Below are 218,918 nucleotides of genomic sequence, written 5' to 3'. Positions count from 1 at the left end.
TGCGGGATTTTTACTATTGTTTCAATGCTTGATAAATGTTTTCTGCCAAAGAATGGCTAATCCCAGGCACTTTGGCGATTTCTTCAACGCTTGCACGCTTAAGTTCTTGTAAACCGCCCATATATTTAAGAAGAGCCTGACGACGTTTGGGACCGACCCCTTCAATCCCTTCTAACGCACTGGTTCTACGGGTTTTTCCTCGTTTGGCTCTATGACCAGCTATTGCATGATTGTGGCTTTCATCACGGATGTGTTGCATCAAATGCAGTGCTGGTGCATCACTCGGTAAATTAAATTCTTCGCCATCTGTCGTAATCAAAGTTTCCAAACCCGGTTTACGTGTTACCCCTTTTGCTATGCCGATCAACCTCGGGCGTTTAGGCCAATCTAACCAATAGTTGGAAATAATATCGTGTGCGCGATTCAGTTGTCCTTTACCACCATCGATAAAAATGATGTCGGGGATTTTTTCCACATCAAGTTGCTTTGAATAGCGACGCTCTAATGCTTGCCCCATCGCAGCATAATCATCGCCACCCGTTATCCCAGTGATATTGTAACGACGGTACTCTTGTTTTACGGGCCCTTCATGATTAAACACAACACACGATGCGATGGTGCTTTCGCCCATAGTATGGGATATATCGAAACACTCCATACGTGAAATAGTATCCATCGCTAACACTTCCCTTAACTCTTTGAAGCGTTGAGAAATCGTCATTTTATGATTAATTTTGGTCGTAATTGCCGTCAGTGCATTAGTGTTAGATAGCTTCAGGTAACGACCACGTGTTCCTGTTGGCTCGAGATGAAAATGAACTTTACGCCCAGCAATTGAAGTTAAGGCCTGTTGAAGTGACTCTTGTTCCTCAACCAACCCTTGGTTGAGAATTATGCGAGTAGGGATAGTCCGGGCTTCATTATGACTCAAATAATACTGGCTCAAGAAGCTATAGAAAACCTCTTCACGCGTCGTGTCATTTGGGATCTTAGGAAAATGACTACGGCTTCCTAACACTTTGCCTTGGCGGATCATCAAGATATGAATACATGCAATACCGTTTTCTTGCGCAAAGCCAAGCACATCCATATCGTCCATAGAATCTTCCGAGACGAATTGTTGTTCTTGTACCCGCCTGATCGCCTGGATCTGGTCACGGTATTTAGCCGCCTGTTCAAATTTGAGTGTCCTACTCGCCTCTTCCATCTTTTCCACCAGCGATTCCAACACTTGCTGATCTTTACCTTGAAGAAACAAGCGAACTAATCCGACTAACTCTGCGTACTCCTCATCCCCAATCACACTGCTTACACAAGGAGCTGAACATCGCCCAATTTGGTACATCAAACATGGTCGAGTCCGATTGCTATAAACGGTATCTTCACATTGACGTACAGGAAAGATTTTCTGAATAAGATGCAGTGTTTCTCTTACCGCACCAGAGTCGGGATAAGGCCCAAAGTACTCGCCTTTACGCTTTTTGGCGCCACGATGCATCGACAATCTTGGGTGCTTATGACCACTGATGAAAATATACGGGTAGGACTTATCGTCGCGCAGTAGCACGTTGTACTTAGGCAAATATTGCTTAATGTAGTTGTGCTCCAAGATCAGCGCTTCTGTCTCAGTATGAGTCACTGTGACATCAATCTTGGCGATATTGCTGACTAATGCGCGAGTCTTCTCACTATCTACCTTTTTGCGAAAGTAGCTAGAGAGGCGCTTTTTGAGGTCTTTGGCTTTGCCAACGTAGATAACGACAGCCTCAGTGTTATACATACGATAAACACCGGGCTGATTCGTTACTGTTTTAAGGAACGAAACCGAGTCAAATGAAGATGTCACTACAATGTCTCGGTATCTAACATTCCATGGCGGATGGCAAGATGGGTTAGCTCTACATCACCAGAGATGTCGAGTTTATTGAATAATCTATAACGATAGCTGTTTACCGTTTTAGGGCTCAAATTCAGTTGCTCAGATATGTCTGTCACTTTTTGCCCTTTGGTAATCATCATCATGATCTGCAATTCACGCTCAGATAGATCGGCAAAAGGATTTTCCGATGCTGGAGAAAATTGGCTAAGAGCCATCTGTTGCGCGATTTCGGGTGAAATATAGCGTTGGCCGCTATTAACCACTCGTATTGCATTGACCATTTCATCTGGCCCTGCACCTTTAGTCAGGTATCCGGCTGCACCGGCCTGCATCACTTTAGTTGGAAACGGATTTTCCGTATGAACAGTTAAAACGATGATTTTAATGTCTGGGTTAAAGCGCAAAATCTTCTTGGTTGCTTCTAAGCCACCAATACCAGGCATATTCATATCCATCAAAATAACGTCAGTATTGTTAGTACGACACCACTTTGCAGCATCTTCACCGCTTTCAGCTTCCCCTGCTACGTTCATTCCACGGACGTCTTCAATAATACGTCGTATCCCTGTGCGAACCAGCTCGTGATCATCTACAAGGAAAACACTTATCAAACTTGTATCTCCACACTTTTTGTTCTGTTCTGCTACTTCTCAACACGAAAAGAACAGGATGGTTGCATTTTAGCGCAAATTCGAAAATTTACTTAATCTGAATATGTGCCGAAACGCAAACTTTAGCAAGTACTTATTTTAATAACTGCAGATTAATTCAATAAATACTCTTTCTATCAATGCGTTAGCGCGAATATTCAACAAGGATAGAAGATGTTTCAGGATTTCGTTGCAACCGACTTGTTACTTTGTTTTTGCTCATCTATAAATCCCACGATAACAGTTGCAGACGACTGCACCATTTAGCTGTGCTAACCTATCGTAACGAAGCAACGCCTATGCTTCGTTTTTTATTTAGCAGTGAAATAATGACGATATACCAAGGTTTTCTACTAACTCGCCAAGCCCGAGATGTTTCCGAGTCAACTCAAATCGAGTTATGGCTCGCGACAGACAATGGCCCTGTCCAACTTATCATTGACGGTGAAAAGCCCGTTTTTTTCGCTAAGCACAGCGACGTTGAGTTAATTCAAACCATTATTTCCAAGTCTTCAATCGACGCGACGATCAATCAGCTCCCTCTGAAAAGCTTCTCTGGCGAGCCATTAGTCGCGTGCTATACACGAACAATTAAAGCGAGCCAAAGCTTAGCCCAAGCATTAAAGCAACAAGATTTACTGGTACTAGAGGATGATATTAGGTTGGCTGATCGCTACCTAATGGAAAGATTCATCAAAGGTAGCCTCGAATATACAGGCTTAATCACTAAGAGAAACCAGACCCAGCGAGTCACTCAAACTAAGGTTCGACAAGCCAATTACACACCCGAATTAAAAGTAGTCTCATTAGATATTGAATGTTCAGAGAAAGGCATCCTTTATTCTATTGGCTTAGATAGTCCAATGGACAGCCGCGTGATTATGATAGGCCCACCTCAACCATCGGAAACTTCCATCCAGTGGGTTAAAGACGAAAAAGAGCTACTGCAAGCTATGGTCCGTTGGTTTCAAGACTACGATCCAGACGTGATCGTAGGCTGGAACGTCATCGATTTCGATTTCCGTTTGTTACATAAGCGGGCAGAATGGAATCAAGTCAAATTGGCGCTAGGTCGAGGCCAACAATCCAGTTACTTCAGATCCTCTAAGACGACCCAGCAGGGCTTTATCTCTATTCCGGGCCGTGTCGTTTTAGATGGTATCGACACACTCAAAACCGCTACTTATCACTTTAGAAGTTGGTCTCTGGAGTCTGTATCTCAAGAGTTACTCGGCGAAGGCAAGCAAATACACAATGTTCATGACCGTATGGATGAAATTAACCATATGTTCAAGAATGATAAGCCCTCTCTAGCGAAATATAACCTGCAAGATTGCGTTCTTGTTAACAAGATTTTTGCCCATACTCACTTACTAGACTTCGCTATCGAACGTTCAAAATTGACTGGTGTCGAGCTAGATCGTGTAGGTGGCTCTGTTGCTGCTTTTACTAACTTATATCTGCCACAGATTCACCGCGCCGGATATGTAGCGCCCAACCTTCACCCCGAGAACTGGATAGCAAGCCCTGGTGGCTACGTAATGGACTCGATACCCAATCTCTATGACTCTGTCTTGGTGCTCGATTTCAAGAGTCTTTATCCATCGATCATTCGATCTTTTCTTATCGATCCTATGGGGTTAATTGAAGGTTTACATTTAACGCTAGGTAAAGGTGACCAACAAGCCGTCCCTGGTTTTCGAGGTGGGCAGTTTCACCGTAACAAACACTTCTTACCCAAAATGATCGAAGACCTTTGGGCAGCTCGCGATGTGGCAAAGAAAAACAATGAGCAAGCCTTTTCGCAAGCGATAAAAATCATCATGAACTCATTTTATGGCGTCCTGGGATCTTCTGGGTGCCGATTTTTTGATACCCGCTTGGCCTCCAGCATTACAATGCGTGGCCATGAAATCATGAAACAGACCAAGAAGCTGATAGAAGACAGAGGCTATCAAGTCATATACGGTGATACGGATTCAACCTTTGTCTCTTTAAATGGATCATACTCTCAGCAAGAAGCCGATAAAATTGGTCAAGCGTTAGTCGAGCATATCAATGAATGGTGGGAAGCTCATTTAAAAAGTGAGTATAACTTAACGTCGATTCTGGAATTAGAATATGAGACTCACTACCGCCGTTTTCTCATGCCGACTATTCGAGGCCAGGAAACAGGGTCAAAGAAACGTTACGCTGGTCTTATAGGGGAAGGCGACCAAGAGAAGATTGTTTTCAAGGGACTGGAAAGTGCTCGTACAGATTGGACACCTTTGGCGCAGAGATTCCAAACTAACCTTTATTCTATGATTTTCCACGGTGAAAACCCGAGTAACTATGTACGAGAAATTGTTGAAGCCACCCTATCCGGTCAATTTGATAGTGAACTCGTCTACCAAAAGCGCCTTCGTCGTAAACTGCACGAATACCAGAAAAACGTCCCGCCGCAAGTCAGAGCCGCTAGACTCGCTGATGAGATCAATATGCAACTTGGGCGACCACTTCAATATCAAAACAAAGGTCGTATCGAATATCTCATCACCCTTTCAGGGCCCGAGCCCAAAGAATATTTGAAAAGCACGATTGATTATCAACACTACATCGACAAACAACTTAAGCCTGTCGCCGACGCAATACTTCCATTTATAGGCTTAGATTTTGCTTCATTGAGTGAGCCCCAACTAGGCCTATTTTAGTACGTAATCCATTAGTTTATCGATAGGTAATGACTTTGCGTAATACCAGCCTTGAATCGCAATACCTTCTTGCTTAGGAATGAATAATAGTTGCTCTTCAGTTTCAACACCTTCAACAATCACTTCCAACTCAAGTAGCTCGGCAGTAGACATAATGCTAGAGAACACTTTACGCCCTTTCTCACTTGCCAAGGCTAATACAAATGAGCGGTCAACCTTCAACACATCCACATCAAACTTGTTTAAATAGCTCAATGATGAATAACCTGTCCCGAAATCATCAATATGGATTTTTGCCCCTAGTCGGCGTAATCGATTGAACACCAGAGTTAGTACTTTTTCATCGGCGAGTAATGTTTCTTCCGTGATTTCGATGTGAATAAAGCGAGCGCAAGGCGCAATAATCTTCTCAAGTTGATTTAAGTAATTTTCATCTATCAATGTTTCCGCCGTCACGTTGATACTGACCGCAAGATAGATACCTTTTGAATGCATATCGGCAATATCTCTAACAACTTGCTTGAACACCCAAATATCGACATCTTTCATCAGATTCGCTTCTTCCAACCAAGGTAGAAACGTGTTGGGGTATTTGAGTTCACCATTGGAATCAACAGAACGAATTAATGCTTCACACCCCACTGTTTTACCAGTCGTTGAAGACACTTGGGGCTGATACTCAAGACAAAAATCTCGTTGCCCAATCTGTTCTAACTCTTGCTCTACTTGAGTTGTTGCCTTTTCACGCTGCGCAGCTTGAGCAATGGGGTCATCCATCAAGGTTTTGGCTTCTTCTTGACGACGAGTATATGTGGTGTCAAACGCCGATAAGCGGATGCCCGACCGCTCAATACTATTGCTCATAGAATTAACCGCAGGTAGATAAATCAGTACACCAATGACGATGTTTATCAATTGAAGAATAATGGCGTTAATATCCCCATCTGTTGCCATCCAAGCATTCAGAAAAATCGGGCTATTGAACGGAACAGAAACCGACGGTGAATCCACCAAACCAAAAGAAACCGCCACCATGCTAACCAATACATTAGTGATTGGAACAATAAAAAACGGCAAAAACAATCGCGGATTAAAGATAATGGGTAAGCCAAAGAGCAAGATTTCATTAATGTTTAGAATCCCAATAGGGATACTCGCTAACGCAATCAACTTAAAGTTACGCTGTTTAGCAAACAACAAAAGTGCAACCACTAATGAGAAAGTCGCGCCGCTACCACCGATAAAAACGAAAGAGCCCATGAATGACAAGTTCATGTGATATTGAGCGGCCCCTCCAGCTAGCATTGTCGAATAGTTGAGATTACTCGCTTCCTGAAGAAGCTCAACCAATGGCAACAACGCGTAATAGCCATGCACGCCCATAAACCAAAGCGTTGAATTGAGTGCTGCAAACGTCACTCCAAATAATGTAGGGTCATTGGCGTAGTCAACAGACAAGAGCGAAACAAACTCGACATTTACAAGCGTCATCACCACACCGTAATTAACAGCCAACACCAAAAAAGATATTAGGACGGCAGGCAATACTAAGTTCAATGACTCCTTAACAATTTGCCCCGCCGAGTCTGTCTTAGTCAGCTTTAGCGCATCAATCTTCATCAAATACGCTAACAACGGGACCGCGTATAACGGCGTAGTTATCGCTATGATGATATGAAAGGTGAGAACCGTGTTATCAGCAGGCAGAAAATAGCTTACGGTAACCAAGTAGGTAATCATCAAAAGAGCGATAGGAGGACGGGGTAGCTTCCATTGCATTGCTAACACATAAGAGATTGTGGATGTCATCAGATAAGGAAAAAACTCAGCGATAGCATCATGCAGCTGATAAAGCAGATCTATCCACGGATAACGGTGACCTGCAATAAACTCACCAATACTGGCAAAGAAAAGCGCAAACGACGAGATCATTAGGCAGGGTATGAGCCATAGCATACCCTCTCGAATAGCTTGTAATGAAGGAAAGAAATAACGGCGAAATGTGCTAGTTACGGAACCTATATTGACTTGATAGTTATTTGAGTGTTCCTGCACTGAAATGTACCTCTCTAGAGGAAACTTTCTCCTCTATTAAAGCTAGCACAATTAGTTACAGATATATCAAAAATAAGGCAAAACTTACACTTAACCGATTCTGAACTCAGTTTTCTTATACTGGTTGGCTAACCAATCACCAAATCCATCCAAGATTCCAATCACTGATCGTTTCGCAATCAACCGGCCCGACAGTAAGATCCCCAAACGTTCGATCTCTACCTGTTTCTCAGGAAAGTAGCGAAGGAACTGTTGCCCGCACTCTATCGGATCGTCATACCACTTTTTGTCGCGGTACATTATCAGAGAATAGCTGGCTCGAAGGAGTTTCTTAGCGATGATTTTCTGAGATTTAATTAAGTCTGCTTCTTTGTCCGCACGAGCGATTCGGTTGCGATAAACGGCTACCCAGTCTTCCACATCCATATTCCAATGCTTGGCAATTTCCCAGCTAGGCTCGTAATCGCCAAAACACTCTGCAAGGTTTTCACCGTGGATACACACCGCGCAATGACGCAGCTGAAAGCCCCATGAAAAGATGCTTTCAAGACTTACCACTTCGCTCACCAACGCAGACTTAAAGCTTACCTCCGATATAAATGGATAACTTTTCTGAAAACGCCACTTGATGGAATTCAGCAGTGCCGTTTTCGTCTCAGCAAACGACTTGTGAGTCACGATAATCACATCAAGATTTGACTGGCCCGGCTTGGCAGTTCGCCTCGCCACACTTCCGTAAAGGTAAATGCTGTGCAGATTCTCCCCCAGCCCACCAGTAACAAAGCCGACTAGGTCTTTAATCGCAGGTTGGTAGGGTGTTTGAAATGGCGTTTGAGGGTCAATCGTCGAGAGATACATTTAATTCGTTAATTGCTTCCAAGTAATCTACTAATGTTCGCCTACAGCGAGTTATGAATCAAGATATTCCTTCTGTAACTGGCTAGGTATATAATGCAGTGATTCAACACCATACAAAGGAAAACGTTCATGCCTAAGGCAAGTGAGCTTAAAAAAGGCTTTGCTATTGAATCAAATGGCAAAACACTATTAATCAAAGATATCGAAGTAACAACTCCTGGTGGTCGTGGCGGAGCTAAAATCTACAAGCTACGTTGTACTGATCTAAACACTGGCGCACGCGTTGATGAGCGCTTTAAGTCTGACGACGTTGTTGAAACTGTTGATATGTTCAAGCGCGCAGCTGCGTTCTCTTACGTAGATGGCGATGAGTATATCTTTATGGATAATGAAGATTACACTCAGTTCACTTTCAAAAAAGATGAAATCGAAGATGAGCTGCTTTTCATCACTGAAGACATTCAAGGCCTGCACATTATCCTAGTAAACGGTAACGCGGTTGGTATTGAGCTGCCAGCAACGGTTGAGCTTACTATTGAAGAAACTGATCCTTCAATTAAAGGTGCCTCGGCATCAGCGCGTACTAAGCCTGCACGCTTGCCTACAGGTCTAACGGTACAAGTTCCTGAATACATCGCGACTGGTGACCGTATTATTGTTAATACGGCAGAACGCAAGTATATGAGCCGCGCATAATTATGGCTGAATTGATCTCTTACGATGATGCCATCGATACTGCGTACGACATCTTCTTAGAGATGGCTCCTGACAACTTAGAAGCTGCTGATGTCATTATTTTCACTGCGCAATTTGAAGAACGTGGTGCTGCTGAATTAGTAGAAACGAGTGACGATTGGGCTGGCCACGTTGGCTTCGAAGTAGATAAAGAAGTCTACGCAGAAGTTCGAGTTGGACTAGTCAATGAAGAGAATGATGTTCTCGATGAAGTTTACGCCCGCCTTCTTGTTAGTCGCGACCCAGATCACAAGTTCTGCCACATTTTGTGGAAAAGGGACTAACGGTAGATATAAAAACACCCAAGCACTGCTTGGGTGTTTTTCTACTGCTCAAACACGCTGTGCTTAGCAGCTAAATTAAAGCCTAGTAAGTAGTGCTAAGCATTAATCATCAACTGAAATATTTTCTACACGGGCTTTCAGTTTTTGACCTGGACGGAAGGTAACTACGCGTCTAGCACTGATAGGAATGTCTTCCCCTGTTTTAGGGTTTCGACCTGGACGTTCATTTTTATCTCGAAGATCGAAATTACCGAAGCCAGACAATTTAACCTGTTCTCCGCCTTCTAGTGCTTTACGAATCTCTTCGAAAAACGCCTCAACCGTTTCCTTGGCATCCCGTTTACTGAATCCATGCTTCTCAAACAGGTTCTCAGCCAAATCGGCCTTTGTGAGCGCCATAAAACTTTCCTCAAAGCTGTGTTCAAACCTTGCCACCCAAAGGTGACACCAAAACTTTCGTCAAGCCAATCAACAACATATCGGCCTTACTTTGGAAAGTGTATGCCAAGCTTATGATTTTCGCCAACTTTTTTCTTAAATGTTCATTATTTGAACAAAAAACCGTAGTAAATACGCTCACTTAGGCCACTATTTCATAGTGAAATATGACAAATAAAGCCTTCCCAATCAAAACATTAGCCTAAATTGATAGATTTATTGATATAAAACTCCAAATTAACCTTTTTCTCAACCAGGCTATTTTTCTTTATTCATTAAATCATGAGGTTAGCATCATATGATTAACTATTAAGCACAAACACGCCATCACTGCTTTGCGCTTTTACTCGGTAGAGAGCACTCTCTAGCTCTGAGACTCTCGACTCGTACCCATTTCGACACATTTGTTCATCTAACTGACATACACCCACTGTACTTGATAACGTATTACTATCAGCGTAAGTAATATTAAAATACTCCTTAATCATCGACTGCAGAGTGACAGCGAGCGTTTCTAGGTATTGATTTGACTCAAACTGCCCACTTACTAAAAACACGTCAGACTGATACCGAAACACTAAGAGCTCTGACGAAATATGTTGCTGGATTAAGCTAGCAGTTTCGACTAGCGAGTCATCCCCTTGCTCTCTACTAAACCGACGATTAAAGCGTTTTAATCCATCCATAGACACTAGTATGACCCCATTTGGCGCTTTAGCGGCATTGACGCGGTCAGCTATCCAAGAGAAAAAACCGTAACGATTCTTTAAGCCTGTTAAGTGATCGGTATGATAAATCTGTTCCAAAAACTGGTTGTGGCTCGCCAGTTCTTTCTTCTGATTGTGGTGGCTGATAGCAACCGCAACGTAACTAGCGAGTTGCTCGACGACTTTTTCATGGGTAATTGAATACTCGTGGCACTGATTTGACTGGACTCCCATGACAGCTAACAGCTGAGATTGATAGATCACTGGAACAAAGATCACTGAAGCCCCTTGCCATTCTTCACCAATGGAGCCGCACCTCACATCATCCGGCACCCTCGCTGATTCTAAATACAGTGAAATTTCCTGAGGCGAGCTGGTATTTAGTCGAACCGTTTTTTTGTGTATCGCACTATAAACACCAATGTGCGAGACGGCGTCACATTTCACCTTATAAGGCGAATGAAAGTAGCCATTTTCAAGTACATACTGATAATTAAGCTCATTGCTCTCAGCATCGTAGTAAGCGAGAGAGAATGCAGAAATGGGCAGTAAGTCCTCTAGGGAGTCAAAGATGCTTGCGAGTTTTTGATGCTCGACATCTCCGTTGTTTAGCATCTGCCCGAGTTCATTTAACACCGATAGCCTATCTTGAATAAGCAACGATTGCTGACTTGCCAACGACTCTTCATGAACCTTAGAGACTCGCCGTAAATGCTCTAACTCTTGCGCCCTACGCATTTCGATGACGTCATCTTGAAGCGACGTAATGCGCCGCAGATACTTTACTTCGTTATCGAGATCTCCCACCTTCTGGTAACACTTTACCGCAATACGATATAACGATAGTTTTTCTCTAGGGTTTTCCGACAACGCTTTGCTACTGAAAACCTGAGACAGGAATTCTAATGCTTGAGGATACTGGCCAATTTGGTATAAAAACTGTCCGTAGAAATGAAAGAACTCCACATGGAGTAACGGATCAGTTAGCCCCTTTAATGAGGCAAAGGCATCTTTATAAGACTGCTGAGCAGATACAACATCTTGTTTGTACTGATACCACACCGCGAGGTACAAAGCGTAATACGCTTTTGCATGACGCAAGTTCCGCTGATCACAATAGCACTCACATTGCTGTAAATAATTTTCCGCATCGTCCAAACTTCCCAGCATCGTAGAAGCAAGTGAAGCGTTTAGTAAAGCCATCGAGTAGGCACTATCGTAATCTTGGGCATTAGATTGCTCCAACGCTTTTACGCTGTATTCAAGAGCTTTTCTCCACTCTTTCAACTGTAGCGAGATTCCAGATAAATTAACGTTGAGGAAAGTTAATGTTCTTGGCTCCGCAGCGTCAAATGTTGCTTCTGCTTGAGTAAAGAAGTGTTGAGAGATCAAGTATTGGCCGCGTTGAGCCTGTATTGTTCCTATGTAGACGCATATGTGCGGGTACAATGCCCACTCATCGGGTTGTTTAATCGCTTCAAGAAGCTGCTCGAACTGCCCCAAAGCCTGCTGGAAACGATCCTCCCTATAGCTAAGAATTGCGTCAAGATACTCAATATAAACGTGACTCAACTTTTCTTTGCTTTCTTCGCCAATCTTTTCGAGCTTATGCTTAGCCTCATAAATTTCAGAGATGCTGCGATCTCCTTGGAGCGCTGTGATTACTCGGAAAGCCTGTTTATTGGCATTAGTATATTGGATCAATTCGTTCATAAGTGGCCACCATCAGAAACGGACTCGCCATTATACAGAATGAAATACCAATAGATAGAAACTTTGAAAGTCTACTAATGTACAACTTTGACACTAAGTTAATGATAGATGTGTTTATTTGCTATAAAATTGTTTGCGTATTGTTGATGGCAAAATGATAATAACTGCAAATAATAAACATAAATAACTAACGTGATGGCTAGAACCGAGTACGCAGATTTCATTCTTGTTGATGAAGCTCAGCGCCGTGTTGCGCTTTTTAAAGAGATAGATAAACAATTCGGTCAAGGAGCAAACGAGTTTTTTAGTCGTTGCCTTTCTGACCGCCTAGAAAAGATCTATGCGGATAGGCCAACTATGCGCCTAGACGCCATTTCAAGCGTACTCTCCTCTGCCCTTTATAAATCTAGCTGTAGAAAACGAAGTTGTGACTGGCCTCTGGAGTGGTATCAGATTGAGTTACGTGTTTTGGATCTGTTCTCACATTGGGCCGAAGCATGGGCTCACTTTCAAATTTGGCAAATCCATTTGAACTATCCAGAACAAGGTGCAGATGGTTCATATTACCAAGCACAAATAACGCTGCCAGTTAGTGAATCGAGCTACCAAGATGATTTTATTCTAGATATCAAAGATGTTGAGAGGAAATACCGGACTCTGCACTCTTCTCAAGCCATGTCTATTCAAGATGCCATTGCACTCATAAACCTCTCAACCCTCGTCCTTGAACAAGAGTGGTATGAGATATTGCAGCATATCAACCTCTCTAAATCAGGCGCACATTTTCTTCTTACATTTAGTAGTCCAGAAGTAGAACACCCATTCATCGTTTCAAGTGCAAGAGTTAGTTATGCAGATACGTCGGAAGATTGGCTATATTTTTCTGCGTTTTTCCAAAATAACAATTGGAAAACAATGACCAACTCTCAGCATCTCTCTTATTTAACCGAATTAGGATTACTATCGCCATCTATCAGCCTAACGAATTGCGAACCAGGCCAATTTGATAAATATCTATGGCGACATCTTTCTAACGCAGATAAATGCTGTGAAGTTATACGACTAACCGTGAGCGGGACCCACTCGCAAAAAATGTTCTACTTGTTCTTAGCTCAGAAGCGCCTAATGAAGCATCTCTTTGAGTTTGAGATATCGCTTGCATTCGTCGTTGTCGAGCAACCACTAATGATTAAATACTATGAATCATTATCATTGGGATCTTATTGCCAATTTGGATATTGCACTTTAGCAGGTTCGTCGAATCCAACGTATAAAGGTGTTTGGGTTGTTCCTAAGCTCCACGATGCGCTAACATCCACTGACTACAAAAACTATAAACAACAAACCTTTTCACAGATTAAAAAGACACGTCAAAATGAGCTTAACCATGCTTAGTTCCATTGCCTCACATATCCTTTACCCGAAGGCGATTGTGCTGCTACTTACAGCACTTTTAGTGTTTGTTTGGGCTGGATTCTTTTGTTACTCATTGAACAAACGTTTTGGCACCAAAAGCGTTAAGTCATACGGCTACTATATAACATATACATGGGGTCTGTTCGTCTGGATCTTGAGTAATGCCTACTTCCATACTGGGTACTTAGTTGAATTAGGTGAGAAAACGGCGGTGATAATGGCAATTATTGCCAATGTTTCGGCATTATTCGCCTTCGCTTCAGCCTATCAGTTTACCGTCAAACTCAAGTGCTATTATACGAAAACAAAACCTCTGCTAATCCAACGCATGCTGGCTATTTCAACGTTCGTTGTCTGCTTGCTATGGAACCTGATTCCGGGAATGACCGTGCGTGGGGCTACCATCATAGCGCCAAGCCAATTCGTACTTGATTTTGGTGAATACACAAAGCCATTCTTTTTAGGCTTAGCGATCCTAGTTGTACTTACTTTCATTAACCTTTTCTCTATTCGCGGTAACGAAAGTCGCATACGTCGGACTCGCGTCAACTACATGATTTTAGGCATGACCATTTTCATGTGCTCAACAGCTGTCATCCAACTTGGATTTACTTACTTTTTCCAAGACTTCTCACTTACCTGGCTTCCCCCAGCTCTGTCAGTAAGTGAAATGCTATTTATGGGCTACGCTATTTTAGCATCTCGATTTTATAGTTTTAGGCATATCTTCACGGTGTCTATCGCAGCCACGCTAGCCGGTCTTTGCTACTCCACTGGGCTCGTATTTATGAGTGATTATCTCGAGCTAACGACGACCTCCCTTTTCCTAACTACGATTTTTATAGGAAGTACTTGGCCATATCTGTACAGAAAATCGAAGCGAGTTGCTAACTGTATAATGTATGGTTCCATGCTCTCTCCCACCGACAAAATCATGCGTTTGGAAGAGCAATTTCAGCAATCGCCTGCACAAGCTGTGACCCAATTGGCCACTTATCTCGGTGTCCCGAGTGACAAGCTAAAATTACTGGATGACTACCAAGGAGCCGGTATCTATCGCCGTTATTTTGAGACTCATACCGCCCCCCTAGTTATCGACGAGCTAGAAGCTGAATTAGAGCAAACCAATACAAGAGAGTTATCAGACTTGCACACTCGTATGCATGAAACTAACTATGCGCTAGTGTTGCCCTTATATGAGTCAAAAAACAAACTCTCTCATGTCCTCGTTTCAAGTCATAAGCCTGATGGGCACAACTTTTCTTATGAAGAGATAATGGCACTATCAAGGGTATTAAAAAAAGCACAAGTTCATATCAACTACGATCAACGACTTCGTCAAGCCCAAGCACTGGCAAACTCCATCGCTCACGAGATGCGCAACCCGCTAGCCCAAGTACAATTGGAATTCGAGTGCCTAAATCAGAAACTGAGTGAAAACGCGAGCCCGAGTGAACTCTATATCCATGTCGAACAAGGGCGCAGCGCAATTACACGAGGTCGCCAGCTGATTGATATTATTTTACGCGAGGTCAATAGCTCCTCTCTCGATCAAGAGCCAGTTGAACCGACTTCTATCAAAACTGCTATTGAAAATGCCGTTGCCTTATATGGATTCGACACTAATAAAGATGCAAATAAAGTAAGCGTGTCTATCCACCATAACTTTATCGCCAAGATTAACGAGACCTTGTTCAACTTCGTTATGTTTAACATACTCCGCAACGCAATCTACTATTTTGATTCTTTCCCTGACAGTAAGGTAGAAATTCAAACCGGGGGTAATGATTACGAAAATACTATAACAATTCGAGATTTTGGACCGGGCATACCAACTGACTTATTGAGTCGAATCTTTGACGATTTCTTTAGCCATAACAAAAGTGGTGGCAGTGGCTTAGGCCTAGGCTATTGTCAACGTGTAATGAAATCTTTTGGAGGGGCTATTCGCTGCCACTCAGAATACGGTCAATACACCGAATTTACTCTATCGTTTCCGCTTAGCAATATCGCTTTGAGCGCCATCGAGCCCGAATCTGTGCCGCCAAAGTCTTCGGCGACAACAACTCCGTTTTACCAACCAATGGCTCAGCAAGGTCGAGACTCTAAGTTAATACTGGTTGTGGATGATAAAGAAGTTCAGCGCGCCTTAGTAAAACTGTATCTCGAACAATTGGGGTACGATGTGGTACTGGCCAACAATGGTAAAGTAGCAATTGAAATAATCCATAGTAATCCTATCGATCTGATATTCATGGATATTCAAATGCCCGTAATGGATGGGTTCGAAGCTGCGAGTATTATTAAGCGCTCTTATCCGACCATTCCAATTATCGCGCTGTCGGGTGAAACGGCTGAGCAAGATATCATTAGAATGAGTAAGCTGATGGATGGTAGATTGTCTAAGCCTGCATCCAAACAAGCGTTAGACAACATCCTTAGCAAATCTTTCAAAGTTAAAGAGCCAGCTTAAAATTTGCCAATTTGAACACCATAATTCTCAATTTGATGAATTCATTTTGCAAAATGAACCTAACCTCATTAATCACAGTGGCTATAAGCCCCCTTTCTCGGCAATTTAGTGGCATCAAATATGCTTGATTAAAGCATAGGTTCAAAACGGCAAAGTTTCGACTTTGTCAGTAGTAAGGGGTTGACTATGGAAGTTCATCGTCACACATATTACCGATTCATTCACCACGGAATCAAAAGCCTGTTAGTAGACCGCTTGGGACACTTTACGGAAATTGAATACCACCAATACCTTAACGTTATGACTGGCAAATCAAGCTGCTTTGCTATGAGTGATGAAGAGTTAAAGCTAGCTGTAGATAACTTAAGAAATGAAGGCTATCTAGAGGACTTAAAGCGACACCTCTATAACTGATCAAGGAAAGCACAACCCACTTTAATAATGCCCTTTGTCTATATAGTTATCTGTATTGGCTTAGGGCTCATAAACAGAAAACGCGACACTTTCATCCAGTTAATGGTATAAGCCCGATTTGCGTGTCTAAAACCTCCAGATGCTTACCGGGCGTATTACAAAGAGTCGATGCCTCACTCGCTGGCTAGCCTTGTGAACAACTGGACACCAGGGTGCTTAATGACGCATCTCCTTCGCAAGCTAGCGACTTACTCACTAACTTTGTTACAATCGCGAAAATTTTTCTCAATTTGAGTATTTAAGTGACCAGCCAGTCGCTATTTTGTTTGTGTGGATGTCAAAATGAACCAAGATAATTGCGCCCCAAGAGGCCAAATGCTCCTTCGTACCCTCGCTATGCCTGCCGATACTAACGCTAACGGTGACATTTTTGGCGGTTGGATAATGTCTCAACTCGATTTAGCAGGCGGAATATTGGCGAAAGAGATCTCATCCGGCCGCATAGTTACCGTCTCTGTATCCAGTATTACGTTTAAAAAGCCCGTCCGTGTCGGAGACGTTGTTTGTTGCTATGGTGAGTGTACAAAAATCGGCCGAACTTCCATGTCCATCAACTTAGAAGTATGGGTTAAACCAGTGACAGAAAACGGTATACAATCTCGATACCAGGTTTGTGAAGCCACATTCAACTATGTAGCAATTGATAGCAATGGCAAACCACGTCCCATTAAAACAAGTTAACGTTATATTTCACAAAAACTCTGCTATAACGCTTTTAAAATGAGTGCATTGCAGTAAAGTAATAAGCTAATTTCTCGAGTTATAAAATAAGGATATTGTGTCATGTGGTATGTTATCTTTTCGAAAGATGTTGAAGATTCTCTAGAGAAACGCCTTAGCGTACGTCCTGCTCACCTAGAACGTCTGCAAATCTTGCAAAATGAAGGACGCTTACTCACTGCTGGACCAATGCCTGCTATCGATTCAGACAACCCTGGAGAAGCTGGTTTTACCGGCTCCACAGTCATCGCTGAGTTTGACTCTCTTGAGCAAGCTAAAGCTTGGGCTGATGATGATCCGTATATTACGGCAGGTGTCTATGAAAGTGTCATTGTTAAGCCGTTTAAGAAAGTATTTTAATCATGAATAAAGGACTCAAAGTAGGCGCTTTTTGCTCACTAGTTCTCGCCTTATCAGGTTGTTCTTCTTCTGCACAGAAACAGCAGCATTTAGAGCTCCTCGCGGATAACAGAGCTCAACTTCTCTCATCAGAGCTCCCTCTCGAAGCGGGCCCTCTGTCTATAATGCGTGCTAACGCGAAGGGAAGTACCATTGAATTAATGATGGTATATAACCAAGATGCAAAGGGAGCAAAACCGACCGCTCAGGTGCTGCAACAAAGTATTAGTACCTATTGCTCTAATCCAACTATCCGTAGCAACTTAGAGGTTGGCCTGACCTACAGAATAAAAATGCGAAACAACCGTGGCCAGCTGATGGCAGATGAGCTAGTCAACCTACAAAGATGTGAATCAAAATAACACTTTTATAAAGCCTCTCATAAGTGAGGCTTTTTCTTTCCTATACTTAATTCCGATTCCAAATCGTTATTTCCCACGATTTTCTTTCTAAAACTTTGTGTTTTCACTGCTCTCTAGGAGTCACTATGAAAAAGTCTATTGCAACTTTCGCTCTAACAACGTTGTTTGCTTCGACCATGGTAAACGCAGCCACTCCGGTCATGTTTTCTTCTATTGATAATTTCAACGCGCCGGATAACAGCAATGTCGCTGGCGTCCGTTTGTCTGCCCTGCATGGTAAAGTTGATACGCTTAAAGGTGTCGATTTTTCGGTAATCGGATTGTCTGAAACAAACAAAACGACCGGGGTTAATTTTGGCTTATTCTTAGGCGCCTCGAAAGTAAACCAAGAAATGACGGGGGCCTCTCTTGGGCTTTTAAACTGGAATGAAGGGCTCACGACGGGCGTCAATTTAGGTGCCGTAAACCTCACCAACGACGTCCGAGGCGCAAATGTTAGCTTTGTAAACTTCTCAGAAGGCGACACCATGGTGGATGTAGGCGCTGTAAACATGTCGAATGAATCCACCGTTCAAGTAGGTATTTTTAACAAAACAGCCAAAATTGAAGGCGTACAAGTCGGAATTATTAACTGTGCAGACAATGGTTTCTTACCTTGCTTTCCTATAATCAACTTCGCCAAATAGCCTTATTCAATACATAGCCTTTATGAGGCTATGTATTGTTAAGCACATTTCCACCTTCAAGATCCCTACTAATTAAGTTATGTGAATTTTTTGTGAAGATAAATTCATGTTTAATAGTCAAACATTCGTTATTTTAGGCACTTAGAGTGAGAAAAATAGGATGTAAACGTGAGTATACTGGTCGAAATAAGAGAATAATTCTAAAAAGGCCTCTTTCCACATTGACGTTCATGAAATGTACTTCTAACTTTTCATATTAGTGTCATAACCAAGGAGGATCACCAAATGAAACGTGCTAGCAATTCATACCGTCTTCAACTGATTAAAGAGGTCGCAACAAGACGCGAGCGGCTCGGTTGCGGTGATCCTATGGCTACCTACATACAACACCTAATTGACACTCGTCCAGAAGATGAAAATAGTGCCGAACATAACCAACGCTTTTCAGGAAACCACTTCGACGAAAACGCTGGAGGATGGGTCAGTGATCGCTGGGGACTAAAATAGCGTCACACATTATTGTTATTGATAAAGAGAGATTGAGCTTCAAGCAATCGAAGTAGGATCTCTCTTTGCTCATTTAATGAGAGTCGATTCCAAGAATAACGTTCGTTTCGAGTACGCCCGCATCCAAGACAGCAACCGGAATGATCAAGCTGACACACTCCAATACACGGATTTAAGTCGTTCTTTCGTATCTCCATACTACACCTATAAAATATAGAATACGTTTAGTAGGTATAGACCAGATGGCTAACTAATTAAAGTATTGAATTTAAAAAAGATCTTGTTGGGGGTTTTCTGGATCAATAACTTCTGTGTCGATGGTTTTACCTTGCCTGATTTTCCGCAGATAACGCTGGCGACAAAGTTTAATGACATGCAGTTGCTGGGCTGGGGTCATTTCTAACCATTTAAAGCGTTCCTCACGCTTTCTCATACAGCCTCTGCAGTACCCTTTTTCATCCACAGTGCAGATACCAACACAGGGACTAGGAACGGTAAAAAACTCTAACTGCTCCATAAGCTGTACCTCAGACTATATACTTACACTCTACTTTACGTTAAGCATAATTGAATGTTTATCAATGACTTCCATTGTGTGATACACACCAAACTATGACGTTGAGCTGACAAAAACACCGTTTTATTAACTATACTAGCCCCATTCCTCGCCGAGGTATCGGCGTGACAATTCACATATTGGAGTTGATTATTATGAAGCTTAGTCCAAAAACACTGCTAGCCGCAATTTCCCTACCTTTGGTAATGACGGCGTGTGCAAGTAATGGTGACGATGTGAAACAAATTACAGCTCAAGATCTACAGCACCACAATTGGGAGCTTGTAAGTATTGACGGTAAAACAGTAACTGTTGAAGGTCGCCAGCAAGCCCCTCGCCTAGAAATTGGTGAAAAAATGATGGCTAATGGTAATGCCGGCTGTAATAACTTTTTCGGTCAAGGCGAGCTAAAAGATAACCAATTTCGCGTAGAGAAAATGGGTATGACCATGAAAATGTGTATCGGCGATATCATGGATACAGAGCAAGCATTCTCCCAAACGCTCTCTGACTGGAGTGATATGACTCTAACTAAAGATAGCCTTGAGCTGAAAAATGATACTCATACACTAACGTTTAAGCTTAGTGACTGGAAAAACTAAACCTTAAGCCATTTATTAAAGCAGCCTCAACAGGCTGCTTTTTTTATGCCTCAACCTAGGCTAAGTAACTCTTTCACCAATTAATCAGCCAAATACATAAAAAAACTGAATTTTTTCCGTCATAATGAATAGATATAGACGGTCTTCCGGTCTATGGATGAGAACTAAACCTACTTCACTATATTCAAGGATTGTTATGACAAGGTTGATCACATTATTAATCACCGCCCTCACTGCTACGACCGCCTTAGCAGCAGACACATGGCAGCAAATTACTGACAAAGCCAAAGGACAAACCGTTTATTTTCATGCGTGGGGAGGAAGCCAGGAAATTAACAACTACATCCGTTGGGCAGGCGACCAGTTAAACCAGCAATACGGTGTCACTCTTAAACATGTAAAAGTAACCGACATTGCAGAAACCACTACTCGATTAATCGCAGAAAAGGCTGCGGGTAAAAACCAAGGTGGTAGTGTCGATATGGTTTGGATAAATGGTGAAAACTTTAAATCGATGAAGTCTAACCAACTTCTTTTCGGACCATTTGTTGAGCAGTTGCCAAGTTGGCAATATGTCGATAAGTCTCTTCCTGTAGATAGTGATTTCTCAGAGCCTACCGAAGGATTAGAAGCACCTTGGGGCGTAGGGCAACTGGTTTTCATTCATGATACGAAGAAGTTAAACAACCCACCAGCTTCATTTAGCGAGTTACTAAGCTATGCAAAAGCGTATCCTAACCGAATCAGTTATCCCAAGCCGCCAGAATTTCATGGTACAAGCTTTCTTAAGGCGCTGTTAATTGAGCTTACAAACAATGACGATGCACTTCGTCAACCCGTTGATCCAAATGAATTTCAGCAAGTAACCGCGTCACTATGGAAATATCTTGACGAGCTTCACCCTGTTGCTTGGCGAAAAGGTAAACAGTTTCCAGCTGGAACAGCAGAAACAATCCAACTTTTAGACGATGGTCAGCTTGATTTAGCTATCACCTTCAATCCAAATGCTGTTTTCTCAGCTCAAGCAAATGGTACGCTTGCAGAGACTACTGCAGCCTATGCTATGGAAACTGGCGCGCTGTCTAACATTCACTTTCTAGCAATACCTTGGAACGCGAACGCTTCAGAAGGTGCTCAGTTAGCGATCAATTTCCTTCTAAGCCCAGAAGCTCAATCAAGAAAGGGAGATCTGTCTATCTGGGGTGACCCTTCCGTGTTAGATAATCAGTACGTTAATGGGTCAGCTAAAAATACTAAATTGTTCAAGTCTGTAGCTGAGCCACACCCTAGTTGGCAAACTGCCATCGAGATGGAATGGCAAAAGCGTTATGGTAACTAATTAGTTAACGTTATATACACGAGAGCCTGATGTTTAGAGCCCTATATTTAATACTCATCGCCTTAGTTGTGATACCAATTGTCCCTGGAATCATAGGCGTCATGCTCTCGTCTTTTAGCTATATTCCACCGCTTGGTTTGTATGACTTCTCGTTGTCCGGTTACCTCCAAGCAATCCATTGGCCTGGTTTACCCAAGTCGGCCACGTTAACCCTTCTATCTTCGCTTATCAGTACTTATTTAGCGTTGCTTTTAACCTTTATCATTTTACAAAGCTTTTGGAGTAGTAAAATCTGGCGATTCGTTGAAAACTTGCTGTCGCCACTCCTAGCAATCCCCCATGTTGCGTTCGCTATTGGTTTTGCTTTTTTGTTTTCACCAACTGGTATTTCTACCCGCATTATTGGGGCATTAGCAAATATCGAGTTAAACAACTTCAGCGCAACTTGGTTCGTCCAAGATCCCTATGCTCTAGGGCTGACTATCGCTTTGGCGATTAAAGAGCTGCCATTCTTGCTCCTAATGAGCATCCCTATTCTTAATCAACTGAATATTGGGAGAATGAAAAAAGTTTCTAATTCCTTAGGCTACTCCACTAATGAATTTTGGTGGAAAGTTGTTCTTCCTCAATGGCTCAACAAAATGAGATTTCCTTTGTTTGCTGTTATTGCCTATGGAGCCTCCGTTGTTGATTTTGCTTTAGTGCTTGGTCCAACGACGCCACCAACTCTTGCTGTACTGACATGGCAGTGGTTTTCTGAACCTGATTTGACCCTTCTTCCACGCGCAGCTGCTGGAGCTATGATTTTATTTAGCCTAACCGCAGCTCTTTTAGCTACTGTCTTCGGGATTGAGAAGTTTTCCGTAGGTTACTGCTCAACATGGCAATACTCTGGCCGTTTTGGTTTCGGACTACCTGGACGTACAGTTCTTGCAACCACCATTTTAATTAACTTGATGCTAATACCGATAATGGTCATTTGGTCATTAGCTCAACGCTGGCAGTACCCTGATCTCATTCCATCACGTTTTAGCCTTCGATATTGGGCAACGGAATGGGATAATTTTGTGCCAACAGTCACACATAGTTTGCTCATCGCAATTACCTCTGCAACATTCGCCTTATTGCTTGCCGTACTTGCACACGAGTACAGGGTGAAAAATCGCCTCCACCTGCCAGGAGCGCTCATCGCTTTACCCATACTAATTCCCCAGCTCTCTATCTTGTTCGGAATACAAATTGTGACGCTGTATATCTCTAGTGACAGTTACTATTTGTGGGTAGTTTGGTCACATGTATTCTTCGCTTTTCCATTTGTATATCTGTCTCTTGATGGACCTTGGCGAAGCTACGACAACAACTATACAAAAGCCGCCCTAAGCTTAGGAAAGCCACCGTTACATGTGTTTTTAACCGTCAAAGCGAAATTGCTACTTCAACCTATTTGCTATGCGTGGGCAATTGGCGCCAGTGTAAGTCTGGCTCAGTACTTGCCAACATTAATACTTGGTGGGGGACGTATCGCGACTATTACAACGGAAGCTGTTGCGCTTTCGAGTGGATTCGACAGACGTGTTACCGCGATTTATGCGCTATGGCAGGCCTTATTGCCATTCGTTTTCTTCTCTTTGGCTATTGTCTTACCGCGTATTTTGAACATCAAAGCCTCTCGTCGCTTACCTATTAAGGAACCTCTAACAAATGACGCTTCGTCTCGAAAACCTCGTCATCTATAACCGTGAAGGCGAAACTCTGTTTTCTCCAATTAATATGGAAGTAGAATCAAATACCGTAACCGTTGTTATGGGTCCTAGCGGTTGTGGAAAATCCACCTTGTTAAACTTTATTGCAGGGCATCATAGTGATGATTTTAATTACGAAGGAACGATTACACTCAACGACGAGGTTATCTCTGAGTTGCCCGCTCACAAGCGAAACATTGGTATATTGTTTCAAGATGACTTGCTATTCCCACACCTTAACGTTTGGCAGAACCTAGCCTTCGCCCTACCCAACTCAATAAAAAAAGCCGAGCGCGAAGAGCGAGCTCACCAAGCGTTAAAGCGAATAGGATTAGAAAATATTGCCCACTCCTACCCAAGTCAGATATCCGGCGGACAGCGAGCTAGAGTGAGCCTTATACGTATGCTATTAGCTAACCCTTCTGCTGTATTACTCGATGAACCTTTCAGCAAGCTCGATAAAGATCTTCGAATCCAGTTTAGGAACTGGGTCTTTGAGCAGTTATCAGAAGCTAAGATACCCACGCTGCTTGTTACACATGACCAAAGTGACGTGCCACAAACTGGTCAAATTGCAAATTTCGAATGGACCCACACCCATGCTTGATAGATATAGTATCCGCTTGATCCGTACGCCACTAAAAGTAATGGCGGCGCGCTGTAATAATATTGGAATAACTGCCGACCAAGTGACTATGATTGGTTTTGCAATAGGCTGCTTCGCATTACCAGCTTTAATTTACCAACATTATTGGCTAGCGCTCGTTTTTATCGCGATCAATCGCATCGCAGATGGACTAGACGGAGCTCTGGCACGAATTCAAGGGATCACAGACGCCGGCGGTTTTTTAGATATCAGTTTGGATTTTCTATTTTACTCCTTAATCCCGTTTGGTTTTGCTCTGGCTAACCCGACTGAAAACGCAGTTGCAAGTGCCTTCTTAATTTTTTCTTTCATTGGAACGGGTAGTAGTTTCCTTGCCTTTGCCGTAATGGCAAACAAACGCGGTATAGAGAATCCAATATACAAGAGCAAGTCACTTTACTATATGAGTGGTTTAACGGAAGGAACTGAGACTATTGCCTGCTTCGTACTGTTTTGTCTTTTGCCTCAACACTTTGCATTAATAGCGTATAGTTTTGGTATTGCCTGCTGGTTTACCACATTCACCCGTATCTATTCCGGTTACAAAACATTGAAGTAACGTTATTACCTGCCAAATGTCATGTGACAAGTTTTTATTACTAAAAACGTCAAAGTTTGACAGTGACAATTGAATGGCGGAGAAACATACAATAAAATTCGTCGTTTGCTGAAATGAACCCAATGCAGCCATATTCGCGCATAATAGCCGAAATATAATAAGTGAAGTTAGAATTGCATTACAAAATATCGCTGATTACAGCAGCGCTTTTCCTGTGCTCTCCTCTTGTGTTTGCCAGTTCAGACAAGTTAGCGCTCAATCCTATTGTTATATACAAAACATCACCTCAGTTGGGTGACTTCCTTGGGTTAATAGAACAAGGATTAGACAAATCTGACCGTTTACTTGGCTTGAATACCCAACGTAAAACGCTACGTAAAAATGAAAGCTATATTTCAGCAATTCAGAAGGCCATTGCTAAAGGGTTCGATCCCATTATTTCCGTGTACGCGACAAGTACGCCTGAACTTAAAAAAATCGTTACCACAAACCCTGGAACTCGCTTTGTTGTTTACGATGTTAGTTACGATGCCTCCAATAGCATCGGCATACTCTTTGATAATAGCCATGCTGCATATATGGTCGGATATTTAGCGGGCTTAAAAACCGAAACAGGCAATGTAGGATTTGTTGGCGGAGTAGACAGCCCTTCTGTTAACAATTTTAAATGTGGTTTTGAACTTGGACTACTTTCCTCTAATCCTAAAGCAATAATGCACACTGAGTATGTTGGCTCCACAACTAGCGCATGGAGCGATCGTACAGGAGCAGCCAACGCAGCCAATCGATTAATTGACCGTGGCGTTGATATTATCCTACCTGTAGCCGGAGCCGCCAGCCAAGGTATTTATAATGTTTCAAAGGAACGAGGAACATTGGCATTTGGCATCGATACTGATCAAAACCTCAACCACCCTGATGTTGTGATTGCTTCCATGATCAAGCATGTCGACAAAGCAACCTATGCTATTATGAAGCAATTACATTTAGGTATTTGGAACAGTAACCATAAACACTTTGGTACTACGCAGAATATGCTAGAGGTTAATTTAAATGCAGAACATGAAATGATTACCTCTGATGATCAGCGCTCCATAGATAGCTTAAATAAAAAAATGAAGATGCCAGCTAGTCAGCCACTGAAATTGCTTAACAAGAGCTGTAATAGACACCTATAATGAAACGTTTAACGCATAAGATAATTCTATACTACACAGTCTTCACTTTACTCCCACTTACTATCATGGGTGGTATAGGTTTTGTTTTCTATTATCAATCCAACCTGGACTCTCTTAACCATCAATTTTACGAGATAATTGAGTCTCAATCATTGAACGCCGTTCATGCCGCTATGGAGCTCGACACAGACGTCGCGCAACAAGTAGCAAATCATATTGCACATGTCGATCACGTCGTCAAAGTCGCGTTAAATTCCGATGTTTACGAGATGACCCTAGCCGAAGTCGTCACAACAGTAGAAGATCCGGAGACTAATCGTTTTGAGTTTCCTTTATACGACGCTTTGCACAATAAAGTAGGCACGATTGTGGTTGATAAAAACACCGATGCCATAGGTAAAGGGGAAATTGCTTCTATCCTCCCAATCGCATTCATTTTTGTTGCCGCGTTCCTCATTCTAGGCTTCCTATTTAGCCGGCGTGTATTAGCGCTGCTGAGCAAGCCTTTTTACGATGCTCAGAGATATGGGTACTTGATGTCTAAAGGTGAAATTAGTGTCGCGCCACCTGAACATCAATATGTAGAGTTTAGCGCCCTGTTTTCATCAATCGACAACCTTCGGGAGCGCTTGCTCAACAATATAGATGAACTAAGGAAAAGTGAGCAAAGGCTCAATACTAGCTATAACCTAACGCAGGTATGCCAGTTCGTTATTGATACCAAAAACAAAACGATCATTCGTTCCAACAATGAGTTTAAGCAACATTTTGGTAATACATCTGAAATCGCGACAGAGCTGCAACTGAGCTTGATCATGCGAATAGCAAATGATCGCATTCGCAATGGCCAGTACTACCAAGTTAATACACTGCAGGGTGAACGTTCATTTCAGTTTAATACCACAGACAGTGATGACTTTATCATAGAGTGTTCCGCGCTAGATGTGACGTCACTAATTGCAGCTAAGAAAGAGCTAGAAAAGCAGCTTATTACTGACTCTCTGACCAAAATTGGCAATAGAGTTGGGTTTAATAGACATATCGAGCGATTAGAAAAAAGACCCGAGAAAGAGTTGTTCTTTATCATGGTCGACCTGAACGGTTTCAAACCAATTAATGATACCTACGGTCATAGTGCTGGAGATTTCCTCCTTAAGGCAATCGCAAGTAGACTCGATAAGCACACCGACAGAACGAGTCAAGTGTATCGATTGGGAGGTGATGAGTTTGTGCTTATTTTTGAGGAACGATTCGATAGAGAAAAAGCAGAAACTCTTGCTAGAGCTCTGATTGAATGTATTAGCTCACCAATTGAATACCAAGGTGCATTGCTTCACGTATCAGCGAGTATTGGTGTCGCACGTAAACCTAGCGGTTATAAGAATATTGGTACTGTGATTCACAACGCAGACTTAGCGATGTACGAAGCAAAAGAGCAAAAAAGTGGATTTGCGCTGTCTTCCGACTTGTTAAATTAAAATAGATAAACAGCTAAATTGCGCTTAGTTGAGATTTAAGCGCAATTTAATTCATTGGGTTACAGTGTTGAAACTTCCACGCGTCTATTGAGCTTACGATTTTCATCGCTCATATTATCGACAAACGGCTTAGTTTCTCCATAACTTGTTGTGGTAATCAACTTAGCGTCGACGCCCTTTTCTACAAGATAGTTTTCAACTGATTTCGAGCGCTTCAAGCCAAGTGAGAAGTTGTACCCTGCATCACCAACATTATCTGTGTGTCCAGCAAGCTCTAGGCTCTGGGAGCGAGATTCAATTAATCTCAAAACTCGAGTTAAAACGTATTCAGATTGTTTCGTTAATGTAGAGTCATCAAAGTTGAAATAGACACGTGCTATCACTTCTGGATCCGTTGAATAGCTCACATCAGCGTTAGCTAGTAAATACTCTGAACAATTCAGAGACATACCAATTTGAGCCAACTCTTCACGCAACCAAGACATCTCTGGCGCCACGCGTCCAGACTTCACAACTTGCTGAAACCCACCTTGATGATTCATAATTTCAACACTGTTACCCACCTGCACCGAGTGTTCAAATTCGACACCATCTTGATTACAATAGAGTGCTAAAGGATCTTGCATTTCATTGGCGTGAGTATTCATAGCCAATAAAATCAGGCTTGCAGCCAAGGTACTTCTCTTCATTCTCATATTCATTTTACTTTTCATCAATTCAAGTGCCCGATTTCTTCTGTAATGAGCTCGAGTATTTTATTTAAGATATCGTCTTTGTTTTGCGCTTTATAAACGTTTTCTGCCCCTACACACTGCTGCAGAGCTCTATTCTTGTTCACATCATAATCAAAACCAACAACAGCTAGTCTCGCTTTTATTGCATGCCCATCGCTCGTTTTATCTGCGGATAATGTATCAACTATTTTGGTACACATTCCGGCATTTACTAATTGTTGATGCCTATTAGGATCGCCATCTTCCCCGTCAGATAAAACGATCAGCAAACGCCTCGGGTTCTTGCCCTTTTTGAGCATTTGAGCACCACGAATGATTCCTTGAAAAGAAGCGGTACCATGATTTGGGTAGAAGTTCTGAACACTATTATTGAACGAAGTATAGTTATCAGTTAACGGCAAATCGTTAAAGCGCGATCTATCATTGCTTTGTGAACGGCAGTAGCTACTGTTCTTTTCCACAAAAATGTCTCTTACCGTGCGCGAAGCATTAAAATAGCCATTTTTGGACACCATTTGAGTCAGCTTACAATAATAATTTTTGTTACTCGGCTTGGTATGCGTGTAATAATTAAATGCTGTCAAGCCAACAGTATTATCATCAGTATTGTTTAAGTCATTGAACTTTTGTAGTTCATTAGTTACTTCTTTAATGATGTTACGTAGATCAATATACTTTCTGTTTGAACCACCACTCCAATACCATTCCATCGATCCTGAATAGTCAGAAACAAAAATAATATCTACCGCTTCACTTTGGTACTTACGAGCAACTGCCGCACCTTTCGTAGAAAAGTTATCACCAAACCCTTCGATCGCCTTGTTACCTGGGAACCAAGAAGTATGCTTACTTGTCGCTTCAACTTCATACTGGAAGAAACGAGCTTCGCCTCTTGCTAAACCATCACGGCATTCTTTGATTTGGTCGCAATTATACTTTCTTATTTTAATTTCAGAGATTTCAGTCGTGTCATGTAAGTATGCTTCTAAATAATCAGTCGCGATTTTTCGGTTTACTCGACTACCGCTTTCTGGCCCTTGAGAGTCTTTGTTATCGTCATTGTGTGCCGCAATAGCAAGTACCGCTATTTCTGAAGCGTCTTCAATTCTAGCCTTAGTTTGTAGTGCCCTCGCGCCGTCACTAGCTAAAGTAAACAAGCCAAACAAGCCAGGAATAATCATTGCGAATAGTAGAGCAGCGTGACCACTTTGCTTCTTGATATGTCTCATTTCTCTACCTACCTATAATTACCGCATCAGAGGAGACTATGCGAAAATCACCTCCCAATATATCACCAACCCAGTTGTCAGTTTGGTAGCACAATGAGACTCGGTATAACGTTGCTTGTCGATCCCAAGACGTGACCACCGAAAGGTGACGCAAATCACTCAAGCGCGTCTGCAACGTACACACATCAGCACCAAAGTTAAACGTTCTTACTGGATTCGGATTACCATTACTCGCAAATGTCTGCTCCTCAACGATAACTCGATAGCGATTACTATCAAATGCAGAGCCACTCATTCGCGATAAAGACTCGCGCGAAATAACATACAATTGTCGAGCTTCACTATTTGTAATCTTGTAATCCTCGTCATACAACTGAGTACGCTCTTTAAGGATATTAACCATCGAATAAGACAGTCTGTCTAGCTTACCTTTCATCGATAACTTGATAATCACATCACCACTAAAAACAAGCAGCGTACTGAAAACCAAGCCTACAATCGCAAATTCAACACTGAATGATCCATTTTGTCTTTTACGTAACAGTCTAGAAAGCATCTCGTTCATACTCCTGTACAACGATTACTTCACGGCTCACTAAACTAGATGTGTCCATAAAATAGGTGAAAATGGAGTTGAAATCGTAATCTACTCTATAAATAGCCATGGCACTATTTGCGGCAGTGCCACATTCGGCAAAACTATCACCGTCAGGCACTTCACATGGGTTCACATTCGTTAAATCGGCAACAGCTCGAATATAGTTAACGGACATTCGAAAATTTGACTCATCAACCACTCCCGCCCACAACGCATCACTATCATTAATGACGTTCTGGAAAACAGTTCTGTAATCTCCATGAGACACTTTTGCTGAGCGTGCTGCCTCAGATACGGCCAAGTCAGAGATCGCACTGATATACGAGAGGTAGCTCATTTCAACCCATGCCATGCACATCAGCCAAAACGCCATAAATCCTAGAACAAACTCGATACTAGCTACACCCTTTTGATAAAAAGCTTTTACACCTTTCATTACTGTACAGCTCCGGTTGCTTCGGTTTTTAGAAGTTCAGGGTTAACTTGACTCGAAGGCTCACTATTTCTCAACGCCGCGAAATGATTGAATGCATCTTCCTCGCTCACTTCTGGGCCTAGCATTGTTCTCAAATACTCAAAGTTACCCAATTTCGCTAGTGCCAACATAAGATTTGCCTGCACCTGGGCATCGGCTTGTTCATTAGTGTAAATTGGCATCAGTCGTTGCACCGCATCTAAATAGTGCCCTTCGATGATGTCGAGTACCGCAAGGTTATTCTTAATAGTGATGTCATCATAGAAATTGCTTCTTGCCAGGTTGAACATCATACGAGCTTTGTTGTAGTCACCATTCGCTGAATAAAGTAAGCCTGACAAATTCAAGATTTCAGCATTTCCAGGGTCCAACTCTTTAGCTCGTTCAATATCGTTCAACCCTTGCTTAAACTCACCGAGCTCATATAAAGCACTGGCATTTACAGATAATGCTTCGGCCGATACTATTTTTTGTGATACTAGGGGTTGCAAGGTAAACAAAGCAGAATCTGCGTCTTTTATTTTCAAGTAACTTCGCGCAAGTTTAATACGAGTTTCCGGCGTATCGTTTTTGCTGAGTTCCGATTTATAGAAACCCACTAGCTCACTGTAATTTTGCGCTTGAAGCAGCAGGGACTCTTTATTTAAAGTGCTATCTGGAGTTGTCGTAGAGACACAGCCAACCAGCACTAAAGCAGCAAGAAGAGGCACAAATTTAAACATTAGACATCATCCTCAAGATTCCCGGCGCTGCAATCAAAATAACGATGGGAACCATAATAAATAGTATTAGCGGAACAGACATTTTTGCTGCTAACTTACCTATCTTCTCTTCTAGAGTAAGCATTTGAACATCTCGAATGTCCCCGGCAAGCGTAGTAAGGACACCATAAATAGAGGAACCGTATTGCAAACTCTGCTTAAGTGTCATGACGAAGCTTCGCATCTCACTGGAGGGGATATCTTCATAAAGTTCATCGAGTGCTTTCTGCATACCAACCAAACGGGACCTATCATTTGTCCTCTTTAACAACCCTGCGAGTTCCTTATCAAACCCCGCCATCTCTTTAGATAAATAATTCATCGCAGATTCAATTGTCATACCCGTTTGAACACAGACAGCTAAAAGGTCCAATAAATATGGTAGCTGTTGGGAGACACGTAAAACCCTTGCTTTACCTCTGCTGTCCAAAATTGCGTCAGGAAGAATGATACAGGCAATCAACCAACAAGCCATAAATGCGACAAGAGCGGTAGTCGACATATCACTTTGGAGCGAATATATATATATACCAAGGCACCCTAGCATTAGCGCTCCATATTTGATTGGCATATAGAAGTTTACCCACTTACTTTTCGTAGATATCCCTGCTCTCTTAAACTTTTCATTGATCTCTTGGTTGTTACTTTCTACTACAGGTTTGGTCACTTTCTCGGATACGAACTCAACAAAACCCGCCATGCGATTTGATTCTGACTTAAGAGAAAGCTGGGTAAGGAACATTTTCCGTTTAACTAATCGGAAAATCACCAATGCGATTAACACAACTCCCAGGAAAACTGAACAGAGTTGAAGAAATACGTATAACTGCGGAGAGATCATTACTATCGAACTCCTCTCATCAATCCCCAGACGATGGCAATACCTAGAGTCTCACTAATCAGCATGTAGTAAAGTATTGGCTGCCCCTTAGGGTGATTCATTACAAAGTCGTAATTCTCTGGACTCAAAAATTGAAGTACAAATAAGAAAAAGAATGGAATAGCAGCAACAATCTTTGCCGATGTACGCGCTTCTGAAGTTAACGCATACTTCTTCTTCTCAATAGCCCTTGCGTCAAACATCAAACGATTCAAACGCGTAATAACATCTTTTAACTGACCACCGCGCTGCATATTTGCGCGGAGCGTAATAACAAAAAACTGAAAGGAACGATAAGGAAAACGGTTACAAGACTTGCGAAAAACCGTATCGGGAGACTCGCCTAGCTGCAATCTTTCTCCCATTCTCTTAAACTCTTCACCAACACTCCCCTCTAATGATTTGCCAACAAATATGATCGAGTGCATCAAACTTTCACCCGAGCTTACCGCACTTGCTAGCATATTTAAGGCATCAGGAAAGGACATCTCAAATTCTTTTTCCTGACGCTGCTCTAGTAGCGTTAATCCAACAAATACACCAATGATTTGCCCGATGATCAAAACATAAAATGGATTAAAGCGTAAAAATGTATTGTTTATATAGAAGCATGCAAGAGCAACTAACATACAAAAAGCGAGAATCTTTAAGAGAGCAAACTTGCCAAGCTGCAGTTTAACGTTATTGAATCGTCGAACCACTTTTTGAGAAAACGTCTCACCAGTTAGGCTATTGAAATTTACGGCCTTGTGGTCTTCGTCCATTGAGCTTACAAACAAGGTTTGATTCAACTGCTCTAAGTACTCGTTTTCTTTACGTTTTGATGGCCAAAACGCAATAACGAACAAAAGCCCACCTATGATTAGAGAAAGCCAGAAGATCATATTGCTTCTCGAGCCGCAAATAGTTGACTAAGTTGAGCATCTAAACCAAAGAACTTCGCTTTCTCCACTAAAACTGAACGTTGCATCAAGCCTGCAGTAACAAAGTTTCCGCGCACTTTTCCATCATCTCCTTGCATCTGATTAGGCACAAAACGGAAGATCTCTTCCAGAACAACACTTTGTCCTTCAAGACCCACAACCTCAGACACACTCATTACTTTACGCGAACCATCATGCAAACGGCTGATCTGAATAACAAGATCGACAGCACTAACAATATTGCGGCGAATAGCCTCTAGAGGTAAGTTGTTAGTCGCCATCATCACCATAGCTTCGACACGAGCAAGAGCATCACGAGGTGTATTGGCGTGCAATGTAGACATCGAGCCATCGTGACCTGTGTTCATGGCCTGAAGCATTTCGAATGCCTCACCGCCACGACACTCACCAACGATAATTCGGTCAGGACGCATACGAAGTGAGTTGATAACAAGGTCTCGCTGATCGATTGCACCAGTTCCTTCAATACCGGAAGTTCGCGTTTCCAACCGCACAACATGGGGCTGTTGAAGCTTAAGTTCAGCCGCATCTTCGATAGTTACAATACGTTCTTTCTCAGAAATAAACTGCGAAAGAGCGTTAAGCATGGTTGTTTTACCAGAACCTGTACCACCGGAAATCAAAATATTAAGACGACAACGAGCTGCGATCATAAGAAGCTTAGCCATTTCAGGGCTCATAGCACCAAATTCGACAAGCGCGTCGAAGCTTAAGCTGCCTTTTTTGAACTTACGAATAGAAATGGACGTTCCATCGATCGCAATTGGGGGAATAACAATATTTACACGACTACCGTCTGGCAAGCGGGCATCACAAGTTGGTGATGAGTCGTCAACTCGGCGTCCAACACGGGCAGCAATTCGTTTAGCTATTTGAATTAATTGTTCTTCGTCAATAAATGTTACTTCCGACTTTTCAACTAAACCATTACGCTCCACGAATACATTATCGCAACCATTGATCATGATATCGCTGATGGATTCATCTTCCATCAGAGCTTGCATTGGCCCTAAGCCATGAATTTCGTTAACTAGACTTTGAACGTAATCAGCTTTAACGATGGAAGGTACTGACCACCCCTGACGTTCTATAAGGAGTTCTACGGCTTCAGCAAGTTGTTTACTTAACTGCTCTTTAGTCAGAACTGTTACAGCTTCACTATCTAATGCTTCAAATATCTGACGACGTATGGCTATAAATATCGATTTCGAGTGATCCATTATTGACGACCTCTCTTAATTAACTTGCTTAACAACCCAGCCTTGCTGATCTCGCGCTTTTCGCCAAGTAATGCTGCTGTAATTTGCTTAATACTTTTACTTATTGGCAACTTCAACTCATGAAGGTGCTTTCCTTCAAGCAGCGCTTTGCTCATCTGACCATCATAAGGACAAATAACATCAATGGGTCTACGCAGGTATTTTTCGATTTCTTCTTTAGTTACTGTCGAATGTTTCTCTGGCGCTGTATGATTAATAACCACGATAATACGTGCTTTTGTCTCTAAATCTTTCAACTGAGAACAAACTCGACTGGCATCTCTTAGGCATGAAACCGTTGGCTTTAAGACCAAGACAATGGCATCACATTCCTTAGCGCTATATTCAAGATCGTATTTGCTGTTGACTGAGCGAGAAAGGTCTTCGATCAAAAAGTTGGTTTGCTCAGAGAGTTCATCAGACAAAGTTCTCACATATTCCTTCATCTGAATTTCATTGAGATCTTTAGACTGCACTGACAAAATCGATAGCATCGACGTTATTTTTTGAGTCATATTTAACGCATATGACGTATCTAAGTTAGACGTCAACGCACCAGGTGGAATATCTTTCTTCTCAAACTTTTTAAGTCCAAGCAATATGTCCAAGTTGCCACCAACAAAGTCATGGTCAACTACGACACATGAGCTGTTTTTCTTACTCGACAGTTCACAAGCAATTTCTGCGACTAATAATGAGTTACCCACGCCCCCGCTGGCTCCCCAAAATGCGACCTTTTTCGCCTCACGTGCTTTACCTAAGCCAGAGTTACGTTGACGGTTGTCAGATACATTTTTTACGAAGTCGATAAGCTCTTGTTTACTTACTGGCCAGAATAGGTAGTAAAAACCCATCTCTTTGAGGTTTCGAATCGTAGAAATTGCATCTTCGCTACCGATAACAATCACTGATGCCGAGTTAGGTAGCAAGTGACTAATGCGTCGCATATCTTCTGTTACATTCGCACTTTCATTAAGCTCGACAATAACAATTTCTAACGCACTGCTACGCGCATGCTTCTTGATGACCTCATCATCATTTTCCAACAACTTAGGGACAGCAAGGCCTTCAAACGTAAACGCTTCTTCTACCAACTTGCGGCAGACTTCGGTTTGATAGAATAGAACCGATGACAGCCCCTGAGCTTCTGGTTCTTGAGAGTCTGACGGTTTTAATAGTTCTACTAAATCTAACATCGGCTATTTTTCCACGTCGCTTGGTTTCGCTTGGTTACCCACCATTTTTTCCGGATGCTGCATAGACTGCCAACGCATCCCCTCTACGAAACAGTCATGAGCAGTAAACCCAAATCGATTAACTTTTGGAGCTTCACAAGTCGGTACTAAGACCTGAAATTGCTGCAGCGAAATCGTAAGATTGAAAGGTTGAGCACTGCTCGTTAACTCAGAAATGTGAATACTCTTAGGATCTATTCCCATCAAAAGCAGTTTTTCCTTGGTTTCTAAAACCTGCTGTTTAGCAAGTTTGGAAGACCAAGCAAAAAACACCTGCTCAGTAAGTACTTTATCTCGGTGTAGCTCCAAATACTCACGAATACGCTCCCCAACTTCAGGTTGGTTATCTTTTTGTACATTCGCTTTAAAAGTATAGGTAACGGGTACAAGTTCGACACTAATACCAGAGCGTTCATCAACCCGCTCCGCACAACCGACAACGAGTAAGCATGTCATAATTGCTACTAGAAACTTATTCATTTCTTAAAGCCTCCTGTCTGCAAGATTTCTTCGGCCCACACTTTACTCGCAGGGGTATAGCTATATTCGATATTAAAAAACCTCTGCATCGTTGATGTACGCTTCATTGTCGGTAACTGAATCTGCGAAGGATTAACTGGATTAACAAGATTGACTGTTGCAACGATCACTAGCTCAGTTTTATTGCGTACGGTCTCTGAATGCCTAAATAGCGCGCCCAATATAGGAACGTCGCCAATAAAAGGAACACGGCTTAAAGACTCACGATCTTCTGTACTTAGCAGTCCACCTAAAACAAAGCTTTGACCATCACCCAGTTCAACTGTAGTGCGCGCTCGTCTCGTTTTGAGAGCAGGAAGGTTGTAACGGTCGTTTTGATATTGAGTATCCAGAGAGCTTACTTCTGGCATCAGTGATAGCTTAATTTTGTCATCTTGTAGCACTTTAGCCATCATTTCTAAGCGGATACCAAATTCCTTAAATAGAACATTGGTGCCACCGTCGACGATGGTAACAACAGGAATTTCGCCACCAACTAAGAAGCTAGCGGTTTCACCAGAGATAACCGATAAATTGGGCTCTGCAAGCACTTGCCCAACAGCATCATCGCCGATTGCGGTTATGACAGAGACTATATCTGAAGCACTAAAGTTGACTAATTGGTCGACGAATGTTCCCGCCGAATAACCACTACTAGCGTATTGCACGCCAAACTCTTCTAAGAACGATTGAGACACCTCAGCAATGGACAGCTTCACATTCACTTGCTTTGTGGTAGCGACTTCGATGTTGTTGACAATACCTTTGTAGTGACGTCGAGTCATAAACTCCATTTCATAGGAGTTATCTCCAAGATCCCACTCGATTTTGTAGTCTTCGTATTCTTTATTCAGCAATTCGCCAACAAGAATATTGATTTCGTCCCTTACCTTTTCGCTAGGCACCTTGCCAGCCAGTACAACCTGTTCGCCTAAATTGTAAATTGAGATACTGACATTTGGGTATCGAATTTGCACCTGCTGCTGGACATGAATTAGGCTTTTGTTAACAACAAGCTTTCGGCTAATAATGGTTTCGGAGTTTTCATCGAACGCAAGTAAAGAGACTGAACCAACTTGTTTACCAAAAATGACCAACTTGTTTTTATCGACAACTTGATAATCCGCTATCTTAGGATCAGATATAAACACTGAAGCAATCTCTGCTTTAGTATTAATGGCTTTCGCTTCACCTTCACCTAGATTCATTAATACTTGTGCTGAAGCAAAACCACTCCATATCATAGCAAGTACAGCAAAGAGTGCTCTATTCATAGACATTATTATTGTTTTCCCTACTTAATAGTTACGGCATCTGCACGATACTCAATGACGGACTTGAATCCAGGTAATACATCTCCAGCATCAGCGCTGAGCTCAGCCGCACTATAATTACCGACCGATTTATGAACTTCTAAGATTGCGATTTCCTTAGCGACACTTAGTATCGAAACCTGTTTACGATCAAGTTCAAGAATTAAATGGGTATCAGGGCCTAAATCTTCGTTAGTACCTTCTTCAACAGACTGGTCCACTTTCAACACCTTAATTCCCATAAGAACAGGAGATACCGATATCGATTTTCCTTGGGCAGCCGCCGACGAGCCAACGTCTACTGAAGACGCAGTACTCGGACTTGTCAGAGCTAAGATATCGATGTAACTACTCGCCCGAATTACACCGCCAACCAGCGCATCTGGTGAAACTTTTAAAGGATATGGGACAAAACCGTCTCTTAACGTCAGGTCTAGATATTCAGGAGAATTTGGTGCAACAACATCCGTTACATATAAAATGGATCCAGATTGCATATCGCTACGATAAATTGAGCCGACCGGATATTCAAAGACCATATCTTCAGTAACGCCTTCTTTAGCAGCATCACTTTCAGACAATTTAGTAATTTCGAGCTGATTCGCTTCTACAGCTTGCGCGGATGCAACGTCAGATTTGACTCTCCAAACCGAGAAGAATTTAGGAGGCTTCGCCTCTTGAGGGGTAGCGGTGTTATTTGATCTGGTTAAATTACCAGCTAAGCCGTAAAGACCAAAGATAATTGCCAACACGGCAACACTAAGAATGAGTTTTGTGCGCACGTTTAATTCCTAAATTGATGCGCCAATGCCAAACACTCCACTTATAACAATAGGGATAGCAAAGGGCAGCCCGTCATGGACAATACTTATAGGTTTAAGTTTTCTTATCAGTATATATAGCAGTGCTTCGATCCCACCAAGCAAGAACATAATTACAAATGTGAGCATCAGGTAATTAGGATCTATAAGTAGAGCAAAAGTGCTCGCTAGCTTTATATCACCAGCACCAAACACTCCAAACTTCCATAGGACTATTCCCAGTAATAGTACTAATAACGCTTGCGCGAAATACAACTGAGAATCACGTATTACAGCAGTGCTTAATAATAAACCAAGCAAAAGTAACACACTCTTGTTGCTGATTACTCGATGCATGTAATCACGCCAACAAATAAATATACAAATGGTGGCCAATATCAGCCACCATATAGTCATAAGCGAACTTATGATTTGTTGTTAGCCGCGGTCACGTTACTAGTAATAGTGCTCATCGCACCTTTAAGAGCATCTTTAAGGCCGCCATCTTGGTTAAATACAACCAAAACGATAGCAGAAATAGCAACACCGATGATTGCATATTCAATCGCAGTAACACCACGCTCGTCATTTTTAAAAGAATAAAGTGCGCTTTGAGCAGCAACAAAAGCTTTAGTTAACATGAGATTTCCCTTTTTACTAAAATAATTGCATATATTTTATGCACATATGCATCTAAGATGACTGCATTCTATATAAGTGAATGCATCGTGACAAACAATTAATCCTAGTTATTTCATGTTAAAAAATAAATAGAAACAACACCTAATTAACCAACTTTCTCAAATTCTGTGACACCCAGATATCAAAAAACCTGCACACGCACAAAAAAGACCCGCACCTAGTCTAATTTTAGTACAATAGTTAATCTAACACGAAAAAAAGTGAGATCTAGATCCATTGTTAAAACACGACTTAGTTACCAATTCTCAAATTAGAGACATTCATCACTGGCTTTTTATACCATCTTATTTTTTATTGAAAATTAAGATGGTACTTTTTCGACCTACTTTCGTTTAATTAGCTTGAGAACTCTAGTACTTTTAAACTTGCTTGAGGGTCTAAATCTTCAAATTCAGGCGGGTTATCAAGACGTTGAACAAAACTAAAGCTAGGAGCTTCCTCTTTCATTCCGTCAATTAAGAAGTCACTCGATACTTGGGGTGAATTCACGCAGGCTAAAACCTTACCATTTGGGACGAGTAACTCGGGGAGACGTCTAAGAATTCTTTTGTAGTCTTTCGTCAACGCAAAACTCCCTTTTTGGAATGATGGTGGATCAATAATGACTAGATCATATGGACCTAACTTACGAATCTTGCCCCAAGAGCGGAATATGTCATAGCCCAAAAATTTGACCTTATTTAGGTTATGCTCGTTTAACTTGTGATTTTCCTTTCCTTTAGCCAAAGAGCCTTTAGACATGTCTACATTGACTACCGTGTCAGCACCGCCCTCAACCGCAGCTACAGAAAAACCACAAGTATATGCAAATAGATTGAGTATCTTTTTGTGCTCTGCATTTTCTCTAACCCAATTACGGCCTAAACGCATATCCAGAAACAATCCAAAGTTTTGGTTGCGACCTATATTAAGTTGATACTTTATACCCGACTCTTTCACTACGGGAGCTGGCTCGAGTTCACCTAGCAGAACCTCCGATGGAGAACCTTCTTGATATCGATACTGAATAACAATCGAGCGCCCGTTTTTTGATTGCCAAATAGATGAATCGGACAGCGCCATCAGCCCACATTTCAACTCATCGATAAAAGAGGTATCGACCTGTTTGAAAATCGCGACGATAAGTTGCCCAGCGACCCAATCACAAGTTATCTGCTCTAACCCTTTAAAACAGCGGCCTCGTCCGTGAAACAAACGCCTTACTTCATCTGGAGCTTCAGATAGGCGAAGCGTCACTTGCTCAAAAAAAACGGGTAGTTGACTGATTTCCATCGGCGCGGGAATTATTTTTTGATCTTCGGCCATGATAGCTCCCAAGGGGTTAACCAGGCTTCAATAGCCTGACAAGTTGTTAAACCATTCCATTTGTCACCAAGCTTCTCGTTACTTCTTGGATCACAAACGAAGCAATAATCGTTATCTAAATATTTAAAACGCAATGCGAAAGCGTGTAGATAACCTCTATCCTCAACGCTAGACGCATTATAAATCGGGTCACCAATGATGGCAGAGCCAACTGATTTAAGGGCCACCCGAATCTGATGTGTTTTCCCGGTATGAGGTTTACATATAAACAGCCTTTCTCCGACTTCACCTGCAACTGAGAAAAACTGTGTAACAGCGGGATTGTCAACTCGATTGACGAGCTTCCAAGAAGAACGTCTAGAGCGCTCCATATCACCAATCACTATGCCCTGCTTTTTCTTGGGTTTGTTACTCCCAATTGCTAAGTAATATTTCTCTATCTTTCTATCTGAGAATAAACGTGACAAAGCGCTTGCTGCGATCGAGCTTCTTGCTAGCAAAAGCAATCCGGAAGTCATCTTATCTAAACGGTGAACAAGGTACAGTTGCGAGTCACCACTTACTTTGGCTACTTCTTGTAGCAGCATGGTGTCGCCATCATCTTTATGAACAGACACATTAGGGTGCTTGTTGATCAGAATAAAATCTGGATGAGTAAATACAATACTAAACATTTTACGCCTCTATTTGGACGCAAGAGTATACCTGTATCCTAAAACAACTTATATATACAAAAAAGAGGAGCCATTTGGCTCCTCTTTAATCTTGTCTCACTGGGCTTTAGAGCTTCTTAGAGAAGATACCTGCCAGAGCGATGATACCTAAACCTAGTAGCATGATTTCGCCTTTGCCACTGTCGAAACCAGATTTAACACCCATGAATGCTACGATTGCGATTGCTACAGGGATCACGTACTTAACTAAGTTGTACCATAAACCAAATAGAGGGAATGATACTTCACCGTCGTTGGTGATTTCTTTTTCAAGCTCTGAGCGAGATAGACGCCAACCAGCGAAAATACACACCAACATACCGCCAACTGCTAGGAAGATCTTATCTGTTAGAAGGTCAAAGATGTCAAATGCGCCCGTACCGAATAGAGTTGGACCAACACCGCCAAGCGATAGTGATGCGAACACACATAGTGTCGCCATTACCACACTTGAAGAAATTACTGCAGTCGAACGCTTCATACCTTTTTCATCGATAAGGTAAGACACCACTACTTCTAGTAGAGATACAGAAGAAGTCAGAGCCGCGACTGTTAGACCGATGAAGAACATTAGAGCGAATAGAAGACCGATTACGCCACCCATTTCAGCAAATAGTTGAGGAACAACTACGAATACTAGACCTGGGCCTGCCGCTGGTTCCATACCAAATGCAAACATCGCAGGGAACATTGCAACACCAGCTAGGATGGCAACACCAGTATCCATTGCAGTAACCATACCTGTCGTCTGAACTAGGTTCTCTTTTCTCTTCAAGTACGAACCGTATGTCATCATACAACCCATACCAAGAGATAGTGAGAAGAATGCTTGACCAAGCGCCGCTAGAACAACATTACTGTCTACTTTAGAGAAGTCAGGCATGAACAGGAATTCTAGACCAGCCATAGCACCTGGAAGCATTAGACCTTTCACTGAAACAACGATCAGGATAAGGAATAGTAAAGGCATAAGAACCTTACCTGCTTTCTCGATACCGCCAGAAATACCTTTCATTACGATAACAATGTTAAGGAACAGGTAGACTGCCATCCACATTAGTGGTTGAACTGGATCTGAGATGAAACCACCGAAGCTGTCACCGATAGCTTCTGGCGTGCTTAGCAGACCACCACCCACTTTAAAGATGTATGCTAATGCCCAACCACCTACTACAGGGTAGAAACCCATAATAAGTAGACCACTTAACACACCCATTACACCAGTAAACGTCCAACGACGGTCAGTCGATTTAAACGCACCTACTGCTGAGAGACCTGTCTTACGACCAATAGCGAATTCCGTAAGCATTACGCTGAAGCCGATAAAAATTACAAAAAGAAGGTAGATTGCAACGAATGCACCACCACCACTCTCACCCGCTGTATAAGGAAACTTCCAAATGTTACCAAGACCTACAGCAGAACCTGCTGCAGCCATTACGAAGCCTAATTTAGACCCCCACGTATCACGGGGCTGTGCACTTGAACTAATAGCCACGATTTACTCCATTAAAATCATTTTATAAGTTGTGTTTGCTTCTGTTAGGCGTCTATAAAAGTTGAGTGTATATATTATTTTACACTTATTAGAATTTTGAGTGACGCTAACGTTATGGCAAGTAAAGCAGTTTAAGATTAAAATTGAAACCCCAGAAAGTACATTTTTTCACCACAAATGTAATTATTGTGTTTAAATGCTGATTTTTTACACAATAGCAAGCTCTATACACTGATTTTAACACTCCTCTAACACAAATCCTCTTTTTGTAAACTTTGCAATACTCTCATAATTTGGGAGAGTTTGTTGTTGTCGCTGTATCACAGTCAGATTACTATTAATACGCTAGTTACGCTCTCTAGGTAGTTGAATGGACAAGTTTTATCACTTTCTCACCCTCGCAGGGATCGTCTTTTATTGGATTCTCGTCGCGGGTGTCACGATTCGAGTCGTCTTAAAACGACGCGCGGTAAGTGTGTCGCTTGCTTGGTTGATGATCATCTATATCATCCCAATTGTAGGCGTCGCTTGTTACTTCCTATTCGGTGAGCTTAATCTAGGCAGGAAAAGAGCAGAGCGCGCAAAAATGATGTTCTCTCCCTTCGAGCAGTGGTTTTCCAGCCTAAATGAATGTCACGCCCATGCGCCTGAAAGTTTTGGCCGTCATATTTATCGTATTGATGAACTGTGCAATAACCGACTAGGTTTACCTGCTTTGAGTGGAAATACCCTTTCGCTACAAAGCTCCCCTAACGAAATCCTGCATTCCGTAATCCAAGATATTGAAGCTGCTGAAACCAGCATACATATGGTGTTTTATATCTGGCACCCTGGTGGTTTGGTTGATTCCGTATCATCCGCTCTTATCAAAGCCTCTAAACGAGGCGTAAAAGTTAGATTACTTCTCGATTCTGCTGGGAGCCCTCGATTCTTCCGTAGCGAATGGTACAAGATGATGAAGTCGGCTGGCGTTGAAGTAGTCCAAGCGCTAGAAGTTAGTCCATGGCGGATATTTTTGCGTCGCCTTGACCTAAGGCAACACAGAAAAATCATCGTCATAGATGACAAAATTGGCTACACAGGTTCAATGAATATGGTCGACCCAGCCTTCTTCAAACAAAGCAGCGGCGTTGGGCAATGGATTGATATTATGGTTCGCTTAACAGGTCCTACTGTAAACGTGTTATCTGCCATCCATGGTTGGGACTGGGAGGTGGAAACAGGGAGTCGTAGGTTGCCAAAACTTCCTGAGTGCCGAATTAATCCAGATGAGCCGCAGCACCCGGTTCAAGTCGTCCCCTCTGGGCCAGGTATGCCAGAGCATTTAATCTCGCAAGTATTAACCTTAGCAATAAATCAATCGAACAAATCGGTACGAATTACAACTCCCTATTTTGTCCCTAGCTCTGATCTGCTTGAGACCCTAAAAATGACCGCTCAACGCGGTATTAAAGTTGAGCTCATCATCCCACATAAAAATGATTCGATGATGGTTCAATGGGCTTCACGTGCTTTCTATACAGAATTGATGCTCGCTGGTGTTCAGATATACGAGTTCTATGGCGGATTACTCCATACTAAATCGGTTGTCATCGATGAACAGTTCTGCCTTGTTGGAACAGTAAACATGGATATGCGTAGCCTGTGGTTGAATTTTGAACTGACACTCGCAATCGACGATGAGCCATTCACAAAAGAGATGTTTTGGTTACAAAAAGGCTACATGGAAAAGTCTCACCGAGTATGTTTAGAGCAATGGCAAAAGCGCTCGTTACACTCCCGTTTTTTAGAGCGCGTGTTTTACTTGTTCAATCCTCTACTCTAGCCCTTGCTTATTGACTGTTGTCATGTTTTAAATAAAGGCAACAGTTATAGATAGGGACTTCAAATGTCAGAAAAAAAACAAACAAAGTTTGTCACAGCAGGCCGTGATGGCAAATGGACAAACGGAGTCGTAAACCCTCCTGTACAGCGCGCGTCTACCGTCGTATTCAACACCGTGGCAGAAAAGCACCACGCTACAGTCAATCGAGCTAACAAAACGCTCTTTTATGGCCGTCGTGGTACAAACACCCATTTCGCTTTCCAAGATGCAATGGTTGAAATAGAAGGAGGCGCGGGATGTGCACTCTATCCCTGTGGTACTGCCGCCATTTCAAACGCGATTCTCTCTTTTGTTGAATCAGGCGATCACATTTTAATGGTCGACACCTGCTACGAACCAACTCGTGACTTCTGTGACAAAATAATGAGAAAGATGGGCGTAGAGACAACTTACTACGACCCAACTATCGGCGAAGAAATCCGCGAACTCATTCAACCAAATACGAAAGTGCTGTTTTTGGAATCACCAGGCTCGATCACAATGGAAGTGCAAGATGTGCCAACCTTAGCCCGTATCGCTCATGAAACAGATATTGTGGTTATGCTTGATAATACTTGGGCAGCAGGTGTTAACTTTTCTCCATTCGAGTTTGGCGTAGATATTTCTATCCAAGCAGCAACCAAGTACATCGTAGGACATTCTGACGTGATGCTCGGTACCGCTGTCGCGAATGAGAAGCACTGGGAGCAGTTAAGAGAACAGAGTTATTTGATGGGCCAGTGTGTGTCCCCTGATGATGCCTACCTTGGTCTGCGCGGTATTCGTACTTTAGATGTCAGACTTCGCCAACATGCAGACAACAGTTTGAAAGTTGCCAAATGGCTACAGAATCGCCCGGAAGTAGACCATGTCCGTCACCCTGCACTGGAGACCTGTCCGGGCCACGAGTTTTTTGAACGCGACTTTACTGGCGGTAACGGGTTATTCTCTTTTGTTATGAAGTCTAGCTATCCACGCGCTACCACCGCACTTTTAGATGGCATGAAACACTTTAGTATGGGCTATTCTTGGGGGGGCTTTGAAAGTTTGATTCTTGCCAATGAGCCTAAGAGTTTCAATGCCCTGCGCACCGTCGCTAACCCAAACTTTGAAGGTACCTTAATTCGAGTACACATTGGATTAGAAGACGTGGACGATCTCATCGCCGATCTGGAAGCAGGCTTAGAACGCTACAACGCGCTAATCCTTGAAAAAGAAGCAACTGCATAAACCCCATCAATAATGAAGCCTTGTACATATAAGGCTTCATTACTTCCTAGCACACTCATTTACTTACAATCATTCTTTTGGCTTAGTTTAACCAATCTGTTGGTTTTCATCTCAAAATCACGCATTAACATTTTATTAACTTCTTTTGTTGCGTATATCGAAATTTATCTCCTACGTTTAAATTCTCATCAGAGGTCTAACCAGAAGGAACGATATTTTGAGACTATACCAATTACTAACTATGTTCGTGTCGCTGACCATTATCCAACCTGCGCTTAATTTTGCTCAGGCATCTGGCTATACAGAAACCAAACACCCTATTGTATTAGTACATGGCTTATTTGGCTTCGACACATTAGCCGGTGTCGATTACTTTTATGGCATCCCACACTCTCTAACCAAAGATGGCGCAACGGTTTATGTCGCGCAAGTGTCTGCGACCAACAGCAGCGAGGCACGTGGAGAACAGCTTCTTGCTCAAGTTGAAACGCTACTTGCCGCAACAGGTGCAGAAAAAGTGAACTTGATTGGGCACAGCCATGGCGGCCCGACAACACGCTACGTTGCTTCAATACGTCCCGATTTAGTGGCATCCGTGACTAGCATTGGTGGTGTGAACAAAGGCTCCAAAGTGGCGGACATCGTAAGAAACACCGTTCCAGAAGGCTCCATCAGTGAAGGCCTGGCAGTAAAGTTGGCAGAAGGGCTTGTAACTTTGATCAACCTATTGTCTGGTGGTTCCGACCTTGACCAAGATCCGCTTGCTTCTTTAGCCGCACTTACCACTGAGGGTTCACTTGAGTTCAACCAACATTATCCTGAAGGTATTCCAATCAGTGCATGTGGAGGCGGCGACTTATTGGCATCGAATGGCGTGTATTACTATTCATGGACGGGCGCTTCAAACTTTACCAACCTATTTGACCCAACTGACGGTGCAATGGTGGTTTTAGGCTTGGCATTTGATGGTCCCAACGACGGTCTTGTCGATGCATGTAGCACTCACCTCGGCAAAGTTATTCGTGATGATTACAAGATGAATCATCTGGATGAAATCAACGGACTGCTTGGTATCCACCACCTCTTCGAGACTGACCCAGTGACGTTATATCGCCAGCATGCTAATCGCCTGAAACTACAGGGTTTATAATAAGGAAGCCATCATGAAAAAAGTCGCTCTTATCACATTGTCCGTTGTATCACTGGTTAGTGTAGGAGCGGCTTACCTGTACCAACCCCAATCATCACATCTAATAAAGGTGAAATCACAACAAGACACCACTGTTGACCTATCCTCTCAGAAAGATTTCTTCGAGTACTCTTTAAGCAGTTTGGGAGAGCAAGACCTTGAAGCGATAAAAGCGACTGTGAATGCTGAAGAGTCGCGCCAAAACGCCCTCGGTATCAGCTCTGAGTTGTTCGACACTTATCTCGCTTACAAAGAAGCACTCTCTATGCTGGAACCTTTTGAAAGGGGGTCATTATCATTACAAGAATTAAAGCGGCTCGATGATGCGATCCTAGCGATGCAAAGAACGTTTTTTACTGACGAGCAAATTGCCCAACTGTTCGATGAAGAAAACAGGCTACGTCAACTAGCAATTGATAAGCTTGCTATTCAAGCAGCCAAGTTAGATGCGAATACTCATCAACAAATGCTAGAAGAAACCCTCGCTGCACAACCTGAGTACATTCAACAAAGTGAGCGCAATAACGCACTGGTCTTGCAGCTTAATCAAGCCTCAGGAATGGACGCACAAGAGAGGTATTTGACTCGTGTTGATTTAGTCGGTGAAGAAGGTGCTCAGCGCCTCCAAGCGCTGGATGACAAACGAGCGGCTTTCAATACCTCACTCGATGACTATTTGAAGAAGCGAGCGGAGATATTGAACAACGATTTTCTCGGCGAGGAAGAAAAGAAATTAGAAATTGCCGGACTAAGAGAGCAGAGTTTTGAAGAAAAACAGTGGCGTCGCATCGAAGCATTAGAAAGAATTCATGATAGCGAGCAAAGGTAAAACAAGGAGTCAGGTGCGATTTATTAGTGAGAGTCACTCGCTCGACTCCCTTCGCATACAGACAATTTGAGTGCTCCATCCGATAAAACCGGAACAGACTAAAAATCTGTTCCGGTTTTATTTTTGTCTCGTCACTTAACCTGTTTGTTCCCAAAGCAAAGAGGTACTAAACAATGAGCGCATTCCGTTATATCGTAAACTTTATTCAAACCAGCCATAATTACGAGATGAAGCGTGGGCTCTTGGCTAAGATGTTCTATTTAACGCCTGCCGAGAGAATCCAACGTTTAGACGAGGTCTTTGATACAACCCAATTTAGCGAAGAAGCCCTCTCCCTCGTATCAGACAATGGCAGTGCGCATCCGGAAGCTCAAAAAGAACAACGATAAAAACAATGAATAAACGTAAGCTGGAATTGTATGAGGATCTATTCAAGAAAGTAGGTCCCGGAAAAACCCATATTCACATTGGCGAGATTGCGGATGCTTTCCATTGCAGTGATCGTCACGCTCGCACGCTATTGAAACAAATGGGCGAGTATCAATGGCTGACATGGACTCCCATGAAAGGACGCGGTCAGAAAGGTGAATTAGTTTGCTTACAAGAACCGGTCACCGCTTGCTATCAGGCCGTTGACCACGCAATTGGCCAAGAGCGATATGATCTCGCCCACCAGCTTGTTGGTTTCCATGACCGAAGTGTCGCCTCCAACTTAAAACGATACTTGGCTCATACCGCCCACAACAGCGAAAACACCATCTATGCACCCTTTCATCGTAAACTGGATTGGCTTCATCCCCACTTTGCGATGGGACGTACTGAACGCCACTTAATCCACGAGGTATTTCAGACCTTAGTAAGCCACGATGGAAGCGCCATTCACCCCAATCTCGCACACCATTGGTCTAGTTCGCATTCCCACACTTGCTGGCGCTTTCATTTAAGCAGCAGTGCGATGTTTCATGACAAGACGAATGTGACCGCTGAAGACGTGGTAACTAGCTTAAATGCACTGGTGAACTCCCATTATTGGCGAGGTTTGTATGACCACATTGATACCATCTATGCGGTGACACCTTATTGCATTGAAATCAATCTTACTGAACCCGATCCATTACTTCCTTCGTTATTGAGTCGGGCCGAAACGTCCATCCTTCCTAGTCGTTTTGTTCACAGTGAAAAGTTGGCGTTCCAACCCATTGGTTCTGGCCCATTTTCTGTCGATATCAATTCAGATAAGGTTTTGAGACTCAACCGAAATGAACACTACTGTGGACAAACTGCATTAACAAAACACATTGAAATTTGGATCCATGAAGAGTGGAAGCAGGATAAGAAATGCGCAGAAAACTTCTTTTTTCTTGAATCAGGAGAGGAGAATTACCAAGTCAGCACGCAAAACATCGGTCACTTCTATGTGCTTATTAATCATAAAGAGCTGCAAACTGACTCAATCAAACAAGGCTTTTCTACCCTAATGAGTCGTGATAACAAATGCAGTTTAGCTTTGCCATTCCCGATCAGTTTTAGTTACGAAGACAATAATGAAAGCCGACAGTTTTCTGCGAAGCTTCAAGCAGCGCTGCCTTCATCTTCTGGTCAAAATAAGTCACATCAAGTTGAGTATGGGCGCGCTATCTCGAATCAAGATATAACCTTAGGTGGGATTCGATTGGAGGGGGATCAAAGCACCAGCTTGTTCGCTTTTTTCAAACTCTACCCTTATTGGCAACAATGTATGACTTGGCGCCAGCACAGCCGTTTGGAAGAAGTACTCAACCTAGCTCGATACGCTTCTTGTTCTGAGGAACGAAAAGCCTTGCTCAATACTTTGCTTCATGAACTAGCAGAGCAAAACATTTTATCGATTTTAGCGACGGAAGATTTAACCTTAACGATTCCTTCCCGAGTGGCAGGAGTTGAAATCAATACCATTGGTTGGTGTAACTTTTCCAAGCTTTGGATACAGCCCCATTAATGTTTAAAAGCTAACTGGCTTTACTTGGTGCTAAGTCTCTCTAGACAATACACTTTCGCTAATGCCAGTCTCCTTCACATTCGCTATTCAATAAGCAAAACCGATCAGTTGGTTTTTTTCGGGCAACTTACCATATGGTCATCGACCATACCGACTGCTTGCATGAAGGCATAGCAGATAGTCTCACCCACAAATTTAAAGCCTTTCTTTTTAAGGAACTTACTCATCGCTTTGGACTGTTCCGTAGAGACTGGCACTTGGCTCATGTCTGTCCAATGATTCACTATAGGTTTGCCATCAACAAACTGCCATAGAGCATTCGATAAGCTCCCGTATTCTTCGATTAATTGCTTTGCCGCTTTGGCGTTACTAAATACCGAGTTGATTTTTCCGCGGTGCTTAACCACGTCGAAGTTTTCAACGATGAACTCAGTACGTACTTCATCACGTTGAATGAGCTTATCCAAGTCATAATTTTCGAATGCTTGGCGATAACCTTCTCGCTTTTTCAAAATCGTAATCCAGCTTAAACCGGCTTGCGCACCTTCTAACGTAATGAATTCAAACAACACGTTATCGTCGTATACAGGTACGCCCCATTCTGTATCGTGATATTCACGCTCAAGTGGATGGTTCATCGCCCATGCACACGTTTCTTGTTCCATATTCAACCCTTATAAAAACGCCCTTGATGTTAAACCAAGGGCGTTTGACAACAACGAATTAGCCTATGCCGTTACTTTGGCACAGCAACCTTGTGGAATAGACGATACAACACTGGCACGACAATTAGTGTCAGGACAGTCGCAAAACCTAAACCAAACATAATGGTTACCGCCATCGGTTTAAAGAAAATATCTGGCAGTAGTGGAATCATACCCAGAATTGTTGTGATAGCAGCCATACATACCGGACGAACACGACTCAGCGCGGCATCAACCACGGCTAGATAAGGATCTTTACCCGAATGCATTTCTATCTCAATTTGATCAAGTAGTACGATACCGTTCTTAAGCAGCATACCTGACAAACTCAAGAACCCGAGTAATGCCATAAAGCCGAATGGCGTATTAAGTGCTAGCAAGCCAGTCGTTACACCAATAATGGCAAGTGGCACTGTTAACCATACAATCAAAGGCTCTTTAACTGAGTTAAACAAGAATACAGTCACTAGGAACATAAACAGATAACCCATTGGCATAGTGGTAAACAGAGACGCCTGCGCATCGCCTGACGACTCATACTCACCGCCCCACTCTAATGAATAACCCGGTGGAAGCTCTATCGCTTCAACTTGTGGCATTAAACGTTTTTGCAATGTAGCCGCAGTTTCTTCACCTAACAAATCTGGATCAGCCATTACAGTAAGCACACGCTTACGATTCTTGCGCACAATAATTGGATCTTCCCAACGAAGGTCATAACCCATGGTCACTTGCTGAAGAGGAATATATTCGCTCAAAGCTGGACTCCAGATCTTCATACCTTCAATATTGCGAATATCCACACGCTCATCTTCAGGCAAACGAGCGACGATAGGCATCAAGGTCGTGCCGTCACGATAGACACCCACAGCTTTCCCTGAGAATGACATCGCTAGGAACTCATCGACATCTGACTTAGTAATACCGTAACGTCGAGCCTGGCTTTCGTTAAACTGAGGTTCAAGAACTTTCGTTCTTTCACGCCAGTCATGGCGGACGTTGGTTGTACCTGGGTCCGCATGCATGATGTCTTCAACTTGTTTGGCTAACCCACGTAAAACGGTTGGATCAGAACCGACTAAACGCGCTTCGATTTTCGCACCGCCACCAGGACCCAATTCAATTTGCTTAAGCTTGTAGTTTATTTCAGGGAAGTTCTCTTCCACGTGCTGACGGAACTGAGCCATAAGATCATGAAGTTTTTCATAATCAGTAACTCGAGTCGTGATCTCTCCATACCCTGCATAACTCTTTTCTGGCGCATAGGTCAGCATAAATCGCTGCAAGCCTTTACCTGCTGTCGTGGTAATGTGCTCTACACCGTCTTGCTCAGAGATCCAAGTTTCTAGTGCTTTGAGTTTAGTGTTCGTCGCACGAATGTCTGTACCTTCAGGTAACCAAATATCGGCTTGGAAAATTGGTGTTGTAGAAGATGGGAAGAATGACTGTTTCACATGGGTAAAGCCAACCACGCTAGCAGCTAAACCGAGAATTAGAACCACAACCGTTAGCCAGGCACGCTTCATACAAAATTCTAGGAAGTTTTTGTATACCACGAAAATCATGCCGTTATACGGATCGTTATTTTCTCCGTCTTGCTGGATTTTCTGACCTTTAAAGAAAATATCTGCAAAGAAAGGCGTCAATGAAATAGCCGTAAACCAGCTCAACATCAACGAAATCAAGAGCACACTAAACAGAGTTCCACAGTATTCGCCGGTTGCATCTTCTGACAGACCAATAGGAGCAAAAGCCGTAACCGCAATAACTGTCGCACCTAGCAATGGCCATTTGGTTTGCGTAACAATATCTGTCGCAGCTTGCAGCCTCGTTCGTCCTTTTTGCGTGCCTATGAGTATCCCTTCGACCACGACTATGGCGTTATCCACCAGCATCCCTAGTGCAATAACCAAAGCACCTAGAGAGATTCGTTGCAGATCGATTGCAAAGTACTTCATAAAGATGAACGTACCTAAAACGGTGAGCAATAGAATCAAACCAATCAACAAACCAGAGCGTAAACCCATAAAGAACAACAGAACGATGATTACAATCGCAACGGCTTGACCAAGGCTGACAACAAAACCACTAACCGATTTATCAACTTCCTTCGGCTGGCTGTAGATCTCTGAAATATCGACACCAACAGGTTGTTGATACTTCAGCTCAGCCAGACGACGATCAAAACGCTTACCAACTTCGACAACGTTAACCCCTTGCGCAAAAGAGACTCCCAAGTTCAACGCAAGGTCACCATTGAAGGTGATAATGTTACTTGGTACCTCGACATAGCCACGCTTAATTTCCGCTACATCACGAAGATAGATCAGACCTTGAGCACCACTTTCTGTCAGAATTAGGTCTCCAAGCTGATCCACATTTTGAAATTCACCTGTAGGCTGAATACGGATGTACTCATCACCAATTCGTATCGCGCCTGCGTCAGATACCACATTTTGCGTCGATAACAGATTGAACACTGTATTTGGCGATAGCCCTAAGCTGCTCATGCGTTTCATCGATATTTCGATAAACACCTGTTCTTGCTGCTGTCCTGACACTGAGACTTTGCTTACCCCGTCAATCAACTCTAGCTCACGGCGTAAATAGTCCACATAATCAAGCAGCTCTTTGTAACTGTACCCATCGCCAGTAACAGCTAATAAGATGCCGTAAACATCGCCAAAGTCATCAATCACTTGCGGGTCATTTACACCAGGAGGGAGTTGGCCTTTTAAGTCATTCACCTTTCGGCGTAACTCATCCCAAATCTGTGGGAGATCATCAGGACCATAATTGTTTTTCATACTCACCGTAATTTGCGACAAACCACGGCTAGAAATAGAATTAACCTCATCGACATAAGTGAGCTGTTGAATCGCTTTTTCTAACGGATAAGTGACTTCTTCCTCAACTTGTTGTGGTGTGGCACCAGGGTAAGAAGTGACAACCATTGCATCCTTGATGGTAAAAGCCGGGTCTTCCAATCGCCCTAATCCAAAAAACGCAGCGGCACCGCCAATCAGGAAGATCAAAGAGATCATCCAACTAATTACACGATTACGAATAAAGTAAGCCGCAATACCTGTCACGTCTTCATCACGTTGAGGCGCATTAAGATTCTGATCACTCATTTCCCGCCTCCTTCTCTACCACTGCTACTTGCATACCTTCCCTTAAACGTGAGATTCCCGCGATAACAACTACTTGATCTTTCTCTAAACCTTCAAGCACTTGGACTGTATCTTTGTTCGCTTTACCGACAACCACTTTCTGTTTAGAGACAGTATTGTCTGAATTTACCGTCCATACATACTTGTTCTCTCGGCTCAATTCGTCACCATCTGCGTTGAAAACAGATTCTATCGGGACCTGAACACCACTATTAAGATCTAAACCGATGTCTTCGCCTTTAGATGTCACTTCAACAGCCATACCATCCAAAATGTATTCTTGTTCTGGCATCGGCATAGATAATGTAACGGTAAATGTCCCCGTAGCTGGATCTGGTTCAGTCGTAAACTCTTTAATCTTGGCACTGTACTCATTCCCACTAGGCACTTTCACGACGGCATTCACTTTTTCTAGCACATCCTGGCTAGGCTGATTAGTGTATAAGCGATCGGGTAGCTGAATTAGAACCTCGACGTTATCAACACTATGAATATTGACAATGTGTTGCCCTACCTGAATGTTTTCAAATTGATCCGCACTGACACGGGAGATAATGCCATCAACAGGTGCTTTCAATTTTGTAAAAGAGAGTCTTAGCTTAGCCAGTTGAAGTTCTGCGTAAGCAATTTGCCGATTGGCCGCAATCTCATCAAACTGCGATTTAGCCAGCAGCCCTTTGTCGACCAATGGCTTTGAGCGCTTATATTGACTATCAACCACGCTATAACGGGCGCTAGCATTGTCTACATCTAGTTTGTAGTCCGTGGGTTCGATTTCGGCAATCAAGTCTCCTTTCTTGACTTGATCCCCCTCCTTCACATAAATCTTGCTAATCTCGCCTGCAACTCGAAAGCTCAAGTGTGAACGTTCTGCGGCATTCGCGACCGCCGGAAAGTACAACTTGTCTTCACTCACTTCGTGATTAGATAACTCAAGCACTTTAACTTTCGGTAATCCAAAATCGACATATTGAACCTCACCGCCACAGCCCGATAAGAGTGTCGCTGTCGATAAGGCACATATTCCTAACCATTGCTTCATCTTACAGACCTCGCTCTTTAATCCATTCACGAACTTTGATTCCCGATTCAATACCACTCACACCAGAAACTACGATTCGCTCACCATCGGCTAGCCCGCTCTCTACCTGGCGTTTGTCATTGAGTGCAACTTCTGCTTTTGACACGATACCTTGCTCATCAACTCGCCAAACGTATGTGTTCCCTTGCTCTTCAAACAAAGCTGCCTCTGGTATGCGAGTTGCTCCAGTTGATTCAACCGCGACATGGACGGAGCCAGCCATACCAGGCAGAATTCCTGTATCTTCTGGGCGCTCCATTATCATAGTGACTTTGTAAGAACCCGTTTTTGGATCGGCTTCGGTGTCGACTTCCTGGAAAGTCAGGTCGTAGGTATTCTGAGGGAAAGCATCAAATGTCATCGATGCCGTTAAATTAATACCCGTAGAAAAACGGCTCAATAAGTGATCAGGTAATTGAAAGATCACTTTCATCAACTGATTGGTTTGAATATTCAGTACACCAGATTTTGCTGCTATGAACTCATGATTCTCCGCAGGGACTAGTGAAATCGTGCCGTCATAAGGAGCTACCAGCTTGGTATAACGCAAATTCGCTTTCGCTTGTTCTAAGGTCGCCCGAGCAGAATTATGGTTTGCTTTCGCTTGATCAAAATCTTGCTCAGATACCACTTTGTCCTTCCTCAACTTTTTGTATCGTTGATATTGAACGTCCGCGAGTTTGAATTGAGCTTCGGCTTGCTTAGCCAGCAAGGTGTATTCGTCAGGATTTAGAGAGGCAAGTACATCACCTTTTTTCACTTTCTGCCCAGCAACAACGTCGATGGTTTGCAATTGCCCTGGCACACGAAATGCTAAAACCGCCTTATCACCAGCTTCAGAAGTAGCAGGAAAATGTCGTTCAAAAGTTGCATTACCTACAGAGATAGTGAAGAGTTTGGCAGGCCGAGACTCGGGCTCAGGTACAGGAGGAAGCTCCTTACCACAGCCACTTAGAGAAGCAGCTATGGCGAGAAGCAGCATTGATTTTTGCATATCCAATCATCCAGTTATCACAATTACTAACAAAGATAGATGATTGGTAACATGAGTTCCACAGTAGGAGTGGTAAAAACTTATTAAAATTAATAATTTGCTAAGAGAAAGCGCTAGCTAGTCTCATAATCGAGTTACAACTTACTAAACTCGCGGTTAACTTTAAATGTATCTGAAGTGACGTAAGCTTCCATTGAGCGAATTCGCGACTCTAATGTAGAAAAATCATTTTCTAGCGTCGCTAATAAATCTTCTGGTGCTTGCCCCTGTGTCCAAGGCTTACTTTTTAATTTATGTTCTTGCTTACTCTTCATCGCTTCAACATAGTTGGCTGGCTGCTTTTCAATCATGAAAGCAAAAGCGATATACGCCAGTAAGACTAAGAAACTCCCGCCAAGTAAAGCTGCTGAAATAACTAATATACGTACTAACCAAACTTCAAGGCCGAAGTAATTGGCGAGACCTGCACACACACCTGCGATTTTGCCATTTGCGGTATCACGGTAAAGCTCTTGTTTACTCATAACGGCGCCTCCATTCAGGTGCTTCTGAATCTAGGATTCTTTCCAAAGTAGTAACGCGATCTTGCATTTGATCCGCTTTCTCAGACAAAGACTGCAAGCGTTGAAAATCTTCCTCAGATAGTCCACCAGCCGCTTTCTTTTTACTTCGATAATGTAAAATTAGCCATAGCGGAGCAACAAAAATCAAAAAGACAATCAAAGGTCCGGCAATAAGAAAGGTCGACATAAATAACTCCTACTGATAACACTCAACAAGGTGACCCGATTGGTAACCTATTGAAAATAAAATAACATCAAATGCTTTGTCGCTAATCTAAACATCAAGTTCAGGCAGATAAATCTCAATACCTAGATTAGCGCTCATTTCTGCAATTTAGAGGTAAAGCTCGTGTTACTTCTTCTCTTCCATCTGCTGCTTTAGTTTGGCCAGTTCTTGCTCAATTTCATCTTGTGCCTGTAATTCCGCAAACTCTTGGTCAAGAGACTTAGCGTTACCTGTTTTAGAATAAACATCGGCTTCTGCTTCAAGCTCATCAATCTTACGTGAGTACTGTTCAAATTTCGCCATAGCTTCTGAAGTACGCGCCGTATGAAGGTGCTTCTGAACATCACGGCGATTCGATGCAGCCTGAGAACGAATTGCCAACGCTTGCTGCTTTGCTCTCGTTTCAGTGATCTTGGTTTCTAATTTACCAATTTCACCCGTTAACTTTTCAATGGTTTCTTCAACTAACGTTTGCTCTGTATGCAAGCCTTTAAGCACGTCTTGAAGCTTCTGCTTTTCGATCAATGCAGCGCGAGCTAAGTCTTCACGTTCCTTGGCAAGTGCTAACGTTGCTTTGTTTTGCCACTCTGAAATCTGATCTTCGAGAGTTTCAACTTTACGTGCCAACTCTTTCTTATCAGCAATGGCTTTCGCTGAATTTGTGCGCACCTCAACCAAGGTGTCTTCCATTTCTTGAATGATAAGGCGAATCATCTTTTCCGGATCTTCCGCTTTATCTAGTAGTGCGCTGATGTTTGAATTTACAATATCCGCGAATCGAGAAAAAATACCCATAGCACAGCTCCTCATATAATGTATTGGCACTTAAACCGTTAGTGGTCGTTAGGGTTCCAAGAATATTTGACAATTGTCATCCTGATATATCTATTCCAATATACGTGCCAACTTTTAAATCACTTAAAAATCATAATCTTAACAATATTCAGCTTGTAATGCCTTCTTAGATGTGATGAATTTAGCCAACTATAGGTAAAATTGACCAAGGAAGTGACGTGATGCAACAAAACCTGATTGGAGAATCCCCTTCTTTCCTCGCAGTACTTGATAAGGTGTCGAAGCTAGCTGCCATTGAGCGCCCTATTCTCATTATTGGCGAGCGAGGTACAGGTAAAGAGCTTATTGCGCAGCGACTTCACTACTTATCTAAACGCTGGGATCAGCCTCTTATATCGCTCAACTGCTCAACCTTGAGTGAGGGTTTGATTGATTCAGAGCTATTTGGTCATGAACAAGGCTCATTTACTGGCTCAAAAGGCAGGCATAAAGGCCGATTCGAGCGTGCTGAAAACGGCACATTGTTTCTCGACGAACTCGCCACTGCACCACTGCTTGTGCAAGAAAAGCTGCTACGAGTTATAGAGTACGGGCAATATGAACGAGTGGGCGGACACCAGCTTCTGAATGCCAATGTACGGCTAGTATGTGCAACGAACGCTAACCTTCCTGAAATGGCGACCAATGGTGAGTTTCGCGCTGATCTTCTCGACAGGCTCGCGTTTGACGTCATTCAACTTCCGCCACTACGCGAACGTAAAGAGGACATTTTGTTACTGGCTGAGTACTACGCGATCAAAATGTGTCGTGAACTCGGTTTTGAATACTTCGTCGGTTTTAGTCGAGAAGCAGAACAGAGCTTACTGGATTACTCTTGGCCAGGTAACGTTCGTGAGCTCAAAAACGTCATTGAACGGGCGGTTTATCAGCATGGTCAACAAGAGGCGTCTATAGAAAATATGGTTTTCGATCCGTTCGCCAGCACTTGGTCCGAACCAGCTCAAACCGATGAAAGTAGCTCAGATGCGCCTAGCGAGAACATAACTTTCCCACTCAACTACAAGCAATGGCAAGAGGAACAAGACCTTAAAATACTCAATGCGGCTTTGGAAGAAGCAAAATTCAACCAGAGGAAAGCAGCTCAGTTGCTAGACTTAAGTTATCACCAGTTGAGAGGTATGGTGCGTAAATACAACCTCACTCAATCTGAGTAACATGACATAAGTTAAGGTTTACTGAGGTTTAGAGTAATAATTGATGGTAAATTAGTAAGGGAATAAGGCACAATGGGAGATCCGTTTGTGCTTGTCATCAGCAGTTAATCTTTCTATGAAAGTATTCATACAACTTACACTTGGTTTATTCAGCCTCAGCCTGCTATCAGGCTGTGGCGAGGCCATCGACCATAACAAAATTCGCCAGCAGGGTTTTGTCTATTGTGGCCAAGGCGGTCCGGACACTTTTAATCCGCAACTGACCGATAGTGGCATTACGCCTGAAACCTTGAGCCCTCAGATATTCGATACATTGTTGACTATCGATCCTCAAACTTTCGAACCAATTCCAAACTTAGCTACAAGTTGGAAAGTTAACAAAGCTGGAACAGAGTACACCTTTACGCTTCGTAACAATGTTACTTTTCAAACAACACCATGGTTTACTCCATCTCGCTCATTAACTGGTGATGATGTCGTCTTTAGTTTCCGTCGTATTGTCGACTCCTCTCATCCGTTTCACTACGTAGGCGGAGGGCTGTATCCATGGTTCAATGGCATCGATTTCCAAAACTTACTAGTCGATGTCGTCGCACTTTCAAAAGACAAAGTGCGATTTACTTTGAGCAGACCAGACAATTCTTTCCTATCAAACATAGCAACAAGCCACGCGGTTATTCACTCTAAAGAGTATGCTAACCAACTCGAGTTGATGGATGAAAAAGGAATGCTGGATAGTCATCCAATTGGTACCGGTCCTTTCTACCTGTCGGAATATCAAATCAACGATTTTATTCGTTTAAAACGCCATGATAATTACTGGCAAGGTAAAGCGAAGATGAAACAAGTTGTATTTGATATCTCTAACCGAGGTACTGGCACCCTAGCTAAAATGCTTCGCGAAGAATGTGATATCCTCAACGCGCCGTTATCGAGTCAGTTACCGATCATTGAACAACGTGAGGACATAAAGCTGACCGCCAAGCCAGCAATGAACATTTCGTTCGTTGCGGTGAACACCTTGCATCCAGCACTCAACGACTCTAGAGTGCGAAAAGCATTGAACTACGCGATCAATCGACAAAACATTCTTGACTCCGTTTACTACGGCACGGGTAGCCAGGCATACTCGGTCCTACCACCTTCATCTTGGGCGTATCAGAAAGACACCACTCAGCTCCGCTATGACCGAAACTACGCTATCGCACTGTTAAGAGAAGCGGGATACAGTAAAGGGCTTGAGCTCACAATGTCTGTACCTCTAGAGCCAAGAGCTTATAATCCGAGTCCTCGGAAAACGGCAGAACTAATCCAGGCAAATTTGGCTGATGTTGGGATCAAACTCAATCTTATGACCGACGACCGTTACACTCGCACTGATTTAGATCATACGGTGGATCTGTATCTAACGGGTTGGATTGCGAATACTGGCGATCCGGATAGTTTTTTCAGGCCTCTACTTTCTTGCGACTCAAAGCGCGTTGGTTTAAACGTATCTAGCTGGTGTAACCCTGATTTCGATTTCTTACTCGATCTCGCATTAGAGGTCGACAAAAAACGCTACCGACTCAATTTATACAAACAAGCGCAGAATATTCTTAACGAAGAATTCCCAGTGATCCCACTCAACCATGGGATGCAGCTACAAGCGCAGCATTATTCTTTAGAAGGATTCAGAGTGAGCCCATTTAACGCTCAACCCTTTGATAATGTAGAGAGGGTTAAATAATGTTTCTCTACACTGTAAGACGGCTAAACCTTTTTATCATTACCATGTTAATTCTCACCATGGTTGGATTTAGCATTCTTCGCTTGGAGCCCAACTCAGCTTGGGCAATGCAAGACTTCTGGTCAGGTTGGTTGGCATACCTAACCGAACTCATGCAACTTAATTTTGGTGTTAATCATTATGGTGTCGCCATTGCGGATGAACTGGTCGTCGTGTTTCCCGCGACACTAGAACTTTGCTTCATCGCATTCGTTTTGTCGCTGTTGATTGGTATTCCTATTGGTACCGTCGCGGGAATGAAGCAAGGTAAATGGGTGGATACGTTAATCTCGTTTACTTCAATGTCGGGTTATTCAGCGCCGCTATTTTGGGTGGCATTATTGATGATCATGGTGTTTTCTCTCCACTTTGAACTCTTCCCGGTGGCCGGACGCTATGACCTCTTGTATCAAATTGATCATGTAACAGGCTTTGCTCTCATTGATGCGTTCTTTGCTGAAGGCCCGTATCGAGCCCACGCACTGCAAAGCGTAATTGAACATCTAATACTGCCTTGCTTGGTACTGGCACTTGCTCCGACGACTCAAGTTATTGGCTTGATGAGGACATCCGTTGCCGAAGTCATGGGCCAAAACTACATTCGCGCAGCTCGAATTAAAGGTTTGTCCACCCGAGAAATTGTCACTCAGCATGTTATGAGAAATGCGATTCCTCCTATTATCCCTAAGATCGGAGTTCAGCTATCTAGTATGTTAACGCTAGCCATTATTACAGAGTCAATTTTTAACTGGCCAGGAATTGGACGTTGGCTTCTCGATGCATTATCGAATCAAGATTATGTGGCAATTCAGGCTGGGGTCATCGTAGTTGCTACGCTTGTATTAACAGCAAATATATTATCAGACTTGATTGGAGCTATGATTAATCCGCTAGTCAGGAAGGAATGGTATGCTAACCGATAACATTTATCAGGAAGAGCAAGTCCCGACGCAGTTTGAGCGATTCTGGCGCAGCTATCGTGCAAACAACTTAGCTATGTTTGGTCTTTGGTGCTTGGCTATCATTATCTTGATCACACTAGTCGCCCCTTGGATAACGCCACACGATCCTCAAGCGCAAAGTGGAGAGTTGTTGATCCCTCCTTCTTGGAACCCTGCAGGCACAGTTGAATACTTCTTAGGTACTGACGACTTAGGACGAGACATCCTTTCTCGTCTCATTACTGGTTCCCAATTAACCTTTGGTGCCGCTGTCATTATTACCGCGATAGCAGGTGTTGTTGGATGCCTGATCGGTATTCTTGCCGGAATGACTAAAGGGCTAATCTCTAGTACGTTAAACCACCTTCTCGACACTGTAATGTCGATTCCATCCCTGTTACTCGCGATCATCTTCGTCGCATTTTTGGGATTCGGTGAGTTCAATATTCTATTAGCCATCTGTTTAGCGCTAATCCCACGTTTTGTGCGCTCTGTATACATTGCAGTTCATACTGAAGTTGAAAAAGACTACATCATGGCTGCCCGCCTAGATGGTGCTAACGATTTCTATCTTTTGTGGAACTCTATACTTCCCAACATCTTGATAGTGATTGCATCTGAGGTCACGTTAGCACTCTCTATCGCGATCTTAGACATCACAGCTTTAGGTTTCCTAGGTTTAGGCGCACAAGCACCGAGTACTGAATGGGGAGCTGTGTTGGGCGACTCAGTTGAGCTAATCTACCTAGCACCTTGGACAGTAACCCTACCCGGTCTCGCGATCATGTTTGTCGTAATTGTCATTAACCTTGTTGGTGAAGGCGTTCGCCAAGCTTTAAATGCGGGGATCGAATAATGCCATTACTAGACATCCGACATCTGACTATTGAAATTGAGACTCCACAAGGGATGATGAAAGCGGTCGACCGCATGAGTTTGACTTTGAATGAAGGTGAAATCAGAGGCTTAGTGGGTGAGTCAGGCTCAGGTAAAAGCTTGGTCGCAAAAGCAATCGTAGGCGTATGTAAAGACAATTGGAAAGTGACCGCTGACCGAATGCGGCTAGGCAACATCGATTTGCTACAGCTCACACCTCGCGAGCGCAGACGCGTTATCGCTCGCGATATTGCAATGATTTTCCAAGAGCCCTCTACTTGTCTCGACCCTTCAGAAGAAGTGGGAAAACAATTGATCGAAGCGATCCCGTCACACTCTTTTGAAGGTAAATGGTGGGAGCGATTTAAGTGGCGCAAGAAACAAGCGATTGCCCTCTTACACAAAGTCGGTATCAAAGATCACCGCCAATTAATGAGCAGCTACCCTTATGAGTTAACAGATGGAGAATGCCAAAAAGTCATGATTGCAATGGCTATTGCAGCGAAGCCAAAATTGCTGATAGCCGATGAACCAACCAACGACTTAGATCCAATTACTCAGTCGCAAATTTTGCGCTTGCTTAGTCGGATGAATCAAGTGCACAACACATCGATTATGTTAATCGGACACGATCTCACGACAATCACTCAGTGGGCAACGCGAATTACCGTGATGTACTGTGGTCAATCTGTGGAGTCGGCTGATACTAAGAAAATCTTGGAAAAACCTAAACACCCTTACACGGTTGCTTTACTTAAAGCGATGCCTGATTTTAGTGACTGGATTCCACATAAAGAAAAGCTGCAATCTTTACCTGGATCTATTCCTCCATTGCAGCATTTACCTATCGGCTGTCGTTTGGGCCCACGTTGCCCATACGCACAACGTCAATGCGTAGAAATTCCAATGACGAGAAGAATCAAAAATCATAAGTTTGCTTGTCACTTCCCACTCAATCACTCTCCTAAAGAGAGGGAGAAGAAAAAAGCATGAGCGCACTATTAGAAGTAACGGATCTGTCCAAAGAGTTTACTACTCGCTCAGGCCTATTCCGTAAAAAAGTTCATCAAGCGGTAAAACCAGTAAGTTTTAAGCTGGAAGCAGGGCAAACTATTGGCTTTATTGGACAAAATGGCTCTGGAAAATCAACACTTGCACGGATGTTAGCGGGTGTCGTCGAACCAACTCACGGTGAGATTCGAGTTAACGGTGAGCTACTATCCCACAAAGATTACTCGACTCGTTGTAAGCTCATTCGAATGATCTTCCAGGATCCGAATACTTCATTGAACCCAAGAATTCAAATTGGTCGTATCTTGGAAGGGCCGCTCAAACGAAATACAAGCATGCCTCCAGAAGCGCGTATGAAGCGCGTGAAAGATACTTTACTCCGTGTCGGTTTGTTACCCGAACACGCATATTTCTACCCTCAAATGCTCGCAACGGGTCAAAAACAAAGGGTATGTTTAGCGCGAGCTTTGATTTTGCAACCTTCTATTATTGTCGCCGACGAAGCTCTGAACGGTTTAGATATGGCAATGCGCTCTCAAATCATCAACCTATTCTTGGAGCTTCAAGAAGAGATGGGGGTCTCATTCGTTTACGTATCCCAACATATTGGTATTGTTAAACACATCACCGATAAAATCATGGTAATGCATGAAGGCGAGGTCGTCGAAAGTGGTGAAACACAACAAGTTCTTCAATGCCCTGAACATATCATCACTCAGCGATTAGTCGAAAGTCACTTTAATAAATCCACCTGCTTTAAATAAGATTTCGGAAAATGCTAAGGATAGCGCTCTTCTTTCTCACAATGTTTGCTGGCAACGCCTTTGCAAACTACCAGCAGGAACAAACTTGGCTTGACCCCAAATTTATTCAAAGGGCCTTCATCGACGTCGCGTTAAAAAGAGAATATGCGCCAGGGAACTGGCGGTTAGCAAAGTGGGACACACCAATAAAAGTCTGGGTTGATCATAAAGTTGGAGATAAAGAACTGCATGATGAACTTACCAATGCCCACTTGGCTCACTTATCAGACATTACTCGCCTCCCCATTCGACGAGTAGCCTCTCGAAACGAAGCAAATATCATCTGGATCTTTACCAAAGAATCGCAGTGGCGGCAGGATGTGAAAAAAGAAATTGGCCCAACCGCATTAAAGAACATGCATGGGGCTATTTGCAAAGCTGGCTTTCGAACCAATCCTACTAATGGCTCAATCGCTTCTGCAGCCATCATTATTCCCGTAGATCAAGCCAGAGAGCACGGCAAGCTTCTCGCCTGCATAGTGGAAGAGATTGCTCAAGTAATGGGACTTCCAAACGATGCAGAAAGTGCTTTTCCGTCTATCTTTAATGATGAGACGCCTGAAGACTTGTTATCTCCTTTAGACGTCGTATTGCTTCAACTGCTATATGAACCAGAGCTAACCTCCGGAATGACAATAAAACAAGTTAAGCCAGTCATTAAGCAGATCCTTAGTCGCTACCAGCAGCAAGGAAAACTCAAGCGAGCCATAGAAACCGCTAATTCAGGAGAGCTCTATCAGCTTGTCGGATACTAATCGTTTATCTACACACAACCTGACTAACCTGCGATGGCCCGTTGCAGTTTGGGTCACCATTTTTTTTGCGGCATTTTATTCTTTACTCACTCAAACTCATTACTTTATCAATGCAGATGTCGCTTTCCTCACTCAAATGGCACTCTACGGAGAGTCTGGCGATCTCTATACTCAGTACTTCGAAATTAACCCACCACTGATCGTTTACATTTACCGCTTGTTCCTTCTCCCTTACTATCTGGGAGATTGGAGTGTAGTCTCTTCACTAAGAATATCGATGATTAGCTATCTGCTTCTCATTAGCGCACTCAGCCATTACTACGTAGTACGTCTCCAAATAAAACAACCGCTGATTTGGGTACTCGCAATTTCTCTCAGCTTACTATTTGTTCTTCCTGCTGCATTTTTGCAACGTGAGCATATTATTGCAGCCTCCTTAATCCTGTATCTATTAATGATGGCCTGTCGCTTACAAGCGCGACCCTGTTCCATATTAATTCAATCGATAACACTTACGCTTGCTGGAATAGCTGTATGTTTAAAGCCTCAATATATCGTCGCGTTGGTTTTTCTAGAGCTCTACTACTTGTGGCTTAATCGAAAGATATTGCTGTTACTACGATGGCAAAATATATATCTCGCGATGATTGGCGCAATATACATCATCTATGTCTACAACTTTCATCCGGCGTATTTCTCAAACGTGGCGCCTATGGCCAGTGAAACTTACGTTGCGTATTTTGATGACCTGGAGAGTTTATTGGGCAGACTAGCACTACTGTCCCTGCTTCTATTTCTCCCCTATCGATTTCTTGTGCAAGCCTCCACAAAGAAGCAAGTAATTAAGGGGATATATGTTCTTGTATTCGCAGGGTTCGTGGCTTTCTTGATTGGCCAAGCTGGTTTCAGCTATCACCTCATTCTTGTATTCACTCTGCTGTCAATTGTCTTAATTGCAAGTTGGCTCTATGTTGTGACAGAACTGACTGCGCACTTTTCAGCCAAAGGTTTAGTTCAACTTCTGTTCTTAAGCGCGATACTCTTTTTTGTTCGCCATTATCACTTTATAGACATTAATAAAGTGAATTTAGATCGAGCGTTAACGCAGTTAATAGCCAAAGACAGCCGTCTTCCCAAAGAGCTTATTGAGTTCAATCCATTTCAGTCAATTTATAATGCGACTGATAAACTCGTCAGCCCAGGGCAAAGTATATACGCCTTCAGTGCCCGACTCTTCGTAGGACACCCAATCGCAATACATTTGGGGCAAAGGTGGAGTGGTCGATTCCCTGTACTTTGGCCGCTACCTGAGTCATTAAAAGATCCTACTGACAAGTCCAATAAAGCGCGCCTTGACCTAGTCAATAAAATTGTGACTGAAGATATTGAAAAGAGTAAACCGCAAATCATTCTAGTGGAAATGTCTACACATTTACTTAGATACCCACAAGGATTCGACTTCATCGAGCACTTTAGTCAATACCGTGAATTTGCGGACGTATTCCAGCACTATCAACATAGCGCTACGTACTCAGCACCTGAAAGTGATTGGGCAATTTATGTGAGGAAAAGGAATAAGTAGACCAAGCTACTGAAAACTTGGCCTAGAGAGGTTAACCGCGCTTTTTCAGTTCAAATTCAAACTCGTCAGGGTAAAGTACGACGCCCTCTTCTTCATTATTTGGAAATACGGCAATCGCAAGCTCATCATCTTCTAAACCATAAGTCCAACGGCTAAACCATTTTGCTGTCGAGATCGATTCGGCTTTACAATGCTCCCAATCTCCCGTTGCCCATTGATTAGCAAATTCTTCATGTGGCCATACTGGGACACAATCTTCATCCTCAGTATTCAACATCACGCAGCCATGCTCGTCAGTCAGGATCCAGACTTTACGGTGCTTAGCGATTTCTTTAATGCAGTAATTGAAACGCTCATCTGCACGCATTTTATTTACACTAGCGATTTGCTCTTGCGAAAGTGATTCAGACATGGGTCTCTCCACCATTTATTAAGCTAAAAAAACAAACGCCCACAGCTAGGCTATGGGCGTTTTAGTATTTGAAACTACAACGGGCTTAAGCAAGCTCAGTTTGTAGCCAAGGCCAGCCCTGTTTCTTGCGGCTTAGCGTGTTTTCCATCATAAGCATGCCATCTTTCTCATGCTTAACTAGCTTCTCAGCCCACTCACCTTTGAATAGTAGACGAGTTTGAGCCGTAGTGATGTCTGTTAGCATAACTGCAGCGAAGGCTAAACCTTCTTCAGCACAGCGGCGCTCTAGATCTGCTTCAAGCGCATCAATCATGCCGTCAACTTGCTCTAGAGTTGCAAGTTCAACTTGGCCTACAACAACATCGCGGCCGTTGAATGGGTAGCCTTTCAAGTCTTTCTCAACAAGTTCAGCAGCTGATAAACCTTCGATGTTTGTTTTTGCAATTAGAAGATCTTTGATGAAGGCATCAACGTCACATACATCAGCGATTTTCGCTAGTTCTTCAACAGCATCTTTGTCTTTTTGAGTACAAGTCGGAGATGCAAAACCTACTGTGTCTGACAGGATTGCAGACATCATTAGTTTAGCGATCTGAGGAGTGATCTCATGACCTTCAATCTTGAACATGTTGAATAGTACTGTGTTAGTACAACCTACAGGCCAGATCCAAGCTTCCATTGGGTTAATAGTCATTACGTCACCCAGACGGTGGTGATCAACAATGCCTAAGATTTCTGCTTCAGCCACATCATCCGGAGCTTGTGCTAGATCTGAGTAGTCTACCAACCAAATTTTCTCGCCAGCTACAGACGTGCGAAGTTCAGGAACTTCAGCGCCAGCAACTTCTAGAATGTGTTGCGTTTCACGGTTGATCTCGCCTTGGCGAATTGGCATTGCTTCAACGCCACGCGCTTTAAGTAGCTCAGTTGCTACTAGTGCACTACAGATACTATCACTATCAGGGTTCTTGTGACCTACAACTAGAATCATCTTATTTCCTATACGACTAAAATAGGCCCGTTCAGGGCAAATTACTCACGAAGGCGATACTTTACCTGAATTTTGAGATTTGTCATGGGTTAGCAAAAAGAAAAGCGTTTCTTTCAACTTTTTGTTGCAATTAATTCTCAATAAAATATATTGAGAATTATTCGCATTTGCATTTGTGTTTTTTATGAACTCACTTAGACTTTTCCAAATTGCCCCAACTTGGCTATCGCTTTCTCAGTTTAAGCCTGCTTATAAACGTTTAGCACTACCAGTCGCATTAATTGCTCTGGTATTAAATGAAACAACTCAAGAGGTGACTGTAAACACCTTATCAGATGCATTCTGGGCGGTATCTGCTTATGTTGCTTTTACTCTGGCGCTTTATCATTACTTATCGCTCTTTATGAGCAAAGAAAGCAAGGTGGTGAATCTTTACCAAAGCTCTAGAAACTACCAGGTAATGTTCGCTGCTCTGCTTGGCGCCTTACCTGGATGTGGCGGCGCAATCATTGTCACTACCCAATTTGTAAGCGGCCGTGTGGGATTTGGGGCAATTGTTGCAGTGTTAACTTCTACTATGGGAGATGCTGCCTTTCTATTGTTGGCAAGCAAACCCGATATAGGCTTTGCAGTTGTGGGTCTTGGCATCATCGTCGGGAGTCTATCTGGTTGGGCGGTTAACGCTGTCCACAAAGATGATTTTCTGCGTCCGGAGCTAAAATCTATCGGCCATCGCTTTGCTTGTCAAAAGAACAGCCAACAAAGCAATTTAGAGAAAAAAGCGATCAACTTGCAAGGGGCATTTTGGAAGTGGTTAATTGTTCCTGCGACAGTGATTGCCGCTCTTGGTTCATTCCAGGTTGATATCAATGCACTTCTGAGATTACCGGATATGGCTATTGAGTGGGTAGGTACAGCTCTTATTATTGTAAGTATGCTGCTTTGGTCATTGACTAAAGAGATCAAAGACTACGAATCAACTGTATCAGAAGACGTAAAACAGGTTTCTTCTCATCCACTACAAAAAGCCGCCCAAGACACAAACTTTGTAACAGCATGGGTAATACTTGCCTTTATGGCCTTTGAACTAATTACCTTCTTTGGTCATATCGACCTCGCTGCTACCTTCTCTGGATGGGGAGTGTGGATGCCGCTTATGGGGTTAGTCGTGGGCTTGTTGCCAGGGTGTGGACCACAAATATTGGTTACAAGTCTCTATATTTCGGGAGCTGCGCCTCTATCAGCACAATTATCGAATGCAATATCAAACGACGGTGATGCTCTGTTTCCAGCAATTGCGCTCGCTCCAAAAGCGGCGTTAGTTGCGACAGTTTACTCTGCTATTCCAGCGTTTATCGTCGGATATGGCTATTACTTCTTATTCGAATATACCGGCTAATAACTGTAGTTAGACTCCTTAAACCAACAAAAGCGCCCTCATTTGAGGGCGCTAATTATTTTAACTCGAGACTAGTTTATTACTTGTGACGTTCTTTGAGCTTATTGACTACATCGTTCATTGATAAGCCTTGGTCTTGAAGCAGAACCATCAAGTGGTAAATCAAGTCAGCCGACTCACACACTAACTCCGCCTTGTCACCCGACGTCGCCGCAAGCGCGACTTCAACGCCTTCTTCGCCCACTTTTTGCGAAATACGCTTGGTGCCACGAGAATAAAGGTGCGCAGTGTAAGAGGATTCTGGGTCGGCGTCCTTGCGGGCAGCCAGTAGCTGCTCAAGTTGATGAAGCCACACCATTTGGCTCTCTTCTTGTGGGTCACCATCCCAACACGTTGTTGTTCCGGTGTGACAAGTAGGCCCAATTGGGTTCACCTTAACCAATAATGTGTCATTGTCGCAATCTAATGCGATGTTCTTCAGCTGGAGTACATTGCCAGACGTTTCACCTTTGGTCCAAAGACGTTCTTTCGTACGTGAGAAAAACGTAACTTGACCCGTTTCACCCGTCTTAACTAGCGCATCTTGGTTCATGTATCCCATCATGAGCACTTGACTTGATTGAAAATCTTGAACGATCGCAGGTACAAGGCCGTCGACTTTGTCCCAGTTGATACGTTCCGCTAGCGTATTTACTTCTGCCGCTGCAAAACTCATAGACGCACCTCTACACCTTGTTGTTTCAAATACTGTTTGAGTTCACCAATATTGATGACTTGCTTATGGAAAACAGACGCGGCTAGAGCACCGTCGACATTAGTTTTCTGATAAGCCTCTGCAAAGTGATCCATCGCACCCGCACCACCTGAAGCGATGAGAGGCACATTGCACACTTCTCGCACCATATTCAGCTGCTCAATATCGTAACCGTTACGAACACCATCTTGGTTCATCATATTAAGAACGATTTCGCCGGCACCACGTTTCTGAACTTCTTGAACCCAATCACGAGTCTCCCACTTCGTCGCTTTAGTACGAGCTTCGTCACCGGTAAATTGGTAAACCTGATACTTACCTGTCTCTTTATCAAAGTAAGAGTCGATACCCACAACAATACACTGAACACCGAATTTATCTGCAAGTTGAGTAATCAGTTCAGGGTTGGCCAATGCTGGTGAGTTAATCGATACCTTGTCGGCACCAAATTCAAGAATACGCGCGGCGTCTTCGGCAGACTTAATGCCACCCGCCACACAGAAAGGAATGTCGATCACTTCCGCAACACGCTTTACCCAGCTTTTGTCGACTACTCGACCATCGCTGGATGCGGTAATGTCGTAAAACACCAACTCATCCGCACCTTCTTCAGCATAACGCTGTGCTAGAGGAACGATGTCACCAATGATCTCGTGGTTGCGGAACTGAACACCCTTTACAACTTGTCCGTCACGAACATCAAGACAAGGAATTATTCGCTTTGCCAACATGCAAATGCCTCCTCTGCTGTGAATTTACCATCAAGAAACGCACGGCCAACAATCACGCCTGATACACCGCTGCCTTTAAGCGCTTCGATATCAGCAAGGGAACCGATACCACCAGATGATTGGAATTGAACTTGTGGGTACTGTTTACATAGGTCAACGTACAGTTCCACATTGGAACCCTCTAGCGTGCCGTCACGTGAGATGTCAGTGCAAAGTACGTGTTTTAGGCCAACCGTTAAGTAGTCATCAACCAATGCTTCGATGGTGACACCCGAGTCTTCTTGCCAACCAGAAATCGCGACTTTACGAACGCCTTGCTCATCAATATTAATATCGAGGGCAAGTACAATCTTTTCAGCACCGTATTTTTCCATCCAGCCTTTTACAAGCTCTGGCTGCTTGACGGCCGTTGAGCCAACAACCACTCGCTGGGCCCCTGCTTCAAGCAAATCAACCACATCTTGTTCACTGCGTACGCCGCCACCAATCTGGATGTTCGCTGGTGTGCTCGCAAGCAGTTTGGCAATTAAATCAAGCTGACGAGCAGCGGTGTCTTTTGCGCCAGTTAAATCAACTAAGTGCAACCAACCTGCGCCGGCTTGGTGGTACAGATTAAACTGCTCTGCTGGGTCTACTTTGTATTCGGTTACTTGTCCGTAGTCGCCTTGGTATAAACGTACTACCTGACCTTCAATTAAATCTAACGCTGGAATAATCACTGAATTACTTCCCTTTGATTCTTTAAAATTACAGCTCTAAAAAGTTCTGTATAAGCTTTGAGCCAGCTTTTGATGAGCGCTCTGGGTGAAATTGAACACCGTAGTAATTGCCGCTTTGTACTGCAGCGGTAAATGGCTGGCCGTATTCACATTGCGCAATGGTGTAATCACCTACTGGCATACCGAAGCTGTGGACGAAGTAGAAGTACTCACCTTCTTCAATACCTTTAAACAGCGGGTGTTCTGGGGTCGACTTGACGGTATTCCAACCCATGTGCGGAAGAGGCAGTTCGCCAGTTTCAAGCAGCTTAACCTCGCCTTCACATAAGCCAAGGCATTCAACAAGCTCATCGGCTTTTTGGCCTTTTTCTTGTGACACTTTGCCAAGTAACTGCATACCTAGACAGATACCCAAAAGCGGTTTTTCAACTTGCTTAACCAATTCAATCAGGTCACGTTCTTGCAAGTTCTTCATCGCTTCACTCGCCGTACCAACTCCTGGTAAGAAAAGCTTATCGGCGGCAAGAACAACGCTCGGCTCTTTTGAGATTGTCACCGTATAACCAAGACGTTCAATCGCAAACTTTACAGAAGAGACGTTGGCGCAACCGGTATCAATAATAACTACGTTTTGATCACTCATATTCTGCCCTTACTAGAGTACGCCTTTACTACTTGGAAGCTCTGTGCCTTCGACTTTGATTGCTTGACGAAGCGTGCGACCAAAGGCTTTAAATAGGCTTTCAATGATGTGGTGATCGTTATGACCTGCTGATGATAGGTGCAGTGTACAAGCTAGCGTGTCAGTCAGTGAACGGAAGAAGTGAACCACCATCTCTGTTGATAGATCACCTACCTGCTCTCGGCTAAATTCTGCTTCAAACTTAAGGTAAGGACGGCCAGAAAGATCCAACGCACATTGCGCTAAACACTCATCCATCGGCAAGCTAAAGCCGAAACGACCAATACCACGTTTATCACCCAGTGCGTCTTTCAGTGCTTGGCCTAGAGCTAAAGCCGTATCTTCAACGGTGTGGTGATCATCAATGTGCAAGTCACCTTCCACGTTACATACCATTTGGAAACCGCCGTGAGTTGCGATCTGATCAAGCATGTGATCAAAGAAGCCAAGGCCTGTCGAGATTTGGTTACCGCCCTGCTCATCTAGGTTCACTTTCACTTTGATGTCAGTTTCTTTAGTGGTACGAACCACATCAGCCACACGCGCTTTAACGGTCAGGTCTTTTAGAATTTGCTTCCAACCCATGGTTTCTGGGTTGTACTGAATACCACGAATAGCCATGTTCTCAGCCAGTTGAAGGTCAGTTTGTCGATCGCCAATCACGACTGAGTTTTGGAAATCAACCTTGCCAGCTTGAAGGTACTCTTTCACCATACCCAGTTTAGGTTTACGGCAAGAGCAGTTATCTTCTTCGAAGTGAGGACAGATTAGAACATCATCAAACTTCACACCTTGAGATTCGAAGATCTCCATCATCATATCGTGTGGCGCATCGAAATCAGCTTGAGGGTAGCTGTCTGTGCCAAGACCATCTTGGTTGGTGACCATCACGAGTCGGTACCCTGCATCTTGGAGTGAAAGAAGGCTTGGGATAACAAACGGCTCTAGTTTTAATTTATCTAGGCGGTCAACTTGAAAATCTACCGGTGGCTCAACGATAAGTGTGCCGTCACGGTCGATAAATAGAATTTTTTGTTGCTTACTCACACGAACTTCCTTATTTCAATTTGGGTAGCTCTCGCAATCGGCAAGAGCCAAAAATCTGTTAGTTATAGTAATTTCTGATAAAGCCGAGTGTTTTTTCACACTCGTCACGGCTACCAACGCTAATACGAACACAATTCTCGATTGGAGAGTTACGCAAAATAATGCCGCTGTCCCATGCCGCTTTAAAGACTGCATCACCATCTGGGAATTTAACCAGCAGATAGTTACCCCACCCTTCAAAAACTTCCAGGCCTTGAATCATCGATAAACCAACCTGTAGATACGCTCGGTTTGCATTCAGGTCGAGCACTTGGAACTTAGCTCGGGCAAGACCAGCTTCAGAAAGTGCTTGAGTTGCGATGTCGGCAACAGGAATTGGCACAGGATAAGGAGCAATCACTTTCAGCAATACATTGATCAGCTCTTCGTTGGCAAGTGTAAAACCACAACGTAGACCGGCTAATGCAAATGCTTTAGACAGAGTGCGCAAAATGGCAAGATTCGGGTACTCGGCCAGAAGGTCCACCGTTGAAGCTTCAGGGCAGAAGTCGATATAGGCTTCATCCATCACCACTATTGCTTTGTCTTTGGTCATCTCAAGCAGAGAAACGATGTCTTCACGCTTAACCAAATTTCCAGTTGGGTTGTTAGGGCTACATACGAATACTAACTTAGTGCCTTCGAGGTTTTGTTTGATGCCTTCTAGGTCAAGTTGCCAATCCGCCGTAAGTGGAACCGTTTTACGCTCAACGCCAATAGTTTCAGCACTGATTGAGTACATGCCATAAGTCGGTGGACAGTATAGGATTGCATCTTCACCCGGCTCACAAAACGCACGAATAAGCAGTTCAATGCCTTCATCAGCACCGCGCGAGGTTAGTGTCTGCTCCGGTTTAACACCCGCATACGCGGCGTACGCTTCAATCAGTTCTTTTGGCTGACACTCGCTATAACGGTTTAAACGTGCAAAGTCGGTTTTGTATTCATTATCAAACGGAGATTCGTTAGCGTTAAGCCAAACGTCTCCGGTGCCGCCGATACGTCTTGCGGAAAGGTAAGGCGTTAATTTTTGGACTTGTTTACGTGCTAGCTTTTCCATCTCATTTATCCTTACGCTTTAGCAGCTAACTTCTCGACACGAATCGTTACTGCACGCTTGTGCGCATCTAAGCCTTCAGCTTCAGCCATAGTAACAACAGTTGGCGCGAGAATTTGTAGGCCTTCTGCACTCAGCTCTTGTACCGTCATACGCTTAGAAAAATCTGCCAAGCCTAAACTTGAGTAAGTACGTGTGTAACCATAAGTCGGAAGAACGTGGTTAGTACCAGACGCATAATCACCAGCAGATTCTGGTGACCAGTCACCCAAGAAAATTGAACCAGCATTGTCTAGCAATGGCAGAAGCTCACGTGGGTTCTTGGTTTGTACAATTAAGTGTTCTGGGCCGTAGTAGTTCGAAATAGACACAGCTTGAGTTAGCGACTCAGAGATAATAATTAGGCTTGATGCCAGTGCTTTTTCCGCAATATCAGCACGAGAGAGTTCTTTCAGTTGACGTTGAACCGCATCCGTCACTTGGTCTGCAATCACAGGTGATGGTGTCACAAGTACCACTTGCGAATCAGGACCATGTTCCGCTTGGCTTAAAAGATCTGCCGCAATAAAGTCTGCGTCAGCCGTTTCATCGGCCAATACTAAAACTTCCGACGGACCTGCAGGCATATCAATTGCAGCGCCACGGAAATCATTGCTCACTTGGCGTTTCGCTTCCGTCACATAGGCATTGCCTGGGCCGAAAATCTTATCGACTTTAGATACTGTCTCAGTCCCGTATGCCATTGCCGCAACCGCTTGGCCGCCACCGACATTGTAAACCTCATCGATACCACACAGGCGTGCTACGTATAAGATTTCATCCGCAATCGGCGGTGGAGAACAAAGCACTACTTTGCGACATCCTGCAATCTTTGCAGGTACACCTAGCATAAGAACCGTTGATGGAAGTGGAGCACTGCCACCAGGAATATACAAACCCACTTTTTGGATTGGGCGAGTAACCTGCTCGCAGACGACTCCGGGTTGAGTTTCGACTTTAATTGGCTGAGGCTTTTGCGCTTTGTGGAACTTAGCAATATTTGAATAAGCTTGATCCAGAGCCTGCTTCATATTGTCAGATAAGCGAGCACATGCATCTGTCACCTCTTGTTCAGATACGCGAATAGATTCTGGCTTAACTCGATCAAACTTTTCTGTTAATTCAAGTAGTGCTGAGTCACCTTCATTACGAACTTTTGCAATCACCTCAGCAACTGCCGCAGTGATATTGGCACCTTCCGCAATTGCAGGACGCTCTAGAATAGAATCTTGCTGAGATTCGCTCAGCGACTGCCAAACAACCGTTCTCATCTCTATTACCCCATCATCTTTTCAATTGGCAACACCAGAATTGAGCTTGCACCAAGTTCCTTTAGCTGCTCCATCGTTTCCCAAAACAGATTTTCGGTACTTACTAGATGTACGGCTACTTTTTCTTTATCAGTAGATAGAGGTAAAACTGTTGGATCCTCAGCTCCAGGAAGTAGCGCTTTAATTTGCTCAAGCTTACTTACTGGCGCATGTAGCATGATGTATTTAGACTCTTTCGCTTGCTGTACGCCTTGCATACGAGTCAGCAGTTTCTCAATAAGTGCCTCTTTGTCCGCATCAAACTCACCCGTGCGCTGGATTAGGGTTGCTTTAGATTTGAAAATGATTTCTGCTTCTTTTAGACCATTCGCTTCTAGCGTTGCGCCTGTTGAAACAAGGTCAGCAATCGCATCAGCAAGGCCTGCGCGAGGAGCAACCTCTACCGAACCAGTCAACATACAAGTAGAGAAAGGAACGCCTTGTTCGTCCATGTAAGCTTTTAGAAGTTGAGGGTAAGTGGTAGCGATGCGCTTACCAGCAAGATCTTGAGGGCCGTTGTACTCTTCGTCTTTATCGATAGCGATGGAAAGTCGGCAGCCACCAAAGTCTAAACGACGTAACGGGACAAACTCGTTTGGCTCGCCTAGTGCTTTACGATCTAAGCGAACTTCTTCTAATTCATTTTCGCCAATAAAGCCAAGGTCAACCACGCCATCCATAATTAAACCTGGGATGTCATCATCTCGAACCAGTAATAGGTCAATTGGCATATTTAGTGAGTGAACCACTAAGCGCTCACCCATGATGTTGAATTTAACGCCGCACTTTTTAAGAAGCTCTTGGCACTCTTTACTTAGGCGACCTTTTTTTTGAATTGCGATTCTTAGGCGTTGTGTCTGCATTGCTTTATCCCTGTGCAAATTTTTGAAATTTATAAACTTTTTAAGATTGCTAATACTGAAAAACCCTCGGAAGAGTGTGTCTCCCGAGGGTTCTAAATCTTGTTGTTTGCGATTTTAGACTCCGGGAGTATCCTGTCTCCCGGGTATGCGTGCATCTCCCGAAAGACTAGACTGGGTGATGATGGTGATGAATGTTCATGACTAAATTACGCATACTTAATAAGCTCTTATTGTTCGCTTTGTTGATATCCACACTAACTAAGGTGTAAACATTTTTCAACCATTTATTTAAACTTTTTTCAATTTGTATATGACAAATAAAAAGGGAGCCGAAGCTCCCTTTAGAAATGAATGTACGAACAATCAGTTAAGCGTTTTGACAGCTCGCCATTTTTGACTTGGATAACACCGAAAGCAGCACACAAACTGCAATAAACGCAACCGAAGACACAGCCAACGAGATACCTACTGAAGCCGTCATACCTAGAGTAACAAAACCGATGCACGATACTGCAGCAACCGACAACGCGTATGGCAACTGAGTCGCGACGTGGTCAATGTGGTTACAGCGCGCACCCGTTGAAGACAAGATAGTTGTATCTGATATTGGTGAACAGTGATCACCAAATACTGAACCAGCCAAAACTGCACTTAACATTGGCAACATTAGTGCAAGATCAGTGGCGCCTGCCATATCGCCCGCGATTGGTAGCATGATACCGAATGTACCCCATGATGTTCCCGTCGAGAACGCCATCAAACCAGATAGTAAGAATAAGATAACAGGTAACCAATGTGGATTGATGTTACCTTGAGCTAAAGTAGACAGGTACTTACCAGTGTTCATATCACCGATGACTGAACCGATAGTCCAAGCAAAGACTAGGATAAGGATCGCGCCGAACATTGATTTAGCACCGATCCAAAGCGTACGAGCTATCTCAGTACCCGCAATGCCTTGCTTAATTACTGTGAACAACGCAACCGCCAGACCAACTAGGCCACCATATATCAGTGAAGTACCAACATCTGTATTCTCAAATGCTCCTAATAGATTGAACTCAATCCCATCAGAAGCAAGTGCCTGACCACCTGTGTACATCATTGAAGCAACAGTCGCGATAATCAAGAATACGATTGGTAGGATTAGGTCAGAGACTTTACCACCTTCACTTTCTCTAATATCTAGCTCTTCATTTAGCTCATGTGCTTCTTCTGTGTCGTTTTCTTTATCTTTATCGAAGCCACGACCTTGAGATGCTGCGATTTCGTGCTCGCGCATTTTGCCGATATCAAGACCAAACCAAGCAACTGCAAATACCATTAGCAATGCGAAGATTGCGTAGAAATTCATAGGTACTAGACGTAGGTAAGCACCCAACGCTGAATATTCTGTAATACCGTGGGAAACAAGAATGCCACCTATGATTGTCATGATGTATGCACCCCAGCTAGACGCTGGCATGACCACACACATAGGTGCCGCTGTAGAATCTAGAATATACGCAAGCTTAGCGCGAGATACGTAGAAGCGGTCCGTTACCGGGCGAGAAATCGCACCTACTGCTAGGCTGTTAAAGTAGTCATCAACGAAGATGAACACACCAAGAAAAGCAGCAAGCAGCTTAGAACCACGTTTGCTTTTAACTCGAGTTTGAGCCCATTCAGCAAATGCTCGCGTACCACCAGAAAGAGTTAACAATGCTGTCATCATACCTAACAGCAGTAGGAAACCAACAATACTCATGTTCCAAGTATTGATGCCACCATCTTCGATGAACACACTTGAAACTGTGGACCCAACATAACCTAACGCGCTACCAAATGAGTAGTCATTCAATAGAATCGCGCCTAGAACAATACCGACACCTAACGAAACAAGTACACGACGTGTAACAATAGCAAGACTCAATGCCACCAAAGGAGGCAAAAGAGATAAAGGAGATGATGCAAAATCAATTAAATTCATGATCTTCAAAAACCAGTAATAAATGGTTAGAGATCTACTGCAGACTAATTGAAGGAATTCATTTCCAAACAATTGAGCAAAAATAAGCGATAGGCAAGCGAATGCTTCCCCAGCCCTACAGTAGCGCTCCATAGTTTTACAAATTATAGACTATGGCAGTGTTACCCCTTTCGAGTGTAACCCCAGCAAGTTTCTTTGATGAGAAGACTCACTTCGGCAGAATAACCTTTCTTACTTGTTCATTGGCATCACCCCAACAAGCTTTACTTATTTATTCCGCGCCTCTACCGCACCTTATGAAACTTTAAACTATTGAAAAGTCATTTTAACAATAATTTAACCATAAAAGTGCATTAGGTTCCGCTCATTGTACTTAAGTAGCACATCATTTCAATACATCACTCCAGTTTTATTGTTAAAAATATTCTTAACCCCAAAGGATTAACTTTCCAACTATTATGCATAGACATCCTATGCATAACTGGTATCCAGGAATTGAATTTGCCTACCAACAACGATACAACGTCGATATAAGTGAAACATTTTAAACCATACTAAATAACCAAATTCCAATTAATTGACATGCGACTAAAAGTTGACGGCAACACGTAGACGTTACAAAGACTGCTTACAATATATGAAACCGAATACTTAAATATAAGTTTAATAATTAACTAAATGGTCTAATTTACATCATTAAAAACATAGCTTGGTCACGAAATGTAGAGATAGAAAAAACAAATTCCCATAAATGAATTATATTTGTCAGGATTTAACTAAATTTACATTCACTATATTGTAATATCCGTTTTTCAGGATTATTATCTCTCATATTAGGCACTCCTTATAAAAGTGAGATTAAAATATGTCGGAACTAACAAAAACACTATTAAACATTCGTAGCTTGCGCGCTTTCTCTCGTGAATTAACACTTGAGCAACTAGAAGAAGCGTTGGACAAATTAACTATCGTTGTCGAAGAGCGTAAAGAATCAGAAGAAGCAGAACGTGCAGCTGCAGCAGAGCAAGAAGCAAAACTATCAGCTATCGCTGAACAAATCGCTAAAGATGGTATTGATGTTGAAGCTCTTATCTCTGCTCTAGCAGGTGAGACAAAAGGCAAGGCTAAAGCAAAATCTAAACGTGCTCCTCGTCCAGCTAAATACGAATATGTTGACGCAAATGGCGAAACGAAGACTTGGACTGGTCAAGGTCGTACTCCTTCAGCAATCCAAGAGCAATTAGATGCTGGTAAAGTTCTAGAAGACTTCCTTATTGAGAAATAATGAACCTTCTTTGTAAAAAGCGCCTAAACGGCGCTTTTTATTTATGTACTAAATAAAAAACCTCACATTAGTGAGGTTTTTTATTGTTATCTTTCCCAGTATGCTTCTTCTAAGCTATCTTCTCGCTCTGGTAACCCTCTCGACAATCTAGGAGAGTGTTGAACTAAAACTTCATAACTAGCTCGGTTGGAGTATTTACATACCTGAGAAAAAGATGAGTACGTCAAATACGCGTGAGCGTGTTTGCTAGAATTGGGAACGTTCTCTTTATGATATTTATTTGCAGCCATATCATGTAATAACGCAGATAAAGCCGCGTCACCTGCACCGTTCGTGTTCTTAATTTTTTCAGGTCCACCCATATAAGGTGAAATATGTGAGTAAACTTTAATAGGATTCTCACAGTTATCTTTTACTGCAGGGCGACTAAACTCGTAACGGTTAAATTCCGCGATACTGCCTGGAAGTAATGGCAAAGACGTTTCACGCTTCGCTGCCTCTTCCGTGTAACCCGCCATAAACAAGCCAACAGGACCCGCTGTACACAATACTAAATCAACCCATTCCAAAGCTTTATCTGAAGCCGCTAGTGGATCGGATTCACCAGTTAACGCTTCTGCTTCATCTTCATTCATTGCGACTACTGAGACGTGGTCACGTAAAAACTCTTGCCAGAATTTCGGGTCATCCTGAATAACAAACTTTGTACCCAGAGTTAATACAACAGGAACGTTATACTTTTTGGCATACTCTATCGCTCTCATTGTAGCTTCAGGCATTGGATCACCCTCTTTACAACGAACTAAATAAGCCGTTAGTACTAACGCTGAAGCGTTTTTAAAAATCTTCTCTGGGATGCTATCTGGACGAAGTTGGTTCATCTGGCCTTCGCTAATTGCAAAAGTTCGTTCACCATCTTCTGTAATTAATGCAAAACAACGTCCAATCGCACCTTCAACACCCTGAAGGTAATTGAGATCCATGCGGCTAGATGTATTACATAGATAACGATAACCATAACTACCGATCTTAATATCTTGGCTCATTACACCCAATAATGTCGAGCGATCATCCGCCAACACAGAGTAGTTATGCAACGTATTACCGATCGTGCCACCCGCGTATTCGTTGGTGATTAACTCATTCTGCTTAAGCTCAATATATAAAGCTTCTGCGGTTGCGTCATCGATAACTAATGAGTGTCCCTTACTCAATTTGTACTTTTCGATTAATTCCGAGCCCACCTTCGCTTCAATATCAACCAAAGTCTGGTCAATACCAATAATATGTGTGCGAGACATTTTTTTGCTTTCTTGCGCTTGACTCACTAAAGGATCACGAGCATGGACTGGGAAATAGTGTTTCGATTTACGTTGACCAGGAAATTTCATAGCTATATTTCTACGGTATAGGTTCGAGTAAGGGATGAAAGGATGCCGGATTCTACCGCGCACATTTAGACGCGGCAACAATCGCAATTATAGCAAACGTTTGCAATGAAAATTAATTTTCACGCTGTTGGATACGTAATAAATAAGAGGACTTATTCCCCTTCCATGAAACTTAAATCCGGCAGGCGCTCTAAATTTTCTGTGTAACGTTTAAGATTAAACTCGCCTTCATTTTTCATCACATCAAAAATCTCGATCGACATAGCGCAAGCCATCATCGCCACAGCATCCTCACGAGGCGTACCAGTCATCATTAATCTCATAAGAGTTTCTTTCACTTTGATTGGATTGCCGTCCTCCAATTGGTTCTCGATCACTTCGATCAAATGTGACTCTTCAAAGATTTGGTTTTCTTCACTCATTTGTTACTTCCACAGGGCTTGAATTTCGGCAACTATGCCACATATAGACACTCGATAGTAAAAAAAGCGCAGATATAGTGAGTGATAGAGCAAAAAACGTTCTGTTTTGAAGTGTGAGGCCGATCTCGGATCTGTCACCCTGAAAGGCTTTCTGATAGAATCTGCGTCCAGTTAAATTAAGTGGTGTTTAGTAATGTCTGACAACAGCCAAAAGAAAGTCATCGTCGGTATGTCCGGCGGCGTTGATTCATCTGTTTCTGCGTATCTGCTTCAACAGCAAGGTTACCAAGTAGAAGGCCTGTTCATGAAGAACTGGGAGGAAGATGACAATGAGGAATATTGCACAGCAGCGGAAGACTTAGCCGACGCTCAAGCAGTGTGTGACAAGTTAGGCATTCACCTACACACCATCAACTTCGCTGCAGAGTACTGGGACAACGTATTTGAATATTTCCTAGCGGAATACAAAGCTGGCCGTACTCCAAACCCAGATATTCTTTGTAATAAAGAAATCAAATTCAAAGCATTTTTGGAATTTGCAGATGAAGTTCTTGATGCTGATTTTATCGCAATGGGTCATTACGTCCGCCGCACATTCCCAACTGCGGAAGAACAAGCAGCAGGCGAAAAACCGCAAATGCTACGCGGTTTAGATAACAATAAAGATCAAAGTTACTTCCTATACACACTAAGTAGCGACCAAGTTTCCCGTAGCCTATTCCCTGTGGGTGAGCTTGAGAAACCTGAAGTACGACGTATCGCAGAAGAACAAGACCTGATCACAGCGAAGAAGAAAGACTCCACCGGTATTTGCTTTATCGGAGAGCGCAAGTTCACTGAATTCCTAGGCAAATACCTACCAGCGCAACCAGGTAACATCGAAACACCTGAAGGTAAAGTTATTGGCAAGCACCAAGGCTTGATGTACCACACTCTAGGTCAACGCAAAGGCCTTCATATCGGTGGTCAAAAAGGCGGCGGCGGTAACGAAGATCCATGGTTTGTTGGCGACAAAGATCTAAAACGCAACGTTCTGATTGCAGTACAAGGCAAAGACCACCCTCTTCTCAAATCAGAGGGCCTGATTGCATCTCAACTGCATTGGGTTGATCGCACACCAATTACTGATGTTTTGAAGTGCACAGTAAAAACACGTTACCGTCAAACCGATATTCCTTGTACAATTCTCCCTATCGATGATGAGAACATCAAAGTCATTTTTGACGAGCCACAAATTGCTGTGACTCCTGGCCAATCAGCCGTGTTCTATCAAGGAGAAGTGTGCCTTGGTGGTGGTATCATCGAGAAACGCATTTAATTAACGCTATTTATTTTGGAGTATCACTACGTGGCTAACGCATTATATGACCGCACAATCGCATTCGCTGGTATTTGCCAAGCAGTTGCTTTGGTTCAACAAGTAGCGAAAAACGGTCACTGCGACAACGACGCGTTCGAGACTTCCCTAAAAGCGATCATGAATACCAACCCGAATAATACTGTCAGTGTTTTTGGTCGAGAATCAGACCTTAAACTCGGGTTGGAATGCTTGGTAAAAGGCATTGATAGCACACCCACAGGAAGTGAAATCACGCGCTACATCATTAGTTTGATGGCATTAGAACGTAAGCTAAGCGGCCGCAATGATGCAATGGCGCAATTAGGTGACCGTATCCAAATGCTCGAACGACAACTCGATCATTTCGAGCTGCTAGACGATCAAATGATCAGCAACCTTGCGAGTGTGTACTTGGACGTAGTTAGCCCAATAGGCCCTCGCATCCAGGTCACTGGCACGCCAACAGTTTTACAGCAGACAGGAAATCAACATAAAGTAAGGGCACTATTACTTTCAGGTATCCGCTGTGCTGTACTGTGGAAACAAGTTGGTGGTAAGCGTCGGCATCTAATCTTTGGACGTAAGAAGATGGTCGAACAAGCACAAATTCTACTCGCTAGAATGTCCTAATTAATACAAGCTCGCACATGGATGCGAGCTTGTTTTTTTATATTGTCTTATACCAACACAACCCTCACGCAAACGTTTGCGCAATATTCGTGACAAATGCGTCAGATACTGGTATAAAGCTCTCAAAATTTCGAAACTCAATTTTTCAGGAGAACATCATGGAACTGTCAGCATTGACTGCTGTTTCACCAGTAGACGGTCGTTACGGAAGTAAAACTATTGCACTTCGCAGCATCTTTAGTGAGTTTGGCCTACTAAAGTACCGCTCTATCGTTGAAATTCGTTGGTTACAGAAGCTTGCAGCTACAGATGCAATCACAGAAGTTCCTGCATTCAGTGCAGAAGCGAACAAGTTTCTAGATGAACTAGCGGAAAACTTCTCAGAAGAAGACGCTGCACGCATCAAAGAAATCGAGCGTACAACGAACCACGACGTTAAGGCAGTAGAATACTTCCTGAAAGAAAAAGTGGCTGGCGTACCTGAGCTAGATGCAGTTAACGAGTTCATCCACTTCGCTTGTACTTCAGAAGACATCAACAACACTTCCCACGCTCTGATGCTTAAAGAAGCTCGTGATGAAGTGATTCTTCCTGAAATCAAAAACATCATCGATGCTATCAAAGCACTTGCTGTTGAATACCGCGACATCCCTCTTCTATCTCGTACACACGGTCAGCCGGCTTCTCCATCAACAATGGGTAAAGAGATGGCAAACGTTGCGTACCGTATGGAGCGTCAATACAAGCAAATCGCTAGCGTTGAAATTCTAGGTAAAATCAACGGCGCAGTAGGTAACTACAACGCACACCTATCGGCTTACCCAGAGCTAGATTGGCACAAATTCTCTGAAGAGTTCATCACTGAGTCTCTAGGTGTAACTTGGAACCCATACACAACTCAAATCGAGCCACACGATTACATCGCTGAGCTATTCGATGCAGTTGCACGTTTCAACACTATCCTAATCGACTTCGACCGTGACGTTTGGGGCTACATCGCCCTAGGTCACTTCAAGCAAAAAACAATTGCTGGTGAGATCGGTTCTTCGACAATGCCGCACAAAGTTAACCCAATCGACTTTGAAAACTCTGAAGGCAACCTAGGCCTAGCTAACGCAGTATTCGGCCACCTAGCGCAAAAACTACCTGTTTCTCGTTGGCAGCGTGACCTAACGGACTCTACCGTTCTACGTAACCTAGGTGTTGGTGTTGGCTATGCAATCATCGCTTACACGTCTACGCTAAAAGGTATTAGCAAGCTAGAAGTAAACCGTGAAGCGCTACTAGCTGAACTAGACCAAAACTGGGAAGTACTAGCAGAGCCTGTACAAACAGTAATGCGTCGTTACGGTATCGAGAAGCCATACGAGAAGCTAAAAGAGCTAACTCGTGGTAAGCGTGTTGACGGTGAAGCAATGCGTAACTTTATCGACGGTCTTGAGCTTCCAGAGCACGAGAAAGCACGCCTTAAAGAAATGACGCCAGCGAACTACATCGGTCAAGCAATCGAACTTACTGACAAGCTGTAACATCGCCAACGCATTAAACATTAAAGAGAGGGTTGACGCTAGAACGTCAACCCTCTTTCTTTTTCCGGGTGTGCTTGGAAGGTGAAAGATGTGTTACTGCTTTTCAAAGAAGAGCGTAATCCGCCCAACCTCTACGCCAAACTTCTTAATCTTCGTTAGGTTAAACACATGATTTTCGTCCTGACGATATAGCCAGTCGTCGAAGCTAACAACAACCGATGACCCATCCAACTTTAATTCGAAGTCATATTGCCATTGGAGAGCGTTTCCGACTTCTTGCCCTCGAGCCTTGCCGATAATATCTCCTGCTTCTCCTTCGTAAAATCCATTACCATCATGCGTTATCACCCACACTCTTTGGTCTATTTCGCCATCATCGAACACAAAATCTTCCACTAAAGTCAGAGTATCGCCTTCAACCGTACCGACAATTTCCACAGTGAAGCGTCGCGTTTGCTGGTCGGTATAATCTTGAACCATTCCCCAAGCCCTAGTCTGTCCGTTGAAAAAGTCAAAAAGCTCGAATTGAGGCTCAACCTTTTGATAACTCTCTATGTCAGCAGAGCAACCCATCATGAGTGTAACCAGAGTAGCAATTATGACTTTCAGCAATCTCATTACTTATTCATTCCTATTAGTTGTGAACGGAGTTCAGGGTATGTTGTGTTCGGCGAAAGCCAGATAGCCAAAAATGCGTCATTAAGTACCTCATCATTCACTAAACCAATTAGCTCTGGTATGCTTGATGGGCTTGGTTGGTAGTAAAACTTTCCGTTCGTACCGTCTGTTACGTAGGTTAAATTTTGGCCTTGCTCTATATCAGGGAAGATTGGAGCGAGCTCTCTAATCCATTCCATCGTAATTCCTTCTTCATAGCCCATCTCATGCCACTGTTCTAACGTAGCCTCTATCAATTGTTTCTGAGAAATGTCGCGTTGGTAATCAATAGATAAGGCCAGAGGATGAGGTGATATGTCCTGTTGCAATCTGTAAGTTCCATCTGGAGCCAGTAGTCGGGACTGATACACATCAAATATAAAAACGGATAGTTGGGCTTGGCCTACGGAAGGCCAACCACTCCATTCAGTGTGGTCAAGCGCAGAAGATGCCATCGCGGATGAAGAGATTAGAACACTACAAATGAGCCCCCTTTTGATTCTTTTGAATACCTCGGACATAACTGTACACCTTGAGAACAATATTTATTATCACAACCCACTGTAGAAAAAGAATCGCGAGTGTCGTGGGTAATCCCATTGTGAATTCAACAGCGCCTAGCTTCATCCCTGCAAGGTAGCTCAACGCTCCTGAAATTCCACTAACTACAGATACGATCCAGACGGGATAACGGTTCAAAAAAGGAACAAGATAAAATGCATACCAAAGGAAAATGGCCCACAACCCTGTAAGCCATAGAGGAAAAGAGTCTCTGTCAAACTGAAACAGGCCTGTTAGAAAGTTGGTGTAATCTACAACGATGCCAACCGCTAGCAAAATCAACCAACGCTCAAGCTTGAAGTCCTCGTATTTGGAGCTTAAAAACAGAGTCGCCAATACTAGACTTAACGTTAACCACTGCCACTCATGTTGGCCGATAATGGCTAAAAACCAAATCACTTGAAACCAAGTAGAATAGATAATTAACCGTTGAGTACTCATATTAGGGCCTTTCAAATGTCATATGCACTGTACTGATACTCTTCGCCTTAAAGCCTCCCTCGCAATAGCAAAAGTAATAATTCCACATTCGAATGAACGTATCATCAAACCCCAGCTCTCTTACGCGGCACTCAGCAGCGTTAAAGCGCGAATACCAATGATTAAGCGTCTTGGCGTAATCGCCACCAATGTCGAACAAATCACGTAAAACTAGGTCACTACGTTTTGTCGCAGCTTGAGTTAACGCAGTTACTGACGGCAAGAAGCCTCCAGGGAAAATGTACTTTTGAATGAAATCAACATTGTCACTGTAGTAGTCGTAACGTTGATCGGCGATAGTAATTGCCTGTATGGCCATCAAGCCTTTAGGTTTTAACAGCGATTGACACTTTTGAATGTAAGAGTTCAAGAACTGCTTACCCACTGCTTCAATCATTTCTATAGAAACAAGTTTGTCGTACTGCCCATCTAGCTTACGATAATCTTCTTTAAGCAGAGTCACTTTTTCCTGCAGGCCACGCTTTTGAATCTGCTCCTCGGCGTAACAGTACTGTTCTTCAGAAATCGTGGTTGTCGTTACATGACAGCCGTAATTCTCTGCCATGTAAATCGCCATCGCTCCCCAACCCGTACCAATTTCAATCACCCTATCGGATGCTTTCAATTTGAGCTGTTGACATAAACGCTCCATCTTATTGATCTGAGCTTGCTCTAAAGAGTCTGTTGGGCTTGTAAAGATCGCAGAGGAGTAGAGCATCTTGTCATCAAGAAAGGTCTGGTAAAGATCGTTACTCAAATCGTAATGGGCATGTATATTCTTTTGTGAGTTAGCAATCGTATTGCGGTTTAGCCAGTGAGCCACCTTGTAAGAGATTTTCGATAAGAGGCTGGTTCTGTTCTCTAAAGAATCCAACGCCGACAAGTTGAGCGCCATTAACTCCATGAGGGTAGTAAGATCAGGACTGTCCCACCATGCTTCCATGTAGGCTTCTCCGGCTGCAATGCTTCCCCCCGTTAGCAAGCGAGCATAGAAAGCAGGATTCTTCACTTCAATTAACGCTTGAGGTTCGTCATTGCGGGGACTTCCGAAAACTGTTCGTTGGTGAGGTTGTGCGTCATCATAGGACTCCACGACCGTTAAGCACCCAACATTAATTTTATATAAACAATTGAATGCAATGGTACGTGCCGTTTTTTGTCCAGTCGTCAATTGCCCTGGAAACGGTATAACTTGAGAGTTAATCATGTTCGATGCTCCTCGACTTCTTTTCTCTTATGCTGAGTGCTGTTGCTAACCTGGTATTTAGGGTGAGAATAAAAAGGCGCCCCTTTAAACCAAAGTTTTAATGCGTGCCAATAAATTCCTGTCACTACTTTTACTGCCATAATCGGAGTAACGATCAGTTGCTTTAATAAACTCTTAGAAGATAGCGGATGCTTTTTCATCGTTAACGTCGCATCAAATTCCTTACGCTCTCGATGACAATCAAGATGAACAAACAACCTTGTATCTAAAGGCTTAACTTTCCATTGATACATTTGTTCAATCGGGTTGAATGGAGAAACGTGAAACGCTTTATCATGCTGATAATTAGATGCGCTAGAAGCTGGAACCGCATAGTAATGACGTTCATTCCAAGGCGTGTTGCTCACTTCAGCGAGGAGATATTTCCACGCACCGTCATCGTTGTAGACATAGTAAAAGTTTACAGGACTAAAATAGATACCCAGATAACGCAAATGGAGGACAGCTTCGACCTTGCCTGTGAGTCGCTCGCCAGTTAACTGGAAGACCTTATCTTGAACCGCCAGCTTTAAGTCACCATCCCCTAAATAGTCATCACGTTTAAATCTAGCCCAATGCCACCAGCGTCGACCAAAGCACCACACTGACTTTTCCAACTCTTCGATTTTGTCCAAATCTAAGCAAGGCATAAAGAGAGGATAGCTGAGCTCATGCTTGACCGGAGACAAGCGCCTATGTCTTACACGGCCAATTAAAAGTGAGCCATTATCGCTTTCTAGTTTCATTACGCAGCCCCTTGATGCTGCTGACTAATTGCTAACGACTCGATCCCTTTTACGACATCCAAAGCGCTTCGCACACCATCTTCATGGAAGCCGTTGTACCAATAGGCACCACAAAACCAAGTCTGGTTTAGGCCACTTATCTCATTTCTTCGCTGCTGTGAAGCAAATGATTGCTGATTAAATACTGGGTGATGATAACTAAACGTACGTAAGATTTTTTCTTGGGATATTTTTTCCGAACTATTCAGTGACACACAAAATGTCGTGGTTGAATCGATATGCTGGAGTATATTCATGTTGTAAGTGAGGGTTGGTCGCTGGTTTTGTTCATCTTCGCCACCGTACAAGCGATAGTTCCATGAAGCCCAAGCGGCTTTAGATCTAGGAAGCAAAGATTCATCACAGTGAAGAATAACTTCATTCTCTTGATACGCTAAACCTTGAAGGATATTTTGCTCAATAGTTGCCGCATCTTCTAACAGCGCCAGTGCTTGATCACTGTGGCAAGCAAACACGACTTGATCAAACCGTTCTACTCGACCGCAAGCGTGGACACTCACTCCTAAGGAGTCTCTGGTGACTTTCTCTACTGGTGTAGATAACCGAATCTTATCTTTGAAATTCGCAGTCAAAGGTTCGATGTAAGCTCTAGACCCTCCCTCTATCACATACCACTGAGGTCGGTTAGTGACATCAAGGAGCCCATGATTTAGGAAAAATCGAGCGAAGAACTCCAAAGGGAAGGCTCTCATGTCCGCGAGGGTAGAAGACCAAATCGCCGCCCCCATGGGCAGAATGTAGTTGTCGCAAAAGTATTCGCTAAAGCCATGCTGATGAAGGAAGTCACCTAGAGTCTTGTTCTGACCTTCTCCACGTTCGACGATATGCTTCACAGCTTTGTTAAACTTTAAAATTTCAAAAATGAATGAGTAGAACTTAGGATTAACCCAATTACGTTTTTGCGCAAACAAAGTCGAAACGGTGTGACCATTGTATTCAAGACCAGATGAATCGTTGCGAACACTGAAACTCATTTGAGTCGGGCGCCCTTTCACACCTATCTCGTCCATCATTTTCATGAAGTTGGGGTAAGTTCTATCGTTATAAACGATGAAACCTGTATCAACGGAGTACTCTTTACCGCCTACATTTACATCTACGGTGGCGGTATGACCTCCAATATAATCGTTGGCTTCAAATAAAGTGATATCATGTTGTCGACAAAGGTGGTAGCCACATGTTAACCCCGATATACCAGTTCCTATAATTGCTATTTTCATTCTTGGTTTCCTTTACTCTGATATCAGCTTTGCTGTGATTATGTTTTGCCATCGATAAGGCAACGAACCGATCAGTCTTAAGATGGAGGTAAATCGACTAGGAAAGTAGATATGAGCCTTGCCCTTAGCGAGCCCCTTTCGGATCGCATTCGAAGCGTATTCCACGCTCACCAGCATAGGCATGGGAAAAGTGTTCTTGTCTGTTAAAGGCGTTTCAACGAAGCCTGGATAAATAACTGAAACATTGATGGACTGATTCTTCAGATCCAGCTGAAGCGCTCGCGCTATATAACTGACAGCGGCTTTAGATGCACCATAGGCTTCGGCTCTAGGCAAGGCGACTTCACTCGCAATAGAGCCTACGATTGCCACCCTGTGGCCACTGGAAAATCTTGGCTGACACGCTTCTATGATATTGGCGAGGCCTATAACATTGATGTCAAAGACACGTTTGACTAAAAGCGCATCAACTAAACCATCATCAATGTACTCACAATCGCCAGCATTAAAAATCCACAAGCTTGGCGTGTGTGATAAGCTTGCTATTGCAGTTTTAGTACTCTCCAGACAGGTAAGATCGAAAGACAACGACGTAATGAGCGGTGAGTAGGCTTCAAGTTCACTCAACTTGCTTTTGTTGCGACCGCAAGCAATGACGTCCCAACCTTGTTTAGCATAGTCTTTCGCCAGTTGAAGGCCAATTCCTGACGTTGCTCCCGTCACTAAGACCCGGCTCATTGCCCTAGCCTCTGCTTAATCGTCTTGATGACAGAACCAAGCAATGGGAGATTCTCATAAAGCATTTCACCTAAGTCGAAGTAATCACGATGATAGATCACCCTACCGTTGGCAAATTTTAAATGGCTTACGCCTTGGACTTCGACCTTATTGCCCTTTTGTAACTTGGGGTGTTCCAGTGTCATCGTCCAAGTCAAGAAACCGCTATCTCCGACTTGCTGATGTTCTTTGATATCAAAATCACAACGTTTAACGTTACTGTAAAGTGCAGAAAAGTACTTTTGAAGGGCATCCCACCCTTCTAAACGATGTGCCGCGTCTTCAAAAACCACGTCTTGATGATATACATCATCGAGCAAGTACAAATTTGTTTTACTTAGGCGTTGATAGATCGTACCAACAGACTCTACGTTCATCCTTTTCTCCACAAAAGTTATACAACTAATATTTTTGTACAACAAATTCAAGAATAGGACATCAACGAAAGTTGTACAAATCAAGTTGCGTATATTTAAAGAATAGTTACGAATGAAGCAGAAAATTGGATCAAAAAAGGCCTGACATAAAGCCAAGCCTTTTCAATAGATTATAGATGAGATCAAGAATTACGTAACGCCGAGATACGCTTATCAAGTGGAGGATGGCTCATCAACAGCTCAGTCATTGAGCGCTTACCGTTAATACCGAACGCCATCATAGATCCTTCTAATTGAGACTCGTGGCTCACTTTTAGACGCTCTAATGCGGCAATCATTTTATGCTTACCGACTAATTGAGCCGCACCAGCATCGGCGTGGAACTCACGATGGCGGCTATACCACATAGTAATAAAGCTCGCTAGGAAACCAAACACCAGCTCAAGAACAATGGATACACCAAAGTAAACCATCATGTTGCTGCCGCCTTCTTCTTCATCACCATTTGAAGAAACAATATTAGCAATAAAGCGCGACAAGAATATTACGAACGTGTTAACCACACCCTGCATTAACGTCATCGTAACCATATCGCCATTTGCAATATGACTGACTTCATGAGCAAGAACCGCTTCAGCTTCATCGCGAGTCATGTTGTGCAATAGACCCGTTGAAACTGCTACTAGAGAATCGTCACGTTTAGCACCTGTAGCAAAGGCATTGATGTCTGCAGAGTCATAAATCGCTACTGTTGGCATTCCAATACCAACTTGCTCTGATTGACGTCGAACAGTCTCAAGTAGCCAGTGCTCTGTCTCATTGCGAGGGCTTTCGATAACCATTCCGCCAACTGAGCGCAGTGCCATACCTTTTGACATCATCAATGAGATGAACGAACCACCAAAGCCGAAAACTGCGGCCATCACGAGTAGGCCAGACAAACTTCCCGGCTGCATCCCCGTTACAGCATAAACAATATTTAGTACAACACTTAGCACTAGCACAACAGCTAGGTTGGTTGCGAGGAACAACATTACACGCTTCATTACTTTTCTCCGAAACTGGAAGCTTATTATTATTTGTCTGTTTGAGAAGCTCTCAAACAGTATCAATAAATGATTTAACTTATAGATATAGTCTAACTGCTTTAAAAACAAGGTTAAGTCGCAAATTGAAACATTTGTTTTCTCAGATGAGATATTTAACCCTTTCTCACACTTGGTATTGAAGCACATTATGAATACAGATAAACCAATAAGCGTACAGCAAAAGAATTAGACTTTGGTCTTATTGTACCTTTAGCCAAACCTGCTAGATTTTGCTTAGATAAAAAATCCATGTGAATAAGGGATAACATCATGGTTGAAACTAGCAACTATCAAATGGCTATTGATCTACTTTGCTGTCACCTTGGTATTTCAGAGGAAGAAGCGAAACAACAACTTGGTATCTCCTCGGAGCAGCCTGCGCAAGCACATGCCCTAGAGATGCAACAAGCGATGATGGGATTGAGTAACGAAAAGTAATACTCTAACCGACTAAAAACTAAGGGCAGCCATTTGGCTGCCCTTTTTTTCATTTCTTAACATTATTTTGTAAGCAATGGATCAACATTAATATATTTAGCTAAACCTTTACGCTTAACACTTGGAACATAAGGGATCTCACCAATCTTCGGCGCATCTATCTTTTGTTCAAGCATCTCTATGATATCAGCGTAATGCTCCGTTCCAGGGTTAACGCGGTTAGCAACCCAGCCCACCACTTCCAATCCGTCAGCTTTAATCGCGTCATACGTTAACATTGCATGACTAAGGCATCCGAGTTTTATTCCAACAACTAGCACAACAGGTAACTTCTCTTTTTGTACCCAAGTAGAGAGGCAATCACTGTCGGAAACAGGCACTCTCCACCCTCCAGCACCTTCCACTAACACAATGTCGGAACCTTGCTTATGTTGTGAAAGTTTATCGCTTAGCACTGAATACTCAATCGAGATACCTTCATGACGTGCTGCTATATGCGGAGAAGCTGGCAGCTCTAACGCGTAAGGGTTGACGTCATCGTAAACCACTTCCACAGTTGCTGCGTTTTGTAAATAAAGTGCATCCGAGTTACGGAAGCCTTGTTCGGTTTTTTCGCTACCTGCTGCAACTGGCTTATAGCCAATTGTGTTTAAACCTTTTTCGGCAAGTGCGTTTAAAATTGCTTTCGAAGCAACTGTTTTTCCAACATCGGTATCCGTACCAGCAATAAAAAATGCATCAATCATCGATGTATAACCCCTAAACAAACCTGATATGTTGCAGGCAGAAGACCCTGATGGTTTTTGAATGTTCGGTATGCACGCTCTACATCAAGAAGAGCTTTACGACTGGTCAAGCCATGAGAGCGACCGTTAACATGATTTGCGCCAATGCCTTTTAAATCACGCATAAGAGAAAAAGCCGTGTCGTACCAAACTGTGATCGAGGCCAAGTCTAGACGATGGCTATGACATCCAGATTGCGCTAACGCAATTTTTACCTGATTGGCACCTATAAATTCATTGACGTGTTGATATGTGTCAATTTTGGCCCAGGCTTTCTTAAGCTCATAAAGAGAGCCATCCATTAGCGTAGAAAAATAAATTCCACCATGCGCTTTGGTAACACGGCGCATTTCCGCTAAAGGGATAGCTAGGTCCTGGCACCATTGAAGCGCTAAACTCGAAAACACAAAGTCAAATGTGTTGGACTTAAACGGAAGTTGTTCTGCATCTCCTTGGTGGTAACTCATATGGCTTACACCGCATCGTGACCTTGCTGCGAGCAGCATCTCTTCGGATAGATCGAAGCATACAACTTCTGCGCCTCTTGCTCGAAGCAACTGAGAAAAATACCCAGTACCGCAACCGACATCGAGTACCTTTTTACCCGATAAGTCCAAAGGCATATTGTCCAATAAGCGTTGGCCAACATCTCGCTGAAACGCGGCATGAGCGTCATACGTACTCGCGGCTTTACCAAACGCTTCAGCTATCGCTGATTTGTCTGTGTATAGAGATGGATTTATGTCTACGGCTTGTTCCATCAAACTACCCTATTCACTTATGTTGATTACTTGGTCTAGGCTTTTAGCCAGCTTTGAGATATGTGCTAACTCATGATTTGCAGTCAATGTAATTCGAAGGCGAGAAGTCCCCTTAGGAACCGTAGGTGGACGAATGGCGGTAGTCCAAAAACCACGCTTTTTCATCGCTTGCGAGACACCTACAGCGAACGTCGAGTCACCTAATATCAAGGGTTTAATTGGAGTGCTCGTTTCAACATAGCCATCAAAGTTCTGAAATTGCTCTTTGAATGCCGCTTGAAGTTCACTCAGTTTTTCTCGCCGCCAATGTTGGGTCTGCAACATACCAACTGCGTGGGTCAGTGCATAAGCTTGAGATGGTGGAATCGCTGTTGAGTACACATAATGCCGAGCAAACTGCGTAATATATTCTCCGATATCCTTATCACAAAGAATCGCAGCGCCTGATAAGCCGAAAGCTTTACCAAACGTGATAATTAAAATGTCTGGCTTAATCTTAGCCAAATGGCAACTACCTTGCCCTTCCTCACCTAAAACGCCAATCCCATGCGCGTCATCAACGGCAAGTAAAGACTCCGCATCTACAACTTCTCGAACACTCTGCAGTGGAGAGAGGTCGCCATCCATACTAAACACGCCCTCAGTAACAACAAGTGCGTGTCCAGTCAGCAACCTTTGTAAAGAGTTCACATCATTATGCGTAAAGCGCTTCATCGTAGCAGGAGACAACATGCCCGCTTCGATTAACGAGGCATGATTAAGCTTGTCTTGCAGTAACAAATCATTTTTCTCTAACAAACCAAAAATCAGTGCCTGGTTTGCCGAAAAACCCGAGCTAAACAAAACAGCTCTCTCAAAGCCTAGCCACTCACAAAGTGCAGACTCTAGCCCCACATGTGCGGGACTAAATCCAGTGACCAATGGCGAAGCCGCGCTCCCGTTACCAAATAAGTCGATGCCTTTCTGCCAGGCTTGAGCAAGCTCTTTATCATTTGCTAGCCCCAAATAATCGTTGCTAGAAAAATTAACGAACTCAACATCGCGATGCGTCAGAGTCACGCTATTACCATCGGTAATTTCACTTAACTGACGGCTCAATCCCTGCATTGACCGTGTCGCTAGAGCTTCGCTTATCCGAGTTTTAAACGCTTGCATCGTAGAATAAATCTTCTTTAGTCGGTCTTGCTGCTACACGCTCGACAACACGATCAAGGAGATCATTCTCTTCAATTTCATCCGGTTTCTGGGAAACTTCTTGACTATTGATACCCAACTTATTGAACAACATCATATCCTTATCTTCAGATGGATTTGGCGTTGTTAATAACTTACATCCGTAAAATACCGAGTTAGCACCAGCCATAAAACACAGAGCTTGCATTTGCTCATTCATATCTTCACGGCCCGCAGATAAACGAACAGCCGATTGAGGCATCATGATGCGAGCAATTGCAATTAGGCGGATAAAATCAAAAGGCTCAACATCATCCACTTCTTCAAGAGGCGTGCCTTTAACTTTAACTAGCATATTGATAGGAACACTCTCAGGGTGTGTAGGTAAATTCGCCAACTCGACAAACAAACCCGCGCGATCGTTAACACTTTCTCCCATCCCAATAATGCCACCAGAACAAATCTTCATCCCGGCATCACGCACATGGGAAAGCGTATCCAAACGGTCTTGATAGGTACGTGTCGTAATAATATTGCCGTAAAACTCAGGAGAGGTGTCTAGGTTGTGGTTGTAATAATCAAGGCCTGCATCTGCGAGCTCTTTTGCTTGCTCAGGAGTCAGCATGCCTAATGTCATACAGGTCTCAAGGCCCATACCTTTTACGCCTTCGATCATTTCTCGAAGGTGAGGCATATCACGCTCTTTAGGATTTTTCCACGCAGCTCCCATACAGAAGCGAGTTGAACCCGCATTTTTGGCTTTCTGTGCAGCGTCAAGAACCCGCTCAACTTCCATTAAACGCTCTTTCTCAACATCGGTCTTGTAACGTGCGCTTTGAGGGCAATATTTACAATCTTCAGGACAAGCGCCTGTCTTAATCGACAAAAGAGTGCTTACTTGCACATGATTGTGTTGCTGAAATTGACGATGAACTAACTGCGCTTCAAACAGCAAGTCCATAAAAGGTTTTTCCATTAGCTCTCGGACTTCTGCAACGGTCCAATTATGACGTACTTCCACGTGCATTCCTTTAGTTATTAGATTTGTTACTTGGCTAGTCTAACTCGGCCATGTAGACTGTCAACAATTAAGAAAATTAAAAGTTTACAAGCGATTAAATTTCAAACAGTAATCTATGGAGCTCTGCCGATGGATCTTGCTTTCGATCGCCGTCATATCTGGCATCCTTACACTTCTACACTGACACCTCTGACCTGCTACCCAGTTGTCTCAGCGAATGGCGTTAAAATACAACTCGAAGATGGTACTCAACTCGTTGACGGAATGTCTTCGTGGTGGTCGGCTATCCACGGCTACAACCACCCAGCACTCAACGCTGCTGCATATAATCAAATAGATAAAGTGTCTCACGTGATGTTTGGCGGTATTACTCATGAACCTGCAATCGAGCTTTGTAAAAAGCTACTTCGCGTAGCACCAAGCAATTTGGAACACGTGTTTTTGGCAGATTCCGGTTCAGTTGCAGTAGAAGTGAGCCTAAAGATGGCACTCCAATACTGGCATGCAAAAGGAGAGCAGCGCTCCAAATTCTTAACCTTAAGAGACGGTTATCATGGCGATACATTTGCAGCGATGTCTGTAACTGATCCAAATAACTCTATGCACTCGCTCTATAAAGGCTTTTTGCCGGAGCATATCTTTGCGGATTCACCAACAACAGGCTTCTGGCAAGATTGGAATGAAAGTGATCTAGAGAGCTTTAAAGATAAGCTCACTCATCATCATAACGAGATCGCGGCAGTAATTCTGGAGCCTATCGTCCAAGGCGCTGGAGGGATGCGAATTTACCATCCAAATTTCCTGAAAGGTGTTCGTGAGCTTTGCGATCATTATGGTGTCTTGTTGATCTTAGACGAAATAGCGACTGGCTTTGGTCGTACAGGCAAAATGTTTGCGTGTGAACACGCTGATATCAAGCCAGACATTCTGTGCGTTGGTAAGGCCCTTACGGGTGGGTATATGACACTCTCCGCCACCTTAGCATCGAAAGATGTCGCAGATACTGTCTGTGGTGGAGAAGCAGGCTGCTTTATGCATGGACCGACCTTTATGGGTAACCCGTTAGCTTGTTCGGTCGCAAACGCGAGTATGGAGATTCTAGAAAGCGGACAATGGCAAAAGCAAACCAAGCAGATAGAGAGCGCTTTTTCAGAACTTTTACCTAGCTTAACCAACAGCCCGTTGGTGAAAGAGGTACGATGGTTGGGAGCGATTGGCGTCGTGGAAGCAACTCATCCAGTAAATATGGAAGTCATTCAAGCCCACTTTGTGGAGCAAGGTGTCTGGATTCGCCCATTTGGCAAACTTATCTATATGATGCCACCGTTTATCAGTCACTATGAAGATATTGAGAAGCTTGTCGCAGCGGTTCAGTCTGCGTTGAAGTCTCCTAATTGTTTTCAATAACCAATATTGGAATAGAGAAAAGGCTTCTCTGTAGGAAGCCTTTTCTTTTAGTAAAACATCAATGAATAATTATTCTTGATCAATCATCCAACGACGAAATTCTTTGCGCTCTTGTTTAGAAGCTTTTAGATACCAAGCTTTAAGTTGTTCAACACTCGATGTATCTGATATCACTACTTCTTTCATATTTGGAGCCATTTCTTTAACAGCTTTAGGCGACGACTCTATCGTAGCTACAGGTTTTGCAACTGGAGCTGAAACTAGTAAACCATTATCAAAGTAAATACCTTTAGATGTATTGTACTCAGCCACTAAGGAATCTATTGCTACATAAGGAAAAACTGTTGACTTGGAAGGAAGCTTTTCCTGTTCGTAGCTTGTTTTTATTCCTTCTTGTAGTATCACCCAAGCAGGTGATTCACTCTTAAATGACTTTTCGGCTTCTTGTATACTGCGAGTCGGTGGGTTTTTAATTTTAACTTCATCACCAGTTACTTCAAAAGAGACGACATAAGGATCTGACGTAAATACTTTTGCAGAGTTACCTCGGCCGATGTTTTTATCTGTTCGCAAAACCACCTGCACCAGCCCGTAGGGTATATCTTGCGAAGAAATGCTCGATTCGCTTTCTTGGCCATTGATATATAAGATTGATAACCCTTTTTCTGGGTTCAGAGTTGCAGTACTTGCACTAAAACTCATAAAAGTTAAAAGAGCCACAAACCACTTTTTCATATTCACACTCTCTAGAAATTCCAATTTCTGCTGTCCGATATTAACAGTTAATCTACAAAAAACACATAATGTTTTTAAATACTTAGTATAAAAAAAGCCACCCCGAGGGGTGGCTCATATGTACTTAGTGCTTAAGCATCAATTAGAATGAAGCTTTGATACCTACACCGTAACCTGTCTCTGAATCTTTTTTATTGTTGCCGCCAACTTCTGCGTACACAGTTGTATTAGGAGCAATGCCGTAACCAGCATTCAAGAACCAGTCAGTGTGAGAATCTTTACCATCTTCGCTGTAGCTAGTGTTGCTTAGACCACCTGCAAAAGTAACTTTGTCCATCGTGTAGTCAGCAGCGAATGCAGCCGTGTTAGCATCTTCTTTATCGCCACCTTTTGGATCTGATTCTACACGGTAGTAACCAGCTTCTAGATTTAGATTTTCAACACCAGCAAAGCGTGCTTCAAGAGCAAGAAGAGACTCTTTCTCTTCTACAGTCATGCCTGCACCTTGAAGGTCAGCAGAACCGTAGAATGCAGTAAAGTCGAAATCAGCTACACGGGCACCAACTTTAAGATCAAAGTAGTTGCCGTCTTCACCGATGTTTTGAGCGTTGTGTTTGTCTTGAATTAGACCAAGACCGAAGTAGAAGTTACCCTTGTCTAGGTCGTAACGTACTGCCTCTTCACCACCAAAATTAGCATCTTTGAAGAACGAATTAACACCAAATAGGTAGTCAGAACCAATACCAGCATCGTCTAGTTGAGTGTCAAGCTTACCAATTTTCAGTGTACCAAACTCAGTGTGGTAGAAACCGAAATATACGTTACCTACAGACGTATTGCCTGAAGCACGGTCGTTGTTATCACCAGAGAACTCTAAGAATGCGCCAATTTTTAGTTCATCGTTTACTGCGTAACGAGTGTCAAAACCAAAATCCGCGTCATCGATTTCTTGCTTCATTTCAGAACCGTCTGCAGTGCCTTTTTTGTAACGAATTTCCACGTCACCTTTAAGGTCTACAGATACGCCGTCTTGGTTGTATAGTTCAATCGCTTGAGCAGACGTCGCTGCCATGATAACTGAAAGAGCTACTAGAGTCTTTTTCATAATAATCCACTGCCTTTTCTTAAACTGGGAAATCCTTATCCGGTTCCCTTTATGTTTTTTGATGATGACTCTGAACTCTTGTTGGTCAGATGCCATCGCCATCTAAATTGCGGGGTCTAGATTGCAAAAGATTATCCTGCGTGTCAAATCTTCTAAAAAAACCAAGTAAAAAAACATAAAATCAATATAAAACAACAACTTGCATAATTTTGCGTGTAATTTACGACCAGCTTCATAGCAGATACTAGCTAGGAAGGGAAAATAAATAAAAACATAAAGACAAAATTAAACTCCAAAAGAACGCGAAAAAAGTTACCAAATCAGACTAATACACTAACAGACACAACTAATTAGAGTTATATATTTTTTACATTTAGAAATTATTCTAAGTTCCTGATGGTTCAGTTTTTTTTTGTGAACAAGATCCACATTTGTTGATTAAGGATTCTATTTCGTGAGCTAAGTAGTACTTAGAGAAGTGTGCTATTATCCCCGTCCCGCTATAGAGAGCTCCGCATGACAACCAGTAAAATTCAACAATCCATACGCCACAGTTATCAAAACCTACAGTCTCAGCTGGAAAACTTTGTACCTCGTCGCGCCCAAAATTATCTTGTCGCTGAAATAGCCAAAACCTTGTGCGGCGAATATCACAAATCTACCCGTATCATCGTGGCCGAAGCAGGTACCGGAATTGGTAAGTCACTCTCTTATTTAATGGCCGCAATTCCTGTTGCCCTATTCAATAATCGCAAAGTGGTGATTTCTACTGCCACCGTCGCGCTGCAGGAACAACTCGTTAATAAAGATCTTCCTCTATATAGAAGGCTTACCGATCGCGAGTTTTCGTTTCTTCTAGCGAAAGGAAGACAGCGTTACTGCTGTGCTGAAAAGTTAGCGACTGCATCAGGAGTCGATGGCGGGCAGCTAGCGATGTTTGAAACAAAACCTAAAAAGAAAGATATCGACCAACTTGAGCTGATGTATAAAAAGCTGGCGGAGAATAAATGGGACGGTGACAGAGATTCATGGCCAAAACCGATTGACGATGCCATATGGCAATTGATCGTCAGCGACAAACATAGTTGTAATGGTAGTATGCCCGCACACCGTGGCTGCCCGTTCCAGAAAGCTCGTTCCGAAATGGACAAAGCTGATGTCATCATTGCGAACCACAGCCTAGTGATGGCCGATGCTGACCTTGGCGGCGGGGTTATTTTGCCTGAACCTGAAAACACCATTTATGTCTTTGATGAGGCCCACCACCTTCCTCATGTTGCACGAGACCACTCTTCTGCTGCAGCAAGCTTAAAGGGAGCGGCGAGCTGGCTAGAGCGTTTAAATCAATCGGTCACAAAATTTGCCAATATGGCCGATGAAAAACGTGTAAGCCGATTTCGTAACGAACTGCAGGATGCGGTGCAACAACTTATACCCTCTTTATCCCAGCTAGCGACTCGATTTGACCCTGCGCATTTTGATGAGAATATCTACAGGTTTGAAAATGGAGAACTGCCTACCTGGTTGGAGGAAGAGTCCAAAGAACTCAAAAAGCTCTCGCAAAAAGGCGCACAAGCCGTTGGAAAAATCGCCGACCTCATAGCAGAACGCGTAAAAGATGGTGAAGTGTCCAACCGACTTGCTGAACCCGCTCTAGCTGAACTGGGCTTTTTTATTCAAAGAATGGATAACCTAGCGGCAGTGTGGCAGTTGATGGCAGAGCCTCAACGCGAAAAAGGAGCTCCACTTGCTAGATGGTTAGAAGTGAGCCCAGAGCGAGAAGGTGATTTTATCGTCAACGTATCCCCGTTAGAGGTGGGTTGGCAACTTGACCAGCAGCTATGGAGTCGATGCGTTGGTGCTGTACTCACCTCCGCCACCATGCGCGCTCTTAACTCATTCAGCTTTTTCTGTCGACAAGCTGGAGTAAGTGAAAAAGAGGAAGACGGGGTACGCTTTCTCGCATTAGCTTCTCCATTTGATTATCAAAACCAAGCGGAGCTACATGTGCCTAAAATGAAGTATGAACCACAAGCTCCACAGTTTACGGAATATCTTATCGATATTTTGCCTAACTTAATTGAGGACAAACAGGCCAACTTAGTTTTATTCTCTTCTTATTGGCAAATGAACCAGGTTGCAGAAGCACTTTCAACATATTTTGTTAAAAGAGGTTGGGCACTTCAAGTTCAGGGTAAAGAGTCACGAACAGAAATACTCAAAAAACATAAAACCTTAGTTCAATGCAACAAAACAAGCGTGCTATTTGGTACCGGCAGCTTCTCTGAGGGACTCGACCTCCCTGGGGAGCTATTGGAAAACCTGATTATCACGAAAATTCCTTTTGGTGTGCCAACCTCACCAGTAGAGCAAGCCCATGCGGAATACATTGAAAATCGGGGCGGAAATCCATTTATGCAGATAACTGTTCCAGAAGCGAGCAAAAAACTGATCCAATCGGTGGGTCGTCTGCTGCGTAAAGAGAGGGATTCTGGTAAAGTCACCATCCTTGATCGCCGTATTGTCACTAAACGATATGGCAAATCATTGCTTGACTCCCTACCACCGTTTAAACGTGTGATTGAATACTAATTACAAACATAAAAAGATAACTATATGGAATTGTTTGAGCCAACCATGCTGTTGGTGTTGGCCATTGTCGCTTTCTCTGCTGGATTTATAGACGCTGTCGCTGGCGGTGGGGGGATGCTCACCGTCCCAGCTCTGCTTTCATTGGGTCTGCCTCCGCATATTGCTCTTGGTACAAACAAGCTGGCAGCGACCTTCGCTTCTTCTACAGCCGCTTTTACTTACTACCGGAAGCGATTATTCAAGCCTCGTTGTTGGAAGCGGGCGTTTGTTTCTACTTTGGTGGGAGCGACACTTGGTACACTGTTTGTTGATTTAATTAGTACAGAGTGGCTAGAGAAAATCCTCCCTCTCATTATCCTTGCCGCAGCGATTTATACCATTTGGCATAAAACACCCAATGCAAATAAAAATGAGATGCCTCAACCTTGTCCCGTTTTAAACAAAAAGCAGTATGGCCAAGGCTTGATATTAGGTTTTTATGATGGTGTTGCAGGTCCCGGTACTGGTGCTTTTTGGACAGTAAGTTCAATGGCACTTTATAAGCTCAATATTCTTCTCGCTTCTGGATTATCCAAAGCAATGAACTTCACCAGTAACTTCACATCATTGGTGACGTTTGCGATTCTTGGGCACATCGACTGGGTGCTAGGCTTAACCATGGGGGTGTGCTTGATGGCAGGCGCTTTCGTCGGTGCTCATTCAGCGATTCGATTTGGTGCAAAGTTTATCCGCCCCGTTTTTGTTACTGTGGTCAGTATTCTCGCAGTGAAACTTGCCTATGAAGCGTGGTTTGTCGCCCTATGAGTCGTATAAAACAATTGTCAAATACCCTGGAAGAGTTAGCACTTCAAGCAGCGGCTGTTGATAGAAAACGAGGTGAACATCATTTACCTCTCTTTGACGAACGCCTTTTCGCTAGCAAATCCAAACTGCTGGTACCTTGTGTGAAAGAAACGCAATCAACACTAGATAGTATCATTCGCGAAGAAGCAGCCGGAAAGTTAACTGCTATGCGAGCAGAGTATTTGAGTGAAAAACTGCTCTCTCAAATCAGTGCTATTCAGAGGGAATTAGCAACAACGACCATTCGCAAAAATGAACCCAAACATCGCAGTTATTTCCAAAAACCAATCAATGAATTGTATCAACACCTTTCCCAGCACCAAGAGTGGGAAAGACGTCTAATGGAGATGGTGCGAGATAAAGAGCTAGCGCTACAATATGCTCCCCCATTCCAACAACAAGCCGCTCAGCAAGAACTGATTGCGACTGAGCAACGCTTAAAGCGCTGCCAAGAAGCAAAGCTGAAAATAGAAAATCAAATTACCTATCGAGAGAGAAATCAATAGATGTCTTCCGCCCCTTCTGGACTTGATAACGCACCTGACGAAATCAAACTCGCCGTCGATCTTATTTACCTTCTTGAAAGTAACGAAGTCGATCCTAAAGTTGCACTAGAAGCGATAAACATCGTTAAGTCTGATCTAGAAAGTAAGCTGGAACAGTCTGAATAATGTATCAACTGAGTATTGACCTCGATGCTTTTTTAACGGAGTTCTGGCACAAAAAACCCACCATTATTAAGCAGGGCTTTAAGGACTTTATCGATCCAATTACTCCAGAAGAACTGGCCGGCTTGACGATGGAAGAAGAGATAGATTCTCGATTTGTCTCTAACCATAATGGTCATTGGAAAGCCCAGCACGGCCCGCTACCAGAATCGCTGTTCTCTCAACTTAACGAAAGCCATTGGCAACTTATAGTCCAAGCTTGTAATCATTGGCATTTAGGTGCAGCTGAGCTAATAGAGCCGTTCAAACAACTCCCCCAGTGGCTATTTGATGACTTGATGGTTTGCTATTCGGCGCCGGAAGGTGGCGTTGGTCCTCATATTGATCAGTACGATGTATTCATCATCCAAGGTAGCGGAAAACGCCGCTGGCGAGTCGGCGCGTTAGACAAGGGGCAATATCAAGAATCTGTTCAAGGGGCGCTACGACAAATTGAAGGTTTTGACGCCATTATAGATGAGATTCTAGAACCTGGTGACGTCCTTTATATTCCGCCAGGCTTCCCACATGAAGGTAACACACTAGAGCCCAGTATGAGTTATTCCATGGGATTTCGCTCGCCGAAAGAACAAGAGCTACTCAGCCATTTTGCTGACTACATTCTAGCAAATGAAAAAGGGGATGTTCATTTACATAACCCTGCAATGAAGACCCAGGCAAATAATGGGGAAATCCTTAGTTCTGATCTCGCTTTGCTCACTCAAATGCTTAAATCTGCTCTAGAATCTCAACAAGATGTAGAAACCTTTTTGGCAACGAGCTTAAGCCAATCTCGACACCAACTTGATATCGTGGAGCCCGACGAAACCTACTCGCCAGAAGAAGTTTACTCACATTTGGATGCCCAAGGTAATGTAGTGAAAACCTCTGGTTTAAGAGCCCTTTACCATAGCAACGACGGGCAGCATGTTTTCATCAACGGTGAGCGCTTTCAAATATCTGATGCAAAGTTTGCTTCTCTATTGTGTGACAACGCATATATCAATCAAACGAGTTACCCTATCCAGTCTGATAGCTGGATATCCCTACTGACGGATTTGATCAATCGTGGATATTGGTACTTAGATTAAGAGTTAGTAATTTAACTAAAAAGCCGCAGAAATCTGCGGCTTTTACTTTTAAGCTTTAGCTTGGTTTTACACCTTAAACTGATTCACCAACTGCTGTTGGCTCTTTGAAAGTTCACTAATTTGCACGCTTACTGTTTCTGACTCCTCAGCTTGGGACAAAATCTGCGCGCTCAGATCTCTGATGTTACTTACGCTCTGATTCACTTCACCGGATACAGACTGCTGCTCTTCTGCCGCTTTAACAATCTGGCTGTTCATGTCGTTGATTGACGCAATGGAAGTGAAAATATGCTCAAGCTCTCCCACGGCTTGCTCGACTTGATTCGCGGAGTCTTTTGCTAGCTCATTACCTTCTTGAATCGCCGCTACGACATCTTGCGTCCCCGACTGCACGCTGGCAATCACATCTCGAATTTCTCCCACAGACGATTGTGTGCGGCTGGCTAGGTTTCTTACTTCCTCAGCAACCACCGCGAAACCTCTTCCTTGATCACCCGCTCGAGCAGCTTCAATGGCGGCATTTAATGCTAACAAGTTCGTCTGCTCAGAGATGCCTTCAATCACCGTTAAGATTTCAGTGATGTTTGCGTTATTTTTCGCAAGTTCCTCGACTACAGGTACCGCAGCCGTCATTCGCTCAACTAAATGCTCCATTTCTTGCTGTGACTTTTCAATAACTTGCTGACCAACGGACGCTGCTTCATTGGCTTTTCCTGCTTCACGCACCGCAATTTCGGCGTTTTGCACTACCAATCCTGCAGTTTGGGTCATTTCTTCCGACGCAGTCGCAACTAGATCCACTTCTTTAAACTGCGCATCACTGCTGCTACTTGTATTCTGTGCTGCCACCTTCGATTGTTCTGTAGTTGCAGCAACCTGCATGGTGGTATCAATAATGTCCTTAATTGTCTCTTGCAGTTTACCTAAAAATAGATTGAAACCTTGAGCCAGTTGTCCGATTTCATCACCTGACTTCACTTCAATCCGCTGAGTAAGGTCGCCTTCCCCCGAAGCAATATCATCCAATCTCGCGACAACCTCACGAATCGGCTTAACCAAGCGGGAGGCCATAAATGCAACGGTAAATAGTCCGAACAAAACAAGTGCGGTTCCTGCCAGTATTTCTGTTTGAATACTCGATGACACTTGTTGGCTGATAATAGAATCAAGTTGTTCCGCATCTCTAAGCACGCTACTACGAGGCATATCAAATAGCACACCCCATGTTTGATTAGCGACCATAATTGGGGCAAAAACCGTTAACCACTCACCATCTTCACTCCAGTGAGTATCGACAGCTCCACCAAACAGCAAATCCGTCAACTGACTGTTCGACACCAAAGTGCTATTGAAAGGCTGTCCTAACGACTTCGAAGCATCATCACTTGCGATCAAGGTTCCATCTAAACTGACAATTGAAACGGTACCTTGCCCTTCAAATAGCTTAGCATCGGAACCTGTAGCCAAAGCCTTGAGAGGATCAAGACGCAGATCAATACCAAAGAAACCAACCACGATTTCCTCTAAAGAAATGGGAACAGATATCGAGGAAGCGAGAAAGCTTCCTGATTCATGTGACAGACTCATAGGAGACGAAATACAAGACTCTCCACTAGAAAGCGGGCAGAAAAATCGCTCACTGTTTTTATTCGCTTCTAATGCTGCTTCAGTCAAAACGTTAGGAACAATATTCTCGCCATTTTCAGCTGTTCGCCAGTAAGGGGCAAAACGCCCTTTTTCGTTCGAACCGACATACTCCGCACTCTCATAGTTCGAGTCCTCTCCATCCAACATATCCGGTTGGAAAACAAGGTATGCGCCTTGGATTGCGTCAAAGTTGAGCACTGATTGGCGAACCATCTCATCTAATGCGGTGCGTAGCTCTTCACTGTCACCAAAATTCTCTTCACTGTTGGCCTTTTGAAACATCGCGCTAGAGGCAAGCATTTCCGCTCGATAAAGTGCCTCGTTAAGATATTCCGATACTTCGGTAGCATTGAGTAGCGCTTGGGTTTCGATTAATTGCTCTGACTTTTTAAGTACAGATTGCGCACTTTGCTGCTTAATTAGTTGTTGATTAGAAACAGCGTTATAGATAGAGAAACCAATGAGAGATAGTGACGTGAGTAACAGACAGCACCCAGCCAATAAAGAAATTTTCCATTGAACAGATAGAGTTCGCATATTACATCCTTATAAGCAGATGCTTTGCACATCTACCAACAGCGAGCAAAAATTAACAAATTAATTACAACATAATAGGCTGATATATCAATTAAAAGTTTACGAATATGTTAATAGAAATCAAACGTTCGCTTTACTTTCGTGTAGTTAGAGAGAAAGTGGTAACATCATATAAATTTCGTCACAGAAAAATAAAAAGGAATCCGGATGAAAGTCATCTCCTTCAATATCAACGGGCTTCGCGCCAGACTTCACCAGTTGCAAGCAGTCATCGATAAACACCAACCTGATGTGATTGGCTTACAAGAAATCAAGGTTCATGATGAGGCCTTCCCACTCGAAGACGTCGAGGCGATGGGATATAAAGTCTACTTTCACGGTCAAAAAGCGCATTACGGCGTCGCGATGCTCTGCAAGAAGGACCCTATTTCTGTGCAGAAAGGATTTCCGACAGATACTGATGATCACCAAAAACGTATGATTATGGTGACGTTAGAAGACGATAATGGTGAAAAAGTGACTGTGCTCAACGGTTATTTTCCGCAAGGCGACAATATTAGCCACGAAACAAAATTCCCTTATAAGCGCCAGTTTTACAAAGATCTCATGACTTACCTAAACGATCACCATACAAATGATGAGCAGTTGATTGTCATGGGCGATATTAATATCAGTCCAATTGACGCGGACATTGGTATTGGTGAACCAAACCGTAAACGCTGGCTGAAGACAGGTAAATGTTCGTTCCAACCTGAAGAGCGCGAATGGTTGAAAACCTTGCTAGATTGGGGCTTTGTTGACACGTTCCGTCAGATCCATCCAGACGTAAACGATCGTTTCTCGTGGTTTGACTACCGTTCTAAAGGCTTCCCAGACAACCGCGGCCTACGTATTGATGTGGTTCTGGCTACGCCAAAACTAGCTGAGAAATGTATTGAGTCCGATGTCGACTATGAACTGCGCGGTATCGAAAAGCCTTCTGATCATGCGCCAATTTGGTCAACGTTCAAATAGCTTGAACCAAACAACCTTCGAGGGGCTGCGCATCTGTGCGGCCCTTTTTTTGCGCTGAGTGAATACACATGAAAGAGCTTAGGGAAGGTTTGATATGCCATATTTCATCTGAATTTTTCTCACCTGATAGGCATGCGTGGAGAGAAACGCATTAAAATCGGCAATGAGATCAGGGTTGTTAATGTTCGATAAGTGGTAACTCCCGCCTTCGGACTCTAATAACCAAGTGTTTATGGCCAAGTTAAGGCCATCATCCATCTGCGACAGTAAAAAATTCCCTACACTGCGATCCATTACTACACCTTGAACTCTACCTTTGAACACCATCTCTAGCAGCAATTCAGGGTTTTCGGCTTCAATAACTTTGACCTGACCTGTTTCGATAACAGGAAACAATTTCCAAGGGGTCATACCGCTGACCACACCCAACTTTCTAAATCCGTCCAGCTTCAACTCTTTGTCCTTAGGCTGAACAAACATCACTTCTTCTAGCTCAATAATCGGTGTGGAATAACTAATGGAATAATCTATCCGTGATTCTTGGTTCCACAAGTCGCTATCCGGAAACTTGGCATCGATTTCGCCACTGTAGAACATTTTGTATAAACGCTTTATTGGCAGTGCTTTGTAGGTAATTTGATACCCGTATAGCTCACCAAATGCGTCAAACAGTTCTGGAACGTATCCAGTAAAAACGTCTACGGATTCGTCATAAGCATAAAGCGGATAATAGTTAATGTTTTCGACGCCAATAGTAATGGACTTGGAATAGCTGTTTGGGGAATTAACCACCAATAGCAAAAAAGCGATGCCGAATAAGGTTTTCATATTGGACCTCAAGTGAATCACCGTAAGGATAAGTATAGACTCGAAGCCAAGGTCCATCTAAACAGCGACCACCTCCCAGAAACAAAAAATCCGGAGCAATGGCTCCGGATTTTATATCTAACTTCTTGCTTACTATTAGATCGCAGTGAAATCTGCTTTGTAGTCTGGGTTTACATCAGCGTCGTAATCAACACCTTCAACACCGAAGCCGAATAGCTTCAAGAACTCTTCTTTGTACTCAACGTAGTCAGTTAGCTCTTTTAGGTTTTCAGACGTGATTTGTGGCCATAGGTCACGACAGTGTTGCTGGATGTCTTCACGCAGTTCCCAGTCGTCTAGACGTAGACGGTTCTTATCATCCACTTCAGGCGCAGAACCATCTTCTTTGTATAGACGCTGGCTGAACATACGGTAAATCTGTTCCATACAGCCTTCGTGAACGCCTTCTTCACGCATCTTCTTAAATACCATTGCAATGTACAGTGGCATTACAGGAATTGCAGAACTTGCTTGAGTCACTACAGACTTAAGAACAGCAACGTTTGCTGTGCCGCCAGTTGCAGAAAGTTTCTCGTTTAGAGCTGTTGCCGCACGATCTAGGTCCATCTTCGCTTTACCTAGTGCGCCATCCCAGTAGATTGGCCAAGTCAGCTCAGTACCGATGTAGCTGTATGCCACAGTCTTACAACCGTCAGCTAGAACGCCAGCTTCAGACAGTGCGTTGATCCAAAGTTCCCAATCTTCACCGCCCATTACAGTCACGGTGTCTTTGATCTCTTCTTCCGTTGCAGGTTCAACACTTGCTTCGATGATCAGATCTTTGTTGGTGTCTACTGCTGTTGCTGTGTAAGTCTCACCGATTGGTTTTAGAGATGAACGGATCAGCTCACCTGTTTCTGGCATTTTACGTACTGGAGAAGCCAGTGAGTAAACCACCATGTCGATCTGACCTAAGTCTTCTTTAATCAGCTCGATTGTTTTTTCTTTTGCTTCGTTAGAGAACGCATCGCCATTAAGGCTCTTTGCATACAGACCTTCTTCACGAGCAAGTTTTTCAAATGCTACAGAGTTGTAATAACCCGCTGTGCCTGGCTTTTTCTCTGAGCCTTCTTTTTCGAAGAAAACACCGATAGTTGAAGCGCCGCCACCAAATGCCGCAGCGATACGAGAAGATAGACCGTAGCCACTTGATGCACCCACAACAAGTACACGTTTAGGCGCGTCTTTGATTGGACCTTGTGCTTTTGTGTAAGCAATTTGTTCTTTTACGTTAGCTTCACAACCCACTGGGTGCGTTGTAGTACAGATAAATCCACGAATTCTAGGTTTGATGATCATATTCAACTTCCTTTAAATAACCCCGCTAGAATAAAAGTTTCGTCATAAGATCGCATCTAATTTCTGTAAAAATGTCGCTAAAATGCAAGTGGTTGGAGCACTTTCAAACGGTTGTGCTAGATTCCGCGCAAAATAAAGGCACCTACGAGAGGTGCCTTATTAATTAGAAACAAAAGAGTAATTTTTCAGGAATATCCTTTAATTACGCCACGCTATCTAGTTTAGTTTTTGGCTTTTTTTGCTCACCATGAGTGCGAACTTCGCTGAAATCATGGCTAAAGTGGTCAACTTGAATCGCTTTATAACGAAGTTTGTCTGCTTCAACGATTTGGTCCACTTCTTCTTGAGTAAGAACATTCGCTTCCAACGCTTGAGCTAGACGATCTTTTAGTAGCCCTTTACGCGCCACTTTACCCTCTTTCGCTGCACGCATCAGTTTACGCTCTAAGCTCTTAACGCCATACATAGCCAAGAAAGCATTTTCCATCAAGCCTACACTGTCGTTTTCATCCGAACCTATGTAACAAAGGTGAGTCAGACGGTCACGGTGTGCACCCGGAGTCATCAAGCTTTCCGCCAGCTTCACTGTCAGGTTATCACTTGGTTTCTGGTAGTGATTACCGAGTGGGAAAATCAAACCTTTCAGCAAACGTCCCACAGCTTTCTGAGGGTAGTTAGTGAACGCTTCTTGTAGCGACTGAGCTGCATGGTATAGACAGTGCTGAACAGCGTAGTGAACGTAGTCCAGATCCTGCTGCTGACGGCCTTCATCTTCATATTTCTTAAGTGCCGCTGATGCCATGTACAGGTAAGCAAGCACATCACCTAAACGTGCTGAGATCATCTCTTTACGTTTCAGATCACCACCCAATGTTGCCATTGCGATATCTGCACTCACCGCTAAAGCACGGCTTAGGCGAGTCATCTCTTTGTAGTACTTCTGAGTTGGACCGCTCATATTCGCTTTGATAAAGCGAGAGCCTGTCAATGCTGCACCAAATGCACCGAAGGTGTTCTTCATTGCGTGACCAATGTGCTTAAACAGCAGATCATCAAATTCTTTCGCACCTTGCTTCTCATCTGGATTTGCCGCAGCTTCCATCTCCTTAAGGACGTATGGGTGACAGCGTGTCGCGCCTTGACCAAAGATCATCAGGTTACGAGTCAGAATGTTTGCACCTTCTACCGTAATCGCTACTGGAATACCAAGATATGGGGCCGCTAAGTAGTTCATTGGACCATCTTGGATCGCACGTCCTGAGTGGATATCCATAGAATCATCCAGAATAGTACGCGCCATCTCTGTCATGTGATATTTAGCGATTGCAGTCACAATGCCCGGCTTCTCTTTAAGATCAAGCGAGGTAGTGGTTAGAGTACGGCTAGCTTCTAGTAAGTAGGTTAAGCCACCGATGCGACCTAATGCTTCTGCAACGCCTTCAAACTTACCAATCGACATGCCAAACTGCTTACGAACATAGGCATAAGCACCAGTAGTACGTGCCGTCAGGTGACCCATCGCAGTGCCAAGAGCTGGAAGTGAAATACCACGACCCGCTGACAGACACTCCACCAGCATACGCCAGCCTTTACCCGCGTAGTCCTGCCCACCGATTAACCATTCCATAGGAATAAAGACATCTTTACCGCGAGTTGGGCCATTCATAAACGCTAGACCTAGTGGATCATGACGCTCACCAATTTCAACGCCTTCGTGGTCTGCAGGGATCAGAGCACAAGTGATACCAAGATCTTTCTTTTCTCCCATTAAACCATCTGGATCGTACATCTTAAATGCAAGGCCAAGCACCGTTGCTACCGGTGCTAGTGTGATGTAGCGCTTGTTCCAATTTAGACGAATACCAAGAACTTCTTTGCCTTCATGTTCACCGTAACAAACAATGCCTTCATCCGGGATACCACCGGCATCAGAACCAGCATCAGGACCAGTCAACGCAAAACAAGGAATATCCGTACCATCCGCTAAACGTGGCAGCCAATAGTCTTTCTGTTCTTGAGTACCATAATGAGATAGAAGCTCACCCGGACCAAGTGAGTTAGGTACCATTACTGATACCGCAGCACTGATACTACGAGTCGCGATACGAGATACTATGGTCGAGTTCGCTAACGAAGAAAACTCACGGCCACCGTACTCTTTTGAAATGATTAGCGAGAAGAAACGCTCTTTTCGCAGGTATTCCCATACCTCTGCTGGCAAATCACGATCTTCTTTCACGATTTTGTGGTCGTCCAACATGGCTAACAGCGCTTCTAGTTCATTATCCATGAACGATTGCTCTTCTGCAGTTAATGTTGGCGTTGGGTATTGGTGTAACTTGGCGAAATCAGGACGACCAGAGAACAGCTCTCCATCCCACCAAACACTACCCGCTTCCATTGCTTCTTTCTCGGTGCTGGACAATGGTGGCAGCACTTTCTTAAACATTTTGAAAGCAGGGTCACTTACCCATTTTTGTCTTAGAGAGCTCATAATCAGATCCTTTTGTTCACTGTAGGTGGTCCAATATTTTTCTTATTTGTATTAACTTTGTTTTATTCTTTTATTCCGCAGCGACGCCAGCTGCTAAAAATGGAATAAGTTGGTCGACAACCGATTTAGCATCCATCGATTTGCCGTAATCATTCTCTGCAATTTCAAGTAGAGCCTGGCTCGAGGCCATAGTGAAAACACAAGTCCCTAGGGTAAAGTGCAAACGCCAGAACAACTCTTCTTGAGTCAACTTAGGGTTCGCCCTCATTACAGAGTCAGTGAAAAGAGATAAAGTGTCTTGGTAACGCGTGGTGATAAACCAACGCAAATGACCTTGTACATCGGTATAACCTCGACCAATAAGCAACATGAAACGACTTGTCCCATTCGGTCTTACGTCATTTAAGTTACGCAACGGCGCCCTTAATGACTCAAATACATCCGACATTTCATAGCTGTCATTTAAGTTCAGCGTTATCAAAGCATCTTGCACTGCTGGCATGAAGGCTTCTAAATAGCGATTAAGCACCGCTCGAACCAAGGTTTTCTTATCTCCGAAATGGTAGTTCACCGATGCAAGGTTGACCCCTGCTTTGCTGGTGATCGTACGTAGAGAAGTATCATTAAACCCGTGCTCTGCAAAAAGAGCTTCGGCTACATCAAGGATTTTTTCTTTGGTACTGTTTCTGCCTGCCATTTCAATCACTCGTATTAAACAACTGTTTGAAATATACACCCGACACAATTAATCAACAAGTCATTAACATCACACTTTTACCCATTGGTCGGACCAGGTTGATTTTTACGCTGTTAAATCGCTGAAAGAAAAAAATTAAATTTTTTTCGTTTTTTATTGAACTGTTTTGAATTACGCCAGTCTGAATAAGTGTAGTTAGCAGAGCATTCCATAAGTTGACAGGCCGTCGAACTTGTTTCCTTACTGAAGCTACTAATTTACGCTGCTTTTTCTTATTAACTCCTATGTTTGTATCCGCCCAGAGCACTTTTGCTCTGGGCTTTTTTTATCTTCATGATTAGGATCATTTGGCGCGCCACCACTAGTTGGCTAAAATGTCAGGCCGCATCTTCTCGACTATCCCTACTTATGAAACTAGCTGATACTCCAATAACTCAACACCAATTCCATGAAATAGAGTTCTATCTAAAGCGAGATGACCAACTCCACAGCCACTTCACAGGCAACAAAGCTCGTAAGTTTATGGCCTTACTTCAGGAACCATTGGACAACATCAACACACTTATCAGCTACGGTAGTGCGCAATCTAACGCGATGTACTCACTTTCAGCGTTGTGCGCTATAAAAGGATGGCAGTTTGAGTTTTATGTTGACCACATGCCGCAGTGGTTAATTGATAACCCAAAAGGTAACTATCGAGCTGCGCTAGAACTCGGCGCAAAAATTAGCGTAATTGGAAATAGCGAGTTACACCCAAAGGAATACGTTGAGCAGGTGCGAAAGCCCGATGAATGTTGCCTTGTGGTTCCAGAAGGCGGACGTTTTGAGCAAGCAGAACAAGGCATTGCACAATTGGCGCGCGAGATATTGTCTTGGACTCGATTTGAACCCAGCCACTCTTTTGTCGTAGCGCTTCCATCAGGAACTGGAACAACTGCACTTTACCTACACAAACACTTGGCACCGCATGGAATCGAAGTCCTCACTTGTCCTTGTGTTGGTGGAAAAAGCTATCTTGAACAACAATTTAGTGACTTAGAAGAAACTAGCTTCCCTACTATCCTCGAACTGCCTATAAAGCATCACTTCGGTAAGCTGTACAAGCAAGACTATGAAACTTGGCATGAACTACAGCAACAAACCCACATTGAATTTGATCTTCTTTACGATCCTATGATGTGGCAATGTCTACAATATTGGTATCAAGATAATCGTGATAAAACACTAATATACGTTCATCAAGGTGGCTTGCTTGGTAACGAGAGTATGCTACCTCGATATGAAAGAAAGTATGGTGTTCTATCAGTCAATGATGAGTGGTGATTGAATGAAACCTGTAATGTTCGCGATCTGGCTAATCCCGCTGATTTCTAGTTTTGCCCACGCAGAAAAAGTGACTGCTCTACCCAATAAAGCCATTGTAGGAATTGGAGTTGATGCCAGCCAAGTTACTAAACGCGTTTGCTACTACCAAGATCAAGCGTATTCACTCGGGGCGATTCTTCAGGTTGGGGAACACTATATGATTTGCCAAGCTGCCAATGACTTTGAAACCAATGGCAGCTTGAGTTGGGCTCCCTACCCACCAAAACGAGAAGAAAGCGTTCAGAAACCCTAATCGTTTTATGTTCGGATATGATGAATAGCACCATTGAGATCATCAACATTTCGCTTGAGATCTAAGACGATTGGCTCTAATTGATTAATAGCCTCATTCATATCTGATGAGAGGTTTTTAATGTTAGATAGATTACCTGATATCTCATCACTCACTGTTAACTGCTCTTCTGTCGCTGCTGCAATTGAAGTGTTCAGTTTATGGATCTCGATAGCAGAGCCCTGAATAGTACTTAGCGCTTCATTGGCAACCCCCATGTTTTCACGTGTTGATTGCATTTTCTCTGAACTGCTTTGAATCGTAACTGTCGATTGTTTCGCTTTTTCTTGCAGCGTTTGAATGATTCCTTCAATTTCTCCCGTCGAATCTTGCGTTCTTTGCGCCAGAGAGCGTACCTCGTCAGCAACAACAGCAAATCCGCGCCCTTGCTCCCCAGCTCGAGCCGCTTCAATCGCAGCATTCAGTGCAAGTAAGTTAGTTTGTTCAGCTATTGCTTTGATTACATCGAGTACATTACCCACATTATTTGATTCTTCGGCCAACTGCTGAATGATTTCAGCCGTATTTAAAAACTCACCTTCTAACTGACCGAACTCATTAGTCGTTTTGTCGAACACTTGCTTGCTGGTCGACGCTTCTTTTTCTGCACTTCCTGCATACTCTTCCGCCATATTGGTACTTTGAGAGACATTAGACAGTGCAGCTGTCATCTCTTCCATTGCAGTCGCGGCCATTTCCATCTCTTGGTTCTGTTGGCTTGCCATAGAAATATTGCGCTGAGTAATACCCTGTATGGCCTCTGAAATATCAGAAATAGTCGAGTTCACTTGGTTAATTTTGCTGATCGTTGTCGCGTAACTCACCAGCACTTTATTGATAGTCGTCCCTATAACACCTAGCTCATTTTGGCCGCTATCTTCAACCCGCAGCGTGAGATCAGAATCCACATCAACTTGCTTAAGTACTTTGGCCATGTCATCAATAGGCTTCACGACCTTACGATTGACGATGGTGTAACCAACAATGGCAATCACGAATACCGCCAACAGGGAAATATTACCCACCATAACAGTAGTTCGAACATCTTCCGCTGCACCGTTAAATTGCGCTGAAGTACGAGTCTCTAAGGCTTTAAAGAATTCATCAATGGGAGCCATGATCTTCGCTTTTTCTTGATGGTACTGTTTACTGTGAAGCAATTGAGCGGCCATTGCTAAATCTGGTTCGCCACGCTGAGTGTAATTTCCTGAGCTGTCCGGGTAGAGGCCCTTAACGGCATTCATCGCCTTGACTTCCATGTTCACTAAAGCGTCAGAATTACCCTGCGCTTCTTTCAGTAAACGAAACTCTTGATCCGAGAAACCAAGATCTTCCATCATAGCTTGCAGAGAAATGCGCTGACCATCTGGCTTGGGTTTTTGACCATAATTCAAGACGAGGTCCCAGTAGATGGTGTGATACTCTTGAGGGCGAGGCTTATCGCCATTTCGAATCGCTAAGATGTCCATATACATCTTTTCGTAAGTCTCATCACCAGTCAGAACGTAAGTTCGACCTAGGCGCGTCAAATCATCCGAGCTCTGGCGCAATTCATCAGCCGCTTGATAAGATTGGTAACGGACCTTTGCCATGTTGTCCACTTGCTGTAGTAGACCATTCAGTTGTAACACCGTAACGACACTAATGATGATACCGAGGCCTATTACAACAAACACCAATTTCATAGTGTTGTTAATGTTCATATTGATTTCCTCTATCCATAAAGAAAACCATCTGACGTTGTATGTATTATTGTTCGTTACTTAATCTTCAGCTTCATTCTGGCTGGGGTAACGTATTCAGTAGTTCTTTCGCTTGCTCAAACTCGAAGTTTTCTATCAGTTCGATCAATTTGTTTTTGTCCTCGTCAGTCCATAAGTCGCAATGCTTTGCTTGATTGATAATTTCTAACGCCGCTACATCGTAGTTTTCCACTTTTTCAACTAGGCGTAAGTAGAGTTCTTTTAGCTCATCACATGACACATCTTTAGACGGTGCCTGTAATCCGCGCCAAGCTTGCATCTGCTTTCTTAACTGAAGAACAGTGCTTTGAGCTTGTTGGGCGAGTTCAATGGCACTTTTATCACTAGATTTAACTCGCTTTTCAATCTTGACCGCGAGGGTGGTGAGTTCATGGATACCCAGATTGGCAGATGCTCCTTTGAGCGTATGAGCCATTCGTTCAGCCCCTTCCCAATCCTCTTTTGCAATGATTTCTTGTAAAGAGTAAGTATCGATTTTTTGCGCATCCAAGAAGCGCTCTAGAATTGAGAAATAGGATTCAGCATTACCACCAGTATCGACAATGGCCTGGTAAACATCCACTCCCATTAACTGAGGGTATTCGCCATCCTTATCTTCCACCTTAGCAGCCGCCAGTTTATGATTCGCGGCTACCGTTTGATCTTCTAGTGGTAAGTATTTCTGTAGCGTTTGATAGAGATTGGCGACATTGATCGGTTTGGCAATGTGTCCATTCATCCCCGCTTCAAGACAGATATCAACATCGCTTTGCATAGCATTGGCTGTCATCGCAACAATTGGAAGCTGCTGCCATTGCTCATGTTTTCGAATCTCCTTACATGCAGTCACACCATCCATTACAGGCATCTGCATGTCCATTAGTATCAAGTTAACATCATACTGTTTGAGGGTATCGATGGCTTCCTCGCCATGGTTAGCGACCAACACCTCCAAGTTCGTGCCATTGAGCAAGCCTAGCGCAACTTCTTGATTCACCTCGTTATCTTCAACTAAAAGTACCTTCTGGCTAGCAAATCGAGGCCGAGTATTTTCTGATACAACAGGTTTACTCGTCACATGCTCGATGCCATAACTGTCCATAATCGCATCAAGCAGATTAGACGGATTAACTGGCTTCACAATCAGTGCGTCGACTAACTTACTACTGGCTTCAACTAACGATAACTCTCTGCCATAGGCCGTGACTAAGAAAGTCTTACAATCCGCGATCAAATGATCATCATGAGCCTTTTGCAGCAGTTCGAGGCCATTCATACCCGGCATGGTCCAGTCCACAAAAACCATGTCAAAAGCGCTATCTTTAAGTTCATCAAGCGCTTCATATCCATTACTGACCGCCTTAGCGTTAAAATGCATTGCGTTCAACAAGGTCAATAGAATGCTTCTTGCTGAGTCATTATCATCAACAATCAGCGCTCGTTTCCCCGACAGCGCACTAATAGGCTCGGCAATATCGCGCATCTTCGCTTCTTGGAGTCCGCATTGAATGGTGAAGCTAAACACAGAGCCAATGCCTTCTGAGCTAGATACTGCAAGCTCACCTCCCATTAATTCGACTAATTGTTTACTAATACTCAGGCCAAGACCCGTACCTCCAAATTGACGCGTGATACTGCTGTCAGCTTGGGAGAACGCGCTAAAGAGGTGATCTATTTTCTCTTTGGCAATTCCTATCCCCGTATCCTTGACAGAGAAACGAATGGTTGCTTGATCTTCGTTCAACTCATCCACGAACGCAGAAACTACAATTTCACCTTTTTCGGTAAACTTAACGGCGTTACCACAGAGGTTGACCAACACTTGGCCAATCCTTAACGGATCTCCAATCAAGCCAATGGGAACTTTCGGGTCGATATCCAATAAGAATTCCACCCCTTTCTCGTGCGCTTTGTAAGAGATGACGTTAGTGAGATTGTCGAACACTTCATCCAAGTTAAAATCTATTGATTCAACCGAGAGCTTACCTGCTTCAATTTTTGAGAAATCGAGAATGTCATTGATAATACCGAGTAAGTTCTTCGCTGATTCGTTGATGCGAGTGAGATATTTCTTCTGCGCCGGGTCCAACTCAGTATTAAGTGCCAAATGTGCCATACCCAGAATGGCATTCATCGGAGTTCGTATCTCATGACTCATATTGGCTAAGAAATCCCCTTTAGCCTGGCTCATGGCATCGGCTAACTCTTTCGCTTCCCGCAATTCGTTTTCAAACTGTTTTCGTTCAGTAAGATCAAGCAGAATACCCACGATCCCAGAAACCACACCATCGCCATTACCAAAAGAGGCTTCATAAACCAGCATCTCTTTATTCTGATTACCTGCATCACACAGCGACAACTCATAGTTCCTGCTTCCTTGCGTTTGACCTAGCTCTTGATGAACTGTCGTAAACACTTGGCCAGTACTTGCGCTAAATACATCGCTAGGCGTCCTACCTACAATCTCATTCATGGCTAAACCTAACATTTCGCAGAACTTAGCGTTTACGGTTAGGTATTTACCATGAGGGGACAAGCAGTACATAGGGTTAGGTGTTGCGTTCAAAACCTCTTGATTGAGCTGCGATTGCTCAAGGACTTTTTGCTCAGCTTTTCGTTGAAGCTCAACATTTTGACTCAACTGAATACTAACGGAAAGATCATCCAACATCTGGATAAGCCATTGGTATTGCTGACTTTGTAAGACATCGATCGTACCTAACTCTAGTAACGCGACAGGCTTACTGTTTACACACAAGGGAAAGTAGTAGATCTCATTAAGCTCCAATGACGCGCCATTAACCATCATTGAGTACTTACCTTTAAGGCCTGTCATTGAGAAAGGTTCACCAGAGAGCAATACACTGATTTCCGTTGAAGAAGGATCATGAATCTCGTTAGAGCTATCATCTCCAAACCCAACACCTGCAATTCTTTCTAACTTTTCATCTTGATAGATGTAAACCCCTATCATTTGCAGCGGAAACTGATGCAATAAAAACTGGGTAACTTCTCTCGCTAGAATCTGCGTCGATTGGCTCGTGCGAAGCACGATATTGAAGTCTTTAACCAAAGTATTATGGTTGAGCTGTTCAGAGATATGATGGAAAACAACGTTTAAGCTATCAATGAACTTTTGCAACTCGGCATAAGCCGTTTGCGTAATCGTAAACGCATAATCTTGCTGCTTAACTTGGCCAACAACAGTTCTTAGTAGTTGGCTCAGCGGGCTGATGTACATCCTCCAAAGCAAGATAAATGAAAGTGAAATAGACAATAATAAAATCACCAGAATTCCACGATTGAGTGCTTCATAACGCTGAACCTGGCCTTCCGTAAGAGAAATCTCATCTTGAATTCTACTTAGAATCGACTGATTCGCCGCAGCAATAGCCTTCATGATTTTCTCTTTCTCGGAAAAATACCGCTCCCCGTATAAAAGAGATTGCGCTGTTTTCAGATCAGGTTTGCCCATGTAAGTCAACTTGCCATTTTCCCCTTGTTGATAACCCTTAATGGCCAAGAAAGCATCACGCTCCAGCTGAACTAAAGAATCAGACAGCGCCAATGCATTTTTCAGTTCAAAAAACTCTATCGCGCTGATACCCGATTCTCTAATTCGGTCGAGTAATGGTTTACTGCTGCCTAAGTTCAAAGTGGTCAAATCCAATTCCGCATTTGCCACCACGTCCCAATACTCATACTCGTTTCCTTCTGGAATAGGCGCTTGGCCCGAGCGAACTTTCAATACTCGGTTAAACAGTTTCTCCCAGTGCTCATCGCCTGTCACACTGTATGCTCGAGCAAATTTGGTGAGATTATCTGAGCTCTGTTTTAGCTCCTGAGAAAGGCGATGAAATAGAAATAGCTGTTGTTGATGTTCACTACCTCTGACATGTAAGTCAGACAGTTTTAATGAAACACCAAACATTGCGAGTGAGCACATTCCCATCGCTAGAAATAACACAGTAAAAAGCGTTCGAATTGAGGGCATCGATTTCTTCTAATACATAATAGTTAAAGTGATTTTCGGAATTACTTGTCTATAGTTTAGTTAGTAGTCAGCAAACTGCCGAAAAACTTTGTATGAGATCACACGATGCCAATTGAAAAATTAGATGATTGCACCGTTCTGCTAGTCGATGACTCTGCAGACAATCTCGCCTTTATGGCTCAAGGTCTCGCTGGACGTTATCAGATCAAAGCGGCCAAATCGGGTGAAATGGCGCTGCATATTCTCGATCAATTTGATATTGACCTTGTTCTACTCGATGTCGTGATGCCAGAGATGTCTGGTTATGACGTGATTCGTTACGTCACCAACAACCCAAAAACACGCCATATCCCTGTCGTCTTTTTAACCGGAAAAGACTCTCAAGAAGACGAGAAGTTGGGCTTTGAGCTTGGAGCTGCGGACTACATACATAAGCCAGTTAGCATCCCGTTGCTTCGCTCTCGAGTAAAAACTCACCTACAAAACAAACGTTCAAAGGATTTCCTGCGCGACCAAAACGGCTATTTGGAGAAAGAGGTGCTTAAACGCTCGAGCGAGTTGGACCGAATGCAAGATGCGGTAGTGTTTGCATTAGCGAGCCTTGCGGAAACTCGAGACCCAGAAACAGGCAATCATATTTTGCGTACTCAGCATTACGTAAAGCTGTTGGCGGAATATCTGGCCACTAAAGATAAGTATCGCGAAGAACTGAGTCCAAAAATGATAGATACCTACTTCAAAGCAGCACCATTGCATGACATAGGTAAGGTCGGCATTATTGACTCAATACTGCTCAAACCAGGTAAATTGACTACCGAAGAGTTTGAGATCATGAAATCTCACACCACTCTCGGCCTGCAAGCGCTAGAACGTGCTGAACAACTCTCTGGAGCGCACAACGACTTGATAAATGTTGCTAAAGAGATTGCTTATGGTCACCATGAGAAATGGGATGGGTCTGGCTACCCCAATGGTTACTCAGGAGAGCAAATCCCGCTCAGCGCACGTTTGATGGCGGTAGCCGATGTGTATGATGCCCTAATCTGTAAGCGAGTTTATAAAGACCCTATGAGTCACGACAAAGCGAAAGAAATCATCTTGGAAGGAGACGGACAGCACTTCGATCCTCAAGTGATTGAGGCCTTCCTCGCTCAAGAAGATCTTTTCATCAAGATTGCTAGTGAATTTTCCGACAATTAGCCATTAAACTGAGAGGCATTAACTCTGGGACGAAACCACTTAATGTTTTACTCCTCACTATTCACACATTCCGCTTTCTCTGGCTTTGTTCATTAGATAGCTAACCCCACGTATAGCTTCATTTCAAATCATGATATAAGGTTTGCTCTCGCTAGAAGGTGACTTTTAATGAGTTTACATACATATAAGGCACAGCCAAGGGGAAAATCAGCTCCTATTCAAAAGCACGCTCAGCGAGAAAACGCTACTCTGTTTAATAATGTGTAGAGGTCTATTTTGATAACATCTATCGCCGTTCGCCTACTCAAAGGTGACGATCTTAAATTATCGATTCAACGCCTAGTGAATGAACACAACATTCAAGCAGGCAGCATTGCTTCGTGCGTTGGCTGTTTTACTCAATTCAATATTCGTTTAGCAGGAGCGACTCAAACCTTAGAGCTGAATGAACCGCTTGAGATTGTGTCTATCATGGGGACGCTCACTCCAGAGCACCAACATATTCACCTTTCCGTCGCCAAACGAAATGGTGAGGTGGTTGGTGGGCATTTGCTAGAAGGATGCCTAATTGATACCACGGCAGAGTTGATAATTCATAGTTACCACAATGTGAGTTTTGCACGTGAGTTCGATAAGAACACCGGCTTCACCGAGTTGGTTGTCACCAATAAATAGCCCGAGACTTATCAATAAAAAAGCTCCGCTAAAATAGCGGAGCAAAGAGCATAATAGTCAGGGGGACTATTGACCTTAAGGGTTCAGTATTATCGTTCAGCACTAGCGGCTTCTGTAAATTAAGGCGCGCGCGTTTAATATTGCATCACGAGTTGGAACTTCAACTGTCTTCATTCCTTTAAATCGTTCGGGTTCTTTGATTGCCACGTCATGCGCCAAAATCACCATTTTCGCGTTCTTAATGTCCTTTTCCGTAATGCGATTGTTGATGCCGTTGGCTCCTTGGGTCTCGACCTTGATTTTGATACCCATGGTATAAGCGGCTTTCTCTAACGACTTAGCCGCTAAGAAAGTATGCGCCACACCAGATGGGCAAGAAGTGACAGCTAAGATCTCGGCCTCTCCCTCTCCATCTATTGCGTGATATGCGCGAACCAATGCCGCCTCTTCTTCTTCATCCAGAACGTTTTTCTTAAGCAGAACAACAATCAATGCCGTAGTTAATGCGCCTGCCAAGGTGCCAACGATGTAACCCAGTTTGCCATCGACGACAGGAAGCACAATCCAGCCGCCCCACGGCGCATGGTTAAGCACATGGAACGTAAAGCCAATCACGTTACCGACAATACCGCCAAGCACAATCGCAGGTAATACCCGCGCTGGATCGGCCGCTGCAAATGGGATCGCCCCTTCACTGATACCAATCATGCCCATGATGCCAGCCGCTTTGCCTGCTTCACGCTCATCACGTTTAAATTTCTTCGGCGACAAGAAAGTCGCCAATGCTAATCCAAGTGGCGGCGTACAAATCGCGATTCCAACCCCACCCATTAGCCATGGCTGAGTGTTAACTTGAGTCTGAGCAAATAAGGTCGCCACTTTATTCACTGGGCCGCCCATATCAAATGCCGTCATTGCGCCCAATACCGTGCCAAGCATGACTTTGCTCGCACCCGCCATGCCAGTGAGCCAATCATTGAGCCCCGCCATCGCGGCCGATATTGGCGAACCAATTAACCACATCACCAAACCGCAAGTGGCAAAAGTACCGACCAGTGGATAGATAAAAATGGAACCGAGTGAAGTCATGCTGTCTGGCAGTCGAATCTTCTTCAGCATGCGTACTACAAAGCCGGCAAAGAAACCGACCACAATCGCACCTAAAAATCCGGTGTGGTATTGATCCACTGCGACCCACGAGCCAATCATGCCTGGTGCAAGCCCTGGCTTATCGGCAATGGAATAAGCAATATAGCCACCCAGCACTGCGGTAAATAAGGTTAGGCCAGCAATGCCCATTTTAGCGATATCAGCCAATACGCCGCTTTCTGGTACTGCGCCATGGCCGGAAATCATCACAGAAAGGGACAGCAGCACCCCACCAGCAACGATAAAAGGGATCATGTGCGAGGTGCCAAACAGTAAGTGTTCTTTAATATGAGCTAATCTTAGCTTCCACGGACTTAATGGTTCTGGCAGAGGCAATGGCTCGTCATCCCAAAACTCATGGCTTGGCTGCTGAATATCGGTTAAAAGCTCTCGCGCCTGCTCAACACTCTGCGCGGCCTTTAACTGACTAATGAATTCTTCTTCAATGAGTTTGGTTGAGAGCTGTGCTAGCACTTCGATATGGTGATGATCGCCACCATCTGGCGACGCAAGCATGAAGATCACATCCGACAGTTCACCATCTTCAGCGCCATAATCAATGCCAGTTCGGCTGATACCCACCGCGACCGCAGGCTCTGTGACCGCATCACTTTTGGCGTGCGGAATCGCGACGCCATCTTCAAAGCCGGTGTTGCCGATTTCTTCACGCTTCCATAAATCGGCCAAAAACTGCTCTTTATCGGCTAATTTCCCTGCCGCATCGAGCAATTCAACTAACTCTTTGAGCGCGTCAGCTTTGGTGGAGGCCTTAAGATCCAAACAGATCGTCTCTGGCTCAATTAGATTAGTAATGTCCATTGTATTTACCTTGCAATGTTCACGCTCGAACATAGATTAACCAGCGACCATGGTGTTAGATATAGGACGAAAACACCATTAACTGGATTATTGTAACACTCACACCAAACTGTGATATCTGTCTGTCGAATCATGGTGCCAAATCAAAACCAGCGTTTTATGCTGTGCTAATATCCAGAAAAATAACAAGCCGAGAAACACCGTGAAAATAGTCGCTGTCACCGCCTGCCCAACAGGCATTGCACATACCTATATGGCAGCCGATGCTCTTATCAAAGCTGCGCCTAAATATAAGGTCCAAATCAAAGTCGAAACGCAAGGAGCAATGGGCATCGAAAACCTGCTCTCACCGCAAGATATTGCACAGGCAGACAGAGTGCTGATTGTGTCTGACATTGATATTGACCAAGCTGCGCGCTTTGAAGGCTGTAACGCGATTCGTGTTTCTATCGAAGACGTTTTGGTCAATGTTGATAAAGTGTTCCTACTACACTGCCGTTAACGATTCTCTGCCGTAAGCCGTTAACTATGAACGAATATCAAATCACCTTTTTAGTCGAAAGCAGCGAATCAAATGCTCATATCGCCCAACCACTACGTCGCTTAGCCAAGAAGTTCAAAAGTACGATTAAGATCATTAACATCACCCGCAACCGCAGTGCTGACTTAACTAAGGCGGTGGCAATGCTGCAAGTGGGTTTGGTTCAAGGTGATCTGTGCCAAATCACGGCAGTAGGTATGGATGCAGAGCTTGCCTGTTTTGTCCTCAAAGATGTGATTGCCGACCATTACACCCTGATTGGCTCACAGATTAACTATGAGTTTTCCAGCCAGCTTTCTGAGCGCCTGCCTCAGCTGTGTCCAGCGAGTGATACCAAGTGGCACTACGCGAAAGCTCACACCGAACTGACCAAATTTGAGTGCTTGAAGGGGTTGGCGCAGTTGATTCATCCCGGCCATCCTGACGAACTGCTGCTCTCGTTTATTAAACGTGAAGAGCGCTCTTCGACTTGCGTCACTCCGGGCATCGCCCTACCTCATGTGATGTTTGAGAATATCGACCATATTGCCATTGCGGTGATCGCCAGTGACACTCCAATTGATTGGGCTTCACAAATGGGCGATGTACATCTTGCTATAGCACTGGTGATGCCAGCCAAACCGACGCGAGAACAGATCATTGCGGCCACCAACCTCACCCGCAACCTACTGTGCGAGCAGTTGCCTGAACGACTAAAACTCACGCGCAGCAGCGTTGATCTACAAGCGCTTCTGATGTACTCCATGTCTCAGCTACTGTCTTAACCTCGACTCTTTTTTATCTAATCTTTAAGCTGAACCACGATATTCGGTTGGCGTTCTTCCGGTGCGATTTTTAAACACTCGGCAGAAGTAGTTGACGTCTTTAAAGCCACAACGCATCGACACTTCATTGAGCTTAAAGTTGTATTTTTTAAGCATGAATTTGGCGCGGTCTATACGCACCCAAGTAATGTAATCGGCCAGCGTCATATGCCCTTGCTGGCGGAACAGTCGAGAAAGATGATTAGATGAGATACTAAAGCGAGTCGCGATGCTGTCACGGGTGATCTGGCGATGGAAGTTCTCTTGAATGTAGATACAAATACCCTGATAAAGATCCTGAACACGGCTTTGTGACTTCTCGACTGGTGCATCAAGCATGGTTTTGCTGTATTGCAGCAGCGCTTGCAGCAATAACTCGTCCATTGGCTTCTTATTACTTTCTCTCGCCAATGCGCTCAGCGCCTCTAAAATATTATCGATGGCAAAACCTGAACGGGTTTGAATACTGTGCTTTTGAATGTCGTAAAAGCTCGCCTCCCCTTTGCGTTTACTGACCAAGCTTAGCCCTAGCTGCCTACGTCCAAACAACATACTCAGTACCGAGCAGTCGGTATCCCAGTCTGGCTTATTCCAACAGTTAGGCGGGACAAAGATCGCATCGCCCGCTTTGGCAACAATACTGGTCACTTTGCGCTCATGGGTTTCCATTTCATTGATGTATTCCCCATCCAGCACTAGCTCTAAACGCGGAAAGTTAACCTGATAGCTAAACGCCGGAGGGGTATGAAAATCCCCGGCAAACCAGATGTTATGAAAAGGCTCTCGTTCATTCAGTACCGACGAGATTAGGTCATGAAATACCATGTTGAATCATCTCTAACTACAAGCTAAGTCCGCACATTGCAGAGCTAATGGCTTAGATATACTCCTTAGTGAAACATAGCGCTATTGAGCAAAATCACAATTCGAGATCAAGGTTACAAAAATCCAGCCTTAGCAATAAAACTCCAGTTAAAAATTCACATAAGCACCTCATAAAACCAACATGCAAAATCGACGAAACCCATATAAATAAAGGGATGGAAACGTACTCAAATTTGTCAACACCAAGCCCAAAATCGCCTCACAGACGATCAAAATCACACTCTAAAACTGACGCAACAATCCTCCAGTAAATGCATTTTTTCTTCACTACAGAGCGTTGCTGATAGATTTCAGAATACCCCTAACAAAACAAGAAACACATTAGGGGTCCATTATGATCACCAAATTGATCAATGAAAATTTAATTAAGCTTGAACTGCAAGCCACCTCCAAACAAGAAGTATTTGAAGAGCTGATTGAAGTTCTGCACCAACAAGGTCGAATTTCTAATAAGGCAGATTTTTTAGCTGATATCCAAAAGCGCGAAGCAGAAGGAAACACTGGCTTTGAAGATGGCATTGCCATCCCGCACGCAAAAAGTGCCGCTGTGATTGAACCTGCAGTGGTGATTGGTATTCACAAAGCAGGCATTGAATACGGCGCCGATGACGGCCAGCCATCAAAACTATTTTTTATGATTGCCTCTCCTGATGGCGGCGATAACCACCACATTGAAGTGCTCGCAGAACTCTCTTCTAAACTGATTGAAGATGGCTTTGTGGAAAGCTTTATCAACGCGGCTTCTCCTCAGCAAGCGCTTGAGTTACTGCTACAGAAACCACAAGCAGAAGAGTCGCTACCTTTAGAGAACACTAAAGGCTTCATCATCGGCGTGACTGGCTGCCCTGCTGGCGTTGCCCACACCTACCTTGCCGCTGAAGCGTTAGAGAAAGGCGCGCATACTATGGGCTTTGAGGTAAAAGTCGAAACCAACGGCTCTATCGGTGTGAAGAACAGCCCAACAGAAGAAGAAATTGCTCGCGCTGATGCGATTGTTGTCGCCTGTGATAAACAAGTCGATATGGCACGCTTTGCCGGTAAACGAGTAATCAAAACCAACGTAAAAGCGCCAATTCGCGATGCAGAAGGTTTGATTACACAAGCGCTGAATGCTCCGGCTTACCAAGCTGAAACCACCAGCGCGCCACAATCAGTTACCGAAAAAGCGTCTCAAGCACGTTCTGATCTTTACCGTTACCTAATGAACGGCGTATCACACATGATCCCATTCGTGGTGACGGGCGGTCTACTTATCGCTCTTGCTCTAGCAATCGGTGGTGAGCCAACTGAAGCAGGTATGGCGATTCCTGATGGCAGTCTTTGGAACCAAATCTTAGAAGTCGGTGTGGTTGCCTTCACCCTGATGATCCCAATCCTTGCCGGTTACATTGCCTATGCTATTGCTGACCGCCCTGCTCTGACTCCAGGTCTAATCGGTGGCTGGATTGCCAACAACGGCTCATTTTACGGCGCTGACGCAGGTACTGGCTTTATCGGAGCCATCATCGCAGGCCTGTTAGTGGGTTACTTCGTTAAGTGGATCACTTCAATCAACTATCACAAGTTTATTCAGCCACTTGTGCCAATCATGATTGCGCCAATCACCGGCTCTCTGTTTATCGCAGGTCTGTTCATCTTTGTCATCGGTGCGCCTATCGCAAGCCTAATGGACGGTCTAACCGCAATGCTAACCAGCATGAGCACAGGTAACGTGGTTCTACTTGGCATCGTACTTGGTGGCATGGCTGGCTTTGATATGGGCGGTCCATTTAACAAGGTCGCGTTCCTATTCTCTGTCGGCATGATTGCTAGCGGCCAAACTCAATTTATGGGCGCAATGGCATGTGCAATCCCTGTCGCACCGCTAGGCATGGCTCTAGCTACGGCACTTGGTCGCAAATTTGATCTGTTCGAGTCTTCTGAAATTGAAGCAGGTAAAGCCGCGGGCGCAATGGGCTTAGTTGGTATCTCTGAAGGTGCGATTCCATTTGCCGCGCAAGACCCTATGTCGGTGATCCCGGCCAACGTACTGGGCTCTATGGTTGCAGCGGTTATGGCGTTCTCATTCGGCATCACTAACAGCGTTGCTCACGGTGGCCCGGTTGTCGCTCTACTTGGTGCAATGAACTACCCACTGCTAGCTCTTCTATGTATGGCGGCAGGTGCAGGCGTAACCGCACTAACTTGCATCACCTTAAAGAACCTTCGTAAAGCGAAATACACAGCCGCTGCGGCTTAATCCTTTCCTACTGATATTGGCTTGGGCAACGCGTCCAAGCCACTTTTCTCTTTATGGTGATGTCGATGTCTGAACTAACTATCAATACTGAATCGCTGCTTGAGCGCGTTTTTTACCCGATGACCAACGTGATTCAAAACTACGCATGGGGCAGCCCATCTTCGTTTACTCAACTGTTTGGCACTACGAATACAGCAGGTGAACCTCAAGCCGAGATCTGGATGGGCGCTCACCCAAATGGTTGCTCAATGGTCGATACAGGCGCTGAACAGACTAAACTCTCAAGCCTAATCAGCCAGAACCTTAATCTGTTCTTAAGTGACAAGATTGCCAGCCGATTTGGTGAGCTGCCGTACCTGTTTAAAGTACTCGCGGCTGAAAAAGCGCTCTCTATCCAAGTTCACCCGAATAAGCAACAAGCCGAGCTTGGTTTTGAGCACGAAGAGCAGCAAGGGATTCCGCTCTCTGCAAGTAATCGCAACTACAAAGATGCCAACCATAAGCCGGAGCTGGTCTACGCGTTAACCGAGTATACGGCGATGAATGGCTTTAGGCCGATTAGCGAGATCCTTGCCCATTTCAACTACCTTGATATTCCTGAGCTTAACTCACTGGTGAACGACTTATCGGGCGATCAAACTCCTAATGGTTTAGCGAGCTTTTTCGCCGGATTGTTATCACTGCAAGGTGAACAGAAAGAAGTCGCGCTGATGATGCTGATCATGAAAGCCAAGCTCTCGCCGACGCCACTGTTTAACCTGATTACAGAGCTAGAAGAGCAATACCCTGGCGACGTTGGCTTGTTTGCTCCATTGATTCTTAACGTGATTGCCTTAAAACCCGGCCAAGCAATGTACTTAGATGCCGAAACGCCTCATGCGTATATCAAAGGCACTGGGCTTGAGATCATGGCGAACTCTGACAACGTCCTGCGCGCCGGACTCACGCCAAAATACATGGATGTGAAAGAGCTGGTCTCTTGCACTCGTTTTAATGAAAAGCGCATTGATAGCTTGCTGTTAGAGCCGACTAAGGATAATGGCATGTTAGAGTACCCAATTCCGGTCGAAGATTTTAAGTTCGCTATTATTGAATACTCCGAGCAGCGAGAGATTGACACACAAGGCGCTGAAATACTGCTACCACTCGATGAAGCTATGACCCTCACCCACATTTGTGGCGAGCAGTGCGTCATCGAAAAAGGCCAATCGGTGTTTATTCCAGCTTTCGCTCAGCAGTACACCATTGACTGCGCAGGTCGAGTCGCTCGCGCATACAGTTAACAACGTGCTCCTGCCTTCCCCCAAGGTCAGCACTAACACAATGCCCTGCTTATGCAGGGCTTTTTTCTATCTAAGCTGTTGATTTAAATTTATTTTGTGAGCCTTCGCACAGGTTAAAAATGACGTTTATCACACTTAAAATTAGCGGATACAAAAGTCTAGTAGTTGGATTTTTTTTACTATTTCCGAGTTTGGCGGCAAGGATTAAATTGACTCCATTGCATAAGCACTAATGAGTCAAAAACAATGATTACTGAACTAACAAACGTCAATTTAATTACTGGCAACCTTCAAGCAAATAATAAAAAAGAAGTGTTTGAAGAGCTTGCTCAAATGCTGCTAGATAATGAGCGCATTAATAATAAATCCGCGTTCTTAGATGATATTGAAACGCGCGAATCCTTAAGCATTACCTCAATGGATGGCATTGCTTACCCACATGCGAAAAGCCAAGCCGTCACCAACCCTGCTATCGCTGTTGGCGTTAAACGTCAAGGCATCGAATACGGTGATGAAGACGGCATCAAACCCACTCTATTTTTTATGATCGCCTCACCAGATAACGGCGCCGATCATCATATTTATGTCCTTCAAGAACTGTTCGGGAAATTCAGCGAAGAGTTTATTGAAGAGATCCAAAACGCGAAAGACGAACAACAAATCCTTAATATTTTAATCAATTCATAAGGCGTAGTAATTATGAGTACCCTAACAGCTCAAGCTACTAACAATAGCGATTTTAAAAAACTACTCAGCACCATGAAAGGACACCTTTTATTCGGTACTTCTCATATGCTTCCATTTATTGTTGCGGGTGGTGTACTTCTGGCATTGGCGGTAATGGCATCAGGTAAAGGTGCGGTTCCGGCTGACGGCTTACTGGCGGATATTTCCAATATCGGTATTAAAGGTCTAGTGCTATTCCCTATCATCCTTGGCGGCTTCATTGGCTACTCTATCGCAGACAAACCAGCGCTTGCACCAGCAATGATCTCTTCTGGCATCATGGCGGATATGGGCGGCGGCTTCTTAGGTTGTATCGTGGCAGGTTTCATTGCCGGTGGCGTGGTATTCCAACTTAAGAAGATCCCACTTTCTGCCAACATGACGGCACTTGGCGCTTACTTCATCTACCCGCTTATCGGTACACTGGTGTCTGCTGGTATCGTTCTTTGGGGTATCGGTGAGCCAATCAAACTGTTCATGGCGTCGATGAACGAGTTCTTAGCTTCAATGGCTGGCGCTTCTAAAGTGGTTCTAGGCGCCATTCTTGGCGGTATGACAGCGTTCGATATGGGCGGCCCTATCAACAAAGTCGCAACGCTATTTGCTCAAACTCAAGTAGACACTCAACCATGGCTAATGGGCGGTGTAGGCATCGCAATCTGTACACCACCTCTAGGTATGGCGCTAGCAACCTTCCTATTCAAGAAGAAGTTCACTAAGCAAGAACAAGAAGCAGGTAAGGCGGCAGCAATTATGGGCTCTATCGGTATCTCTGAAGGTGCGATTCCATTTGCAGCGAATGACCCAATGCGCGTGCTTCCTTCAATCGTAGCGGGTGGTATCGTAGGTTGTGTATTCGGCTTCCTAACTGACGTACTACTACACGCTCCATGGGGCGGTCTAATCACGGCGCCTGTATCAAGCAACATTCCAATGTACGTGGTTGGTATTGCACTAGGCTCGCTAACGACTGCACTTATCGTTGGCTTCTGGAAACCAGTCGCTGAAGAATCAGAAGAAGAAATCGAACAAGCAGCACCAGTACAAGCTCAAGCGGCTCCAGCAGCTGGTGAAGGCGAGTATGACGTAGTAGCCGTCACTTGTTGCCCATCAGGCGTAGCGCACACCTTTATGGCAGCGAAAGCGCTAGAGAAAGCAGGCGCAGCAGCAGGCATTAAGATTAAAGTTGAAACACAAGGTCAAAACGGCATTCAGAACCGCATTACCGACCTAGATGTAGCCAACGCGAAATTGGTTATCTTGGCTCACGACATTCAAGTAAAAGATGCACAGCGCTTTGCTAACGCGAACGTGGTTGAGTGTTCAACCAAAGAAGCAATGAAAAAAGCGGCTGAGTTAATTCAAGCTTAAATTTAGCTATACAAACTAAGCCCGAGCAAATAGATGCTCGGGCTTTTCTCTCCAACCATTTCCACCCATTGGCAACCTTCTTGCCTAAAAAACCTAGAGTGCTTCCAAGAGCTCATTCTGAAATCGTGCCTTTTCGTTGGCGATAGATACGATGGGAATTCAGCCTATATCTATCAATCCAAAATAATAAAAGGACGTCTCATGGCAAAACCAACACAGGATGAAATCACTCGCCTAAACCGCTACTTCGCTATCGAAAGTAATAATGAGTTTTGGAGCTTGTCTGAAAAAGTCAGTACAGCGCAAGAGCAGCAGCGGTTGCTCGCGGTTGCCTTTACTTCGCTCTATCATTGGTCAAGCGTCGGTACGGCAGACAACATACATCTTGCTGAACTCGCAGTTGCAAGAGCGCTTTGTATCAGTGGATCGGAGCTAAGCCTATCATTTGCTCAAAGCGCGTTTGAACATTTTGACGGTGAAGGGGCAGACTGGATTCAAGCATTCACTAACGCGGTATTAAGCCACGCCTTATCTATATCAGAGCAAAAAGCGCAGGCGGCTGAGTTCTACCAACAAGCGCTTAGTTATCAGGCTAAGTTGTCAGAAGGCGATAGAAGCGTATTTGACGCGACCTTCAATACCATTCCGACACCTTAACCTTAGCTTCATTTACCCGACTTTCGCGATGACCTTTTGGCAAATGTATTCACCGATCGGCATCGCTGAAGTCGCGGCAGGAGATGGAGCGTTGCAAACATGCAAACTACGTGGGCTTTCAGCAAACAAGAAATCATGGACGAGTGTGCCGTCATTCATGACCGCTTGTGCACGAATCCCAGCCGGATAAGGCTTTAAATCTGCAAGTTCTATCTCAGGGCAATATTTGTTAACCAACTTCAAGTACCCGGGCTTCCACCACGAATTTTTGAACTCAATTAACCCCGTTTTAAGGTGTTTCGCCGTCACTTTCCAAAAGCCACTGAAACGCAGCATCTGCACAGTATCTTTAAGGCTAAAGTTAACTGCCCCATAGCCTTCCCGCTTCCAACCCTGAACGGCATTAGGACCCACGGTAACCGAACCGTCAATCATCCTAGTGAGGTGCACCCCTAAGAATGGTAGGTCCGGATCGGGAATTGGATATATAAGATGGTTTACTATGCCATTATGCTTTGAATCAAGTCGATAATACTCCCCACGATAAGGCACGATTTGAAAATCTGTGTCGATGGACAGCATTTTAGTCATTCTATCGGCCATCAGCCCTGAACAAGTCACAACAAATTTGCTCACAACGACTGAGCTTTGTCCTTGTTGCTCGCAGGTAAGATATATATCATCACTCGTTTCCTGCGCAGCAACAACTTGCGAACCTAACTTAACCTCTCCGCCCAATTCAATAAACTGCTGAGCCATTTTTTCAGTGACTTGCTTATAATCGACGATACTGGTCGATTTCACATAAATGGCCCCTAGCCCAGTGATATTTGGCTCGGCGAGTTTCAATTGCGCGGCATCAAGCAACTCAACATCAATATCATTGTCATGACAGCGTTGATAAAGCGCATTCATACGCTCAAGCTCTTTGCTGTTAGTTGCCACCAACAACTTGCCGCAGTTTTCGACGGCTATGTGATGTTCATGGCAAAAGCTTAATGTTCTCTCCACTCCGCGCTTACAGAAACCTGCTTTCAAACTGCCAGGTTGGTAATACACACCCGCATGAATGACGCCGCTGTTGTGGCCGGTTTGATGCTTGGCAAACCCCGATTCTTTCTCGATGAGCAAGATAGATTTGTCAGGCTCTGCTTGTTTGAGTTGCCAAGCCGTTGATACGCCAACAATACCACCACCAACAACGATGTAGTCGTACACTTTTTCCATCGTCATCTTAACTTGCCACCTTATTGGTTGGTGTCGCTACACTTGCCAATTGGTTTCGGCGGCCGCTGTAGATGAAGATAGCAATAAATGCCGCGCTGCACGCAAGGCGAATCCAAATGGAAACATCAGGCCACACAAGCGCAATCCCGATCGCAACCAAAGCAATACGAAGTAACACATTGAGTTTTCCTTCTAGATACCCTTCAATCGCACCGATAAATGCGTAAGTACCGATGATGGCAAATAAACCCGTCACGAGAACCGAACTCACGTCCCAACTTACCAAGCCAGTATACGCAATCAGCAATGGGACAAGATACAATCCCTTGGCAATTTTCCATGCCATCAAGCCTGTTCGCATTGGAGGTGTTTTGGCAATCGTCGCCGCAGCAAATGCGGTCAAACAAACAGGTGGCGTGACATTACTGTCTTGAGAAAGCCAGAAAATAATTAAGTGAGCCGACAATAGTGCTAAGCCAACCGCTTCTAAACCCAAACTCTGCTCTAACAGGGTTTCCATAAAGTCAGCAGGTACCACTGCAACCATCTCTTTTGCCATCTCTAGGCTCATTGGAGCATTTAGCAATGCGAGCTTATCTGGTGCTGCTAGCATAAAGATCGCTTTTGCTTGTTCAGGTAATTGCCCTGCCACCAGTAAATCGAGGAGTTGGTTTTCGGCCAGAAGTTTATAGAGCGCAGGCGCTGACAATGTGCCTAAAACAATATACGCCGCCGTAACCGGTAAGCCCATTCCTAAGACAAGTGATGCCAAGGCAATCAAAACGATCATGATGAACAGATCACCATTAGCCCAACCGTCGATCATTAATGAAAATGTATTGCCGATACCCGTTGTGCTGATTACGTTAATGACAAGGCCAATACCTACAAGCAACACAGCGGTCGTCGCCATGTTTTTCGCCCCTTGAGATAATGCTTCAATGATCGCTTTCGGCCCCATCTTATGATTTTTTGAAAACCAAGACGCCACCACAACGGAAATGATCGATAAGCCTGCTGCGTATGTCGGAGTAAAACCTTGAACGAGTAAGGTAACAAGCACCGCAAGAGGTATCAGGTTGTGCCAACCAGACAACAAAACCTTCAGCAAAGATTCGCTACTGGTCGTGACTTTTTGTACACCACTGCGCTTAGCTTCTATGCGAACAAAAAAAGCAACTGACAAGAAATATATCAAAGCGGGAACAAAGGAGACGGCGATAATATCGACATAAGGAATCTGGGTATATGAAGCCATAATAAAGGCACCCGCTCCCATTACAGGAGGCATTAACTGACCCCCAGTCGACGCGGCTGCTTCAACACCTGCGGCAAATCTTGGTGGGAACCCAGCCTTTTGCATCAACGGAATGCTGATCACCCCTGTCGATACCGTATTTGCCACACTTGACCCAGAAACAGATCCCATTAAACCTGAGCCTATAACGGCGATAAATCCAGGCCCACCGATGATTTTGCCTGCTGCTGCTCTCGCCACATCAATGATGTAGTCCCCTACGCCAGAGCGTACTAAGAATGCACCAAACAAGATAAACATGAAGACAAACGTCCAGCTGATACGAGAGATCGAGCCAAACATGCCTTCTGAAGAATAAAAACTGCGGTATAAAAGGGTTTCAAGGCTTAAGCCAGGAAAATGGAAAATGCCGCTTGCCCATTGGCCCCATAGAACCACATAGCTTAAACAAACCAAGATAAGCATAGGGATAAACCAGCCCATGGTTCGTCTGATCAATTCAATCACGATTGCAATGGCGAGTATCGCGAAAAACCAATCACTGGCAATAAACTTTACTCCTCGCTCATATAAAGCGTCTTCCGCAAAAGGGATATAAACCAAGCACGCTAAGGCCGCGACGGCAATCATCACATCGACTGCGAGCGCTAGCTTACTTTTCTTGAGAGAAATATGGGCGGGATACCACAAAGCACAAATAACAGCAAAACCTGCAAAGTGAGTTGCTGAGATCCATAACTCAGGCAATGTTGATAAGGTATTAAACCAAATATGTAGTAGCGAAAGCACAACGCCAAACACGGTGATCGCTTTACCCACCCACGGAAAGTCCGTTCGGGTAGGCAGTTCAAATTTCTGCAATTCTTCTTGGATTGAATCGCTCATATTCCACTCCAACGCACTCCAACTTTTCAGTAGAGCCAAAACAGTAAAATCAATAGATGCGCGCACTACTTATGCAGTGCGCGTAAGGCAGGTGATTAGTTCACAATCAGTTCTGAAGGGATTTCTACACCCACTTCTTTGTAGTAACGCGCTGCACCAGGGTGAAGTGGTACAGGTAAACCAGCAATCGCTTTTTCAATCGCCATTGCTTTCGTTGCCTTGTGAATACCTTGAAGGAATGGCAGGTTTTCGTAGATAGTTTTGGTCAGCTGATAAACATCATCATCTGAAATGTCCTGACGTACTGCGAGGAAGTTTGGCTGGGCGATCGTTGTGATCGGCTTGTCCACACCGGGGTAAGTATTTGCTGGAATTTCATACTTGGTCCAAAGGTTGTATTTGCCATTTGCCATCTTAATTTGCTGGTCAGTAAAAGATAGGATTTGAATATCATTACCAAGCGCCGCAAATGCCTGTGTTACGGCTCCAACAGGCACACCTGCTGGTGTATTCATACCATCAATAGTGCCGTTTTGTAACGCGCTAGCACTACCACCGTATCCCATATACGCTAGGTTAAATTGATCAGGGTTAACTGCAAGCCCTTTCATGATTTGACGGCCAGAGTTTTCTGTTCCCGAATTCTTTTTACCAATCGAGAATTTCTTACCATCCAAGTTTTTCAGGTCGCTTACCGTACCGCTATCAACCAAATCAGAGCGAACAATAAAGTGCTCTACGTTTTGCCAAAGCATAGAGACAGAGCGTAAGTCTTCTTGACGCCCTGTTTTCTCATAAGGCCCCTGACCTGACCAAGCCCACGCACCATAGAGACCTTGAAGAATCGCAAATTGAGCTTCATTCTCGTTAAGCAGTTTTACGTTTTCACCCGATCCGGCAGAGCTGATTGCTGATAAAGAAAAGTGATGTTTTGGTGTCAGCTTAACTTTACTCAATGTCGCCAGAGCCACGCCTACTGGGTAGTACGTCCCCCCTGTCGACGCTGTCGCTAGAATATAGCTTCTCTCTTCAGCGATCGCGTTAGATGCAAGACCAATTGAAGCCATTGCAACGACTAAAGTTTTGACTAACTTGTTGTATTTCATCTTTACTCTCCATGTAGAGTTGTTCACGTTATTATTTTGTTAAATCAAATCTACTATGGCAAAAGTGATGCCAGAAATTAAGTTACTGATTTTATTGAATTAGGCTTCTATAGCTAGCCAAAATGAGCAAATTTATGCTCATTCAGCTCTGCCACAATGAGCAGAATCTTGCTCATTACTGCCCCCTACAATGGCGCTTTTCTCCAGTTCTGGTTAACAAAAGTTAAATAAATGTGATCAAGTTACCAAGCTCAGCCCAATTACCTATGAGCAATATTTTGCCTATTGGTCTCTAACAAGTTAGCTTTTTACATAATCAGAGCGATTGAGTGCATAGCGCGCCATCTTCTGATTGAGGGTCCGACGCGGTAAATCTAGCTCTTGCATCACTTCTGTAATTTTCCCATTGTGACGAACTAATGCATCGTGAATGACTTTGCGTTCAAAACTTTGTACCTGGATCGCTAAAGGAATCCCGACATGGGATGATTCATTAAGGGTATTGGGCCTTGTCGAAAGGATTTCACCAACTGTGACCGAATCGTCGAGGGCAAAACGGATTGCAACGTTTCTCAGTTCTCGCACATTACCCGGCCAAGAGTACGTGAGCAACGCTTGTCGATCGGCTTCGCTTGCTGTCCGAGTTTCTTGATTAGCTTTACGAGTAAAGTGTTCAAACAGCAATAAAGCGTCCTCTTCTCTTTCACACAGTGGAGGAAGGTGAAGTTGGGCAACGTTCAATCGATAAAACAGATCTTGGCGAAAATCTGGATGATTCATCAAATCATGTTTGGCCGCAGCGACAACTCGCAGATCGATTGAGATAGGCTGATTGCCTCCAACCCGCTCTACAATGTGATCTTGTAGAGAGCGCAATACTTTTACCTGCATCGCTAATGGCATGCTCTCGATTTCATCGAAAAACAGTGTTCCTTTATTGGCAAACTCTAGTTTACCGATGCGACGCTTCATTGCTCCCGTAAAAGCCCCCGCTTCATGACCAAACAGCTCGCTCTCAAATAGATTTTCAGGAATCGCACCGCAGTTGAGTGGCACAAATGGATGACGTTTCCGGCGGCTCAACTCATGTAAGCAGTTAGCAACTAACTCCTTACCACACCCCGTATCACCATAGATGATCACATTGGTATCAATAGCAGCGACTTTAGCAATCTGCTCCCTCAAATCGCACATTACCTGGCTGCGACCAATGATGATCTCTTCTATGCCAGCTAAACTATCGAGATAACTGCGTCGGTCTTCCCTTTCCTTACCTTTCTGATATTTTGTTGCAGCGGCCAGTACCGTGTGAGAAAGTCGCTCTGGATCAAATGGCTTCTCAATAAAATCGTACGCTCCAATTTGAAGAGCTTTGACGGCCATATCGACATCACCGTGCCCGGTGATCAAAATGACAGGAATCGTTGGAAAACGTTGCTTGAGATTGTTAAGAAGCTCAACGCCATCAATCCCTGGCAATCGAACGTCGCTAACTATCGCGTCAAACTCGCCGTCTTCAAATTCATCAAGCAATTGCTCTCCGTCATCAAAAGGGCGAACTTCAAAACCAGCAAGTTGTAACCACTGGCTGGTCGCCTGACGAACAATCGCATCATCTTCCACTAAGGCTACGCGTGCTTCCATTACTTCTTCCATACAACAGGTACCTTCCATAGTTAGCCACGTTAAGAAAAAAAGCGCCTAACGAAAAGGAGCTAGCTCCCACTTTTCATCTACAACTTCTTAACAATAAAAGAGGAATTTGCTAGCGTGAGGCTGATTTAACATGGATTTGTTGCCAAATCTCGGCCACTTAAATTAGGAAAAGCCAGTGGGTAAATTCAATCGTTTTTGGCTTTTGACCCTCGCCATTTTGGTCATTGCCAGCATTCAGGTCATTAGCCGAGAAGTGGCAACACAGTGGAACCTGAGTTCCATACAGCTTCAAACCCAACAGCGATTATTGAATTACATTGGCGATGCTCGACGCTCTTTGCTTCGCTTCTATCACCTTCCATACCTAGTGACCAACGATGAGCAGAGCCTTCAATACCTAGAAGGACGCCAAGACATTCAAACAGAGATTGAGAGTCAACTTGCCAAGTTAGACAAAGCGTCCAATACGCGAGGTTGGTATATTCTTTCCGCCAGTGGAGACATTCTGGCTTCAAGTTCAAAAAGCTACAGCATCGATAGCGTGGATATCGACTCCATTGTTGATCAAATCCACAAGCAACGAGAAGGTGTCACGGTCGTGACTAAAAACAAAGGAGCCATAGCAGAATACTTCTTGGCGGCACCTATGTACCTAGGCTTCGATATCTCAGGCATTGTTGTCGTGCAAGTCGACTTAAGCATGCTAACCGAGCAATGGTTAGCGAGTGAAGAAATCATCTTAGTTAAGAATGCGAGCAATCACTATTTCCTTTCCAGCAGTAAGCACTATAACGCGGATTGGTTTAATGACAGTTTCGATCCTACAAAAATGAGTACATCTAAAACACTGTTTGACGACACTCGTTTTTCTATTTGGCAGCTCGATAAAAACCGCTATTTATCCCAATCCGTCGTACTGGACGATCTACAATGGCAGCTCACTTACCTTTCTCCCATTAGTCCGATGGAGAAAAACGTTGCTTGGCTAAGTTGGAGCATGGTGGTGGCCTGTATCTTCATTTGTCTTTTACTCATCATTCGTTACCAAAGGCATCAAAAACAGTTAAGCCAAGAGAGAATCCAAAAGCTCCTAGTTGAATCGGAACAACGCCTCAACGCCATGATCAATAAAACCCACGTAGGGATCCTGCTACTCGATAAACATGGCATGATTACCGACATAAACTCAATGGCTAAGCGTTATTTCAACCTCGCAGACTCTATGATTGGATCGGTAGAAGCTTGGCAGCTATTTGATACTGGCAATCCCTATTCCACCACGTTGAGACTATTAAAAGATCTTCCTCAACATCGTGAATTAGCAGAGCTGAGCAGTGTCGAAACCTTTGCAAGACGCAGCGATGGCAGTCATTTTCCAGTCCTATTTTCCATTAGCCAGTTTCCATGGCACAGTCACTCTTTCTATTTGTGTACCATCATGGACATAAGCAAACGTAAAAAAGCGGAAATTGCCTTAGAATCTGCCAACCAACAGCTACAGCAGCGAGTAGAAGAGAGGACCAAAGCTCTTGAAGAAGCGCAGCAAGAGTTGATAGAAACCAGTAAACTCGCCGCATTGGGTCGCATGTCGAGCGCAATTACCCACGAACTGAATCAACCGTTAACTGGCCTTCGTACCTTACTCTCTAGTAATCAATTACTCATAGAGCGAGGAGAAACCAAACTCGCACAAGCCAATCTCGATCTGGTGAACACCTTGATTGACCGAATGGCAAACATGACGTCGCAGCTTAAATCTTTCGCTTTCAAACGTCTCGATAAGCCTAAGCCAGTCTCTTTAACTCTTGCTCTAGAGGAAGTGCTTAGAATCGAACAACAAGCCTTAGCGGCGATCGATGTGCGCGTGCGAATCGCTCAAGATATTAATATGGTCTTGGGAGAAGAAGTACGCCTGCGCCAAGTGTTAGGGAATCTAATTCGAAATGCGATTGATGCGACTCGGGGCGTTCCAACGCCAAAGATCGCCATTAATGTCCATCAAAACAAAGGCAAGGTTTTGGTCGAAGTAGTCGATAACGGATGCGGAATTGAAGTTCAGCAACTCGATTCCATTTTCGAACCTTTTCATACCAGTAAAAAGATAGGAGAAGGGCTTGGCTTGGGGCTCGCTATTTCTGCTAACAGCGTAAAAGACATGCAAGGTAGCATCAAAGCAACCATCAACTCTGATGCTGGAATGACTTTCACGCTCTCCCTGCAACGAAGCAGTTAAACGATTATTCGAGGGCAAATACCACCCGCTCTGACTTTTTGTAGTCTTCTATATTGAGGATTACTCCTTGGTAATCGTCTAAGCTCAGCGCCTCTCCAATCGCTTCTGATTGCTCATCATTCAAACGACGTAAAAAGGGAGCGGAGATGAGTTTAGCGAGAACAAGCGGAATTCGTATTGTCCCTTCGAGTTCCTCGTTTATGTAGGTCGTTATCGTTAGCTTACGCATTGTTTTCCCTCAAATATGCATTCTGTAGCCACGCTAAACAAACCATCTTGGATAAGAATTGACCATTATCAATAAGAGAGAGAAAACTAACTGTACGAAGTTAAATTGCGAGGCAGATAATGCATAAGCAAACAGGCTAGAATCACCGTTACAGTCCTTTAAACAGCTCAGCGCGGTGGTATGCTAAACGAAATAAACCGAGATCAAACGCTTTAGCGAGTAAGCGCTGCCTTTCTCTGCTTCTACACACGGCTGATGCTTTTACTTAGTACTACTGTTTGCCAAGTCAATCCTGTCCGAGATAACCCATCTTCTGTATCTTCAACATGACAAACCACTAACCCTATTCGCTGCGCAATCTGTTCTAATTCCGCAAGAGAGACACCATAGCTTGTGCGCCCATCACCGAAGGCACCATGCCGTAGAGTAATCACAATTCTGCCACCTTCAGCTAACCGCGCCACTAATGAGCAAAGAGACTGATAGCGCTTTGTCACCGGAATATGCATCCACACCGCTGAAACAAGGATAAGATCGAAACTATGAGGTAAAGCGTTTATAGAGCTGAGATCTGGGAGTTGGGCGTCAACCCAATGAACTTCCGTCGAGGTACGCTGTTTTCCTAATTGACGAAAACCTTTCGAAGGCTCAATAGCAACGACCTTACAGCCTTGTGAATCAAACCACTGAGCGTCTCTGCCCGAGCCTGCACCAACATCCAATACTCGGCTACCCGACAGAGGCCAGTGTGAACGCCAACTGCTGTGTACAGATTCAAAATTTACAGAATCATACTGCTCAGCCAGTTGTTCTGCATTTTCATTGTAAAAAGAGAGGTTTACATCCATGGCAAATACCCAAAATTTTCCCTAAAGGCATAATAACCATCTTGATTACATAAGGCGATTAAGTATTAGGAAAGAATGAGGGATTGAGATAAGTATCCGACCTGATAACGCAAAATGCGAAAAGCCCCAGCATTTCTGCTAGGGCTTTAGAATGTGGCGGGAGTGAGACAGCAGACTTAAACACGCAACCATTTAATTTAATTGAATATACAAACAAAACGAAAGCAAAAGTATTACCATGGGTATTACTTAAGGAAAGCCATTACATTTAAATGAATCTCCACTTTTTCTTATCCTAATATCCAAAGCTCCTCTAGCAATGTCTATAATCTTAGCATTGCTAATGCACCTTATAAGAAGTGAGCAATTTTCATGGATGATACCGATTTAGACAAAAAACTAAAATCCGTCGGCAAAGCCGCATTCGTATCTCACTATGAGCTTTTCCGAGATTTCACTAATGGCAGAATTTCACGAGCAGATGCAATCGAAACTCTAGTGACGAAAAAAGTGAGTAACGAAGCCGGGGCCGCAATTAGGGTTGGTAACGCAAAGCTGATCTTTGAAAACAGCAGAGAACAAGATGCACTTGATTTGATACTTCAATCTAATCGAGTTGATAATAAGATACGCGATTTAGCACGAAAGCTCAGGAGATGATAACTTTCCTGAACATTCAACACCCAATAGTTCACATTCATCATCCACGAGATCATAAGGGATAACCTTCACCGCTAGATTTTCATCAAATCTAAATGATGGCAGAGACTCTTTAAAGTGCTCGTAAGCCGGGTAGATAAGATAGACCACGCCTGAACCACCTAAATAATTTTGGCCATACGCAAACATCTGATACATATCAGATTGACTAATACCGTACTTCTGCTTTGCTGTGGCTTGCTTCTCGTCAATTCGTTTCCACTTAGTATCAGCCACATAAAGCGGCTCATGCGAAGTCTTATCACTAACTACAATATCGGGTTTGAGCCTAAACCACTCTTGAGACTTTCCGCTAAGGGGCTTATGGGTCACTAGGGCACAACTGTTTGCTTGAGTTTTCAATTTAAGAGAAGGTTGTAGTGACTTTCCTAGCCTTATCGCAACATATCGCTCAAAGAGATTTTCCATCGGGAAAAGCATCGAAAGACCATTGTGCAACCCTGATAATGATACTGGTGAGCAGTAACTTAAAATCAGCTCACACCAAGGTTTTACAGAGTAATAGTGAACCAGAGAACGATCCTTGGACCACTGACGAAAATCCAATACATAATTTTTAGAGCAAGGGATATCATCAAGTGCAAATTGTAATTCACTACCTAAACGCAAGTTATCGCTATTTTTAGACCACTTCATTACTTGATTAAGCGCAGAGCGTATCAATCTATTTTCCGCTCTATCCGGTGAAAACTCATCGTAAGAAATGTGGAAGCTATTGAGACAACCCGGCCTTTGGTTGATTTGCTTTGAAGTTTGTAACTGACCTTTTAAGTAAGGCTTACGAGCTTGAACTCTAGTATATTGGCAACGAATCCCTTTCTTAATGACACCAGAGACCTCATTTAAGAAGTAACCAATCAATACTTCGAATAGAGGCCTGTTTAATGTTTGCAGGGAAGCACTTTCAAACCTATGCAGGTTAAGTTTATAGACTGTTGAAAGCATCTTAAGAAGCACTTTCGTTGCTGATTGACTGTCTTCCTGTTCTGATATCTTAGGAAGAATCTCAATGCGGGTACCGCAAGGGGTTTCTAACACCCCAACATAGTTGATAACTTGCAAAGCAATCGAACTGCCATGCTTTTTTACCTTTATAAGATCAACGGACTCCTCGTTGTTACTCTGCCCATTGACCAACAACCACTCAAACGCTTTACTTGGAACTGAGTGACAGTCGATACTCGACTCATTACCACCATTGAGTAACAAGCCGAATTCACGAACGGCAATCACGGAGTCATGATTCCTACTAAACATTAAGAATAGATACCAATATACGCTGCAGCGACTTTAAAGGCGTGATCGTTTCTAACATAAGGCTGTATGCCCACTTGGTCCCAATCATCTCCCATCAACTGAGCAATTTCGTTCGCGTCAAATTGTTCAACAACAAAGCGTAAGCTCTCATTTGTTTTAAGATGATCGCCCAATACGATTGCTACTCGTTCCCAGTTTTCAAAGAAATACTCTTCCAGCAATGGAAGGATCTGTAATTCAAAAATTTCAGCCAGATGTTCAATCGAAGGGTTATCTTTTAGTGATAGAAAGAAGCTGTGGCCTATCGTGTGCTCACGGTCGTACAGTAACTCTATTCGCTTATTAATGACCCGAACCATCTGCTCAATATCAATACCATCAATTAATGGAATTTCTGCAAGCAGTTCGTAGTTAGTCATCATTTCTTGAAACTGAAAACGACGACGCAACGCGATATCGATCTGAGCGAGTGACTTATCAGCCGTGTTCATCGTGCCAATAATGTGTAAGTTATCAGGAACTGAAAAAGGCTTTTTTGAATATGGCAATTTAACCGATAGCGCTTCTTTAGCATCCGCCCTCTTACTTGGCTCAATCAAAGTGATTAACTCACCAAAGATATTGGAGATATTACCTCGGTTAATCTCATCAATAATCAGCACTCTCTTATCCGAGGATGCTTGATTCGATAGCGATATTCCTTTGCTAACAATCTCATCAACTAATGGCCCCAATACATTAGGGTAGCCATTTACTAGGTACTTCTCCATCAACGTATCTACTTTGTCAAACACCCTTTTTTGCTTGATATCTTCAATGGAAATATCACCAGATCGAACTAAATCACAAAGCTCGTCAACAATCGATTTGGGCATTGGCAGATCAGAACCATTAGGCTTGCGAATAGTAATCAGCCCATCAGAAATTGATTCAATCTGATACTTACCTAGCGTGCGCCCTGGCGCTACGTTCCCCCTGTCAGCACTACCTTGTAATATAGTTTGGAGTTTTTCAGTATCGATGGTGGAATCGTATAGTCGATACAAAGTCATTTGAGACAAGTTCTTCTTAAACAATTCATCAACTGGCAGTGATGGTTCGTACACTCTGTGCCAAGTAACTTTTCTTGCTTGAGAATAGCTAACATCATCAATAGCTGAGTTATCAAAATAATAATCGCTGGTAATTTCAGCAATAGCACGAAACTTACGGTTACCATCTGAAACGACAATGAGATCACCGATAGCCATCTCATTTTTGAATTTGTTTACTGATGTAACTTGATAGTCATAGCTTTCGTTCTCAATTTCTACGTTATGACTACGGTAGGTTTGAGCCACTTGCTTACGATCAGCAGCCTGGCTAAAGTCGATATCATAACCATAACCTAAAAGAACGTAGCCATTATCAACACATTGCTGATAGATAAAAGCGTCATCACCCGCAATATCACCTAGCGACATCTTCCAGATTTTACGACCTCCAATATCAACATAATCTTGCTCTGCTTTTACTGTTGGTTTGGCACGAGCAGATTCGCACAAGCGTTTAAAAATACCATCTTCGATTTCGTAGTTGACCTGATTGTTTTCTGTCGTCGCTTTCAAGCCTTCCACAAAATCTTCATAACTAAAACTCTGGTGGAAGGTAACAAAACCAATGCGATTGCTTTTTAGAAGCTCATCGAATCGCTTTTTGATAGCGACTCGATCATCGCTATGTGAATAGTAAAACTCAGGATCAACAATCTCTAGAGCTTTATTGATCGTATTGTAGGTTTTACCTGTTCCTGGAGGTCCGTAAAGAATCGTATTAAGCGGTTGAGGTTTATCATTGCTCTTCACATCATACTCCTGCGCTGTATCGTTGACCTCATTGGTGGACGATGGCTTCGGTACCTTCCATTTAGACCGCAACGGCTCGACATAGTAGTCAAGTTCTTTGGTCCCGAACTCCGCTTCAAAAGATTGCCTTAGTGCCAACAGTTTAGCGTCAGCATCTTTTGTATCCATTCGATTATATTGGGCACTCGTGATGTCGTCTAAAGTCGTTAAAATAGACTTTCTGTCCGTGTTACCAAAGATGCGCTCATGAGCCTCTGGAAACAGCAGATATAAAAACATATGACGAAACTGTCTCGTGCCATTTTCTGGAATAGACTCCAACCACTGAGGCAAGCGCTCAACATCATTCAAAAGTTCTTTTCTTTCCAGGTCAGAGAGCTTTAGCAAAGCTTCAACCAACCGGATAACATAAACAAGCTCTCGCCAGCGACCTGTATTGTATGCGGTTCCAGCACTGCCAATTCCAGTTAAAGCGCTGTCAGAAAGGAATTTTTGCTTGGGCTCTGGGGTAATCTCGTACCCACTCCAGGAAAATACTCGTTCAATACTATTACGCTTAGACTCTGGTCCCGTATTACTTGGGCAAAGAAACATCAACCACAGCATTTCAGACGCCAGTACTTTGGCTTCTGGGGAAGCATCTGCCAGTTGAGTTTCTAATTTTTCAAAAAAGTCACCGTCACCTTCATCTAAGTTTTCAACGAAGTAATCAATGAGCTCTTGGCACGTTGGTGAATTCCAGACTGTCAGTTCCGTGAAAAGAGAGCGACCTTGAATAAAACAACGCTCTTTGAACTCCGACATATTGTTAAGTAAATGAGTAGAATTTTTGTCACCACAATATACAGCCAATTTTTAGTCCTTATTTATAACGCGTTACGTCTGGGTTCATAGATGTCTTTAATCGCCAGAAGTAGATCTTCGACAACTTCATCGTCTGAACCGGCCAGATGTGAAAAACTTAAAGATTTGTAATAAACCTCTTTCCTAGAAGTCTTTATGAGCTCCAGTCTCTCGGCTTCTCGTTGTAGTTTACCTTTAGCGATATCAACTCGCTCCACATCAGCTAATAACGGAGCTAACCACTCCTCGGTAAATGACTCATCCATCAAATGATTCACACGCCCTAAAACACCAAAAACTCGGTCCCAGGTTTTTCCTTTCTCTTCAAGTGCGCAGCCAGTCTCTATAATTGCCACACGCATTTTATAGAAATCCCCACTTTTCTTCTCATATGAAGCCTGGAGGCGCACTTGCTCTTGAGAATAAGGGATGAAGGATAGAGTACGATCACCCTCTTCACTAAGCGCGTCTTTTTCTTCTTTAAAATCTTCGTTGCATGTATCACAGCAAGGAACAAGATTATTAAAATCCACCGCTAAAAACGGATAATGGGCTTTGGGTAAATAATGGTCATATGAAGCACGTCTCTGCCTTTCTTCTGGAAGATCCGCGCCATCTTCAGGTTCGATTAGTACTTCCGCCGTCATAGGTGACAAGCCACAGAACGAACATATCGCTGTGTTTAACCTTTTAAACTCTTGGTAGTGATCATGCATGTCTGAGAATTCAACCTCATTAAATTTGTCATCCAATGCATTGCTAAAACACTGCAAACCTAATGTCGTTGAATACAAATACCCCCCTAGTTTTTTACATGCATTCCACAAATCTTTGTGTTCTGTTGTACTCGGGGTTTTAACGTTAGGCTTCAATAGCGCGATTTGAACATCAGAATAGACTGGTAGAATTCCTATCTGTTGGTCATATATTTGTCGAAAAGACGCTTTATGCTCAACAGATAACCGATTATATTCCCGATAAACACAGTTGAAATATTCATTTGTTTTCGCACTACCATCAAGAACTGTTCGGAATTCTGCAGGAAAACAATCCTCTACCTCTTCTTCTTGGAACATCAACCGATAGAAGTTTTTATGGACTTCATCAAGCCAGTACAAACTTGATTGAGGTGGTTTCACTACAGGCCAGAGCATTATTCTTCATCTCCCAGCTCATCCAACTCTCGTCGAATTTTGTTCCGTCTGTAATTTAATTCGAATGATTGGCCAAATTTCTCTAGTTGTTCAAGAGCTGTTGTACCAGTAAGGTCCCCATTATCATATTGCGATAGTACTTCTCGTATCTCATCTAGAGGCCTTTTTGAAATAAGAACCTCTAACCCGAAAACAGACGAGAGTAATGAGTCAAAAGAAGATCCATAGGTTTCTTTGTCACGAATAGAATTAATCGCTACACAGCCCTCAGGATTTTTCTTGAAATGAAGCACGCGCTCAGATTTACATGCTGAAAGGACAAAAGGGGAATGTGTGGAGATAATCAACTCTAGGTTTGATAAACCAACGTAATTGTTAATGATATCGACAAACTCGATACGCCACTCTGGGTTGAAATGACTTTCTGGCTCGTCAAGGATAAACAAGGACTGCTGGTCACCGAATAATATTAAGGAACCGATAATTTGAATTAGTTGATGTTCACCATCACTGAGACGGTCATATAGCGTCACGGTATTTGGGTTAATTAACCTAACCTTTGTATTAACGAAGCGAATTGGCGCTAATCCACCAGCGATGTTAGGTACATTTCGCTCGTAGCAACTCGTTTTCAAGGTTCGCTTTTCGTCTCTGCTCCAGCGTTTAGCCACCATTTGGCTGATGAACATCAAGTTATCTAGAAACATTGAACGCTCAAGATATAGGGTTTCTATTCTCTCGAAGAAGTCTTGGTTAACTTCAAACTTCAGAACACCGTTGAGCGTGTCTTCATTGAACTTCGAACTATCACAACTAAGGTTCTGCAGTCGTATGGCTTCATCTTTAATAAAATCTAAATCTCGATACTCTGAAAGCCGTAAATCAATCTCAAATGACTTCAATGTTTCGATATTCGTGTAATCGTTTAGGAATCGCTTAAAATCGTCACTTTCATTGACCATTAGCGAAATGAAGAACAACTGATTGGCGGTGTGATCTGTAAATATACCGATAGGTCGTTGTGCTTTGATTGATGGTAGAGGTACATCAATGTCGACTTCGTCATCAAACACTAATGGCGGCTCAAACAAAGGCTTGTTGCGCTCATAACTGGTTTCAATATAATCACGCAGCTCAATCACTTGATTCTCATCAAACCCATCTTCTCTAGTAATTAGGTTATCAAAACGTTTAGCATACTCTCGGTGAAACACGCCCTGTTTCCGTACAACGTCATAAAAACTAAGCTGAGCTTTAGCAAAGACTGAACTCAACCCTTGATTGTTTCCCGAAGAGTACGCAATGACATTGGTGGGTAGCATTTCATGAAAATCGCTTTGAACTTCATTGAAAATACCCAACAGTTCGACCATCTGGTCTAATTGGTAATTCTCTAGCTCATTGGTGCCATAGCTGAATGGTCTTTCACCCTCAATATAAAGCATCTTCAGTTTCGAATCGGTACATTTGAGCAACACGGTCCTTAGGGCAGAGGCTCCCGTAATTTGATACTCAATTTCAAAATCATAGGTAAGGTCTTCTGTACATTCATACTGCGGGTTGAAATACCTATCAGCATAGCCAAAGATATCGGCGATTAGTTCGATGAAATTTGATTTGCCAGAACCATTTAAGCCAACTAAGCATATAGGCGAATACCCCTCGCTATTTGGCTTAAAGGTGTAAATGAAAGGTTGCTGTTCTGTTCCTACGATCGATTTGTATCGACCAACTAACTTAAGCCTATTTAGTCTCATTTTTGTTCTTATTATTTAATGATGAAAATTTCTATTCGATTGGTCTACCCAGCATTCGCCCTAGCACTTCTTTCATTGACTCCTGAAAATCCGTCATCGACTTCATATCGGTAATTTGAGCCAAATCTATTTGACCTTCGTCTACGAGCTCATTGAGCGTTACACGAGTTGCTGGCTCACCAAGATGTGCTTCTAACTCAGCTTTTAAAGATTTTGGCGAGTCGTCGTTACCAGAGCGCTCTTCAAGGGGGCCACAATGTTGATAACCATATTTTAATGCGCAGATTAGCCAAGCTTCTGATTTTGGTTGAGCAACAAACGGCACGCCATTTTGATACTCTTGAGCTTCAAAGCCATTAATCATAGATTGGCGCTTAGATTGATAATCTGGCCATTTATTACTGTCTGAGTCGTGGAATAACACCGCTAAGCTTGGTTGCCTTTCAGGATTAGAGGCTACATGAGCTAATGCTCTCGCCGCACGATAGAACTCTCTAGTTTCTAGACCTTGTTTTTTACCGCGCCTCGAAAGATTTTTGATAATCGTTGTATCTTTAGATATCCGAGTAATTTCAGACTCATGAACCACTTCAAGCAGATCCGCATCGAGAAGTGAGAAGCCCGAATATGGCTCAATAAACTTGTCTATTAGCTTACTCAGAGGACCGATAGCATCATTGCTTTTACCGATGTCGGTTTCACCTTCACCGCTGACAACTAAATACATGCGTTCTGCCCTCTTTAGTTGCTAATCAGTTGAACTGTCGCGGCTTCTGGCGCTAGATTTTCAAGTATCGTATCTTCGTAGGCCTCACCTGGCCCCATGAACTTCAGCTTGCGTTGCATTGAAGGAAGGTCAAACAGGCGAATGGCTTGGGTTGCACCCGCCTTATTCTTATACAAGTAAACTACGCCTTTTTTAGCGACGTCATCTTCCATGTAGTTAAGTATCATTGGGCTGTGAGTGGTGACAATCACTTGGGTATTGGCTTCAACTAAGCTGTCGACTAGCTTTTCGATAAGCTCTGGGTTAACACCGTTTTCAATCTCATCGAGTAATAGTGCGCTTTGTTTTTTGGTCAACTGAGCAAAAATTGCCATAAAACGCAGTAAGCCATCGTTGATGTGTCTGGCTTCGGTTTTGATGCTTTTCTCACCAAACTTTTCTTCAATTTCTAGCCTAACGGTGCCAGCCGACTTTTGAACTGTTGCATCAACTTTGATCAAGCTTGGGTATAGCTCTTTCAACGTAGCCACTAGGTTCGCTTTCTCTTCTTTGGTCATATTACTGATAAAGCTTGAAAGCATCTTACCGCCAGCGCCCAGTGTTTTACCGCTGATGTGTTGATCACGAAGCATTTCAGGAGAAAGCATGTCTAATGCATTTAGCTCATTAAAGAAGGTTTTAAACGCCACTAGCTCCTTTGGCAATTGATTCTCTCTTAATTGGGATAGAATCGAACCTTGGTAATCAAAAGTGATCGGCGCCTGTAGCCCCTCTGTAGGCAATGAAAACTTACCATCAGCAACATTGAGTAAGACCTTTCCACCCCATGTAATTTTCTCTGCGGTACAGTACAACTCTGTTCTGTTGAAACTGCCTTCCCAAATAACGGGGTTATCAGAATAAGAAAGCTCAACCGTGAAGGTAATATTCGATTTTGGCGTTAGTGTTGAATTTAGATCTCTTGCGTTCCACTGACGGCTTTCAAGCCATTCATCGATATCTCCACTTACCTGTTGCGAAAGGAAATCAATAAACTGTAATACGGTTGATTTACCTGAACCGTTTAACCCCACTAAACAGTTAAATTTACTAAACGGCAGTGAAAAGTCCACCAACGACTTAAAGTTGTTGGCTTTGATGTTGACTAAAGAGAGTGATTGATTCATTTCGTTCATTATTCCTTCTCTGCCGCTTTTGCTTTGGTGGCGCGTTTGCGAGTGGTCTTTTTCGGCTTACTCTGCTCTTTTTCAGCAACAATACGTTCTAACAGTTTCTCTGCTGGTTCATCATTTGGGTCTTGCGGTACTAACTCGCCTCGGAAAGCTTTGGCTAGTATTGATTGAGTTAAGCGGTCCAAGCGAGCTTTAGCGTCTAGGTATTGTTTTTCAATTTTATTCGCACGAGAAAAAAGCCGCTCTATACGAGACACAATTTCTGATTGCTCTTCTCCACATGGCAAATTAATCGGAAGTTTTTCAAAAACACCCTTTCCTAAGGTTGGAACACCTGTATTTGAGTTCATTTCTTTCACAAGCCATTCCAGCGACTGCTCATCTCTCAGGTACCACAATAAGTAATCAGATTTCACTTTCTCAGAAGCTCGAACGATAAACACTGTATGACTAAAAACGAATTCCATGTTGGTAGGTGCAAACCGAGCTAAACCAAGTCGCCCCTTTCGAGCAAAAATGATGTCATTCTTAAAAAAACCAGTTTTCTCTTTTCGTTCTTCATAGAACTCACGATTAACCAATTTCGCTTTATCGGTTGTCCAACCAGATTCACCCACAAATTGTTGAGTAGATAAAATGGGCACTCCGGAACTATCGGATTTCGGATAACGATGAGATGGGTTTGGATCCAGAGAGGTCGCTACTTCTGCCAATTTCGTCTGGGCCCACTCTTCGAAGCCTATTCCTTTGATAGATCGCCACTCTTTAGTCAACTCCCCAGACGTTGCAGCAGCCAATACGGATTGACGGAAACGTTTTAGGATGGCAGGAATCTTGTCTAAACGAGCTTGGGCTTTGTCGACCTTAGCAAGGATAGAATCTAACTTATTGGCAATGCGGATTTGTTCGTTTAGAGGCGCAATTAAAAGCTGTAATTTGGCCAAGCCTTCTTGTGTAATTTGAGGTTGTGCGGAACCTGAAATTACATTTTTAAAATCATTCGATTTTAGAAAATAATATAAAAATTTAATGCTCACACTTTCAGATAAGTCATCAAGTGCCATTGCATTCCCGTTTATATAAGATTTAGGTTTCGATACATGAACGTTGCCACAAGTAGCACCACGACAAGTGATCATCAAAGTCGGATTTTCATGGGTATATTCGGTAAATTTACCTATGATGCCATTTGCTCCATAAACATTGTAACCCTCGTCAGTTAAAAGCTTCTTAGGTATAGTCTTCCACTGCTTAGGGGAAGCAATATCAAAAATAGAACTAGTACTCCAACCATTAGGTAACTCACTCACAGAGCCACCTCATCACTTTCCGCTGAATCCAAATCCGCCAAAATCGCTTTTAGCTCTTCCATTGCCCCTGCCATTTCAACCAGCGCTTCATTGACCAGTACATCTGGCGCAGGCAGCTTGGAAGCGTCTTCGTTGTTTTCATCACGAATCCAGCTTAGGTCTAATGACTCATCTTTAGTTTTAATTTCATCACGGCTAAAGCAGCGCAGACGGCAACCATCAATGTCATTTTCATGCTTGCTCAGGAAGTCTTGGCGAGCTTTTTCATTTACCTGAGTCAGATCGCTACCGACTGCTTCATAAAATTCATCAAAGTGCTTTTTAGTCAGTACAGTACGCTTACCAAACTTAGGCATGTTAGAGCGCAAGTCATACACCCATACGTTTTGGGTTTGACCTTTATCTTGGGTCACGTCTTCTGGTTTAGAGAAGAACAAGACGTTGGTTTTTACCCCAGCGGCGTAGAAGATACCAGTTGGCAGGCGCAAGATGGTGTGAAGGTGACACTTCTCCATTAGGTCTTTACGAATCGTTTGGCCTGTTGAGCCTTCAAACAATACGTTATCAGGAAGCACAACTGCTGCTCGGCCACCTGGTTTGAGCATTTTGTGGTACATCAAATGCAAAAATGCCAGTTGTTTGTTGCTGGTGTAATGAACCAAATCGTCACGTGTCGGTACGCCACCGCCCTGCTTAGTACCAAATGGCGGGTTAGCAAGAATTAAGCTCGCTGGTGGTAGTGCTTTACCCTCGTTAGACAAGGTATCACCAAATAGAATGCCAGAGTTTTTATCGTTTACGGCAAGATCATGCAGCATTAGGTTCATCATGCCTAAACGGTGCGTGTCTTGAACCAACTCCATGCCAAAGAAGGTTTTATGCTGGTATCTATCGTAAGGTGCTGGCTCTAACGCTTGAATATCGTTGTGTTCTTCCAAGTAGTTGTGCGCACTGATCAAGAAACCACCTGTACCTGCGGTCGGGTCGACAATGACATCATCTAATGTTGGTTTCATTAGTTCTACCATCACATCGATAAGCACACGCGGTGTAAAGTACTGACCAGCACCCGATTTTTTCTCACCTGCGTTGATCTCTAACAGACCCTCATACATATCACCCAAACCCTCGGTTTTGGCGCTGTACCAATCAAGCTTGTCGATTTCTACCACGAGCTTATTTAGAGTTGCTGGTTTGCGGATAACAGTGCTGGCATTTTTGAAGATCGCTTGAGTGATGCGAGAGCCATTGTAGCCTAGGTGTGTTAACAGCTTTTGATACTCTTCTAGGCGAGTCGCTGAGTTGTAGGCTTCTAGATTTTCCCAACGATAGTTCTCTGGCAGTAGTTCCTCTTGGCCCGTTTCTTCAACCATTTTAAGGAATATAAGGTAAGTGAGCTCGTTGAGGTACTCATGGTAAGTCACACCGTCATCACGGAGTAAGTTACATAAATTCCAAAGTTTGGCGACGAGATCTTGAGTACTCATTAAATTTACTACCTATTGTATTGACCAGCTTAAGCTGATTGTTGTTGTGGCTGTGATTTGGTTGTCTCATCAGGTGAGGTTTGATCAACTGATTGCCACAATTCTTGATTAAATAATGCTTTGTTAAATTGTAAGAGAACATCCTCTACAGGCTGTTCAAAAAGTTTGTTAGCGCGTTTTAGCCCGCCTTGCTGTTGCTTGAAGATGCCTTGATCCAACGCTGGCAAGTCGACAATAGTGGTGGCTTTCATCTGTTTAGCGATAAGCTCTAGCCATTTCTTTTGTGGTGTTTTCCAATCTTGACTCGCTAACATGGTTTCAAGCGCTTTTTCTACTCGCTGCTCAAAAGGAATAAGAGGCTCGCCGAGCGCAGCTTGACGAATAAAGCCGATGATTCGAGCGGCGATTTCTTCGTTTTTTACTTCGTTCCACGCAACTTGCAGATCTTGTTCTCTAAAGCGGTTCTTTTCAAGCTCAATCGCCAGCTCTTTTAGGCTTTTTCTTGTTAATTCCCAAGGTTTTTGCACAACTGTTTGAATTGCGATCAAACGGTTACTATTGGCGTTAACAAAATCGCTAAATGCTTGCAGATAATCAGATGGTTTTTGCCCATCACCGTAACCTGTAGTGACATTGGTCACCTCGTCGTCATGATCAGAAATTATCACCGGAGGGCGGTTACCGCCTCCGGTCACTTTACTATCTAACAGCTCGCCTAAGCCCGGATGCTTGGTAAACCACTCTGCAACTTCATCAACTGGTCGACTCTTCATATCTTGAATAAAGTCTTCAGGGGATTGGCCGACAATGGTTTCAAAATCTTCTCGCTGAGAGTCAGTTAAATGACGACGTTTAACCTGAAGCTTGGCGATAAACTGATTTTTTGCCAACGTTTGCAGTTCTTCCTCATCGACCTGAATCATTTCATTCTCGAGCTCGCTGAACGTGATATTCACGTTGGTCACAACGGGCTTCATACTGTTCACATCTTCAAGCTGAGTGTAAATATCGACCGCGTCAAAGATTCTAAATGGCCCCTTGGCGATCTCATCACATAAACGGGTTGCTCGGCCTAACATCTGTTCAAACAAGATTCGGCTATTCACACGACGCAGGAAGACCAGATTACAAATCTTGGGAACATCCACCCCTGTGGTTAATAGATCCACCGTCACCGCAATATTGGGTAAACGATCGTTCTTAAACAGACGGATTTTTTCTAATGGCTTATCCGATGCTCCGGTGATTTTTTGGATGGCGTCGTCTTCTACCTCACCATGATAGTGTTCACACGCTTCCTTTAGGGCTTCAACGACTTGATCAGCGTGTTTATCTGTCACACAGAATATGAGCGTTTTCGCTTCTGAGTAAGGGTTAATGGCATCACTTTCTATGAGCCATTTAGTCACGACTTTGGTGAAGTTTGGGCTCACCACCTTCTTGTTAAACTGCGATACATCGAAATCGAGTTCATCTGGTGTACGATATTTTTCAATCGTATTGTCTTCTACGTTGTAAGCCTGAACTTCTTCGTTGATGTCGTAATGAATGCCCTGCTCTGCAAGCTTGGTGTGAATTCTTATCGGTGGTAGGTGATCGTTAAGATAGCCATCAATGACTGCTTCGGTATAGGTGTAACTAAAGATAGGTTCACCAAAGATATCTACCGTATGCAGCGCTGGCGTGGCAGTTAAGCCAATTTTGAAGGCATCAAAGTAATCCAAAACTGCTCGGTACTTGGATTGGTAATCTTTTTGATCGCGAAACTCTAGTTCCGTCTCACTCTGAATTCGGTCAAGCAGATAGCCGCGGTGACATTCATCAACCACAATGCAGTCGTATTGACCAACGCCTGGTTTGGTATCACCATCATTCGGGTACAAAATACGTTTCACTAGGCCTTGTACAGTAGCGACATGGACTTTGGTATCGTCTTCAGGCTTAGCGACTGGTGGTTTGTCTGCTTCCATACCAATAACATCGAATGTATCGGCAAAGGTATTTAAGTTCTCTAAGCGAACTTCACCAAAGTCGGTGGTTGCCTGAACGCCAAGTGCAGAGCGATCAACCAAAAATAGAATACGGCGAAAACGTTCCGCTTTGAGCAAGCGATACACTAAAGCAATACAGGTTTTGGTTTTACCGGTTCCGGTTGCCATTGCTACCAGCGCATTCGTCTTACCTTGTTTAATCGCCTGCTCTACCGACTGAATTGCCTTAACCTGATAGTCACGCAGTTTTAGATCGTAATCAAACCCCATCTGGTCAAGTTCTTGATCTGCTTGTTGTGGCGTTTGACGAAGGTAAGCTTTAATTTCACTAGGCGAGTACCAACCTTTCAGGGCTCTTCGGCGATTAGTCGTATCTCGAACATCCAAAAACCAAATACCACTCTCTTGCTCTAGTTGTTCTAAGTAAGGTCGACCATTAGTCGCAAACACGACTGGCACTTTAAACTCACCGTAAGTGGTTTCAATAACAATCCCACCTTTATTGGTTAAGCCTTTAGCGTAGCGCTTTGCTTGGTCAATGGCACCATAGACGTTCTTGGCACTTTTCTTTGCTTCTACTACTGCTACAGGGGTTAAGCCCATAAATAAAACGTAATCAGCAGGACCGGAGTTCGTCGGCCATTCTGCTATCGCACGGTTCTCATTGGCTACGGGTCTTGCACCTTTTGAATATTTAAGGTTTACGCTGTCTGCTTTCCATTTCGCATCATTAAGTTGCTCGTCAATCAGTACACGAGTTTCTTCTTCATTTAGCTCCAAACGTGACTTTTCAATCTTACCAATAAGCTTGGCTTGCTCATCTGAACTCTGCTTATTAAAACCAGCCAAATAAAGAACGTTAGCATCATCCATCTTCTTGCGATATTGAGACAGTGTCGCTTCATGTTCAGTTGCAACCTCTTCCCATAACTGGCTTTCTGCCTGCATCTGCTCAGCTCGCATTTTCTGCGCGTGAGCTTTTTCAGCTTCAACTTGTTTGAGTTCTTCAGCGACTTTTAATCGTTCTGAGGTTCTCTGTTGCGCAATTTCTAACGCTTGCAGTTTTTCTTCGAGCTGCCTTACATGTTCAGATGGGTCTTGAGGTTTTATGAATGGCTCAGGCCTAAAGCCTTTTGCGTGATAGCCTCCAAACAGAGTATGGTACCAAGCACTAAGGGCATGCCCTAGCACCAAAGCTTTTAACGCATCTCTGTGACTAGAAGAGGTGAAATCGTGGTTAGCAGTGTTACCAAGCTTTCTGATTGTGTGGAAAGAATCACTAATACGCGCATCGAGGGTCAGTTTGTACTCAAGGTTCCGTAAGAGATCGACTTGTCTGATATCTCTCCCTTCATCATCTTTACCATACTGTACGCCAACACGCGCAGCTACATTCTGCGCTAATGCTTCCCCTAGCTGACGAATCTTTACCAAAGTAGTATTAGGGTCAGGAACAAAACATTGCTCTGCTCGATTCGCTAATTGAAACAGCAATTCATCATGATGCTTTAAAAACTCAAAATTACTTTTTTCCACGCAAAGTTCCTTTCACCACATCCAACAGGCTTTAACTGCAACTAGATTAGCATTTTACTATGTTTAAGACTGTTAGTTAATTCAGAGATTTAGCTAACCAACATCAAGCCTAGCTGACATCATAGATAACGCTAAAGCCTACCTAATCTTGCTCTTGAGAGTACTTTTCGACATGGAGATTAAGGAAGTGCATACCTGCTGAGCTCAAAATGTAATGCTTATCGCCACATTGATAGAGAAAGTTTCTGTCTGCAAGGTAGTTTAAGGCCTTGTCCCATGTTTCTATTCCGAGTGCTTGACGAATATCATCATAAATCGTCTGTTCAGCAATTTCTTCTAGTGCCGTGCGCCCTAGCCCAATGACTGGCGTCATTAAATCATCGAGGTCAAAACCTTTGTCTACCCAATAGCGGGCGATAATCAACAACATTGCCTGGATTTTGGTGGCATTTGTGTCGGCGTCCTCTTCCGCTTCACTACGGCTAATATAGAAAAACTCGCCCTCGACATTGAAGTTAAGCGTATAGCCTATATGAAGGTAGAGCTGAGTAAAGTGATCTAAATTGTTGTAAAGCTCGGTATAGAGTGGGCTCTCTAGAAAGCTCTGCTGATAAAGGTCATAAACCTGCTTGGTGATCACCTTACCATTAACGAAGGTGGCGTATATCTGCTGGCTTTTCGCCATGTTGATTTGAGAAAAGGGGCTCATTACTGAATTACTCGCTCTGTTCGGATTTTGCGGTATAAATAAATATTGTCGCCTTGGGCGAGACGCTGACGAAAGTTGGTCATTTTGAGTGTATGTCCATCAAGCATTGCCTCACTTCGCAATATGAAGTTGAGCCCCTCCAATAGATCAACAAAGTGATAGTCAGAGAAATAATCTTTAAGGCGACGATGAAGTGAGAGTGTAAGATCCTGATACTCTGCCATTTTCATATCTTTAACTAACTCAAATATCTGCTCTGCACGCGCAAGCCTTTGTTCCGTAGAATCATCTTTTACGCTGACTAAATCCACATAACGGCTCTGCTCTAGCAAACTCCTGTCCACAATTCGCGCTTCAATATCACTCACTACGTTGTTTAGGTAGGCTTCTGAACTACTGATGCGCAGAACTTTGGGTCTAGCTTGCTGCATTAATCCCATAAAACTTCCGTTATAACGAGCAAATTGTCCATCAATCTGGCTGCGCTTGAGGTTTTGTTTTGTGGCATCTAATTCATTCAATAACTCATTAAACGCGCCTTCAATTGCATTAAACTGTTGAAGGCGTTTTTTGGAACGCGCCAAAAACTGATCCACCGATTGAGAAACTTTGCTTATCTGTTTATGAAAGCTGTTAAAACTCACCTCATACCTTAGCATCGCATTAGCCCGCTGATGGTCTTGATGGTGATCGAACTGACTGCGTAAGCTTTGTAAACATTCAAACAAGTTCGGACCATCTTTCAAACGGCTTTTTTCATCCAAAAACTGCCTAGTTGGCAATATGTGGCGAGAAAGCAATAAAGATATTTTTTCTATCGACTCTTGCTGAAGAGCAGAAAACACTTGTGGGTTATGAGACTTCGCGGCAAGTTCACTCGCATCGCTGAGCTCTTGGTTGATGGTCTGCATTTTGACCAAGTTCAAGCGGATGCTGTTAAGCAACTCACTCAATTGATGAAATAACTCATCAATTAGCTCCTTGAAATCTAGGTCACTATCGCTATACAGCATCGAACTCGATTGAAGCTTTTCTAGGAGTAACCGTATGCCCCCAAGCTGGATCTTAAGTGCCACATCGGTAAGGTCTTGAAATAAGCTGCGGTCAAACAGACGGAATACCCCTATCACCGCACGATCAAAGATCAAGCGACTCTCGCTCCCGAACTCATCTTTATCCACCAAAATATGGGAAGCTAATAAGTTATCGGTAGAAAAGGCCGTACGTAATTGTTTCTGCTTCTCTTTGCTTTGACCTTGTATGTAACGGTGCAATCTAGAGATAAAGGACGCTTCTCTCACATAAGGCTCACCGCTCTCATCCATTGTACGGATCACATCTCTCATGATGGTGTGATGTTCAAGCATTATGGCAAATGTAGGGATGGTTAGAAGTCGTTGATCACTCATATGCCTCTCCAAACATATCAAGCTGCTCTCTATCCAACATACTTCCTTTTGTCACAAAACTTTCTGGCATGCCTGTAAAAGCAATGGTTCTTGCTTTGCTATAAGGTGTTGCTGTGCGCATGGCATCTAATCGAAAATGCTGCCCAAACTTGAAGATGATCTCACTGGATGCAGAGTTAGTCGATGCGCTTAATACTCTAAACCCTGCTTGTTTCATATTGGGCAACAGCCAGTCAAATTGAGAGCTATCAACCGAAGCACCTTCGTCAATAACCAACGGAAACTGAGTAGAACAAGCGCTGTTTCTCAATCTACCAAGTAAAATTTCAACCAGTTTGATGTTAATAAGCATAATGGTCGAAGTAGATTGTGATTTACTCTCCCAGCCTTCTTGTCCCTGTTTTTTTACTCGGTATGAAATACCAGACACTATCTGCTCCATCGTTAACAATGCAGCTTTGCCTTCTGGGAAGAACTTTTTACTAAAGGCCTTGAGACGTTCAATAAATTGTTCAGAGGCTTTTTGATCAGAATGCGTATCAAAAAACTCTATTTCATTCACCAAATCATCAAATCGAGCTTCCACTTTGATTTTGGCTGCTACCTCCGACAAGTCATTAATCACTAATCCCTCAAACGCGCGATTAATACTTTGCTCAAATTGGCGAACCATTTCTCGATTGTTTTTTAGCTCATTGATAATGGCGTGAACAGAGTGCTTATGTTCAATAAAGTGTTTACGCAGAATATCAAACTCCTCATCTAGACCTTGATAGCGCGTTTGAAGCTGGTGAAATGCATGTTCTAGAAGCTCGTCATCGAGGTGAGACAGCATCAACTTATCGTCATTTTCTAGCACTTGCTCTCTAACGAAATCTTGAAGCCTCTCTGTAATATCTGTCTTGGCTTTACGCTTACTGTTTAGACTCTCAATTCGCTTGTGTAGTGTTTCTTCCGACAAGTCCACTGTTTGGTCAGGTAAGACTGAAAAATCGCTTACTGGAAGATGATGCGCCTGAAGTTCCGCTTTGACCCTCACGCTGTATCTGGTTAATTTTTCTAGCTGTTGTTTTTTCTCGGTTAGTTTGTCAGTTTGCGCGTCAAACGAGTGCTTCTCTTGTAACAACAGAGTATTTTGTGCATCAAACTGTTTTTCTAACGAGTCACGAGCTTGTTCAGCTTCAGCGAGCTCTTTATTAATCTCTGTAAGCTGATGAGTGTCATTGGTGTACGCAAGCAACAAGCTGATTTCGTTTTGTGTACGTTTAATTTCAGTTTTCAACGCCGTAATTTCTTTAATACGCTCAATGCGGGATTGATTTCCCATCGCACTGAGTTCTGCGACTCGTATGCGTTTTTGCTCTAAGGTCTCTTGTACTTTAGATAACCGCGTTTGATCGGACTCTCGATTTGTGGGCAGGATAAACTCTAATGTTAAATCCCAAAGTGCGTAGTGCTGCTGTTTTTCTTCTAATAAATCGGTAAATGACTCAATTGCCTGCCGCTCAGATGAGGATAACACTCTTGCAGGATTAGACTCCGCCAACTCCTCATTGACCGCTGCTAACTTCATCCAAACACTTTCAGGTAACTGGTTAAACAGCTTGTATTGTTGTGCGTTGACCGAGGCTTGATAGCGAGCTTCCGCCTCTTCAAGGTTGGAAATTTCCTGCTTGAGCGTTTCCAATTCAGTTTGTAGAGCCTCTGCATCTTCCTTTAATCTTAACGCTTCCTTTCTATCATCTAGGTGTTCACGGTGGCCTGAAACTATGTCGTCTATCGTCTCACTTTCATCGTATATATTGATGATAAGCTCCGTCTCTTGCACAACCTCAACAAGCTTTTTCTGTCGACGAGACAGTACGTTAATTTCACCTTGCAGTGTTTTTTGTTTATCAAGAGTGTCATTACTCGCTTTCTTAGCAGAGCGTACCTTTTCTTTTTGTAACGTTAGCTGCACCTCTTCTTGCTCAAGAGCCTGATTTTCTTGATTGATTCGGCTGCCTAGCATCATCGCGTACTGCATCAACGCATCTTCAGCATCTTTATTGCTCACTAATTGTTGATGACTGAGAGCTAGCTTTTCGAATTCAGGTCTTAGGCTTTCTATCTTTTTGAGTACCAGCTCACGACGTGACAACATCTCGTTATGATTAATAAAGGCATCAATATCGAAATTAAGCTCGTCTTTTCGCTCCTTCTTTCTAGATTCAATGATGTTGGCGACAGCCAAGCGAACCGTGTCCGAACCGGTCTTCATATCGAATAACAAACGAACGAGTGCTCGAAAAGCATCGACATCCGCATCTTTAGTTGAACTAAGAGGGAACAAGCAGAAACGCATCGCATCAATATCGAGTAGTTGATTAGCGTATATCACCTCTTTAATCGCAGATGAACGCACCAATGACTTAAAATGCTTGTCCTCACGCTTGAGAAAAGCCTGTACTTTGCTCAGCGTTAGATCATCTACTCGACCACCAATACCATCGTATCCGGCGTTGTCATCCCAAAAAAGGTGGCGTATTTGCTCATATCTTAGCGAGGTAAACATACGGCGATAATCGAGTTTTTCTGAACTACCACGATAAAGTATCTGACAGTGAGGGATAGGTCCGCCTAAATAGTTATCGCACTCTAAAATCAAAAAGCTGGTGCTACTCGGAAAGTAGTGCTCAAAACACTCATCATTAGAGTAAAAATTGCCTTCTTTATCTGAAAAGCCGAACTTGTTTTTTGAGTCTTTGAAGTTTTCTTCTGGTAATAAAAATAATCGGATCGCATTGAGGATCGACGTTTTACCAATATTCCCGCCACCAATTAAGATACCGCCCTCTCTGAGGTCGATCTCTGCGATAGCCACTCCCGCCGAATCAATAGCAATTAAACGCGAAATACTAATAAGTAAATTGTCTATGGCATTCTTTAGCATAAATTAATCCTGTTCAAGTACAGGAAGGAAGGCTTCCTGTTCCATAAAATGACGAGTTTGGTTCATTAGATCGGCCTCAGTATTAAGATCTAACTCTCTGGCAAGCTTGATAGCTTTAGCTAGATGGTTACTGTTCTTAGGCTTTAACTGAAAGCTACCTCTGAAAGCTTCCCAATCAGCGGGAGCTAACCACTTACACTGCGGCAACGCATTTTTTAGTGACTTAAATGTAGTAAGCCCGCCAAGCTCAATATCTTGAGCACAATAAATATCTTCATAACTCGATAGAAACGAAATATTTAGGTGATGACATATTTGATTCCCAGAACCAAAAATAACATCACTACTTTCTACCAATCCTGAGTGACCAAGAGCCTCTAAAAACTCCTGATATCTGTAAAAATTTTCAATATTCTCAATCAGGACAGCTCGCTTGCCTACAAGCTTCCCCCCAGCTCTGAACCCATTAACATCACACACAACGACGAAGGGAATTTGAGAGTCATTGATACGATTTAACACTAATAGATGAGAGAAGCTCGTTTGAAAGTCATGAGATCGACCTAACTTAGAGGCACCAACTCGATTACTCGGCTTCTTCAAATACAATTTGTTGTGCGCTTCAATATCATCAATGGTTAACAAGTAGCCATCGTGCGCGCGAACAAAACTGTAAATTTTTCTCCATTTGTCATCATCAGAAAATGGTAGACATCGTCGAAAATGCTCGAGATTAATTGGTTTTCCTTGTTCTATCTTTCTTAAGTAATGATTTAGTTTCATTTGCTCGACCCCAAGTAATATAGCGAGTAGCGGGAAAATTATACCAAGCTCGCATAGACAGAAATGCGATCCCAGTAGATTAGAGCCAGTTGTTCTCGGTTAATGATTGACTGAATTTATCGCTAAAAATAATATGACGTCATCAGCGACAGGTAAACACTGATTACATATACACGTAGCATAATTAGACAGGAGTTCACAAATGAGTAAGTGGCCACTTAGGTGGGATCTTTTAGCTCGATACAGAATGATCGAGATCGTTGCACTCTGGGAAGGGCGGTTAAACACCGGCCATCTAATGCAGAGTTTTGGGATAGGCCGACAACAAGCTTCAAAGGATATTAATACCTACTTAGCCGATGTGGCACCCGACAACCTTATTTATGACAAGCAACTAAAAGGCTACAAACCCAGTGATAGCTTTATCCCACAATTGACGAGCGGTCATGCTGATGAATATTTGCACATTCTTGCAAGGAGTGAAGATATTACTGTTACATTTGATGAGCTTGATATGGGCTTTGAGAATGTCACTATGGTTCGCCCTGTTACACGTAATATCTCGCCGCAAGTATTGCGTCCTCTCGTTCAGGCAATCCGAGAGAAAAAACGTGTCGATATTTGCTACACACCTTTAAAGGATGGCGAGGAAGTTGAGAGAATAATTTCTCCTCACACTCTAGTATGTACACCTATACGTTGGCATGTGAGAGCCTACTGTGAGTATGCCAGAGACTATCGAGATTTCGTATTAAGTCGCATTCAAGGGATACCTGATTTAAACGATAGTGCTAGCTTCAAAAAGCAAAGTGACCCTTTGTGGAATAAGAACGTTAATGTTGAATTGGTGGCAGACAAGAGGTTTAGTGAAAAGCAGAAAGCAGTTATCGAGAAAGACTATGCGATGAGCGATGGCGTTTTACAGATCCCTACCAATGCATCTTTGGTTAGATATGTGCTCGACGCCTACAATATTGATATTCATACACAAAAGTCTAATCCACGTGGCCAACAAATCGTTCTTGGAAACGCAGATGAATTAATGAAGTATTTGTAAATACACTAAGGTAGAAGATTATCAGAAACGAAAAAACCCTAGCATTTCTGCTAGGGTTTAGAATTTGGCGGTGAGTGAGAGATTCGAACTCTCGATACGTTGCCGTATACACACTTTCCAGGCGTGCTCCTTCAGCCACTCGGACAACTCACCGAATCAAATTATGGTTGGTATCGTTAACCAACGAGGCGCTAATTTAATGATTCTATTGGGTTAGGTCAAGCCTATTCCCTAAAAAAAGCGCCCTATTGTGTCTGTTTGGTTATTAACTGGCTAATTCGTTGATGAATCAATCAGCTTACGCTTCCTGATAGTAGCCAGGTACGCGGAACCACTTCCGGCACATATCTAAGAAGTAACCGTAAAGTACCCCCATACCACAAGAGACAACCGCGTTAGAGGTGACCGCTGTGATAATTTGATCGGTAGAAGCCCCAACAGTAAACAGAATCGCTGCGTAAACTGGTGATTGGAATAATACGTACGCCACTAGATCAGAGAGGTTTTTCATGAAACCGCTATCTGAAATACGTGCTCCCTGACGAAGAACATAATCTCGGAATAACCCATAAGGCCACGCAATGGCAATATTCACGGGAATAGAAAGCGTGCGCGACGCGAGCGATTGCTCAAAGGTCATGCCAGAGATCAAGATTTCAATCAACATGCCTGAGATAAAACAAAATACAACCATAGCGAACGTATCAGCCGCTGCGTTACGAATACAGAATGGGCCTCGAGACTTCATCTTCTTACCAAAACGAAAAACTAAATAATTAAATTAAAACCAGTGAATAAAACTGCCATTAAGAATCATAAGCAGCCAATAACACTATTAAACCACTGTTTAATTAGTTTTTGGTTTTGAATATTGAAAAGTTTAGTAAATAAACTACCAATTCATTAGGAAAACTTGGCGCAAATCACTACCTTTTATCGAAATGTTTACTTTTTACTCAAAATCATGAAATTCAGTTACAAAACTCAGTCGCCTGAACTGCGAGCATATCGAGATCCTGCTGCGAGGGTTGTTGCCCTAATTGTAGGCTGTCGTCAATGCGTTGTAGACAAGATTCAAGAGTCGAACCTCCTTGATAGCTAAGAACATGCTCAAGTTTCTTAACCGCTTGTTGCGCTTCAGAATACTCATTATTCTCTATAGCCATAAAGCACGTCAGCAATAATGCCTCGACACCTTCCGCTTCTTGCTCGCTTTGCGATTTAAGTAAACGAGGCTTATATTGATAGAGCTTTTCTGCGTATGAAAACAGTGCATCATCAAGATCACTTTCATCAATAGGTTTTGATACGATGTAGTCGACCCCGACGCTCAGCATTCGTTCACGAGTATCTTTAAATACATCTGCAGTACAACCAAATATTAGAATGTTAGCTTTGCTGTCATGTAGTGCTCGAATTGCCGTTGTGGCCTCAACACCATCCATCACTGGCATGTGGTTATCCATCAAAATAAGATCGTACTCACCTGTTACAATGGCGTGAACGGCGAGTTCACCATTCTCAACACAATCACAGGCAAACCCTTTATTGGTCATGAATGTCGTTAGAATAATGGCGTTAGTTCGATTATCTTCAACAATGAGAACTTTGAGCCCTTGGTAACTGAGTTTCTTATGTTGCTTCACATCGACTAAGACGGGCTCACACGTCGCCATCCTAATTTGTACTTCAAAACTCGAACCGATTCCCAGTTCACTGGTTAGATGAATATCACCATCCATCAGTTCACATAGCTGTTTGACAATAGCTAGCCCAAGCCCAGTCCCCCCAAATCTTCTCGTTGTAGATGACTCAGCTTGCTCAAACGGGTTGAAGATCTTATCTTGCGATTCTTTGGCAATACCAATACCAGTATCTCTTACCCGAATATGTAAATACTCCAACCCATCAATGCTTTTCTCAGAGAAGTAAACTTCAACATAACCACGGGAAGTAAACTTGACCGCATTATTAAGCAAATTAAATAAAATCTGGCGCAGTCTCGCTTTATCAGAGAGATACCAACGCCCTTTCGGGACATCTGAAATCACTTTGAATTGAAGCCCTTTTTCACTACATAAAGTAAAGTAAACGCTATTGATACTGCCGATAATGGAATCTAGTGGGAATGGGTGTTTTTCAAGCTCCAGGTGCCCTTGTTCAATTTTAGAAAAGTCTAGGATCTCATTCAGTAAGGTCATCATATGGTCGCCAGACTCGTACAATGTTCGTAGATGCTTACGCTGTTCATCGGAGAGTTCCGTCTTTAGTAGGATTTGCGCAGTACCAAGCACGCCATTCATTGGAGTACGTATCTCATGGGACAATGTCGCTAGAAAAGCACTTTTGGCTTTAGTAGACGCCTGAGCTTTCACTTTTTCTGCTTCGAGGAAAACCGTTTTTTGATTAAACTTATCTATAAGGTGGCGTATCTCATCATTACTGTCGTAAGTAATGTCGATAATCCCACCTCTTTTCGAATCATCAACTTTTTGAGCAATCAAAATGATTGGCGAAATTAGGAAGCGGTTAATCAACAAGTAACCGAGCATAACGCACGCCAACATGATAGGAATGATGCCAGATTCCACCTTGAGCACGACGTCATAGACCTGCTCAGCAACCAGCCTTTTAGCATTGACAACATCAACACTCCAGCCAAAGTCGCCGAAGCTGTGTTGGCTAATATAAATACCTTCAACGATTTGAAAGTTGTGCTCGGTAATGACTTCACCATAAGAGTCTCTGAGAACAACACCAAGATCGTATTCTTCCGCATGGCTATGAACAAAATCAACCAGATCCTCTAACGAAAGATCAACGGTAGCAACACCTGAAAATTGGCCTTGGATATAGTACGGAGAAGAAGCCGTAATCATCTGAACTTGGGTAAAAGGATCAATGTAAACTTGCGACCAAATCACCGAGCCAACTGGCGCATTAACGACGGCGGTGTACCAAGACTCTTTGTCGTATCCTCCTGACTCGGGGTTATCCCACGAGTAAACACGATCGACAAGTCCATCATTAGCTCGATTAAAGAAAATGCTCGAATACGCGATGTCTTTATCTATTGAGTAAGGCGTTGGCCATAGCCCCCCACTTACCGTAACACCATTAATTAGAGAAAAGAGGTTATTCAGCAATTCAGCTTGATGCTGTTGGCTATCATTATTGCTACCGATGCTAACAATACTTTGGAGAATACCCAGAGAGCTATTAATGGGTTCTTTTATCTGCTCGGAAATAAGCTCTGTGCGCAGATCTAGGTTCTTTTCTAACTGCACTCGCGTTGGCGTTTCGACAACACGATAGCTAATCGTACCGATAAGTGTGACCACCACGGCTAGGTAGAATGCCAGTGCGTAAATGCTTTTCCGTTTGAGCGAAGAACTTATATCCATAACCAATTGAATTTTTGTCGTTTACCAAAAATTATAGTGAATATTTAAACCCTTCAACCTTTTTATCAGATACTCCGCCTGTTAACATGACGCAATCACAACTCAATCACATTTATGGTATCTACATTGAGCTTACAAAACCTTCTTGCTATACCTGAGCTTCAAGACAAATTGATCAATGAAGCGAAAACTCATGGCTTTGTTACTGCGATGGCAACCGCTCCACATATTCTTCCACCAGAAGAGTGGCTTCCATTCTTATGGGGAGGTGAAGAAGTTGCACCTTTTTCAGATGGTGAGCAACTTGAAACCTATGTTGAATTGATTATTGCTCTATGGAATGAGTATCGCCCTGCATTGCTCGATAACCAATGGCAATGGCCGCAGGAGTGCGCACTAGACGAAGAAGATATCGTAAATGAAGCGACCCGTGACTTCTGTGAAGGATTACTTCAAGGCTGGCAACTAGCTCGTGATGACTGGGAAACGATCATGCCTGAAGACAGTGAAGACAGTGCGTTACTGGGTGGGGTTTTGCTCTCGCTGAGTATGCTCTATGACCCAGAGACTTCCGTTGCAACGCTTGCAGAACAAGGCATGGAAGGTTTAGAGCAGTTTGAAGAGATTTTTAATTCAGTTCCGATGATGCTGTGCGGCCTTACAATGCGCGGTGCTGCGCTCGCCGAAACGCACTAAACGAGCAAAAGATATTTAAAAGGGCCTCAACAGCCCTTTTAAATGATTACGTGTGGTATATACCTTGCCATATCTTGGGTCACAAGGGAGCTATCTTCCCGGATCGATATACCAGCGGCCCTATCATTAACTAACCAACTTCCCACTAAGGTATAACTGTCGCCAAACTTTGGTAACGGTGCATACTGCTGAACAATCGACAATTCTGATTGATAAGGTCCATCGGTTTTGAGCATCGATTTACCGCTGCGGACAATTTCAATGTTTGCCCCTTCACGAGAAAACAACGGTTTAACCACGTAATCAGTTAACGAACTAGCTTTGCTGTCATCACTAAAGTACGCGGGTAATAAGTTAGGGTGCCCTTCAAATTCTTGCCATAACAATGGCAGCAGCGCCTTATTCGAAAGGACTGATTTCCACATCGGCTCAAGCCAGTTTACCTTAGCGGAGGCAAGGTGAATTGAATAAGGATCCTCAAACATACATTCCCAAGGATAGAGTTTAAACATCCAGCGAATTTCGCGATCATCACTATCAAGAAAATGACCTTCTTGATTAACGCCAATTTCCTCGACGTAGACAAACGCAGTCTGAAGCCCTGCTTCTTTGGCACAATCTTCTAGGTACTGGACTGTGCCTTTGTCCTCTTCTGTGTACTTACAGCAACTAAAATGCAGTATCTGGCCGGGCTGTAGCGTTGCAATCTCTCTAAATCGTTCAATAAGGTAGTCTTGTAAGATATTAAACTGGTCGGCATTACGGGCCATAGCCCCTTGGTTCACAACATCTTCCAACCATAGCCATTGCCAAAACGCGGTTTCAAATAAGCTGGTTGGTGTATCCGCATTGTTCTCATACAACTTAGCAGGACCAGTGCCGTTGTAAGCAAAATCTAAGCGCGAATAAAGTGACGGCTCTTTTCGCATCCAGGAAATACGTACTTGCTCCCACATCGCTTCAGGAATAGCGCAACGCTTTAATAATTGCTCGTCGCGCACCACCTTATCGACAATAGAAAGGCACATTTGATGTATTTCTTCGGTTGGTGTTTCCAGATCTTGCTCGATTTGCTCCAAATTGAACTGATAAAACGCAGACTCATCCCAATAAGGTTTGCCATACATGGAATGAAAACCGAAACCATACCTTTGAGCTAAAGCCTTCCAGTTAGCTCTCTCTTTGATATCACGACGTAACATTCCTAGCCGCCACGACTTGAAGATACAGCTTTGCCAAATCCACCACGAGACATTGCACTACCAATTGTTCCGCTCCCCTTACGCAGGCTGTTGCTTGCCAATGTGACTGGTCGAACGCGATGAGAGCCAAAGTACTGACCAGAACCAGAATAGTAGCCTTTTTTGAACCGATACATTGGCTGCGAATAGTAGCGTTTCTTGTAGCCATCAAAATCGTCAAGATCGGTTGAGTAATAATACCCGCCCATACGCGGCATATACGCGAAGTAGCGAGAGCTGTAGTAACAGTCGTCCTCTCGAAAATCGTACTCACACTCACGTTCTGTTTGATATTTTGGCGCGCTACGTTCGGCTTCCGCAACAGCGTCCTGATAAGCGAGTTCGCACTCCTCTGCTTGCTCAGGGTTGTTACTTTTACATTCGTTGCTATCAAGATAGATGGCACCCTCTGTCTTGGACTCATACTGAGAAAAGATCATAAAGCCGCCAAACATAACAAATGGAAAAGCTTTTCCGAGTGCTTTCTCCATCGAGGGGCGTTGAACATTAGAACTGCGTTTCATTCTGCCCCCTAGTACGACATACACGCAGCATTTAGAACGCCGATCGACACAGAAACCGTGGCCAAAATAATGCCTGCAGGTAATTCGTCATTCTCGACTCGCTCGGCAATTTTAGGTACCAGAACGAAGCGTACAATACCAAACGCAATGATTTGCGCGAACATAGCCACTAGGCCCCAAACTGCAAAATCAACAATGCTTACTGAGTTTTTAGCCGCACCCGCAATTGCTAAGCAGTAGCCCAGAAATGCACCGCTAAGCGCAACCGCCGCTGTGGTGTTTTGCTGATCTTTGATCAGCGTCCATTCGTCATAGGGTGTCAATCGGATGTAGATATACTTGAACGCTAATACGAATAGGATTGATAAGCCAAAATACAGCACAAAATTTGGGAAGCCTGACAGCAGGCCTGCTAACATTTCCATTATTTTTCCTTATGCATGGAAGCCCAGTTAAAAGATTCAATACGCTCATCAGCAATGTAGAACAACTTACTTCCAGCGGGAACGGAACGCTCAAGATCTGGATTGAGTTCTATGCCCTGACCAACATCAAAGGCAATTAAGGTTGCTTGATAGTGCTTTTTGATAAAAGTGAAGATCGTTTCAACGGTTGTCGAAGACATATCACGAGGGTAGATCGTTGAATACTGAGTCATACCTCGGGTAGAGGCTAATAGCTCTTGATGAAGTGCGCTAGAGCCGGGATCAACCGCCGCTTTAGCTAACATTTCTGCACCCACCGCAGGAATACACTCCGCCTTCGGGCAATGCTGGCTTAGCAAGTGCCCCAGAGCTTCATCTTTGAAGTAGGCAAGGAGATGCGCCTCTGAATTGATGTTCGCGCAATAAAGGGAAGCTGATAACGTAATATCATCTTCTAAGTTATCGACAATAATACAACTTGCGCCTTTTACATTGGCTAACTTCATTTGCTGACTGTCGGTATAACTTGTTACTTTAACAAATTGAATTTCTCCCGGCAGCGGGTTTTCAATATCAGACCGACTACAAAGAACAATAGGACGTTTCCCTTCTTCTTCATGCTGAAGCATACGAATAAGATGTGTGGTACGAGAACCGTTCCAACCTAACAACAAAATATGATTTTCCACGCGAACTCTCCGTTTACCTAAAATACCTGCGCGCCAATACTCAATAGCACCACTGGCTATCCGTCCTAACATAGCGGCAAAAAGACTCAAACCACCGGGAATAACAAATAGAACAACAACCCATTTACCGTAATCGCTAACAGGTGAGTGGTCGCCATAGCCCACCGTTGATGCTGTTACCATGAGGTAATAGATGAATGTTGAAAAGTCATCAGTAAGTGCGCGCTCACCAGCACTTTTCAGCATCAACCAGGAGAGCGCGACATATAGCAGGCTCAGTATTAATAAATTGCGATTGCTCAAGCGGAATACATGTGACTTAAACCACTTCTTCATAAATAACCAAACGGCCATAATCACACCATCTCTAACCATTAGGTGAGTGAATATAAATTAAAAAGCGGATACAAAAAAACCAGCTAATTTAGCTGGCTTTTAAATTGTGACATTAATCACTTAATTAAGCGTTACCCTTCACTTGCATGTTCAATTGCTCAGCAAAGTCTAGCATTCGGTTTAATGGAATCAATGACTTAACACGTAACTCTTCGTCAACAAAGATTTCGTGCTCTTCGCCACCGTCACGCAAAGCTGCTTCTATCGCTTTCAATCCATTCATCGCCATCCAAGGGCAATGCGCACAACTGCGGCAAGTCGCACCGGCACCTGCAGTAGGGGCTTCGATTAGCTCTTTCTCAGGAACCAATTGCTGCATTTTGAAGAAGATGCCTTTATCAGTAGCCACAATCATCTGTTGATGAGGCAATTCTTTCGCCGCTTTAATCAGCTGGCTAGTTGAGCCTACTGCGTCTGCAAGTTCTACAACGCTCGCTGGTGATTCTGGGTGAACAAGAATTGCCGCATTTGGGTAGACAGACTTCATCTTACGTAAAGCGTCAGCTGAAAACTCATCGTGAACGATACATTCGCCTTGCCACAGCAACATGTCTGCGCCAGTTTTGTTTGAAATGTATGAACCTAAGTGACGGTCTGGTCCCCAAATAATTGGTTTATCTTCCGCATCTAAGTGCTCAACAATTTCAAGAGCAATACTTGATGTTACCACCCAATCAGCACGTGCTTTCACTGCCGCAGAAGTGTTCGCATACACGACCACAGTGTGGTCTGGGTGCGCGTCACAGAATTCGGTAAACTTATCTGCAGGACAACCGAGATCCAAAGAACATTCAGCTTCTAACGTTGGCATCAGAATGCGTTTTTCTGGCGTAAGAATCTTTGCCGATTCTCCCATAAAACGCACACCACCAATGATAAGAGTGCTTGCTGGATGGCGATTACCAAACTTAGCCATTTCAAGAGAGTCACCAACGAAACCACCTGTCTCTTCAGCTAGAGCTTGAATCTCAGGGTCCGTGTAGTAGTGGGCGATCAAAACCGCGTCTTTCTCTTTCAGAAGCTTTTTAATATTTGCAATATATGCTTGTTTTTCGTCATCTGTTAGAGGAACTGGTTTTGGAGGGAATGGGTATACAGTATCGATTTTGTCTAAAATGTGGCTCATTGCTCTTGCTCTACGCAACTTCCAGTAATCCGAGTATTGTAACCTTAACCGATTCCAAGATGCCAGTACCGACCGGAATTACTTATGGCGCAAAAAGCAAAAAAGGAGTGTCTAACACTCCTTTTTTGCTAAGTTCTATGAACCTAGTTTTTTATGCGCTCTTTCGCGAGCTTAGCCGAGGCGCTGCTTGGGTACTCATCCAATACTTGTTGGTAGTACTTATTTGCTTGCGCAGCGTTATTATTACGACCAGCAATGTCACCTAGTTTAACTAAAGCATCGGCGCGCTTGTTTGAATCTTTGTAAGAGATCACGGCAGCAAAACTCTTCACCGCCTCTTTATCTTGCTTTTTAGCAAAATAAAGCTGACCTAGCCAGTAATGGGAATTCGGTGTAAACGAAGAGTCTGGGTAATCTTTTTGAAACTGTTGGAATGCAGCAATCGCGCCAGTGTAATCACGTTTTTTCAAGATTAGATCAACTGCATTTTGATAAGCTGTCTGCTCATCAGCATTTGAACTGAACGTGCCACCAGAGGCTGCTTTTGTATCGCTACCAGTGCTGTCTGCTACGACTGGCGCTACACTTACTTGACCACGAACTTTATCTAATTCGATGAATAACTCTCGCTGACGCTGCAACATTTGCTGCATGTCATAGCTATTTTTTTCCAGTTGACCACGTAAATCACTAATTTCTAGTGCCATCTCATCCAGCTGTTGCTGCATTTGTAGTTGGACGCGGTTACGGTTTTCTAACAAGCGTTCAAGACGTTGAACATCGGTCTCGTTAGAACGAACAGAAGAAGTCGATGTAGCAGAGTTACTGCCATTAAGATCGGATACTGGAGCTGGTGCAGCGAACACAGAGCCCGCTGCACTTGCCAGTAACGTAAGCGTAACAACGCGCTTTAAGTTACTGAACATAAGGATAATCCTTGATTAGTATACTAGAACAGCACGACGGTTCTTAGCGTATACATCTTCAGATTGACCTAGTAGAAGAGGTTTCTCTTCACCGTAGCTCACGATAGAGATTTGATCCGCTTGAACACCTAGTGCTTGAAGGTACTTAGCAACTGCAGTCGCACGACGCTCACCTAGTGCGATGTTGTACTCAGGAGTACCACGCTCATCAGCATGGCCTTCTACAGTCACTTTAAGTGCAGGGTTTTTGCTTAGGTAAGCTGCGTGAGCTGCTAGCATTTCTTCGTAATCGCCTGCAATTGTTGCGTTGTCGAATGCAAAGTAAATAGTTTGCGTTTCACGAAGCGCTTGCTCTTTAAGCTCCTGCTCTGTTAGTAGACCGTTCTGATCGATTGGAGAAACCACTGTACCGTCAGTTGTCTGAGATTGGTTAGTTTCTGTAGAACCAGAAGCGTTTGCCGCATCATCACTTGAGCTACAAGCTGTCATAGCTAGAACAGGTAGCGCAATCAGTAGCCCTTTAAGAACTTTGTTTAGTCGCATTGTTATATTTTCCTTACTTATTGATACTTACTTGCTACAAAAACGGTGACCATGCAGGAGCACGAACTCGTCCATTTGTTGCCGGTAATCGAGCTTTAAAGCGTCCATCTATAGAAACCATCGACAATACGTTAGTCTTGTTATAGATAGAGCTATAAATAACCATTCCACCATTTGGTGCAATGCTTGGAGACTCATCAAGTAGAGTCTTCGTTAAAATCTGTACCGCGCCTGTTTCTAAATCTTGCTTCGCTAGATTGAAACCTGAATTGCTGCGGTTAACCATTACAAGGAATCGACCGTCTGGCGTAATTTGACCACCAAGGTTTTGACTGCCTTGCCAAGTCAATCGGTTAGTCGCTTTGCTCGCTAGATCGACTTGGTAGATTTGTGGGCGTCCGCCACGATCCGACGTAAAGATAAGGGATTTACCATCTGGATGCCAATAAGGTTCAGTATTATTTGAACGACCACGAGTAATTTGAGTCAACTTGCGCGTTTTTAGGTCTAGTGTATAGACCTGTAGACTACCAGTTTTAGATAGAACAAGCGCTAAAGTGTTGCCATCAGGAGAGAATCTTGGCGCACCATTATGACGCGGGTATGACGTTACTTTCTCACGCTCGCCAGTGTAGATGTTCATGATGAAGATTTCAGCTTGACCATTTTGGAAGCTCACATACGCCAATTTCTGACCATCCGGAGACCACGCTGGAGACATTAACGGCTGCTTAGAGCGCAGTACTAGTCGTTCGTTGTAACCGTCGTAATCTGCAACTCGCAACTGGTACGGGAACTTGGTGTCTTTATCATTGACGACAACGTAGGCGATACGAGTCAAGAATGCACCGCGCTCACCAGTTAGCTCTTGATAGACTAAATCCGAAATACGATGCGCATACTCGCGTAAACGATCACCCGGTACCGTCGCACGCTTGTTAAACAGAACATGATCTTTCGACAAAACAAGCTGGCCATCTGCGCTCAATGCTTTACTTTGTCCTTGAGTCAATTGACCACGTACTACATCAACCAATTGATAGTTAATTACGTAGTTGCCTTCGGCATCTTGGGTAATTGAACCCGTCAATAAAGCATCTACTCCTAATCCAGTCCAAGCATCGAAGTTCACCTCTGCTTCACTGTATGGAGTTTGTGGCATTCTATTCGTGGCCACTGGGCTAAATTTACCGCTACGTTGTAAGTCCGACGCAATCACTGCGGACACGTCTTGCGGCAGTTTCGCTGCCCCTTCCCATTTAAACGGAACAATAGCGATTGGACGCGCCGAATCGATACCATCTGTAATGACAAGTTCAAGCGCCGCATTGGCTACCTGAAACGCCCCCATTACGGTAAGCATACATCCTAAAATTAGTCGCTTTAACACAAGCTTTTCCTTATTACTCAGGTACTACGGTTAAATTGATATTCTTTAACTTGTTAATCACATCTTGATCTTTTGGTAATGGAAAACTACCAACTTGCGCTACCGCTCGTTTAGAAGCTGAGCACAATCGGCTATCACCATCCAAAATACTAAGATCACCAACAATTGCACCCGATCCGGTTGGGATCAAGCGCAAATTAACTCGACAGGACTTTCCCCGAAAGCTGTCCTCCAGAAGCAGATTTTGTTGGATCAGCTGGGTATAAATCGCGCCATAACGTTGAGCTTCATCTGCAACAAACTTGCCTCGTGCTGAGCTGTTTTGCTCAGACTCGGTCTCTAACCCAGCAAAAATGTCATTTAATGCTGCTTCTTGCAGCTTTCGCTCTCGTTCGAGCTGCTCTAAACGCTCTTTTTCTTTACGAGCTTTTTCAGCCGCTTCTTCCGCCGCTTTTTCTTTCGCTATACGTTCTTTTTCCGCTTTATCTGCTGCTTCTCGCTCTTTGCGAGCTTTTTCTTCAGCTTCTTTAGCAGCCTTCTCACGTTCTATACGTTCTTGTTCTGCCTTTGCGATGGCCGCTTCTTTCGCTAATCGCTCTTGTTCAGCCTTTTTGACCGCTTGCTCTTTGGCTTTGCGTTCCGCTTCCAATTTGGCAACACGCTCTTTTTCTTTTTTAGCACGCTGCTCTTCAGCTTTACGCTCTTTCTCTTTAGCAAGGCGATGTTTTTCAGCTTCACGAGCGGCTTTCGCTTCTTTGGCTTGCTGCTCTTTTAGCTTACGAATTCTTTCTTCTTCAGCTTTACGATTCTTCTCAAGCTGTTCGCTTTCACGACGCAGTTTATCGAGACGATCTTGCTCTTTCTTCGCCGCTTCTTGGCGCTGGCTACGAATTTGCTGAGCTTGCTCACGCACCATAGCTGGATCAATCACAACAGCTTGAACCAATTGCCCTGTAGGTTCAGGCTTGGACATAGTGAAATCTGCTCCCCAGATGAGTGCAACAATCAGTAGAGCATGCAACGAAGCCGATATCGCTATCGGCTTTTTGTAATCACTTTTTTTCTTAGGCTTAATCTCTTTCATACACTAAGGGCGCTTATTCCTTAATATCCGTAAGCAAACCCACTTTAGGGATACCTGCACGGCCTAGTTCATCCAACACCAATACAACTTCTGCATACGGCGTCGCCGCATCTCCGCCAACCGCCACTGGAGAGTCAGGCTTAAGTGATAGCTCAGCTTTGACACGAACAATAATGTCCTGTAGTGACAGACCGCGCGTAACCTCTTCATCATTCACGCTAAGGCCTAAATTACCATCTCGGTCGATTTCAACGATGATAAAGCTTGCGTCGCTATCGCCAGCTAACTCAGAAGCAGGTTTCGCAGTCGCCGTTTTCGGAAGTTCAACATCCACCCCTTGGGTAACAAACGGCGATGTCACCATAAAGATGATTAACAGAACCAACATAACGTCGATATAAGGTACAACGTTAATCTCGGCCGTCATCTTTCTTTTTTTGCGTTGGTAGCCCGCCATTTCCGTTATTCCTTGTGCGCGCTATCGCGGCCCGCCATAGCTTGGCGATGCAAGATGCTGTGGAACTCTTCAGAGAAGGTAGCGTAGTTGTGCTCTAGTTTACCCACCTTGTTGCTTAGGCGGTTGTAAGCCATAACTGCCGGTATGGCTGCAAATAGGCCCATTGCCGTCGCAACCAGAGCTTCAGCGATACCAGGCGCAACCATCGCAAGAGTGGCCTGCTTCACTTCTCCTAACGCGATAAACGCATGCATGATACCCCAAACAGTACCAAATAGGCCGATATAAGGGCTGATCGAGCCTACCGTAGCAAGGAAAGGAAGGTTGGTTTCAAGCTCATCGACTTCTCGCGCTACCGCGACACGCATGGAACGGCCAGTCCCTTCCATGATGAAGTCTGGTGAATCACTGTTGGATTTACGTAAACGTGCAAACTCAGTAAAGCCTGAGTAGAAGATCTCTTCAGTGCCGGAAAGTTCGTCCTTTCGCTTTTTAGCATTTTGATAAAGGATCGAAAGATCGGTGCCTGACCAAAACTTGTCTTCAAAAGATTCCGCATCTTTAGAAGCTTGCGACAAGACCTTGCTGCGTTTAATTATCATCGCCCATGAAGCAATAGACATTCCGAGCAGGGTTAACATCACCATTTTTACTAACAGGCTTGCTTGTAAAAACAGGTCAAGCATTGAAATATCAGCGGTCACTATGAGTAAACTCCATAACTATTGATTGAGGGATCGCTATTGGCCTCATTTTCTCATTATCGATACATGCTACCTTAACCATTGCCTTACACAATGTTTTGCCATCAGGATTGACGATCTCCTGACAGAAAGTAAGCGAAGCCTTTTTAAGTTCTGCAACGTGTGTCTTAACTGTCAATTGATCGTCAAGACGCGCTCCTTGCAGAAAATCGATGTCCATGTGTCGGACTACGAAACCGATGTTTTGTTCCAAAAGAGTATGTTGCGAGACACCAACATTGCGAAGCAGCTCAGTCCGAGCTCTTTCAAAGAACTTGAGATAGTTTGAGTGGTAGACCACCCCGCCTGCATCTGTATCTTCGTAATATACAGTCACTGGCCATTCGAATATTGCTTGGGCAGGTTGCACCGCTCACCCCTTTTAACTCATTGAAGGGCTTTACTATAACGCAACTCAAGGCAGTTTATGCAAGGGATAATGGAGGTTTTCAAGGATTGAAACAAAAAAATAGCACCAACTATCATTTAGTGGTGCTATTTCGATAGAAATACGAATAAATTTTAATCACACTGAATTAGAGCAGTCTAATCACCGTAAGATAGCTCAAAATTGACAGGGAGAAGTAAGGGCTAAACAAGATTTGCCAGTACCAATTGCGAGGCTTGAAGCTCAAACCATATACCATGCTTGAGCAAATTGCCCAAATCAGGAGCGGTGAAATTACAGCATTGAATCCACCTATTGATTCAGAGTACACCTCTGGGTCCCACATCACCATCGCGACATGATAAAAACCTAATACGAGTGATAAGACCCTAAACAGGGTCTTATCTAATGGTGCATGCAGCTTAGCTACCTGCGCAGCGAGATTACTCACTGTCTTTATCCATCATTTCTGAATGCTCTAACCAAAGAGCGTTAATGATGCCAAATGCACAAGCGAGTAGTACACCTAGAATCCATGCGAAATACCACATAGTTAAACTCCTTAGTAAGCTGAAACGTCGTTGTCTTCAATGTGTTTCTTATCTAGACGACCGAACATCTTGTAGTATGTCCAAGTCGTGTAAGCAAGAATCACAGGAACCATCACTGCCGCTACTGCTGTCATCAGACCAAGTGTCAATTCACTTGCTGTCGAATCCCACATAGTTAGGCTGTGGTTTGGTACTAGGCTTGAAGGCATTACGAATGGGAACATTGCGAATCCTGCCGTCAAAATAACACCTGCGTTTGCTAGGCTTGAGAATAGGAAAGCAAAGCCACCACGCTCAAAGCGAGAAGCGATCACAGCAAGCAGAGGCATTAGTACACCTAGAACTGGCGCCGCCCACATTGCAGGATACGTTTCGAAGTTAGCCATCCAAGCACCAGCTTGCTGAACAACTTCTTTGTTCAGTGGGTTTGAGTCCGCTAGCGTATCGATTGTGCTCGTAATAACGTAACCATCGATAGATTGAACCCAGAAACCGCCAACAACGAACAACGCCACTGCAATTAGACCTGCAATTTGAGCAACATTGCGTGCACGAACATGCAGCGCTTCTGTTGTTTTCATTTGCAGCCAAGTTGCACCCTGCAGTACAAACAGCATCAAGCTTAATACACCACATAGAAGTGCAAATGGGTTAAGCAGCGCAAAGAACGTACCTTTGTACTCTGACATAAGTAGGCTGTTGAGTTCGAACGGTACACCTTGAAGTAGGTTACCAAACGCAACACCAAAGATTACCGGTGGCACTGTACCACTAAAGCAAAGTGCGTAGTCCCAAGCTTTACGCCATTTAGGATTTTCGATTTTCGAACGGTAATCTAGAGCAAGTGGACGCAGCCAAAGCGCAGCTAGAGTCACATACATTGCTAGGTAGAAACCAGAGAACGACGTCGCGTATACAAGTGGCCACGCAGCAAATAGCGCACCACCAGCTGTGATTAACCAAACTTGGTTGCCATCCCAGTGAGGAGCAATCGTGTTTAGCATAATACGACGTTCAGTGTCCGTTTTACCGATGACAGGTGAAAGCGACGCAACACCCATATCAAAACCATCAGTTACAGCGAATCCAACCAGTAGGACACCAATTAGAACCCACCAAATCAGTCGTAAGATTTCGTAATCAAACATTTTCTGTCTCCTTCCCTTACGCTTCTACTTGGCGACTAACTTTGTCTTCAACAGAGTCAGCGTTTTGTTCGAAGTGGTAACGGCCTGTTTTAAGGCTGCTTGGTCCTTTGCGAGCGAATTTCACCATTAGGTAAACTTCTGCAATTAGGAACACTGTGTACAGTGCAATAATTGCGAATAGTGAAGTCCAAAGTTCGCCTAGTGTTAGTGCAGAAGCGGCAACGTGTGTTGGCAGAATCTCACCTACAGCCCAAGGCTGACGACCATATTCTGCGACAAACCAGCCCGCCTCAATGGCGATCCAAGGCAATGGAATACTGAATAGAGCTGCTTTTAGAATCCAAGGTTTTTGCTCGATCTTTTGACGACACGTTTGAACAAATGCCGCACCAAACACGAATAGCATGATGAAACCACAGCCAACCATGATACGGAATGACCAGAATAGTGGCCAAACAGTTGGGATAGAGTCATCTGCCGCAGCTTGGATCTGCTCTTCTGTCGCATCAACAACATTGTCAGTGTAACGCTTAAGAAGCAATCCGTAACCTAAGTCACCCTTCACTTCATCAAATGCAGCCATGTTCTCTTCTGACTTATCACCTGCACGCAACTTTTCTAATAGTTCGTACGCATACATACCTGTACGAATACGCTCAACGTGCTCGTCACGAAGATCACGTAGACCTGTTACTTGCTCGTCAAAAGAACGTGTCGCGATAATACCCATTACGTAAGGGATCTTAATCGCATAGTCAGTGTGCATTGTCTCTTGGTTAGGTATACCAAACAAAGTAAACGCAGCTGGCGCAGGCTCTGTGTGCCACTCTGCTTCTACCGCAGCTAGCTTAACCTTTTGGACTTCACCTAGTTCATAACCAGATTCGTCGCCAAGAACGATTACAGATAGGATTGCAGCCATACCAAATGATGCCGCAATAGCAAATGAACGACGAGCGAATGCGATGTCACGACCTTTAAGTAGGTAGTAAGAACTGATGCCTAGAATGAACATTGCGCCTGTCGTGTAACCAGATGCGACTGTGTGTACGAATTTAACCTGTGCAACTGGGTTTAGAACAACCTCAGCGAAGCTCACCATTTCCATACGCATGGTTTCGAAGTTAAATTCTGCGCCAACCGGGTTTTGCATCCAGCCGTTAGCCACAAGGATCCAAAGTGCAGAGAAGTTAGAGCCAAGTGCTACTAACCATGTAACTACAAGGTGTTGACGTTTTGACAAGCGATCCCAGCCAAAGAAGAATAGACCAACAAAGGTGGATTCTAAGAAGAAGGCTACGAGGGCTTCGATCGCGAGAGGTGCACCAAAGATATCACCAACGTAATGCGAATAGTACGACCAGTTAGTACCGAACTGGAATTCCATGGTAAGGCCGGTTGCCACACCAAGTGCGAAGTTAATACCGAAAAGCTTACCCCAGAACTTCGTCATGTCCTTATAGATTTGCTTGTTCGTCATTACGTACATTGATTCCATGATAGCCAGAAGGAAGGCCATACCTAGAGTCAATGGTACGAATAGGAAGTGATACATCGCAGTCAGTGCAAACTGCAACCGCGATAGATCAACAACATCGATCATGATTACTCCTATGTGTCGGCTGAAGACACTTTATTACATCAATGCCAGCATAAATAATCGTTATTCAAACTTACTAGTTGTTATTAAATAACAGCATACTGTTGCAAAAATGTACCGTAACGGTTAGTTAATTGTTAAGCATCAGCTAATATAGCTAGGCCTAATATTACTGCTAAAAACAGGTTGTTTCAAAAGGTTTATAGGAGAGTTCCGCTTTGATTTGTATCAACTTTTGTTCTGCATTTTTGTTTAAAAAAGCATCATCTTGATCTACATCAAGCGTTTAGACGGGATTATGTTACTTTGCGGTAATAACAGACGCCGATTAAGTATTTATGCAAAACAAATACTTAACATTGAACTCAAAGTTATTACCTAATTAGTGGTAGGCAATATTTTACAAACGTGATCTGAATCACTAATAATAAAAGACCAACCGCGATCGGTTGGTCTGAAAACTTATTTTTCAATTCCGAAATGAAGATAAGCTCGATCGGTCGCTATGCGTCCTCTTGGCGTTCGCTGCAGATAACCTTGCTGAATTAAGTATGGCTCCAAGACATCTTCGATTGTATCTTTCTCCTCACCAATAGCTGCAGCCATGTTATCTAAGCCAACTGGGCCGCCCCCGAACTTCTCCATAATTGCTAACAGAAGCTTTCTATCCATGTAGTCGAAGCCTTGTGCGTCGACATCGAGCATATTGAGCGCTTTGTCGGCAACATCCGCACAGATATGACCATTACCTTTCACTTCGGCGTAATCGCGAACACGACGTAATAGTCGGTTAGCAATTCGAGGTGTCCCTCGAGCTCGCCTTGCTACTTCAAGTGCGCCTTCCGCTTCCATTGATAAGCCCAAGCAATCTGCACTGCGCTGAACAATATTCTGCAGGTCTGGAATTTTGTAGTACTCCAAACGTTGAGTAATACCAAAACGATCACGAAGCGGTGACGTTAATGAGCCTGCTCGGGTAGTTGCGCCTATCAACGTAAAGGGAGGAAGGTCGATTTTAATGGAGCGCGCGGCCGGGCCTTCACCAATCATAATGTCTAACTGGTAGTCTTCCATTGCCGGATAGAGCACCTCTTCAACCATCGGGCTTAAGCGGTGAATTTCATCGATAAACAGCACGTCATTTTCTTCGAGGTTAGTCAGTAGCGCAGCAAGATCGCCAGCTTTTTCTAGAACAGGACCCGAAGTTGTACGAATGTTAACGCCCATTTCATTAGCGACAATGTTAGCCAACGTCGTTTTACCTAACCCTGGAGGGCCAAATATCAGTAAGTGATCCAGAGCTTCTTCACGCAACTGCGCAGCTTTAATGAAGATCTCCATTTGGTCACGAACGTGATCTTGCCCCTTGTAGTCTTCAAGCTTTTTTGGACGAATCGCGCGATCAATCACATCTTCTTCGCGATAGACCGGATTTTCTGGCGCGATCAGTCGATCTGCTTCAATCATGTGTCAATTCCTACCCGTTAAACCATCGACTTCAATGCGTCACGAATCAGCTCTTCACTGCTCATTCCTGGCTTAATGATTTGTGATACAACCTTAGAAGCTTGGGTTGGTTTGTAGCCCAGCGCAAGTAACGCACTAACAGCTTCTTCTTCTGCGCTGTTAGCTGATGCACTTGGTGCCGAGTCAACTGGAGCCGCGTCAGTAAACGGCGTGAATAAATCACCAGCACTCCAACCTTTCAAGCGGTCTTTCATTTCAACCACAAGCCGTTCTGCCGTTTTCTTACCTACACCTGGTAACTTAACCAAAGTAGAAATATCTTCTCGCTCAACTGAAGCAACAAATTGACTGGCAGTCATACCCGATAGAATTCCTAGCCCCAACTTAGGGCCAACACCATTGGCTTTAATCACTTCGCGGAACAACGCACGTTCTTTCACCGTATTAAAGCCATACAGCAATTGAGCATCCTCTCGAACAACAAAGTGAGTATAAATAATGGCTTCTTCGCCAACATTTGGTAGCTCATAGAAACAACTCATCGGCATCTGTACTTCATAGCCAATGCCATTAACTTCAATAAGCAGCTCAGGGGGTTGTTTTTCAATCAGAATGCCGCGCAGACGTCCAATCACGGTAGATACTCTTTGGAAATGAATTTGCGACAGGATAATAAAGAACTGGATAGACATCCAGTTCTTTGTGGCTTGAGATTAGATTTTTGAGACCACTTGATCAAGCTGCGCCGTTAAGCCTCGCATTGCGTCCACTTGAGTCGTCAGCTTTGCACCATTCTGAGCGACAATTTCAGAGATCGTCTTCGTTTGTACAACGCCATTAGCTACTTCACTACTCGCTTGATCCAATTCTCGAAGTGCAAGAGTTTGATTGTCCATGATGGTTGCCAGACCATTGACGTCACCCGATATTGCCGTGACTTGCTCAATCACCGCTTTCATTCTCTCTGCGCTGGACGTCACGACCTCTTGTCCGTGTTTCACTTCTTGCTCACTTCTATCCAACAGATTCCGAATCTCAATCGCGGAATGACTGCTTTTCGCTGATAGCTCTCTTACTTGCTCGGCCACCACAGCAAAACCACGCCCTTGCTCTCCTGCTCTAGCCGCTTCAATCGCGGCATTGAGCGCCAAGAGATTGGTTTGCTCCGCGACAGAAGTTATCAAATCAGCCACTTTCATTATCTCTTCATGACTACCTATGATTTGGCTAATCGCCTGCGTAGAGTCTTCAAGAAGCTGCGAGCTATGCTCCGCCTGCCGATGAACGGCATCACTCCGTTGGCGTAATTCATCGACAAATCGGCTTGAATCATCAATTCCCTCTGCCAGTTGATGAACTTGTTGGCTCATTTGCTCAGCGGCACTAGCCTGTGATTCGCAATTCACATTTAGCTGAGCCACTTGAGTATCTAACGTAGACGATTGGTTTTCTAAAACATGTGAGACATCTTTTAGCTGGCTAGAGTTTTGATTCGCTTGCTCTAACACAGTTGCGAGATGCTTTTCGCCGTTCATGGCATTATCAGCAATCGCTTCGCTATCCGCTTTGGCTCGCTCAGCAATGTCTATCGCTTTATCACGTTGCGACGCCGTAAACGCTTGAGCAATACAAATCACAACAAGAGGTAAAACTGTACCTGACCAAACCTCAACACTTTGAGCTGAAGAAGAAAGTTCCAGTGTCGGAAAGGTTTGTCCCGACAAGTGCATTGCAGTCATGATTGCCGAGATAGCGATGACTAACACACTCCAGATCGTGGCAACCATACGAGTGCCTGATAAAAAAAACGCCACGACCAAAAGTGGGACCCAGTAAGTCTGAGTAGAGTCTACCACTCCGCCACTTTGATAAATGATATTAAGCGCATGAACGGCCATCCCGACAAAACCAAGGTTTAAAGCCATCAAAGGCTGTTTCAACACTTTTAGCGTAGAACCAGCCAAAAGTTCAAAGACGATCAGCAAGACAGAAGTGAAAATAAGACTTTCGTGGCCATGTTTTGACCACTTTATCAGGCTATACAACCCAACGAGAAAAGCGATAAAGGTAAATAGGACAAGCGTGTCCGCTTGGCGTTGTTGATTCTTTGACCATTGCGTATTGGTGGGCATGCATAAGCGACGCCAGAGAGCAGTAGGGTTCATGTTCAATCTTCCTTGATTGATTTCTTGTTAGACCTCTGACCACTATATAAATGTTACATCTTGTTAACAAATCGAAGTTGTTAATTCTGTTTTGGATGTCTCAGTTTTGATGCAATTTGATTTTAACGATACCGACCACGACGAGCACTGGTTGCTTTACCCGCCATCGCGATCAGTGTTTTGTTGGTATTGGCATGACAGATAGCAACACCGAGCGCGTCCGCAGCATCCGCTTGTGGCCTGCCTGGCAACTTTAACATTTGCTGAACCATATGCTGGACTTGCTCTTTATCTGCCCCACCGGTGCCCGTTACTGCCTGTTTGATCAAGCGCGCAGCGTATTCGTAGACAGGAAGATCAGCATTCACAGCGGCAACGATAGCGCTACCTCGCGCTTGGCCTAGCTTAAGCGCTGAATCTGCATTGCGTGCCATGAAGACTTGTTCGATTGCAAACACATCAGGCTGGAACTGAGTGATGATCTCAGAAACCCCTGCATAAATCTGCTTTAGACGCCCAGGAAGCTCTTTTTCAGAAGTTCGGATACAACCACTACCTAAATATTGCAGGTGACGACCGTTTTGTCGTATGACCCCATACCCGGTAATACGCGAGCCAGGGTCAATACCTAAAATGACTGACATTGATACCTAATCGAAATGATTTGTTCAGCACCGTATGTTAAAGCAGACGAACGACTATATCGAGGTAATTATCGCTCGGCTTGATAATCCTGATTCCAAATCCACCTCAATCACTTGCGTGGGTTCTTCCACTAAACGCTCCCCTGTCCAATAGTCATACCAATACACAGGTTGCTCAGCGGTAAGCGTCACCGCTCGTGCGGCTTGCTGATAATTGAACAAACAGTGAAGATCATTTCGCTCTGTCAGCGGCAAAAAAGCGTGATGCAGATTCAAGGCTGTAAAGCGAGCTGTCTCTTGGCAGTGTTTATGGCGCAAAACCAATTTTGATAAGGTTTGCTTAGCAAATGGGGTGATTTCAGATAACGGATCGCCAGATAAAAGTAAACCACCACAGGCCAATAACACATTGCGATGAAACTCATAACAGTGCCGTTCGGCAGCTTGGTTGGGTAACGAAACGAAGGTGGCGCAGTCAGGATCAATTTGCCACAATTTGCGATGCTGCCAGCTACGATAAAACGTTTCTTTTGCGATCTGCTCAAAGCGATGTTCGTTGCGCTCCACGTCATCTGAAACACGCATTGCATCCACTAAGCCAACAGACGGCCACATGGGAGCATTACACCCAAGTAACCAAGCATCTCCTGCCCCTTGTGCGATCGCCTCCATGCCCAGACGATAAGACTCAACCCCGGTCGTACCCGTTTGGCAACGAACCCCTTTCAAAGTCCCCCAGTAGTTTGCATCCAATTTGAAGAGCTCAATCCCCCACTCCTCTCGCATGACTCGAACAACATGGGTTAAGTGCTCTTGCACCTCTGGGTTTGATGTATCCAATATGTACCAAGGCGTACACCGCCAGCCTGCATACGTGACATCTTCTGCTTTTAGCAATGAGCCATCAGCATGCTTTACGAACCAGTCAGGGTGATTTTGGAACAACTCAGATTCGGGTTGCGCGATAAATGGGGCTAACCAGATGGCAGGTTTTTTGCCTCTTGCCTTGATGTTATCGATAACCGCTTTCACACCCGAAGGAAACTTGTCTGAAGGCGTGAGCCAATCTCCCATAAACGCTTGATAACCATCATCGAGCAAAACATAGTCGAGTTGATTAAGTTCATTATGCATAACGTCAAGATTTTCAACGATGTTGTCTTGGGTCACGTCAGCGTAATAGGCATACCAAGAACACCATCCAATTGGAGACTTCTGAGTAACGCCTGCTCGCGGGGCATGATGCTTGGCAATAAGATTCGAGAACTCACTGTAGAGCTGAGACATCGAATCTCCTTGAAGGAAAACAACAGATTCTAATTGTGTACTAGACCAATCTTGAGGGTAGGTCCCTTCTCCGTCGATGTAGGCACTAATTATCCATCGCCCTTGGTGTTCCTGGACTTCAAAATAACCTGCGAATCTGTGACATGAAGTAAAGCCAAACAAGTTGTAGCCCAAAGAGTCTTCAACCATAAGGTAGTTATAGTAACGTGTTGGCTCTTGGCGAGAATATATACGGTAACTCGTTGAGTTATCGGGACAACGACCAATATCAATAGGTTGTTCAATTGTTCCAGAAGTCTGGGCAAGCATTTGAAACCCGTCTCCAAGAACAGTTGCACTACGTTCAAAATTGAATTCACTCTGGCACAGAAGAACCCGATCACCGAATTTGTCGTTACTTAACCCTTGGTAACGAAAGTGAAGCTGATTCCCATTTTGTGTAGCATGAATATCATGGTTTGGGATGACGATAGCTCGACTATTGGCGAGTTCTAAATGCAGTGCCATATCAATACTCTAAAGGAAGATAACAATCCCGCACATTACATCACCGCGTATTTTTATTGTCTATTTAATCAACAAGACAAATAGATACTCTCATCACGTTTTGCAATTTTATTAAATGGCATTTCCTTATTTTCAAAAAGACTAGCAAAATAAGAAAAACGAAAACAATAAAACCTAAGACACTGTTATCAATTATCTTTTTTGATGGTTCAACCTTTGCAACACAGTAGACAAACATCGGCAAAGGGAACGCAACATGGAAGATCTACACAACCCCGTCATTTTCATCAGTCCAGGACGCTCTGGGTCTACAATCATCTCTGAGATGATACTCGCACATAAAGAGTTGGGCGGCCCTTCAAACTATACAGAGTGGTTCCCAAATATTAGCGGAATGGCTTACTTATCACGACTAAGTAACAATGATTATTGGTATCTAGAAGGCGTAAAAGGTCAGTTAATCAAAACTTTACCATTTAACAACTTGATTCCCCGACCAGCCGAAGCTTGGAGCTTTTGGCAGACCGTAACCCGCAGCGATATCGATTTTAGTCGCGACTTTTTGCTCTACAAAAGAGCGGCCGAAACAGAGAGAAAACAGGTGCACCAAGTGTTAAGCAAAATGTTAGCAAAGCAAGGTAAAGCTCGTTTGGGTATAAAGTTAACTGGCCCGGGTAGAGTGGAGTTTTTGCATAGCCTGTTTCCAGACGCACATTTTATCAACATAGTGCGTGAACCAAGCGCTACGGTAAACTCACTGCTTAACATGCCATTTTGGCAACAGCAAGGAGCGAAAAAGTTATGGTGGAAGGGTGCCTACTCCGACAGTGAGCTCGAAACCTACCAAAGTATTCGACATGACCCAATTGCATCAACGGCGTTTCAGCTCAACAAAGTTCTGCGCACGACTCGTGAAGAAATTGAGCGATTAAACCTAAACGCGTTAACAGTAAATTATGAGGACTTTATCGCGAACCCTATCTATACGACAAGGCAGATACTTAGCTTTTGCCATCTGAGCAACGACTCCCGTATCGACCGTAAGCTTAAGCACTGTCACGCGATCAATAGAAATGCACAAAAGCTTCAAAATCCTGAGATTAAGGGGATTGTCGAGCAATGGTGTCCAAACTCTTGATGGCAATAAGTAATAGATATGAAAAAGCCCTCCAACTCCGGAGGGCGAAAAAGGCAGTGGATTATTGCGCTAAAAGCATCCCGCTTTATTTTAAACGGCCTGCATTGCAGGCCGTAAATTTTGAGCCTTAGACTTTATTAGAAGTCGTAAGCAACCTTGAAGAATGCTTCTAGGTCATCGCTGCTGTCGTTGTCAGTTAGGTCAACTTTGAAGTCAACTAGAGCAGATAGCTTGTTAGTGAATTGGTAAGTAGCACCGAAGTTAGTCCACTTAGTATCTTCTAGCTTAGCGTAACCAGCAGCTAGGTATAGCTTGTCGATTGTGTAGCCAGCAGAACCACTGTATAGAGTTGCATCATCACCAGCAAAGCTTTCGTGTTTAGCAACGTTTGCACCTAGCGCGATATCGCCTAGAGTTACAACACCGTTTACTAGCATGATTTGCTCAATGCCATCAGCAGAGTTGTCTTCGTCGTTCTTTTCGTAACCTGCGTTAACTTGGAACTGCTCGTTTTGGAAACCAACGTAACCGTTGAAGCCTTTTTGGCCTGAAGCATCTGTTTCACGGTCACCGTAGTAAGATACACCGTATTTGAAGCCTTCTTTGATGCCTTCAAACTTAACTACTTGGTTAACGTCTGAAGCGTCAGATGCAGAAGCACCGAACTCAACAGTTAGGTCAGCTGCACCGTCAACTGCATCTAGAGCAGAGTCGTTTGCGTAACCGATAGAAGCAACACCGAAACCTGTTTTGTAACCAACCCAAGTATCGATAACTTTGAATTCTGCATCCATTGAAGAGTAGTTGTCCGCTAGGTCGAATTCACCTGCGAATTGGCCTAGTACGTTACCTTTTTGGTAGTTTACGAAAAGGTCGAAACCAGTTACGCCACCGTTGTAAAACTCTTTGTCTTCGCCAGCAACTTCACGGCCTTCTTGGTAGTAACCACCAACAGCAACTTGACCACCTACTGAGAACTCTTCACCAGAAAGGATAAGGTCAATCATAGATTCACGAGCACGCTCAGAAGCGTTTTGGTTAACGTCTGCTGCGATCGCTGAACCAGCAACAAGAGAAAGAGCTACTGCTAATACTGTCTTTTTCATTTTTATTTGTTCCTATAAATTTTTATTTATGAGCGTCATCTACCACCTGCTCGCTCTGGTTGAGCAAACTATTCGCCCACCCAATAATTCACAAATAAAATAATCAAAAGAGTTCTAATCAAAGCACTCGTTTTTTAGCCAAAAACCTAAATCAACATAAAAATCGATTAATAAACAGACTAAAAACGAAACAAAAGGAGAAGCCAATCACAATTATCATCAACAAAACATAAAAAGCGCCCACACTGGCGATTGGTAAAATAAATCATATTCAGGCTGGTAATTTTCTCAACCAATGAGATTTCTGAGGCAAATTCAGTTTAATAAACCTTCATGGACTAAACTGAAATAAGGTATTCGATTGGAGAAATAGCTTGAAAAGGTGGCTTTTTGCTCAGTTAATCTTCAGCTCATTTATTTCATTCAGCACTACTTCTGTCGCAACGCCATTAAAAGTCGCGCAAAGTGAGTGGGCGCCCTACATCATGGACTCCCCAGTGGGAAAAGGAATTGCGCACGATATCGTGACTATGGGGCTCGCCAATGCTGGGTACAAATTTCACTACGAGCAAAAGCCTTGGCCTAGAGTTCTAAAAGAGACCTATTACGGGAAAAATGATGTCATTGTTGCGATATGGAAAAATACCAAGCGTGAGCGTCACTACTACTTTACTGAGCCTTATATGAGCAACAAGCTATCCGTCATATCTCGGGCAGAAGATAAGACCTTCGAGTACATCGACCTAACGAGCTTAACGGATAAAAGAGTCGCATTGATTGAAGATTATGCCTACCCGAGTGAACTTCTGGATCATGACAGTATTATTCCTGTTACATCAGCTAATCTTGAAACAAGTATGAGGCTCTTACTATCTAATAGAGCCGACACCTTAGTCACGGACGAATACGTCGCGCGTTGGATTATTAAAAAAATGGGGCTACCTATGGATAGGTTTAAGTTTCATTCTATCCCCCTAACGACAACACCTTTATACGCCGCAGTAAGAAAAGACCACCCTTTTGCTCAACAGATAATCTATAGCTTGAACTATTACTTTAGAAATATACCGTCAGAGCAAGTTCATCAGCTTCAAATTAAATACGGTTTGGTGAGCCCGCCATTTACTAAGTGACTGAGCTAGTTGTGGAGATTATTTCACTTTCTCTAGGTACAAAAAAACCAGCCCGAGAGCTGGTTTTTATTTCTTCGATAAAGCTTACGCTACTTCGATTGGACCACCAAATGAAGTAACTGGCGGTACTTTGCCTGTGAACTTCTCGAAGTCTACGATACACGTGTTTGCTGAAGTCGCCTGAGCAAGTTCAGAAGAACCGATATCTTGAGTCAGCGTGTTTGGATCGCCGTACGTACAGATAGCGCCTTCTTTCTCGTTCAGAGGACCGTACCATGCACCTTCTTCAATACGGATAACACCACGTGGGTAGCTATCAGTCACCACGGCACCAGCAAGAAGCTGACCACGGTCATTGAATACGCGTACTAGGTCACCGTCTTTAATGCCTTTTGCTTTTGCATCAACTGGGTTGATGTAAACAGGCTCACGGCCTTGAACAGCGTAAGTTGCACGGAACTCTTCTGATTCACACATCTGAGAGTGCAGACGCTTGTCTGGGTGACAAGATTGCAGCCAGTATGGGTGTTTATCAGAGCCAGGACCACCGTGTGAACGTTCTGATTTTTCGAACCACATTGGGTGTTCTTGACAGTGTTCGTAACCGTAACGACCGATCTTACGAGAAGTGATCTCGATGAAGCCAGAAGGTGTACCCAGTGGGTTGATTTCTGGATCTTGACGGAAGTCAGCGTGACGAACCCAAGGCTTACCTTGACCGAAGTCTAGTACGCTCTTCTCCCAGAACTCGTTGAATTCTGGCATTTCGAACTTACCTTTGTTCGCTGCACGACAGTCGTTGTATAGGCTTTCGATCCACTCCATTTCGCTCATACCGCGAGTGTATTCGTCACGACGGCCGAAGCGTTGAGTCAGTTCACTCATGATCTGGAAATCTGGCTTAGATTGGAACAGCGGATCCACTAGGCGGTGCATCGCGATCAAACCTTTGCTTGAGTATGAACCGTATACGTCGATGTCGTTACGTTCCCACTGAGTACATGCTGGAAGAACGATATCAGAGAAACGACACGTTGCAGTCCAAGCGAACTCAACCGTTACCACAGTCTGAAGCTTCTTAAATGCTTTCTTCATGCGGTTACGATCTTGGTGGTGGTGCCACGGGTTGTTGCCCGAGATAACCATCATCTTGAAGTCAGGCAGTTTAACTTTACCGCCGTTGTAACGGATCTCTTTACCTGGTTCTAGTAGACAGTCGATCCAACGCGCAACAGGGATTGTGCGGCTGTAACCGTTAAAGTCGTTATTGTCCCATTTAGGCTTCATACCTTGGTCAAGGTTACGAGGGAAACCACCAGGGCCAGCAAAGCCAGTTGAAGGAACACCGATACTTGAGTAGTGGTGACCGTAAGAGATACCACCGCCAGGTAGACCGATTTGGCCAACCATTGCTGCGATAACTGCAGCTGCCCAGTAAGGCTGCTCACCATGCTCTTGACGCTGAATACACCAACCCATAAGGATCTGTGTACGGCCGTTTACAAGCATACGAGCAAATTCACGGATCTTGTCAGCTTTAACGCCACAGATCTCAGCAGCCCACTCAGGAGTCTTAACAACTTTGTCTTTAGTCTCACCCTGAACGTACTGGATGAACTCATTGAAGCCTAGACAGTAAGTTTCGATGAACTTCTTGTCGTATAGGTCTTCGTTGTACAACACGTGCGCTACAGCAAGCATGAATGCTACGTCTGTTAGCGGGTTGATGTACAAGTGATCGTTTTCTAGGTAACGCTGAGTCTTGTTCTTAACTGGGTCAACAGAAAGAACGTTGATCTCGCCTTTCGCTACTTTCTCTTTTAGTTGAGCTAGGTAGTCAAAAGATTCGTGCGTTTCACAGTTCCAACCTACTTGCAGGTTCTTTACTGGGTCGTTTGCCCAAAGAACGATGTTGTCTGCGTTTTCTAGGATTTCAGACCAAGAAGTACCCTGTGCGTATACTTCTGTAGAACCGAGAACGTAAGGCAGGATTGTTTGACCAGCACCAGTTGAGTAGTCACCCACTTTAGTGATGAAGTTACCATGCATACCAACAGCACGCTGCATGTGAGCTGTACAGTTGTTGAATGCACCAGTCTGGTTCCAACCTGTTTGACCCGCGTGAAGAGCCCATGGACCGTAATCTTTTTGAACACGTTCTAGTTCACGGTAGAACAGGTCAAGTGCTTCATCCCAAGTTACACGGATAAAGCGGTTGTCACCGCGTGTATCTGCGCTGTACTTGTGCTTTTTCAGCCAATCTAGACGTACCATAGGGTAACGAACACGTGATGGGCTGTAGATAATGCCTTTAATACCGTTCAACATCTCTGTTGGGTTTTTATCTAGCTCAAGTGCTTTGATCTCTTGAACCTTACCCGCATAGATGTGGGCGCGGAATGCGCCCCAGTGTGAACCTGAAACCTTCCAAGTACCTGTAGACTCAGCTGCACTTGCAGATGCTGATGCCAATAAGCTTGGACCGATTACTGATGCTGCACTTGTCGTCGCAACACCTTTAAGAAAACTTCTTCGTGAAATAGCCATTTAATTTACTCCAATCCGACGCTTATTAGTGGTGGCCTTCAGCATAATCTGAAGAGTGCTTCTGTAGGTACTTCAAGATCAGTGCTTCGCTGTCTGTGTCTAGGTTAACGAATGCAAGCATACCGTCAAACATACCAGGCCATGTGTTCGCATCGAAGTGCGCTTCGTCAGGCTGCGTGTGACACACTGAACAGTTAGTTTTGTATGCTTCAGCTGATTTTTCCCATACAGGCGTAATGTCGTTCAGCATAGATTCTTTCTTGATCCATACTTTCGCCGCCACTTTTTCCCATGGAAGACCTGTTAGCTCATCCACTTTTTTCTCGCCGGTTGTAACAACGTTGCTGTCTGTTGATGCTTCTTTAAGTAGTGAAGCAACCGCAATGTTCTTACCAAAGTCTTCTTGGATTACACGACCAAAGCCTTTCGCTTTACGCCAGCCGTCAATTTCGATTTCAGCGTAATCGCCTTTGTCAGCAATCACTGTTACTGAAGACGCAGGGTTTAGTAGACCTGCTTCAGTCTTACCTTCAGCATCGAAGTAGATAGGTAGGTGACGCACGCTTACTAGCGTTTGACCAACATCGTATTTAGTGTTCGAAGCTAGACCTTCAAGATCGCCAACGATACCACCGATGCTGTCCATGCCAGCAGGAAGTTTGTGTGCGATACCTTTGTGACAGTCAACACAGCTTTGATCTTTCTCAGCCGCTTGCTTCATTTGGATGCGAGCAGTAGGAGACATTTGCTCGAAATCCATCGATTCGTAGTTGTGACAGTTTTTACACTCTAGAGACTTGTTCGCAGAGAAACGATCCCATTCGTGTTTAGCAAGTTCGATACGGCGCTCTTCAAACGCTCCTGGCTCATCGTAATTACCAAATACTTGAGCGAATACTTCTTTAGAAGCCTGCATCTTACGTGCAATTTTGTCTGTCCAGTTATGAGGAACGTGACAGTCTGGACACGTAGCACGTACACCAGAGTGGTTTTTCCAGTGAACGGTTTCTTGTAGTTCAACGTATACGTTGTCACGCATTGTATGACAGCTGATACAGAACTCTTCTGTGTTGGTCGCTTCAAGTGCTGTGTTAAAGCCACCCCAGAAAATAACACCAGCAATAAAGCCGCCCATAGTCAGCACACCAAGGCTGATATGAACTGCAGGACGCGTCATGGTGCGCCACAGCTTGATGATAAATGATTTCATAGTTTGCTCTCTTAAAATCTGTTCAAAAATGTGGGAATGAGCTCACGGCTTACATGCCGTGTGCACCTGGAGGTCCAAAGAAGAATACTTGTAGTGCCCATACAAGGAATCCGTAACCACCAACAAATGCCACACTCAACACAGGGAAGAGAACGACCGCGATGAAGAGGAATGACTTCCACTCCAAAGAGCGTTTTTCACCACTCTCAATTTTATTAACATCACTCATACATTTGCCTATTTTGTATCTAGTGTTATTGGGTAGCTTCTTAAAGCAAGCTTATTTTTTTACAATCTCTAGAAAGAAATGTTAGACCATACTATTAGTAAGGTTCAATGGATTGATCGCCATCACCCCTTGTTATTCAATACTTTTTTGAGCTCATCCAGAGATGTGTTTAATTAACATTTGATATGTCAGATTACACCCGAATATGAAAATTTATTAATAGTGAAAGTTACGTTAAATAAGTTACAACTCAATAACAAGTCATTGAATAAGTGTTAATTTTAAACCAGTTGAAGCACGTTTTTTCCACCCAAAATCACACTATTTGTTGCCAATTCTCAGATTTGGATGTTAATTTTTTGATCTTAGAGGGTAAGGAGCCACTTACATCAGTTTGAGCTGGAGCCACCTTCTTAAGTGGCTGTTATCTGTAAACAAAGCTATCATGAAGCTGCAGATACTGGAGCTCATTATGAACACTGTCGTCGATATTCCCTGGACCCTACTTATCCTCTTTTCCTCTACTCTTCTGCTGCCACTTTTTCTGAACCACTACTACCAATTAGGTATAGCAAAAGATACGCTATTAGGTGTGTTAAGGATGGGACTTCAATTGACACTTGTCGGTGTCTACCTAGAGTATCTGTTTCTTCTCGATAGCATGACAGTCAATCTTCTTTGGCTGTTAGTCATGATGGCAATTGGGGCGAGCTCTATTTTAGACAAAGCGAAACTGCCCAAACGTACACTTTTTATCCCGGTATCAGTTGGCTTGTTTATTGGGCTAACACCATTATTGGCAATGATTTGCTTAGTTATCATTCAACCTACCCCATTATATAATGCGCAATACCTCATCCCATTAGCTGGCATGCTGCTTGGCAACTCTCTTGGCGGGAACATCATCGCGCTGCAAAACTTTTTCTCCGCACTTGAAGAACGAAAAGATGAATATGAAGCCGCTATTTCATTGGGAGCAACCATACGCTATGCAACACTACCTTTCTTGCGAGAGGCGATAAGAAAGTCTTTAGCGCCAACATTAGCCTCTATGGCAACCAGTGGGCTGGTAACACTTCCCGGCATGATGACAGGTCAAATCTTAGGTGGGGCCAACCCTATCGTGGCGATCAAATATCAAATCATGATCATGATTGCGATCTTCGTGATGATGTCGGTGTCCATTTCTATCTGTTTAAATCTGGCTATTCAAAAAGCAATTCATCCCCATGGACGTATTTTGATCAAACCAATACTGGACAAATAAGATCAACGCTATAGCTAGGCAAAATGATCTTATCCACAGAATCTGTGGATAACAATGGTGATACCTTGGTGCGTACTTATGTTGGCTCTCGATAATTTCTCATGGAACAAGAAAACCCTTTGCAAACACACACATATAAATTAATTCAAAACACGTAATAAATCTTTCATTTCCACCAATTAGATTGGCAGTGGGGACAAATGAGGGATATTAAAATGCAAGTGGATAGCACAAATGATCACCTTCTCCAGCCTCTATACGATGCTGAAATGATCAATTGGCTCCTTGATGAGCCAGAATTGTTAGTAAGCCCAGAAGAGTTTGGCTTAGTTGAAGAACACTAATAAAAAACCGGAGAACGCATCGCGAACTCCGGTTTTCTTTAAAACGACATTGATTAATCACGCAGATAAATTAACCAATACCACATTCCAACGAATAGACCGCCACCAATAATGTTACCTAAGGTGACTGGAATCAGGTTGTTCAATAAGAAATCAATCAGATTTAAATCGGCATAGTCTGCGATATTCGCACCTGTCATCTGCCAAAACTCAGCTGGTGCAAAATTCTTTATCCCAATCGCCATCGGCACTTGGAACATGTTAGCAATACAGTGCTCAAAGCCAGCAGAAACGAACATTGCCACTGGTAAAATCATCACTGCAATTTTATCTGTTAGGGTTCGACCACTGAAGGTCATCCATACCGCAATACAAACCAATACATTACACATAATGCCCAGGGCGACCGCTGATACAAAAGTATGGTGTAGCTTATGTTGCGAAATTGCCATCGCGTTTAAACCCACTTGCCCATGATCAAACATGTACTGTTTTGTTAAAAGCATACAAGCGACAAGCAAAAGCGCACCGACCAAGTTCCCACCGTAAACGACTAACCAGTTTTTAAATAAACACTTCCAAGTGATTTTGCCACTAGCGCGAGCCACTAAAGTTAATACAGAACTGGTAAATAGCTCTCCACCAGTGACCACAACCAAAATTAGACCCAAACTAAACGCCAAGCCGCCAAGCAAACGTGAAATACCCCAAGGAATATCGCCAGCACCTGTCGTTACTATTGTGTAAAAAACGAAAGCGATACCAATATGGATACCAGCTGAGATTGCGAGAAGAAACGACTTCATCGGATCTTTTGTTGCTTTATCAACACCGATCTCAGCCGCACGCTCTGCTACTTGTGGCGGTAGCAGCGAATCAAATTGGTTTAGGTTCATCAGATTAACATCTTGAAACATGTGGATAATGGGCGCGGATAATCACTCGAAATGTGATCAATTTCAAGACTTAAATCACGGAGATAGACAAATAGTTTTTAATCTGAAGAAAAGTTTACTTGATGAGACATAATCATAATATAAGAACAGATAAATACGCCAATAACACAGGAGTTATTTATTATTATTTTTCATACACTTAAATAAAAACCATCGCCAAGTAAGTGCTACTCGTTACGTTTTAGTTTAATTGTTCATATAAACACTTCGTTTTATACACTTTTGGTATTATAAGTTTTCATTTTTCTGTACTTACATTTCAGATGGCGGCCTAACCCAAAACCGAACCGTAACTTTGTGTTTGCTCAATCGCTATTCAAATTTATTCAACAAAGTTCTAATTTTATGCCGTAGATAACACTTCTTCGTAAATTGAATTGCCGCGCTATAAGGCTACAACTAAGGTAAGTGTATTGTTTCGTAAAGGTATTAATTATGAAGTACACACAAGAACATATCGCCGAGCTTAACTTACTACTGCAATTCGATTTAAGCAGTGCCGCAACAGGCATCAAAGTACACCAAGATGCGACGGAAGAGATGCAGGCAGCAGTTACCCGTATCTACAATAAAGGTCTTTGTACATTACCTGATGGCGGTTACCTGACTGACGAAGGAATTGAAGTTGCAGAACACGCAGACAAAATCTTAAGAGTCCTATCAAGCTAATCAAGAAGGAAGCGAGCGCTTAATCGCTGGAATGAACCTCTCCTTGCTTCGAAAGACGAGATGCAATCTTTCCAACGTCAACCTGCTCTAACCCTTTATTAAATATGTCACGCCAACTGTGCCCCTCTGGGGTGTTCTTAAACGCAAGATAAAGCTGTTTTATCTCCAACAGTTGGCGATTCATCTCCAGCCTCTCAGCTAATACCGATTTACGCGGATCGCTCTCGATTAAATAACGAAGTACATTCTCATCAATGACGGCTAGATCTAATCGACCTTTCGCCACTTTATAAATATTGCGGCTATCACTTACCGAAGCTTCAACCTCCAACGTCCCCTGTTCCACCAGCTCATCAAACAATTTTGTGTTCACATAGCCCTGAACGATACCAATACGATATCTAGATAAGTCAATCAACGAAGACCAAAGGATTGGCTTTTGCCGGTTTTGAACAAAACCTAGTGGACCACTACCAATAGAATTGGAGAAAACAAACTCGTTAGTTTTAAAGTAATACTCAGGTAAGTAGCCGATGTACTTATCGTTTTTAGAAGCAGTGGTGACCGTTCTTACCCAAGGCTTAAATTCAACAATAAGTTCATACCCCATGATAGCAAACGCTTCTCTGGCAATAGCTATTGAAAGGCCGTTGTCCGCAAGTGTTTCTCCTGAATAAGGTGGCCATTCTAGTGACGTCATATAAACGGGTTGCTTTGCATAAGCACTACCCCATACCAAAACGAGAACCAGCCACCACTTCATACTAATCCCACTTAATGATTAAACGTCCTTTTTAATCATAGGATCTACCTCTCAGTATTCTAGCTCTTCCAAACGATTAAGCGGTAAGGTTGGTATCTATCATACAACCAGTTAAAACCCGTCGCATAGATGAAAAAGAACACTAAAAAGCCCGCTTCTAATAATAGAGCGTCAAAAATTGTGATCCCCAAAAACCATGCAATTGAAGGAACAGTAATGAAGATTAATCCTCCTTCAAACCCCGCCGTATGGCCAATACGTAAGGCCAGTGAACGCTGTTCTCTTCTCGATCCGAAACAGCAATCAAACATTATGTTGTAGTAGTAGTTCCATACCACAGTAAACAAACTCAGACCGATGCCAACCATCGCTAAATCGCTGGTTCCCTTACCGGTAATCAGGGCCGAAACTGGAATCAATATCGACAACGCGATGACCTCAAATAATACAGCATGAAATACTCTTTCTTTCGACTTCATCGTTCTTCTTCTCACAAACTTGATTGGGTTGCACACATTTTCATGCCAAACTAAGATAGAAGATAGTTAGTTACCATCAGTAAAAACGATATGTTTAGTATTGAGCAACTCCAAGCATTTGTGGCAACGGTAGAACATGGATCTTTTTCCGCCGCGGCTCGTTCAATAAACAAAGTACAGTCAGCCATAAGCCAACACATCATCAACCTTGAAATTGATAGTGGATTTGAGTTATTCGATCGTACGGGACGTTACCCAGATCTGACGCTAGAAGGTAAGCAGTTACTTCCCTATGCAAAAGCCACTCTTCAACAACACAACAGACTAAAACAAAGCGCGGCACAAATATTCAATCAAGAATTGACTGACCTCTCCATCGCCATTGATGAAGGGATACCTATGAAGCAGCTCTATTCAGCGATTGAACGGGTCGTTAGCCAATTTCCTGGTGTGAACTTTGAGTTTCTTGCGGCCTCCAGTGTCGATGTAATTGAACTAGTCGAATCAAAACGCGCAACTACAGGAATTCTGTTTTCAGAGATCGATTTACCTGTAGGCATTGATTTCGAATCAGTAGGAAGTATTCAATTCGACGTTTATGTTTCGAGCCTACATCCATTAGCGCAATCAACATCATCAAACCTCGAAAACTTAACATTGCATCGCCAGCTGCTGACACGCTCAAAAACTGCTAAGACAAGCAGCTTTCAAAAAGCCTACAGCCCAAATGTTTGGTATGCTGACAATTACTACATCCTTATGGACTTGATAAGCAAAGGATTTGGTTGGGGAGTGCTGCCCACACATATGGTGCAAACATTACTCGATAGTGGTGATGTGGTCCGCGTACCTGTTGAGTTTAAACAACTGACTTGGCAAGCTAATGTCGATGTAATCCAGCACCCAAGCTTCAGTGCGTTGCCTATCCACCGCATGTTAAGATCGGAAATAAGAGATTTAGTTACAGGGAGTTAATAGTGAAGACAATAACCGTAATTGGAGGTGGCTGGTTGGGACGCCCATTAGCCCACTATTTAGAAAGCATTGGTCATCAGACTTACGTAAGTAAAACCTCTGATAATGGGGTTCAAAAGTTAAAAGAAGAATCCCTTAACGCCTTCAAGTTTGATCTAAATGACTCTGTGAAAGTATTAAGTGCGCCATTACGCGCACAATCGCCGGACATTGTTATTGGCTGCTTCCCTCCAGGTTTTCGTTCCGGCTCTGGCGATCAGTATGCTGAGTATTGGAAAAAACTGGTGGACGTATGTTTAGCGACCAAGGTTACTAAGCTCGTTATGGTGAGCTCTACGACCGTCTATCCTAACGTAGCAGAGCCAATGCTTGAGGAGCAAGCCTCCCTATCGCTCGCACAAAGTCATCAGCTATTCGGTGAAAAAGCAAAAGTCATGTTGCAAGCCGAGCAATTTGTAAAGGATTCTGGTCTAAAATTCGCGATTGTTAGATGCAGTGGCCTAGTCGGTCCCGACCGTCACCCTTCTCGCTTTGCTCCAAGGCTCAAGCAAGTTAGTGACCTAGCCCCTGCAAACATGCTGCATTTAACCGACGCCATCGGTGCTGTTAGTTATGTCGCCAACTTGGATAACAACTGCATCGTCAACGCCACAACTCCAAATACAGTAAGTAAAGCAGAGTTCTACCAAGCTGCGCTTAATAGTGTCGAGTCAACGGAATCTCTCCCACCGATAGTGCATATAGCCGACAAAAGAATTCTAGCTGACACCTTGATTAATCTGGGTTACCGCTTTCACCACCAGCACACACTTGAGTTGGTTTAAAGCATAAGGATAAGCCTTGAAACTCTATCAACATATTGAACATATTTGGTCTTATATGCAGCTAGGTCATGATCTGCATAAGGCCGATTGCATTTTTGTACTAGGTAGCAACGACCTAAGAGTTGCTGAGTATGCAGCCAAGCTCTATCTCGAAGGTTGGGCTAATACTCTCATTTTCTCAGGTGGCGTTGGGAGACTGACAGAAGGGGTATTTGATCAAACCGAGGCTGAAACCTTCGCCGCAATCGCTCGAGATATGGGAGTTCCAAACAAAAGTATAATCATTGAGAACAAAGCGACAAACACTGGTGAAAACGTTAAGTTTACCTCAGAACTACTGGAACAATTGGGGTACGAGTTTAAGTCGTTTATTTTAGTTCAAAAGCCTTACATGGAAAGGCGAACTTACGCAACGTTTCTCAAACAATGGCCAGGGTACATAGAACAACTCTGTGTGACTTCACCCAAAACAGGTTTCAGCGACTACTTCAATGAAGAGATTGAGCTAGACACCACAGTAAGAGCGATGCTTGGCGACCTAGAACGAATCAAAACCTATCCGGCGCTTGGATTTCAAATAGAGCAGGCACTACCTCAATCCGTAGAAGACTCATTCATAGCTCTTCAGCCTCTATTCAGCAACGACTCACTCTAATTAAGAACAACAAAAAAGCCAGAGCAAGTGCTCTGGCTTTCCATTAACGCTTACGCTTTCACCTAGTGAACGGCTGCTTCTTTCTCGCTATGATACTCGAACTTTAGATCTTCATCTTTGAGCTCTACCTTCACCGTACCACCATCGACAAGACTTCCGAACAACAGCTCATTCGCCAAAGGCTTTTTAAGCTTATCTTGAATAACACGTCCCATAGGGCGAGCACCCATCGCTTTATCATAACCTTTGAGCGCTAACCAGTGGCGAGCGTCATCAGATACTTCTAAAGAGACTCCACGGGCATCAAGCTGAGCTTGAAGTTCAACAATAAACTTATCTACGACTTGATGTATTACGTGCTCATCTAAGCTATTGAACCAAATGATGCTATCCAGACGGTTACGGAATTCAGGAGTAAATACCTTCTTGATTTCCGACATCGCATCATGACTATTGTCTTGCTGGATCAAACCAATCGATTTTTTCTCGGTCATCTGAACGCCAGCATTGGTTGTCATCACCAAGATCACATTGCGGAAGTCGGCTTTACGTCCGTTGTTGTCTGTCAATGTGCCGTTATCCATAACCTGAAGCAGCAAGTTAAAGATATCTGGATGCGCTTTTTCAATCTCATCCAATAGCACAACTGCATGCGGATTTTTGATCACTGCGTCGGTCAACAAACCACCTTGATCGTAGCCCACATAACCAGGAGGAGCACCAATCAATCGACTGACAGAATGACGCTCGCCGTACTCAGACATATCAAAGCGTAACAGCTCAATACCCATAAGTTTCGACAATTGAACCGTCACTTCCGTTTTACCTACACCTGTAGGACCGGCAAATAGGAACGAACCAACAGGTTTATTCTCAGCGCCAAGGCCTGCGCGCGAGAGCTTGATTGCTTCACTCAATACATCAATCGCATCGTCTTGGCCAAAGACCAGCATCTTCATTTTTTCGTCAAGATTTTGCAGGATCTCTTTGTCCGAAGAAGAGACTGACTTCTCAGGAATACGGGCCATTTTGGCAACCATAGCTTCAATGTCTGCAACACCCACTGTCTTCTTACGACGACTAGCAGGAGCGAGACGACTGCGAGCACCCGCTTCATCAATAACGTCAATCGCTTTGTCAGGTAAATGACGTTCATTGATGTACTTCGCTGACAGCTCTACTGCCGCACGTAACGCCTTATTGGTATAACGAACCTCATGGTGAGCCTCGTACTTCGGTTTAAGACCGATAAGAATCTTAGTTGTATCATCAACGGAAGGCTCAACGACATCAATTTTCTGGAAACGGCGAGACAACGCGCGCTCCTTTTCGAAAATATTGCTGTACTCTTGATAAGTTGTAGAACCAATACATCGTAGTTTACCGCTACTTAGCAGAGGCTTAATCAAGTTTGCGGCATCAACTTGGCCGCCAGAAGCCGCGCCCGCACCGATAATAGTGTGGATTTCATCGATGAATAAGATAGCGTCATCTTCTTTTTCAAGTTGCTTCAATATTGCCTTGAATCGCTTCTCAAAGTCACCACGATACTTGGTACCAGCTAATAGAGAACCAATATCGAGTGAGTAAATCACGCTGTCTTTGATTATTTCAGGGACCTGGCCTTCAACAATTCTCCAAGCTAAACCTTCCGCAATCGCCGTTTTACCCACACCTGCCTCACCGACTAGTAGAGGGTTATTTTTACGACGACGACACAGCACTTGGATTGTTCGCTCAAGCTCTTTATCACGACCGATAAGCGGATCGATCTGACCTTGTTTCGCGATTTGATTTAAATTGGTCGCAAAGCTCTCTAGGCGCTCTTCGGAGTTAGTTTCTTCTACGCTTTCACTGCTGAATGAATCGGAAGATGATGAATCATCCCCAGCGCTTGAGGCTTTTGTAATGCCATGTGAGATAAAATTAACGATATCAAGACGACTGATATCATTTTTCTTAAGCAGATACGCGGCGTGAGATTCCTGTTCACTGAAGATGGCAACCAAGACATTGGCACCGGTCACTTCACTTCGGCCGGAAGATTGAACATGGAAGACTGCACGCTGTAACACTCGCTGAAAACTCAAGGTCGGCTGAGTTTCACGGGTCTCATCGTTTTCTGGGATAAGAGGCGTTGTTTGGTCAATAAAAATATCTAGCTCGTTTCTCAGAGCTTCGATATCAGCCTGACAAGCTTGCAAAGCTTCTCTAGCAGCATCATTTTCCAGTAATGCTAGCAGGAGGTGCTCGACAGTCATGAATTCATGTCGCTTGTCTCGAGCTCGAGAAAACGCACTGTTTAAACTCGACTCTAATTCTTTATTTAGCATAAGTACCTCCTTCAACAACAACTCAGGTTGTACGAACAAACGTTACGCTTGTTCCATTGTACAAAGCAAAGGATGCTCGTTTTCCTTAGAATACATCGTGACCTGGGCCACTTTGGTTTCAGCAACTTCAGCAGTAAATGTGCCACAAATTGCCTTCCCTTCATAATGCACTTTGAGCATAACCTGGGTTGCTTTGTCCGCGTCCATTGAAAAAAAACGTTCCAGAATCTCAATTACAAAGTCCATCGGGGTGTAGTCATCGTTATTTAACACGACGTTATACATAGATGGTGGTTTAACTTTTGTTTTCTCTAACTCCAGTAAATCTGAATCTGGAGTCACCCATTCAAAATGCTTGCTCATGACTTATCAACGTTGGTGTACGACTTGTTTTAATTTTACCACTTCAGTGAGCAGATGTTTTGAATTTAGCTCTTACATTTGAGGACAAATATCTATAAGAAACTTTTTGCCCTTACTTAGAGACTAATGCAGCAATTGAGCGGCTGCAAATAAAAGATTCTTCTCTTCCAGATTTATCTATCTAATTGATTAAAAAGAAACCAAAAACCATTTGGCGCATAAATAACGACTCAGTGAAGCCCTGTCACATAGTTATAAAAATGTAAATCTCAAAAGTGATTTGTTTGCAAATATGTAGACTCTAAGACCTTTTTCTTATTGACTGTGCTCAATCATTGGCTAAATTGGTCAAATAGTGACTGAAAATTTGGCAGCGGCTGAATGGAAATTCACTTTTTGTTCACATTGGAAAAACTGTGAGCGTTCAAACAACATCAGTAACAAAATGCATGAGGGATGTATAGCATGGCTACAGGTACAGTAAAATGGTTTAACAACGCCAAGGGATTTGGTTTTATCTGTCCAGAAGGTGACGATGGGGATGTGTTTGCGCACTACTCCACAATTCAGATGGATGGTTATCGTACTCTGAAAGCAGGCCAACAAGTCAACTTTGAAGTGGAAGAAGGTCCTAAAGGTTATCACGCAAGTGTCGTGACACCAGTGGAAGCTCAATTAGCTAAATAAACCGCTGCCATAGTTAATAACTATTTTAATCCGATCGCTATGATCAAAAAACCCGCCTTTCGGCGGGTTTGTTTTATCTATCAATCAAGCATGATTAAGCATTGATGATGTCATTTAGCGTAGCACTTGGACGCATTAGTGGCGCTGCTTTTTCAAATACAGGTGCGTAGTAACCACCAAGCTCGCCCGCAACACCTTGAGCATCGTTTAGCTCAGCAACAATCTTCTCTTCATTTGAAGACAGTGCTTCAGCGATTGGTGCAAACTCAGCTGCCAGTTCAGCGTCTGCTGTTTGCGCAGCAAGAGCTTGTGCCCAGTATGTCGCTAGGTAGTAGTGGCTACCGCGGTTGTCTAGCTCACCAACACGACGCGATGGCGACTTGTTGTTGTCTAGGAAATCACCCGTTGCTTTATCTAGTGCATCTGCAAGTACTTGCGCTTTAGCATTACCGGCGACTGTGCTCAGGTGCTCCAGTGATGCTGCTAGTGCAAGGAACTCACCAAGAGAATCCCAACGTAAGTGGTTTTCTTTTTCTACCTGTTGAACGTGCTTAGGAGCAGAACCACCAGCACCCGTTTCAAATAGACCACCACCGTTCATTAGTGGAACGATAGAAAGCATCTTCGCTGATGTGCCTAGTTCTAGGATTGGGAACAAGTCAGTTAGGTAGTCACGAAGTACGTTACCTGTGACTGAGATAGTGTCCTGACCGTCTTTGATGCGAACTAGAGAGAACTGACACGCTTCTAGTGGAGCAAGAATCTTGATTTCTAGGCCAGAAGTGTCGTGCTGTGGAAGGTATGCGTTTACTTTCTTGATCAGCTGAGCATCGTGTGCACGGTTTTCATCTAGCCAGAATACCGCTGGAACACCTGTTGCACGCGCACGTGTTACTGCAAGCTTAACCCAATCTTGGATTGGCGCATCTTTCACCTGACACATACGGAAGATATCGCCTTCCTCTACTGATTGCTCAAGTAATACTGCACCTGATGCGTCAACAACACGTACTGTACCCGCAGCATCTAGGATGAACGTCTTGTCGTGTGAACCGTACTCTTCTGCTTTTTGAGCCATTAGGCCTACGTTTGGTACGCTGCCCATTGTGGTTGGGTCGAATGCACCGTTTTCTTTACAGAAGTCGATCACTGCTTGGTAGATACCCGCGTAGCTACGATCAGGGATCATCGCTTTAGTATCTTTCTGCTTACCATCTGGACCCCACATTTGACCAGAAGAACGCAGCATTGCTGGCATAGAAGCATCAACGATGATATCGCTTGGTACGTGCAGGTTAGTGATACCACGGTCAGAATCAACCATAGCTAGTGGAGGCTGAGTTTCGTAAACCGCTTGTAGAGCCGCTTCGATTTCTTCTTTTTGAGCCACTGGAAGAGCTTGGATCTTAGCGTACACGTCGCCGATACCGTTGTTTACATCAACACCGAGCTTCTCAAATACGTCACCGTATTTTGCGAATACGTCTTTGTAGTAAACCTTAACCGCATGACCAAAGATCACTGGGTCAGACACTTTCATCATGGTTGCTTTCATGTGAAGTGATAGCAGAACGTCTTGCTCTTTCGCTTCAGCGATTTGCGCTTCAAAGAACTCTACTAGCGCTTTCTTGTTCATTACTGAACAGTCGATGATTTCTTTGTCTTGAAGTGGGAAAGCACCTTTCAGCTCTTTCACTGCGCCGTCAGCAGCAACGAATTCAATCTTAACTTCTGTCGCGCCATCTACTGTGTGTGATTTTTCGCTACCGAAGAAGTCGTTACCAGACATGCTAGAAACGTGAGATTTAGACTCTGCAGACCATGCGCCCATTGAATGTGGGTTTTTCTTCGCATAGTTCTTAACAGATAGAGGAGCACGACGGTCAGAGTTACCTTCACGGAGAACTGGGTTTACTGCACTACCTTTAATTTTGTCGTACGTTGCTTTGATCGCTTCTTCTTCGTACGTGCTCGGCTCTTCTGGGTAGTTTGGTAGGTTGTAACCCTTAGCTTGAAGTTCAGCAATCGCGGCTTTTAGCTGAGGAATAGACGCTGAAATGTTTGGCAGTTTGATGATGTTTGCTTCTGGCGTTTTTGCTAGTTCGCCCAGCTCTGCAAGTGCATCACCAATACGTTGCTCTTCTGTTAGGTGTTCTGGGAAGTTAGCAATAATACGCCCAGCAAGAGAGATATCACGCGTATCAACGTTGATACCTGAAGAAGCAGTAAACGATTGAATAATTGGAAGTAGTGAATATGTAGCTAGCGCAGGTGCTTCATCAGTAATTGTGTAAATAATTGTAGGTTTTTCTGTAGGCATGAAATTTCCCTATTGTTCTAACCGGACCGATTTGTCATTGGTCCTATGTGTGTGTTCGCTAACAAGTTATGAATAATCCCCTCACTTGTTGCGCTTTTGCCGTCTCTTTATTTTTTCGTCGCGAGTGCGCGACATCCTTGAGAGCGATTAGTTATAATTAAACAAAATTGAAAGAATAGTCTATTATCTTGTTCGCCAATCCTGTTTTTGGGCGCGCAAATGGTAGCTTATTCCGCATCTCGTTAAAAGTTTTACCCACACTTCATTTACATTTTTGCAAGGTAGTTAACATGTCACCACGCTCACGCCGTGAGTCTAACTCTTCTTCTGCTCGAAACGGTAAATCCGGTTTTAAACGTCCATCTTCAGCATCAGGATTTAATAAACATTCATCCAAGCAGCGTAAGAAAACAAACAGCAGCAAGCCAAGGGTTTCACCACAAGATCGCAAGGTTATCGTGTTTAACAAGCCATTTGATACGCTCAGCCAGTTTACTGATGGAGAAGGTCGAAAAACGCTCGCGGACTTTATTCCAGTCAAAGACGTATATGCAGCAGGTCGCTTAGATAGAGACAGTGAAGGACTTATGGTGCTCACCAACGATGGTATTCTTCAAGCTCGTTTAACTCAACCAAGTTCAAAGTCTCCCAAAACTTACTGGGTACAGGTGGATGGCGCACCTAGCGAAGAAGATCTTGATAAGCTGCGTAAAGGTGTAGAACTTAAAGACGGAATGACACTGCCTGCAAAAGTGGAAGTGATCGATGAACCTTCTGTGTGGGAACGTAATCCACCCGTACGTTTTCGCGCTAATATTCCAACTACATGGTTGGCGATTACGATAATTGAAGGACGTAACCGTCAGGTACGTCGCATGACAGCCAATATCGGCTTCCCTACCCTGCGTTTGATTCGCTATTCGATGGGAGACATCAAGCTAGGTGATTTGCAACCTGGAGCTTGGAAAGAAGTGTCAATCTGACCCTGTGTAATAAGAGTCAAGAGAGCACTTTACCTTGATAGAATGTGCTTCTCTTGCCAGATTTCTTTGCCAGATATAGATCTTTGTCGGCAAGTGAAAGCGTTTTATCTAGCCCCTTTACTTGAAAAAACTGCTCGACACCCGCACTGAAGGTCACCTCTAATTCATGACCTTGGAAATACATCGGCGTTGCCATTACGCTCGCTTGAAGCTGTTTGACCCATCTAGATAAGCCTGTTTGTTCACTACTCATGTTTGGCAACACAATAACAAACTCTTCTCCGCCCATTCGATAGATGTGCTGCTGCCCAGCGACACTTGCCAGCCTCTCCACTACCTGCTTCAAAACGTCATCACCCGCCGCGTGGCCGTAACTGTCATTAATTATTTTGAAGTCATCAATATCTAGGGTTAACAAGAAGCGTCCTTCTAGTTGCTTGGCTCGCTGACCGAATGTGGTAACCAGTGACAACCGATTCTGAGCCCCCGTTAAAGCATCTTGATGGGCAAGCGTGTTAAGACTATCCACCCCTTTGACACGACTGTTTTCATAAACATGAGAAATCGTCCAAACAAACACATATGCAAGAACAAAGTTTAGGTACACAGCGGAGCGTACCTGTGCCGAGTCATCTAAAGCAACATCAAGTGTAGCAAGCTCTAGCAGCAGGCAAACTAAGCTCCAGTAAAAGCCAAGTCGCAACCCCAATGCGAGATAAAACATCGTGGGAAGGGCTACCGCCCACAGATAAATAGAACTTTCTATACGACTCGCATAGGTACCATAGCTGATCAAAAAGGTAAGAACGGCACAATGGAAGATAAGAAACCAACTTGGTTGTTCACGTTTCCAAATATAGAACAACATCGTAAACGAAGTGGCACAGTAGATAAGTTCAACAATGCCTAGTACATTTGCCCTGTCATCAAAATAGAACAGATTAGCGAGACCAAACAGAAAAGCGGCTAACCCTAAAACGATACACATCCCAATCAACACTTTGCGTCTTAATTGCTGCGTGGCGTTACAATGGATTAGATGATGACTCATAAAGATATTTGTACCTGAAAAATGCTTGTCACCTTTTAACACATCAGCAACAAACAGTCATCAACGGATACAAAAAAGCCGCTTCAAATGAAGCGGCTTTTGCTATTCAGCGAAATCATATACTCAAAATAATTGGAGTTTCAGCTAGGCAACAAGTAAGTTCATCCCTATGCGCATAGGTGTTCTATGTAATTAGGGCGGCCGGCGCTCCGGTGAACTTACGCAGTTAACAACGCTGCAACTTCAAATATGAAGAGTAGATTACTCTTCTTCTTTCTTCTCTGCTGCTTTAACAGCAATCGCTAGTTCTTCAAGCGCTGCTGGGTTAGCTAGGCTTGGTGCGTCTGTTAGTAAACAAGAAGCGTTGGTTGTTTTCGGGAACGCGATAACGTCACGGATGTTCTCTGTACCACAAAGTAGCATTACTAAACGGTCAAGACCGAATGCTAGACCTGCGTGTGGCGGTGTACCGAACTTAAGTGCGTCTAGTAGGAAACCAAACTTCGCTTGCTGCTCGTCAGCTTCGATACCTAGGATATCAAATACTGCTGATTGCATTTCTGCGTTGTGGATACGTACAGAACCGCCGCCTACTTCGTAGCCGTTTAGAACCATGTCGTATGCGTTTGAGTTAGCAGATGCTGGGTTCGCTTTTAGCTCTTCCGCAGTCACACCTAGAGGTGATGTGAATGGGTGGTGCATAGCGTGAAGGTTACCTTCGTCGTCTTCTTCAAACATTGGGAAGTCAACAACCCATAGTGGCGCCCATGCAGACTCGTCTGTTAGCTCTAGATCTGTACCTAGTTTCAGACGCAGTGCGCCCATAGCTTCAGATACAGTGTTTGCTTTGTCTGCGCCGAATAGGATGATGTCACCAGATTCAGCTTGAGTGCGATCTAGAATGCCGTTGATGACGTCTTCGCTTAGGAACTTAGCCACTGGAGATTGGATACCTTCCATGCCTGCTGCACGGTCGTTAACCTTCATCCATGCTAGGCCTTTCGCACCGTAGATACCAACGAACTCACCGTAGCTGTCGATTTGCTTACGAGTCAGCTTAGCACCGCCTGGTACACGGATAACTGCTACGCGACCTTTTTCATCGTTAGCTGGGCCTGAGAATACTTTGAACTCCACATCTTTAACTAGGTCAGCAACGTCTACTAGTTCTAGTGGGTTACGTAGATCTGGCTTGTCGCTACCGAAACGACGCATCGCTTCAGAGAATGGCATAACTGGGAACTCGCCTAGGTCAACGTTTAGTAGCTCTTGCCACATATCGCGAACCATTTTTTCAGTCGTTGCACGTACTTCATCAGCCGTCATAAATGACGTTTCGATATCGATCTGAGTGAATTCTGGCTGACGGTCAGCACGTAAGTCTTCATCACGGAAACACTTAACGATTTGGTAGTAACGGTCAAAACCAGACATCATTAGCAGCTGTTTGAATAGCTGTGGAGACTGAGGAAGCGCGTAGAACGAACCTTTGTGAACACGGCTAGGTACTAGGTAGTCACGTGCACCTTCTGGTGTCGCTTTCGTTAGTACTGGTGTTTCGATGTCTAGGAAGCCGTTGTCATCTAGGAAACGACGAACAAAGCTAGACGCTTTAGCACGTAGCTTGATGCGGTCGCTCATTTCAGGACGACGTAGATCTAGGTAACGGTACTTAAGACGCTGCTCTTCTGAGTTCTTCTGGTTGAAGTCAAGAGGTAGCACATCTGAACGGTTGATGATCTCAAGACCTTTCGCAATGATCTCTACTTCACCCGTTGCCATGTCTTTGTTTACTTGGCTGTCAGGACGAACGCGTACTTCACCCGTTAGCTTGATACAAAATTCATTACGCAGTGTGTTAGCCACTTCATACGCGTCTGCCATATCTGGATCGACAACAACCTGAACTACGCCTTCACGATCTCGCATATCGATAAAAATAAGACCGCCTAAATCACGACGACGGTTAACCCAGCCGCAAAGTTCTACAGTTTGTCCTGCAAGGGACTTGTTCAGGTGACCACAGTAATGGGTACGCATAATGAATTTCCCAATCTCTTAAAATTTGTTGATTACTATCTATCGATGTTAACGTTATCGATAGAGCAAAGTTCCATTTATACGCTGAAAGTGGGATGAAATCGACCACCTAGCGTACAATTTATTGCGATTTATCATCCATTGATGCTTTTTAAACCAATAAAGGCGTAAAACAGCAGCAATATGAAAAATTTGCTGCAGATTATAGCCTTATTAAAGGCGATTCGGCAAAGCTCTAATCACCTAAGTTTCAATACACAATATTACGAAGACATATGGAAAGTTTACCCCTTCGACTTGGACTAACAATGTGGTCTCACAACAACTGGCAACGCAGCTTTTATGGTAGTGGTACCAAGCCTGCCGAACGCCTAGAGAAATATGCACAGGTCTTTCATACTGTTGAAGGAAATACCACTTTTTATGCCACGCCAAGCTTGACTACGGTGAACAACTGGAAGTCAGCGACCCATGACGACTTCAAATTCACCTTTAAGCTCCCTAAAGCGATAACCCATCAACATATGCTGCAAGGTTGCCACGCGCCGTTAAAGGAGTTTATGCAAGTCATGTCTCCACTTCACGAGCGGATAGGCCAGTGGACGATTCAACTACCTGCGGCATTTGGGCCACAACACCTCGGAACCTTAAAGCAGTTTTGCACTTTGTTCCCGCCGAATTTTCCAATCGCAATCGAGGTTCGTCACCCTGAGTTTTTTGCCAAAGGTGAGGCAGAAAAAACGCTCAACCAATGGCTATTAGAAAATGGTTACGATCGTATCATTATGGATAGCCGCCCTGTCTTTTCTGAATCACTAACACCTGAGCACCCTCATTACGAATCGCTGTTGGATGCCCAGCAAAAAAAACCAAGAGTCCCTGTCCATGCTATTTCAACATCGGACAATCCCATGATTCGTTTTATTGGTCATCCTGTAGACGAGAAGAATGATAGTTTTTTCTCACCTTGGCTAACGAAACTTCCTGAGTGGATAGCGCAGGGAAAACAGCCGTACTTATTCATCCATACATCGGATAACTTGATCGCCCCAGAGTTGGCTCTCAAACTCTATCAACGATTGCAGCAACACTGTCAATTACCCGATTTAACTCGCTTTCCAGCAGACGATGGCAACACTCAAATACAGATGTTCTAAACTGAATGACCGCAAAGCATGACATAGGCGCGAATTTCCCCTAAAATACGCGCCTTTTTAATGTCTGTAGACCGCGCGAGCGAAGCACTTGCGCAGGATGAGAATCGAGTTATGAACCCTAAGAGCAATCCAGATACCATTTTTTCGGCTCCAATCGATAAAATTGGGGATTTCACCTTTGATGAACGTGTTGCGGAAGTCTTTCCTGACATGATTCAACGCTCTGTTCCGGGCTACAGCAATATTATCTCTGCAATTGGCATGCTGGCTGAGCGCTTTGTAAAACCGCACTCAAATATTTATGACCTAGGCTGTTCTTTGGGTGCCGCAACACTTTCAATGCGTCGCCATATCAAACAAGAAGGTTGTCAGATTATTGCTGTCGACAACTCTTCAGCGATGGTAGAGCGTTGTAAGCTTCACGTGAATGCATACCGCAGCGACACGCCAGTCAACGTCGTAGAAGCCGACATTCGCAATATAGATATCGAAAATGCGTCAGTTGTGGTTCTAAACTTCACGTTGCAGTTTCTGTCTCCAGAAGATCGCTACACTCTTTTGGAAAAGATCTACGCTGGCCTGCGCCCTGGCGGTATTTTAATCCTATCTGAAAAGTATGTTTTTGAAGATCAAGTTTCTAACGAACTACTGATTGATCTTCACCACGACTTTAAGCGTGCCAATGGCTACAGCGAACTCGAAATCAGTCAAAAACGCAGTGCGATTGAAAATGTCATGCGTCCAGATTCAAAAAAAGAGCATAAAGAGCGTTTCGCTCAAATTGGCTTTAGCAGCTATGACGTCTGGTTCCAGTGTTTTAACTTTGGTTCTATGTTTGCTATCAAGTAAGCAACGACACCCTAGCTCTACGTTTAATTTTTAACTAATTACTCAGTGAAAAACCTATGTTTAATTTTGCTAATTTTTATCAGTTAATCGCTCAAGACACTCGTCTTCAGCCTTGGCTAAATGTATTACCTCAACAATTAACCGATTGGGCAAATGCGGAACATGGCGATTTTGGACGCTGGGTAAAAGCACTGAATAAGATCCCTGAAGGTTCGCCTGATCAAATCGATATAAAGAATTCAGTGACCATCGCAAACGATGCGCCTTTTCATACTGGTGAGTTGAAAAAGCTAGAGAACCTTTTACGCACGTTTCATCCTTGGCGTAAAGGACCTTACACTGTTCACGGAATTCACATTGATACAGAGTGGCGCAGTGACTGGAAATGGGATCGAGTGCTTCCTCATATCTCGCCTCTCAAGAACCGTAGCGTATTAGATGTCGGCTGTGGTAACGGTTACCACATGTGGCGTATGCTAGGTGAAGGCGCCCGACTAACTGTCGGTATTGACCCTTCTCATCTGTTTCTAGTTCAGTTTGAAGCCATCCGTAAACTTATGGGTGGCGATCAACGCGCGCATTTATTACCACTTGGTATTGAGCAACTACCAAAGCTTGAAGCATTTGATACTGTATTTAGCATGGGTGTTCTTTACCACCGAATCTCGCCACTTGAGCACCTTATCCAATTGAAGAACCAATTGGTAGCTGGCGGTGAGCTTGTACTGGAAACCCTAGTTATCGAAGGCGATGAAAACGCAGTACTTGTCCCTGTCGATCGTTACGCTCAAATGCGTAATGTCTACTTCTTCCCTTCGGCAAAAGCCTTAAAAGTGTGGCTCGAGAACGTTGGTTTTGTAAACGTACGTATCGCCGACGAGAATGTAACTACGACAGGTGAACAACGAACCACTGAATGGATGACACATAACTCTCTACCTGATTACCTAGATCCAAATGATCCAAGTAAAACGGTTGAAGGCCACCCTGCTCCTCGTCGCGCGATTTTAGTGGCAACGAAACCTTAATAGTAAGTTGCTATAACTACCAGTGAATTGACAGAGAGTTAACCAATACCTAAGTATTAACGGTTACTCTTCACGCTCATCAATTATTATCAAGTAAGGGTGCATCGCGCCCTTATTTTTTGCAATCGTTCATTAATCCTTACAGGATGAGAGCTTAGTCTCAACTGTGAGTTGTGACTGATTCTGTAAATACGCTAAACTCTTTATTTATAACTACTTTCAACACTCTCAGGTTTATTCATGCTAACCAGATTGACTCCAGTTGTAGCCATAGTCCTGCTTTCAGGCTGTGCTCTAACTAAAGGCGAGCAGTACCACAACGAAACGCTCGCGGCGATTCAAGCAAATGAATCGAACTTCTCAACAAAGATTGAGGATCTGTCTCTCCAAATTAGTAACCAAAACAATTACATCGAAAGTCTAGAAGCTCAAATTGACACTCTCGATCGCGAACTACTTACATTTAAAAAAGAGATCATGACTGAGGTAAAAATCAAAAATGAGCCAGTTGTGATCCCAGCTCCAGCTCCGGTGCAAACTACACCAAGCCATCAAATTGTATTAGGCGAAGTAGAAAAAGTGACTATCGACGCTATCAAACAATCATTTGATGCTCGCGTAGATACCGGGGCAGCAACCTCATCACTCAATGCTGTCGATATTGAAGAATTCGAACGTAATGGCAAAAACTGGGTGCGTTTCCACCTATCTGATGGTGAAACACCACTAACGGATGAAAACTGGATTGAGTCACCGATTTTACGTTATGTAAAAATCCGCCAATCCACCAACGAAGAAGTTGAAAGACGCGCCGTTATTGAATTGTGGGTAAAGCTTGGAAAAATCCATGAAAAAGCGCAGTTTACCTTGGCAGATCGCTCTCAAATGAGTCATCCTGTTCTTCTAGGTCGTGAGTTCATTCGCGATATTGCAGTGGTTGATGTAAGTAAGAAATACATCCACACGGACGTCCAAAAAAAATAATAAGGTAGCTTATGACATCCAAAGTCCCTTTTTATATATCGGTTGTGCTACTCATTTTAGCCGGTATTGCGTTAAGTATATTCCGCCACCAAACTTATGGGGTCCCTTGGACACCAGGCGAGACTCGCCAAGTTTGGGATATTGAAGCTAGAGTCGAGTTTAATGCTCAAGCTAAGCCGGTAAAAGCCTCTCTGGCAGCTCCGCACACTCAAAATGGCTTTACGCTAATAGACGAGTCATCGTCTTCTCCAGGCTATGGCGTTTCCTACGTAAATTCTGATGCAGGCCGCCGCGCCGAATGGTCAATCCGTCAAGCGACAGGCCCTCAAACCATCTACTACAAAGCAAAATTCCTCGTGGATCCTCAGGCAAAAGTTGATCCAATCCCACCAGCAAGTGAAATTTCCAAACCTACTTTTGATGGCCCGACAGAAGCAGCTGCCATTGCACTGATAGAACGCGCAAATCAACGCTCAGCAGACGATATAACCTTTGCACGTGAACTGATTAAAACCATCAACGACTCAGAAAGCCAAAATGCTTCACTGTTATTAAACAAAATGTCTAAAGTCGAAGCTGTCGATAAGATGCTCGCTTTCGCGCAAATCCCAGGTAAAGTTGTTGGCGTTATTGAGCTTGAGGACGGACGCCGTCGTCAATCAATCCAACATATGAATCAAGTGTGGGACGGCAAACAATGGGTTCTATTTAACCCGAAAAGTGCTGACCAGGTTATCGCTGAGAACATTTTAGTCTGGGATGAATCAAACGTTTCATTGTTAGACTTAATGGGCGGTCAAAATAGCCAAGTTCACTTCTCTATGATTGCTCAAGAGGTTTCCCCTCAACAAGCGACCAACGACAAAGTTTCAGCCGATGGCTTGATAAACTTCTCAATTCACAGCTTACCGCTTGAAGAGCAAGCGATGTTTAAGACCATCATGCTCATTCCAATTGGTGCTCTTATCGTGGTCTTCCTCCGCGTAATCATCGGCCTCAAAACGTCTGGTACCTTTATGCCAGTCCTTATCGCCGTTGCCTTTGTTCAAACTCAACTGGTCACAGGTATTGTTGGTTTCCTACTGATTGTGGGGACTGGCTTGGTCATCCGAAGCTATCTTTCAAGGCTTAACTTGCTACTCGTCGCGCGGATTTCGGCGGTGATCATTACCGTTATCATGATCATTTCTGTCTTTACTGTCGTGGCATTCAAGATCGGCTTAACGGAAGGTCTATCGATTACGTTTTTCCCAATGATCATCTTGTCATGGACTATCGAGCGCATGTCGATTCTATGGGAAGAAGAAGGTGCTAAAGAAGTGGTACTACAAGGCGGTGGCTCACTGCTAACTGCCGTGCTGGTTTATCTAGCAATGACGAATCCATACATTCAGCACTTAACCTTTAACTTCATTGGTCTACAACTGATTGTACTATCGGGTATTTTATTACTTGGTACATACACGGGTTACCGTTTGACAGAGCTACGCCGCTTTAAGCCATTAGCGGAGGATTAAACGATGCTTTCACGTTTTACTTCGCAGTTTACGTCGCCAGGCAAGCTTCGCCATAAAGGTATAATGGGCATGAATCAACGTAACCACAGTTACATTGGTCGCTACAATGATCGCTCTAAATATCCATTGGTTGATGACAAGCTGAAAACAAAAATCATCGCTCAAGCAGCGGGCGCTACCGTGCCTAAGCTGATCGGAGTTATCAACAACCAAGCTGAAGTGAAAACGATCCACAACATGGTTAAAGACTGGCCTGGCTTTGTGATTAAGCCAGCCCAAGGAAGTGGTGGTAAAGGCATTTTGGTTATCACTTCCCATAAAGATGGCGTGTACACCAAGCCTTCTGGCTCTACCATTAACCAAGAGGACGTTGAGCGCCACATCAGTAACGCACTGGCTGGCTTGTTCTCTCTTGGCGGTAAGAATGATGTTGCTGTGGTCGAAAACCTAATTAAGTTTGATGACTGCTTTGATGGCTTTAGTTACGAGGGTGTGCCTGATGTGCGAATCATCGTCTTTAAAGGCTACCCAGTCATGGCCATGATGCGTTGCTCAACTGCTGCATCAGATGGTAAAGCCAACTTGCACCAAGGTGCGGTAGGTGTTGGGCTTGATATCGCAACAGGTAAGGCGATTCGTGCGGTGCAATTTGACCAACCGATAACCCATCATCCCGATACCGGAAAAGACCTGTCCACTCTACAAGTTCCTCACTGGGAACGTCTACTGGTGCTTGCATCAAGTGCTTGGGAAATGACGGGGCTCGGTTATATGGGTACTGACATGGTACTGGATAAAGAAGAAGGTCCAATGGTTCTAGAGCTCAATGCTCGACCAGGGCTTGCAATCCAGATCGCCAATGGTGCAGGTTTACTTCCACGCCTTCACCATATAGAGACCTTAGGTATGCCAGCAAACTATCCAACCGCCGAAGAACGAGTCGCATATGCCGCAAGACAATTTGGTGTACAAGCGCAATTCTAAGTGACAACAGATGAATCAAGCCCTGCATAAACGCAGGGCTTTTTGTTGCCTGTAAATCAGAGCTCTCCCTTCCCTTGAATTGTTAAAGAGGTACAAAAAAGCCTGACCGAAGCCAGGCTTTTATTCAATACGAGATTAGAACTCTTCTATAAGCTCTTGCGCTTCGGTCTTAGGTTTATCCGTTTGACCAAAACCACGCAGACCAACTACGTGTACGTGTTCGTGATCCTTAAACACCTTACGCACCAGTTTGTAGGTCGTACCTTTCTCTGGGCTTATGTTTTCTGGTGCCGCGATAAGAAGCTGCATATCCAGACGGTCACACAATTCGA

General features: G+C 43.7%; 200 protein-coding genes, 1 tRNA gene, 1 riboswitch and 1 other annotated feature. Of the genes, 76 read left to right on the top strand and 125 right to left on the bottom strand.

Annotated elements, in window-relative coordinates; genetic code table 11:
* Positions 1–13: 13 nt before the first annotated feature.
* Together uvrC and uvrY are read right to left on the bottom strand one after the other, a co-directional pair.
* On the bottom strand, positions 14–1,846 hold the full coding sequence (uvrC, locus tag AC4MRV_RS04540; protein ID WP_491186229.1) for an excinuclease ABC subunit UvrC: 1,833 nt from the start codon (positions 1,844–1,846) through the stop codon (positions 14–16).
* Complete coding sequence (gene uvrY / locus AC4MRV_RS04535) at positions 1,846–2,490, bottom strand: UvrY/SirA/GacA family response regulator transcription factor (RefSeq protein ID WP_491186228.1); 645 nt, start codon at positions 2,488–2,490, stop codon at positions 1,846–1,848. Before uvrY ends, uvrC begins: the two co-directional genes overlap by 1 nt.
* 368 nt (positions 2,491–2,858) lie before the next feature.
* Between uvrY and AC4MRV_RS04530 the strand changes: the two genes are divergently transcribed.
* Positions 2,859–5,222 (top strand): DNA polymerase II, encoded by a 2,364-nt coding sequence (locus tag AC4MRV_RS04530; protein WP_491186227.1) that lies wholly within the window; start codon positions 2,859–2,861, stop codon positions 5,220–5,222.
* Here AC4MRV_RS04530 and AC4MRV_RS04525 read toward each other — a convergent pair.
* Together AC4MRV_RS04525 and AC4MRV_RS04520 are read right to left on the bottom strand one after the other, a co-directional pair.
* Positions 5,214–7,178: a PTS sugar transporter subunit IIC/EAL domain-containing protein gene (locus AC4MRV_RS04525; protein WP_491186226.1), complete on the bottom strand. Its 1,965-nt coding sequence runs from the start codon at positions 7,176–7,178 to the stop codon at positions 5,214–5,216. The genes AC4MRV_RS04530 and AC4MRV_RS04525 overlap by 9 nt on opposite strands.
* Before the next feature lie 189 nt (positions 7,179–7,367).
* Complete coding sequence (locus tag AC4MRV_RS04520) at positions 7,368–8,135, bottom strand: nucleotidyltransferase domain-containing protein (RefSeq protein WP_491186225.1); 768 nt, start codon at positions 8,133–8,135, stop codon at positions 7,368–7,370.
* A 129-nt stretch (positions 8,136–8,264) separates the two neighbouring features.
* Between AC4MRV_RS04520 and yeiP the strand changes: the two genes are divergently transcribed.
* Together yeiP and AC4MRV_RS04510 are read left to right on the top strand one after the other, a co-directional pair.
* Positions 8,265–8,831, top strand: a complete 567-nt coding sequence (gene yeiP, locus AC4MRV_RS04515; protein WP_491186224.1) for an elongation factor P-like protein YeiP — start codon at positions 8,265–8,267, stop codon at positions 8,829–8,831.
* A gap of 2 nt (positions 8,832–8,833) precedes the next feature.
* The gene (locus AC4MRV_RS04510; RefSeq protein WP_491186223.1) at positions 8,834–9,154 is read left to right on the top strand and encodes an HI1450 family dsDNA-mimic protein; all 321 of its coding nucleotides are present in this window, start codon (positions 8,834–8,836) and stop codon (positions 9,152–9,154) included.
* Between the two features lie 102 nt (positions 9,155–9,256).
* On the opposite strand, the gene ihfA is transcribed toward AC4MRV_RS04510, so the two are convergent.
* Positions 9,257–9,553, bottom strand: coding sequence for an integration host factor subunit alpha (gene ihfA / locus AC4MRV_RS04505; protein WP_008072733.1), 297 nt, complete (start codon positions 9,551–9,553; stop codon positions 9,257–9,259).
* Between the two features lie 341 nt (positions 9,554–9,894).
* Positions 9,895–12,012 carry a diguanylate cyclase domain-containing protein gene (locus AC4MRV_RS04500; protein WP_491186222.1) on the bottom strand — a complete coding sequence of 706 codons (2,118 nt, stop codon included), beginning with the start codon at positions 12,010–12,012 and terminating at the stop codon, positions 9,895–9,897.
* Between the two features lie 195 nt (positions 12,013–12,207).
* Here AC4MRV_RS04500 and AC4MRV_RS04495 point away from each other — a divergent pair, with 195 nt between their 5' ends.
* The 8 genes from AC4MRV_RS04495 to AC4MRV_RS04460 all read left to right on the top strand — a co-directional run bounded on the left by AC4MRV_RS04495 (position 12,208) and on the right by AC4MRV_RS04460 (position 19,049).
* Positions 12,208–13,407: an acyl-homoserine-lactone synthase gene (locus AC4MRV_RS04495; RefSeq protein ID WP_491186238.1), complete on the top strand. Its 1,200-nt coding sequence runs from the start codon at positions 12,208–12,210 to the stop codon at positions 13,405–13,407.
* The gene (locus tag AC4MRV_RS04490) at positions 13,400–15,901 is read left to right on the top strand and encodes a response regulator (protein WP_491186221.1); all 2,502 of its coding nucleotides are present in this window, start codon (positions 13,400–13,402) and stop codon (positions 15,899–15,901) included. The genes AC4MRV_RS04495 and AC4MRV_RS04490 overlap by 8 nt, the downstream gene beginning before the upstream one ends.
* A 186-nt stretch (positions 15,902–16,087) precedes the next feature.
* Positions 16,088–16,315, top strand: a complete 228-nt coding sequence (locus tag AC4MRV_RS04485) for a hypothetical protein (protein ID WP_491186220.1) — start codon at positions 16,088–16,090, stop codon at positions 16,313–16,315.
* 342 nt (positions 16,316–16,657) lie between these two features.
* Positions 16,658–17,056, top strand: coding sequence for an acyl-CoA thioester hydrolase YciA (gene yciA, locus AC4MRV_RS04480; protein ID WP_491186219.1), 399 nt, complete (start codon positions 16,658–16,660; stop codon positions 17,054–17,056).
* A 102-nt stretch (positions 17,057–17,158) separates the two neighbouring features.
* Positions 17,159–17,455 carry a YciI family protein gene (locus AC4MRV_RS04475; RefSeq protein WP_491186218.1) on the top strand — a complete coding sequence of 99 codons (297 nt, stop codon included), beginning with the start codon at positions 17,159–17,161 and terminating at the stop codon, positions 17,453–17,455.
* A 2-nt stretch (positions 17,456–17,457) separates the two neighbouring features.
* A complete protein-coding gene (locus tag AC4MRV_RS04470; RefSeq protein WP_491186217.1) occupies positions 17,458–17,856 on the top strand; it encodes a GspS/AspS pilotin family protein in 399 nt (132 codons plus the stop codon).
* Positions 17,857–17,981: 125 nt separating this feature from the next.
* On the top strand, positions 17,982–18,542 hold the full coding sequence (locus tag AC4MRV_RS04465) for a VC2662 family protein (protein ID WP_491186216.1): 561 nt from the start codon (positions 17,982–17,984) through the stop codon (positions 18,540–18,542).
* Positions 18,543–18,827: 285 nt separating this feature from the next.
* A complete protein-coding gene (locus AC4MRV_RS04460; protein WP_491186215.1) occupies positions 18,828–19,049 on the top strand; it encodes a hypothetical protein in 222 nt (73 codons plus the stop codon).
* Positions 19,050–19,051: 2 nt separating this feature from the next.
* Here the strand turns inward: AC4MRV_RS04460 and AC4MRV_RS04455 are convergent, their stop codons facing one another.
* Together AC4MRV_RS04455 and AC4MRV_RS04450 are read right to left on the bottom strand one after the other, a co-directional pair.
* Entirely contained in the window at positions 19,052–19,246 is a 195-nt protein-coding gene (locus AC4MRV_RS04455) for a DUF1289 domain-containing protein (protein ID WP_491186214.1), read from the bottom strand.
* 71 nt (positions 19,247–19,317) lie between these two features.
* On the bottom strand, positions 19,318–19,566 hold the full coding sequence (locus AC4MRV_RS04450; RefSeq protein ID WP_491186213.1) for a DUF1289 domain-containing protein: 249 nt from the start codon (positions 19,564–19,566) through the stop codon (positions 19,318–19,320).
* 194 nt (positions 19,567–19,760) lie between these two features.
* Between AC4MRV_RS04450 and AC4MRV_RS04445 the strand changes: the two genes are divergently transcribed.
* From AC4MRV_RS04445 to AC4MRV_RS04415, 7 genes are all read left to right on the top strand, one after another.
* Positions 19,761–20,207: an META domain-containing protein gene (locus AC4MRV_RS04445; protein ID WP_491186212.1), complete on the top strand. Its 447-nt coding sequence runs from the start codon at positions 19,761–19,763 to the stop codon at positions 20,205–20,207.
* Positions 20,208–20,403: 196 nt separating this feature from the next.
* Positions 20,404–21,546: an ABC transporter substrate-binding protein gene (locus AC4MRV_RS04440; RefSeq protein WP_491186211.1), complete on the top strand. Its 1,143-nt coding sequence runs from the start codon at positions 20,404–20,406 to the stop codon at positions 21,544–21,546.
* A 29-nt stretch (positions 21,547–21,575) separates the two neighbouring features.
* The gene (locus AC4MRV_RS04435; RefSeq protein ID WP_491186210.1) at positions 21,576–23,282 is read left to right on the top strand and encodes an ABC transporter permease; all 1,707 of its coding nucleotides are present in this window, start codon (positions 21,576–21,578) and stop codon (positions 23,280–23,282) included.
* A complete protein-coding gene (locus tag AC4MRV_RS04430) occupies positions 23,248–23,895 on the top strand; it encodes an ATP-binding cassette domain-containing protein (RefSeq protein WP_491186209.1) in 648 nt (215 codons plus the stop codon). Before AC4MRV_RS04435 ends, AC4MRV_RS04430 begins: the two co-directional genes overlap by 35 nt.
* Positions 23,888–24,493, top strand: coding sequence for a CDP-alcohol phosphatidyltransferase family protein (locus AC4MRV_RS04425; protein WP_491186208.1), 606 nt, complete (start codon positions 23,888–23,890; stop codon positions 24,491–24,493). Before AC4MRV_RS04430 ends, AC4MRV_RS04425 begins: the two co-directional genes overlap by 8 nt.
* Positions 24,494–24,654: 161 nt before the next feature.
* Complete coding sequence (locus AC4MRV_RS04420) at positions 24,655–25,671, top strand: BMP family ABC transporter substrate-binding protein (RefSeq protein ID WP_491186207.1); 1,017 nt, start codon at positions 24,655–24,657, stop codon at positions 25,669–25,671.
* The gene (locus tag AC4MRV_RS04415; RefSeq protein ID WP_491186206.1) at positions 25,671–27,149 is read left to right on the top strand and encodes a GGDEF domain-containing protein; all 1,479 of its coding nucleotides are present in this window, start codon (positions 25,671–25,673) and stop codon (positions 27,147–27,149) included. The genes AC4MRV_RS04420 and AC4MRV_RS04415 overlap by 1 nt, the downstream gene beginning before the upstream one ends.
* Before the next feature lie 59 nt (positions 27,150–27,208).
* Here AC4MRV_RS04415 and AC4MRV_RS04410 read toward each other — a convergent pair whose 3' ends face one another.
* The 17 genes from AC4MRV_RS04410 to AC4MRV_RS04330 form a co-directional block, all read right to left on the bottom strand.
* The gene (locus tag AC4MRV_RS04410; protein ID WP_491186205.1) at positions 27,209–27,838 is read right to left on the bottom strand and encodes an OmpA family protein; all 630 of its coding nucleotides are present in this window, start codon (positions 27,836–27,838) and stop codon (positions 27,209–27,211) included.
* Positions 27,839–27,861: 23 nt separating this feature from the next.
* Positions 27,862–29,112 carry a TadE/TadG family type IV pilus assembly protein gene (locus AC4MRV_RS04405; protein ID WP_491186204.1) on the bottom strand — a complete coding sequence of 417 codons (1,251 nt, stop codon included), beginning with the start codon at positions 29,110–29,112 and terminating at the stop codon, positions 27,862–27,864.
* Between the two features lie 4 nt (positions 29,113–29,116).
* Positions 29,117–29,668, bottom strand: a complete 552-nt coding sequence (tadF, locus tag AC4MRV_RS04400) for a tight adherence pilus pseudopilin TadF (RefSeq protein ID WP_491186203.1) — start codon at positions 29,666–29,668, stop codon at positions 29,117–29,119.
* Entirely contained in the window at positions 29,658–30,146 is a 489-nt protein-coding gene (locus AC4MRV_RS04395; protein ID WP_491186202.1) for a TadE/TadG family type IV pilus assembly protein, read from the bottom strand. Before AC4MRV_RS04395 ends, tadF begins: the two co-directional genes overlap by 11 nt.
* Positions 30,146–30,907, bottom strand: a complete 762-nt coding sequence (locus AC4MRV_RS04390) for a tetratricopeptide repeat protein (RefSeq protein ID WP_491186201.1) — start codon at positions 30,905–30,907, stop codon at positions 30,146–30,148. The genes AC4MRV_RS04395 and AC4MRV_RS04390 overlap by 1 nt, the downstream gene beginning before the upstream one ends.
* Positions 30,900–31,787, bottom strand: coding sequence for a type II secretion system F family protein (locus AC4MRV_RS04385; protein WP_491186200.1), 888 nt, complete (start codon positions 31,785–31,787; stop codon positions 30,900–30,902). The genes AC4MRV_RS04390 and AC4MRV_RS04385 overlap by 8 nt, the downstream gene beginning before the upstream one ends.
* A gap of 2 nt (positions 31,788–31,789) precedes the next feature.
* Positions 31,790–32,710 carry a type II secretion system F family protein gene (locus tag AC4MRV_RS04380; protein ID WP_491186199.1) on the bottom strand — a complete coding sequence of 307 codons (921 nt, stop codon included), beginning with the start codon at positions 32,708–32,710 and terminating at the stop codon, positions 31,790–31,792.
* Positions 32,707–33,990, bottom strand: a complete 1,284-nt coding sequence (locus AC4MRV_RS04375; protein ID WP_491186198.1) for a TadA family conjugal transfer-associated ATPase — start codon at positions 33,988–33,990, stop codon at positions 32,707–32,709. Before AC4MRV_RS04375 ends, AC4MRV_RS04380 begins: the two co-directional genes overlap by 4 nt.
* On the bottom strand, positions 33,990–35,225 hold the full coding sequence (locus AC4MRV_RS04370; RefSeq protein WP_491186197.1) for a CpaE/TadZ family protein: 1,236 nt from the start codon (positions 35,223–35,225) through the stop codon (positions 33,990–33,992). The genes AC4MRV_RS04375 and AC4MRV_RS04370 overlap by 1 nt, the downstream gene beginning before the upstream one ends.
* A 3-nt stretch (positions 35,226–35,228) precedes the next feature.
* A complete protein-coding gene (locus AC4MRV_RS04365) occupies positions 35,229–35,744 on the bottom strand; it encodes a hypothetical protein (protein ID WP_491186196.1) in 516 nt (171 codons plus the stop codon).
* Positions 35,741–37,057 (bottom strand): type II and III secretion system protein family protein, encoded by a 1,317-nt coding sequence (locus AC4MRV_RS04360; protein WP_491186237.1) that lies wholly within the window; start codon positions 37,055–37,057, stop codon positions 35,741–35,743. The genes AC4MRV_RS04365 and AC4MRV_RS04360 overlap by 4 nt, the downstream gene beginning before the upstream one ends.
* Positions 37,058–37,077: 20 nt before the next feature.
* On the bottom strand, positions 37,078–37,878 hold the full coding sequence (gene cpaB, locus AC4MRV_RS04355; RefSeq protein WP_491186195.1) for a Flp pilus assembly protein CpaB: 801 nt from the start codon (positions 37,876–37,878) through the stop codon (positions 37,078–37,080).
* A 9-nt stretch (positions 37,879–37,887) separates the two neighbouring features.
* Positions 37,888–38,313, bottom strand: coding sequence for a prepilin peptidase (locus AC4MRV_RS04350; RefSeq protein WP_491186194.1), 426 nt, complete (start codon positions 38,311–38,313; stop codon positions 37,888–37,890).
* Positions 38,314–38,321: 8 nt separating this feature from the next.
* Positions 38,322–38,537, bottom strand: coding sequence for a Flp family type IVb pilin (locus tag AC4MRV_RS04345; RefSeq protein WP_491186193.1), 216 nt, complete (start codon positions 38,535–38,537; stop codon positions 38,322–38,324).
* A gap of 397 nt (positions 38,538–38,934) precedes the next feature.
* Positions 38,935–39,870: a class I SAM-dependent methyltransferase gene (locus AC4MRV_RS04340; RefSeq protein ID WP_491186236.1), complete on the bottom strand. Its 936-nt coding sequence runs from the start codon at positions 39,868–39,870 to the stop codon at positions 38,935–38,937.
* An 11-nt stretch (positions 39,871–39,881) separates the two neighbouring features.
* Positions 39,882–40,577 carry a TIGR01621 family pseudouridine synthase gene (locus tag AC4MRV_RS04335; protein WP_491186192.1) on the bottom strand — a complete coding sequence of 232 codons (696 nt, stop codon included), beginning with the start codon at positions 40,575–40,577 and terminating at the stop codon, positions 39,882–39,884.
* 106 nt (positions 40,578–40,683) lie between these two features.
* Positions 40,684–42,117, bottom strand: coding sequence for a sodium-dependent transporter (locus tag AC4MRV_RS04330; RefSeq protein ID WP_491186235.1), 1,434 nt, complete (start codon positions 42,115–42,117; stop codon positions 40,684–40,686).
* A gap of 367 nt (positions 42,118–42,484) precedes the next feature.
* On the opposite strand from AC4MRV_RS04330, the gene cls reads away from it, so the two are divergent.
* The 6 genes from cls to AC4MRV_RS04300 all read left to right on the top strand — a co-directional run bounded on the left by cls (position 42,485) and on the right by AC4MRV_RS04300 (position 49,204).
* Positions 42,485–43,939: a cardiolipin synthase gene (gene cls / locus AC4MRV_RS04325; protein WP_491186191.1), complete on the top strand. Its 1,455-nt coding sequence runs from the start codon at positions 42,485–42,487 to the stop codon at positions 43,937–43,939.
* 63 nt (positions 43,940–44,002) lie between these two features.
* A complete protein-coding gene (locus tag AC4MRV_RS04320) occupies positions 44,003–45,208 on the top strand; it encodes a cystathionine beta-lyase (protein WP_491186190.1) in 1,206 nt (401 codons plus the stop codon).
* Between the two features lie 241 nt (positions 45,209–45,449).
* Entirely contained in the window at positions 45,450–46,358 is a 909-nt protein-coding gene (locus AC4MRV_RS04315) for an esterase/lipase family protein (protein WP_491186234.1), read from the top strand.
* Positions 46,359–46,371: 13 nt separating this feature from the next.
* Positions 46,372–47,226, top strand: a complete 855-nt coding sequence (locus AC4MRV_RS04310; protein WP_491186189.1) for a lipase secretion chaperone — start codon at positions 46,372–46,374, stop codon at positions 47,224–47,226.
* Positions 47,227–47,399: 173 nt separating this feature from the next.
* Positions 47,400–47,615, top strand: a complete 216-nt coding sequence (locus AC4MRV_RS04305) for a cupredoxin domain-containing protein (RefSeq protein ID WP_005425706.1) — start codon at positions 47,400–47,402, stop codon at positions 47,613–47,615.
* A gap of 5 nt (positions 47,616–47,620) precedes the next feature.
* The gene (locus AC4MRV_RS04300; RefSeq protein ID WP_491186188.1) at positions 47,621–49,204 is read left to right on the top strand and encodes an SgrR family transcriptional regulator; all 1,584 of its coding nucleotides are present in this window, start codon (positions 47,621–47,623) and stop codon (positions 49,202–49,204) included.
* A 104-nt stretch (positions 49,205–49,308) separates the two neighbouring features.
* Here the strand turns inward: AC4MRV_RS04300 and AC4MRV_RS04295 are convergent, their stop codons facing one another.
* From AC4MRV_RS04295 to pspA, 7 genes are all read right to left on the bottom strand, one after another.
* A complete protein-coding gene (locus tag AC4MRV_RS04295; protein WP_491186187.1) occupies positions 49,309–49,869 on the bottom strand; it encodes a DNA-3-methyladenine glycosylase I in 561 nt (186 codons plus the stop codon).
* A 71-nt stretch (positions 49,870–49,940) separates the two neighbouring features.
* Complete coding sequence (locus AC4MRV_RS04290) at positions 49,941–53,042, bottom strand: efflux RND transporter permease subunit (protein ID WP_491186186.1); 3,102 nt, start codon at positions 53,040–53,042, stop codon at positions 49,941–49,943.
* Positions 53,035–54,123 carry an efflux RND transporter periplasmic adaptor subunit gene (locus tag AC4MRV_RS04285; RefSeq protein WP_491186185.1) on the bottom strand — a complete coding sequence of 363 codons (1,089 nt, stop codon included), beginning with the start codon at positions 54,121–54,123 and terminating at the stop codon, positions 53,035–53,037. The genes AC4MRV_RS04290 and AC4MRV_RS04285 overlap by 8 nt, the downstream gene beginning before the upstream one ends.
* A gap of 1 nt (position 54,124) precedes the next feature.
* On the bottom strand, positions 54,125–55,156 hold the full coding sequence (locus tag AC4MRV_RS04280) for an efflux RND transporter periplasmic adaptor subunit (RefSeq protein ID WP_491186184.1): 1,032 nt from the start codon (positions 55,154–55,156) through the stop codon (positions 54,125–54,127).
* Positions 55,157–55,290: 134 nt separating this feature from the next.
* Entirely contained in the window at positions 55,291–55,680 is a 390-nt protein-coding gene (gene pspC, locus AC4MRV_RS04275; protein ID WP_491186183.1) for an envelope stress response membrane protein PspC, read from the bottom strand.
* Positions 55,673–55,906 (bottom strand): envelope stress response membrane protein PspB, encoded by a 234-nt coding sequence (gene pspB / locus AC4MRV_RS04270; protein ID WP_491186182.1) that lies wholly within the window; start codon positions 55,904–55,906, stop codon positions 55,673–55,675. Before pspB ends, pspC begins: the two co-directional genes overlap by 8 nt.
* A 165-nt stretch (positions 55,907–56,071) precedes the next feature.
* The gene (pspA, locus tag AC4MRV_RS04265; protein ID WP_491186181.1) at positions 56,072–56,740 is read right to left on the bottom strand and encodes a phage shock protein PspA; all 669 of its coding nucleotides are present in this window, start codon (positions 56,738–56,740) and stop codon (positions 56,072–56,074) included.
* A 221-nt stretch (positions 56,741–56,961) separates the two neighbouring features.
* On the opposite strand from pspA, the gene pspF reads away from it, so the two are divergent.
* From pspF to AC4MRV_RS04225, 8 genes are all read left to right on the top strand, one after another.
* Positions 56,962–57,954, top strand: a complete 993-nt coding sequence (pspF, locus tag AC4MRV_RS04260) for a phage shock protein operon transcriptional activator (RefSeq protein WP_491186180.1) — start codon at positions 56,962–56,964, stop codon at positions 57,952–57,954.
* Positions 57,955–58,069: 115 nt separating this feature from the next.
* Positions 58,070–59,683: an ABC transporter substrate-binding protein SapA gene (gene sapA / locus AC4MRV_RS04255; RefSeq protein ID WP_491186179.1), complete on the top strand. Its 1,614-nt coding sequence runs from the start codon at positions 58,070–58,072 to the stop codon at positions 59,681–59,683.
* Entirely contained in the window at positions 59,683–60,645 is a 963-nt protein-coding gene (locus AC4MRV_RS04250; protein ID WP_491186178.1) for an ABC transporter permease, read from the top strand. The genes sapA and AC4MRV_RS04250 overlap by 1 nt, the downstream gene beginning before the upstream one ends.
* Positions 60,632–61,519 (top strand): putrescine export ABC transporter permease SapC, encoded by an 888-nt coding sequence (gene sapC, locus AC4MRV_RS04245; RefSeq protein ID WP_491186177.1) that lies wholly within the window; start codon positions 60,632–60,634, stop codon positions 61,517–61,519. The genes AC4MRV_RS04250 and sapC overlap by 14 nt, the downstream gene beginning before the upstream one ends.
* Entirely contained in the window at positions 61,519–62,532 is a 1,014-nt protein-coding gene (locus tag AC4MRV_RS04240; protein WP_491186176.1) for a peptide ABC transporter ATP-binding protein, read from the top strand. Before sapC ends, AC4MRV_RS04240 begins: the two co-directional genes overlap by 1 nt.
* Positions 62,529–63,314: a peptide ABC transporter ATP-binding protein gene (locus AC4MRV_RS04235; protein WP_491186175.1), complete on the top strand. Its 786-nt coding sequence runs from the start codon at positions 62,529–62,531 to the stop codon at positions 63,312–63,314. Before AC4MRV_RS04240 ends, AC4MRV_RS04235 begins: the two co-directional genes overlap by 4 nt.
* 11 nt (positions 63,315–63,325) lie before the next feature.
* Positions 63,326–64,108 (top strand): DUF2927 domain-containing protein, encoded by a 783-nt coding sequence (locus AC4MRV_RS04230; RefSeq protein ID WP_491186174.1) that lies wholly within the window; start codon positions 63,326–63,328, stop codon positions 64,106–64,108.
* The gene (locus AC4MRV_RS04225; RefSeq protein WP_491186173.1) at positions 64,095–65,690 is read left to right on the top strand and encodes a hypothetical protein; all 1,596 of its coding nucleotides are present in this window, start codon (positions 64,095–64,097) and stop codon (positions 65,688–65,690) included. The genes AC4MRV_RS04230 and AC4MRV_RS04225 overlap by 14 nt, the downstream gene beginning before the upstream one ends.
* A 31-nt stretch (positions 65,691–65,721) precedes the next feature.
* Here AC4MRV_RS04225 and AC4MRV_RS04220 read toward each other — a convergent pair whose 3' ends face one another.
* Both AC4MRV_RS04220 and AC4MRV_RS04215 read right to left on the bottom strand, forming a co-directional pair.
* On the bottom strand, positions 65,722–66,102 hold the full coding sequence (locus tag AC4MRV_RS04220; protein WP_491186172.1) for a DUF2750 domain-containing protein: 381 nt from the start codon (positions 66,100–66,102) through the stop codon (positions 65,722–65,724).
* A gap of 85 nt (positions 66,103–66,187) precedes the next feature.
* A complete protein-coding gene (locus tag AC4MRV_RS04215; protein ID WP_491186171.1) occupies positions 66,188–67,093 on the bottom strand; it encodes a manganese-dependent inorganic pyrophosphatase in 906 nt (301 codons plus the stop codon).
* A 184-nt stretch (positions 67,094–67,277) separates the two neighbouring features.
* On the opposite strand from AC4MRV_RS04215, the gene AC4MRV_RS04210 reads away from it, so the two are divergent.
* Positions 67,278–68,492 (top strand): putative manganese transporter, encoded by a 1,215-nt coding sequence (locus AC4MRV_RS04210; RefSeq protein ID WP_491186170.1) that lies wholly within the window; start codon positions 67,278–67,280, stop codon positions 68,490–68,492.
* A gap of 79 nt (positions 68,493–68,571) precedes the next feature.
* On the opposite strand, the gene hisIE is transcribed toward AC4MRV_RS04210, so the two are convergent.
* The 9 genes from hisIE to tet(35) all read right to left on the bottom strand — a co-directional run bounded on the left by hisIE (position 68,572) and on the right by tet(35) (position 77,702).
* Complete coding sequence (gene hisIE / locus AC4MRV_RS04205) at positions 68,572–69,207, bottom strand: bifunctional phosphoribosyl-AMP cyclohydrolase/phosphoribosyl-ATP diphosphatase HisIE (protein ID WP_126574354.1); 636 nt, start codon at positions 69,205–69,207, stop codon at positions 68,572–68,574.
* Positions 69,204–69,977, bottom strand: a complete 774-nt coding sequence (gene hisF / locus AC4MRV_RS04200; protein WP_491186169.1) for an imidazole glycerol phosphate synthase subunit HisF — start codon at positions 69,975–69,977, stop codon at positions 69,204–69,206. The genes hisIE and hisF overlap by 4 nt, the downstream gene beginning before the upstream one ends.
* Positions 69,959–70,696, bottom strand: a complete 738-nt coding sequence (gene hisA / locus AC4MRV_RS04195) for a 1-(5-phosphoribosyl)-5-[(5-phosphoribosylamino)methylideneamino]imidazole-4-carboxamide isomerase (protein ID WP_491186168.1) — start codon at positions 70,694–70,696, stop codon at positions 69,959–69,961. Before hisA ends, hisF begins: the two co-directional genes overlap by 19 nt.
* 28 nt (positions 70,697–70,724) lie before the next feature.
* Positions 70,725–71,339, bottom strand: a complete 615-nt coding sequence (gene hisH / locus AC4MRV_RS04190; RefSeq protein WP_491186167.1) for an imidazole glycerol phosphate synthase subunit HisH — start codon at positions 71,337–71,339, stop codon at positions 70,725–70,727.
* A 12-nt stretch (positions 71,340–71,351) separates the two neighbouring features.
* Complete coding sequence (hisB, locus tag AC4MRV_RS04185) at positions 71,352–72,425, bottom strand: bifunctional histidinol-phosphatase/imidazoleglycerol-phosphate dehydratase HisB (RefSeq protein ID WP_491186166.1); 1,074 nt, start codon at positions 72,423–72,425, stop codon at positions 71,352–71,354.
* A 58-nt stretch (positions 72,426–72,483) separates the two neighbouring features.
* On the bottom strand, positions 72,484–73,524 hold the full coding sequence (gene hisC, locus AC4MRV_RS04180; RefSeq protein ID WP_491186165.1) for a histidinol-phosphate transaminase: 1,041 nt from the start codon (positions 73,522–73,524) through the stop codon (positions 72,484–72,486).
* Between the two features lie 11 nt (positions 73,525–73,535).
* Positions 73,536–74,831, bottom strand: coding sequence for a histidinol dehydrogenase (gene hisD, locus AC4MRV_RS04175; RefSeq protein WP_491186164.1), 1,296 nt, complete (start codon positions 74,829–74,831; stop codon positions 73,536–73,538).
* 5 nt (positions 74,832–74,836) lie between these two features.
* Positions 74,837–75,733, bottom strand: coding sequence for an ATP phosphoribosyltransferase (hisG, locus tag AC4MRV_RS04170; protein ID WP_491186163.1), 897 nt, complete (start codon positions 75,731–75,733; stop codon positions 74,837–74,839).
* 54 nt (positions 75,734–75,787) lie between these two features.
* Positions 75,788–75,924: a sequence feature (His leader region), on the bottom strand.
* A 176-nt stretch (positions 75,925–76,100) separates the two neighbouring features.
* Entirely contained in the window at positions 76,101–77,702 is a 1,602-nt protein-coding gene (gene tet(35), locus AC4MRV_RS04165) for a tetracycline efflux Na+/H+ antiporter family transporter Tet(35) (protein ID WP_491186162.1), read from the bottom strand.
* A gap of 113 nt (positions 77,703–77,815) precedes the next feature.
* Positions 77,816–77,997, bottom strand: a riboswitch (Lysine riboswitch).
* A 570-nt stretch (positions 77,998–78,567) separates the two neighbouring features.
* Between tet(35) and AC4MRV_RS04160 the strand changes: the two genes are divergently transcribed.
* On the top strand, positions 78,568–78,987 hold the full coding sequence (locus tag AC4MRV_RS04160) for an H-NS family histone-like protein (RefSeq protein WP_491186161.1): 420 nt from the start codon (positions 78,568–78,570) through the stop codon (positions 78,985–78,987).
* Positions 78,988–79,073: 86 nt separating this feature from the next.
* On the opposite strand, the gene AC4MRV_RS04155 is transcribed toward AC4MRV_RS04160, so the two are convergent.
* Positions 79,074–80,378 (bottom strand): inosine/guanosine kinase, encoded by a 1,305-nt coding sequence (locus AC4MRV_RS04155; protein WP_491186160.1) that lies wholly within the window; start codon positions 80,376–80,378, stop codon positions 79,074–79,076.
* 152 nt (positions 80,379–80,530) lie between these two features.
* On the bottom strand, positions 80,531–80,800 hold the full coding sequence (locus tag AC4MRV_RS04150; protein WP_491186159.1) for a hypothetical protein: 270 nt from the start codon (positions 80,798–80,800) through the stop codon (positions 80,531–80,533).
* Between the two features lie 193 nt (positions 80,801–80,993).
* Here AC4MRV_RS04150 and mnmA point away from each other — a divergent pair, with 193 nt between their 5' ends.
* The 3 genes from mnmA (at position 80,994) to purB (ending at position 84,298) form a co-directional block, all read left to right on the top strand.
* Positions 80,994–82,118, top strand: coding sequence for a tRNA 2-thiouridine(34) synthase MnmA (gene mnmA / locus AC4MRV_RS04145; RefSeq protein WP_491186158.1), 1,125 nt, complete (start codon positions 80,994–80,996; stop codon positions 82,116–82,118).
* Positions 82,119–82,148: 30 nt separating this feature from the next.
* Positions 82,149–82,769 carry a high frequency lysogenization protein HflD gene (gene hflD / locus AC4MRV_RS04140; protein ID WP_491186157.1) on the top strand — a complete coding sequence of 207 codons (621 nt, stop codon included), beginning with the start codon at positions 82,149–82,151 and terminating at the stop codon, positions 82,767–82,769.
* Positions 82,770–82,927: 158 nt separating this feature from the next.
* Positions 82,928–84,298, top strand: coding sequence for an adenylosuccinate lyase (gene purB, locus AC4MRV_RS04135; protein ID WP_491186156.1), 1,371 nt, complete (start codon positions 82,928–82,930; stop codon positions 84,296–84,298).
* Between the two features lie 93 nt (positions 84,299–84,391).
* Here the strand turns inward: purB and AC4MRV_RS04130 are convergent, their stop codons facing one another.
* The 9 genes from AC4MRV_RS04130 to htpX form a co-directional block, all read right to left on the bottom strand.
* Entirely contained in the window at positions 84,392–84,916 is a 525-nt protein-coding gene (locus AC4MRV_RS04130; protein WP_491186155.1) for a DUF3833 domain-containing protein, read from the bottom strand.
* Entirely contained in the window at positions 84,916–85,476 is a 561-nt protein-coding gene (locus AC4MRV_RS04125; RefSeq protein WP_491186154.1) for a chalcone isomerase family protein, read from the bottom strand. The genes AC4MRV_RS04130 and AC4MRV_RS04125 overlap by 1 nt, the downstream gene beginning before the upstream one ends.
* Positions 85,433–85,957, bottom strand: a complete 525-nt coding sequence (locus AC4MRV_RS04120) for a DUF2878 domain-containing protein (RefSeq protein ID WP_491186153.1) — start codon at positions 85,955–85,957, stop codon at positions 85,433–85,435. Before AC4MRV_RS04120 ends, AC4MRV_RS04125 begins: the two co-directional genes overlap by 44 nt.
* Before the next feature lies 1 nt (position 85,958).
* The gene (locus tag AC4MRV_RS04115) at positions 85,959–87,203 is read right to left on the bottom strand and encodes a class I SAM-dependent methyltransferase (protein WP_491186152.1); all 1,245 of its coding nucleotides are present in this window, start codon (positions 87,201–87,203) and stop codon (positions 85,959–85,961) included.
* Positions 87,200–87,988 carry a DUF1365 domain-containing protein gene (locus tag AC4MRV_RS04110; protein WP_491186151.1) on the bottom strand — a complete coding sequence of 263 codons (789 nt, stop codon included), beginning with the start codon at positions 87,986–87,988 and terminating at the stop codon, positions 87,200–87,202. Before AC4MRV_RS04110 ends, AC4MRV_RS04115 begins: the two co-directional genes overlap by 4 nt.
* Complete coding sequence (locus AC4MRV_RS04105) at positions 87,988–89,268, bottom strand: NAD(P)/FAD-dependent oxidoreductase (protein ID WP_491186150.1); 1,281 nt, start codon at positions 89,266–89,268, stop codon at positions 87,988–87,990. Before AC4MRV_RS04105 ends, AC4MRV_RS04110 begins: the two co-directional genes overlap by 1 nt.
* A 12-nt stretch (positions 89,269–89,280) precedes the next feature.
* Entirely contained in the window at positions 89,281–90,006 is a 726-nt protein-coding gene (locus tag AC4MRV_RS04100; protein WP_491186149.1) for an SDR family NAD(P)-dependent oxidoreductase, read from the bottom strand.
* On the bottom strand, positions 90,003–90,422 hold the full coding sequence (locus AC4MRV_RS04095; protein ID WP_491186148.1) for a nuclear transport factor 2 family protein: 420 nt from the start codon (positions 90,420–90,422) through the stop codon (positions 90,003–90,005). Before AC4MRV_RS04095 ends, AC4MRV_RS04100 begins: the two co-directional genes overlap by 4 nt.
* A gap of 182 nt (positions 90,423–90,604) precedes the next feature.
* Positions 90,605–91,468, bottom strand: coding sequence for a protease HtpX (gene htpX / locus AC4MRV_RS04090; RefSeq protein ID WP_491186147.1), 864 nt, complete (start codon positions 91,466–91,468; stop codon positions 90,605–90,607).
* A 312-nt stretch (positions 91,469–91,780) separates the two neighbouring features.
* Between htpX and AC4MRV_RS04085 the strand changes: the two genes are divergently transcribed.
* A complete protein-coding gene (locus AC4MRV_RS04085) occupies positions 91,781–91,948 on the top strand; it encodes a hypothetical protein (RefSeq protein WP_491186146.1) in 168 nt (55 codons plus the stop codon).
* Between the two features lie 62 nt (positions 91,949–92,010).
* Here AC4MRV_RS04085 and bioD read toward each other — a convergent pair whose 3' ends face one another.
* From bioD to bioB, 4 genes are read right to left on the bottom strand one after another with little or no spacing between them, the layout of a single operon-like run.
* The gene (gene bioD, locus AC4MRV_RS04080; protein ID WP_491186145.1) at positions 92,011–92,694 is read right to left on the bottom strand and encodes a dethiobiotin synthase; all 684 of its coding nucleotides are present in this window, start codon (positions 92,692–92,694) and stop codon (positions 92,011–92,013) included.
* Positions 92,691–93,494, bottom strand: coding sequence for a malonyl-ACP O-methyltransferase BioC (bioC, locus tag AC4MRV_RS04075; RefSeq protein WP_491186144.1), 804 nt, complete (start codon positions 93,492–93,494; stop codon positions 92,691–92,693). The genes bioD and bioC overlap by 4 nt, the downstream gene beginning before the upstream one ends.
* A 9-nt stretch (positions 93,495–93,503) precedes the next feature.
* On the bottom strand, positions 93,504–94,649 hold the full coding sequence (locus tag AC4MRV_RS04070) for an 8-amino-7-oxononanoate synthase (protein WP_491186143.1): 1,146 nt from the start codon (positions 94,647–94,649) through the stop codon (positions 93,504–93,506).
* Positions 94,636–95,688 (bottom strand): biotin synthase BioB, encoded by a 1,053-nt coding sequence (bioB, locus tag AC4MRV_RS04065; RefSeq protein WP_491186142.1) that lies wholly within the window; start codon positions 95,686–95,688, stop codon positions 94,636–94,638. Before bioB ends, AC4MRV_RS04070 begins: the two co-directional genes overlap by 14 nt.
* A 129-nt stretch (positions 95,689–95,817) precedes the next feature.
* Between bioB and bioA the strand changes: the two genes are divergently transcribed.
* Positions 95,818–97,095 (top strand): adenosylmethionine--8-amino-7-oxononanoate transaminase, encoded by a 1,278-nt coding sequence (gene bioA / locus AC4MRV_RS04060; RefSeq protein WP_491186141.1) that lies wholly within the window; start codon positions 95,818–95,820, stop codon positions 97,093–97,095.
* A gap of 69 nt (positions 97,096–97,164) precedes the next feature.
* Here bioA and AC4MRV_RS04055 read toward each other — a convergent pair whose 3' ends face one another.
* Positions 97,165–97,830, bottom strand: a complete 666-nt coding sequence (locus AC4MRV_RS04055; protein WP_491186140.1) for a DUF2057 family protein — start codon at positions 97,828–97,830, stop codon at positions 97,165–97,167.
* A 142-nt stretch (positions 97,831–97,972) separates the two neighbouring features.
* The gene (locus AC4MRV_RS04050) at positions 97,973–98,935 is read right to left on the bottom strand and encodes a porin (protein ID WP_491186139.1); all 963 of its coding nucleotides are present in this window, start codon (positions 98,933–98,935) and stop codon (positions 97,973–97,975) included.
* A 516-nt stretch (positions 98,936–99,451) separates the two neighbouring features.
* On the opposite strand from AC4MRV_RS04050, the gene dinG reads away from it, so the two are divergent.
* Genes dinG through AC4MRV_RS04025 form a run of 5 tightly spaced genes read left to right on the top strand, consistent with a single transcriptional unit; the run spans position 99,452 to position 104,168 of the window.
* On the top strand, positions 99,452–101,527 hold the full coding sequence (gene dinG, locus AC4MRV_RS04045; protein ID WP_491186138.1) for an ATP-dependent DNA helicase DinG: 2,076 nt from the start codon (positions 99,452–99,454) through the stop codon (positions 101,525–101,527).
* A 24-nt stretch (positions 101,528–101,551) separates the two neighbouring features.
* The gene (locus AC4MRV_RS04040) at positions 101,552–102,331 is read left to right on the top strand and encodes a sulfite exporter TauE/SafE family protein (RefSeq protein WP_491186137.1); all 780 of its coding nucleotides are present in this window, start codon (positions 101,552–101,554) and stop codon (positions 102,329–102,331) included.
* Complete coding sequence (locus tag AC4MRV_RS04035; RefSeq protein ID WP_491186136.1) at positions 102,328–102,876, top strand: primosomal replication protein; 549 nt, start codon at positions 102,328–102,330, stop codon at positions 102,874–102,876. The genes AC4MRV_RS04040 and AC4MRV_RS04035 overlap by 4 nt, the downstream gene beginning before the upstream one ends.
* Positions 102,877–103,041: a pleiotropic regulatory protein RsmS gene (gene rsmS, locus AC4MRV_RS04030; protein ID WP_491186135.1), complete on the top strand. Its 165-nt coding sequence runs from the start codon at positions 102,877–102,879 to the stop codon at positions 103,039–103,041. It abuts the gene before it with no gap.
* On the top strand, positions 103,041–104,168 hold the full coding sequence (locus tag AC4MRV_RS04025; protein ID WP_491186134.1) for a JmjC domain-containing protein: 1,128 nt from the start codon (positions 103,041–103,043) through the stop codon (positions 104,166–104,168). Before rsmS ends, AC4MRV_RS04025 begins: the two co-directional genes overlap by 1 nt.
* Positions 104,169–104,234: 66 nt before the next feature.
* Here AC4MRV_RS04025 and AC4MRV_RS04020 read toward each other — a convergent pair whose 3' ends face one another.
* A complete protein-coding gene (locus AC4MRV_RS04020; protein ID WP_491186133.1) occupies positions 104,235–106,352 on the bottom strand; it encodes a methyl-accepting chemotaxis protein in 2,118 nt (705 codons plus the stop codon).
* A 207-nt stretch (positions 106,353–106,559) separates the two neighbouring features.
* Here AC4MRV_RS04020 and xthA point away from each other — a divergent pair, with 207 nt between their 5' ends.
* Positions 106,560–107,366 carry an exodeoxyribonuclease III gene (xthA, locus tag AC4MRV_RS04015; RefSeq protein WP_491186132.1) on the top strand — a complete coding sequence of 269 codons (807 nt, stop codon included), beginning with the start codon at positions 106,560–106,562 and terminating at the stop codon, positions 107,364–107,366.
* Positions 107,367–107,444: 78 nt separating this feature from the next.
* Here xthA and AC4MRV_RS04010 read toward each other — a convergent pair whose 3' ends face one another.
* The 4 genes from AC4MRV_RS04010 to psrA all read right to left on the bottom strand — a co-directional run bounded on the left by AC4MRV_RS04010 (position 107,445) and on the right by psrA (position 112,723).
* Complete coding sequence (locus tag AC4MRV_RS04010; protein ID WP_491186131.1) at positions 107,445–108,194, bottom strand: substrate-binding periplasmic protein; 750 nt, start codon at positions 108,192–108,194, stop codon at positions 107,445–107,447.
* 135 nt (positions 108,195–108,329) lie between these two features.
* Positions 108,330–109,532 (bottom strand): enoyl-ACP reductase FabV, encoded by a 1,203-nt coding sequence (gene fabV / locus AC4MRV_RS04005; RefSeq protein ID WP_491186130.1) that lies wholly within the window; start codon positions 109,530–109,532, stop codon positions 108,330–108,332.
* Between the two features lie 202 nt (positions 109,533–109,734).
* Positions 109,735–112,026 carry an acyl-CoA dehydrogenase gene (locus tag AC4MRV_RS04000; protein WP_491186129.1) on the bottom strand — a complete coding sequence of 764 codons (2,292 nt, stop codon included), beginning with the start codon at positions 112,024–112,026 and terminating at the stop codon, positions 109,735–109,737.
* Between the two features lie 70 nt (positions 112,027–112,096).
* Positions 112,097–112,723 (bottom strand): TetR family transcriptional repressor PsrA, encoded by a 627-nt coding sequence (gene psrA, locus AC4MRV_RS03995; protein ID WP_491186128.1) that lies wholly within the window; start codon positions 112,721–112,723, stop codon positions 112,097–112,099.
* Between the two features lie 408 nt (positions 112,724–113,131).
* Here psrA and AC4MRV_RS03990 point away from each other — a divergent pair, with 408 nt between their 5' ends.
* Positions 113,132–114,046, top strand: a complete 915-nt coding sequence (locus AC4MRV_RS03990) for a pyridoxal-phosphate dependent enzyme (RefSeq protein ID WP_491186127.1) — start codon at positions 113,132–113,134, stop codon at positions 114,044–114,046.
* 16 nt (positions 114,047–114,062) lie between these two features.
* On the top strand, positions 114,063–114,341 hold the full coding sequence (locus AC4MRV_RS03985) for a DUF1496 domain-containing protein (RefSeq protein WP_491186233.1): 279 nt from the start codon (positions 114,063–114,065) through the stop codon (positions 114,339–114,341).
* A 5-nt stretch (positions 114,342–114,346) separates the two neighbouring features.
* Here the strand turns inward: AC4MRV_RS03985 and AC4MRV_RS03980 are convergent, their stop codons facing one another.
* Positions 114,347–116,083 (bottom strand): methyl-accepting chemotaxis protein, encoded by a 1,737-nt coding sequence (locus AC4MRV_RS03980; RefSeq protein ID WP_491186126.1) that lies wholly within the window; start codon positions 116,081–116,083, stop codon positions 114,347–114,349.
* Positions 116,084–116,156: 73 nt separating this feature from the next.
* Positions 116,157–120,116, bottom strand: a complete 3,960-nt coding sequence (locus AC4MRV_RS03975) for a response regulator (RefSeq protein ID WP_491186125.1) — start codon at positions 120,114–120,116, stop codon at positions 116,157–116,159.
* Positions 120,117–120,221: 105 nt separating this feature from the next.
* Here AC4MRV_RS03975 and AC4MRV_RS03970 point away from each other — a divergent pair, with 105 nt between their 5' ends.
* Together AC4MRV_RS03970 and AC4MRV_RS03965 are read left to right on the top strand one after the other, a co-directional pair.
* A complete protein-coding gene (locus tag AC4MRV_RS03970; protein WP_491186124.1) occupies positions 120,222–121,316 on the top strand; it encodes an HD-GYP domain-containing protein in 1,095 nt (364 codons plus the stop codon).
* A gap of 276 nt (positions 121,317–121,592) precedes the next feature.
* On the top strand, positions 121,593–121,991 hold the full coding sequence (locus tag AC4MRV_RS03965) for a PPC domain-containing DNA-binding protein (RefSeq protein ID WP_491186123.1): 399 nt from the start codon (positions 121,593–121,595) through the stop codon (positions 121,989–121,991).
* A gap of 102 nt (positions 121,992–122,093) precedes the next feature.
* Here the strand turns inward: AC4MRV_RS03965 and AC4MRV_RS03960 are convergent, their stop codons facing one another.
* The gene (locus tag AC4MRV_RS03960) at positions 122,094–123,959 is read right to left on the bottom strand and encodes a fructose-specific PTS transporter subunit EIIC (protein ID WP_491186122.1); all 1,866 of its coding nucleotides are present in this window, start codon (positions 123,957–123,959) and stop codon (positions 122,094–122,096) included.
* Positions 123,960–124,161: 202 nt separating this feature from the next.
* On the opposite strand from AC4MRV_RS03960, the gene AC4MRV_RS03955 reads away from it, so the two are divergent.
* Both AC4MRV_RS03955 and AC4MRV_RS03950 read left to right on the top strand, forming a co-directional pair.
* A complete protein-coding gene (locus tag AC4MRV_RS03955; protein ID WP_126574402.1) occupies positions 124,162–124,461 on the top strand; it encodes a PTS fructose transporter subunit IIB in 300 nt (99 codons plus the stop codon).
* Between the two features lie 26 nt (positions 124,462–124,487).
* Positions 124,488–125,264: a PTS sugar transporter subunit IIA gene (locus tag AC4MRV_RS03950; protein ID WP_491186121.1), complete on the top strand. Its 777-nt coding sequence runs from the start codon at positions 124,488–124,490 to the stop codon at positions 125,262–125,264.
* Between the two features lie 24 nt (positions 125,265–125,288).
* Here the strand turns inward: AC4MRV_RS03950 and AC4MRV_RS03945 are convergent, their stop codons facing one another.
* Positions 125,289–126,128, bottom strand: a complete 840-nt coding sequence (locus AC4MRV_RS03945; protein ID WP_491186120.1) for a helix-turn-helix transcriptional regulator — start codon at positions 126,126–126,128, stop codon at positions 125,289–125,291.
* A 394-nt stretch (positions 126,129–126,522) separates the two neighbouring features.
* On the opposite strand from AC4MRV_RS03945, the gene AC4MRV_RS03940 reads away from it, so the two are divergent.
* The 5 genes from AC4MRV_RS03940 (at position 126,523) to AC4MRV_RS03920 (ending at position 132,464) form a co-directional block, all read left to right on the top strand.
* Positions 126,523–128,427, top strand: coding sequence for a PTS fructose transporter subunit IIABC (locus AC4MRV_RS03940; RefSeq protein WP_491186119.1), 1,905 nt, complete (start codon positions 126,523–126,525; stop codon positions 128,425–128,427).
* A 65-nt stretch (positions 128,428–128,492) separates the two neighbouring features.
* A complete protein-coding gene (gene manA / locus AC4MRV_RS03935; protein WP_491186118.1) occupies positions 128,493–129,710 on the top strand; it encodes a mannose-6-phosphate isomerase, class I in 1,218 nt (405 codons plus the stop codon).
* 246 nt (positions 129,711–129,956) lie between these two features.
* Entirely contained in the window at positions 129,957–130,397 is a 441-nt protein-coding gene (locus tag AC4MRV_RS03930) for a PTS sugar transporter subunit IIA (protein ID WP_491186117.1), read from the top strand.
* Positions 130,398–130,409: 12 nt separating this feature from the next.
* Positions 130,410–131,807: a PTS fructose transporter subunit IIBC gene (locus tag AC4MRV_RS03925; RefSeq protein ID WP_491186116.1), complete on the top strand. Its 1,398-nt coding sequence runs from the start codon at positions 130,410–130,412 to the stop codon at positions 131,805–131,807.
* A 201-nt stretch (positions 131,808–132,008) separates the two neighbouring features.
* Complete coding sequence (locus AC4MRV_RS03920) at positions 132,009–132,464, top strand: hypothetical protein (protein WP_491186115.1); 456 nt, start codon at positions 132,009–132,011, stop codon at positions 132,462–132,464.
* Between the two features lie 12 nt (positions 132,465–132,476).
* Here the strand turns inward: AC4MRV_RS03920 and lhgO are convergent, their stop codons facing one another.
* The 4 genes from lhgO to AC4MRV_RS03900 all read right to left on the bottom strand — a co-directional run bounded on the left by lhgO (position 132,477) and on the right by AC4MRV_RS03900 (position 138,596).
* Positions 132,477–133,691, bottom strand: a complete 1,215-nt coding sequence (lhgO, locus tag AC4MRV_RS03915) for an L-2-hydroxyglutarate oxidase (protein WP_491186232.1) — start codon at positions 133,689–133,691, stop codon at positions 132,477–132,479.
* A 7-nt stretch (positions 133,692–133,698) separates the two neighbouring features.
* Positions 133,699–135,834, bottom strand: coding sequence for a TRAP transporter permease (locus AC4MRV_RS03910; protein ID WP_491186114.1), 2,136 nt, complete (start codon positions 135,832–135,834; stop codon positions 133,699–133,701).
* A gap of 95 nt (positions 135,835–135,929) precedes the next feature.
* Positions 135,930–136,940: a TAXI family TRAP transporter solute-binding subunit gene (locus AC4MRV_RS03905; RefSeq protein ID WP_491186113.1), complete on the bottom strand. Its 1,011-nt coding sequence runs from the start codon at positions 136,938–136,940 to the stop codon at positions 135,930–135,932.
* A 300-nt stretch (positions 136,941–137,240) separates the two neighbouring features.
* On the bottom strand, positions 137,241–138,596 hold the full coding sequence (locus AC4MRV_RS03900) for a sigma-54-dependent transcriptional regulator (protein ID WP_491186112.1): 1,356 nt from the start codon (positions 138,594–138,596) through the stop codon (positions 137,241–137,243).
* Positions 138,597–138,771: 175 nt separating this feature from the next.
* On the opposite strand from AC4MRV_RS03900, the gene AC4MRV_RS03895 reads away from it, so the two are divergent.
* The gene (locus tag AC4MRV_RS03895) at positions 138,772–140,829 is read left to right on the top strand and encodes a PAS domain-containing sensor histidine kinase (protein ID WP_491186111.1); all 2,058 of its coding nucleotides are present in this window, start codon (positions 138,772–138,774) and stop codon (positions 140,827–140,829) included.
* Between the two features lie 4 nt (positions 140,830–140,833).
* Here AC4MRV_RS03895 and AC4MRV_RS03890 read toward each other — a convergent pair whose 3' ends face one another.
* Positions 140,834–141,058 (bottom strand): hypothetical protein, encoded by a 225-nt coding sequence (locus AC4MRV_RS03890; protein ID WP_491186110.1) that lies wholly within the window; start codon positions 141,056–141,058, stop codon positions 140,834–140,836.
* 242 nt (positions 141,059–141,300) lie between these two features.
* On the bottom strand, positions 141,301–141,906 hold the full coding sequence (locus AC4MRV_RS03885) for a class I SAM-dependent methyltransferase (RefSeq protein WP_491186109.1): 606 nt from the start codon (positions 141,904–141,906) through the stop codon (positions 141,301–141,303).
* A gap of 372 nt (positions 141,907–142,278) precedes the next feature.
* Here AC4MRV_RS03885 and AC4MRV_RS03880 point away from each other — a divergent pair, with 372 nt between their 5' ends.
* Positions 142,279–142,566: a hypothetical protein gene (locus tag AC4MRV_RS03880; protein ID WP_139060906.1), complete on the top strand. Its 288-nt coding sequence runs from the start codon at positions 142,279–142,281 to the stop codon at positions 142,564–142,566.
* On the opposite strand, the gene AC4MRV_RS03875 is transcribed toward AC4MRV_RS03880, so the two are convergent.
* From AC4MRV_RS03875 to AC4MRV_RS03815, 13 genes are all read right to left on the bottom strand, one after another.
* A complete protein-coding gene (locus AC4MRV_RS03875; protein WP_491186108.1) occupies positions 142,543–143,883 on the bottom strand; it encodes an McrC family protein in 1,341 nt (446 codons plus the stop codon). The two genes, AC4MRV_RS03880 and AC4MRV_RS03875, sit on opposite strands and share 24 nt — an antisense overlap.
* A complete protein-coding gene (locus AC4MRV_RS03870; protein WP_491186107.1) occupies positions 143,883–146,579 on the bottom strand; it encodes a DUF8426 domain-containing protein in 2,697 nt (898 codons plus the stop codon). Before AC4MRV_RS03870 ends, AC4MRV_RS03875 begins: the two co-directional genes overlap by 1 nt.
* Before the next feature lie 14 nt (positions 146,580–146,593).
* Entirely contained in the window at positions 146,594–147,724 is a 1,131-nt protein-coding gene (locus tag AC4MRV_RS03865; RefSeq protein ID WP_491186106.1) for a hypothetical protein, read from the bottom strand.
* The gene (locus AC4MRV_RS03860) at positions 147,724–149,481 is read right to left on the bottom strand and encodes an AAA family ATPase (protein WP_491186105.1); all 1,758 of its coding nucleotides are present in this window, start codon (positions 149,479–149,481) and stop codon (positions 147,724–147,726) included. The genes AC4MRV_RS03865 and AC4MRV_RS03860 overlap by 1 nt, the downstream gene beginning before the upstream one ends.
* A gap of 31 nt (positions 149,482–149,512) precedes the next feature.
* Positions 149,513–150,208, bottom strand: a complete 696-nt coding sequence (locus AC4MRV_RS03855) for a hypothetical protein (protein WP_491186104.1) — start codon at positions 150,206–150,208, stop codon at positions 149,513–149,515.
* Between the two features lie 14 nt (positions 150,209–150,222).
* On the bottom strand, positions 150,223–151,383 hold the full coding sequence (locus AC4MRV_RS03850) for an AAA family ATPase (protein ID WP_491186103.1): 1,161 nt from the start codon (positions 151,381–151,383) through the stop codon (positions 150,223–150,225).
* The gene (locus AC4MRV_RS03845; protein WP_491186102.1) at positions 151,383–152,690 is read right to left on the bottom strand and encodes a restriction endonuclease subunit S; all 1,308 of its coding nucleotides are present in this window, start codon (positions 152,688–152,690) and stop codon (positions 151,383–151,385) included. Before AC4MRV_RS03845 ends, AC4MRV_RS03850 begins: the two co-directional genes overlap by 1 nt.
* Positions 152,687–154,177: a class I SAM-dependent DNA methyltransferase gene (locus tag AC4MRV_RS03840; RefSeq protein ID WP_491186101.1), complete on the bottom strand. Its 1,491-nt coding sequence runs from the start codon at positions 154,175–154,177 to the stop codon at positions 152,687–152,689. Before AC4MRV_RS03840 ends, AC4MRV_RS03845 begins: the two co-directional genes overlap by 4 nt.
* 29 nt (positions 154,178–154,206) lie before the next feature.
* Positions 154,207–157,704: a type I restriction-modification system endonuclease gene (gene hsdR / locus AC4MRV_RS03835; protein ID WP_491186100.1), complete on the bottom strand. Its 3,498-nt coding sequence runs from the start codon at positions 157,702–157,704 to the stop codon at positions 154,207–154,209.
* Positions 157,705–157,846: 142 nt separating this feature from the next.
* Positions 157,847–158,413 (bottom strand): condensin complex protein MksE, encoded by a 567-nt coding sequence (locus tag AC4MRV_RS03830; RefSeq protein ID WP_045422279.1) that lies wholly within the window; start codon positions 158,411–158,413, stop codon positions 157,847–157,849.
* A complete protein-coding gene (locus AC4MRV_RS03825; protein ID WP_491186099.1) occupies positions 158,413–159,822 on the bottom strand; it encodes a hypothetical protein in 1,410 nt (469 codons plus the stop codon). Before AC4MRV_RS03825 ends, AC4MRV_RS03830 begins: the two co-directional genes overlap by 1 nt.
* Positions 159,815–162,754: a hypothetical protein gene (locus AC4MRV_RS03820; RefSeq protein WP_491186098.1), complete on the bottom strand. Its 2,940-nt coding sequence runs from the start codon at positions 162,752–162,754 to the stop codon at positions 159,815–159,817. The genes AC4MRV_RS03825 and AC4MRV_RS03820 overlap by 8 nt, the downstream gene beginning before the upstream one ends.
* Before the next feature lie 3 nt (positions 162,755–162,757).
* Positions 162,758–163,537 (bottom strand): hypothetical protein, encoded by a 780-nt coding sequence (locus AC4MRV_RS03815; protein ID WP_491186097.1) that lies wholly within the window; start codon positions 163,535–163,537, stop codon positions 162,758–162,760.
* A gap of 202 nt (positions 163,538–163,739) precedes the next feature.
* Here AC4MRV_RS03815 and AC4MRV_RS03810 point away from each other — a divergent pair, with 202 nt between their 5' ends.
* Positions 163,740–164,594 carry a helix-turn-helix transcriptional regulator gene (locus AC4MRV_RS03810; RefSeq protein WP_491186096.1) on the top strand — a complete coding sequence of 285 codons (855 nt, stop codon included), beginning with the start codon at positions 163,740–163,742 and terminating at the stop codon, positions 164,592–164,594.
* Between the two features lie 65 nt (positions 164,595–164,659).
* Here the strand turns inward: AC4MRV_RS03810 and AC4MRV_RS03805 are convergent.
* From AC4MRV_RS03805 to AC4MRV_RS03795, 3 genes are all read right to left on the bottom strand, one after another.
* A tRNA-Ser gene (locus tag AC4MRV_RS03805) sits at positions 164,660–164,747 on the bottom strand.
* 145 nt (positions 164,748–164,892) lie between these two features.
* Positions 164,893–165,342, bottom strand: a complete 450-nt coding sequence (locus AC4MRV_RS03800; protein WP_491186095.1) for an L-alanine exporter AlaE — start codon at positions 165,340–165,342, stop codon at positions 164,893–164,895.
* Between the two features lie 223 nt (positions 165,343–165,565).
* Positions 165,566–167,998, bottom strand: a complete 2,433-nt coding sequence (locus AC4MRV_RS03795; protein WP_491186094.1) for a hybrid sensor histidine kinase/response regulator — start codon at positions 167,996–167,998, stop codon at positions 165,566–165,568.
* Positions 167,999–168,124: 126 nt separating this feature from the next.
* Here AC4MRV_RS03795 and AC4MRV_RS03790 point away from each other — a divergent pair, with 126 nt between their 5' ends.
* Positions 168,125–168,694, top strand: a complete 570-nt coding sequence (locus AC4MRV_RS03790) for a UPF0149 family protein (RefSeq protein ID WP_491186093.1) — start codon at positions 168,125–168,127, stop codon at positions 168,692–168,694.
* A 38-nt stretch (positions 168,695–168,732) separates the two neighbouring features.
* On the opposite strand, the gene AC4MRV_RS03785 is transcribed toward AC4MRV_RS03790, so the two are convergent.
* The 21 genes from AC4MRV_RS03785 to AC4MRV_RS03685 form a co-directional block, all read right to left on the bottom strand.
* Positions 168,733–169,896, bottom strand: coding sequence for a glutathionylspermidine synthase family protein (locus tag AC4MRV_RS03785; RefSeq protein WP_491186092.1), 1,164 nt, complete (start codon positions 169,894–169,896; stop codon positions 168,733–168,735).
* Positions 169,897–169,898: 2 nt separating this feature from the next.
* On the bottom strand, positions 169,899–170,459 hold the full coding sequence (locus AC4MRV_RS03780; protein ID WP_491186091.1) for a DUF1190 domain-containing protein: 561 nt from the start codon (positions 170,457–170,459) through the stop codon (positions 169,899–169,901).
* An 8-nt stretch (positions 170,460–170,467) separates the two neighbouring features.
* Positions 170,468–170,884 carry a DUF350 domain-containing protein gene (locus tag AC4MRV_RS03775; protein ID WP_491186090.1) on the bottom strand — a complete coding sequence of 139 codons (417 nt, stop codon included), beginning with the start codon at positions 170,882–170,884 and terminating at the stop codon, positions 170,468–170,470.
* The gene (locus tag AC4MRV_RS03770) at positions 170,884–171,927 is read right to left on the bottom strand and encodes a potassium channel family protein (RefSeq protein WP_491186089.1); all 1,044 of its coding nucleotides are present in this window, start codon (positions 171,925–171,927) and stop codon (positions 170,884–170,886) included. Before AC4MRV_RS03770 ends, AC4MRV_RS03775 begins: the two co-directional genes overlap by 1 nt.
* Before the next feature lie 106 nt (positions 171,928–172,033).
* Positions 172,034–173,095, bottom strand: coding sequence for a quinolinate synthase NadA (gene nadA, locus AC4MRV_RS03765; protein WP_491186088.1), 1,062 nt, complete (start codon positions 173,093–173,095; stop codon positions 172,034–172,036).
* 143 nt (positions 173,096–173,238) lie between these two features.
* Entirely contained in the window at positions 173,239–174,021 is a 783-nt protein-coding gene (ybgF, locus tag AC4MRV_RS03760; RefSeq protein ID WP_491186087.1) for a tol-pal system protein YbgF, read from the bottom strand.
* Between the two features lie 15 nt (positions 174,022–174,036).
* On the bottom strand, positions 174,037–174,564 hold the full coding sequence (gene pal / locus AC4MRV_RS03755) for a peptidoglycan-associated lipoprotein Pal (protein WP_491186086.1): 528 nt from the start codon (positions 174,562–174,564) through the stop codon (positions 174,037–174,039).
* A gap of 34 nt (positions 174,565–174,598) precedes the next feature.
* Positions 174,599–175,954, bottom strand: a complete 1,356-nt coding sequence (gene tolB, locus AC4MRV_RS03750; RefSeq protein ID WP_491186085.1) for a Tol-Pal system beta propeller repeat protein TolB — start codon at positions 175,952–175,954, stop codon at positions 174,599–174,601.
* Positions 175,955–175,967: 13 nt separating this feature from the next.
* Entirely contained in the window at positions 175,968–177,038 is a 1,071-nt protein-coding gene (gene tolA, locus AC4MRV_RS03745) for a cell envelope integrity protein TolA (RefSeq protein ID WP_491186084.1), read from the bottom strand.
* A 13-nt stretch (positions 177,039–177,051) separates the two neighbouring features.
* Positions 177,052–177,495, bottom strand: a complete 444-nt coding sequence (locus tag AC4MRV_RS03740) for an ExbD/TolR family protein (RefSeq protein WP_491186083.1) — start codon at positions 177,493–177,495, stop codon at positions 177,052–177,054.
* A gap of 5 nt (positions 177,496–177,500) precedes the next feature.
* Entirely contained in the window at positions 177,501–178,199 is a 699-nt protein-coding gene (gene tolQ / locus AC4MRV_RS03735) for a protein TolQ (protein ID WP_491186082.1), read from the bottom strand.
* A complete protein-coding gene (ybgC, locus tag AC4MRV_RS03730) occupies positions 178,189–178,608 on the bottom strand; it encodes a tol-pal system-associated acyl-CoA thioesterase (protein ID WP_491186081.1) in 420 nt (139 codons plus the stop codon). Before ybgC ends, tolQ begins: the two co-directional genes overlap by 11 nt.
* A 166-nt stretch (positions 178,609–178,774) precedes the next feature.
* Positions 178,775–179,077 (bottom strand): cyd operon protein YbgE, encoded by a 303-nt coding sequence (gene ybgE, locus AC4MRV_RS03725; protein ID WP_491186080.1) that lies wholly within the window; start codon positions 179,075–179,077, stop codon positions 178,775–178,777.
* Positions 179,070–179,177: a cytochrome bd-I oxidase subunit CydX gene (gene cydX / locus AC4MRV_RS03720; protein WP_000270284.1), complete on the bottom strand. Its 108-nt coding sequence runs from the start codon at positions 179,175–179,177 to the stop codon at positions 179,070–179,072. The genes ybgE and cydX overlap by 8 nt, the downstream gene beginning before the upstream one ends.
* An 11-nt stretch (positions 179,178–179,188) precedes the next feature.
* Positions 179,189–180,325 carry a cytochrome d ubiquinol oxidase subunit II gene (gene cydB, locus AC4MRV_RS03715; protein WP_491186079.1) on the bottom strand — a complete coding sequence of 379 codons (1,137 nt, stop codon included), beginning with the start codon at positions 180,323–180,325 and terminating at the stop codon, positions 179,189–179,191.
* Between the two features lie 16 nt (positions 180,326–180,341).
* Entirely contained in the window at positions 180,342–181,928 is a 1,587-nt protein-coding gene (gene cydA, locus AC4MRV_RS03710) for a cytochrome ubiquinol oxidase subunit I (RefSeq protein WP_491186078.1), read from the bottom strand.
* 459 nt (positions 181,929–182,387) lie between these two features.
* Positions 182,388–183,392 carry a Holliday junction branch migration DNA helicase RuvB gene (gene ruvB, locus AC4MRV_RS03705; protein WP_491186077.1) on the bottom strand — a complete coding sequence of 335 codons (1,005 nt, stop codon included), beginning with the start codon at positions 183,390–183,392 and terminating at the stop codon, positions 182,388–182,390.
* A gap of 17 nt (positions 183,393–183,409) precedes the next feature.
* On the bottom strand, positions 183,410–184,027 hold the full coding sequence (gene ruvA, locus AC4MRV_RS03700; protein ID WP_491186231.1) for a Holliday junction branch migration protein RuvA: 618 nt from the start codon (positions 184,025–184,027) through the stop codon (positions 183,410–183,412).
* 78 nt (positions 184,028–184,105) lie between these two features.
* On the bottom strand, positions 184,106–185,557 hold the full coding sequence (locus AC4MRV_RS03695) for a methyl-accepting chemotaxis protein (RefSeq protein ID WP_491186076.1): 1,452 nt from the start codon (positions 185,555–185,557) through the stop codon (positions 184,106–184,108).
* 122 nt (positions 185,558–185,679) lie between these two features.
* Positions 185,680–186,201: a crossover junction endodeoxyribonuclease RuvC gene (ruvC, locus tag AC4MRV_RS03690; protein ID WP_491186075.1), complete on the bottom strand. Its 522-nt coding sequence runs from the start codon at positions 186,199–186,201 to the stop codon at positions 185,680–185,682.
* 54 nt (positions 186,202–186,255) lie between these two features.
* The gene (locus AC4MRV_RS03685; RefSeq protein ID WP_491186074.1) at positions 186,256–187,995 is read right to left on the bottom strand and encodes a glycoside hydrolase family 36 protein; all 1,740 of its coding nucleotides are present in this window, start codon (positions 187,993–187,995) and stop codon (positions 186,256–186,258) included.
* 256 nt (positions 187,996–188,251) lie between these two features.
* On the opposite strand from AC4MRV_RS03685, the gene AC4MRV_RS03680 reads away from it, so the two are divergent.
* Complete coding sequence (locus AC4MRV_RS03680) at positions 188,252–189,133, top strand: sulfotransferase family protein (protein WP_491186073.1); 882 nt, start codon at positions 188,252–188,254, stop codon at positions 189,131–189,133.
* 137 nt (positions 189,134–189,270) lie between these two features.
* Here the strand turns inward: AC4MRV_RS03680 and AC4MRV_RS03675 are convergent, their stop codons facing one another.
* Positions 189,271–190,239 carry a porin gene (locus AC4MRV_RS03675; protein ID WP_491186072.1) on the bottom strand — a complete coding sequence of 323 codons (969 nt, stop codon included), beginning with the start codon at positions 190,237–190,239 and terminating at the stop codon, positions 189,271–189,273.
* Positions 190,240–190,613: 374 nt separating this feature from the next.
* On the opposite strand from AC4MRV_RS03675, the gene AC4MRV_RS03670 reads away from it, so the two are divergent.
* Complete coding sequence (locus AC4MRV_RS03670) at positions 190,614–191,372, top strand: substrate-binding periplasmic protein (protein ID WP_491186071.1); 759 nt, start codon at positions 190,614–190,616, stop codon at positions 191,370–191,372.
* 84 nt (positions 191,373–191,456) lie between these two features.
* Here the strand turns inward: AC4MRV_RS03670 and torA are convergent, their stop codons facing one another.
* The 3 genes from torA to torE are packed head-to-tail and all read right to left on the bottom strand — an operon-like array spanning position 191,457 to position 195,358.
* A complete protein-coding gene (gene torA / locus AC4MRV_RS03665) occupies positions 191,457–193,919 on the bottom strand; it encodes a trimethylamine-N-oxide reductase TorA (protein ID WP_491186070.1) in 2,463 nt (820 codons plus the stop codon).
* A 25-nt stretch (positions 193,920–193,944) separates the two neighbouring features.
* A complete protein-coding gene (torC, locus tag AC4MRV_RS03660; RefSeq protein WP_491186069.1) occupies positions 193,945–195,129 on the bottom strand; it encodes a pentaheme c-type cytochrome TorC in 1,185 nt (394 codons plus the stop codon).
* Positions 195,130–195,178: 49 nt separating this feature from the next.
* Positions 195,179–195,358 (bottom strand): trimethylamine N-oxide reductase system protein TorE, encoded by a 180-nt coding sequence (gene torE / locus AC4MRV_RS03655; RefSeq protein WP_491186068.1) that lies wholly within the window; start codon positions 195,356–195,358, stop codon positions 195,179–195,181.
* A gap of 472 nt (positions 195,359–195,830) precedes the next feature.
* Between torE and AC4MRV_RS03650 the strand changes: the two genes are divergently transcribed.
* Together AC4MRV_RS03650 and AC4MRV_RS03645 are read left to right on the top strand one after the other, a co-directional pair.
* Positions 195,831–196,625 carry an ABC transporter permease gene (locus AC4MRV_RS03650; RefSeq protein WP_491186067.1) on the top strand — a complete coding sequence of 265 codons (795 nt, stop codon included), beginning with the start codon at positions 195,831–195,833 and terminating at the stop codon, positions 196,623–196,625.
* A gap of 215 nt (positions 196,626–196,840) precedes the next feature.
* Complete coding sequence (locus AC4MRV_RS03645; RefSeq protein WP_491186066.1) at positions 196,841–196,969, top strand: hypothetical protein; 129 nt, start codon at positions 196,841–196,843, stop codon at positions 196,967–196,969.
* A 53-nt stretch (positions 196,970–197,022) separates the two neighbouring features.
* On the opposite strand, the gene focA is transcribed toward AC4MRV_RS03645, so the two are convergent.
* Complete coding sequence (gene focA / locus AC4MRV_RS03640; protein ID WP_491186065.1) at positions 197,023–197,865, bottom strand: formate transporter FocA; 843 nt, start codon at positions 197,863–197,865, stop codon at positions 197,023–197,025.
* Positions 197,866–198,360: 495 nt separating this feature from the next.
* Here focA and AC4MRV_RS03635 point away from each other — a divergent pair, with 495 nt between their 5' ends.
* Positions 198,361–198,594, top strand: coding sequence for a TIGR02647 family protein (locus tag AC4MRV_RS03635; protein WP_491186064.1), 234 nt, complete (start codon positions 198,361–198,363; stop codon positions 198,592–198,594).
* Positions 198,595–198,613: 19 nt separating this feature from the next.
* Here AC4MRV_RS03635 and AC4MRV_RS03630 read toward each other — a convergent pair whose 3' ends face one another.
* Both AC4MRV_RS03630 and AC4MRV_RS03625 read right to left on the bottom strand, forming a co-directional pair.
* Entirely contained in the window at positions 198,614–199,357 is a 744-nt protein-coding gene (locus AC4MRV_RS03630; protein ID WP_491186063.1) for a substrate-binding periplasmic protein, read from the bottom strand.
* Positions 199,358–199,416: 59 nt separating this feature from the next.
* Positions 199,417–199,836, bottom strand: coding sequence for a PACE efflux transporter (locus tag AC4MRV_RS03625; protein WP_491186062.1), 420 nt, complete (start codon positions 199,834–199,836; stop codon positions 199,417–199,419).
* Positions 199,837–199,926: 90 nt separating this feature from the next.
* Here AC4MRV_RS03625 and AC4MRV_RS03620 point away from each other — a divergent pair, with 90 nt between their 5' ends.
* The 3 genes from AC4MRV_RS03620 to AC4MRV_RS03610 are packed head-to-tail and all read left to right on the top strand — an operon-like array spanning position 199,927 to position 202,290.
* On the top strand, positions 199,927–200,811 hold the full coding sequence (locus AC4MRV_RS03620; protein ID WP_491186061.1) for a LysR family transcriptional regulator: 885 nt from the start codon (positions 199,927–199,929) through the stop codon (positions 200,809–200,811).
* 2 nt (positions 200,812–200,813) lie between these two features.
* The gene (locus AC4MRV_RS03615; protein ID WP_491186060.1) at positions 200,814–201,635 is read left to right on the top strand and encodes an NAD-dependent epimerase/dehydratase family protein; all 822 of its coding nucleotides are present in this window, start codon (positions 200,814–200,816) and stop codon (positions 201,633–201,635) included.
* Between the two features lie 55 nt (positions 201,636–201,690).
* On the top strand, positions 201,691–202,290 hold the full coding sequence (locus AC4MRV_RS03610; RefSeq protein ID WP_491186230.1) for a YdcF family protein: 600 nt from the start codon (positions 201,691–201,693) through the stop codon (positions 202,288–202,290).
* 62 nt (positions 202,291–202,352) lie between these two features.
* Here AC4MRV_RS03610 and clpA read toward each other — a convergent pair whose 3' ends face one another.
* Together clpA and clpS are read right to left on the bottom strand one after the other, a co-directional pair.
* The gene (clpA, locus tag AC4MRV_RS03605) at positions 202,353–204,623 is read right to left on the bottom strand and encodes an ATP-dependent Clp protease ATP-binding subunit ClpA (RefSeq protein ID WP_491186059.1); all 2,271 of its coding nucleotides are present in this window, start codon (positions 204,621–204,623) and stop codon (positions 202,353–202,355) included.
* A 42-nt stretch (positions 204,624–204,665) separates the two neighbouring features.
* Positions 204,666–204,986, bottom strand: a complete 321-nt coding sequence (clpS, locus tag AC4MRV_RS03600; protein WP_491186058.1) for an ATP-dependent Clp protease adapter ClpS — start codon at positions 204,984–204,986, stop codon at positions 204,666–204,668.
* 465 nt (positions 204,987–205,451) lie between these two features.
* On the opposite strand from clpS, the gene cspD reads away from it, so the two are divergent.
* The gene (cspD, locus tag AC4MRV_RS03595; protein WP_491186057.1) at positions 205,452–205,673 is read left to right on the top strand and encodes a cold shock domain-containing protein CspD; all 222 of its coding nucleotides are present in this window, start codon (positions 205,452–205,454) and stop codon (positions 205,671–205,673) included.
* A gap of 94 nt (positions 205,674–205,767) precedes the next feature.
* On the opposite strand, the gene AC4MRV_RS03590 is transcribed toward cspD, so the two are convergent.
* On the bottom strand, positions 205,768–207,993 hold the full coding sequence (locus AC4MRV_RS03590; RefSeq protein WP_491186056.1) for an NADP-dependent isocitrate dehydrogenase: 2,226 nt from the start codon (positions 207,991–207,993) through the stop codon (positions 205,768–205,770).
* A gap of 290 nt (positions 207,994–208,283) precedes the next feature.
* On the opposite strand from AC4MRV_RS03590, the gene AC4MRV_RS03585 reads away from it, so the two are divergent.
* Positions 208,284–208,976, top strand: coding sequence for an rRNA large subunit pseudouridine synthase E (locus AC4MRV_RS03585; protein ID WP_491186055.1), 693 nt, complete (start codon positions 208,284–208,286; stop codon positions 208,974–208,976).
* Between the two features lie 16 nt (positions 208,977–208,992).
* Here AC4MRV_RS03585 and AC4MRV_RS03580 read toward each other — a convergent pair whose 3' ends face one another.
* On the bottom strand, positions 208,993–210,027 hold the full coding sequence (locus AC4MRV_RS03580) for a GGDEF domain-containing protein (RefSeq protein WP_491186054.1): 1,035 nt from the start codon (positions 210,025–210,027) through the stop codon (positions 208,993–208,995).
* Between the two features lie 261 nt (positions 210,028–210,288).
* Positions 210,289–212,067, bottom strand: coding sequence for an aspartate--tRNA ligase (gene aspS / locus AC4MRV_RS03575; protein ID WP_491186053.1), 1,779 nt, complete (start codon positions 212,065–212,067; stop codon positions 210,289–210,291).
* A 275-nt stretch (positions 212,068–212,342) separates the two neighbouring features.
* On the opposite strand from aspS, the gene AC4MRV_RS03570 reads away from it, so the two are divergent.
* From AC4MRV_RS03570 to AC4MRV_RS03545, 6 genes are all read left to right on the top strand, one after another.
* The gene (locus AC4MRV_RS03570) at positions 212,343–213,224 is read left to right on the top strand and encodes a DUF72 domain-containing protein (protein ID WP_491186052.1); all 882 of its coding nucleotides are present in this window, start codon (positions 212,343–212,345) and stop codon (positions 213,222–213,224) included.
* A 111-nt stretch (positions 213,225–213,335) separates the two neighbouring features.
* A complete protein-coding gene (cmoA, locus tag AC4MRV_RS03565) occupies positions 213,336–214,073 on the top strand; it encodes a carboxy-S-adenosyl-L-methionine synthase CmoA (RefSeq protein ID WP_038138861.1) in 738 nt (245 codons plus the stop codon).
* A gap of 56 nt (positions 214,074–214,129) precedes the next feature.
* Positions 214,130–215,101, top strand: coding sequence for a tRNA 5-methoxyuridine(34)/uridine 5-oxyacetic acid(34) synthase CmoB (cmoB, locus tag AC4MRV_RS03560; protein WP_491186051.1), 972 nt, complete (start codon positions 214,130–214,132; stop codon positions 215,099–215,101).
* Positions 215,102–215,341: 240 nt separating this feature from the next.
* Positions 215,342–216,085, top strand: coding sequence for an ATP-dependent zinc protease family protein (locus AC4MRV_RS03555; protein ID WP_491186050.1), 744 nt, complete (start codon positions 215,342–215,344; stop codon positions 216,083–216,085).
* Positions 216,086–216,096: 11 nt separating this feature from the next.
* Entirely contained in the window at positions 216,097–217,602 is a 1,506-nt protein-coding gene (locus tag AC4MRV_RS03550; protein WP_491186049.1) for an inactive transglutaminase family protein, read from the top strand.
* 3 nt (positions 217,603–217,605) lie between these two features.
* Positions 217,606–218,586: an alpha-L-glutamate ligase-like protein gene (locus tag AC4MRV_RS03545; RefSeq protein ID WP_491186048.1), complete on the top strand. Its 981-nt coding sequence runs from the start codon at positions 217,606–217,608 to the stop codon at positions 218,584–218,586.
* Between the two features lie 135 nt (positions 218,587–218,721).
* Here the strand turns inward: AC4MRV_RS03545 and AC4MRV_RS03540 are convergent.
* A partial coding sequence (locus AC4MRV_RS03540; RefSeq protein ID WP_491186047.1) for a hypothetical protein occupies positions 218,722–218,918 on the bottom strand: 197 nt, incomplete at its 5' end.

Source organism: Vibrio sp. (assembly GCF_984391705.1).
This window is presented reverse-complemented; position numbering and strand designations above follow the sequence as displayed.

Coding starts and splice junctions, on each gene's coding strand:
- AC4MRV_RS04530 (WP_491186227.1), top strand. CDS start 2,859: ATGACGATATACCAAGGTTTTCTACTAACTCGCCAAGCCCGAGATGTT.
- AC4MRV_RS04525 (WP_491186226.1), bottom strand. CDS start 7,178: ATGCTATGGCTCATACCCTGCCTAATGATCTCGTCGTTTGCGCTTTTC.
- AC4MRV_RS04520 (WP_491186225.1), bottom strand. CDS start 8,135: ATGTATCTCTCGACGATTGACCCTCAAACGCCATTTCAAACACCCTAC.
- yeiP (WP_491186224.1), top strand. CDS start 8,265: ATGCCTAAGGCAAGTGAGCTTAAAAAAGGCTTTGCTATTGAATCAAAT.
- AC4MRV_RS04510 (WP_491186223.1), top strand. CDS start 8,834: ATGGCTGAATTGATCTCTTACGATGATGCCATCGATACTGCGTACGAC.
- ihfA (WP_008072733.1), bottom strand. CDS start 9,553: ATGGCGCTCACAAAGGCCGATTTGGCTGAGAACCTGTTTGAGAAGCAT.
- AC4MRV_RS04500 (WP_491186222.1), bottom strand. CDS start 12,012: ATGAACGAATTGATCCAATATACTAATGCCAATAAACAGGCTTTCCGA.
- AC4MRV_RS04495 (WP_491186238.1), top strand. CDS start 12,208: ATGGCTAGAACCGAGTACGCAGATTTCATTCTTGTTGATGAAGCTCAG.
- AC4MRV_RS04490 (WP_491186221.1), top strand. CDS start 13,400: ATGCTTAGTTCCATTGCCTCACATATCCTTTACCCGAAGGCGATTGTG.
- AC4MRV_RS04485 (WP_491186220.1), top strand. CDS start 16,088: ATGGAAGTTCATCGTCACACATATTACCGATTCATTCACCACGGAATC.
- yciA (WP_491186219.1), top strand. CDS start 16,658: ATGAACCAAGATAATTGCGCCCCAAGAGGCCAAATGCTCCTTCGTACC.
- AC4MRV_RS04475 (WP_491186218.1), top strand. CDS start 17,159: ATGTGGTATGTTATCTTTTCGAAAGATGTTGAAGATTCTCTAGAGAAA.
- AC4MRV_RS04470 (WP_491186217.1), top strand. CDS start 17,458: ATGAATAAAGGACTCAAAGTAGGCGCTTTTTGCTCACTAGTTCTCGCC.
- AC4MRV_RS04465 (WP_491186216.1), top strand. CDS start 17,982: ATGAAAAAGTCTATTGCAACTTTCGCTCTAACAACGTTGTTTGCTTCG.
- AC4MRV_RS04460 (WP_491186215.1), top strand. CDS start 18,828: ATGAAACGTGCTAGCAATTCATACCGTCTTCAACTGATTAAAGAGGTC.
- AC4MRV_RS04455 (WP_491186214.1), bottom strand. CDS start 19,246: ATGGAGATACGAAAGAACGACTTAAATCCGTGTATTGGAGTGTGTCAG.
- AC4MRV_RS04450 (WP_491186213.1), bottom strand. CDS start 19,566: ATGGAGCAGTTAGAGTTTTTTACCGTTCCTAGTCCCTGTGTTGGTATC.
- AC4MRV_RS04445 (WP_491186212.1), top strand. CDS start 19,761: ATGAAGCTTAGTCCAAAAACACTGCTAGCCGCAATTTCCCTACCTTTG.
- AC4MRV_RS04440 (WP_491186211.1), top strand. CDS start 20,404: ATGACAAGGTTGATCACATTATTAATCACCGCCCTCACTGCTACGACC.
- AC4MRV_RS04435 (WP_491186210.1), top strand. CDS start 21,576: ATGTTTAGAGCCCTATATTTAATACTCATCGCCTTAGTTGTGATACCA.
- AC4MRV_RS04430 (WP_491186209.1), top strand. CDS start 23,248: ATGACGCTTCGTCTCGAAAACCTCGTCATCTATAACCGTGAAGGCGAA.
- AC4MRV_RS04425 (WP_491186208.1), top strand. CDS start 23,888: ATGCTTGATAGATATAGTATCCGCTTGATCCGTACGCCACTAAAAGTA.
- AC4MRV_RS04415 (WP_491186206.1), top strand. CDS start 25,671: ATGAAACGTTTAACGCATAAGATAATTCTATACTACACAGTCTTCACT.
- AC4MRV_RS04410 (WP_491186205.1), bottom strand. CDS start 27,838: ATGAAGAGAAGTACCTTGGCTGCAAGCCTGATTTTATTGGCTATGAAT.
- AC4MRV_RS04405 (WP_491186204.1), bottom strand. CDS start 29,112: ATGAGACATATCAAGAAGCAAAGTGGTCACGCTGCTCTACTATTCGCA.
- tadF (WP_491186203.1), bottom strand. CDS start 29,668: ATGCTTTCTAGACTGTTACGTAAAAGACAAAATGGATCATTCAGTGTT.
- AC4MRV_RS04395 (WP_491186202.1), bottom strand. CDS start 30,146: ATGAAAGGTGTAAAAGCTTTTTATCAAAAGGGTGTAGCTAGTATCGAG.
- AC4MRV_RS04390 (WP_491186201.1), bottom strand. CDS start 30,907: ATGTTTAAATTTGTGCCTCTTCTTGCTGCTTTAGTGCTGGTTGGCTGT.
- AC4MRV_RS04385 (WP_491186200.1), bottom strand. CDS start 31,787: ATGATCTCTCCGCAGTTATACGTATTTCTTCAACTCTGTTCAGTTTTC.
- AC4MRV_RS04380 (WP_491186199.1), bottom strand. CDS start 32,710: ATGATCTTCTGGCTTTCTCTAATCATAGGTGGGCTTTTGTTCGTTATT.
- AC4MRV_RS04375 (WP_491186198.1), bottom strand. CDS start 33,990: ATGGATCACTCGAAATCGATATTTATAGCCATACGTCGTCAGATATTT.
- AC4MRV_RS04370 (WP_491186197.1), bottom strand. CDS start 35,225: ATGTTAGATTTAGTAGAACTATTAAAACCGTCAGACTCTCAAGAACCA.
- AC4MRV_RS04365 (WP_491186196.1), bottom strand. CDS start 35,744: ATGAATAAGTTTCTAGTAGCAATTATGACATGCTTACTCGTTGTCGGT.
- AC4MRV_RS04360 (WP_491186237.1), bottom strand. CDS start 37,057: ATGAATAGAGCACTCTTTGCTGTACTTGCTATGATATGGAGTGGTTTT.
- AC4MRV_RS04350 (WP_491186194.1), bottom strand. CDS start 38,313: ATGACTATATGGTGGCTGATATTGGCCACCATTTGTATATTTATTTGT.
- AC4MRV_RS04345 (WP_491186193.1), bottom strand. CDS start 38,537: ATGTTAACTAAAGCTTTTGTTGCTGCTCAAAGCGCACTTTATTCTTTT.
- AC4MRV_RS04340 (WP_491186236.1), bottom strand. CDS start 39,870: ATGGAAATCAGTCAACTACCCGTTTTTTTTGAGCAAGTGACGCTTCGC.
- AC4MRV_RS04335 (WP_491186192.1), bottom strand. CDS start 40,577: ATGTTTAGTATTGTATTTACTCATCCAGATTTTATTCTGATCAACAAG.
- cls (WP_491186191.1), top strand. CDS start 42,485: ATGGACAAGTTTTATCACTTTCTCACCCTCGCAGGGATCGTCTTTTAT.
- AC4MRV_RS04320 (WP_491186190.1), top strand. CDS start 44,003: ATGTCAGAAAAAAAACAAACAAAGTTTGTCACAGCAGGCCGTGATGGC.
- AC4MRV_RS04315 (WP_491186234.1), top strand. CDS start 45,450: ATGTTCGTGTCGCTGACCATTATCCAACCTGCGCTTAATTTTGCTCAG.
- AC4MRV_RS04310 (WP_491186189.1), top strand. CDS start 46,372: ATGAAAAAAGTCGCTCTTATCACATTGTCCGTTGTATCACTGGTTAGT.
- AC4MRV_RS04305 (WP_005425706.1), top strand. CDS start 47,400: ATGAGCGCATTCCGTTATATCGTAAACTTTATTCAAACCAGCCATAAT.
- AC4MRV_RS04300 (WP_491186188.1), top strand. CDS start 47,621: ATGAATAAACGTAAGCTGGAATTGTATGAGGATCTATTCAAGAAAGTA.
- AC4MRV_RS04295 (WP_491186187.1), bottom strand. CDS start 49,869: ATGGAACAAGAAACGTGTGCATGGGCGATGAACCATCCACTTGAGCGT.
- AC4MRV_RS04290 (WP_491186186.1), bottom strand. CDS start 53,042: ATGAGTGATCAGAATCTTAATGCGCCTCAACGTGATGAAGACGTGACA.
- AC4MRV_RS04285 (WP_491186185.1), bottom strand. CDS start 54,123: ATGAAGCAATGGTTAGGAATATGTGCCTTATCGACAGCGACACTCTTA.
- AC4MRV_RS04280 (WP_491186184.1), bottom strand. CDS start 55,156: ATGCAAAAATCAATGCTGCTTCTCGCCATAGCTGCTTCTCTAAGTGGC.
- pspC (WP_491186183.1), bottom strand. CDS start 55,680: ATGAGTAAACAAGAGCTTTACCGTGATACCGCAAATGGCAAAATCGCA.
- pspB (WP_491186182.1), bottom strand. CDS start 55,906: ATGTCGACCTTTCTTATTGCCGGACCTTTGATTGTCTTTTTGATTTTT.
- pspA (WP_491186181.1), bottom strand. CDS start 56,740: ATGGGTATTTTTTCTCGATTCGCGGATATTGTAAATTCAAACATCAGC.
- pspF (WP_491186180.1), top strand. CDS start 56,962: ATGCAACAAAACCTGATTGGAGAATCCCCTTCTTTCCTCGCAGTACTT.
- sapA (WP_491186179.1), top strand. CDS start 58,070: ATGAAAGTATTCATACAACTTACACTTGGTTTATTCAGCCTCAGCCTG.
- AC4MRV_RS04250 (WP_491186178.1), top strand. CDS start 59,683: ATGTTTCTCTACACTGTAAGACGGCTAAACCTTTTTATCATTACCATG.
- sapC (WP_491186177.1), top strand. CDS start 60,632: ATGCTAACCGATAACATTTATCAGGAAGAGCAAGTCCCGACGCAGTTT.
- AC4MRV_RS04240 (WP_491186176.1), top strand. CDS start 61,519: ATGCCATTACTAGACATCCGACATCTGACTATTGAAATTGAGACTCCA.
- AC4MRV_RS04235 (WP_491186175.1), top strand. CDS start 62,529: ATGAGCGCACTATTAGAAGTAACGGATCTGTCCAAAGAGTTTACTACT.
- AC4MRV_RS04230 (WP_491186174.1), top strand. CDS start 63,326: ATGCTAAGGATAGCGCTCTTCTTTCTCACAATGTTTGCTGGCAACGCC.
- AC4MRV_RS04220 (WP_491186172.1), bottom strand. CDS start 66,102: ATGTCTGAATCACTTTCGCAAGAGCAAATCGCTAGTGTAAATAAAATG.
- AC4MRV_RS04215 (WP_491186171.1), bottom strand. CDS start 67,093: ATGATTCTAGTTGTAGGTCACAAGAACCCTGATAGTGATAGTATCTGT.
- AC4MRV_RS04210 (WP_491186170.1), top strand. CDS start 67,278: ATGAACTCACTTAGACTTTTCCAAATTGCCCCAACTTGGCTATCGCTT.
- hisIE (WP_126574354.1), bottom strand. CDS start 69,207: ATGAGTTTTGCAGCGGCAGAAGTAAATACGCTAGCGGAACGTATCAAC.
- hisF (WP_491186169.1), bottom strand. CDS start 69,977: ATGTTGGCAAAGCGAATAATTCCTTGTCTTGATGTTCGTGACGGACAA.
- hisH (WP_491186167.1), bottom strand. CDS start 71,339: ATGAGTGATCAAAACGTAGTTATTATTGATACCGGTTGCGCCAACGTC.
- hisC (WP_491186165.1), bottom strand. CDS start 73,524: ATGGAAAAGCTAGCACGTAAACAAGTCCAAAAATTAACGCCTTACCTT.
- hisD (WP_491186164.1), bottom strand. CDS start 74,831: ATGAGAACGGTTGTTTGGCAGTCGCTGAGCGAATCTCAGCAAGATTCT.
- hisG (WP_491186163.1), bottom strand. CDS start 75,733: ATGCAGACACAACGCCTAAGAATCGCAATTCAAAAAAAAGGTCGCCTA.
- AC4MRV_RS04160 (WP_491186161.1), top strand. CDS start 78,568: ATGTCGGAACTAACAAAAACACTATTAAACATTCGTAGCTTGCGCGCT.
- AC4MRV_RS04155 (WP_491186160.1), bottom strand. CDS start 80,378: ATGAAATTTCCTGGTCAACGTAAATCGAAACACTATTTCCCAGTCCAT.
- AC4MRV_RS04150 (WP_491186159.1), bottom strand. CDS start 80,800: ATGAGTGAAGAAAACCAAATCTTTGAAGAGTCACATTTGATCGAAGTG.
- mnmA (WP_491186158.1), top strand. CDS start 80,994: ATGTCTGACAACAGCCAAAAGAAAGTCATCGTCGGTATGTCCGGCGGC.
- purB (WP_491186156.1), top strand. CDS start 82,928: ATGGAACTGTCAGCATTGACTGCTGTTTCACCAGTAGACGGTCGTTAC.
- AC4MRV_RS04130 (WP_491186155.1), bottom strand. CDS start 84,916: ATGAGATTGCTGAAAGTCATAATTGCTACTCTGGTTACACTCATGATG.
- AC4MRV_RS04125 (WP_491186154.1), bottom strand. CDS start 85,476: ATGTCCGAGGTATTCAAAAGAATCAAAAGGGGGCTCATTTGTAGTGTT.
- AC4MRV_RS04120 (WP_491186153.1), bottom strand. CDS start 85,957: ATGAGTACTCAACGGTTAATTATCTATTCTACTTGGTTTCAAGTGATT.
- AC4MRV_RS04115 (WP_491186152.1), bottom strand. CDS start 87,203: ATGATTAACTCTCAAGTTATACCGTTTCCAGGGCAATTGACGACTGGA.
- AC4MRV_RS04110 (WP_491186151.1), bottom strand. CDS start 87,988: ATGAAACTAGAAAGCGATAATGGCTCACTTTTAATTGGCCGTGTAAGA.
- AC4MRV_RS04105 (WP_491186150.1), bottom strand. CDS start 89,268: ATGAAAATAGCAATTATAGGAACTGGTATATCGGGGTTAACATGTGGC.
- AC4MRV_RS04100 (WP_491186149.1), bottom strand. CDS start 90,006: ATGAGCCGGGTCTTAGTGACGGGAGCAACGTCAGGAATTGGCCTTCAA.
- AC4MRV_RS04095 (WP_491186148.1), bottom strand. CDS start 90,422: ATGAACGTAGAGTCTGTTGGTACGATCTATCAACGCCTAAGTAAAACA.
- htpX (WP_491186147.1), bottom strand. CDS start 91,468: ATGAAGCGTGTAATGTTGTTCCTCGCAACCAACCTAGCTGTTGTGCTA.
- AC4MRV_RS04085 (WP_491186146.1), top strand. CDS start 91,781: ATGGTTGAAACTAGCAACTATCAAATGGCTATTGATCTACTTTGCTGT.
- bioD (WP_491186145.1), bottom strand. CDS start 92,694: ATGATTGATGCATTTTTTATTGCTGGTACGGATACCGATGTTGGAAAA.
- bioC (WP_491186144.1), bottom strand. CDS start 93,494: ATGGAACAAGCCGTAGACATAAATCCATCTCTATACACAGACAAATCA.
- AC4MRV_RS04070 (WP_491186143.1), bottom strand. CDS start 94,649: ATGCAAGCGTTTAAAACTCGGATAAGCGAAGCTCTAGCGACACGGTCA.
- bioA (WP_491186141.1), top strand. CDS start 95,818: ATGGATCTTGCTTTCGATCGCCGTCATATCTGGCATCCTTACACTTCT.
- AC4MRV_RS04055 (WP_491186140.1), bottom strand. CDS start 97,830: ATGAAAAAGTGGTTTGTGGCTCTTTTAACTTTTATGAGTTTTAGTGCA.
- AC4MRV_RS04050 (WP_491186139.1), bottom strand. CDS start 98,935: ATGAAAAAGACTCTAGTAGCTCTTTCAGTTATCATGGCAGCGACGTCT.
- dinG (WP_491186138.1), top strand. CDS start 99,452: ATGACAACCAGTAAAATTCAACAATCCATACGCCACAGTTATCAAAAC.
- AC4MRV_RS04040 (WP_491186137.1), top strand. CDS start 101,552: ATGGAATTGTTTGAGCCAACCATGCTGTTGGTGTTGGCCATTGTCGCT.
- AC4MRV_RS04035 (WP_491186136.1), top strand. CDS start 102,328: ATGAGTCGTATAAAACAATTGTCAAATACCCTGGAAGAGTTAGCACTT.
- rsmS (WP_491186135.1), top strand. CDS start 102,877: ATGTCTTCCGCCCCTTCTGGACTTGATAACGCACCTGACGAAATCAAA.
- AC4MRV_RS04025 (WP_491186134.1), top strand. CDS start 103,041: ATGTATCAACTGAGTATTGACCTCGATGCTTTTTTAACGGAGTTCTGG.
- AC4MRV_RS04020 (WP_491186133.1), bottom strand. CDS start 106,352: ATGCGAACTCTATCTGTTCAATGGAAAATTTCTTTATTGGCTGGGTGC.
- xthA (WP_491186132.1), top strand. CDS start 106,560: ATGAAAGTCATCTCCTTCAATATCAACGGGCTTCGCGCCAGACTTCAC.
- AC4MRV_RS04010 (WP_491186131.1), bottom strand. CDS start 108,194: ATGAAAACCTTATTCGGCATCGCTTTTTTGCTATTGGTGGTTAATTCC.
- fabV (WP_491186130.1), bottom strand. CDS start 109,532: ATGATCATCAAACCTAGAATTCGTGGATTTATCTGTACTACAACGCAC.
- AC4MRV_RS04000 (WP_491186129.1), bottom strand. CDS start 112,026: ATGAGCTCTCTAAGACAAAAATGGGTAAGTGACCCTGCTTTCAAAATG.
- psrA (WP_491186128.1), bottom strand. CDS start 112,723: ATGGCAGGCAGAAACAGTACCAAAGAAAAAATCCTTGATGTAGCCGAA.
- AC4MRV_RS03990 (WP_491186127.1), top strand. CDS start 113,132: ATGAAACTAGCTGATACTCCAATAACTCAACACCAATTCCATGAAATA.
- AC4MRV_RS03985 (WP_491186233.1), top strand. CDS start 114,063: ATGTTCGCGATCTGGCTAATCCCGCTGATTTCTAGTTTTGCCCACGCA.
- AC4MRV_RS03980 (WP_491186126.1), bottom strand. CDS start 116,083: ATGAACATTAACAACACTATGAAATTGGTGTTTGTTGTAATAGGCCTC.
- AC4MRV_RS03975 (WP_491186125.1), bottom strand. CDS start 120,116: ATGCCCTCAATTCGAACGCTTTTTACTGTGTTATTTCTAGCGATGGGA.
- AC4MRV_RS03970 (WP_491186124.1), top strand. CDS start 120,222: ATGCCAATTGAAAAATTAGATGATTGCACCGTTCTGCTAGTCGATGAC.
- AC4MRV_RS03960 (WP_491186122.1), bottom strand. CDS start 123,959: ATGGACATTACTAATCTAATTGAGCCAGAGACGATCTGTTTGGATCTT.
- AC4MRV_RS03950 (WP_491186121.1), top strand. CDS start 124,488: ATGAACGAATATCAAATCACCTTTTTAGTCGAAAGCAGCGAATCAAAT.
- AC4MRV_RS03945 (WP_491186120.1), bottom strand. CDS start 126,128: ATGGTATTTCATGACCTAATCTCGTCGGTACTGAATGAACGAGAGCCT.
- AC4MRV_RS03940 (WP_491186119.1), top strand. CDS start 126,523: ATGATCACCAAATTGATCAATGAAAATTTAATTAAGCTTGAACTGCAA.
- manA (WP_491186118.1), top strand. CDS start 128,493: ATGTCTGAACTAACTATCAATACTGAATCGCTGCTTGAGCGCGTTTTT.
- AC4MRV_RS03930 (WP_491186117.1), top strand. CDS start 129,957: ATGATTACTGAACTAACAAACGTCAATTTAATTACTGGCAACCTTCAA.
- AC4MRV_RS03925 (WP_491186116.1), top strand. CDS start 130,410: ATGAGTACCCTAACAGCTCAAGCTACTAACAATAGCGATTTTAAAAAA.
- AC4MRV_RS03920 (WP_491186115.1), top strand. CDS start 132,009: ATGGCAAAACCAACACAGGATGAAATCACTCGCCTAAACCGCTACTTC.
- lhgO (WP_491186232.1), bottom strand. CDS start 133,691: ATGGAAAAAGTGTACGACTACATCGTTGTTGGTGGTGGTATTGTTGGC.
- AC4MRV_RS03910 (WP_491186114.1), bottom strand. CDS start 135,834: ATGAGCGATTCAATCCAAGAAGAATTGCAGAAATTTGAACTGCCTACC.
- AC4MRV_RS03905 (WP_491186113.1), bottom strand. CDS start 136,940: ATGAAATACAACAAGTTAGTCAAAACTTTAGTCGTTGCAATGGCTTCA.
- AC4MRV_RS03900 (WP_491186112.1), bottom strand. CDS start 138,596: ATGGAAGAAGTAATGGAAGCACGCGTAGCCTTAGTGGAAGATGATGCG.
- AC4MRV_RS03890 (WP_491186110.1), bottom strand. CDS start 141,058: ATGCGTAAGCTAACGATAACGACCTACATAAACGAGGAACTCGAAGGG.
- AC4MRV_RS03885 (WP_491186109.1), bottom strand. CDS start 141,906: ATGGATGTAAACCTCTCTTTTTACAATGAAAATGCAGAACAACTGGCT.
- AC4MRV_RS03880 (WP_139060906.1), top strand. CDS start 142,279: ATGGATGATACCGATTTAGACAAAAAACTAAAATCCGTCGGCAAAGCC.
- AC4MRV_RS03875 (WP_491186108.1), bottom strand. CDS start 143,883: ATGTTTAGTAGGAATCATGACTCCGTGATTGCCGTTCGTGAATTCGGC.
- AC4MRV_RS03865 (WP_491186106.1), bottom strand. CDS start 147,724: ATGCTCTGGCCTGTAGTGAAACCACCTCAATCAAGTTTGTACTGGCTT.
- AC4MRV_RS03860 (WP_491186105.1), bottom strand. CDS start 149,481: ATGAGACTAAATAGGCTTAAGTTAGTTGGTCGATACAAATCGATCGTA.
- AC4MRV_RS03855 (WP_491186104.1), bottom strand. CDS start 150,208: ATGTATTTAGTTGTCAGCGGTGAAGGTGAAACCGACATCGGTAAAAGC.
- AC4MRV_RS03850 (WP_491186103.1), bottom strand. CDS start 151,383: ATGAACGAAATGAATCAATCACTCTCTTTAGTCAACATCAAAGCCAAC.
- AC4MRV_RS03840 (WP_491186101.1), bottom strand. CDS start 154,177: ATGAGTACTCAAGATCTCGTCGCCAAACTTTGGAATTTATGTAACTTA.
- AC4MRV_RS03830 (WP_045422279.1), bottom strand. CDS start 158,413: ATGAGCCCCTTTTCTCAAATCAACATGGCGAAAAGCCAGCAGATATAC.
- AC4MRV_RS03825 (WP_491186099.1), bottom strand. CDS start 159,822: ATGAGTGATCAACGACTTCTAACCATCCCTACATTTGCCATAATGCTT.
- AC4MRV_RS03820 (WP_491186098.1), bottom strand. CDS start 162,754: ATGCTAAAGAATGCCATAGACAATTTACTTATTAGTATTTCGCGTTTA.
- AC4MRV_RS03815 (WP_491186097.1), bottom strand. CDS start 163,537: ATGAAACTAAATCATTACTTAAGAAAGATAGAACAAGGAAAACCAATT.
- AC4MRV_RS03810 (WP_491186096.1), top strand. CDS start 163,740: ATGAGTAAGTGGCCACTTAGGTGGGATCTTTTAGCTCGATACAGAATG.
- AC4MRV_RS03800 (WP_491186095.1), bottom strand. CDS start 165,342: ATGAAGTCTCGAGGCCCATTCTGTATTCGTAACGCAGCGGCTGATACG.
- AC4MRV_RS03795 (WP_491186094.1), bottom strand. CDS start 167,998: ATGGATATAAGTTCTTCGCTCAAACGGAAAAGCATTTACGCACTGGCA.
- AC4MRV_RS03785 (WP_491186092.1), bottom strand. CDS start 169,896: ATGTTACGTCGTGATATCAAAGAGAGAGCTAACTGGAAGGCTTTAGCT.
- AC4MRV_RS03780 (WP_491186091.1), bottom strand. CDS start 170,459: ATGAAACGCAGTTCTAATGTTCAACGCCCCTCGATGGAGAAAGCACTC.
- AC4MRV_RS03775 (WP_491186090.1), bottom strand. CDS start 170,884: ATGGAAATGTTAGCAGGCCTGCTGTCAGGCTTCCCAAATTTTGTGCTG.
- AC4MRV_RS03770 (WP_491186089.1), bottom strand. CDS start 171,927: ATGGCCGTTTGGTTATTTATGAAGAAGTGGTTTAAGTCACATGTATTC.
- nadA (WP_491186088.1), bottom strand. CDS start 173,095: ATGAGCCACATTTTAGACAAAATCGATACTGTATACCCATTCCCTCCA.
- ybgF (WP_491186087.1), bottom strand. CDS start 174,021: ATGTTCAGTAACTTAAAGCGCGTTGTTACGCTTACGTTACTGGCAAGT.
- pal (WP_491186086.1), bottom strand. CDS start 174,564: ATGCGACTAAACAAAGTTCTTAAAGGGCTACTGATTGCGCTACCTGTT.
- tolA (WP_491186084.1), bottom strand. CDS start 177,038: ATGAAAGAGATTAAGCCTAAGAAAAAAAGTGATTACAAAAAGCCGATA.
- AC4MRV_RS03740 (WP_491186083.1), bottom strand. CDS start 177,495: ATGGCGGGCTACCAACGCAAAAAAAGAAAGATGACGGCCGAGATTAAC.
- cydX (WP_000270284.1), bottom strand. CDS start 179,177: ATGTGGTATTTCGCATGGATTCTAGGTGTACTACTCGCTTGTGCATTT.
- cydB (WP_491186079.1), bottom strand. CDS start 180,325: ATGTTTGATTACGAAATCTTACGACTGATTTGGTGGGTTCTAATTGGT.
- cydA (WP_491186078.1), bottom strand. CDS start 181,928: ATGATCGATGTTGTTGATCTATCGCGGTTGCAGTTTGCACTGACTGCG.
- ruvB (WP_491186077.1), bottom strand. CDS start 183,392: ATGATTGAAGCAGATCGACTGATCGCGCCAGAAAATCCGGTCTATCGC.
- AC4MRV_RS03695 (WP_491186076.1), bottom strand. CDS start 185,557: ATGAACCCTACTGCTCTCTGGCGTCGCTTATGCATGCCCACCAATACG.
- ruvC (WP_491186075.1), bottom strand. CDS start 186,201: ATGTCAGTCATTTTAGGTATTGACCCTGGCTCGCGTATTACCGGGTAT.
- AC4MRV_RS03685 (WP_491186074.1), bottom strand. CDS start 187,995: ATGGCACTGCATTTAGAACTCGCCAATAGTCGAGCTATCGTCATCCCA.
- AC4MRV_RS03680 (WP_491186073.1), top strand. CDS start 188,252: ATGGAAGATCTACACAACCCCGTCATTTTCATCAGTCCAGGACGCTCT.
- AC4MRV_RS03675 (WP_491186072.1), bottom strand. CDS start 190,239: ATGAAAAAGACAGTATTAGCAGTAGCTCTTTCTCTTGTTGCTGGTTCA.
- torA (WP_491186070.1), bottom strand. CDS start 193,919: ATGGCTATTTCACGAAGAAGTTTTCTTAAAGGTGTTGCGACGACAAGT.
- torC (WP_491186069.1), bottom strand. CDS start 195,129: ATGAAATCATTTATCATCAAGCTGTGGCGCACCATGACGCGTCCTGCA.
- torE (WP_491186068.1), bottom strand. CDS start 195,358: ATGAGTGATGTTAATAAAATTGAGAGTGGTGAAAAACGCTCTTTGGAG.
- AC4MRV_RS03650 (WP_491186067.1), top strand. CDS start 195,831: ATGAACACTGTCGTCGATATTCCCTGGACCCTACTTATCCTCTTTTCC.
- AC4MRV_RS03645 (WP_491186066.1), top strand. CDS start 196,841: ATGCAAGTGGATAGCACAAATGATCACCTTCTCCAGCCTCTATACGAT.
- focA (WP_491186065.1), bottom strand. CDS start 197,865: ATGAACCTAAACCAATTTGATTCGCTGCTACCGCCACAAGTAGCAGAG.
- AC4MRV_RS03635 (WP_491186064.1), top strand. CDS start 198,361: ATGAAGTACACACAAGAACATATCGCCGAGCTTAACTTACTACTGCAA.
- AC4MRV_RS03630 (WP_491186063.1), bottom strand. CDS start 199,357: ATGAAGTGGTGGCTGGTTCTCGTTTTGGTATGGGGTAGTGCTTATGCA.
- AC4MRV_RS03625 (WP_491186062.1), bottom strand. CDS start 199,836: ATGAAGTCGAAAGAAAGAGTATTTCATGCTGTATTATTTGAGGTCATC.
- AC4MRV_RS03620 (WP_491186061.1), top strand. CDS start 199,927: ATGTTTAGTATTGAGCAACTCCAAGCATTTGTGGCAACGGTAGAACAT.
- AC4MRV_RS03610 (WP_491186230.1), top strand. CDS start 201,691: ATGCAGCTAGGTCATGATCTGCATAAGGCCGATTGCATTTTTGTACTA.
- clpA (WP_491186059.1), bottom strand. CDS start 204,623: ATGCTAAATAAAGAATTAGAGTCGAGTTTAAACAGTGCGTTTTCTCGA.
- clpS (WP_491186058.1), bottom strand. CDS start 204,986: ATGAGCAAGCATTTTGAATGGGTGACTCCAGATTCAGATTTACTGGAG.
- cspD (WP_491186057.1), top strand. CDS start 205,452: ATGGCTACAGGTACAGTAAAATGGTTTAACAACGCCAAGGGATTTGGT.
- AC4MRV_RS03590 (WP_491186056.1), bottom strand. CDS start 207,993: ATGCCTACAGAAAAACCTACAATTATTTACACAATTACTGATGAAGCA.
- AC4MRV_RS03585 (WP_491186055.1), top strand. CDS start 208,284: ATGTCACCACGCTCACGCCGTGAGTCTAACTCTTCTTCTGCTCGAAAC.
- AC4MRV_RS03580 (WP_491186054.1), bottom strand. CDS start 210,027: ATGAGTCATCATCTAATCCATTGTAACGCCACGCAGCAATTAAGACGC.
- aspS (WP_491186053.1), bottom strand. CDS start 212,067: ATGCGTACCCATTACTGTGGTCACCTGAACAAGTCCCTTGCAGGACAA.
- AC4MRV_RS03570 (WP_491186052.1), top strand. CDS start 212,343: ATGGAAAGTTTACCCCTTCGACTTGGACTAACAATGTGGTCTCACAAC.
- cmoA (WP_038138861.1), top strand. CDS start 213,336: ATGAACCCTAAGAGCAATCCAGATACCATTTTTTCGGCTCCAATCGAT.
- cmoB (WP_491186051.1), top strand. CDS start 214,130: ATGTTTAATTTTGCTAATTTTTATCAGTTAATCGCTCAAGACACTCGT.
- AC4MRV_RS03555 (WP_491186050.1), top strand. CDS start 215,342: ATGCTAACCAGATTGACTCCAGTTGTAGCCATAGTCCTGCTTTCAGGC.
- AC4MRV_RS03550 (WP_491186049.1), top strand. CDS start 216,097: ATGACATCCAAAGTCCCTTTTTATATATCGGTTGTGCTACTCATTTTA.
- AC4MRV_RS03545 (WP_491186048.1), top strand. CDS start 217,606: ATGCTTTCACGTTTTACTTCGCAGTTTACGTCGCCAGGCAAGCTTCGC.